The organism is Bifidobacterium sp. ESL0825 (assembly GCF_052606465.1).
In genome coordinates this window covers 689,990-920,675 of the sequence record NZ_CP199589.1, presented here as the reverse complement: position 1 = coordinate 920,675, position 230,686 = coordinate 689,990, and the positions used below count along the sequence as shown (strand labels likewise).

The following is a 230,686-nucleotide window of genomic DNA, read 5'->3' as shown; positions in this document are numbered from 1 at the left end:
TGCCAAAAGGTCAGTATCAGATCATACTGCGTACAACAGGTGCCACGGAGATTTTGAGATGAGTGGTGGAGCTATTTACGTTTGTCTCAACGATCCGAGAATTAAGGGGAAGCTTTTACCAGTATGCATTCATGACCGATTGGCAGCTATTCATATAAAAGAGATAACAGTTATCGTGTGTGAATGTATAAGCGTATCTGTAATTAATGGCGTGGTTTACCTCATAGTGAGGTACTTGCAATAACAGGTAGTAAATAGAGTTGAAAGTTCAATGGCAAGCTTAACAGCAGTCCGATCGTACTTCGGCTATGGAGGAGGGGATGCGGGTGCTCAAGAAGGGTGAGCTGGCGGCGTTACATCATCGCTATGTGAAGCAGTCCAGCCCTGTGTCGATTGCGACTAAAGATGAAGCTAATTAAGTGCATGAAGCAATTATGCTATAGGTGGTAACGACACTGGCACTCACTTGTATCAGGAGCTCATGGACTCCCCGTCCAAGAATTGTTGTTTTTGTCACGTGCAACATCCTGATGAATGGTTATATGCCTTGAAGTGCGCGAACATGAACATCGGTAATCAACCTGTACGCCAGCTGCAAGTTGATAGCGTGCCGCTAGTAAATATCGCACGGGAGGTTACGCCACAGCCAGACGAAGCAAGCTCTGGGAGGGTGGTGATGCTCGCGGCTAGCGTGCAAGTGTTGTAAATCGGATGTGCTACTGGTGTAATCTCGCCAATATAGGTTACAGCCAATCTGGCCGGTTGAACTTCTATCCATTTGGCAATGATTGCGACTGTAGTTCGCTGGTGATCAGAAATCTGCATAAGATGCTAACTTCTACGCCAGTGACGCTACCCATACAGGTAACCTGAGCGCGAATCTGGCGGTTCATGGCTGGGTGCGTCTGCCTAATGATAGGAACTTCCCGCCGTGAGACATTTTGTTCAATGAAGCGGATCATGTTGGCCGTGTATGTCTGCAGGGGCCGTCTGGCTCAAACCTATGAGAGTGAGTAAGGCACAGCATACGGTAACTCTGGTGATCAAAACCGACGGGGGAACTAGCATCATTCAGTATTAGAACTTTTCGTGGAATTGCTGCTTGGGGTATGAATGAAACGAGAACACATCCGCAGCACAAGACTTATATGAGACGAAAGGCAACGACAGGCGCATTACGATAATGTGACTCAATCTCTTTATGATACGGTAGTGTTGGAAACAATTATTACCGCTCAAGCCACCGCTATCGAGATCCTAGCCAAAGCAGTAGGTATAACCCTGCTGACATTGAATCTACCGTGCAGAAGCCGTCAAAAACAAGATCGGCCAGCTACACATCATCGTCAACGAGGAAGGCAAACAATGAGCAGCACACCAACTGGCTCACCATCCATACCACCTGTAGCGTGGGAGTAAGAGCACTCCGACAACCCAGCATACTGGCTGCCGGATAAGTTCTCTCAAGCGATCAATTGGGCCGGACTAGCGTTACAGCCTGCACTGGCTGCCTTTGTTGATGCCGTCGGACCAGCTTGTGGGTGGCTACATGCGCGGTATCGTCATCTTCCTCAATAGTGGAGTGTGCTCATACCTGTGACCATGGTAGTAAGGCAAACCAAAACCAGCTACATAAGCAAGTCTGCAAAATCACAAGTTTCAAGAAACTTTGATATTGATTTTTGCGTAAAGAATTGCTGGAGATCGAAAAGTCCATTAGCTTCATCATCAGCTGACTCATGGAAGCCGAACGGAGTATCACCATCTCCTGCCTCGCCTTCGGGGTAGAAACTTGTGATTCCCGATTGCATGACAATTTGTCCGATTTTTCTCTGATGTTGCTGTGCCGTGTCATGATAAATCAATTCAGTCACTTTGTCCAAGGTCTTATATGTAAAATAAGGCGGACGAACGTCAAGTTGCCAGGCAGAAGGGCTGTCATTGCCGTGATCATATAAACAGGAAATAACTTGTCTGGTTTGTTCAGTCTGACCCCACCAGTAATTCTGAAAATTGTTTATATTATCAAGTGTTACTTCAAGTTGCGTATCATCCAGGGGATGATTGGGATTCTGACTGTTCAACTTAAATATTTTTTTAAACACTTCAGAATCTTTCGTTAGGGACATTGGTTTGTTTTCTTCTGCCATCCTCCAACTATTTGTTATCTGCGTTCTTATTGTATTGATACATCCATTTAAATAAAGTTCTACTTCAGATATCCTTTTGTCACAAGGTTTGGCATCTACTTCAATTTTACGGAATATATCAGCCTGTGAAAAAATTTTCAATTTAGTTTCATCGTATTTTCCTTGAAGATTAGAGAACTCTGATATAAATATGATGTATGTTGTGTATCCGTCACAGTCACCGCTTTGTTTCAGTTTTTCAATCTGCCTTTTTGTACTTGATATTTTTTCCTTTATATTTTTATTAGCAGTTATTTGAATAAGAATATGATTTTCGTCATCACGTAAGTCATAGCCTGGTTTGTTTATTGCTTTCTTATTTGCATTGTCAACTTCGATATTGAAAGCTAGACCGGCAATTTCCCGATAAAAAGTTTCACAGTTGTGAGTTATATCGCTGCGACCGTTCATCACTCCAATTTTTGCTGCAGCTCCGAGTGTCGCCATGTCTAACTGAATCAGTTGTAGTTGCGCAGTAAGGGGTAAATTATCCATGTTTATATAGTATGCACATCAATTACGATTGTGACTTAAAATGACAATGGACGCTATAGCAAGTCTCGAGTGGCGAGATAATTGTTGCACCCCATTCGGTTCTACGAGGTTAGCCTGAAGCGGAGACAGGTTAATTGCAGCCGCATCCTGCTAAACGCACCTGTATCTTGAATGATGACGATTCTGCTGATGCGTCCATGCGATACCGAGGTCTCTAAGACTACAGCGAGTCCTGTGAGCGCCGCCTGAGAGGCAAGAACCTCTCGGAGCGGCGCAAAACCGGATCATTGACCAGCTGCAAGGCTCCGCCTCCGCAACTGAGTCGGCGCCCGTAGTTGGACACGCAAAAGGCCGAGGCTAAGGCTGATACAGCTGTTATCCGCCTGGGTAGGGGAGGGTGCGAGAATGGGAATATCAGGCGTAAGCATCGTGACTTCACGTTACGCGCTTACTGTTTTGTCTCGTTGAAGCATGGGATAAACACATTTTAGTTTTGTGTGTTCGAATTAAAAAATGAAAAACTACTAAACTGTTGGGAGAGTAGAGGTTGGAGATGGGGTGGCTAACGCGGCTCGAACGCGCGACCTCCTGAACCACAATCAGGTGCTCTACCAACTGAGCTATAGCCACCATAGTGAATCGACCCGCATGGCGGATCAATGCAACAGATGAAACTATACACGATGGCATGACATGGCACGCCGGTGAAGTGTGACCCATATGGCAAAGGTTGTGCTCTGTCTTTGGGCTTTCAGTTCACGACCATGGCTTCTACATAAAACTCTCCAACACAACCAGGGTCTGGTTATCGACTTGGAGTCCGGATCATTCAGCACTCGTCGCACGCTCTTTGACGTCCAGAAGGACTTATGAGCCTCGCGCCAATTCATCCGCCTTTTATGGCGCCCTCCTTCATTCAGGGCATGCTGCCACGTGACCAAACCTGGTCGGGTTACCTCCAGTGAGGCATATCTAAGGACGGCAACTGGCTGGTCTTCTGAGTTCGCAAGAACTGTTCGTCGGTCGAAGCAGGGGAGTGGTTCCATGATCGTGGATGAACTTTGCTGCAGCCAGGCCGTAGCAGTTTTTTGCCCATCCAGAATTGCGGTTACCAGCCTATCGCGTTCTGTGCTAGGGAAGGTGAATTCATCCTTGGGAAGATTCGTAACATCTTGGGCTTTGACCGTCGGTATTTGTCTATTTGCCATAATCGTTCTGATTGTCTTGCCTATTAGGCTCTTCGCCGTCGAGCGCTTTTCTTATGGGTTGGTAGGCCTTGATCAGATCGGTCAGGCTCATAGCGGCGTTGGCGGGGCTGGTGGATGGCAGGTTGATCATCGGTCGGTACCTCTTCTCCTGCAGGTTCGGCAGGCAGTAGCGATGGTAGAGCTGACCGGCTTTGCGTCCTGTAGTGAATACGGTGCCGATAGGCGCACGGTCCAGCAAGCCGGCGATGTCGGTAGGAACGACATTGGTGATAGAAGCATCGGAGGCGCCGTGGATGTCGCATTCTTGGATGACATCCCATAGTGCTATGCGGTGATTGAGAGCGAACCGTGCGCGGACAGCCGGATCAGGCTCCGGAACAGGCTGGTCGAAGAGCGCGGCCAGCACGGGCCAGAAGCGGTTGCGCGGAAACATGTAGTAGAAGCCAGCCTCACGCGAGCTCGGGCTGGGAATGGATCCCAGGATCAGCACACGGGACCGGTCATTCCAGACAGGCCCGAACTCGTGAGTGACGTGTGAGGACGAACCTGCAGTCATGCGCCGAACAGGCTTGTCAGAGCCGCAGTCATCACGTCAGCCTGAGCGATCACCAGAATGAAGACGAGCAGGCTGGTTGCGCATTCAACAAGGCCCACATACAGAATGGGAATGCGGCGCCGACGGGCGATTGCAGGCAACAAGGCCGCACGCACCAGCAGAACTAGGGCGGTCAACAAAGGCCACCATCCTGCTGTGCGTACCATGGCAACCCCAATCAGGCAGAGGGCCAGGTTCCAGGCCAGGGAAAGCAGGTAGCACCAGGTCTTGCCGCGCTCGCGGATCATGGTCTTGACGAAGATGACCGAACCGAACTGGGTCACAGCGAAGACAGCTGCACTGACCACTCCGATCGATGGCAGGGCGGCGCTAGGGAAAAATCCGCTGGCGAAGCAGTCCACAGCAGGATTCGGTTGGCACCCGAAGTAACCGGTGTTTGCGCCTTCCAGTCCTGGTCCCGACTGCTGGAATCGCGACCCCAGGGAGACGGCGATCAGACAGAGCGTGCAGGCCGCAATCACGACCACGGCATCGTTCCACCAGGAGCGTTCCGTGCGCATCCAGGCGGCAGCGAAGTTCAGCACGCCCAGCACCAGGTAGAGCGGGGCCCATCGCAGGAGCCCGGGGGTGCCGATCAATAGGATCAGACCGGTCACGGCCGTGAGCAGAGCATATCCCAGAGCTGGCGGCGCGAATCTGGCAGCCCGATGCGAGACCATCCATCTCGAGCCAGTGAACTCAAAGCAGTAGCAGAAAGCCCAGGCGACCATGAGCAGCAGGCTCCTCCAGGTCGGGCCTCCGACCAGCAGCCCAGCCAAGCCCGGCATCAAGGCCATGGCCCAGCCGCCTATCTGGTCGGGTATCCATAGGCGCCGCCACTGCCGTCCCTTGGATCCTGGTCCGGTCGGTTTTGCCGAATTGCGGGCTTGAGGGCTTGATCTGCTGCCGTTTGATCCGGCCGCCTTGCCCTTGTCTGCGTCTGTAAGCATACTCATCAGCCTACGCCACGGTATGGCAGTCGCTGCCTCTTCCGTAATGCCGATTCCGTCAATATCATGGTTCAAGGAGACATGAATCACTCGGGTCCCTGGTTTCAGGAGGCAGATGATGGGTCAGGTGGATATCAAGCGCGTATACGAGCAGGCCGCTGACGAGGACGGGATCCGCGTCCTGGTCGACAGGCTCTGGCCACGCGGTGTCAGCAAGGAGCGGGCAGCCCTGTCCGGCTGGCTCAAAGACGTCGCTCCCAGTCCGGACCTGCGGCGCTGGTGGCACCATGATCCGGACCGTTTCGAGGATTTCGCCCGCCGCTACCGTACCGAGCTGGATGACAATCCCGCCTTGGGGGATCTGCTGAGCATTGTGCGCGAACACGATCGGACGACACTGGTCTATGCGGCCAAGGATCCGGCCGTCAACCATGCCCTGATCCTGCGCGACTACATTCGCCATGCTCTTGAGAAGGACAACAAGTAGACGGCCGGCCAGGCCACCCACAAATCCCAGGGCATCCCCGCACGCTGACGCTTACGTGACCGAACGCAGGCATTGATGTTCCGGCATCTCTATTTGCTGATACAGATATGCTATGTCTTTTCCGACACCTATATATTAGGAAGCTGTTATAGGCGGGCGCCCGTTCCTTTATTGGAATCTGTGAGCGGTGCATGCAAAAGCCAGACAAAGGTCTCTTGCAAGGGGCTTCCTATCGACGGTTCCAGCGCGGCATCACAGTGAGCAAAGCCCAGAGCATACTTCCGAGTGCTAGACGTGGCCGTGTCTGCCCCGGTGATATAATTTTCATCGTGTGTGCCGACAGCATGCCTTATGTTACAGGTGAGCTTGTCGGGATATCCCCCGAATCCGAAGAATGCAGGCAGCAATGCCCGGCAGGAGGATCAGGGGCCATCGGGCCGGTGGACAGTGGCTGATCTCTCCTCCTAGGAGCGACTGCGGCTGCGGTGCGGCGGTCTCGCAGTGCAAACGAAGACAAGTTCATCGAAGGAATCGGAGAGAGTCAGTTGCCAACAATTGAACAGCTCGTCCGCAAAGGGCGCAAGGCCAAGCCTCGCAAGTCGAAGACTTTGGCACTCAAGGGCAGCCCGCTGCGTCGCGGCGTGTGCACCCGTGTCTACACCACCACCCCCAAGAAGCCGAATTCGGCTCTGCGGAAGGTCGCCCGTGTCCGTCTGAGCTCCGGCATCGAGGTATCCGCCTACATCCCCGGCGAGGGCCACAACCTGCAGGAGCACTCCATCGTGCTGGTGCGCGGCGGACGTGTCAAGGATCTGCCCGGCGTGCGCTACCACATCGTGCGCGGTGCGCTGGATACCCAGGGAGTCAAGGATCGCAAGCAGGGCCGTTCCCTGTACGGAGCAAAGAAGGCCAAGTAACACATGTCACGCAAAGGACCAGCCAAAAAGCACCAGCTCCTGCCCGATCCCATCTACGGTTCCACCGTGGTGGCCCAGCTGATCAACAAGATCCTGCTGGACGGCAAGAAGTCCATCGCCGAGAACATCGTCTACACCGCTCTGGAGCAGGTCAAGGAGAAGACCGACCAGGAGCCTGTGGCCGTGCTCAAGCGCGCCCTGGACAACATTCGTCCCAGCCTGGAGGTCCGCAGCCGTCGTGTCGGCGGCGCCACCTACCAGGTTCCCGTCGAGGTCAAGCCGAACCGCGCCAATACGCTCTCGTTGCGGTGGCTGACCGATTACAGCCGCGCCCGTCGTGAGAAGACCATGTCGGAGCGGCTGGCCAACGAGATCCTTGATGCCTCCAACGGCCTGGGTGCCGCGGTCAAGCGCCGCGAGGACACCCACAAGATGGCCGAGGCCAACAAGGCGTTCGCCCACTATCGCTGGTAATCCCAAGAGAGCGAGAACAAGGAATTATGGCACAAGACGTGCTCACGGACCTGACCAAGGTCCGCAACATCGGCATCATGGCCCACATCGATGCCGGCAAGACAACGACGACCGAGCGTATCCTCTACTACACCGGCGTCAACTACAAGATCGGCGAGACCCACGACGGCGCCTCCACCATGGACTGGATGGACCAGGAGAAGGAACGTGGCATCACGATCACCTCCGCCGCCATCACGGCCTTCTGGAACCGCCAGTCCCACGATCCTGAGGACCGCTACCAGATCAACATCATCGACACCCCAGGCCACGTGGACTTCACCGCCGAGGTGGAGCGCTCCCTGCGTGTGCTCGATGGCGCTGTGGCGGTGTTCGACGGCAAGGAGGGCGTGGAGCCCCAGTCCGAGACCGTCTGGCGTCAGGCCGACAAGTACGGCGTGCCCCGCATCTGCTTCATCAACAAGATGGACAAGCTGGGCGCCGACTTCTACTACTCGGTGGACACCATCAAGGACAAGCTGGGCGTCAAGCCGCTGGTCATGCAGCTGCCCATCGGCGCTGAAAGCGACTTCCACGGCGTGGTCGACCTGGTGCGCATGGTGGCCTACTACTGGAAGGACGAGGCCGACCTGGGCGCCAAGTACGAGACCATCGACATCCCCGATGATCTCAAGGACAAGGCCGAGCAGTACCACACCGAGCTGCTCGAGGCCGTGGCCGAGTCGGACGAGGACCTGCTCGAGAAGTACCTGGGCGGCGAGGAGATCTCCCAGCAGGAGATCCGCACCGCTGTGCGCAAGATGACCATCGAGCAGTCGGCCTTCCCGGTCTTCTGCGGATCCGCCTTCAAGGACAAGGGCGTGCAGCCCATGCTGGATGCGGTTGTGGACTACCTGCCCAGCCCCGAGGATGTGCCGGCCATCAAGGGCTACAAGATCGGCGACGAGTCCGTCGAGATCGATCGCAAGCCCACCGTGGACGAGCCTTTCTCGGCTCTGGCCTTCAAGGTGGCCACCCACCCCTTCTACGGCAAGCTGATCTACGTGCGTGTCTACTCCGGCAAGGTGGCCCAGGGCGAAACCGTTCTGGACTCCACCAAGGACAAGAAGGAGCGCGTCGGCAAGCTCTTCCAGATGCACTCCAACAAGGAGAATCCGGTCGACGAGGCCATCGCCGGCAACATCTACGCCTTCGTCGGGCTCAAGAACGTCACCACTGGTGACACCCTGTGCGACGAGAAGGCGCCGCTGGTGCTGGAATCCATGACCTTCCCCGATCCTGTGATCGAGGTGGCCGTGGAGCCCAAGACCAAGGCCGACCAGGAGAAGATGGGCATCGCCCTGCAGAAGCTCTCCGAGGAGGATCCCACCTTCCAGGTCAAGACCGACGAGGAGTCCGGCCAGACCCTGATCTCCGGCATGGGCGAGCTCCAGCTGGACATCCTGGTGGACCGCATGCGCCGCGAGTTCCATGTGGAGTGCAACGTGGGCAAGCCCCAGGTCGCCTACCGCGAGACCATCCGCAAGCCCGTCATGAACCAGGAGTACACCCACAAGAAGCAGACCGGCGGTTCCGGCCAGTTCGCCAAGGTGCTCATGAACTTCGAGCCCCTGGACACTTCCGAGGGCGAGTCCTACATCTTCGAGAACAAGGTCACCGGCGGCCACATCACCAAGGAGTTCATCCCCTCGGTCGATGCTGGCGTGCAGGAGGCCATGGAGTCCGGCGTGCTGGCAGGCTTCCCGGTCGTGGGCGTCAAGGCGACCCTGACCGATGGTCAGATCCACGAGGTCGACTCTTCGGAGATGGCCTTCAAGATCGCCGGATCCATGTGCTTCAAGGAGGCCGCTCCCAAGGCCAAGCCCGTCATCCTCGAGCCCATCATGGCTGTCGAGGTCCGTACTCCCGAGGAGTACATGGGCGACGTCATGGGCGACATCAACTCCCGCCGTGGCTCCATCCAGTCCATGACCGACGCCACCGGCGTCAAGGTCATCGACGCCAAGGTGCCCCTGTCGGAGATGTTTGGCTACATCGGCGACCTCCGGTCCAAGACCCAGGGACGCGCCATGTTCACCATGCAGATGGACTCCTATGCTGAGGTCCCCAAGGCCGTCAGCGACGAGATCATCAAGGCCCAGCGGGGCGAGTAATGCCGGTCTGGTCCGCCGTCACGGCGGACCGCCGCCAACAGGCTCTTCTGTCACAAGTCGGCGTTACACTCTTGTAGCGCTGACTGGGCGGAGGGCAAAAGTGGCAAAGAACCCGATAACCCAGTAATATGTAGCGAGTGCTCTGTGCGTGGTTCGTGCAGGCAACCTACGAGACGTCCAGGAGGACAAAACACAATGGCAAAGGAAAAGTACGAGCGGAACAAGCCGCACGTTAACATTGGCACCATCGGCCACGTCGATCACGGCAAGACCACCCTGACCGCGGCCATCTCAAAGGTGCTGCATGAGGAGTACCCGGACGTCAACCCCGAGTACGATTTCGCTCAGATCGATGCTGCTCCTGAGGAGAAGGAGCGCGGCATCACCATCAACATCGCGCACATCGAGTATCAGACTGCCAAGCGCCATTACGCCCACGTGGACTGCCCTGGACACGCCGACTTCGTCAAGAACATGATCACCGGCGCTGCTCAGATGGATGGCGCCATCCTGGTGGTCGCCGCCACTGACGGCCCCATGGCCCAGACTCGCGAGCACGTGCTGCTGGCCCGCCAGGTCGGCGTGCCGAAGATCCTGGTCGCCCTGAACAAGTGCGACATGGTCGACGACGAAGAGCTGATCGAGCTGGTCGAGGAGGAAGTTCGCGATCTGCTGGACGAGAACGGCTTCGACCGCGATTGCCCCGTCATCCGCACCTCCGCCTATGGCGCTCTGCATGACGATGCCCCCGACCACGACAAGTGGGTCCAGACCATCAAGGACCTCATGGATGCCGTCGACGACTACATCCCCACTCCGGTTCATGACCTGGACAAGCCCTTCCTGATGCCCATTGAGGATGTCTTCACCATCTCCGGCCGCGGCACCGTGGTGACCGGCCGTGTCGAGCGCGGCAAGCTGCCCGTGAACACCAACGTGGAGATCGTCGGCCTGCGGGACACCCAGTCCACCACCGTCACCTCCATCGAGACCTTCCACAAGCAGATGGACGAAGCCGAGGCTGGAGACAACACCGGTCTGCTGCTGCGCGGCATCGGCCGTGAGGATGTCGAGCGCGGCCAGGTCGTGGCTGCTCCCGGCACCGTTACTCCTCACCACAAGTTCGAGGGCGAGGTCTACGTGCTGACCAAGGACGAGGGTGGACGCCACTCGCCGTTCTTCTCCAACTACCGTCCGCAGTTCTACTTCCGGACCACCGACGTCACCGGCGTCATCACCCTGCCCGAGGGCGTGGAGATGGTTCAGCCCGGCGATCACGCCACCTTCTCCGTCGAGCTGATCCAGCCCGTCGCCATGGAGGAGGGCCTGACCTTCGCTGTTCGTGAAGGCGGCCACACGGTTGGCTCAGGCCGAGTCACCAAGGTCATCGAGTAGGATTGCCTGTCGCTTACCGACACAATCCAATGACGGGGCCCGGAATCCTTCCTGTGATTCCGGGCTCCGCCCATATCCGGCCGGCCTCGCCGCTGGGCCAGCCGCGGTGTTCATGCGCCGTGGCATAATAGGCGAGGATTTATCGCGAGCGGGCCGGATCCTGTGTGGCCCGGTGCTTTCGGCAGATGGCCAGGAGCCCTCCGAAGGAACGTTCATCAGAATGAGGTGGTATCAAGGTGGCACAGACTTCCAACGACATCAAGAACGGATCGGTCATCAACCTGGACGGCAAGCTTTGGACCGTCATCAAGTTCCAGCACGTCAAGCCGGGCAAGGGGCCGGCCTTCGTGCGCACGACCATCAAGGACGTCCTCTCAGGCAAGATCGTGGACCGCACCTTCAACGCCGGCATGAAGATGGACTTCGAGACCGTCGACAACCGGACCATGCAGTACTCCTATCGGGACGGCGACTCCTTCGTCTTCATGGACATGAACACCTACGAACAGGTCAACATTCCCGAGACCCTGGTTGGCGATCAGGAACGCTTCCTGCTTGAGGGCACCGACTGCATCATCAGCTTCCATGATGGCAACCCCCTATCAGTGGAGCTGCCTGCATCAGTTGTGCTGACCGTAACTGCAACCGAACCGGGCGTCCAGGGCAACCGCTCCAACGCCGGCACGAAGCCTGCCACTGTGGAGACCGGGGCGGAGATCCAGGTGCCCCTCTTCGTGGGCGAGGGCGAGAAGGTCAAGGTGGACACCCGCGACGGCTCCTACCTGGGCCGCGAGAACTGAGCAAGGCGGAAACCACACATCCATGGCACGTTCCACAGCCCGCAAGCGGGCCTTGAACACCCTGTATGAGGCCGATGAGAAGAGCCAGGATTTTCTCTCCCTGCTGGAGGAGCGCAAGGCTCGGCCGGGGGCGCAGACACCACTGCCTGCTTATGCGGTGACCATCGTTGAGGGTGTGGCAGAGCACCGTCGAGATATCGATGAGGCTCTGCAGGCCCATTCCACCCGATGGCCGTTGAGCCGCATGCATGCCATTGACCGCAATATTCTGCGTATTGCCGCCTGGGAGATGCTCTACAACTCCGAGGTTCCAGACAAGGTGGCCATTGATGAGGCCCTGTCCCTGGCCAAGACCCTGTCGGATGCTGATGCCCCCGCCTTCATTCACGGCGTTCTGAGTGCTCTGGAGCAGGAGAAGAATGACCATCAAGCTCGTCGTGAGCAAGCCGGTAGGATCGCTGCCCTGGCTGATGCCGAGGCCGATGCGGACGTTTCGGATGATGAATCAGATAAGGCAAAAGCGCAGGTCGCATCCGCAGAGTCTGTCTCCTCTGGGGATGTCCATGCTGACAGCGATTCTGAATCGGCAACGAGCAGACCTGAAGATGGGGGTTCCGATCAGTCCGCCCCTAGTCTGGACCAGCTGAAACTGACCATGCCGGAGGAACTGGCCCCGGACGCGGATCACCCGTCAGGCAACTGAGCAATGATCTGTGTAAAGGCCGACCGATGTCCGCTGGCTGTCAGGGCATCGGGTCGGCCTTTTGCCATATTCAGACCGGGAGATCAGCTGGGCTTGCGGCAAGAGCTGCTCAACCGTTCTTTGAACAATCCGTTCGACATGATCCATAGGAGTCATTAATATGGGTGCGAATATCCGCGGTAATCAAGGGGGTTCGGTGAACCTGAAAGACACCAACATCATCACCTCCGATAGCCGTTTCTCCAATAGGGCCTTGCTCATCCTTGAGGATGGGGAAGTGTATCTGGGGAGAGCCTTCGGAGCGGTGGGCACTACCATAGGTGAAATTGTTTTCTCGACCGGGATGACGGGGTATCAGGAAACCCTGACGGATCCCAGCTATGCTCGGCAGATCGTTGTGCAGACCTTCCCCCACATAGGTAATACCGGTGTCAATGACCAGGACGGGGAGTCGGACAGGATCTGGGTGGCAGGGTATGTAGTCCGGGAACCCAGCCCCGACTTCAGCAACTGGCGGGCCCGAGGCAGTCTCCATGACCAGCTGGTCGATCAGGGCATCGTCGGTATCAGCGACATAGACACTCGCCGGCTCGTGCGACACTTGCGTTCTGCAGGTGTCATGCGGGCCGGTATTTTTTCAGGCCCGGACCCAATGCTCAACGGCGGCGGCAGGCCCAGAACCATGCAGGAACTCCTTGACCAGGTCCGTTCGGCTCCCCAGATGAGTGGATCCCACCTGACCGGCGAGGTCAGCACGGACAGGTCCTATATCGTCGAACCAGCCGGAGACCATGAGGGGAAAGAGCCTGTTTGTACAGTGGCAGCGGTGGATCTGGGGATCAAGTCCATGACCCCTCACAGATTGGCTGAGCGCGGCTGTAGGGTCCACGTACTTCCCGTGGATACCACTATTGAGCAGATACAGGCCCTGGGACCTGATGGAGTTTTCTTCTCTAACGGTCCAGGCGATCCATCAACCGCAGACGAGGAGGTGTCGCTCCTCAGACAGGTCCTGGATGCCGGACTGCCATTCTTCGGCATTTGCCTAGGCAACCAGCTTCTGGGCCGTGCCTTGGGCTTCGAGACCTATAAGCTAAAATTTGGCCATCGCGGCATCAATCAGCCTGTCAAGGATCTCAGTACCGGCAAGGTTGAGATTACTGCCCATAATCACGGATTCGCAGTCAAGGCGCCCAAGGGAGACCCGGTGCCCTCGCCCTATGGCGAAGGCCGGTATGGTCGTGTCCGGGTCTCTCATGTCGATCTGAACGACGGAGTGGTCGAGGGTCTGGAGTGCCTGGATATTCCAGCATTCTCCGTTCAATATCATCCGGAGGCGGCGGCTGGTCCGCACGATGCTTCCTATCTGTTCGACAGGTTCGTCATGTTGATGCAGGACGCCAAGGGAGGGAAGGCACATGCCTAAGCGGCAGGACATCCATTCGGTCATGGTCATCGGCTCGGGGCCCATCGTCATTGGGCAAGCGGCCGAGTTCGACTATTCGGGGACCCAGGCCTGCCGGGTGCTGCGCGAAGAAGGGATTCGCGTCATCCTGGTCAATTCCAATCCCGCCACCATTATGACGGACCCTGAGATGGCCGATGCTACCTACATTGAGCCTATCGCCCTGCCCTTCCTGGAACGGATCATTGCCAAGGAGCGGCCGGATGCGCTGCTGCCCACCCTGGGCGGCCAGACTGCTCTGAACGCTGCCGTGGAGCTGGGCAAGGCTGGCGTGCTGGAACGCTACGGGGTTGAGCTGATCGGCGCTTCCCTGGAGGCCATCGACAGGGGAGAGGACCGCGAGCTCTTCAAGCAGGTGGTGGACCAGGCCGGTGCCGAGTCGGCCAAGTCCCGCATCGCCCACAGCCTGGATGAGGCCGAAGCAGTAGCCGCCGAACTCGGCTACCCCCTGGTCGTTCGTCCTTCCTTCACCATGGGCGGCCTGGGCTCTGGAATCGCCCATGATCGCGAGGAGCTGAGGCGGATCGCCGGTGCAGGCATCCACTATTCGCCCACTGATGAGATCCTTCTGGAGGAAGGCATTGAGGGGTGGAAGGAATATGAGCTGGAGCTTATGCGCGATCGCCTGGACAATGTGGTCGTGGTCTGCCCCATTGAGAATGTGGATCCGGTAGGCGTGCACACCGGGGACTCCATCACTGTGGCTCCGGTCTTCACTCTGACCGACCGGGAGTATCAGCGGATGCGTGACATCGGCATCGCCATCATTCGCGGCGTGGGGGTGGACACGGGCGGCTGCAATATCCAGTTCGCCGTCAACCCGGAGAACGGCCGGATCATCGTCATCGAAATGAATCCGCGTGTTTCACGCTCCTCGGCTCTGGCTTCCAAAGCCACCGGCTTTCCCATCGCCAAGATCGCAGTCAAGTTGGCCCTGGGATACACCCTGGATGAGATCGAGAACGACATCACCCGCTCAACGCCTGCCTCCTTCGAACCAACCATCGACTATGTGGTCACCAAAATTCCGCGTTTCACCTTCGAGAAATTCCCCGGGGCGGATACGACCCTGACCACCTCGATGAAGTCCGTGGGCGAGGCCATGGCCCTGGCTGGCAATTTCCGCGAGTCCCTGGGCAAGGCCATGCGCTCCATCGATAAGCGGCACATGACCTTCTCCTGGGATGGCCCCCGGCCCGACCAGGCCGAGACCGACCAGCTGCTGGAGGCCATGCACACTCCCACCGAGCACCGCTACCTGCAGATTCAGCGGGCCTTCTGGGGCGGAGCTACCGTGGAGCAGGTTCACCAGGCCACCAGAATCGATCCCTGGTTCCTGGAGCAGATCAGCATGATCAACGAGTTGGCCCTTCAGGTGCGCCAGTCCGAAGTCCTGGATGAGGACCTGCTGCGCCGGGCCAAGCAATCGGGGCTGAGCGACCTGCAGATCGCTCACCTGCGCGGTATGGGCGACCAAGGCGAGGCAGTCGTCAGGGAGCTTCGCTGGGCCTTCGGTCTTCATCCTGTCTACAAGACTGTGGACACCTGCGCAGCCGAGTTCGATGCCGTCACGCCCTACTACTACTCCTGCTATGCCGACGAGTCCGAGCTGCGACCCCGCCAACGCGAGGCAGTCATCATCCTGGGCTCGGGCCCCAACCGGATAGGCCAGGGGGTGGAGTTTGACTACACCTGCGTGCACGCCGTCCAGGAGCTGGGCAAGGACTATGACACCATCATGGTCAACTGCAATCCCGAGACGGTCTCCACCGACTATGACATGTCGGACAGGCTCTACTTCGAGCCGCTGACCTTCGAGGACGTTCTGGAGATCTACCGGGCTGAGAAGGCCATGGGACCGGTCAAGGGGGTCATCGTCCAGCTGGGCGGTCAGACACCCCTGTCGCTAGCAGCCAGGCTCAAAGCGGCCGGGGTGCCCATTCTGGGAACCAGTCCCGAGTCCATCGACCTGGCCGAGAACCGCGAACTCTTCGGCCAGGTGCTCAGCAAGGAGCATTTGAACGCCCCCCGGTACGGCACTGCTCTTTCCCTGGATGAGGCCAGAGATGCGGCACATGCCATTGGCTACCCGGTTCTGGTCAGGCCCTCCTACGTGCTGGGCGGACGAGGCATGGAGATCGTCTATGACGACCAGCAGCTGGGCACCTACGTGGATCGCGCCCTGGAGGAGGCCAAGGCCGATACGGTGGTCTCTGGCCGTCTGCCCTCGCCCCTGTTGATTGACAAGTTCCTTCAGGACGCCATCGAGATCGACGTGGATGCCCTCTATGACGGGCAGGAGCTCTACATCGGCGGGATCATGGAGCATGTGGAAGAGGCCGGAGTCCACTCCGGTGATGCCGCCTGCACCCTGCCGCCGTCGACTCTCTCCGACGACCAGATCAACCGGCTGCGGCAGGCAACCCTGGCAATAGCCCAAGGATGCGGGGTCAGGGGGCTGATCAATGTTCAGTATGCCTTCATGGCCAACACCCTCTATGTGATCGAGGCCAACCCCCGCGCATCCCGGACCGTCCCCTTCGCCTCCAAGGCCACGGGTACGGCGCTGGCCAAGGCCGCGGCGCGGATCATGGTGGGGGAATCCATCGCACAGCAACGAGCCAATGGCCTGCTCCTGCCTGTCGGCGACGGCGGCATGGTCCGTGTCGGCCAGCCTGTGGCGGTCAAGGAGTCCGTCCTGCCCTTCAAGCGCTTCCGCACTCCAGTGGGTCGTACCGTGGACATTCTGCTGGGCCCGGAGATGCGTTCCACAGGAGAGGTCATGGGCTTCGATCGGGACTTCCCCCACGCCTTCGCCAAAAGCCAGCTGGCCGCCTACCAGGGAGGTCTGCCCACCAGCGGGGTCGTCTTCCTGTCGGTCAATGACGCGGACAAGCGGCAGCTGCCCATGCTGGCAGCGCGTCTACTGGAGCAGGGCTTCAGCATCTGCGCCACCCGTGGCACGGCCTCTGTCCTGCGTCGGTACGGTTTTGATGTGGCCGTTGTCGACAAGATCAGCGATGCTGAAGAGCCGGGTCAGGCCTTCACAGATGCCGACGGAGTAAGGCATATGGGCCGAAATCCTGTCCAATTGATTGAGGATGGGGCCATTGACATGATCCTCAACACGCCTAGCTCAAGGGGTTCGCGCTCCGACGGCTATCTGATCCGAGTTGCCGCCATTGCCGCCGATCTGCCGCAGTTCACTACCATCACCGAATTCTCAGCCGCTCTGATGGCCATTGATGTGGTTAAAAAGGACGACTACGAGGTCATGAGCATACAGGAGCACGCGGCCCGGCTGCTGGAGCTGGAGAAGGCCAGGTAGGTGCTCGCTATATGATTGACCCATGTTCCGGTCCGGCTAGGCCGGAGGGTGACCTTTAAGGAAAGGAAGTGGCCGTGTCAGCGATCAACGGTGCCGACATGTCGAGTCAGGACTCTTCGGGAGCACAGACCGGGGGGCCGGGGGAGACGGGCGGCCGGTTGATTGTGTTGACGGGTCCCACGGCAGTTGGCAAGGGCACTGTGGAGGCGGCCCTGCGTCATGCCCACCCGGAGGTCTGGGTCTCCGTCTCGGCCACCACCCGCGCTCCGCGTCCGGGCGAAAAGAACGGCATCACCTACTGGTTCATGGACGAGCAGGAGTTTGCCCACAGGGAGGCAGCCGGAGATTTTCTGGAGACCGCCCTGGTCCATGGCATGTCCCACTATGGCACCCCGCTGCAGCCGGTCCTGGACCATCTGGCAGCAGGGGTGCCCACCATTCTGGAGATCGACCTGCAGGGGGCGCATCGTGTCCGCCAACGGGCGGGAGAGCTGGGTCTGGAAGTGTTTTACGTCTTCCTGGCGCCGCCATCATTCCAGGATCTGGTCACCAGGCTGAACATGCGGGGAACCGAGAATGAGGAGCAGCGGGCCCGAAGGCTGGAGACCGCCAAGGTGGAGCTGGCCTCAGAGGATCAGTTCGATCAGGTCATAGTCAACGACAGTGTGGATAAAGCCGCTCAGGCGCTCTGGTCGGTGATCGCCAAGGAATACGGTCTCTGAGCACCTGCCCTTTACTCCAGAGGAGTCAAAAAAATCCCCCAATCGAGTGAAAGCCCGATTGGGGGATTTTGGTCTGTCAGTCCAGCCCTGACAGTCGGTTGATCAGGTCGGGGTCGCGGGTGGCGCCCTTGTCTGCTGAGCGGGCGAAGGCGGCGTAGGCCTTCAGTGCCAGGGAGACCTTGCGGTCCCTGTGGGCCACATAGCCTTCGCCGGCCTCCAGTTCAGCGCGGCGCTGGGCGAGTTCCTCATCGCTCAGCTCGACGTCTACACGCCGGTTGGGGATATCGATGCGGATCATGTCGCCGTTGCGGATCAGGGCGATGGGGCCCTTGTTGGCTGCTTCAGGAGCGATATGGCCGATGGCCAGGCCTGATGAGCCGCCGGAGTAGCGGCCGTCGGTCAGCAGGGCCACGTCCTTGCCGATGCCCTTGCCCTTGACGAATGAGGTGGGGTAGAGCATCTCTTGCATGCCCGGGCCGCCCTTGGGTCCCTCGTAACGGATGACCAGGGCCTGACCCTTGTGCAGGGTGCCATTGAGTATGACCTCCACAGCCTGTTCCTGCGATTCGACCACCAGGGCTGGTCCGCGGAAGTTCCAGATTTCCTTGGGCACGCCGGCGGTCTTGACCACGCAGCCATCGGGGGCCAGATTTCCGCGAAGTATGGCCAAGCCACCTTCGGAGACGGCCGGGTGATCCAGGTCGTGGATGGCGCCGTTGACGCGGTCAGTGTCCAGATCCTCCCATTCCTTGGACTGGTTGAAGGGCTCGGGGGAGGTGATGTGGCCGGGCGCTGCATGGTAGAGATCCTTGGCCTGGTCCAGGCAGGTGGGGCGCATGATGTCCCAGTCGTTGAGCTTGGACTCCAGATCCGGGTAGTCGATGGAATGCGTGTCCTTGTGCAGCACTCCGCCACGGTCCAGCTCGCCCAGGATGCCGCAGATGCCGCCGGCCCGATGGACGTCCGATATCTCCCAGTCTCCGGAGGGGGAGGCCTTGCAGATGCAGGGGACCGTGTGTGAGATGCGCTCGATGTCGTCCAGGGTGAAGTCCACATCCGCCGACTGTGCGGCGGCAAGGATGTGCAGGACGGTGTTGGTTGATCCGCCCATGGCCACATCCATGGTCATGGCGTTTTCGAAGGCCTTCTTGGTGGCGATGGAACGCGGCAGGACTGAGTCGTCGTCATCCTGGTAGTACCGGTTGGCGATCTCGACGACCAGCTTGCCGGCCCGCTCGAAGAGCATCTTCCTCGCTGTGTGCGAGGCCAAGGTGGTGCCATTGCCGGGCAGGGCCAGACCCATGGCCTCGGTCAGGCAGTTCATGGAGTTGGCGGTGAACATGCCGGCGCAGGACCCGCAGGTGGGGCAGACCGTCTTCTCCAGTGCCAGCAGACCCGCATCATCGATGCTGTCGTCAGCCGAGGCGTACATGACGTCGATCAGATCCGTGCTCTCCTGGACTGTCCCGTCGGGCATGACCGTACGTCCAGCCTCCATGGGGCCGCCGGAGACGAAGACCGTGGGAATGTTCAGACGCAGAGCGGCCATGAGCATGCCGGGGGTGATCTTGTCGCAGTTGGAAATGCAGATCAGGGCATCGGCGCAGTGGGCGTTGACCGAGTACTCCACAGCGTCTGCAATCAGGTCACGGCTGGGCAGAGAGTAAAGCATGCCTGTATGGCCCATGGCGATGCCGTCGTCCACGGCGATGGTGTTGAACTCGCGGGGGATGCCGCCCGCTTCCTTGACGGCCTTGGAGACCAGGCGCCCCACCTTGTTCAGGTGGACGTGGCCGGGCACGAACTCGGAGAAGGAGTTGGCGATGGCCACGATGGGCTTGCCGAAGTCCTCACCCTTGACGCCAGCGGCACGATAGAGAGCACGGGCGCCCGCGAACTCTCGTTCCTTCATCAATTTGGCTGATCGCATCTGCATAGTTTTATTCAAGTGAACGTGGGCATCAGCGGTTTGAACATGACCACATGTTGGAATTTTCGGCCTTTTCGCCCCGCTTTCCCCGGCAGAGAAGCCTGCGAGGCTAAAATCGAGCCCGGGCGGTAAAATCATTCAGATTGAATGAATGGTTCATCCAGTTGAATTGGAGAAACATCTTATGGCATTCGGTACCGAGCCCCATCCGCAGGGATTTGCGAATCCTCCCATCGACGACCTCATGAAGCACGCCGATTCGAAGTATGCGCTCTCTATCTTCGCGGCCAAGAGGGCCCGCCAGATCAATTCCTATTTCACACAGCTCAATGAGGGCCTGCTGCAGAACGTCGGCCCGCTGGTTGAGTACCAGAACCAGGAGAAGCCCCTGTCCATCGCCTTCCGGGAGATCAACGAGGGCCTGCTTGAAGAGACCCTGGGCGAGGACGATCTGAGCGAAGGCAACTGAGCTTTCGACTCTCAGTGCAGGGTCCTCGGACGGTGACGGTTTCTAGACAAAGGTGAATGAAATGACAGAGCGACGGCTGATTTCGGCTGAATCAGTGACCGAGGGCCATCCAGACAAGGTCTGCGACCAGATTTCCGATGCCATTCTGGACGATCTGATCGCCCAGGATCCGCACTCGCATGTGGCTGTGGAGACCTCGGCGGCCACTGGCCTCTTCTTCGTCTTCGGAGAGGTCTCGTCCCAGGGCTACACGGATATTCAGTCACAGGTCCGGTCGGTGCTGCGCAGGATCGGCTACACCTCATCCGAAATCGGGCTGGACGCGGATTCCTGCGGCGTGACCGTGGCTCTGAGCGAGCAGAGCAAGGAGATCAACCAGGGCGTGGAACGGCTGTCGGCCAGCCAGGAGAGCGCCGCCACCCGCGAGGAGCGTTACCAGTCCCAGGGGGCCGGCGACCAGGGAGTCATGTTCGGGTACGCCTGCGATGAGACCGACACGCTCATGCCCCTGCCCATCTATCTGGCCCACCAGCTGGCCTTCCGGCTGGCACAGGTCCGCAAGGAGGGGATCATCCCCCACCTGCGCCCCGACGGCAAGACCCAGGTCACCATCGAATACGATCAGGAGGACCGGCCCCGCCGGGTGGACACGGTCCTCATCTCCACCCAGCATGATCCCGAGGTGGGGCATGACTGGCTGCAGGAGCAGTTGATGGAGCACGTCATCACGCCTGTGCTGGATCGCGTCTGCGGCAAGGCCGTCGAGCACCAGGGCTACCGGGTGCTGGTCAATCCGACCGGATCCTTTGTTCTGGGCGGCCCTGCGGCTGACGCAGGACTGACCGGGCGCAAGATCATCGTGGACACCTACGGAGGTGCGGCCCATCATGGAGGCGGCGCCTTCTCCGGCAAGGATCCCAGCAAGGTCGACCGGTCCGCCGCCTACGCCGCGCGTTGGGTAGCCAAGAACATCGTGGCCGCTGGACTGGCGCACAAGGTCGAGGTCCAGGTGGCCTATGCCATTGGCGTGGCCGAACCGGTCAGCGTCAACGTGGAGACCTACGGCACCGAGCAGGGGGTCAGCCGGGAGCAGATCCAGGAGGCTGTGCGCGAGGTCTTCGACCTGCGGCCTGCTGCCATCATCGATGAGCTGGACCTGTTGAGGCCCATTTACGCCAAGACTGCAGCCTATGGGCACTTCGGCCGGGAGGATCCCGACTTCACCTGGGAGCAGGTGGACAAGGTGGGCGAGCTCAAGGCCGCCATCGGCATGACCAGGTAGCAGCTGTTCATCAAGAGCCACGGCGGATTCCCGGGTCATCGACTGGGGAATCCGCCGTGGCTCTCTTAATTGTGAAAGCGAGGGGAGGAGCCATGGATTCGCAGGACGTCAGTCAGCCCGCCCTGGACGGTCTCGCTCCGCGCCGTCGTTCGAGCAGCAGTCGAAAGAAACCTCCCCGCAGACCGGCCGATGAACTCCCTGTGGCACGGGTGGTGCTGGACGTGCAGGCCACTCACCTGGGCGGGACCTTCGATTATCTAGTGGATGCCGACCAGGACGATCATGCACAGCCGGGATGTCTGGTTCGCGTCCGGTTCGGGGCGCGCAGAGTCAACGGCATCATCTGGGAACGCGTGGCAGACAGCCAGGTTCCCCGCGCCTCCTTGCGCTACCTGGAACGGGTGGTGCTGGATCGCAGCCTGATCTCATCTTCCCTGCGCGCGGACATCACTGCCATTGCCAGAGCCTATGGGGGCACTGAGGCCAACATTCTGCGGCTGGCCCTGCCCCCTCGCGTGGCCCGCATCGACAAGGAACAGCAGCTGGTTCCCGGTCAGCCTCGATTGGCGTCCGACCCCGCCTGGGTGGCAGGACTGGCCCATCGGCAGAAGGATCTGAAACAGAGGATTGATCCGGGCTATCGGGGGTTGGAGAAACTGGATCAGTCGCTGGAAGATGATGACTTCGGCTCCTTTTTGACCGACATTCTGCCCGGCATGGACCAGGCCGCCCTGCTGGCTGCCAGGGTGCTGATAGGCGCCCTGCTGGCCGGCCGGTCGGCGGTTATGGTGTTGCCGGGCACCCGTCAGGTGACCCACCTGTCCGCAGTCCTTCAGCAGCTGGGGTTGCGCCCCTTCGGCCCATCTGTTGCCGCCGGTCCTGGTCAACAGGAGGCTCATGGCTGGTCTGGTGATTTCGCCATTCTGGACAGCGGCATGGCTCCTGCAGAGCGCTACAGGGCCTACCTTGCGCTGGCCTCCGGTCAAGTCCGCTGCGCCATCGGGCTGCGGGCTGCCATGTACGCCCCGGTGGAGGGTCCTGCCCTCTTCGCTCTGATGGACGATGCCAGCTACCAGTACGCCGATGGGATGATGCCCTACGCCAACGCCCGCGGAGTGCTGAGGCTGCGGGCGCGTGCCCACGGCGGCGTCTTCCTGGCCATGGCCCGTGCCAGAAGCGTGCGTTCCCACTGGGAGAGTCTGCCCGAGGCCACCGAAGCGGAATCTGGCGTGACCGGTCCAGGCACTGCCCTGACGCTTGACCGGCCTGTGGTGACCACTCTGCTGCCTTGGATCCGCTGGCTGAACCGGGAGGAGCTGAGCCATCTGGCCGACCCGACCATCGGCGCCCGGGTTCCCCATACCGCAGTCGCCGTTATCAACAAGGCCTTGGAGCGTGGTCCGGTTCTGCTGTCCATACCGCAGGACGGCATTTTCGAAAGCCTGAGTTGCGCTCGCTGTCATCATCAGGCTCGTTGCCCCCGCTGCACTGGGCCCCTGCGGGCACGGCGGCCTGGTGCGCCCCGATGCGCCTGGTGCGGGGCAGCGGCTACGGACTGGTCCTGTCCGGATTGCGGGGGTTCACGGCTTCGGGTGGTCAGGGTAGGCGCCGCTGGGACGGCCCAGGAGCTGCGCATGCTCTTCAGGAATGTGCCCATCGTCATCTCTTCGCCCAGCCAGCCCCGCGGGGTGGTCGAGTGTGTACAGGATCGCCCCAGTCTGGTCATCGCCACACCAGGCGCCGAGCCCAGAGTGGTCGCCTCGAGCATGGATGGCAGCAATAAGGACACTGGCGATTCGGATCTGCCCCGGCTGTCGCGGGGATACCGGGCCGTGGCCATTCTGGACGCCTGGACCAGCCTGTATGCCCCTGGCGTCGATGCGCGTATGGACACCCTGGGAGCCTGGATGCGCGTGGCTTCCTTCTGCCGCTCCCGGGCCCAGGGAGGTCAGGTGCTCCTGCTGGGGGAATGCGATCCCCAGCTGGCCCAGGCGCTGATGACCTGGCAGGGGCCGGTACTGGCCGCTGCCGATCTGGAGGATCGTCGGCTGACGGCCATGCCCCCTGCGGTCGGTATGGCTGCAATATGGGGTGAAAGGGAGGCCGTCGTCTCGATGCTGGACGCCGTCGGGATTGCACCGGGTCAGGAGGCAGTAACCGATGCCGGTCCTGAGTCTGTTCCTGCCCTGCTTGGGCCTGTGCCCATACCGGCGCCATCCACACTGAAAGCCGACTATTTGGAGGGAACCCAGGATAGGGTTCAAGCTCTGGTTCGGGTACCCATCAGCTCCAGGGATAAGCTGGCTGACGATCTCAAGCAGGCTCAGGCCAGGTACGTGGCCGGCCGCGGGCGAGGGGAGTTGCGCTTCCGGATGGATCCCAAGGATCTGACCTGATTGTCGCTCCAGGCGAATCTCTGCAGGGTCTATGCGGCGTGGTTTCATGAGGGGGCGCAGGCAGAGGCGCAGATGAACGAATTCGGGAAAGGCGGAGAGGCATGAAGGGCTGGCCGGGCGAAGTCCAGATTGAAGCAGATGTGATCCAGGCTGAGCAGGAAGCAGCTCAGTGCCAGGGTCAGCCCATTGAACAGGTCATCTTCGACTTCGGCAACGTCCTGATTCGTTGGCAGCCCGAGATGGCCATGGTGGCCCGGTACGGGCGCAAGAGCATCGAAGCCATGCTGGACGACAGCCGTTCCGGCTTCTACCGGGCCAACGACATGATGGACGGTGGAGCCACCTGCGCCCAGGCCCGTGACTGGGTGGCCGCCAACTGCGGATCCCCCTGGGATGCCATGTTCGCCTACTACTGTGACCACTTCGTCGATTCGCTGGCCGGCCCGGTGCCTGGTGCCCGCATGCTGGTGGAGGATCTGAAGGCGGCAGGCCTGGGTGTCTGGGGGTTGACCAACTGGGGTGCCGAGCTCTTCCATCACGCCTGGGACGGCGACTCCTTCCTGCATAGGCTGGACGGGGTGGTGGTCTCCGGGCCCATCCACATGAGCAAGCCTGACCCGGCTATCTACCGGTACGCCCTGGATCAGTTCGGAATCCAGGCTGGCGGGACCCTCTTCGTGGATGACAAGGGTATGAATGTAGTCGGCGCCAACAAGGCCGGCATCCGCAGCCTGCGATTCAGCAACCCCTACGGGCTGCGCACCGCCCTGATCGAGGCCGGGGTGAACATTCCTCAGGTGCAGTGAACGTGCAGAGGTCCGAAGCCGTCAGATGAAAAGGAGATTGCCGATATGGTCATGACATTGCTGTTTGCAGGCACACCCCAGGTCGCCTTGCCATCGCTGAGACTGCTGGCGGCCGATCAGGAGCATTTCCGGGTTGCTGCCGTGCTCACCAGACCCGACGCCCCCCAGGGGCGTGGAAGGCATCTGCACCCCAGTCCGGTCAAAGCCGAGGCCCTCAGGCTGGGGATCCCCGTTCTTGAGAACAATCCATCCGATCCGGATTTTCCGGCCCGTCTGCAGGATACAGGCGCCAGCTGTGCGGCCGTCGTGGCCTACGGACGGATCCTGCGTCAGCCGGTCCTGGACGCCTTTGATGGTGGATGGTACAACCTGCACTTTTCCCTGCTGCCGCAGTGGCGGGGGGCAGCTCCGGTCCAACGGGCCATCTGGGCCGGGGATACCATCACTGGCGCCACGGTCTTCAGGCTGACGGCCGGCATGGATGAGGGGCCCGTCCTGGCCCAGTCAACGGTGGAAATCGGGCCGCACGAGACATCGGGCGAGCTGCTGGATCGCCTGGCCGAGGACGGATCCCATCTGCTGGCTGCCAGCCTGGAGGCCCTTGCGGAAGGTCGGATTCAACCCAAGGAGCAGACGCAGGGCGCCTACCAGGTGGCCGCCAAAATCACCCACCAGGATGCCCACATGCGTTTCGATGTGCCCGTCTTTGCCCTGGATCGGCAGGTTCGGGCCTGCAGCCCGGAACCGGGAGCCTGGTGTCTGTATCGGCAAGGCGATGACCCGCAGGACAGGCAGACAGGGCTGACCGTGCTCAGGGCGGCTCCGGCCCGAGTGGATGAGCCTGGTCTTCCCTCGCATCTGGAGCCGGGTCGGCTGGCAATGGATCGTCGCCACCTCTGGGTGGGCACCAAGACCCTGCCTCTGGAGCTGCAGGTGGTCAAGGCTGCCGGCAAGCGCGCCATGCAGGCCATGGACTGGGCCCGTGGCGCTCGCTTGGAAGACGGGGCCCGCTGCAGCTGAATTCTTCCACCGGCTGGCTGTCCAGGCCATGCGGGGATTCCAGGGGCGAATGAAGGAGGAAAGCCATGCAGTCTGATGATGCTGACCAGGCCGACAAGGAGCAGGCCGAGGATGCAAATGCCCAGGATCTGGCCGGGGATCGGCGCAACCGTGCCCTGGCTGCGGCGCTGACCAGGGCTGCGAAAGAGCTGTCCAAGGCCAAGAGCCAGTTGGCCCAGTTGGCTCAGCCGCCCTTGACGGCTGCCCTGGCCTTGGGCGTGGATTCCGTCGCCTATGACAGCCAGGGGGTGCAGCAGGCCCGCCTGCTGATCCTGAACGGTTCGCGTCGGATGGTGGTGCCCCTGGCGCCCAATATCCGCGCCGAACGGATCAGGGCAGGCCAGGAGGTTCTGCTCAACGCCGATATGGTGGTGGTGCGTGTGGGCGATCAGCCGGTGACTGGGCAGGTCCGCACGCTGCGGGAGACCTTGGAATCCGGTGCTCTGTTGGTGGAAGACCCCTCCGGGCAGACTCGCGTCGCTGCGCGTGCAGGCTCTCTGCAGGATCAGCCCATCGAGGCGGGCAGCGCCTTGCTCATGGATGAAAGCTGTTCGCTGGCCCTGGCTGTTCTGCCTGAGTCGGATCAGTCCGACATGCTGCTGGAGGAGACTCCTGATGTGGACTTCTCGGATATTGGCGGCCTGGACAGGCAGATCGAGCGGATCCGGGATGCGGTCCAGCTGCCCTTCCAGCATGCCGATCTGATGCGTCGTTATGGGCTCCAGGCCCCCAAGGGTGTCCTGCTCTACGGTCCCCCCGGCAATGGCAAGACCATGATCGCCAAGGCCTTGGCCCGCGCCCTGGCCCAGGAGAGGGACGGTCACGGGGTCTTCCTGTCGGTCAAGGGCCCCGAGGTGCTCAACAAGTTCGTGGGCGAGTCGGAACGGCTGATCCGCCGCCTGTTCGCCCGGGCCCGCAGCCTTGCAGGCCAGGGTGGACCAGTGGTGGTCTTCATCGACGAGATGGATGCCCTGCTCCGCACCCGGGGATCGGGCATCTCATCGGATGTGGAGACCACCATCGTCCCCCAGTTCCTGACCGAGCTGGACGGTGTCGAGTCCCTGGACCAGGTCATGGTCATCGGCGCCTCCAACCGCATCGACATGATCGACCCGGCGGTTCTGCGCCCGGGGAGACTCGATGTCAAGATCCGCATCGATCGGCCCGACAGGGCCAGGTCGGCCGCTATCTTGGGCAAGTATCTGGGCTCCGACATGCCCATGCAGGATGATGCCGGGCCGGAGGAGCTGATCCAGGTGCTGGTCGATGGACTCTTCGCTCGAAATGATGACCACTTGCTGGGCAAGGTCATGGATGCCTCGGGCCGCTGGCAGCCGCTCTACCTGGAGTCTGTGGTCTCCGGCGCCATGCTGCACAACCTGGTTGATCGGGTCAAGACCATGGCGGTCAAGGCCTCCATCGAACAGGGCCGGCAGGTGGGTCTGGACCGCGAGTTCTGCATCAGGGCGGTCCGTGGGCAGTATGAGGACACTCTGGAGGAGCTCAGCGGCCAGGATCCGGACCGGTGGGCAGATCTGGCAGGACTGCGCCCCGGGCAGGTCCAGGAGGTTCGCCCGGTCGACGGGCAAGGGGAGCGGTCATGAGTGCCGGGCGGGTCATGGGCACCGAGACGGAGTATGCCATTGCCGACCCCCAGGATCCCGGCGCTGATCCACGCACTCTGGCCCTGCGTCTGGTAAGGGCCGCTGCTCAGCCGGCCTTGGCGCACATCCGCTGGGACTATGGGGAAGAGGACCCGGTCAATGATGCCAGGGGAGGTCGGCTGCCGCGTTCCGCTGCCGCTCCGAGCATGCTCACTGATGCGCCCGGCGCCCGGCTGATCGATGTGGCAGCTCCCAACGGCGCTCGGATTTACGTGGATCATGCCCACCCCGAGTATGCCTCGGCGGAAACGGTGAACGCCTTCGACGCGCTGGTTCAGGATCGTGCAGGTGACCGGATGATGGCCCAGGCCGCGGAAAAGGCTGGAGGTCTGGCTCTCTACAAGAACAACGTGGACGGCAAGGGCGCCGCCTGGGGATCCCATGAGAACTATCTGATGGACAGGGCGGTGCCCTTCGCCAGGGTGGCGGCCCTGATGACCATTCATTTCGTCACCCGCCAGATCTACACCGGCTCGGGCAGAGTGGGCCTGGGGCCCAGGAGCGAGGAGGCCGGCTTCCAGCTCAGCCAGCGCGCCGACTATCTGACCAGCCGGATTGGACTGCAGACCACCTTCGGGCGGCCGATCATCAATACCCGGGACGAGTCCCATGCTGGGCCGGGCAGCCGCCGCCTCCACGTGATCGTGGGCGACGCCAACCGGCTGGATGCGCCCCTGGTCCTCAAGCTGGGGACCACCGATCTGCTGCTGGGGCTTTTGGAGTCCGAGGATGATTCGACCAGTCAGGTCGATGAACTGCTGGATCGCTGGATGCTGGATGATCCGGTGTCAGCCCTGCACACGGTTTCCCGTGATGTCGCTCTGACCAAGCCGCTGGCCTTGGCAAACGGGGGGTTCGCCGATGCGCTGACCATCCAAAAGGCATTGCTGGATGCGGCCCGCCAGGCCAGAAGGGGTATCGACCGGCCAGGTTGTGCCGACGACCGGGTTCTGAACCTCTGGGACCAGGTGCTCGCGGATCTGGCTGCCGTGCGTTCGGGCGACGAGGAGGCTCGTCTGGCCATGCACGACCAGGCAGGCAGGTTGGAATGGCTGTTCAAGTGGCAGCTCTTGGAGCGACTGCGCCGCCGCCGTGCCATGCCCGACTGGTCGGATCCCCGTCTGGCCGCGCTGGATCTGGCCTGGGCACGGGTGGACCCCGGCCGTGATCTGCCATGGCGACTGCAAGGATCTATCCAGCGACTGGCTGATCCCGACCAGATCACCAGGGCCATGGACCAGGGGCCGGAGCAGACTCGTGCCTGGTGCCGTTCCCAGCTGCTGCACCGCTGCCCTGATGCGGTCAAAGCCGTCTCTTGGAGTCGTGTCATTCTTGAGGAGCAGGGACCGGAGGGGGAGCCTCAAACCAGGATCGTGGATCTGTCCGATCCGCTGGGTCATACAAGGTCTTCCTGCCGGGATGACCGCGACATATACTGCAGGTAGCGCAGAAAACAGTCCGATATCCGACCGGACGACCACCGGTGGATCACGGTCGGCAATGTCTCGACCACCCGTTTGAAAGAGAAGAGAAGTATGGAATTGCGCGATTTGGCCATGCAGGCCGCCACTATTGCTGTGGAGGCTGGCCGTCATGCCCTCCAGGACCAGATCAACCCCCACGACCCCCGCTCCACCTCGGCCATCGGCCAGGGCACCCAGTTCTCGCCGGGCATTGACACGCGCCTGATCCGTTACTGCCGGACCAAGATCGCTGCCCTGGATCCTATGGACGGCTTCTGGGAGGAGGAGGCCGGCAATCGCTGTCCAGGCGGCCGCTACTGGTGCCTGGGCCACATCGACGGTCCGGTCAACTATGTGCGCAACATGGCCGAATGGACGCTGACCATCTCCCTCTTCGCCGTGGACGAGAAGGGCCACGCTTCACCGGTCCTGGGCATCGTGCACGCACCGGTCCTGGGCCTGACCTATCTGGCCGCCAAGGGCCAGGGCGCCATCAGGATCCGACGGACCATTGTGGGCGACAAGCGGGAGAAGATCATTCCTTCCACGATGACCACCCTGAACGGGTCAGTGATCAGCTTCGGCATGTCCTACTTCCCCAACGAGTCCGAAAAGGTCCTGCAGATCGTCTCGCGCATGGCCGGCAAGCCTGCCGACATCAAGCGCGTGGGTCCGGTCTCGCTGGATCTGTGCCGGGTGGCGGACGGCAGCTACGATGCCTACTTCGAACCGGCCCTGCACTCCTGGGACATCCCTGCGGTCTCTGCGGCGGCTGTCGTGGTCCGGGAGGCCAAGGGTACCCTCTGGCGCTGGGACGGCGGGCACGTGCGCTGGGAGGGCAGCAACGACGTGGTGGCCACCAACGGGCTTATCGCCGGGGATTTGAACACGTATCTGAGCGGGCGCTGATCCGCGCCGGAAAGGAGGGCGACCATGGCTGAGGCATCCCAGCAGGGACGGCATGTGGCAGCCGGGCAGCGGCAGGAGCAGGAAGAGAATCTGCCGCAGACCGGGGCGCATAAACAGGGTCAGACGGCTGAGTCCGACCTGGATGCGGTCCTTGATGACATCGAGACCACCCTGGAGACCAACGCCAAGGAGTATGTGCAGGGCTTTGTCCAGAAGGGCGGCCAGTGATCCATGGCGGACGGGCAGGGGGCTGACTCGGACTTTCGCAGGATATTCGGCATCGAGACCGAATACGGACTGAGCCTGACCGGCGCCAGTGGACCTTACGCTGCCGGCCGGGTCGCCATGGCCATGTTCCGCCCTCTGATTGAGAAGCACGGGTCAACCAACATCTATCTGCCCAATGGCGCCCGACTCTACCTGGACGTGGGCTCCCACCCGGAGTATGCCACGGCGGAGGCCCGCGATCCGCTGACGGCCCTGACCCAGGTGCTGGCCGGTGAGCGGATCGTGACCGACCTTGCGGAGCGCGCCGAGAAACGCCTGGCGGAGGACCTGGGCAGGCCGGTGAAGGTTCACCTCTTTGCCAACAATGTGGATGCCCAAGGCCATGCCTTCGGCTGCCATGAGAACTATTTGCTGGACCGGCGAGTCCCCCTGGACATGATCGGAGCCTGCCTGGTCCCCTTTCTGGTCACCCGACAGCTGATCACCGGGGCGGGTCGTCTGAGCCCAGACGGGTTCCAGCTCAGCCAGCGGGCCGATTTTCTGGACGAAGGGGTCTCCTCGGCCACAACCCGTGCCCGTCCTATGGTCAACACCCGTGACGAGCCTCTGGCTGATCCCGAACGGTGGCGGCGTCTGCATGTGATCGTGGGTGATACCAACCGGTCGCCGCTGGCCACCTGGTTCAAGATGGCCAGCACCCACCTGGTCCTGAACTTGATCGATCAGGCCTACCGCCGGGGCCGACGGCCAGAGCTGGCCGACTGGGCCTTGGCTGATCCCGGTGCAGCGGTCCGAGCCGTCAGCCGGGATCGGACCGGCCGGGTAACCCTCGAGCTGCAGGCTTCCACGAAGACCGGCAACATCAGCGCTCTGGGTCTGCAAGAGGCCTATTGGTCGGCCTGCAAGGCCTTGGTGGACCAGCAGGAGGATATAGGCATCGACCGGCCCCAGGCTCTGCGTGCCCTGCGACTTTGGAGAGCGGCCTTGGATGCGCTGGACGCCGGGCGTTGGCAGGATCTGGCTGACTGGGTGGATTGGGCTGCCAAGTTGCGGCTGCTCCAAGGGCTGAGTCGACGAGGCGCCGGACGTGATCTGGACGAGGCCCTGGACCTGGACTATCACGATCTGAGTGCGGGAAGGTCCTTCCCTGGCCTGATCAGTCATGGACTCATGCGCTCGCCGGTCGACGATTCCGAGGTGCAGCGCGCCATGGATCAGCCCCCGCAGGATACCCGTGCTCGTTTGCGTGGCGACTTCGTTCGTGCTGCAGACCGGGGAACACGCACATGGTCATGCGACTGGAGCCAGCTGGTCCTAGGGGGTTCCCGCCGAGTCGAGGTAGACCTGCCTGACCCCTTCGACCATCTGGGCCCGTCCCGATACCGCTCCCTGATGGATTTTCTGAAGAGTGCCGCAGAGCCTGGTGCCTAGAAGCCCGGTTTGCGCTGCGGGACTTCAATGAGGTCTGTCCTAACAAGAAGGGCCCTGGCATCCGTGGATGGATGTCAGGGCCCTTGCAGAAAGGCTTGTTTCACTTCTTGTTGGTGACGGCCTTCTTCAGCAGCGAGCCGGCAGAGATACGCACACCATAGCTGGCCGGAATCTTGATGGTCTCACCTGTGCGGGGGTTGCGGCCGGTGCGGGCGGCGCGCTTGACGCGCTCAGCTGAGAACAGACCGGTCAGCTTCAGACCCTCGCCGGACTTCATGGCCTCGACGAAGACATCCTGGAAGGCGTTGACAGCAGCTTCCGCCTGAGCCTTGGTCAGGTTGGACTTCTGCGCAATCTTCGAAACGAGATCAGACTTGTTGTATGCCATAGAACATCCTTCTTTCGGGGGCCTCCCATTGCTTGATTTGGGGAAAGCCCAACGGTCAATGACTGATATTACCGCAGATTAGGCCCAAACACCGCATTTTCCGGGGGTTTCCGACATTTCATCAAGCGATTTTTGAGGGCCTTGGGAATGAAAGTGTCCGAGGGGCCCTTTAGATGCGATTATGGTTGCTCAGCCAGCGCATGGCCAAGGCTCCCAAGGGGATGCGCAGCCAATAGGTGGCCACCCGGAAGACCAGAGTGGCCGAGATGGCTACGCCCGAGGGAACGCCTGCCAGGCGGAAGGCGGAGAAGAGCACCGCCTCTATGGCTCCCAGGCCGCCGGGTGTGGGGACAGCCGAACCCAGCGTATTGGCCAGGAGGAAGACGAAGGTGGTCTCGAAAACGTTGGTCCGGCAGCCGAAGGCCATCAGGGCGGCCCAGAAACTCATGCCCAGGGCGGCTGACTGCATCACAGCCCCAAGCACGGCCACCACCAGCTGCCTGGGCTGAGTCAGAATCTCTATAAGGTGGCGGGCGTAGGAGGCCACGATGGGCATCAGGCGTTCCATGACCAGTCGCCGTGTGTAAGGCACGGCCATGATCAGGGCTGCGATGATGGCCACTGTACCGATGACGATGACCAGGGTGTTGGTGGGGATCATCCCGGATAGGGTGTTGCGCCCGGTGAACAGCCCGATGCCGATCAGCAGACAGAAGGTGGTCGCGAACTGGACGGCCACCACGGCGCTCATGATGGCCGTGGCCATGGTGTTGTCATAACCGTCCCGCCGCAGGAACTGCAGGTTGACGAAAGCCGGCCCCACCCCGGCGGGCATGGAGACCGAGGTGAACGAGGAGGCCACCTGGGATAGGAAAATGCCCTTGAAATCGCGCTTGGCCGGGTCGATGAAGACTCCTAGGGTAATTGCGCAGCCCACCCAGGACAGTGATCCCAGCAGGAAGGAGAGGCCAGCCATCCAAGGGTTGGCATTGCGGACGGCGCTGATGACCTGGGGCAGATTGAACTGGGTGACGATGACGGCGACAGCTACTACCAGCAAGGCCAGGGCCACGAAGCTGCGCAGACTGAAACGTGAGAGGGTTACCTGGCCGGTCTCAGCCACCGACTCAGGAGGAGCCAAGGTCTGCAGCTGTTTGCGCAGATTAGTCAGAATCTGTCGATCCCAGCCAGGCAGGGCCTGGGTCTGTGAGGGAATGGCCACCATCTGGCAGAATGGCGATAGCCCCGCCAGGGTCTTGACCCCCCAGGAGGCGCGGGCGGCCGTGATGGCTTGGTCCACGCCGATCATCGCGGCGATCAGGGCGAGAAGCTGGATCCGGTCCAGGGCGATGTTGGCCTGGGAGCTGGCGCTGTCGCCGTTCTCCCAGCCGGCGATGACCGCGGAGCCTGACTGGTCCACGGCCAGAGTCTCTGGGCGTATGCGGCGGTGTGTGAAGCCGCGCTCGTTGGCCCGGCGAAGATAGTCCATCAGCTGCTTGGCCCTGTCGGCGTCCAGGTTCTCAGGTTCCAAGGGCCCAAGATGGACATCATCCTCAAGGATCAGAATTGAGGATTCGGCGCTCTCCGCCAGACCATAGGGGTGCAGGGTGGTCAGTCCCAGATCCCGCAATTCAGTCAGCATGGCCATATGGTGTTGCATGGAGTTTCTGACCGACCGGTCCCGGCGCATGGAGACTCCGGACAGTTTGATCCACTGCCAGAGCTGCATCAGATAGCCCATGGTGTGCAGCTGGCCGTCCATGACCGAAACCGTGTAGGTGCGGCCATCCCTGTCACGGGCCCTGTAGATGCGGGAGGCCTCGATAAGGTCGTCGCCGAGGGCGGGCAGTGGCTGGCCATCGTTGTCTAGACTGGGATCCTGACGCTCCAGGCTGGCGGCATGGATGCCGATGGAGGCTATGGCCTGCACCACGCCCTGCCCCCAAGCGCCCTTGTTCTGCGTGCCCGCCAGGTATCGGACGACCATGCCCATGATTCGGCCAAGGATCAGCGAGACCAGAACCCCACTGGCCGAATTGGAGGATATGGCGACCATGATGATGGCCACGACGTATAGAGCGTTCCATCCCCACTTGACCGAGCTGCGTAGTCGACGGGGTCCTGCTGCACTCAGGAAGGCAGCCAGACCGGCATAGAAGTCAGGCAGCAGGACGGGAGACCCTATGGCGTTCTGGGAGTTGAATGAGGCGATCAGGGTCGGGTTGCCCGCCTTCAGGATCAGGTTGGAGGTCAGCATGACCAGCCCGAAGCCCAGGAACATGGCCAAGGGGGCAGTGATGGCCTGGATCCATTCCCTGTTGACCAGCAGATGGACAAGCACCGCCAGGACGACGGTCACGGTCACTGCTTGCTGAAGGAAGGCCGTGGGCACGTCCATGAGCCAGTCCATGGCATTGCCGGCCTGGCGCATGTCCGACTCGACCCCGGCGGCTATGCCCTTCAGATAGACAGCTGCCAGAGTGACCAGGATTCCTAGGATCAGTGCTGCCAGGGCTCGAAGCAGGTCTTCGGCATCATGAACCCGCTGGGGTGGGGTATCCCGAATGACGACCTGGTCTTCCTGCACAGGGTCGGCGGAATCGGTGTCCTCGGGGGTGATGGTCGACTGGGACGGGGTCATGGTCAGTCGCGATCGAAGTCCACCAAGGTTCCGGCTGCACCGGTGTAGGTTGCCGGCGTCAAGGCCTTGAGCCGACTGGCCGTGTCCTGGTCCAGGTCCAAGCCGTCGATGAAGTGCTCGACATCCTCCCGGCCGATCCTCTTGCCCCGCATCAGCTCCTTGACCTGCTCGTAGGGGTGATCCATGCCTGAGCGTCCAGCCAGTCCGGCGGCCCGCATGGCCGTCTGTATGGGCTCGCCCAGGACCTCCCAGTTGCTGTCCAGTTCGCGGGCCATCTGTGTCTTGTCTGGGTGGATGGTCTGCAGACCGCCGTCCAGGTTGTCCAGAGCCAGCAGGCTGTAGCCCAGGGCCGAACCGATGTTGCGCTGGGTGGTGGAGTCGGTCAGGTCCCGCTGCCAGCGGGTTTCGGTCAGGGTTGTGGCCAGGGTGTCCAGCAGGGCTCCTGAGATCTCCAGATTGGCTTCGGCGTTCTCGAAGCGTATGGGGTTGACCTTGTGGGGCATGGTGCTGGAGCCGGTGGCGCCTTTGACGGGTTCCTGGGCGAAGACGCCGCGGGAGATGTACATCCAGACATCCACGGCCAGGTTGTGCAGGATCCGGCCCAGGTGGGCGATGTTGCCGAAGAGCTCGGCCTGCCAGTCGTGGGACTCGATCTGAGTGGTCAGTGGGTTCCAAACCAGGCCCATCCGTTCTGTGACGAAGGCCCGGGTCAGATCGATCCAATCCACCTGCGGCAGGGCGGCCAGATGGGCGCCAAAGGTTCCAGTGGCGCCATTCATCTTGCCCATGTAGTCCTGATGGCGGATCCGATCCAGCTGCCGGTGCAGCCGGTGGACGTAGACCGCCATCTCCTTGCCCAGGGTGGTGGGCGTGGCCGGCTGGCCGTGGGTCAGGGCGAGCATGGGCAGATCCCGGTATTGCTCCGCCATGGTCGCCAGATGGCTCTCGATTCGGGTGGCCTTGGGGAGCCAGACCTGTTCGACCCCGCCTCGGATGCAGCGGGCATAGGCCAGATTGTTGATGTCTTCGCTGGTGCAGGCGAAGTGGACCAGGGGTGTCAACCCGGGAAGTTGGGACTCAGGGCCAAGGGCTGTGGCTGCAGCTTCCAGACGGCGGTCGATGTAGTATTCCACGGCTTTGACATCGTGGTGGGTCTGGGCTTCGATGTCAGCCAGTTCAGCGATGCCGTCGGCGTCGAAATCCTCGGGGATGGCTCGCAGATAAGCCTGCTCAGCTTTGGTCAGGGGCTCTACGCCCGGCAGGACCGGGTGCTGGCCGTTGCCCTGGTAGCCGTTGGCCAGCATGATCATCCATTCGACCTCGACCCGCATGCGCTCGCGGTTCAAGGCAGGTTCGCTCAGATAGTCCACCAAATCGGCGGTCTGCCTGCGGTAACGTCCGTCCAAGGGATTGAGGGGGATGACTGGGGTGATTCGGCTCAGGTTCATGCCTCCAGCCTAGACGACCGGGTCAACCAGCAGGAATCGACATGGGCGCTTCTGGTGGACCGCGTGTCCTGCTCATCGCTGCAGCCTGCCGCGGTAATAGCGGGTCTCCTGCAGATCGCCCTCGATGGCATGGGCGAAGTGGTCGTCCTGACGTCGTACTGCTGGTGAGTTCAGATCTCGGGCATCGGCCCAGGCCGCCCGCTGGTAGGCCATGCCATGGGTGGATTCCTTGCCGGGTCCGGCAGTGGTCACTGTCTGGCCAGTCCGGCTGCCACCTGGAGGGGGAGGTCCTCCCGCTCTTCCCCTCACGGTCAGCTGATTGGGCCGGGAGGGGTTGTCGGCTCCATCAAGACTGGAGACCAGCTCTTCGCGCATCTCCACGCTGGTGACCCAGGTGTCTGACCCTATCTGGCGATGGGCGATGGGCGATCCGACGGTCACGATGTGATCGAAGCGGTAGCGGTTGGAAAGATCCGAGGCCATGGTGGCGGCCACGATACCGCCCTGGGAATGACCCACCAGGCTGACCGGATCGTCCGGGCGCACCCCGGCATCCCGCATGGCCTGGTCCACCAGACGCAGGGAGGCCGCCCTTTCGCGTACTGAAGCCTTGTCGCTCATGAGCTGGATGTTTTGGCACCAGCCGATGGGCGAATCGAGATGGGAGCTAGTGCCGGGTATGTAGACCAGCCAACGGTCCTTGCCGTCCGCCTCCCGATATCGTTGTACAGCGATGGTTGCGTAAGGAATGCCGTCCTGGCAGGATCCCAAGCTCTCCAGATTTCGCAGAGCGGTGGCGATGTCATGAGCCTCGCCCAACCCCTTGCCCTGAGGCTGGACAGGATCCATCGTGAGCCTGTCACCCTGAAGATGGGCGAGCACGAAGGGCACCAGCAGGCCTGGACCGGTGACCAATCTGCCAATAGGATCATGGTGGTCTGAAGTCAGGTCGGATGCGGCGGCGGCCAGCAGAGGCTGATGGATGCCGGCCGTAGTTTCCAGAAATTCCTGGAATTGCGAGGCATCCAGTTTGCCGGTCAGTTTAGCTGCCCCCAAGCTCAGACCGATGGTTCCCAGCATGAACGGGGCAATAGGCTGAAACAGGGTCAAGGCCTTGGACATCAGGGAGTCTATCAGCCTTTCCATGAATGATTCCGCCTGCGAGTACAACCCGTAGGCCTTGGTCAGCCGATCGGCCACAGACTGGAGCCTGGTGCGGAGATCTTCGCAGGCCTGAGCTTGGCCACTGCAGAAGGTCACCATCAGGTCCAGGGGCAGACGGGCGTGACCTGGCGGCGGCACGGCAGCCTGGGTGCAGGGCAGGGCGGGCAACCCTGGCATGGTTCTGCGGATGGCCTGATTGGTGAGAATCCATTGCGTCTGCAGGGTGGCCAGGGCTCCGCCTGCCTGGTTGAGCCGGTCCGCCATGCCGGTCAGGTGGTCCAATTCTGTGCTGGTGTAACCGTTGGCATCGGGTGCGGCGGTGACCGTCCGCTTCATGGTCGACTCTCTTGATCGATCAGGTTCAGGGTGCGTCCTGCCTGGACACGCTGATCCTGGCAGAGGGCATCCATGGCCCGTACCTGGGCCCGGTAGGCCTGAGCGGCCTTTCCCTGCCAGTCGACCCTCAGAGCCTGGTCGGCTAGTTCGCTCAGGTGGACCAGGGTTGTTCGCGACTGCCGAGCCATATCGGCCAGCATGGTCCGGCAGCGGGCCACCCGTGCGTGGCAGGGGCAGGCTCCGGCCGCCTCAGGATAGGACAGGTAGGAGGGCTGCTCGAGGAAGGGGCCCAGGGTGGGTAGTGACGATGGTGATGACTTGTCCATGCGTCTACTTCATCACCGCAGTCATGCTTGCATGGCGTCGATTGGGCCATGTGGTCGGATGTTGCCTGATCTGTTTTGATGGGGACGGGTCTTCGAAAAATGATCGAGCAATGCCTGGTGAGGCCGGTCACCAGGGTTTGACGTTCTTTTCCCGATCCTGGTGGCCGCCCGTATTGCCTGTTGGGCTGGGGGACGAGGAGGGATCGCTCTGTTCCTGGTTGCGCTTGAGCAGATCCTCTACCTCAGCTTCCTGCTGCTTGGTCAACCCAGAGGATGAGCCCTTGCCTGATCCGCTCTTTCCATCCTGCCCATTCTTGGTTTTGTCTGCTTGTTGTTTTTTGAGTACCCGTTCCGTACGCTGGGTCAGCGCAGTGCTGGTCGCTTGGTTGGCCTGCGCGGCCTGCCTGGTCTTCGGCAGAAGCAAGGGGCCCGGCCGCTCCACTTGGGCGAAAAGGCGGTCTGCCTGATCTTGCAGCGCCTTGATTGCTGCCGGGTCTGCCTGTGGGTTTCGGGCCTGCCGGATGCTGGTGTTCAGTGTGCGAGTGGCCTCGTTGTAAGTGGCGATGGCTCTGACGTTGATCAGGCCCCATGTCCCGGCCAGCGCTGCTATCAGGGCTAAAACGACAAGGACCAGACGCGGTCGAAGGGTGTTCCTGCTCATAGCAATCTCCTCGAAGTACGGACCCATTGCCCTGCCTCAACCAGGATCAGGACCAGTTCCACCAGTGCCAAGGGCCAGACCAGCGGGGTGACATGTCGGCGCACCTGGTCGACCGTGGTCACCCGGTAGCGCTTGGAGACCGAAGCTGTAGCGCCCTCGCGGACAGTGACCCCCTTGGCCAGGGCCTGATAGTGGCCGCTCATCTCGTCGGCCATGGCCTTGAGGGTGTCCGGATCCATGGCCGAGATGCCCGGCTGGCCGGTCTGCGGATCCGTCACCCAGCTTCCGTCGCCGCTGCCGCCGACGTCCGAGGTCAACGGCACTGTGCCTCCCTTGGCTGAGCCGGTTCCCAGGACAAAGGCCTCGTCCAGCCCTTCCCTGAGTACGCTGAAGGATCGCCGTTCGTCTCTGCCGGTCTGCTCTCCATCGCTGATCAGATAGAGCAGGATCCGGTCGTTGGGATGCTGGTCCTTGGTCTGCTTCAATGCCAGAGTCAGCCGATCCAGAGGAGCATCCAAGCTGGAGCCGGAGGAACGGGAGGTGGGCTCTGTGGCCAGCCCGCGGGCCCAGTTGTCCACAGCTCGCACGTCGGGGGTCAGGGGCAGATCGACGCTGGCCGAGGCGCCGAAACTCAGGGCCGAGAAGGATGCATCCGGATAGATGTCGACCAGGTCGCGGACGGCTGCTTTGGCCGCCTCCAACCGGCTTATGCCGTCCTGGGCCCCATATCCGGCATCCTTGACTGCCATGGATCCGGTCACGTCGACCGCAATGAAGACATCAGTGGCGTTGACGGCCTTGTTGGTGGTTTTGCTGACGGTGCTGGGGGTCAGGACCATGAGGGCCAGGATCAGGACCATGGCGGTGCGCCGGGCCAAGGCCCAGCGATCGGCATCCGTATCCCGGCCCTTGCGCAGTCCATGGATGACCAGCGCAATGGCCAGGAGCAGCAGCAGGCCCGACAATAGGCCGCCGGCCACCCAGCCCAGGGCAGGCTCAAAGGTCAGGGACTTGAGTATGTTCATCGCTTCAGCCTCCAGGCCAGGAGCAGATATCCGGACAGCGCCAGGGCCAGGGCCAGGGTCCACCAGCCGGGTGCATCCACCAGGCTGGACTGCTCCTGCTGGCGTGGGTCGGCTCCATGGCGATGTTCGATCCGGCGGACCAGCGCGTTGATGGAGTTCCCGTCCTGCCGTCTAAGGAAGATGCCGCCGCGGGCTTCGATCAGCCGCTGCATCTGCCGTGTGCTCTCCGCCTCGGTGCCTTGGTCCGGTCCCGAATAGAGTCCGTCCACCGCGATTCCTGCGGCCGAGGTCAGCTTGAGCGCCTCCTCCAGGGTGTATGTGGGTTTGCCGGAGACCACGTTATCGGTGGCCAGGACCAGGGAGCTCGAACGTTGGTCGGCCTTTGCCGGTCCGGGTTGGCCCTTGGGAGCGAATTGCGGCAGGAGCGCAGCGCAACCCACCAGCCCGTCGCCGATCAGTGAGGTGGTGTCCCGGCGGTTCTGCGTGCCCTCCAGCCAGTCGCTGATGTCCTGGTACTGTCGTCCGCTCATGGCATCGATGCGGTCCTGGGACTGCACCCCGTCCAGGATCCGCCGTGCCTTGCTCAATTCGGCGGTGATCATGCCGTAGTCATCGGTAAGGGGGAAGACGGTGCGCGAGGTGGAGTTGAAGATGCTCAGAGCCATGCGTTCGCCCCGGAAGCTGCGGACCAGGTCGAGGTAGGAGGCGATTACCTGCCTGTCGTAGGGCAAGGTGGAGCCGGACACATCCAGACATAGCACGATATCGCGGTTATGACCCTGCTCCAATGTCCGATCGACCCGGGCGGGCCTGGCAGCCAGGCTCAAAACCATCAGCAGGGCCAGAGAGAGCAGGATTGCGGCGCAACGGTTCAATCGTCGCCAGCGCCTCAGCGCCTCATGGCCCTCATCGGTGTCCAGATCGCTCTTCAAGGTCCAGACCCGTGCCCCTGTTTGCTGATCAGGCTTGCCACGACCTGCCATACGGTAGGCCAGCAGGCCGAACGTCAGAGCCAGGGCCAAAGCCAGTATCGGCAGCCATGGCCACCGCCAGGACAGATTGCCTATGCTCATCGCGGCCACCGTTCAATCAAATCCCGTACCCACTCGGCTGCCTGATTCACCGTGGCGTCAGTTCCCTCGCTGTCCTTGGGAAGGGCGAATTCGGGCGGGTAGAGGGCATCTATGGTCTGTCGAAGCAGGTCCAGACCCTGCCGGGTGCTCGGCGTACGGGGCTGAGCCTGGATTTCGGCCAAAGTCTTGGACTTCATGTCGCTGTTCCAGGAACGGGAGGCAAATCCACGAGCGATAGCGGCCAGTGCTGTCATGGCCTGGTCACGGTCCAGATGGCCCTTGTCGTACTGGGCCACCACCTGATCGATCCTCTGACGCCATGCATCGGGGGAGTCAGAGCTCGCTTGGATCGGGTGCCCTTCCTGCTGACGGCGGAACCTAGGCAGGAGAATGGCCGCTCCGGCTAGGGCCAGGGCCAGTACGATGGCGGTCGTCGTCAGAGCCAGCAGCCATGTGGGCTGGGTCATGGTGGGCATGATCTTGATTCGACCATGACCGGACGCAAGACGAATCAGGACGACAGCATTCATGCCGCCATCACCGTCCGTCGCATGGGAATGCCTGGTCGGCCGGCTGAGAGCAGGTGGATGAACCTGTTGAACATGGCTGTGCTGGAGTCGGCCCGGATCAGCGAGGCCCTGATTCTGGCCAGTTCCCGGCTAAAGGCCTCGATCTGATAGCGCCTGTGCAGGTCCACAGCTCGCGTGCCGTTTGCGGTACGCAGGAAAGCCGGGATCCTGCGTCCGCTGGGCGCATCCGTCACCGAGCCCATAGGGGGCTGCTGGCGCAGGGGATTCATAGTCTCCACTCCAATGAAATTCAGGGGGTGGGTGGTTGCCAACTGTCGGATGGTCGGCATCAGGTCAACGTGCAATGCCGACTGGTCGGTGGCGATGACCAGCATGGCCTGCCGGTCCTGGATGCCGGCAGCGTAGCCCAGCAGTGCCTCAAGGTTGCGTGGCTGATCCAGCGGTGACTCCAGAGCCCGGTCCAGGGTCTGTTCGAATCGGGCGAAGCCCCCCTGGCAGGGTATGCGGCGGATGGCGGATGAATCGACCAGGACCAGGTCCACCTCATCGCTGCGGCGCAGGCAGAGGGAGGCGAACATGCACAGGGCGTTGGCGGCCACCTGGATGGCCTGCTCCCCGTCAGGGCACGTTCCAGACATCTCGCGGCCGACATCCAGCAGCAGCCAGACCTTGCTGGTAACCAGGCGCTCGCGCTCCACCACCATGGGCCGACCCATCCGTGCGCTGGCGTGCCAGTCGATCATGCGGGTTTCGTCTCCGAACTCATAAGCGCGCAGGTCGGCACGTTCGTCGCCGCCGCCGCGTCGGCCAGAGGAATGCTCGCCCTCCAGCAGCCCAAGGGCCCTGCGCACCGTGGGAAGCCGCAGACTGGTGTCCAAGGACTCGATCCGTCTGCGGACCGGGTCGCGATTCGAGCGTCGACGGCTCATGGCACCGGCACCGTGTCCACGATCTGGTCGATGATGTCGTCGCTGCTGATGCCGTCGGCCTGCGCCTCGAAAGTCAGCAGGATCCGGTGGCGGAGCACCGAATGGGCCCAGTCCTTCAGATCCTCGGGAATGACGTAATCCCTGCCAGTCAGCAGGGCTCTGGCCTGGCCAATGCGCACCAGGGCGATGGAGGCACGCGGGCTGGCTCCCAGCCTCACCTGCTCGGCCAACCCTTGGATGGGCCGCGATCCAGCCCCCCTGCTGGTGGCTGCCAGATCGACTGCATATCGCATGATGGGCTGTGCCACGTGGACCTGCCGGGCCTTCTGCCTCAGGAAGTCCACATCGGCAATGGTCAAGGCGTCCCGATCGTCCTTGCCGGGCATATCGGTGCCTCGGCTGGTCAGCATCTGCAGCATTCGGGTCTCCTGGTCGGCATCAGGATATGTCATGACGGCCTTGAGCATGAACCGGTCCATCTGGGCCTCGGGCAGGTTGTAAGTGCCTTCCTCCTCAATGGGGTTCTGGGTGGCGATCACCATGAAGGGCCGGGGCAGGGCTATGCGCTCGCCGCCGATGGTGGTGGCGCCCTCGGCCATGGCCTCAAGCATGGCTGACTGGGTCTTGGCGTTGGAGCGGTTGATCTCGTCCAGGAGCACGAAGTTGGCGTGGATAGGGCCCAGCTGCGTCGAGAAGCGCTGTGTGGAGAAGTCGTAGACCTGGGTGCCTACCAGATCCGAGGGCATCAGGTCGGGCGTGCACTGAATCCGCTTGAAGCTGCCGGAGACCGAGGTGGCCAGGGTCTGAGCGGCGGTGGTCTTGGCCAGGCCGGGCACGGATTCGATCAGGATGTGTCCTGAGGCCACCAGCGTCAGGATCAGGGCCTCGCGCAGGTTCTCCTGGCCTACCAGAGTCCTGGAAAAGCGGGTCCTGATCCGGTCGGCCAACTGACGGCAACGTTGCAGGTCGTCCTGGCTGATTGGCGGAACCTGCCGGTCCTGAGCAGGCTGAACAGATGGGGACTGACTGGGTCGAGGTGGGAATAATGCCATAGCAGACATGGTAACGGCATTTCCTGACGATTCAGCCAGCTGGAATCAGGTCAGGGACCAATCCACCGGCTGGGCGCCCATGGCCTCCAGGGCATGGTTGGCCTTGGAGAATGGGCGTGATCCGAAGAAGCCGTATCGGGCCGACATGGGGCTGGGATGCGGGGATTTGATGATGGCCGCATTGGTCAGCAGGGGCTCCAGGCTCTGGGCCTGCCTTCCCCAAAGAATGGCCACCAGGGGCCGGACCCTGCCCTCCTGGTCGCGTCGGTCGTTCAGAGCTCGGATGGCGGCGTCGGTGATCTCCTCCCAGCCCTTGTTCCGGTGGCTGGCCGGCTTGCCCACCCGTACAGTCAGGCAGCGGTTCAGCAGCATGACCCCTCGCCTGGTCCAAGGCGTCAGATCGCCGTTGGAAGGCGTGGGCAGGCCCAGGTCGGAGCTGAGCTCGGTGTAAATATTGCGCAGGGAGCCGGGGATGGGGCTGACGGCAGGGTCCACGCAGAAGCTCAGGCCCACCGGATGCCCGGGCGTCGGATAGGGATCCTGGCCCACGATCAGGACCTTGATTGAGTCGAAGGGGATGGTAAAGGCGCGAAGGATGTTCTTGCTGGCAGGCAGATAGCGGTGGCCCTGGGCCAGCTCGGATCTGAGGAAGTCGCCCATCCGGTGGATGTTGGGCTCGACAGGAGCGAGAGCCTTGGCCCAGCCAGGATCCACCAAGGCGCTCAGAGGTTTGCGATGGGTTCGGCTCTGGCCTCCTGCTATGGTCGGAGGGTTGGTACCGGTTCCGTTCGTCGGCGCGGGGGAGGTTGCGGCAATAGGCTGGCTGCTGTTCATAAGGTCACTATATCGCTTGGTGATATGAGCCGGTCAGGGTTGTTATGGCTTTCCCGGGCTTGCGGGGAACGTCGGATGGTCAGCGGGATGCTGCTCCGGCGTCCCATTACATATAATGGTTCAGGATCCGGTGGAGCGGAGGAGAGTTCATGGCTAGCACGCGCGACAATGGGACGCAGGCGCGCCCTCAGGTTCATGATGCGTTCGACAACCCTCCCAAGGGGCCGGTCGGTGTGCATCGGGGGCCCCGTTCCCTGCCGGTCAGGGCTCTGCCCTACCTGCTGGTGGTTGTCCTGGCCGTGCTGTGCGGACTGGGCTTATGGGCTGCAGTCAGCGGCTCCCTGCCCTGGCAGCAGACGCACACTGATGCCTCCCGGGTCATCAGCAGCCATGTGCCTAAGCGGTCTGCATCCCCCTCCGCCTCAGACAGCAAGACCTCTGCTGAAAAATCCTCCCAGGAGCAGGCTTCGCAGCCGCCCTCGCAATCGCCTTCGACGAGTGCATCCAGCAGCAGCCCGGCACCTGTGGTCAACAGGGGCACACAGGTGGCCATCATCAACGGAACCAGGATCACCGGGCATGCGGGCAGCAAGCGCCAGGTCCTGGTCAATGCCGGTTACACTGCGGTCACGGCAACCAACCCGCAGGGCGCTCTGCCTGGCGTAAGCACGGTCCGCTACCGTGATGAGGCCGACAAGGCTACCGCCCAGGAGGTGGCCAGCCTGCTGGGCATCACCCAGGTTGAGCAGTCCTCCGTGGCCTCCACTCCGGTGGAAGCCATCCTCATGCAGTGAGGTTCAGCCAGCCGGACGACAAAGGGAATTCGATGGCAAAAGTTCCCGAATTTCGGCTCGGCGTTTTGCAATTGCCCTATCGATAGGCCTAAACTGACCTTGCCGACCGGCAGATGCGGTCAGTCTCGTATCTGTTGTGACGCGGCACCTATGTTAAGGAAGTTAGTTATGGCACAAGGCACTGTGAAATTCTTCAGCGCTGGCAAGGGTTACGGATTCATCAATCCCGACGATGGCGGCGAGGACGTGTTCGTGCACTACTCAGCCATTCAGTCCGACGGGTTCAAGACCCTTGATGAGGGAGATAAGGTCGAATATCAGGTGGAAGAGGGCCCCAAGGGTCTGCAGGCAACCAAGGTCACCAAGCTCTGATTGTCATCTTCTGTATTCGTCATGGTGGATCCCGGTTATTCCGGGGTCCATTTTTTGTAGCATGTTTTTCGAATTACAGTGCTGAGCCGGGACTGTGCAGGGTGCGGATTGCCTGTGGGCGCGGCCGATGGGTCAGGGGCGATATGGCATACAGCCTGCAGCGTATTTTCCCCTGGGGTTGGCACTCGGCTCCATCGAGTGCTAATCTGCTGAATTAGCACTCGAGGTGCGGGAGTGATAACACGACAGCTGACGGTCGGGTTCCGTTCCACGCCGACGGTGGGTCATGAAACCTCAAGCCATGACGGAGGAAGCAACAATGGCAAAAATCATCGAGTATGACGAGGAAGCTCGTCAGGGCATGCTTGCCGGCCTGGACAAGCTGGCCGACACAGTCAAGGTCACCTTGGGCCCCAAGGGTCGCAATGTGGTGCTGGACAAGTCCTACGGGGCCCCGACCATCACCAACGACGGCGTCTCCATCGCCAAGGAGATCGACCTGGAGGATCCTTACGAGCGCATCGGCGCCGAGCTGGTCAAGGAAGTCGCCAAGAAGACTGACGACGTAGCCGGAGACGGCACCACCACCGCCACCGTACTGGCCCAGTCCCTGGTGCATGAGGGCCTGAAGAACGTGGCTGCCGGGTCCAATCCCATCGCCCTGCGTCGCGGCATCGAGAAGGCCGCCGATGCCATCGTCAAGGAGCTCGTGGCTCAGTCCAAGGAAGTCGAGACCAAGGACCAGATCGCTGCCACCGCCACCATTTCTGCGGGCGACCCCGAGATCGGCAATGAGATCGCCGAGGCCCTGGACAAGGTCGGCCAGGACGGCGTGGTCACCGTCGAGGACAACAACCGCTTCGGCCTGGACCTGGAGTTCACCGAGGGCATGCGCTTCGACAAGGGCTACATCGCCCCCTACTTCGTCACCAACAACGACGACCAGACCGCCGTTCTGGATGATCCTTACATTCTGCTGACCTCGGGCAAGGTCTCCAGCCAGCAGGACGTGGTCCACATCGCCGAGCTGGTCATGAAGACCGGCAAGCCGCTGCTGATCGTCGCTGAGGATGTGGATGGCGAGGCGCTGCCCACTCTGATCCTCAACAAGATCCGTGGCACCTTCAACTCCTGCGCCGTCAAGGCTCCTGGCTTTGGCGACCGCCGCAAGGCCATGCTGCAGGATATGGCCATTCTGACCGGCGCACAGGTGGTCTCCGACGAGCTCGGCCTCAAGCTGGACTCCATCGACATGAGCGTGCTGGGCACCGCCAAGAAGGTCATCGTCTCCAAGGACGAGACCACTATCGTCTCCGGTGGCGGCTCCAAGGATGAGGTCTCCGCACGCGTGGGCCAGATCCGCACCGAGATTGAGAACACTGACTCCGACTACGACCGCGAGAAGCTGCAGGAGCGGCTGGCCAAGCTGGCTGGCGGCGTGGCCGTCATCAAGGTCGGCGCAGCCACCGAGGTCGAAGCCAAGGAGCGCAAGCACCGCATCGAGGATGCTGTCCGCAACGCCAAGGCCGCCATTGAAGAGGGTCTGCTGCCCGGAGGCGGCGTGGCTCTGGTTCAGGCCGCTGCCAAGGCCGAGAAGGATGTCAAGCTGGATGGTGACGAGTCCACCGGTGCCTCCATCGTCTTCCGCGCCATTGAGGCCCCCATCAAGCAGATCGCCGAGAACAGCGGCATCTCCGGTGACGTGGTCATCAACAAGGTCCGTTCGCTGCCTGCCGGCCAGGGCTTCAACGCCGCCAACAACGAGTACCAGGACCTGCTGGAGGCCGGTGTGGCCGACCCCGTTAAGGTGACCCGCTCTGCCCTGCAGAACGCAGCCTCCATCGCCGGGCTCTTCCTGACCACCGAGGCCGTCGTGGCCAACAAGCCTGAGCCTCCGGCGCCTGCTGCCGCTCAGCCTCAGGGCGACATGGGCTACTGATCCCTCGAGGTTCGGCCGGGCTTTTCGGCTGAATTGATTGATCGCCAAGGACAGGGGCCTGCGCACCGGATAATGGTGCGCAGGCCCCTGCCTCTTTTCTTGCACTCGTTCACCGTCTGTTCCGTTTTCCATATATGCTTGCCGGGTCTGGGGCCGATCCGCCATGATCGAATGGCTCCGGGTTGCCTGCATGCATCAACCAGGCGTCAGGCTCCAGCGAAGAGACGGGTGGCCTGGGCCTCGGTGTCCGCATAGAGCGACGATGCCTGTGTCAGAGCTGTCTGGATACCTTCAAGCGCCTGTTCCATCTGAGCCTGCGAGGCGCGCCACTGCTGGGCCACTGTGGCGAATTGGCTGGCCGCCGAGCCCTGCCAGACGCTTTGCAGATTGTCCAGATTGGTGTACATTCCCGCCACGGCATCTCTGATGGCCCCTATCGAGCCGCTGACCGCGCCGGAGGCCGTCTGTATCTGATCCGAATCAACTTGGTACCGTGTCATGATTGTCCTTTCCGTGAATGGCGGTGATGGTGGGGGAGTCCAATGCCGTCAACCGCTACTGTGGACACTATGACAGTGTTCACGCAGTTGCCCCGTCCGCGGACCCATGTGGTCGAACGAGTCCCCTTCCACAAGACGAATCCGGTCGGCGTTTCACCCATAAAGCGGGTGCTGGCTTTTCTGCTCTTGATGATTTTGGCGGTCGGGGTTATGGGGCCGACCAAGGCTTGTGCCGATGAGCCTCAGGCTGGGGCCGGAACCATGACCGACGCGATCACCGATCCGCAGAATTTGCTGGGTTCGGACGTAGGATCCGTCAAGGATGCTATCCAGGAAACCGCAGAGCAAACAGGAGTATCGGTCCGGCTGCTCTACCTTCCGCATTTCTATCAGGGCGTTAAGCCTGAGACCTGGGCATCCAGGGTGCTCGAATCAATGAAGCCCACCCACGACACGGTTCTACTGGCTGTGGCCTCTCAGGACGGCAAATTGGTCGTGGCGGTCTCCAGCAACTCGCAGGCTTGGCTCAAGGACCAATCCAGCGTAGATCAGCTCTCGCAGGCTGCTTTGGAGCCGGTCACCAAGGGCCGCAATCCCGACTGGGTGGGGTCGGCCAAGGCCATGATGGACCAGGTTGAGACTCTTGACCAAAACCATCGGCATCGCCGGGTGATGATCATTGCCCTTTCGGTGACGGTTGTCGTCCTGGTCATGCTGGGCGTAGCCGTTGCAATTTGGTGGCGTCGCAGTAGCCGAACCGGGGCTCATCATCGCAAGTCCGGTGCTCCGAAGAAGCAATTACGCCCGACAGAGACGGTCAGCGAACTCTCAGATAATACCCAGAAAGACGCGGCAAGCTGAGACCATGAGCAAACCGACGCAAGCACAACTGGTCGTGGTCGACGACGAACCGTCCATCAGGGATCTGCTGGTGGCCTCCCTGCACTTCGCAGGCTTTGCGGTCGAGACCGCGGCGTCCGGCTCCGAGGCCATTCAGGTCATTGAGCGCATCCAGCCCGATCTGATCGTCCTGGATGTCATGCTGCCTGATATCGATGGATTCACGGTCACCTCCCGTATCCGTCAGGAGGGAATCGAGGCGCCGGTGCTCTTCCTGACGGCCAGAGATGATACCCAGGACAAGGTCATGGGGCTGACTGTGGGCGGCGACGACTACGTGACCAAACCCTTCAGCCTGGAGGAGGTTGTGGCCAGGATCAAGGCCATATTGCGCAGGACGCGCGAGCATCAGGAGGACGATCCGATCATCCGCGTAGGGGATCTGGAGATCAACGAGGATTCGCACGACGTCACCAGGGCCGGGCGACCCATCGACCTGAGTCCGACCGAATACAAGCTGCTGCGCTACCTGATGGACAATGAGGGCCGCGTGCTCAGCAAGGCGCAGATTCTGGATCATGTCTGGCAGTACGACTGGGGCGGGGATGCGGCCATTGTGGAGTCCTACATCTCCTACCTGCGCAAGAAGGTGGACGGCATCACCATCAGTGACGGACACGGCGGGGAGCGCAAGGTCACCCCGCTGATCGAGACCAAGCGGGGCATCGGCTACATGATTCGGGCCCCTAGGCAGAACGCATCGGATGGCGGCGATGGCAACTAGTCCCTCGGGCTCGACTCCCATGGCAGAACCGTCGGCTGAAGGGGCCAACTCCGTCATGGGTTCGGATTCCGGCAAGGGAAAGGGCTCCGGCAGACCGAGGGGTCGGTTCATGCACAGGTCGCCGCTGGCTGCCATTCCCTTAAGCACCAAACTTGTGGCCAGCATGCTCATCCTGCTCATCGTGGGCACGGTGGGTGTCTCTGTGGCCATCTGCCAGATGGCCGATGACTATCTGATGAAGCGCACGGACTCCCAGTTGATACGCCAGGCCAACCTGGGCATCCGCAACGCCACCCTTCTGCGCCAGGAGGATCTGAGCAAGAATGGCCTTGGCCCCACTGACTATTTCCTGCAGATCCGCGACGACAAGCTGCACATTATTTCGGACGATCTGAATCCTATGCAGGTCAACGGGGTCATTTCCCGCCCTCGTCTGCCCGCCGACGGCAGCCTGGACTCGATACCCCTGGGCAAGCCGACCACGGTACCGGCCTATGTGCGCGTCTCGCGACAGGCCTCGCCAGACCGGGACACCATGAAGCGAGCCCGGGCCTCCTGGCGAGTGGTGGCCATGCAGTGGAAGCTGCGCAACGAACTGGACGGCTCCGAAATCAGCGGCATCCTCTTCATCGGTCTGTCCATGAGCGACCAGGACGAGGCAGTGCACGATCTGACGGCTTTCTGCATGATCATTTCTGTTGTTGTGGTCCTTCTGGGCGGAGTCATCTCGGTCCTGCTGATCCAGTCCACCCTGGTTCCCCTCAAACGCATTGAAAAGACCGCTGCCAAGATAGCGGCCGGTGACCTATCCCAACGCATTCCCAGCTTCCCCGAGAATACCGAGGTGGGTTCCCTGGCAGCATCCCTGAACGCCATGCTGGCGCGAATCGAGCGTTCCTTCGACGAGCAGCGCCAGACCACCGAGAAAATGAAGCAGTTCGTTTCGGATGCCAGTCATGAGCTTCGTACCCCTCTGGCCGCCATCCACGGCTATGCAGAGCTCTACAGGATGCAGCGCGACTATCCAGGGGCTCTGGAGCGTGCCGACAAGTCCATCCAGCACATCGAAGATTCTTCGACAAGGATGACGGTCCTGGTCACGGATCTGCTCTCGCTTGCGCGTCTGGATGAGGGCAGGGGGATCGACCCGACCCTGCCGGTCGATCTGACTGGACTGGTGCGAGACGGGGTGGACGACCTGCATGCCTTGGACCCGGGCAGAGAAGTGGCTACAGGAAGGGTTTGCCTGCATACCGAAGACCAGCCCGCCCCCCAGCAGAAGCCGGTCACGCCCAACAAGGGTCTGCCGGGCCTCAAGGGACGCAACAAGGAAAAGATCACCGTGGGCGGGCACCTTGGCCCGGCCGTCAGCCTGGACATCCAGGAGGGTCCCCTGCCCTCGGTACCGGTGACTGGCGACCCCAGCCGCCTGCGTCAGGTGATTACCAATATCGTGGGCAATATCCACCGCTACACCCCAGCCGATTCGCCGGTCCAGGTGGGATTGGGCCTGGTCAAGGCGACCATCGCTCCAGCGGATCTGACCAGGTTGGAGGCCACTGAGTCCTCGCTGGGACACCTGACTGAGGCGATCCAGGTGGCAGAGAACAGCCATGTGGGCACCGACTATGCCATCATCCGAGTGGTTGACCACGGGCCAGGCGTCCCGGAGGAATCCAGGTCCAGGCTCTTCGAGCGCTTCTACACGGCCGATCCGTCCAGGGCTCGGGAGAAGGGCGGCACGGGGCTTGGACTGGCCATTGTCCAGTCCATTGTCAAGGCTCATCAGGGATTCATATGCGCCTCGCAGACCCCGGGAGGCGGCTTGACCTTCACCATCGTCATACCCCAGGGCGTCATCCGGGATCAGGGGCGCCTTGGGGACCAGGCCAATTCTGCCCCCAACCGTCCCGTACGCCCATGACAAGATGGGTCGTTCTGCCCGTTGCGTTCAGGTAGACTGAATTCGGATATATCAGTTCAAGAAGCAACGTAAGGAAGTGGCAGAGCATGCCCAGCGGGAGAGTACGGTGGTACGACGCCAAGCGGGGGTTCGGGTTCATCACGGATGAACAAGGCGGGGATGTCTTCCTGCCCTCATCGGCCCTGCCCGCCGGGGTGTCCACCATACGCAAGGGATCCCGGGTGGAGTTCTCAGTGGCTGAGGGCCGCAAGGGCCCCCAGGCCCTGGATCTGAAGCTGGTGGGGCCGACCCCCTCCATTCTGCGTGCCAAGCGACCTGATCCGGACGACATGGCCGCCATCGTGGAGGACTTGATCAAGCTGCTGGACTCCGCGGGCAATGGCCTGCGTAGACACCACTATCCAGGTCGGGCTGAATCCGCCAAGCTGGCCACCCTCTTAAGGGCTGTGGCCGATGACTTCGACGTGCCGGACTGAGCAGACGGCGATAACAATCCCACGTGGATCGGTCTGATCCGGTCCCACTGATGATGAAGGTGTGATAGATGGTTCAAGAGGACCTGGATCCTGAGGAACTGGCTAGGCGAGTGGCTCTGAGCGTGGCCGCCGACAGCGATGAGGTCGGTGGGCTGGTCGGCCGCACCCTGATTGGTGACGGAGTCTGGGACTACCGGTTCGCCTCGGCCATCAAGGGCTATGAGGGCTGGCAGTGGTCGGTCACCCTCTACCGTGATGAGGATGCCGATACCTGGACTGTGGATGAATCCTCTCTGGTGCCTACAGATGCGGCCCTGCAGCCGCCCGCTTGGGTTCCCTGGAAGGACCGCCTGCTGCCCTCGGATCTGAGCGTGACCGATGCCATGGGAACCGAGCCTGACGACCCCAGGCTGACAGCCGGATACAAGCCAGCGCAAGCTAGCCATCAGAATTCTCAAGTACAGCAGAACCCCGAAGATGATAACCCCGAAGATGATGAAGAAGGCCAGCAAGAATCGAGTCCCCTTGTTGGTGATGGGTCCGATCAGGAGACTGACGGCGTGGTCTTCCGCCTGGCAGACCGCCCAAGTGGAGAAAAAGACGTTCACGAGCAGGAATCGAATGATCATATTCCCCTCGGCGCACAGACCTCTTCCGATGACCTGGATGAGGCCGTCGACCGTTTCGCTCTGACCCGCCGACACGTGATGACGGCCGAGGCCAGGACGGCGACCGCCAAACGTTGGTACGAGGGTCAGCACGGTCCCAAGTCCCTGTCGACCAGGACGGCCAAGGGCAAGGCCTGCGAGACCTGTGGCTTCATGATTCCCCTGGCAGGCGATCTGGGGACCATGTTTGGCGTCTGCGCCAACCGATGGAGCCCGGACGACGGGCGCGTGGTCTCCCTGGATCATGGCTGCGGCGAGCATTCCGAGATCGAGCCCCAGGAGGAGTCCCATCTCTGGGTCCAGTCCCAGCCGGCCTATGACGATCTTCATATTGACGTGGTCAGGCAGAAGCCCCGTGAGGAGCGCCCAGAGGTGGAACTCATGGAGCAGATGCAGTCAGAAGACGGCTCAGAGGACTGATTCCAAGGCCTCGTTGCGTTCAGAGCGCAATCACCGGCGGGCCGAGAATAAACGTCACCGTAAATCTGTAGAGTGAATTACGGATCAAAGGGAAGGACAAGTATGTTCGAACGGTTTACCGACCGTGCGCGGCGGGTGATTGTGCTGGCGCAGGAAGAGGCCCGCACCCTGCAGCACAATTACATCGGCACCGAGCACCTCCTCCTGGGCCTGATCAGGGAGGGTGACGGTGTTGCCGCCAAGGCCCTGGCCTCCAAGGGCGTGGAACTGGATGCCACCCGCAAACAGGTTGAGGAGATGATCGGTAAGGGCAATGCGGTTCCCAATGGGCATATCCCATTCACCCCGCACGCCCGTCAGGTCCTGGAGCTGTCGCTGCGCGAAGCGCTTCAGCTGGGCCACTCTTACATTGGCACTGAGCACATTCTGCTGGGACTCATCCGCGAGGGTGAGGGTGTCGGCACCCAGGTGCTGATCAAGATGGGCGTGGATCTGGGCGATCTGCGGACCGCCACTATTGACATGATTCGCGGCAACCACGAGGGCGGCGATGCCGGCAAGGGCGATCTGGCCAATGCCGGCGGCGTTTCCAACAAGGGCGGACAGACCGGTTCGGCCATTCTGGACCAGTTCGGCAGGAACCTGACTCAGGAGGCCGCTGAAGGCAAGCTGGATCCGGTCATCGGCCGGGCCAACGAGATCGAGCGGGTCATGGTCGTCCTTTCCAGGAGGACCAAGAACAACCCCGTGCTGATCGGAGAGCCCGGTGTAGGCAAGACCGCTGTGGTCGAGGGCCTGGCGCAGAAGATTCATGAGGGCGATGTTCCCGAGACCCTCAAGGGCAAGCAGGTCTACTCGCTGGATCTTGGTTCCATGGTGGCCGGTTCACGCTACCGGGGCGACTTCGAGGAGCGCCTGAAGAAGGTGCTCAAGGAGATCAAGACCCGCGGCGACATCATCCTCTTCATCGATGAGATTCACACCATCGTCGGCGCAGGTTCGGCTGACGGGGCCCTAGGCGCCTCTGACATGCTCAAGCCCCTGCTGGCCCGCGGCGAGCTGCAGACCATCGGAGCGACCACCACCGACGAGTACCGCAAGTACATCGAGAAGGATGCGGCCCTGGAGCGGCGCTTCCAGCCGATCCAGGTCTCCGAGCCCACCATCGCCCAGACCATCGAGATCCTCAAGGGTCTGCGTGGCCGTTATGAGCATCACCACCATGTCACTATCACTGACAAGGCCCTGCAGTCGGCGGCTGAGCTCTCTGCGCGCTACATCCAGGACAGGAACCTGCCTGACAAGGCTATCGATCTGATCGATGAGGCCGGCGCACGCCTGCGCATCAAGCGGCTGACCGCCCCGCCGGAGCTCAAGGAGCTGGATGCCAAGGTGGATCGCATCTCCGCCCAGAAGGATCAGGCCATCAAGGACCAGGACTTCGAGAAGGCCGCTCAGCTGCGCGACAGCCAGGAGAAGCTGGAGGCCGAGCGCAAGGAGAAGGAACAGGCCTGGCACGAGGGCGAGTCCGACGTCAAGATGGTTGTCGACGAGGATGTGATCGCCGAGGTGGTCTCTTCTACCACCGGCATCCCGGTCTTCAAGCTGACCCAGGCCGAATCCAAGAAACTCTTGGGCATGGAGAAGGAGCTGCACAAGCGGATCATCGGCCAGGACGAGGCCGTCTCCGCCCTGTCCCGCTCCATCCGCCGCACCCGTGTGGGTCTCAAGGATCCCAAGCGTCCCGCAGGTTCCTTCATCTTCGCCGGCCCCACCGGCGTGGGCAAGACCGAGCTGGCCAAGGCTCTGGCCCAGTTCCTCTTTGACGATGAGAATGCCCTGATCCGGGTGGATATGTCCGAGTTCTCGGAGAAGTACTCCACCTCTCGTCTCTTCGGCGCCCCTCCGGGGTACGTGGGCTACGAAGAGGGCGGCGAGCTGACCGAGAAGGTCAGGCGCAAGCCGTTCTCTGTAGTCCTCTTCGACGAGATCGAGAAGGCTCACCCGGACATCTTCAACACCCTTCTGCAGGTGCTGGACGACGGCCATCTGACCGATGGGCAGGGTCGCATGGTGGACTTCAAGAACACCATCATCATCCTGACCACCAACCTGGGAACCCGCGACATCGCCAAGGCGGCCAATACCGGCTTCAACGTGAGCGGCAACACCGAAACCTCCTATCAGCGGATGAAGGACCAGGTGACCAGTGAGCTCAAGCAGCAGTTCAGGCCCGAGTTCCTGAACCGTCTGGATGACATCATCGTCTTCCAGCAGCTGACCGAGCCCCAGGTCCGTCAGATCGTCGATCTGGACATCGCTCAGCTCAACGATCGTCTCTTTGAGCGCCACATGTCCCTGGATCTGACTGACAAGGCCAAGGACCTGCTGGCCGAAAAGGGCTTCGATCCGCTCCTGGGTGCCCGGCCTCTGCGCCGCGTCATCCAGCGGGACATCGAGGATGCGGTCTCCGAGAAGATCCTCATGGGCGACCTTACGGACAACGAGTCCGTCCAGGTCGATGCCGAAGGCGAGGGCATCCTGGGCGAGTTCACCTTCACTGGCAAGCCCTTCGAAGGACCCCGTCATGCGGCCAGCTCGGCTGATGGGCAGGACCAGAAGTCTGAACTGGTCGGAGTGCAGGTGTCTGCTGCTCCGGATGCTGACCTTTCCGAGGATGCCTCCCAGGTAGAGCGGGCAGAGCATCCCCTGGGCGATGAGCCATCAGAAGGTTCAGCTGAGTAAGCAGATCTGAATCGTCTCTGGAGATGTTCAGCGGCGAATCAAGGTTCAAACCACAGTGATGGGGTGGGAACACAAGCCGTGTTCCCACCCCATCACTGTTATTGTCGGGCTCTCCCGGTTCAATCCTGACATCCTGCAGGCTCTGCTGTGGCAGCAGGGCCTGGTCAGGGATGAGAGAAAAGTTTACAGGTAGAGCCTCTGCTCCTTGGTGCGTACCTCCTCATAAGTCTGGTGGGCCTGCTTGCTGGAATCTATATGGGCCACCTGGGGTGTCGCTACATCCCACCAGGCCTGGGAGGAGTCGTCACGGACAACAGGGTCTACAGTCACGTAGATGGCGGCTATGGTCTCGCCGTCGACGGCCTTCTTGACTGCATCTTTGAGTTCCTCAGCATTGGTGGGGCTATAGGTGGGTACACCATACCCCTCCAGTATCTTCGGAAAATCGATGGGCAGGTAGTGGTCCTTGTCCTCCAGTCCCTGCTCATTCTTCATGTAGAAGCGGGTTTCGAATCCCTGTGATCCGACCTGATGGGAGAGAGTGTTGATGGAACCGAATCCGTGATTGTCGACCAGGATGATGATGATTTTTTCATGTTCCTGGATGGCAGTGAGCACATCCTGGTGGTACATGAGGAAGGAGGCGTCCCCGATGAAGGTGAAGATCTCCCGATCCGGTGCCGCCATACGCATTCCCAGGCCAGCTGGTATTTCGTAGCCCATGCAGGAGTACCCGTATTCGACGGAATAGCCTAGGGGGGATCCTGGTCGCCAGAGCTTTTGCAGGTCACTGGGCATGGATCCGGCGGCGTTGACCACCACATCCTGAGGCTTGGCAAAACTGTTGACAATGCCGATCACCTCCTTTTGACCGAGCTTGTCCTCTCCGGGAATATGCTGCGTCTGCCGAACAACTTCCGCCCTTGCTTCATCTGCAGCCTCTTCTGCCTGCCTGCGGTAGTCAGAAGGTACTTGCCAGTCTTTCAAGGCCCGTCCCAGTTCACGAATTGCCTCCCTGGCATCCCCGACAACCGCGATGGCTGCTTCCTTGTTGGCATCAAAAGAGGCTACGTTGATATTGACAAAGCGTACCGAGGGATCCTGGAACATGGTATTCGAGGCTGAAGTAAAGTCGGTGTACCTGGTTCCGATGCCGATGATCAGGTCGGCCTGGCGTGCTAGCTGATTGGCGTATTTGAGTCCGATGGAGCCGAGAGGTCCGACATTCAAGGGATGTTCATAGGCTACGGCGCCCTTGGCTGCCTGAGTGCTGCCCACTGGGATGCCGGTGCGCTCAATGAAGTCGGTCAGTTCCTGGCTGGCTGAAGAGTAGACTGTACCGCCGCCGGCAATAATGAAGGGACGTTTACTGGCCCGTATGGCTTCGGCGGCTGCAGCCAAAGCGTCCGCATCCGCCCGGGTCCGGCTGATCCTCCAAGTGCGTTCCTTGAAGAGGGAAGTGGGGAAGTCGTAGGCTTCGGCCTGAACATCCTGGGGCAGGCAGAGGGTTACCGCCCCTGTCTTGGCCGGGTCTGTCAGCGTTTCCATGGCTGCCAAGAGCGCTGCCGGAAGCTGTTCAGGGCGGTTGATCCTGTCCCAGTAGCGACTGACGGGGCGCAGGGCATCGTTGCCGGAGATGTCATAGGAGCGCTCATCCTCAATCTGTTGCAGGACTGAACCGGCACGACGGGTAGAGAAAATATCGCTGGGCAGCAGGAGGACGGGAAGATGATTAACCGTTGCCGTGCCAGCAGCGGTCACTAGGTTGGCGGCTCCTGGACCAATGGAGGTGGTCACAGCCATGGCCCCCATGCGGTTTTTGAGTCGTGCATAGCCCACAGCTATGTGGCCCATGCCTTGTTCATTGCGCCCTTGGATGAAGCGCATTCGTTCTTTCTCCTCTAAAAAGGCCTGCCCAACGCCGCCGACATTGCCATGTCCCATGATGCCCAGGGCGCCTCCGAAGAAGGTGTTGGTCTGTCCGTCTCGAGTGACTTGTTGGGCCTCTAAGAACCGCACAATGGCCTGTCCGACCGTCAATCGTATCGTTGATACCATTTCGATGTATCCCTCGCTTTCGTATATACATACCCTCAAGTAGCCTCCGGCTCATGTCTACAGGCGTCCTTGCCCTGCCTGCCTTCTGCCTGGGACCTGAATGGGTCATTGTCTCAGATCAAATACTACTGACTACATATGCAAAAAATATCATTAAATGGACAAAATGTCTAAAATTTAGTATGTTGAAAGTGCTTATCCGCGCAGAGGAATATTTTTGCTGCAAAGAAGCGGTGAAAGGGAGGAATAGACGGTATGTGGAAATACAAGGTTGAGTCAGTGCTTCCCCAGTCAGGAAAGAGTTTGTTCATCGATGGACAGTGGAGGGCTGCCGACAGTGGCAAGGTATTTACTGTAGAAAACCCTGCCGATGGCTCTACGCTCTACCAGGCATCAGACGGGGACAAGCAGGAGGCGCTGGCTGCTTTGGACAGTGCTGACCGGGCCCAAGAGTCTTGGGGCCAGTCAACGCCGGAAGAGCGAAGGAACATTCTGCAAACAGCCTATGAGGCCCTGATGGACAATAAGGAGATTTTTGCAGAGCTGATGACCCGGGAAATGGGCAAGAGTTTCAAGCAGGCGCTGGGGGAGGTGGACTACGGTGGCGGCTTCCTCAAGTGGTTCTCAGAGGAGGCCATGCGTGAATATGGCAGGACTTTCCACCTGCCAGACGGCCGCAAGGGTCTGGTCACCCATGATCCGGTGGGCCCCTGCTACCTGATCACCCCCTGGAATTTCCCGCTAGCTATGGGAACCAGGAAGATTGGACCAGCCCTGGCTGCCGGCGATACCGTGGTGGTCAAGCCCGCCGAGCTGACCCCTCTTACCACGTTGGCGCTAGTGGAGATTCTTCGACAGGCAGGAGTGCCTAAGGGTGTGGTCAATGTCATCACAACCTCCCATTCCTCCCACATTTCAGATGCTCTCTTTGCCGACCAGCGGTTGCGTAAGGTGAGCTTTACGGGTTCCACCCCTGTGGGTGTCAAGCTGATGAAGCAGGCGGCCGACAATGTGCTGCGGACCTCCATGGAGTTGGGTGGCAACGCTCCCTTTGTGGTCTTCGATGATGCCGACATCGACGCGGCTGTCGACGGGGTCATGCTGGCCAAATTCCGCAACTATGGGGAGGCCTGCACCTCAGCCAACAGGATTCTGGTCCAGAACGGGGTTGCCGATGAGTTTGTGGCTAAGGTGAAGGAACGTATTGAGGCCTTGGTCGTGGGTGACGGCATGGATGAGGCAACCGATATCGGCCCCCTGATTGACGTCAAGGCCGTAGAGCGCATTGGCAGCCTGGTCGATGAGGCAGTCAGCCAAGGGGCGGAACTGATTGTCGGCGGTCACAGGGATGAGCATGGAGAACGCTATTTCCAGCCGACGCTCCTGGACCGGGTTCCCCGTCAAGCTCGGGTCTATGCCGAGGAAATCTTTGGGCCCGTCCTGGCGGTGAGCCGTTTTGGCAGTGACGAGGAAGGTATCCGGGCTGCTAACGACACGCCTTACGGGCTGGCGGCATATGCCTACACCAGTTCAATCAAGCGCAGTGAACTCATGCAGCGCCGTAGTGAGTCCGGTGTCCTGGCCATAAATTCCGGCGTGCTATCCGATGCCACGGTTCCCTTTGGAGGGGTCAAGCAATCAGGTGTTGGCAGAGAAGGTGGAGCCGAAGGCATCTTTGAATATATGACTACCAAGTACACCCTGCTGGTGCCCTGATGTTCTAAGCCTTTCGACCTGCGCAAACTCGAGAGGTGGAGGGGGGCAGCACCCCCTACTTTTGGATCTGGCGGCAGTGGGCTCTGCTGCTGCGCCATTAGACTGCTGACACCATATAATATGCACTGGGCATGAATGGCTGATCAAGGACAAGAAGGAGGGTGCCATGAGGCAGGGTACCGGATCTGACTCAGTGCATAGCGTTGGCACCCTGACCAAGGCCAAGGCAGTCCTGGATGCCTTGGAAGAGCTTGGACCCTCCGGTATCAATGAGATCAGCACGTATGTGCATGAACCTGCCAGCTCCACCTACCGCCTGCTGTCCAATCTTGTGACCTTGGGCTGGGTGGATCATGGCCTGCATCGCGGCGAATACCGATTGGGCATCGCCTGTGTGCGCATTGGAGGCCGTATTGAGGCAAGGCTGGATGTGCAAAGCATCGCCAGGCATGTCTTTAAGAGGCAGGAGGGCTCAAACGGCAGCTGGAGCCTTTTCGTTCGTCACTATGTGCGCTCGGTCTGTGTGCAGATGACCTTCCTGGGGCAGAGTCGATTGCGCTCGCCTCAAATTGGCTACTCGTTGCCGATCAGCCTGGGTGCCCCTTCAGACGTGCTCATGGCCTTTTTGGATCAAGCGCGCTTTGAGCGCCTGATCGAGCACTATCGCTACAACGCTGACCTGGGTGGGCTGCTGTCCACCTTCCGGGAACGCTCGGTGCAGATGGCTGAAAAGGTCGTCCAACGAGGATATGCCTACGATGTTGATCAGACAGTGCCGGGGGCGCTCACCCTGGCTGCCCCCATCTTCGATCACTCTGGTCAGATAAGGGCAGCGGCCTGTTATAGTGGGCTGTCTCGATCCAGCAAGGCTCTGGTTGAGTCAGGTGCCGATTTGTGCGAGGTGACCCGCCTGCTCCAGGCTGCCAGGCAGATATCACAGGGATTAGGCTACGTGGCTGATGGCGAAGAGGGAAGATCCGATGGTAAGAAAGAGCAGTAAGGCCAGCAATCGGGAGCCGACCGGAGCCCTTTCCAAGGCTGGAAAGATCATTGACGTCCTGGCTGACAACAACGGCATCGGGCCTGCGGAAGTGGCGGCTGCCTCTGGCATCCCCCGTTCTTCCGCCTATAGGATTCTGGATGGACTGGTTCAAGTCGGTCTGGTCAAGGCCAACCAGGATGATACCTATTCCCTGAGTTTGAGCTGGCTCAATCTCTCTGATGTGGCGCGCAGTTCCTTGACTGAATGGCCCAATGCCAATGAACTCTTGGCTGAGGTGACAACTCATACTGGGCAGACGACTTTCCTGACCGCCATCAGTGGTTTCGAAACCGTCTGTGTGGAATGCGCACAGGGGCCCAGCATTGATGCGCTGATCCTGCGGCCGGGTGGTACCTTGCCCTTCTTCGCCGGTGCCGCAGGCCGGGTTTGTCTGGCCTACTCCGATGAGCAGATCCAGTATGACTACCTGAAACAGGCGCCCTTTGCGGGCTATAACGAGAACTCATTGGTCACCGCTAGCGCCCTGCGCACGGATATCAAGCAGATTCAGGAGAGAGGATTTGCCATTTCCAACGAGGACATCACCATCGGTGTGGCCTCGATTGGTGTCCCTATCTTTTCCCAACAGGATGGCAGGGTGGTCGGAGCCTTGTCGACTGGAGGATTCGTGGACGCGATGATGCCGCGCTGCGAAGAACTGGCAGGACAGCTCACGGCCTATGTAGACCGTCTGGGATCAGGTCAGCTTTCGGGAACCTCATCCCATTTTTATGTCTGATGTCCAGTCCTGACGGGGCAGCGGAACAAGAAGGTCCGATCGGGCTGCTGACCGTCAATTGCAGGGATAAAATCACTTTCAGTCAGCTCATTATTCAGGTAATATTCCCGATTTATGGATAGTTTTCTGAAAAAACATCAGTTATTTGCCCTTTTGATTTTCTTTTTTGCAGTTTATTTCGTATACTGAACATGTTGACCGTAATTTGATAACGGTGTCAAATTTGGTGTTAATGGGAAGCAGGAATAAACATGGGATCATTTCAAGAGGCCTCCCAAGACATGGATGTCGAAGCCTTGGCCCGCAACCGCAAACGCTATGTCACCATGATGGTCGTGGTGGGAATTTTCGGCGGGGGACTGTATGGCTATACGCTAACCTTCCTGTCTGGGGCGCTCGTAACGATGAATTTTGACGGGTCCAATAATCAGCTCAGCGCTTGGAATCAGAGCATCATCACTGCGGTCATGCTCCTAGGTTGTGCTGTTGGTTCCTTCTGTGGCGGCAACTTGGCAGACCGCTTGGGGCGCAAGCGACTGATCCTTTATGGGGCTCTTCTCGCTCTGGTCGGGGCGCTAATGTGTGCTCTGGCGACCAACATCGCCTTCTTTGCCTTCTCCCGGATGATCGTAGGCTTTGCAGTGGGGACGACCTCCTGTGTGATCCCCATATATCTTGGTGAGATGGCGCCATCCGCGCAGCGTGGCCGACTGGTTTCGGTCAATTCGGTCATGATCAATATTTCCCAGCTGCTCGCCTCGCTGGTCAACGCTGTCCTGGCAGTCAAGGCAGACTGGCATGCCATGGTTTGGGCGGCTGTGGTTCCAGCGGTCCTGCTGGTCATAACGGCCATTTTTGTCCATGAAACACCAAGCTTCCTTGCCAGGCATGGTATGGAAACCGAGGCAGTCAAGCTCCTGCTGGAAACTCGTCCAAAGTCCGAGGCGGAGGAGACTTTCACCTCCTTCCAAGCGGCGGAAAAGAATGAGACGAAGGGGACCAAGGAGAATTTCTCTACCCCCTGGCTGCGTAGGGTCTTGATCGCAGGAGTTGGTGCAGCCCTGATAAACCAGCTGGTCGGATCCAACGCCATCAACTTCTTCGCTCCTACCATGTTCTCTTCCACATTGGGCATCGACCCCGATAACTCGATTATCGCCATGGTTCCGGTCATGATTGTTTCGTCTGTTGCTGCCGTCATCGGTGGCCTCGGCTTTATCGACAAGATAAACCGCCGCACTGCACTGATGGTCGGCCTGGGCGGGGTCTCTGTCTTCCTGGCCCTGGTGGGGGTCTGCTATCTCTTTATCGACCCCAACCATCCCTCCACCAGTATGTCCTGGCTCCTCATCGGTCTGGTCATGTTTGATCTCGCCTTCGCCCAGGGCATGGTCTCGCCGGTGACCTGGCTGCTCATTGCTGAGGTATTCCCGGCAAAGGTCCGCGGTAAGGGCGTGGGGTATGCCAATGTGGCCATGAATGCAGCAAACTTTATCATCTCCCTCCTCTTCCTTCCCCTGCTCAACGCGGTCGGGGGAGCGGTCACCTTCTTCATTTTCGCACTCATCAATGTAGGAGCCGTCTTCTTTACCAAGGCCTTCATTCCGGAGACCAGGGGGAAGAGCCTGGAGCAGATTGAACAGGAGGCGAGGGCCCGCACTGCAAAATCGGAAGCCTGAACAGGAACTCTGAATGAACGGGACTGCCTGCCGGCAGGTGGGCGGTCATAAGGAAAGGAAATAGTACGATGGCACACAATCAATTGACGATTTGCGCTGAAATGGTCTATCTGGATCTTCCTATCGAGGAGAGAATCAAGCGGATTGACCAGATGGGCTTCGGAGTGGATATCTGGACCCACTACAGTCATGATCTGAACAAGCTGAAGGCTACCGGGGTGCCCATCAACTGTGCTCAGGGCTACGTGCATGGCAACCTTGCCTATCCTGATGACAGCGAAGAGATGCTGCGGACCGCCAAAGAGATCCTGCCGGAATTGAAGGATCTTGGCATCGACAAGCTTGTAATCCACGGTGCTGAGTTGGTCGATGGCAAGGCAGCCAAGTGGATTGACCGGGTCACTCCCGATATGTGGCTCAACGCCTATGACACCCTGTCGAGGTTCGCCGAGCTGGGCCAGGAGAATCAGGTGACCTACCTGCTGGAAAATCTCAACTCGAGGGTTGACCATCCGCATGTCCCCTTCTGCCATAGCTATGAAACGCTGACCCTGGTCAAGCGTGTCGACAGCCCCAACCTCAAACTGATGCTGGACCTCTACCATGCCCAGGAGGATGATGGCCATCTCATTGAGACCGTCAAGGAGGCCAACACCTATATCGGTGAGCTCCAGGCGGCCGATGTCCCTGGCCGGTGCGAGCCGGGCACCGGGGAGGTGCGCTGGGAACAGGTGGCGGCAGCCGTCAATGAGACTGATTTCACTGGCCCAATCGGGATGGAGGGGTATGCGTCGGGCGACAGCGATAAGGCCCTCCAAGCCTTTGGGCAGGCCTTCGCCCAGTGCAGGGGATGAGGCCTCATAAGTAGTAGGTCCCGCATTGCACGGTAAGAATTCTCGTAATTCCAATAAGCATTGGAATGTAACTCAGATGAATACAAAGGAGTAATAATGAAACAGATTTCAGTTGATGCCGTAGTGAAAAGGTATAACGAGTACAAGGCAATATTCGATGCCAACGAGGGCAAGCTTGCCGAGCGTAAACAGTTTATCGAGTCTCAGGAGAAGGAACTGCGATTCAGCGACTTTAGCGTGGATGATGCCTGGGAGGTAGGCAGCGCCATCTACGCTGCAGCCCACCGCCTGCAGTTGCCGGTCGCCATCGATATACGCTTGGGCAGGCAACGGGCTTTTCACGCGGCCATTCCAGGGGCTGCAGAAGACAACGATGCCTGGGCTGAGCGCAAGGGCAATGTGGTGCTTGCTTACGGCCATGCCTCACTCTATGTGGGCACTGACTTCCAGCAGAAGGAGGAGGACTTCGACCTGACCTCCCGGAGGAATACTCACGACTTTGCGGCTCATGGCGGAGCCTTCCCGTTGCTTTTGCCTAGTGGTCTGGTGTTTGGGGTTACAGCCGTCTCCGGGTTGCCCTCGATCTATGACCACTCCCTGGTCACGGCTACCTTGAAGGAGTTCGTCTCAGCCCAATAGAACCAAGCAGGCCGGGCACGAGCCAAGCACACAGCCGATATAGGCGAAAAGACAATGGAGGGATGAATATGACACGATGGGTATACCCCAAGGGAAGTGCATCACAGGGAGACTGGGAAGTTTCTCTGGGTGTGCAGGACAGCCAGGCGGTACCGGGCTGGCAATATGCGGGTCTGCAGGTTGCTAGGCTGAACCAGGGGGAGCAGGTGAGTCTGCCTGCCGGAGCCTGGGAACGTATGGTGGTGCCCTTGAGCGGTTCCTATGATGTGACCTCTCCCAGGGGTACCTATCACCTTCGTGGTCGTCATGACGTGTTTAGCACCCCCACAGATACGGTCTATATCGGCTGTGACAGCCCCTTGGCCATTCGAGCAGTCCAGGCTGGCCGGGTGGCGGTTGCCACGGCGCCTGCCACAACCCATTTCCCGGACCAGCTTGTTCCAGCGCAGGATGTCGACGTCGCCCTGCGCGGCAATGGGCCTATCTCCCGCGAGGCCAGGAACTTTGGAATGATGGATAATATCCAGGCCGAACGCCTTCTGGTCTGTGAAGTCATCACCCCGAGCGGGTCCTGGTCCTCCTACCCGGTGCATAAGCATGATCAGGCCGGTCCGGATGAGACTGCTTTGGAGGAAATATACTACTTCGACATGCAGCCCCTGCCGGGGGCTCCAGAGGGGGTGAGGCCCTTTGGCTATCAGGGTGCGTCTGCCTCGGACGAGAGGCCACTTGATATTCTCACTCAGATACAGCCGGGTGACACGGTCTTGATACCGTACGGCTGGCACGGCCCCTCCATTGCAGCCCCTGGCTTCGACCTCTACTATCTCAATGTCATGGCGGGAGGTGGAGAGCGTGACTGGAAGGTCACCATTGACCCCGGGCAGAACTGGATCTACCAAGCCGTAGAATCAGTCCCTCTTGACCCTCGTCTCCCAATGGAGGGACAAAAATAAATTCTGAGAATATCAATCTGATATTCGGAATACTATCGTAGAATTATTAGGAATTCTCACAATTTACTCATAAATATTGATTACGTACATTAGAAAATGATAATGGTAGGTTAAGCATATGGCAGACAGTGACGTAGGGAAGATAATCAATATAGCGGTTATCCCGGGAGACGGCATCGGCAGGGAGGTTACCCCGCAGACCCAGGCGGTCATGGGCAAAGCCGTCGGCGACCAGGTAAGGCTGAACTACGTGGACTATGACCTGGGGGCTGAGCGATATCTGCGTGACGGCACCCTGCTCAATGATGAGGATCTGGAATCCATCGGGCAGCAGGATGCCATCCTCCTAGGGGCTGTGGGCGACCCTCGAGTCCGTTCGGGGATTCTGGAGCGAGGTCTCTTGCTCAAACTCAGGTTCAGCTTTGACCAGGCTGTCAATCTAAGACCGACCAAACTTTATCCAGGTGTAAGCTCGCCGCTGAAGAATCCAGGACAGATCGACTTCGCTGTGGTCAGGGAAGGGACTGAAGGCCTTTACTCGGGAATGGGAGGGTACGTTCGTCGGGGCACTGACCAGGCCATTGCTACCGAGACCTCCCTCAACACGGCTTTCGGCGTCGAGCGGGCGGTACGTTATGCCTTTGATTTAGCGCGTAAGCGTGGGAGCAAGCGCAATGTGACCATGGTCAACAAGACCAATGTCCTGCCCCATGCCGGTGCCCTCTGGCTCGACATCATGGATAAGGTGGCGCAGGATTACCCCGATGTGACCTGGGACTATCTGCATGCGGACGCCTGCACAATCTTTCTGGTGACGGATCCTTCGCGATTCGACGTCATCGTTACCGACAACCTCTTTGGCGACGTGCTCACCGATGAGGCGGGCGCCGTGGTTGGCGGCATTGGATACTCGGCCTCAGCCAATATCAACGTCACTGACGAGCACCCCTCGATGTTCGAGCCCATTCACGGTTCAGCGCCTGACATCGCCGGCAAGGGGATCGCCAATCCGACAGCCTCGATCCTGTCTGGAGCCATGCTGCTGGAGCACTTCGGGTATGACCAGGCTGCTGAACGCATCCAGCGGGCCGTGGAAGAAGACGTTGCTGCCAATGCAAGCAGGTCAAGGTCCACGCAAGAAGTTGCTCAGGATATTATCGCCCGCCTGTAAGCGGGCAAAAGGAAGAAGCTGATACTTATGAAGATTGCACTTGACCCCACCCCCTTCTATTACGACTACAAACTGCTGGAACTGCCGCAGGCTGTGGCTGATGCAGGCTACCGGTACATGCAGTTGGCCCCGCATGATGACTTCCTGCCCTTCTACACCCACCCCAAGGCTGATGACGAACTGGTCCACGATCTGGCCAAGGCCTGCAAGAACGCCGGCGTCGAACTGGTATCCCTGCTGCCCGTCTACCGGACCTCATGGCCGGACGAGCGGGAACGTCAGTGGGCTGTGCGGAATTGGAAGCGGGCAATCGAGATTGCGGCCATCTTGGGCATCCATACCATCAACAGCGAGTTCAGCGGCATCCCCGAGCGCTATGAGGAGTCGGAGGCCGGCTTCTACTCGACCATGGAGGAGATCCTGCCCTTGCTTGAGCGGGAGGGGATTGTGATCAACTTTGACCCTCATCCATATGACTTTGTGGAAAATGGCATGGATGCGCATCGCGTACTGCGCGGGCTCAACTCAGACCTGGTCGGTTCCGTCTACGTGTCCTCGCACACCTTCCACTACGGGAACGCAGTGCACGAGATCACCAAGGCGGAATCTACCAGGCTGCGTTCGGTCTATATTTCCGATGCCTATGATCACAACCGTTCACACGGCCTGCGCTACATCTCCAATCCTCCAGGGACCAACGCACGGGTCCACCAGCATCTGAAGGTGGGGGACGGGGATGTGAATTTCCAGGACCTCTTCCAGGCACTGAAGACCAATGGTTTCCTGGACAGGGAGGATTCCCTGATCGTCTCCAACGTCTTCGCCGAGGATGAGACCGCCCATGATACTTCCGTCTACCAACGTCAGACCATCGAACAATTAATCAAGGAAGCGTAGGTTTCCAGAACTTCAATGGAAGCCTCACGGTTGCAGGAAAAGCCTGCGCCGAGCCACCACAACAAAGGAGTCAATGATGGCACGATTATCAATGAACGTAACTACCACCTTCTACGGCAATGTCTATGATGACATACGCTTTGCCAAGGAGGCCGGCTTCGACGGCATAGAGATGCAGAGCCCAAAGCTCTACCGTTTTCTTGATCAGGGCTATACCGCCAAGGATGCAGCTGAAATCCTGGATGGTTTTCCGGTCAGCGGACTGGGGGCTATTCAGGCAATCACTAGGAGGACTGAAGAAGACCGGGCAGAGTACCTTAAAGAGGTTGAAAGGATGTGCCAGATAGCCCAGGTCATCGGTGCTCCAGCCGTCCAAATGTGCGCGGATCCAGTGGATTGGAACGTGGTCATAGATTACAATGCCGGCAAGCTGGCTGCAGACGATCCGCGTTGGCGTGGCCCCCTAGGTTTAAGCGAGCAGGAGGCCATTGATGTAACAGCGCACAATGTTCAGCTGGCCTGTGACATCGCCAAGCAGTACGGGCTGGGCATCTACCTGGAGCCTCTCTGCTGGGCTCCAATCAGCCGGTGCTCTCAGTTGCTGCAAATTGTTGATAAGGTCAACCGGGACAACTTGGGCATCACCGTGGATACCTGGCACTTCTGGACTGCCGGTGACACGCTGGAGGATGTAGCCAGGATACCGCCGGAGATCATCACCGCTGTCCATGTCTCTGACGGGTTGGAAATCGACAGGGGCCGGGAGGTCCCCAACCAGGATGTGCATCGCAATGTGGTCAACGGTGGCGGTTGCATCCCCCTGCAGGAGTGGATTGATGCAATCAAGGCCACAGGCTATGACGGCTGGTATTGCTCCGAGATGTTTTCCGACAGGGCCAACGAGCATGAAATGGGCATGGTGGCCCAGACCATGAAAAACCTGCTGACCATCATGATCAAGTAGCTTCAGGCAGACGAATGATTGGGTGAAATGATGACAAACAAGAATACGGCAATTCGCGTGGGCATGGCTCCGATCAGTTGGACCAATGACGACATGCCCGAGCTGGGTGGCGAAACCCCCTATCAGCAGATCTTGAGCGAAGTCGCTCTGGCCGGGTTTGAAGGCACTGAAATTGGCAACAAGTACCCCAAGGATCCCAAGGTTTTGAAGGAGCAGCTTCAGATGCGGGGGATCAGCATTGCCAGTGCCTGGTTCAGCGCCTATCTGACTACGCAAACCTGGGAGGAGAACGAGCGGAGTTTCATCGCCTTCCGCGACTATCTCCACGCCTTGGGTGCAAAGATGATCAATGTAGCTGAACAGGGCAATACCATTCAGGGCCAAATGCATACACCGATCTTCGAAGGCAAGCCTGAATATACCAGCCAGCAATGGGATCAACTGACCCGTGGCCTTGACCGATTCGGAGATCTGGCCCATGACGTCGGCATGGAGATTTCCTACCACCACCATATGGGCACGGGTGTGCAGACCACTAGTGAGATTGACCGCCTGATGGAAGGGACTGACCCTGACAAGGTGAAGCTTCTGGTCGACGTGGGCCACCTGCTCTTTTCGGGGGAGGATCCGGTTGACATCGTGAAGCGCTATGCTTCAAGGGTCGGGCACGTCCACCTGAAGGATATTCGGCCCGATGTCCTCCAGCGTGTCAAGGACGAGAAGCTGAGTTTCCTCCAGGCCATCCTGGAGGGTGTGTTCACCGTGCCAGGGGATGGGAATACCGACTTTAAGAAGGTTCTCCAGCCCCTGCTTGATGGGGGTTACCAGGGGTGGTTCATGGTAGAGGCCGAGCAGGACCCGGCCAAGGCTGACCCGCTGAAGAGCGCCCTTACTGCACGTCGGTACTTGAGAGAGCATCTCGGTGTATAAGTCCCCTCTGCCGTCTGACAACCGTGGAAGGGTGCGGAAGGAATAAATCATGGTGCAAGAGCAAAATCACAATCTCAAGATTGCCCTTATAGGCTTTGGCTTTGTGGGGCGGGTCTTTCACGCCAACATGATTGATCAGACCGAGGGGCTGGAACTGTCGGCTGTAGTAACACATAACGAGCGAGCTACAGCCCAGGTTCACCAGCTCTACCCGCGGGCTCGGGTCTATGACAGTAACGAGAATTTTTTCAAGGATATTGATCGTTACGATGCGGTCAGCATAGGCACCCCTGATGATACTCATCTGGAGTTTGCCACCCGGGTCATGCAGGCCGGCAAGCCTGTAGTCATTGACAAGCCGGTGGCCGGTTCCAGCCAGGAGGCGAACAAGATCCTTGAGGTGGCTCAGGTTACCGGTACACCTGCGGCGGCCTTTCAGAATCGACGCTATGATGCAGAAATTCTGACAGCCAGCAAGTACCTGAAGGAATTGGACCTGGGCCGTATCATACGTGTCGAATCCAGGTACGGATCTTTCCGCCCCAGTGTGGAAACGGGCTGGCGCGAGCAGAAGACGCATGACCAGCCCAGGGGAGCGCTCTTTGACCTTGGCGCTCACATTCTGGATCAGGTCGTGCAGCTCTTTGGCCCGGTCATCTCGATTTATGGTGAAGTGTCCACCCAAAGAGAAAATGCAGTCGTGCCTGATGATTTCTTCATTGCTGCTACCCATCAGCAGGGCATTATCTCGCATATTGTCGGTGGTCTTGTACAATCCACACGGCAACCCCGACTGACTGTTCAGGGAACACTGGGGTCCTTGCAGATCAACGATCAGGACCCTGAGGAAGACCAGCTCAAGGCAGGCATGCGGATTGATGATCCGCACTTCGGTGTCATGTCTGACCCCACTGCCTGCTATATCGACAGGGAGGGTGAGGAGCATATACTCCCGGCCGTTCGGGGCTGGCAGCCGGCATTCTATGAGGGCTGGCGCGACTTCCTCCAGGGCAAGGCCGACAATCCGGTTCCCCTGGCTGACAGCGTTCATGTTCTGGAACTCTTAGACCAGGCCATGCTCTCCAGCCAGGAGAGGAGGATCATCCAGGATTGAGGTAGATGCATTCAACACTTGCCCTTGGGCTTACTGATAACAGGTTAGGTCCCCGCTGATCGCATAGATGGCAGATCAGCGGGGACCCAATCTGGTCGGTAGCAAAATTGTCTGCTTGGCAGAGTCAGGAACAACGGCATGTGCTTCTGCTCGCGAGTACGAACTGCTCAGAATAGGGGATGCAGCAGCAGGGCCAGCAGATAGAGGGCCATAAGAGCGATGAACAGGATGTCCATCCTGCCAAGCTGCAGCAGGCGGTAGTGGGTGCGCTCTTGACGGCTGCCCTCATAGCATCGGGCATCCAGGGCTCGACTCAAGTTGTCAGCGTGGCGCAGGGCTCCGGCGAAGACGGGAACCGTGATAGCCATGGCCGCATGCAGACGTTGCGAGAGCGAGCCGGACTCGATGGATCCGCCACGGGCTGCCTGGGCTTCCACGATGGCCTGAACCTCACGTCCTAGGGTAGGGATGAAGCGCAGAGCCAGTGAAAGGACCAGGGCGATTTCATTGGTGTGGATGCCCAGCCTGGACAGTGGGCTCAGCAGGGATTCACAAGCATCGGTCATCTGTGTCGGGGTGGTGGTCTCCACCAGGAGCGCCCCCAGAAAGATGATCAGCATGAAGCGGCAGGCATAGAGTACAGCCACCCAAATGCCGCCGGTGGTCAGCACGAATGGACCCCAGGCAGCCAGTCTGCGGCCGGTCTGAGTGACCAAGAGATTGAACAGGGCCAGCAGAAGCATGAGGGCCAGAAAGCCCTTGACTGATTTCATAATGGAATGCAGTGGTGCCCGGGCGGCGGCAAAGAGGCCTACAGTGACCACCAGCGCCAGAACAAGCTGCGCAGGCGTGGAAATGGCGAAAGCGGTGAACATGGCTAGGAGGAAGGTCACCAGCTTGGCTCGCGGGTCCAGCCTCGCCAGCAATGATAAGGGTTTCTGGTCGGCTTGGGTGCGATCCGCTTTCCTGCCTGAAGTTTCTTTGCCAGCAGCCTCCTTCTTCGCTGCATCTGTGGCGAGCAGCTGATGGTAGCGCTCCACGACTTCGGCAGTAGGCCCATAGGCTAGCGTTTCTCCATGCTCCAGGAGCAGGGTCTGGTCGGCCAGATCCAGGGCCTCGCGATCGGCGTGGGTGCTCATGACGATGGTGACGCCGCGCTGATGGAGCACTCGAAGCAGTGCCATAATTCGTGCGCAGGCCTGGGGGTCGAGACTGGCGGTGACCTCGTCCAAAACCAGCAGTTGCGGGCTGCAGGCTACGACGCCGGCGATGGCCACCAGGCGCCGCTGACCCCCCGAGAGCTCGAAGGGTGAGCGGTCGGCCAGATCACTGATGCCCAGAAGCTTCATGGCATCATCCACCCGCTGCTGCACCTGCTCGGGTCCATAGCCCAGGTTGTGTGGACCATAGGCGATGTCCTGACTAACAGTATCCGCAAAAAGCTGATGTTCGGGGTATTGCATGACATAGCCGACCCTTTGGCGCAGAAGCTTCAGATTCTGGCGTCGCAGATGCTTGGCCTTGGGCCGGTCGGGTCCGGCCAGGGGCAGGCCGGCCACCTGGATGGATCCACTGTCGGGATCTGCCAGGGCACAGATGAGCCTGGCCAGAGTTGACTTGCCGGATCCGTTGCGCCCGATAATGGCTAGGGTCTGTCCTCCAGCGAGCTCCAGATTCACCTGGCTGAGGGCTTTGCTGCCTGCGTCGGGAAAGCTGTAAGAGACATCCGAGAACTTGACCATGGGGATAGCGTGGTCATCGACTGCGGTCTTTGTGCCCGTATCCGATGCCCTGCTTTGGGTCAGCGAATTCTGGTCAGGTTCGCCAACAAGGGCAGGCAGATCCTGCCTGGTCAGAATCTGATCAGGTCTTCCGGAGGCCACGATGCGCCCATGGTCAAGTACCAGGACCCGATCAGCCTGTCCGGCTTGCTCGAGCAGATGGGTGATATGGACGACAGCTGTGCCCTGGGCTGTTAGCCGGCAGAGGATTGATTGAATCTCCTGTCGGCCGGCCGCATCGAGCATGGCACCTGGCTCGTCCAGCACCATCATGCCTGGATTCATGGCCAGGCTGCCGGCCAGGGCCAGTCGTTGCTGCTGTCCGCCCGACATGCGGGTGGGATCATCATTCATCCGCGTCTGCAAGTCGACCTGTTCCAGGGCCGCTGGCACGCAGGAGAGCATCTTCTGGCGGGGCAGGCCCAGATTCTCGGGTCCGAAAGCCGCATCGTCCTGGACGACGGTGGTCACGATCTGGTCCTCAGGGTTCTGAAAGACCATACCGATGCTCCGCCGTGCCTGCCGGTAAGCCTCAGCGTCGATCTGGCGGCCCTGATCCTGGGTGTCGGAGCAGACCGCTCGGCCCATAAGCTCGACCTGGCCGTGGTCAGGTGCCGTCGCGCCCGAGAGAATGCTTCCCAGCGTGGATTTGCCGGAGCCATTCGCTCCCAGGATGCACAGATGTTCGCCTGCATGCACTTCCATGGACAGGTGGTCCAAGGCCCAGGTCTCGCCTCCGTCATAGGAGAAGGAGACATGGCTGAGCCGGGCGACCGTTGTCTTCGAATCCGCTGAATCCAAGACAGCGGATTGGGTCATGGGTGCTGCCATGGCGTTCCGAACCGCCGAGGCCTACTTGTTGATCAGTGTGGAGATGGGCTTGTAGATCAGGAAGGTGACCACGCCGTGGATGGCGAACTTCATCAGGTTGAAGGGCAGGAGGATGGGCACGATCATGGCTACCACCTTGGCCATGGACATGTGCGCGTAGAAGGGGGTGATCACCACGTTGCACAGGATGGCTGCGATCACGGCCAGAATGGCGCCGGAGACGATTCCGATGACCGCTCCCTTACGGCTGTGCATCCTGCGGTAGACCAAGGCTGCCGGCACGCTGAGCGCCAGGGCCACGATCATCGAAATCAGAGCGCCGAAGGGGTTGGTGAACAGGTGCGGGACGAATCCCAGTATGGAGATAATGGCGGCAGCCGCCGGGCCGAAGGCGAAGCCGCATGCCAGGACGACGATGCCAGAGGGGTCGTATTTGAGCCAGGGAGCGGCAGGAAAGATCGGGAAGGAGAAGAAGCTCAGAACCATGGCCAGGGCTACGAAGAGCGCGTAAACCGCGATCCGCTTGGTCGACCAGCGTCCTGAACCGCCTGCACCTGTGGAATGGACATCGTTGAAGCGCGTGTCCTTGTTTGCAGTGGTATGTGAATGAGAATTGGGCATGCTCATAGAGGGCCTCGTTTCTTCCATCCGGACTGTAACCGTTGGCTTCGGACTTTGACCGATATCCACCGCTTGCGCGGGTCGCGGGCTCCCGGCATTCAGCCGGATACCGCCAGTAAGGACTTTCACCTTCCCTGAAACTGACGATTTCAATATAGCTGTGGTCCTTGGAATGGTCAATTCCCTCTTGCTGCTGGTGCATTTCTAGACACGCCAGGAAGGCAATACAACCGCCTTTCATGCAACCATTGCAGCCTGCACAACGAATGTGAGGTTGTCGAAAGTTCACAATGCTGCAAGGAGGCTGGAGCATGGCGAGGATGAGCGACCATCTGCTGCCTGTGAAAAAGAACCAGGCGGCTATGGTCGTCGTAACCTATAAGCGTCAGGAATTGCTGACAGGCCTGTTCGACTCCATCCTCCGGCTCACCCAGGCCCCATGGCGGATCGTGGTGGTGGATAACGAGAATTCGGCAGACACGCGAACCATGGTCGAGCAGTTCTCAGAACGTGTGACAGGACGTTGGGGCAGGACCATCATCGACGGCTCCGGCAATCAGGATCGTGTCGTTTATCTGCCACAGGATCACAATGGCGGTGGCGCGGGAGGCTTCTCCGCTGGCGTGCGCAAGGCATACGAGCTGGGGGCCAAGTGGTTCTGGGTCATGGATGATGACGTTGCAGTAGAGCCCGAAGGACTTGACCTGCTGGCTAAGTGGAGTGAACGCTATCAGGTGGTGCAGGGTTCCCGGCTGGATTATGATGGCGGCCCCTTCTATTGGCAGTATCATTTTCTTACCGCCTTGGGCATTCCAGACCCGATAGCACCAGGGGAGTTCGGCCCATCGGGCTGTCGTCCCATGAACACCATGTGCTTTGAAGGAGGGTTCTTCTCCCGGCAGGTTGTGGAGCAAATCGGTCTGCCTGACCCGCGCTTCTTTATCTATTGGGATGACACCATCTATGGGTATTTGGCATCCAAGGTCACACAGCCTGTGGTCGTATCCGATGTAGTCATGCGTCGGACTCGCAACATCGCCAACTGGAACATTGCCGGGGTGCGCCAGCTCAATTCCACCTCGGATATGAATCGCTACCACATCATGCGCAACCGAGGTTTTATGGCCAGGTATTTCATGGTCCATGGGGACTATCGGCCTCTGGCTTTCGCCCTGGGGACCCTGGCAACAGCTCTCAAGGAAATCATCCGCCTTCTGGCTGTTGATCGCAGTCACATCATGACTGGTATCCCTGCCATCCTGAAGGGATGGGTGGATTCGCGCCAGATATTGCACGATCCCGACTGGAGGCCCATGGAGCCCCTCAAGGGCCAACCAGCCAGGGAAATACAGGGCGCCTGAAAGTTTTGCCTGCTACTTTTCCTGACTTCCTGCCTGGAAGTACTCCATGGAACCGATAGGCCCTGCCAGATGGAAACCGCCATCCTCGTAGACGACCTTGGTGACTGCGGTGTTGTCCATATCAGGGATGGGGCAGTGGTCATCGATGGCCACCAGGAACTGTTGCAGGCACATGCCCGAGGAGACCACCAGGACAGGCCCGCCACCTTCTTCGATGGCAGACTGGGCGATGCGCGTCAGCACCGCGATCATCCTGCTGCGGACCTGGGCGGTGGTCTCAGCCCGATCCTGTTCCTCAAGTCCGGCGGAAAGGACGTCCTGGGCATCCAGCCGATGGAAGGTGTCCTGCATATGGACGGAGATGTTCCTGCCGTAGGTTGCCTTGGCCGTAACGAAGTCCTTAAAACCCATGGCGGCGCAGACCTGGTCCAGGGTGGTGCGCTCGTCCCGGCCCTCGAAACTGCCGAAATTGTCCTCACGCAGGTCGGGATCCACGCCCACCGGTAGGTCCCCGTTGCCGGACATGTCGAGGGCCAGGCGGGCCGTTTCATACTGGCGGCTCAGATTGCCGCTCCAGGCTGCCCGGAAGCGAATGGACCGCAGACCCCGACCGAACTGGCGCACGTCCTCGCGGCCTTGCCGGGTGAGAGGGAAATCGGACCAGCCCTGCATCAGATGCATGACATTGGCCGTCGTTCTTCCGTGACGGGTAAGGTAAAGGGTTGTCGAACCAGCTTCAGTGCTTGGTTCGGTGGTGGGCTGAGATGATGATGCTCCATTGTTCATAGTTCATCACCCTACACGGTCCCCTTGCCGGAGCACTGGGATACAGCCCCGATCAGGACCTGATGAAACGGCCCCCGTCTCCCCAGGTCCATGTGCCGCCGCCGGCGCCAATCTGGAAGTTCATTTTGGCTATGCCCAGATCGACTGCGGATCCGTAGGCGACCGAGGGATCCAGGGTGGTGATCGCATCGCCGGAGTCCTTGTCCCATGCGAAAACCACCGGCTGTCCGTTCATGGCCGAAGGCGCCTTGGCGGCGGCAGCCACGCCGGCTTTGAACCACTCCGGTGCATCCCGGCGATCCTGCGCGCTCATGGCTGAGGTCAGCTCCTCATAGCTCTTGGAGGTTCGATGCTCGCTCTGACGTTGGCAAAGCTTGTCGAAGTCCTGGTTGCCGTAGCCGATCTGGTCGGCCGGATAGCCGATGGTGACTACCAGATAGAGCGACTGACTGGGGGTGATCCGGCAGTGGCGCTCGGCTGCCTGACGGTCCCAGCTGCCCGACACCCATCCTGTCCCCAGTCCGTACAGGGTGGCGGCAAGGACCATGCGCTCGCCATAAAAGCCGGCTTTCTCCAGGCTCTCCTGATCATCCTTGGGCCCGACCAGGGCCAGGTAGTTGGCCGCATTGGCCAGATGGCCGGAAGCGTTGTCGGCCGCGAAGGCATCGGGCTTTCCCAGGACCAGCTGCATGTCCAGACCGCTCAACGTGTTCAGAGCGTTCAGAGTGCTGCCCAGCTGCCTGGCCAGGTCGGGATCGATGGGCTTGGGGTCATATTCTCTAGTGGTGATGCGCACGTTGACTGCGTCGATGAGCTGTGTATGTTCGGTCATAACTTCAATTATCCCACCCAATCCTTCTTCCCGCAGTCTGCAGCACACGGCCAGCGAGACTGCCCTGGGTTGGCTTATGCCGCTCCCAGGGCTGCAGAGGCATGCCTTGGGGTACAATCGCTACCGTGCCGGTTCGGACCCTCATCTTTGATCAGCTAAGGAGCAGCAATGATTGAAACAGCGCAGGCTTTCGGAGTGGATATTGGTGGATCCGGCATCAAGGCTGCCCCTGTCGACTTGACGATCGGGGATTTTGCAGAGCCTCGCAAGAAAATTCTCACTCCCGAGCACTCCACCCCGGAGGCTGTGGGGGTTGTCGTCAAGGAGCTTTTGGACCGCTTCGAAGTTTCCTCGGACGTGCCTGTGGGCATCGCCTTCCCGGCCCCTGTCAAGCCTGACAAGCCGCTGGATTTCATGGCCAACTTGGACCAGGCCTGGGTGGGTACCAATGTCCAAGAGGTTCTTTCCAAGGCCTGCGGCAGGCCCGTCAGCGTTGTCAACGACGCGGATGCGGCCGGTCTCGCCGAGGTGCAGTACGGGGCTGCCAAGGGCCAGAAGGGTCTGGTCATCGCCACCACACTGGGCACCGGAATCGGCACGGCGCTGATTTATAACGGCGTGCTGATTCCCAACAGCGAGCTGGGCCATCTGACGCTGGACGGCAAGGACGCAGAGAAGTACGCAGCCTCATCGGTGCGTGACCGCAAGAAGCTGAGCTACAAGAAGTGGGCCAATCGTCTGACCAAGTACTACCGCCTGCTTGAGCACTATTTCAACCCTGACTTCTTCGTCGTCGGCGGCGGTGTCAGCCGGATGAGCGAGAAGTTCCTGCCCCACATCGACATCAAGACCCCCATCGTAGCTGCCAAGCTGCGCAACCAGGCCGGCATCGTAGGCGCCGCCTATCTGGCTGACCTTCGGCAAAAGCACCTGGGGTGAATCAGGGCTTTCCCTGCGGCCATCCTGCATGGAGCGTTCATGCGGGTGTTGGATCGGATGAGGGGCTGAAGAATCGTGCATTTTTCCCGCCGAACAGGGTCTGACCGCCCCAATCGCATTGCTCTTGCCGAGTCAGAAGCCCGAGCTCATGGTCTCAAGCTGGGCAGGCTGAACGACTCCAATCCCACCCGCTTCGGGCTGGCCCCGGCATTCCTGCCGCAAGTCTATGAGGCGGAACCGAGGGGGCCTGGTAAGGCCCGCCAGGCCCTGGCTGAGTTTCTGACCGCGCGCCAGGGATTGGGCCAGAGCGAGGGTGGTAGAGTGGTCAGTCCTGATGACCTCTACCTGCTCTCATCGACATCCGAGGCTTATTCCTGGCTGATGAAGCTCCTCTGCGACCCGGGTGACGCCATTCTGGAGCCCAGGCCCGGATATCCCCTGATCGAATCCATCGCCGGTCTGGAGTGCATTCGAACAATCCCATACCGCCTGTCCTACGACGGATCCTGGGTCCTTGACCTGGCCACGGTCAGGCAGGCCCTGGAGGGACCGGATGGCGACCATATCCGTGCCCTGGTCCTTATTAACCCCAACAATCCCACCGGTTCCTACATTCATCCGGAAGAACGCCAGTCGCTGCTGGAACTCTGTCAGCGGCATGGGGTGGCCGTCATTGCGGACGAGGTCTTCTTCGACTACCCGCTGGATCCCCTGCCGGGTCGTGCCCGGCTGGCCGGTGAGCAGCAGGTGCTGACCTTCGCCCTGGACGGGTTCTCGAAGAGCCTGGCAGCTCCCCATGCCAAGGTGGGCTGGATCCAGGTTTCCGGGCCAGCCGACCAGGTTGCCCAGGCCAAGCGCCAGCTCGACCTGATAGCCGATGATTACCTGCCCATGAGTCTGCTGATTACCAAGGATATGGAATCCATGCTGGCAAGTATTCCAAGTCAGACCAGCCGAGTGGGGGAGCGTGTCAGGCGCAATCTTGAAACTCTTAGACAACTATTGGGCCAAAAGGAGTCCTGTGTCTCTCTGCTCAGGCCCGAGGGAGGCTGGAACGTTCTGCTGCGCTTTCCCCAGGTCATCGACGAGGAGGAATTGATTCTCCGCCTGATTGGGTCCTACGGGTTGACTGGCCAGCCCGGATACTTTTTCGACATGCCAGGCAACGGATACCTGGCCCTGTCGCTCCTTCCGGAAACCTTGGAATTCCGCCGAAATGTAGGTTCAGTCGTCTCAGCTATCGAAAAAATGCTGTGAAGAAAACCCTCCTCTTGCCTGGTTTGCTCCGATAATGAATTCGGAATGATCACCCGTCATGGAAGGGGGAGATTGGTGGGGCTCAATGATGAGCCACTGATTGCAAGGTTGCACACGAAGGAGCATTGATGATGGGGAACGGAAATAATGATCGAAGGGGAGACCTGGCTGAGGGGGTCGGTGAGCGAGTAGGGGAGGGCATCAAAGCCATGGCCTCTGCGGATGAGGCCGGAGGCGCTGTCGCAGGCCAGGGCATGGATGCGAGCCTGGCTCCGGATACTGGCAGAAAGCTCAACAGCAAGGAGAAGGTCCGTTTCGCCATCGGATTCGCCCTGGTATCCCTGCTCTGGGCAGCGCCCTTTTCCATGGGGTCAGGGGTTCTTCTGCCTCAGATCTTCAATACCCTGCACGGGGTCAGCGCCGAAGCGGCTCTGGGGACGATGAATTCGATCGGCTGCGTATTCGCCCTGGTGGCCAATATTGTTTTCGGCGCTCTCTCGGATATGTCCAGGTTCCGAGTCGGCAAGCGCACCCCTTGGATCGTGCTGGGCGGCATTATCGGCGCCCTGGGATTCCTGATGGTCATCCAGTCCCACACGCTGGTCATGATCATCTTTGGCTGGTGCATTGTCCAGGTGGGCATCAACTGTCTGATAGCCCCGGCGGTGGCGGTTCTCTCCGACAGGATCCCTGAGTCAACCAGGGGGACCTATTCGGCACTGTATGGAGCCAGCCAGGTAGTCGGTCAGCAGCTGGGGACAGTTATTGGAAGCTCGTTTCTGACCAACATTCGCACCGGCCTGGTAGTCGGCATGATCATCTTCCTCTTTTCGGGCATCCTCACCGTGCTGATCTGGCCCCGGGAGAAGTCGGCAGCCAACACAGTCGTGGAGCGCACCTGGGCTGATGTCGGCCGGTCCTTCATACCGCCCACCAAGAACAGCCGGGACTTCTACATGGCGCTTCTGGGCAGGTTCACTTTCATCGTCGGCTGTTACATGATCCAGGGCTACCAGCTCTACATTCTGCAGAAGTACTGCCATTTGAGCAATGACCAGGCTGCATCCACACTCAAGGTCATGGCTCTGCTCTCGGTAATCACCACCATCCTGGCTGCTGTGGTCTCAGGCCCTCTCTCGGACTTCCTGCAGAAGCGGAAAGTGATCGTGGCCATCAGCTGTCTGATCATTGCTCTCGGGATGGTTTTCCCCTTCCTGATGCCGACCGCAACGGGCATGTACATTTATGCCGCCCTGGCTGGAATCGGCAACGGCTGCTACATGTCAGTGGATCAGGCGTTGAATGTCGATGTGCTGCCGAATGCCAAGGAGGCCGGCAAGGATCTGGGCATCCTCAACCTGGCCAATACCATAGGCCAGGTGATCGCCCCCGGGTGCACCACTCTGGTTATCGGCATCTTTGGCGGCTATAGGATGATCTTCCCCGTCGCCATCGTCTGCCTGCTGGCGGGGACCTTCTTTATCATGATGATCCGTAAGGTCAAGTGAGTCTGAAAACCTGTAATCCGGACCTGTGATGAGCAGCGGCCCGGGCAATCGAATCCGAAAGGACATAGACATGACGGAAAAATCGCATACCAAAGCCGAGGATCTGGATCTGCAAGAGGAGGCCTCGCTGACCTCGGGATCCGACTCCTGGCACCTGCAGGGACTTCCCGACAAGGGCTATGAAGGCTATATGATCACCGACGGCCCTTATGGCCTGCGCAAGGCCACAGGCTCCGACGTCTACGGCTCGGTCCCGGCCACCTGCTTCCCTCCGACCGCCGGACTGGCCTCCTCCTGGGATCCTGATCTGACCTACCAGGTGGGCCAGGCCATGGGCGAAGAGTGCATCCAGGAGAAGGTGGCCGTGATTCTGGGCCCCGGCATCAACATCAAGCGCAGCCCGCTGGGCGGCCGCAACTTCGAGTTTTACTCGGAGGACCCGGTCCTGGCAGGCCACCAGGCCGCAGGCATGGTCGAAGGGGTCCAGTCCAAGGGAGTCGGAACCTCTCTGAAGCATTTTGCAGCCAACAACCAGGAGACCGACCGGCTCAGGGTCAGCTCTGACGTGGACGCGCGCACCCTGCGCGAGATCTACCTGCCGGCCTTCGAATACGTGGTCAGGAAGGCCAAGCCCTGGACCATCATGTGCGCCTACAACAAGATCAACGGGGTCTTCAGCTCGGAGAACCGTTGGCTGCTGACGGACGTGCTGCGCGGCGAGTGGGGCTACCAGGGCATGGTCATGTCGGACTGGGGCGCTGTCCACAACAGGGTCAATGCCCTGCAGGCCGGGCTCAACCTGGAGATGCCGCCCTCCCGCACCGACGACCAGGTGGCCCAGGCTGTGCAGGCTGGCAACTTGGACAAGGAACAGCTGGACCGGATGGCCCAGGGGATCCTTGACCTGATCGACAAGGCCCGTCCGGCCATGTCCCAGCAGGGGTATCGCTACGACGTCCAGGAGCATAACAACGTGGCCCGTCGCGCGGCCCAGGAGTCCATCGTGCTGCTGCGCAACGAGGATCGGATCCTGCCGCTTGATCCGAAGAAGAAGGTCGCTGTCATCGGCGAATTCGCCCGGACTCCGCGCTACCAGGGCGGAGGCTCCTCGCACATCACGCCCACCGAGGTCTCCTCGGCTCTGGATGGCTTCAAAGAGGCCGGAATGAATGTGGACTTCGCGCCCGGGTTCACGTTTGACGACAAGGAGCAGGATCCTGCTCTGACCCAGCAGGCGCTTGAGGTCGCGCGCGGAGCAGACACTGTGGTGCTCTTCCTGGGGTTGCCTGAAGATGCCGAGTCCGAGGGCTTCGACCGCACCAGCATGGATCTTCCTGACAAGCAGGTGGCTCTGCTCAAGGCTGTCTCCGAGGTCAACGACCGGGTGGTCGCCGTCCTCTCCAATGGAGCCGTGGTGACAGTTGCCGACTGGATGGACAAGACCAAGGGTCTGCTGGAGACCTGGCTGCTGGGCCAGGAGGGAGGACGCGCCGTGGTGGATGTGCTGACCGGCGTCGCCAATCCCTCGGGACATCTGCCTGAAACCATTCCGGTCCGGCTGGAGGACAACCCCACCATCACCTCCTTCCCCGGCGAGGAGGGTCACTCCCGCTATGGCGAGGGCGTCTACGTGGGCTACCGCTACTACGACACCTTCCAGCGTCCGGTGGCCTTCCCCTTCGGGTTCGGGCTGTCCTATGCCGACTTTGACCTGGATCAGGTTGCGGTGACCAAGACCGGAGCCAACTCGGCTCGGGTGGAGGTGACGGTGACCAACACCTCGCAGGTGGACGGCGCTCAGACCGTGCAGGTCTATGTGGCCCCCTGCGCCAGCCGGGTGAACCGGCCCAGCCATGAACTCAAGGCCTTCGCCAAGGTATTCCTGAAGGCCGGGCAGTCCCGCCGAGTGAGCATGGACCTGACTGAACGCGACTTCGCCTACTGGTCCACAGCCATGGATACCTGGCATGTGGAGGCGGGCACCTACCGTATCCAGGTGGGTACCTCCAGCCGCGATCTGGTTGCGGAGCAGGACCTGCAGGTGGACGGCGACGGCAGGTTCATTCCGTTGAATGCCGAATCGACCATGGCCGAGTGGCGTGAGAATTCGATTGGCGGGCCCATCCTGCGTGACCGTGTCGAGCAGGACGGCATACCGCTGCCCGACGATCCCAATACGGCCCAGCTTTTCGACACCATGCCTCTGGCCTCGGTCATCACCCTGTCGGGCGGCGATGGCAATGGCATCGTGGCTGACATGGTCGACCGGTATAACCAGGCCCTCAAGCAACAGGGTCTGGACTCCTGACACCGAGGTTTGCTGGGCTCAGGGTCCTAGGAACCAGACGGCCACGTTCATGGCCTGGCTGGAGTCGAAGTGCTCCAGCAGGACCATGGCGTTGACGAATGTCAGGATCAGACCAGCCAGGCAGGCCAGTGTCAGCAGGCTCATGACGGCCGCTCCCGCAGTGGAGCGGCCGTCTTCGTATATTGAGGATGCAGCGGCCATGACCACCACGGCGGCCAGGCAGATCAGCCAAGCGAAATCGATGGTATAGCGCACTGAGAATCCGCCAATATAGGAGTCCGCGGCCATGACCAGGACTGCCAGAGCCAGGGCCAGGATCAAGGCGGGCATCCATCCCCGGCGGTGCAGATAGTTTCGCACTCGGGGCAGGGCGACAAGGGCCATGGCCAGCAATAGCACCGGGGCAGTGACCAGGAGCCCGCCCAGGCCAGGTTCGGTGAAGTGCCAGATCCGCATGGGAGCCGGGGAGAATTGCAGGTAGGGGAAGACGGGCAGACTGGTCAACGGCTGCAGCAAATAGTAGCCGAAGATCTGAAGCAGGCCCTGGGTGCCGGGATGATAGTTGGTCAGGTCCAGGACGGTCATTTGATACCGGTTGCCGAAGTCCAGCAGGGATCCGAATCGCCAACGGTTGTACCAGAGCAGGGGGGCGGCCACCAGGAGGACCGGCAAGAGGCCGCAGGTCAGCAGGGACAGCGCCCGCCCCCGGGACAGGCCGTCAGGATGGCTGCCACGCGTGAACAGGGTAGTGAATACTGCCTTTATTTCCCGGGCAAACAGGGGTAGCGCCAACAGACCGGCGGCCAGGAAGGTGGGTCGGCAACCCAGGGTGGCAGCCACTGACAGCGATCCCAAAAAAAGCCGCGTTGGGGACAGATGCCAGGGGTGATCCCCGTCTTCTATGGTCCACATACGTGTTGACCGATGACACGGATGTTCACCAGCGTCCGCAGTCTGTTGCCTGACCCGTCTGGCCCCCATCCAGAGCCAAAGTCCGGTCATGACCGCCAGCAGGGAGGCATCGAAGGGAATCGTGTAGAAGTTTCGACGGCACCAGAGGTAGACCATGCCGGATCCTCCCAGCATGGTTGTAAGGGCCATGCCGACCACGGCCAAGTTGACCCGGGGGAACCAGCGGGCCAGCAGGCGGATGGTGGCCAGAGCCGTCATGATGGTGGCCGCCGCAACCAGCAGGGCTGCAGCCGAACTGGTGGGCAGGGCATAGCCGCCTGGATGCACCAGGCCGGTTATCGCTCGGTAGGGCAGGAAGAGCAGCAGCACCGGCAGGACACCGAAGTAGGAGTACCAGTGGCCGCCCCGGTAGACGTAGTCCCAATATATGGGTTGCTGGTCCTGGGCCAGCAGTGCGTTGCGGGTGGCTATGTCAAAGGGGTTGGCTGCCTTGGCCAGACCTGGCGCCTGGCCCAGATCCAGCCAGGGGCGTCCATGAAGAAGGGCCTGGGCTACGTGATCGTACTGGTTGAAGTCGTAGACGTAGGCATGTGGTTGGTGGTAGGCCATGGGGGTGAAGGTGGACAGATCATGCTGGATGTTCCAGCAGGACCAGGCTGCCAGCGGGGCCAGGATCAGGGCCAGGACCAGGCGCTGGCTCGCTGAGCCCGTATCCAGCCGGGTCCGCCAGAGGATCGAGCCGGGAAGGTAGCCCAGGATCAGCGCCGCCAGACAGGCCAGCATCAGTATCCGCGCCAAGCTGAGGTCCAGGGGGACCACCTTGGCCGGGGTCATCCCGGTCAGTGCCAGCCGGGATCCGGTGGGTTCCTGTATCCACAGGCGTATGGACTGGATCCGGGCGCCGCTGGGATTTCCGCGGATGCGCAGGTAGTGGCTGCGGGCCTGACCGGGGCAGACCAGTCCTCGGGTGCCCTGGGTCCATCCCCCATCGCCGGCCAGGCGCAGGTCCAGACGTACATGGATCTGCGACAGGAATGAACCCTCGACATCCTCTGCAAAGTGAGCCTGGGCGAAGGATGCCTGTCCATCGGCGACAGGGACATCCACCCAGGCGCCAGCCGGATCGGCGATTTTCAGTCCCCCGCCCGGCAGAGGGGACAGCCCTGGTCCCAGCCGGCCTGGTGGGGAGTGGGCATCGCCCGTAGTCTGTGCCGGAGAGTTTGACCTGGAGCCTATCAGGGACTGCCAATGGGCCAGATTGAACACTCCCAGTTCGAGGATGAGCACAACAACAAGCGCTGCCAGCAACCGAATGGTCGTGCCCCTGGCCGGGGTGGGTCGTCGCAGGGCTGGCAGAGTCATCACGGTTTTATTCTAACGGCGACATGTCGCGCTGGATTGGGACAATCGAAGGTATGTCCAAGAACGCGAAGAAGTCCCGGGGGTTCGGGGATCTGTCCGGCCTTGGCCGTTCCATTCTTTCCGCACTGGAGGGATTGGTGGGCTCCTCTCGGCCGACCACAGGGGGTCGTGGGGATCGTCCCCTGGATTCTTCGGTGGCCGACATGGTCGATCTGATCAACCGGACGGGAGGCCATCCGGATGATCGGCAGATGCACGAATTCCTGGCCTCTCACAGCCGTATTTTAGGTATTGCTGTCAAGCGCCGGCTTTTTCCCCGCCTGCAGGGCGTGCCCGAGGGGCTGACGCTGGGCTGGGTCCAGTGGCCCGATGCCCCAGGCCGGGGCTTCGCATTGGGGATCTTCACCGATCGCCGTCACTTTGCCCAGATCGCTCTGGCTGACGACCATGGCCGGGTTTTCATCGGCGAGCAGAGCCGGATGGATCTGCAGAACATGGAGCCTGCCTTCCTGCTGGGCCGGGAGGAGGAGGTGACCTTGGCCGACGGTCGTCGGCTGGGCCTTGATCCAGAACAGGGTTCGGGGCCGGTCCGCGCCCTGCAAGGTGCTGTAGTAGGTCGTGACGATGCCGGCCACCTGCGCTGGTTGGCCTCCTGGCTGCGGTCCAATGGCCGCTATTGCCTGGAGCAGCTGCGTCCCCTGCTGCCTCCGGAGATGCGTCTGGACCTGGAGTATCGGGATGCTGTGGCCATCGCCTTCTTCGCCGCCTACCTGCTGCCGCGCATCCAGGGGACCTTCACCGGGTTCGGCTCGGGCAACATCTTCCACCGGCTCAACCGGGAGGCACCGATGGGAGCCATCCGACGCAGCGTGGGCGACATGATCCAGGCACGCTCCCATGGGCAGCGGGTCTCCGGGCTGGAGGATCTGTTCGCCGACCTGATGCGTGAGGCCGGGGCCCTGTCGCCCGTCTCGGGTTTGGAGGCCGTTCACGGGGCGGAGCCCCTGCATCTGTATGCTTCCTCCTACTCCGGCGCCTACTTCCTGAGCTGGGATAACGGACTGGAGTTCACTGCCGCCTTGGCGGCCTTGCGCATCGAAGGCAATCTGAACAGGTTTGCCGCTGTCAGCGCCTGGCTGGAGCGCAATGCTCGCCTGGGGACGCTGCCCACCGAGGACTCGATCAACCGCGTCCAGGCTACCCGGCTGGACCAGGCCCTCTTGGACGATCCTGCCATTGTCGCCCTGCTGCGCCCGGGTGACTATCCGATTCGCTTCGACCCGCTGGAGGACGACGGGCGGACCGCCATCAACGCCATGGTCGACAAGGCCGCAGCCACCGCTGTCATGGTGCGTCAACAGGCTCCCCAGGCGCTGCCGGTGCGGGCGGACGGCCAGGGTCAGGAGCCCGTGCAATCCGAGTGGGTCTACCGGCAGACGCTGGCCATGCTCATGCGATCCCTGCGGCTGCCCTTCCGCTTTGATGTGGAGTTCAGGTCCAATCTGGCCCAGGGGCAGGTTGCTCTGGCCTTCACTGCGGCAGGGCGCACCATGATGCCCTCCAGCCGCTACGAGGACAAGTCACGGGCCTGGCGGGACCTGGACGAGGGCGAACGTTCCGCCATGAGCGCTGACTACAATTTGCGCGTCGGGCTGATGATGGCCGCCCTGGCCTTCGGAGCGGATCCAGCTGTGCGCGAGGTCAGCCTGCAGATCGACTCCATCGGTCTGGAAGAGGCTGTCGACCAGCAGAACTCGGCCATCAGGACCATGATGGGACAGGCTTTGGAGGCCTTTGAACGCATGCGTTCGGGTGAGGTGGCCCCCACTGGGTCCAAGGCTGATCCCAAGGATGGCGACGTACACGGCGATCCCACCAAGCCCATCGCCTCCCGGATGGCTCCTGAGCAACAACAGGATGAAGAGGAAGACAAGGCCGAGGATCAGGGCGAAAAGGAATCCGTAGATCATGAGTTCAAGGATCTCATGCAGGGCGTGGACCTTGACTCTGCAGCCTTTGCAGCGCCGTCGTCAGCCAATGGGGATGCATCGAAGGAGGATGTCTCCAATGATGATGCCTCCGCAGATCAGAGCGACGACGACGCATCGCAGAACCCGCTCAGCGCTCTGCAGAGCAATCCGACCATACGCACCTTGGTTTCGGTGGTCTTCAGCAGGGAACTCTTCCTCTCCCGCATCCGTTCACAGGGTCTGAAGGATCCACGTGCCGTCTACCGCTTCTTCGACGCGGCCATGCAGCTGGATTCCCAGGGCGGGCTCAAGCCCACCGAGGCTGTCTTCGACATGCGCGATGATCGCTTCAGCCCCCATGGCAGCCAGGAGGAGCCCGAGTTCTCCGAGGTGGCCTTTGCCGACAAGTCTGCCCAGGCGCTGGGCGCGCATCAGGCTGTGGATCTGTCCATCCAGCGGGCCGACCTGCTGCAGAGGGCTGTGGGCGGCTTCCATCAGCTGGCTTCTGACCGGGCCATGACTTCGGCAGCCAAGGCCCAGGCGGCCACGGGCATCATCGAAAGCATCGGCGACCCGGAGCTGGAGCAGCTGGCGCCTCAGGTTGCCAGCGCCATGATCGACGGCACCCCTGTTCCCGACTTCGACTTCTCCCTGTCATCCCAGTTGGACAAGGAGCGCGTCAAAGCCCGCGATCTGCTCTTCTCCGGCGGCGCAGCCCAGGGCATACAGGTTGAGCAGGATGCCATCGCCCATATGGATGCCGTCTTTGCGACCGAGGGCCAGGTGCCCCGCTACTTCAACTCCTACGCCGAGCGGGTGGTCTATAACCGCCTCTTCGCCACACCGGGGGAGCGGACCCTGCTCATTCCTGACAACCTCTTCTATGCCCACCTGGAGATAGCCGATCTGCTGGCCCAGCTCAAGGAGGATCAGGCGGCCCTCAAACACCTGAACGCCATGGTGGCCTATGCGCCCGCCTACCCGCTCTCCCACCTGAAGCTGGCGGTCATGCTGGCCAATCGGGAGGACTGGGATTCGGCCCGGGCTGCCACACTCAATGCTCTGAGGGTGGCTCTGGACCGCGACGATGCCTCCTTCGCCTACTACCGTCTGGCCTATGCCTCATGGATGCGCGACGAGTTCGACGTGGCTGCAGCGGCCTATCTGATGTGCGAGCACATCAGTCCTGACCGGATACCAGCCCTCAAGAGCGAGCTGGCCGAGCTGCAGGCCAGGGCCCGCTCCCAGTGCGTGGTCCTGCCCGAAAACCACAGACAGGCCCGCCAGGTGCTGGCTGAACATGGCCTGCCGGTCTGGCCTCACACCGAGGTGGCCTCCATAGTGCGCCAGGCCGCGCGCATCTGTGTGGACGGCGGGCTGTTCGTCCCGGCCCGAACTCTGTCAATGGCGGCCGCCAGGATGAACGACGACGATAATGAAGGTGTTGATGTGGTACAGGCACAGTTCATGAGGTCGCTCAATGCATGACAAAACAGCTCAGCAAGATATTCAGCAAACCAGTGACGCGGGTGGGGATGCCGAGTCCAGGCCCAGGCCGGGCACCGACCGATGGATAGCATCCCTGCAGCCCGACGATGCTGATGCCATGCGGCTGGGGGAGCTGGATCTTGACTCCCTGGGAGCCCAACAGGCCCAGCGTCTCTGGTCCAGGCTGGCCGCCTGGGTGGAGTCCGACCAGGTCGCCTATTACATAGACGATGCTCCGGTCTCCTCCGACGCGGCCTACGATGCCAGGATGCGCTGCCTGCAGGAGCTGGAGTCCCGCTTCCCCAGCCTGGACACCCCACAATCGCCGACGCACCGGGTCGGAGGGACCTTCTCCAACGACTTTGCCTCCGTCCGCCACCCCTCCCAGATGCTCAGCCTGGATGATGTCTTCAGCGTCGCCGAGCTGCGCCAGTGGTATGAGGGGCTTCGCAGCGAGCTTGACTGGCCAGAGGACAAGGCCCTGCCCATGACCAGCGAGGTCAAGATCGACGGCCTGGCCCTCAACCTTCTCTACCGCAACGGGGTGCTGGAGCAGGGGCTGACCAGGGGGGACGGGGTGACCGGAGAGGATATCACCCTGAACGTCCGGACCATCCCAAGCATTCCGCAGAACCTGTCCGGCCCGGCCCGCGACATCCCTGAGTTCGTGGAGGTCCGCGGCGAGGTCTTCATGCGGTTCGACGACTTCAACGCTCTCAATGAGCAGCAGGAGAAGGAGGGCAAGGCGCCCTTTGCCAACCCTCGCAACGCCGCCGCCGGGTCTCTTCGGCAGAAGGACCCGCGCATTACAGCCAGCCGTCGTCTGAGCTTCTACGCCCATGGCCTGGGCTCCCTGAGGTGGGGCCCGGCCCATCCCAAGGGGACCCACGACGAGGTCATCGACCAGTCCCAGGCCTACGACCTCTACAAGCAGTGGGGGATTCCGGTCTCTCCCCACAACCGGGTCGTCGCCTCCTTCGACCAGATCCTGGACATGATCGACTATTATGGCCAGCACCGCAACGACATCGAGCATGCCCTGGACGGCATCGTCGTCAAGCTTCAGGACCGGGATCTCCAGCGCAGGCTGGGTGCCACCTCACGTGCCCCCCGCTGGGCCGTGGCATACAAGTATCCGCCGGAGGAGGTCAATACCCGGCTTCTGGACATCACTGTCCAGGTGGGCCGGACCGGGCGAATCACCCCGGTGGCTGTGCTCACCCCGGTCACCGTGGCCGGGTCCACGGTCTCCAGGACCACCCTCCACAACGCCTCTGAGGTCAAGCGCAAGGGCATTCTGATCGGGGACACGGTCGTGGTCCGCAAGGCGGGCGATGTGATCCCCGAGCTGGTCGGACCGGTCGTCGAGGCCAGGAAGGGGCGCGAGAAGGACCTGAGACCCTTCGTCATGCCCGAGACCTGCCCCAGCTGTGGCGCCCGTCTGGCTCCGGCCAAGGAGGGCGATGTGGACATCCGCTGCCCCAACGTGGAGTCCTGCCCGGCCCAGCTGACCGAGCGGATCATCCATATGGCCTCGCGAAAGGCCCTGGACATCGAGCATCTGGGGGAGCAGAGCGCCATAGCACTGACCAACCCCGATGAGAACCGGCCTGATTCCGTTGAGGTCTACGCCCCCGGCCTGCGTGAGGTCCTGGTCGACCAGGGCGGCCAGGCAGCCCCCTACCAGCCGGACCCGGACCTGAAGCTTCCGCCACGTCAGGATCCGGTCCTGACCAGCGAGGCAGGCCTCTTCGATCTGAAGGTGGAGGATCTGCGTCAGGTCTATGTCTGGCGTGAGGTTCCTCTGATGGAGCAGGTGGAGGTCGAAGGCCGGCAGGGGCGCGCCGCAACCAAGCGCAGGACTGGCGGCAGCGGCCTCTGGTACCGGGTGCCGGCCTTCTATAACCAGGGCGAGCGGGCCATGAACAGTCATGAGACCCAGGTCCAGGAGGCCGCACTGGACAGTGCCGACGCCCAACCCTCCAGGAATACCCTGCAGATGCTTGAAGAGATCGACAAGGCCAAGCATGCCGACCTGTGGAGGGTCCTGGTGGCCCTGTCCATCCGGCACCTGGGACCGACCTCGGCCCGGGCCATCGCCACCCGATTCCCCTCGCTCAAGGCCGTGGAGGAGGCCAGCGTGGAGGACCTGTCCGAGCTGGACGGGGTGGGCCCCGAGATCGCGCACTCCATCCACGACTGGTTCCAGGGCGCCCGACAGCCCGGCGACTGGCGCGGTCGCATCCTGGATGCCTGGCAGGCCGCAGGAGTGGGCGCTCACGTCGAACGCAGCACCAAGCCGCAGACCCTGAAAGGCATGACCGTGGTGGTCACCGGCAGCTTGGAGGACTTCTCCAGGGACTCAGCCAAGGAGGCCATCGTGGAGCGCGGCGGCAAGGCTTCCGGGTCCGTCAGCAAGAAGACCACCTATGTGGTGGTCGGTGCCAACCCGGGCTCCAAGGCCGACAAGGCTGAGAGTCTGGGCCTGCCCATCCTGGACGAGGCGGCTTTCCACCGTCTGCTTGACACCGGCGACCCAAGCCCGGCCCAGGGCTGATTGTGACATTCGCAATATCCGACCAGCCGCGCCCTGGCAGCCGATGGCTGGGCGCGATATGGTGACGGCATGGAACAAGTAGAGCATCGCAAGGAAGGGACCCGGAATCTGGAGGAGCTGCCTCGAAGAATCAAGGGGGAGGTCTATGAGCGGCTCAGCCGGGTCATCGATCCGGAGCTGGGTCGATCCATCACCGATCTGGGCATGATCACTGACATCATTGTCGAGCCGGCCAGGGATGCCCAGGCCGACTACGAGGTGACCGTGCGGGTGGAGCTGACCATCAAGGGATGCCCGCTGTCGACCACCATCACCAACCAGATCAACGGGACCGTGACCTCCTACCCGCGAGCCCGGCTGCGTCCGCATATCGATGTCTCCTCCATGAGCCGGGAGAAGCTGGACAACCTGGTGGCCGACCTCAAGGCCGCCCGGCGCAGCAACCCTTTCTCCAAGCCTGGCGTAGGCACCCGCATCTTCGCCATCGCCTCGGGCAAGGGGGGCGTGGGCAAATCCTCGGTGACCGTCAACCTTGCGGCCACGCTGGCTGCCCTGGGCTATGACACGGCCGCCATTGACGCGGACATCTACGGATTCTCCCTGCCTGGGCTCTTCGGCGTACACAGCCGGCCTACCAACTTGCACGGCATGCTGATGCCGGTGACCGCCTGGGGGGTCAAGCTGATCTCCATCGGCATGTTCGCCGGGTCGGACCGGGCCATCCTCTGGAGGGGTCCTCGCCTGCAGCGCTCGCTGGAACAGTTCCTCTCTGATGTCTGGTGGGGCGATCCCGATGTGCTGCTGCTGGATCTGGCTCCTGGCACCGGGGACATGGCCCTGTCAGTGGCCCAGGCCCTGCCCAATAGCCGGCTGATTGTGGTCACCACCCCCCAGCCCTCGGCCTCGCAGGTGGCCGTGCGTTCAGGGCTGGTGGCCCTCCAACTGCCCACCAAGGTCCAGGGTGTGATCGAAAACATGTCCTGGTACGAGCACAATGGCGAGCGGCTGCGCATCTTCGGTCAGGGCGGCGGCCAGCGGGTGGCCGACCAGCTGACCCGTGACCTGGGGTATCAGGTGCCCCTGCTGGAGCAGCTGCCCCTGCAGACCGACCTGCGCGAGTCGGGGGAGTCCGGCCGTCCGGCAGTGCTCAGGCCTGATGGCTCCCTGGATGATTCGCCGTTGACCAAACGGTTTGTGGACCTGGCCAAGACCCTGATGGCGGGTTCGGAGCCTGGCGATGCCCATCGGGCAGCCGACGAAGGCTGACTCTAAGACAAAGCTGTCAGTCAGGCGCCATGCCTGTCCGGGATTAGACGGCGGCCGGGCTCTTCCGGCTGGTGATCTGCCGCGAGGGGATGGCCAGGAACCAGGGGACAGCCAGCACCACCAGGCCGATGGCGCACATGGCCAGGAAGGGAATGACCTCATGTCCGGCCAGGATGTAGGAGGCGAACATGGGTCCCACGATGTAGCCCAGGGAGGCGGCCGTATTGAGCAGGCTGAACATGCGTCCGCTGAAGGATGGCCCGGCCAGTTCGGCGGCCACAACCGGCTGGGAGATGCCCATCATGACCTCGCCCAGCCCGAAGATGGTGATGCCCAGGGAGGCCACGCTCAGGGCGCCGGGGGTGGAATCCAGGCGCAGGCCCAGGACGATGATCACCCAGGCCGCAGCCCAGAAGACCGGCACGGTGCGCAGCAGGCGCACATGGTTGGCGTCCTTGAGCCGGGGCAGCAGCACGATGTTCATGATCACCACCGAGAAGGTGTTGACCACGTCCACCACTGACAGGGACCAGCGGGGAATGTGCGGATCGGAGATCAGGGTGGTGACCAGGCCGGCGTCGAACTGGGAGTAGCCGAACAGGTCCATGAAGAAGGTTCCCATGGTCAGCAGGGCCATTGAGGCCAGCACCCTGGTCAGGGAGCTGGTGCGTCCGCCGAAGGTGCCGTTGACGGTCATGCTTTCTGCGCCCTCTGCCTGGCTGGCCTTTAGGGCATGGGTTGCCCCTGTGGATTCCTGGACGATCTCTCGCTCTGCCTGGGCCTTGAGCTCAGCCGTCAACCGTCGCAGCTGCCAGTGTCGTTCGATGACCAGCAGGGACAGGCTGAGCAGGGCGAATCCCAGGGCCCTGCCGCCGAAGCCAATGCGGTAGAGGAAGTCCTGACCGCCTGCGGCCAGCAGTCCGCCCACGGCAGCTCCTAGGCCGATGCCCAGGTTGAGCTCGGCCTGGTTGATGCCGTAGACGATCCGGTGCTGCTCCCGGGTGGAGATCTGTGTCAGGATGCTGGCCCAGGAGGTCTGCATGCCCATCCCCAGGCCCGAGACGAAGGCACCTGCGACTGCTGCCCGGTAGTCGTGGGCCATGGTGAAGATCAGGGGGCCGATGACCGAGAAGATCATGGCCGTGTGCATGGCCAGCCAGGAGGAGCGACGGTCCGAGACCCAGCCGATGATGGGGTTGGAGATCAGGGACCCCACGGAGCTGATGGTCACCAGGAGGGCGGCCTCGCTCATGGTGGCGCCCAAGGAGTGGGTGGCGAAGAGCAGCTCGATGGGCATGACCAGGCCGATGCCGAAGTTGCACATAAGGTCCACGATGAGCATGGCTCGCAGATATACGGGCAACTCCATGAACTCACGCAGCCAGCGCATGGCAATATCTCCTTCTTACTGCAAAAATGGACTTTCTTTCCAAGCTCTATCTCAACACAGCTAAGCGACTATATGACACCAGGTATGAATGGTATGGGAGGAAGAAACATGACTGCGGATAGTCAGATTAACTGAAGGCAGCATGCTGGCTTGGTGTGGAGACACAAAACTTATTCTCTTCTGTCGCTACTGGTTTTGGTTTTCGCTTCATGGTCCAGAATCAAATTAAGAGTGCGGGATTTGCAACCTTCTGGATGTGTGGTTTAAGCCTGAAATACTTCATAAGCATAGAAATATTGATAGTAACTGATGTGCCAACTTCGCCTGAAAAAAGTATTATATTAATAGTAACGGATTAATGGCCTTTCAATTCTCCCATTCGTAACTATCTTATTTGGTATGTTTAGCTTCTTGCTACCGGCTATGAAAAGTTACCTTTTGTACGTGGCGAGCATTCAATTAATTTTGATATAAAAAAAGGATAAAATACATCAATCAGATTTTCATCCGGCCAAGTTCCTAATTACTCAATCCAACCAATATTATCTACAACATGCCGTTTTTCAATTTTAAGAAAACTCAGCTATCATTAAGTAGCATGATTGTAACAAATGACGAAAAAAAGCAAATAGCACGGGACACTATCTCTAAGTATCAGGCAAAGAGGCTTGAGGCATACCGAAAGATGAAACTGAATCAGCTGTTGGGAAAGGATGTACTTCTGTTCGCTGCGCGCGGAGTCACCACAGCTTCGGCATTTGTGGATGAGGCATTTAAGGCGGCTGAGAGTTCCAGTGAAGAAACGATTATGGGCAATACTAGACAGGAGCTCGCAATCCTCCTCAGTAACAGTGCTGACACTGGCGATATGACAGTCGTGCGTGGAGGAGTGAAATACTACTGTGAAATCAAGAGCCAGACAAATACAACGAATTTTGGGTCGCTAGCAGCTGTACTCCAAGAACTTAAATTCGATGTAGACAACGATCAATCTTCGGCGCATCGTACTGTAACTAATCAACGCATCGGCGCGGCGCTGCTTATTAGCCGCTCAACAAAAACGATAGATGAATCCCGTGTATTCCACTGTGATTCGGTAGCAAAACAACCCTATTCAATGCTTGAAGGTTTTCATTACAGATATATATCTGGACGTGCAATGTGGCAATGGGTTGCTGATGTTGATGACCCAATTGAATTAGTTCAACCCCTTGTTAAGTTAGATGGCGGGCAAGTAGCCAAAGCTCGATCTGATGCACTGTCAAGAGTGCATCAGGAACTGCAAGAAAAGTTGAAGGATCTAAAATTAAATGATGACATCGACTCTATATATGAACTAGTCAAAACTACTTGGCACTAACTTTCCAAGTCTTGTCTGATGTGTTTCTGTACCGGCTATATGGAAATGATTTGAAGTGATTATTGATCGGTTCACCGGTCATATCAGCAAGGATGGTACGCCCGATAGCCTCGCCCAGCTGGACGGGTACGGCATTGCCGATTTGACGGTATACGTCAGAAACGCGTCCAGCGATGAACCAGTCCGCAGGGAATCCTTGGACAGCTTTGTATTCTTCTATGCTTAATACGCGATCTGCAGTTGGATGACCGAGCAATGTGGCTGGCATAGTCGGTGTTGTTACTAATGTGGGGCATGGCTTATCCCAAGCAATTCGGCGATGGAAGCCTGTCTTGCCGCCGCTAAGGCGGTAAGCTTTGCCCATGGCTTTTTCCTGGATGTTTTTCGGTAGGCTAGTCCAGCATCTACCTTCGGGTACCATGCGTAGCCACTCTAGACGGTCTTCGCGTAGAGGAGTGTAGTGTTGAACTTCATCTTCAATATCAACAACTGCTTGTCTGAATGTGTGCCATTTGGGCAGTCCCCATTTTGGTTCGTTGCTATTCGTCGGTGTCAGATAGCGGCACTTGGTTCCGTCGCGTTTAGCGATAAGTACAACGCGCTCGCGATGTTGGAATGCACCAAAATTAGCAGCGTCGTACAGGTTGAAGCTCACACCATAACCCATCGTATCTAGTTTATTGAGAATAATCTTCAACGCGCCACCGTGGACGGGTTTTCCTGCCGGTACGAGCGGGTATGCGGTGGACAATAGACCGCGTACATTCTCGATTACCAGATAACGTGGACGCAATTGTGCAGCCAAGTCAATAAAAGCTAGATAGCAGTTGCCTCGTGGGTCATCGAACGCGCGCCGTGCTCCCGCTGTGGAGAAAGCTTGGCAAGGTGGCCCACCGAACATAACATCAATGTCAGTATCGGGTTTCAATCTTGCCATCTGCCGCACATTGGTACCATTTAACAATGTGATGTCACCAACTAATGCTTTGTTTGGCCAGTTAACGCCAATACTCATTCGAGCTTCACGCATATTCTCACAAAGAAGTCGAGCAGATAATCCGACGTGTTCCATGCCTAGATCAAGTCCGCCTGCGCCAGTGAAGAATGACAATGCGATTGGCCCATCTGACATTTCTGTGACTGGGTGATCAACTGGTGCTGGAGCAAGATTCTGTTTGCGCATCCATTCTTTTATGACCCGAGGCTCGAATACGTGTCGAGCACCACATTGCAGAGATGGCAATTCCCCGTTTCTTAGCCAACGTGATACGGTCGCTGTGGATGTACCGAGTAAATCAGCAACTTGAGCAGATGTAAGAAGGGAATCAGTCATATTTTAACTATATAGGCAGTGGTCTACATTATGAAAGATATATTTCGTTTTGTAAATAGCTCATCTTAAATCGTTGTTTCACATGCCAACGGGCAGGATTCGATTATTCCATAAGTACCGCATTTATTCTGAACATATAACGAGCTATTGTTTGGCAGTTACTCCAATGTTGCCCGAAACGCGTATTATGAGAGCTGATTGCATGGCGACCAAACTTTTGATATTTACAATGTGTGATTGTCTTATCGACGAATAGATAGTACTTTCACATTGGACGGCGTAATTGATGCGGGCACTATGTCAAAAACACCTTATCCGGAAATCCTAAACGTTTGCAATTTCTGACAGTAACATCTTGACCTTCGTTGCCGCCCATGCTCGCCTTCTTCCTCCGCATCTCGTCATTGTCATTAGACCAGACCTCCCCTACGTCTGGCAAAAAGACGCTGTAAATGAATTGGTATAGCTGTTCTTGAGCATGCGATTAGAGTCTTGATAGCGAATAGACACAGACAAAGCACCTAGCCAGGTCGAAGATCGATTCACCAAACCGGGAAAGTTATCCGTGTAAGTACTGTTAGGTTCGGCTTCGATTCTCAAAACAGTCGCTTTCGTCGGAACGACTATACTTATGACATTAACTCGAGAATCCACAGAACCCCTCTCTACGCAGCTATTTAAACCTCTCACTTTTACTTAGCTTGTAAGGCCAGATGAACAAACTCCTTAGACTCAGCAATTTGCTGTCGCGATGCTATAAACATCGGTATATTAAAGATTCAAGCTTGGTGCGGAGCAGATGTAGAGCTTTAAAATACGAGGTAATTTTAGAGTAAGCTGATTATCTTCACTCCAAAAATTCAGGCGCCACGTAACAGAACTTATCTATATCCGCGAATATCAATATCTTACTAATCAACTGTAGAATCTCAAGCATTCGAAACAATAACCTAACAACATAGCCATTATGTATATCCGCAGCAGATTGCTTTATTCGTGTGCATTTGAGGCTTTACCTGCAGGAGTTCATTTAAAACAAAAAACAGCACTCATCAAAAGATGATGTGAGAAAAGGTGCGTTCAAGGATATTTGCTTAACTGTGATGACAATTTACTCAAATCATCTGTTCATCGTGTGGACTTAAGAAAATCCCACTCATATCCAATTTCGGATTTAGTGGGATTTTCTTATAGCCAGATAAGTAAGCTGAGCTGCTTTGAGTAGTGTAAAAAGCTCTTTACCTCAGTAGCTTTGCCCTTTCTTGACGTCAGATGTGGAAGTAGAGCTCATACTCCAGGGGGGTGGGGGCCAGACGGGTCTGGTCCAGCTCACTGCGCTTCAAATCCAGCCAGGTCTGGATCAGGTCGTCGGTGAAGACGTCGCCCTCGCTCAGGAAGTCGTGATCCTCCTCCAAGGCGTTCAAAGCCTCCTCCAGGGAGCCGGGCACCTGCTTGATCTGGGCGTGCTCCTCCGGGGGCAGCTCATAGAGGTCCTTGTCGATGGGGGCCGGAGGCTCGGTGTGGTTGAGGATGCCGTCCAGTCCTGCCATCAGCTGGGCCGAGAAGGCCAGGAAGGGGTTGCAGGAGGGGTCGGGGGCGCGGAACTCGATCCGCTTGGCGGCAGGCGAGGTGCCGGCCAGGGGGATGCGGATGGCCGCCGAACGGTTCCTGGCCGAGTAGACCAGGTTGACCGGGGCCTCGTAGCCGGGCACCAGCCGCTTGTAGGAGTTGGTGGAGGGGTTGGTGAAGGCCAGGACGGACGAGGCATGCTCGATCAGGCCGCCCACATACCAGCGGGCGATGTCGGAGAGTCCGCCGTAGCCGTTCTCGTCGTAGAAGAGGGGCTTGCCATCCTTCCAGAGGGACTGATGGCAGTGCATGCCGGTTCCGTTGTCCCCGGCGATGGGCTTGGGCATGAAGGTGGCAGCCTTGCCGGCCAGGGCGGCGGTCTCGTGGACCACGTACTTGTACTTCATCAGGTCGTCGCCTGCATGCAGCAGGGTATTGAAGCGATAGTTGATCTCCTGCTGGCCGGCGCCGCCCACCTCGTGATGGGAGCGCTCCAGAATCAGGCCCACCTTCTGCAGGTTGGCCACCATGTCGTCGCGCAGATCCTGGTAGTGGTCGATGGGCGGTACGGGGAAGTAGCCCTTCTTGACCCGGTTCTTGAAGCCGATGTTGTCGGAGCCATCCTCCTCGACGTCGACGCCCGAGTTCCAAGGAGCCTCGATGGAGTCGACCTCGTAGAAGGAGCGCTGCATGCTGTTCTCGAAGCGGACCTTGTCGAAGATGAAGAACTCGGCCTCGGGGGCGAAGGAGGCCGTGTCGGCGATGCCGGTGGAGCGCAGGTAGGCCTCCGCCTTGGCGGCGATCTGCCGGGGGTCGCGCGAGTAGGGCTCGTCGGTCACCGGGTCAACAATGGAGAAGGCCACATTCAGCGTGCGATGACGGCGGAAGGGATCCAGGTAGGCAGTCTCTGGATCGGGAATCAGCTTCATATCCGATTCGTTGATGGCTTGGAAGCCTTGGACGGAGGAGCCGTCGAAGGCCATGCCGTCCGTGAAAGCGTCCTTGAGGAATTCGCTGGCGGGCACGGTGAAGTGCTGCTGGATCCCGATCAGGTCCGTGAACCTGACTGAGACATATTCCACGCCCTCCTGGTTGATCAGAGCTTCGCAATCGGCCTTTGACTTCAGTTCTCTCACTGAACTGCTCCTTTCGTGGAAACCGTAACGGTCACCCAGTCTAGGGGACCGGTTTTTTCGGCAATGCACCGTTGAGGTTACGGGGGTGTTTCATGCGAAGGTCCCGGCGCCTCCCTCAGGGAGACGCCGGGACCTTGAAAACATCAGCGCCCGCGCATGGCCTTGCGGCTGACATGTATCTTGGTCGGATCGATGCCCTTGGGCATTCCCAGGGCGCTCTGCCGCTTTTGCAGGGTGACCAGCCGGTCGTTCAGGGTCTCCAGCTCGGTGGCGGTCAGCTTGACCTTCTTCTTGATCACGGTGCGCTGGAGCTTGTTGAGCGGAACCTGGTCAGGACCGTGGCCCACGCTGATCCGGTAGATGGGGATGGCCGACCCACGGGTGATGCGGCGGATCTTCTCCTCTTCGCGGTTCATGGCCTTGTTGACGCGGTTGTAGTCGCCCTCGGCTATCAGGTAGACCCCGGTTCGGCCGGTGCCCCTCCAGACGGCGTCCTTGGTCTTGGCATCAATCCATACAGGTTCCTGGGGGAAGGAGAAGCCCGCCTTGGAGATGCTGCTCAGCACGGCGGCGGCAGCGCCTGGACGACCCTCCATCTTGGCGTAGCCGACCTTGTCGGAGCGCCTGGTCAGGGTCATGGTGGCCAGGAGCAGGCCGACCATGATGCCCAGAAGCACGGTCAGGATCCAGGACAGCCAGCCAAAGTGAGCCAGCAGGCAGATCACCACTGCTATCAGTGTGGGCACCAGGATGGCCGCAGCCAGCAGCCAGGGAAGAGCCTTGTCCTCTGCGTAAGTGAATTGGTAGATCTTGACGATCTGACTGATCGTGCTGTTCTTCTTTTTTGTTTTTTTGCCCTTGGTGTCCTCTGTAGCCATGCCATCCTCACTCGGAAACGTTCACTGGTTGACCAGTCTACCGCATGCCTAATGCATGTTCAGGGGTCTGCCGTCAGCCTTGAGCAGGGCCTCTCCAATGGCTTCCGAGAAGGTGGGATGGGGATGGATGAGCCCGGCCGCCCGGTGCAGGGGGATCTGGTTGCCCACCAGCTGCTGGGCCTCGGCGATATTCTCGGAGGCCTGGGGGGAGACCATCTCCAGACCGACGACTATCTGCTTCTCCAGATCGGTGGCTTGGCAGGCGGTGATCAGGCTGAGGGTGCCCTGCAGGCCGCTCATGCGCATGCGCGAGTTGGCCATCATGGGGTAGATGGTCTCCTTGACCTGGTTCAGCGATGGATCGTCCTCGGCCTCCTGCCGGCTGAAGCCCACAGCTGCGGCCTGGGGGGAGGAGAAGACCACGCGGGGGATGGTGGCCTCATTGACAGGTTCAGGATCCAGGCCAGAGGCGGCATCGGCCAGGGTGATGCCCTGCTGGAAGGCCCTGTGGGCCAGATGGTGACCAGGGGTGATGTCGCCCAGGGCCCAGACCCGGTCGCGGCTGGTGCGCCCCTGGGAGTCGGTCAGGACCTGACCCTGCTCGTCCAGGTCGATGCCCAGCTCTTTCATATGCTGGGGGTTGGTATTGGGGTCCCTGCCGATGGCCACCAGAACCAGATCGGTCTCGATCGCTCCCGCCTGGCCCTTGTCGTCGGCCGGCTGGTAGTCGATCTGAATGCCTTCATCTGCGGGCAGACGGTGTCCGCCTGAGCAGCGGGCATGGGTGATGATCTGAATTCCCTGACGTTTCAGCTCCCGGGTCATGATCTGGCCGGTCCGCCGACCCCAGTGGGAGAGCACCCGGTCATGCCTGACCATCAGGGTCACCTGGCAGCCGGATTGGTTCCAAATAGTGGCGAATTCCAGGGCCACCGCACCTGAGCCGATAATCAGCGCGCGGCGGGGAAAGGGCTTGAGGGTCAGCGCCCGGTCCGTGTCGATGACCAGATCATCGAAGGGGAGCTCCTCCAAGGGCCTGGCGTGAGACCCAGTGGCCAGGATGGTATCGCAGGTGGTCAGCCGGGTTTGATTGCCGTCATCGGCGGTCACCTCCACCAGGCCGTCGCCGACGATGGTGCCGTGGCCGTGCACCACGGTGATGCCACGCTGCTTCAGCAGGCTGGACAGGCCGCCGGTCATGGCGTCCACCATCCGGTCCTGATAATCCTGGAGCTTCTGGTAGTCGATGCTGGCCGACCCGATATTGATGCCCATGGCGGCCCCGAGATCAGCCTGTTCGAGAACCTGGGTGGCTGTCAGCAGGGCCTTGGTGGGGATGCATCCGCGGTTCAGGCAGACGCCGCCGACCACAGGGTCCTGCTCGACCAGGGCCACCCGTCCGCCCAGCTCTGCCGTGCGCAGGGCTGTGGCATACCCGCCTGGGCCCGATCCGATGATGATGGTGTCATACTGGCGGCTGTCGGCATCCCATGGGTCAAGAGACTCTGTGCCGGGTTGGTTGATCGATTGCTGCATAAGAATCCATGCTAGCCGTACCGGCTGGGAGAATGAAGAGCATTCGCACAATGTGGAGTGAGTACAAAAACCGCCCGGAACCCAAAGGGCACCGGGCGGCGCTACCAGTCCATCGTTCGGTATGTCAGGACGGTTCGCTGTCAGTCGGGCCAGTGCCCGCGCTTGCTCTGATTGGGCTTGGGAACCCGCCACCGCCGGACCATCATGGCCCGTTGCCAGGCGTAGGAGGCCGAACGCGAACCTTTGGCCACCGAGCGCTCGCCGAACTTGTCGATCAGCAGGCGCTTGAGCTTGCGCCACATCAGCCAGGTATCGATCAGGGCAATGATCAGGTAGCCATAGAGCAGGACGGTCACCACCATGGTGAAGGTTGCATAGTGCTGAGGGCCCACGAACATGCCCATCAGGGTGGCGACGAACATAAGGATGATGGCCGGGAATATCCATTCCAGCAGATTGAAGCGGGCATCCACATAGTCGCGGATGTAGATCCGCCAGGGCAGGCGCTCCGACTTGGGCATGTGGTCGAGGTCGCCGGTTCTCATGGCCTCGTACTGGGCATCCTCACGGGCCCGGATCCGGGCCTTGGCGGCCTTGCGAGAGGCCTTGCGGTCCTTGGGGACCAGCGGGCGCAGGTTCCGGGCCTCAGCCTGCTTGCGCTTGGGTGTGGGGCGTCCCTTGCCTCGTGCCTCTTCAGTGGAGGCCGTCTGGTCCGCCTCCGCCTCTTTGTCCCGTCGATCCTTGCGTGAGAAGGGGTTCCATGTCATGCGAACAGGTTACGGTGACGCCTAGACTCGCAAGCATTGATTCGCAAGCAATCACAGGAGGTAACGATGGCGGAGCTGGGCCTGGAGACGATCCGCACACGTGTGCAGGACGATAGGAGCCGGATCGTCGATCTGCTCAAGGACAAGATCGCCCTGGCTTCGGTTTCGGCCAAGGGGATCACCGGGGATCACATGCGGCGATCGGCCGACTATGTGGCCGGGCAACTGCGGCAGGTGGGTGTAGATGCCCGGGTGGTCCAGGCCACCAATCCTGACGGGACCCCGGGCGCCTTCGAAGTCATCGGATCCCGGCAGGTGGACGACAAGGCCCCGACCGTCCTGCTCTACGCTCATCACGATGTGCAGCCGGTGCCCGATCCCTCCCAGTGGTCCACTGACCCCTTTGCCGGCGTAGAGAAGGAGGGACGGCTCTACGGACGCGGATCGGCCGACGACGGCGGCGGCATCGCCATCCACTCGGGTGCCCTGCACGCCCTGGGCAAGGACCTGTGCGTCAACGTCAAGGTCTTCATCGAGGGTGAGGAGGAGATGGGCTCGCGCAGCTTCATCCCCTTCCTCCAGGCTCATCGGGACGATTTCGCCTCGGATCTGATCATCGTGGCCGACTCGGGCAACTGGTCGGCGGACACCCCCAGCCTGACCACCTCCCTAAGAGGGAATGCGGACCTGGATGTCACGGTCACAGTCCTTGAGCACCCGGTTCACTCCGGGCAGTTCGGCGGGCCCATCCTGGATGCCAACACCCTGTCCGCCATGCTGATCGCCTCCATGTATGACGACCATGGGGAACTTGCTGTGCCCGGTCTGGAGGGCGGACAGCCCATAGGCGGCCTGCAGCGTGACCTGGACCAGGCCCAGCTGCGTGCGGATGCCGGCGTGGTGGACTCCTACCGGCTGGCCGGAACCGACTCTTTGGCCTCCCGGCTCTGGACCAAGCCTGCAGCGGCGGTGATCGGCTTCGATGCCCACCCGGTGGAGGGCTCCTTCAACGTGCTGGCTGATATGACCCGCTTCCGCATTTCCCTGCGCACTGCGCCCACCCAGCGTCCTGAGCAGGCCGCGCAGGCCTTGGCTGATTTTTTGATCGCCCATGCTCCTCAGGGGGCCAGGGTGGAGGTCACGCCCGGCGACATGGGCATGGGATGGGCCATGGATGCCGGCAGCCCGGTGGTCCGGCAGGCCGAGGAGGCCATGCGGCAGGCCTTCGGACGGGACCCGGTCAACAAGGGCGAGGGCGGATCCATCCCCTTCATCCCCGAACTCAAGCGGCTCTTCCCTGAGGCCCAGGTCCTGGTGACCGGCCCAGAGGATCCCCAGTCCAACGCCCACAGCCCGAACGAGTCCATCTCCCTGCAGGGGCTGGTCGACAACATCATCACCGAGGCCCTGCTGCTGGATTCCCTTGACCATCGTATGTTCTAAGATGGCAAGTGACACGGGGGCCGTATGCCTATGGGCGTGCGGCTGAGAGGAGGCTCAGCCTCAACCGGACGAACGTTTACCGGGTAATGCCGGCGCACGGATGTCACTGGACCCGTGCCTGAACGGGATGGCGCTCACAGGGAGCGCCCCGAGGAAAGGCACAAGATCATGACCGATGGTCATTTCATAAACAACACTGCTTCCGGATCGGAGCCGGAGTCCGAGCGGACTCCCTCCCAGGTCAGGACCCCCTCCCGACGGTGGAGGGTGGTGGATATCGCCGTAGCCTCGGTCATCGGGGTGGCCTCCGCAGTCATCTACTGGGTGGTTGCCATGGTGACCACCATTCCCTGGTCATTCCTGGACGGGGTCGTGCCCGGTCTGGGGGGCATTCTCAACGGTCTTTACCTGTTTGCCGGGCCCTTGGCATCGGTCATCGTGCGCAAGCCGGGGGCGGCTGTCTATGCCGAGCTGGTCGCAGCCATCCTGGAGTCGCTGCTGGGCAGCCTTTGGGTGCCTGTGGAGACCATACTGATTGGCCTGCTTCAGGGCTTCATGGCCGAACTGGTCTTCATGCTGCTGCGTTACCGGCGTTGGAACATGTCCACGGTGGCACTGTCAGGCGCTGCCGCTGGTTTCGGCTGCTGGCTGTACTCCTTCTGCACGCACCTGCAGGCCATCAACCTGACCGGCCCCTATGGGGTGATCTATCTGATAGCCACCCTGATCTCGGGCGCTCTGATCGCTGGAGTGCTGGTCTGGTACCTCTACAAGGCCATTGCCGCCACCGGGGCTCTGGACCGCTTCGCCTCCGGCCGCGATATTCGTACGGCCGGGAAGTAGAGGTCTGGGCGTGGACCGGAGCATCCAGGACAATCCCTACCGACCCGCAGCCTTGGAGCTGCGCGGTTGGGGTTATCGGCATGCCTATCGGAACCACTTCGCCGTCAGGGACCTCTCCCTGAGCATTCCTGCAGGTCAGCGGGTGCTGCTGCTGGGAGCCTCCGGCATTGGCAAATCGACCATCCTCGAGGGTGTGGCCGGGCTTCTGGGCGATCATGCCCCGCAGAGCGGTCAGGATCAGGTCGAGGATGACGAAGGCGGGGTGACCCAGGGCCAGGTCCTGATTGACGGCAATCCCGCCGTCTCCAGCCGGGGGCGTGTGGGGCTGGTCCTGCAGGATCCGGATGCCCAGGCCATCTTTCAGCGGCTTGGTGACAATGTGGCCTTCGGGCCCGAGAACATGGGGCTGCCCCGAGAGGAAATCTGGCCACGGGTGCAGAGGGCCATGGCCGAGGTGGGTTTGGCTGACCTGCAGCTGACCCGGTCCACCATGCATCTGAGCGGAGGGCAGATGCAGCGTCTGGCCCTGGCCGGCGCCCTGGCCATGCAGCCTGGGCTGCTCCTGCTGGATGAGCCCACGGCTAATCTGGATCCGGTCGGCGTCGACCAGATTGTCGGCGCCGTCAGGAAGGTCCTGGACCGGCAAGGCTCGACCATGATTCTGGTCGAGCACCGGGCAGGTCCATGGATGGATATGATCGACCGGGTCATCGTGCTTGGGCTGGGCGAGGTTGAAGACGGCACCGGCGGATCGGGCGCTGCGACCTATCGCAAGACGGTGATCATGGCCGACGGCAGCCCCCAGGAGGTATTCACTGATCCTGGATTGGACCTGGCCTCACTGGGCATCTGGGTTCCCGAAGCTTATAGGAGCGCCAGGGATTCGCTCCCTGAGCTTGGGGGGTCCAGGGTCAGGTCCGGGCAATCCGATCCCGGCCAGGATGATCATCCCGTCCTGCTGGCCGCTCAGGATCTGGCGGTGGGCCGTCAGGGCAAGGCAGTGGCCGAGCATATCGATTTGGAATTCAGGGCCGGTCAGATCACCGCCTTGGTCGGAGCCAACGGAGCCGGCAAGTCCACGCTGGCCATGACCCTGGCCGGTCTGCTGGAGCCAGTGGCCGGTTCGGTCCTTGCCCAGGACCGCCTGCTCCGGGGACTCCAGGGGCAGACGCCTGCCGAGCCCGAGCCCATTCGATGGACCTCATCCCAGCTGGCGGCGCGCATCGCCTATGTCTTTCAGAATCCCGAGCATCAGTTCGCCCGGGGCACGGTCTTGGATGAGGTCAAGTTGGCTCCAATCCGCACTGGTATGAGCGAGGAGCGGGCCCAGGATCGCGCCCTGGAGCTGCTGGACCGTTTCAGGCTGAGGCAGTACGCGCATGCCAACCCTTACACGCTCTCGGGCGGTGAGAAGCGGCGGCTCACCGTGGCCTCGGCCCTGGCCGCCGCACCTCAGATGCTGATTCTTGACGAGCCTACCTTCGGTCAGGACAGGAACACCTGGGTCAGCATGGCCCAGCTGATTGCAGACCTGCGCGACCAAGGAGCCTGCATCATCCTGGTCACCCACGACCGGGAGCTGGTCCAGGCCCTGGATGCCCGTCTGGTGGAGATGACGCCTCCGGGAGCCCAGAAGGCCGTCTGGCCTGTATCAGAGTCAGATTTGCAGGCCCGTCAGAAGACTGTTGCGGCCAGACTGACCGTCACGCCCATGGATCAGCGGGACGAGCCGGTCAAGCCGGCCAGCCGGTCGCCATACATAGCCTCCATCAATCCGGCCTTCCGTCTGATCGGGGCTTTCCTGGCGGCTCTGCCCCTGCTGATCAGCCTGGACCCGGTCTCGGCCACGACGGCCCTGATCCTGGAGTTCCTGATGCTGGGCGCGGCAGGCTTCACACCCCTGCGGGTGGTCAGATCCACCTGGCCCATCTTCCTGGGGGCCCCCGGCTCGGCCCTGGCGATCATCCTCTACGGCAAGAGCGGCGGCGCCACCTTCTGGCAGTGGGGCATGATCCACATCACCCAGCGGTCGTTGGATCTGGCCCTGGCCACCGCGTTGCGAATCCTGGCCATCGGGATTCCCGCCATCATCACCGTGCTGGGAATAGACGCCACCGATCTGGCCGATGCCTTCAGCCAGGTGCTCCACCTGCCTGATCGCTTCGTCTACGGCGGGCTGGCCGGCATGCGGCTCTTCACCGTTCTCAAGGATGACTGGTCGGCCCTGACCGCCTCGCGCCGCAGTCGCGGGCTGGGCGATGAGAACCGTTTCAAGGCCTTTATGCCCCAGGCCTTCGCCCTGCTGGTCCTGTCCATCAGGCGTTCGACGACCTTGGCTACGGCCATGGAGGCCAGGGGTTTCGGCGGCAGCACACCGCGCACCCATGCCAGGGTTTCCCAGATCAGACCACGTGACGCCGGTTTCCTGCTCATATGCCTGGCTGTGCCTGCAATCTCCCTGACCCTGGCTGCCCTGACCGGCTCCATCGCCTTCTTCGGCAACTGATCGCCCGGGTTTTCCGCAGGCTCCGGATATAGAGGAACCCCGGTCCTTTCCGCCTCCCGCAGAGAGGGGAAAGGACCGGGGTCCGCCTGTGGTTGGAAGCGCTGGTCTTTTACCTGGCCAGAGTGGTGTTGATGTTGCGCACCTCGTCGAAGCGCTTGGAGGCATCCTCCCAGTTGACGATGTGCCACCAGGCCTTGACGTAGCTGGCCCGGTCGTTCAGGTACTCCAGGTAGTAGGCGTGCTCCCAGAGGTCCAGCAGGACCAGCGGGAAGATGGTGACAGGCAGGTTGCCCTGGTGGTCGTACATCTGCAGGGTGACCAGGCGCTCGCCCAGGGTATCCCAGGCAAGGACAGCCCAGCCGGAGCCCTGGATGCCTGCGCACATGGACTCGAAGTAGGTCTGGAAGCCTTGGAAGGACCCGAACTGGTCCTCGATGGCGGCCTTGAGCTCGCCAGTGGGCTCCTGGCCGATGGCCGGGGCCATGTTCTTCCAGAAGATGGAGTGGTTCTTGTGCCCGGCCAGGTTGAAGGCCAGGTTCTTCTCCAGCAGGTTGGACTGAGCCACGTTGCCGGACTCGGCCGCGTCGTGGATCTGCTCCAGGGCCTTGTTGGCACCGTTCACATAAGCCTGATGGTGCTTGTCATGGTGCAGCTCCATGATCTTGCCGGACACGTACGGCTCCAGCGCCGAGTAGTCGTAGGGCAGATCGGGAAGTGTGTATACGGGCATATCGTCTCCTCACAATGATTCTGGCCAAGCCAGACGAGTGATGGTCGGTCTGCGCCAGACCAACAACGGACGTGGTCGACCCGACCGGTTCTTTAACACTAGCCCCTTGTCCGAGGAGCACAAGGGGCGCAGGCCTTTCTTTCAGTGAACTTTCCCACAGACGCGGGCTCATCAAGGTCCGTCGGCCGTGCTTTCGACTGCCGGGGCTAGAGTTGTGCCCATGCCCTTTGATGACTCCCTTCTTGACAATCCCCGTGCCCAACGAATTCGCCGTCTGGCTGAATTGCAGGATCGGCGGGCCCGGCAGCGTCATGGCCGCTTCCTGATAGAGGGTCCGCAGAGCGTGCGCGAGGCGGTCCGCTGGCGTCCCGACCTGCTGACTGACCTCTATGTCCAGGCGGATGAGTCCTCTTCTGTAGATAAGGGCGGTCATCCGCGGCCGCTCAACGAGACCGCAGGCGCCATCATGGAGCAGGCCCGGGAGCTGCCTGACTGCTATGGGCACTTCGTCTCCGCCAGGGTCATGCATGCCATCAGCGGCAATGCGCAGGGGATCCTGGCCCAGGCGCGGACTGATGGATTTTTGGCCCATGCGACGGACCTTGACGATCCCCGGAGCCAGACGGGGGAGGGGCCCGACCTGGTGGCAGCCTTCTGGCAGATCCGTGATCCAGGCAATGCCGGAACCGTCATGCGCACGGCCGATGCTGCGGGCTGCCGGGCAGTCATCCTGGTGGATCAGTGCGTGGAACCGACCAATCCCAAGGTCATTCGCTCTACGGCTGGCTCGGCCTTTCACATACCCCTGGCGACCATGGGCACTGAGGACTTCCTGGCCCTGTGCAGACGGCAGGGCCGGGCCATGGTGGCGGCCGATGTCTATGGCACGCCGGACAAACCGGTCCGCTCCCTGAATGATTTGATGGCGAGCGGTGCCTTGTCCAAGACAGACACGGCGGGTCAACCCATGGCCCTGCTCTTCGGCAATGAGGCACGTGGACTGCCCAATGAGCTGCTGGAGTCCATGGATCAGATCGTTCGCATACCCATATACGGGCGGGCTGAATCGCTCAATCTGGCCACCTCGGCGGCGGTGCTGCTCTACGCCATGGCCATGTCGAGTCGTATTGAAAGAATATGAAGGCGTCAACGACCGGGATTTTCCGCTGATTTGCGGCCCGGACATGGCATTGGCAACAGTGGAAAGGTCCATGGTGGCACAGGAAGAATTCGACCCCGCGGCGATGACCGACGAGGTCAACGAGGGCATCGGCAGGATTCGCGAAGTCTCCGATCTGGAAGAGCTCAAGGCGATCAAGGCCAAGTATGCGGGGACAGGTTCAGCCCTGGCCGGATCAGGCCGGATCATCGGAAAACTGCCAGCGGATCAGAAGAAGACCGCCGGGCGTCTGGCAGGCAAGCTCAAGGCTGACTTTGGCCGTGCCTACGGGCTCAAGGAGCGGCAGCTGCGCCAGGAGGAGGAGTCCCGCCGCCTGGCCGCCGAGCGGGTGGATATGACCCTGCCGGTCAACCGCCGTCCCCAGGGCGCCCGCCACCCGCTGTCCAAACTCATGGAGGACGTGGAGGACTTCTTCGTCTCCATGGGTTGGAGCATCGCCCAGGGTCCCGAGCTGGAAGCCGAGTGGTACAACTTCGATGCGCTCAACTTCGGCCCTGACCATCCTGCCCGCCAGATGCAGGACACCTTCTACGTCAAGGGCAGCCAGGCCAGGGATGCCGCCGGTTTCGTCGGCTCCAACATGGTCATGCGCACCCATACCTCGCCCGACCAGGCCCGTTCCCTGATAACCCGTGGCGTACCGCTCTACGTGGCCTGCACGGGCAGGGTCTTCCGCACCGACGAACTGGATGCAACCCACACCCCGGTCTTTCACCAGTGCGAGGCCATCGCCGTCGATGAGCACCTGACCATGGCCGACCTCAAGGGCACCCTGGACAAGCTCGCCGTGGCCATGTTCGGCCCCGAGGCCCGGACCAGACTGAGGCCCTCATACTTCCCCTTCACCGAGCCCAGCGCCGAGATGGACCTCTGGTTCCCCGACAAGAAGGGCGGCCCTGGATGGATCGAATGGGGAGGCTGCGGCATGGTCAACCCCAATGTTCTGAGGTCGGCAGGCGTGGATCCGCAGCGCTACTCAGGCTTCGCCTTCGGTGTGGGCATGGAGCGCACCCTGCTCCTGCGCCACGACATCAACGACATGCACGACCTGGTCGAAGGCGACGTGCGGTTCAGCCAGCAGTTCGAGATGGGGGAGTGACCGTCAGATGCCAATGGTAGATATCGACTGGCTCAAGGAGCATGTGCAGGTCCCCGAGGATCTGACCTATGAACAGCTGGGCAAGGACCTGGTCCGGGTCGGTCTGGAGGAAGAGGACATCCACCAGTCCACGGTGACCGGCCCCATTGTGGTCGGCTATGTGGTGGATGCCGAGCCCGAGCCCCAGAAGAACGGCAAGACCATCAACTGGTGCCATGTGGATGTGGGCGAGCAGTACAACGCTGTGGACGACCAGGGCCGCAAGGTGCCCCGGGGCATCGTCTGCGGGGCCCCCAACATGGCTGCGGGCGAGAAAGTGGTGGTGACCCTGCCGGGGGCCGTCCTGCCTGGGGACTTCCGCATCGAGCCGCGCAAGACCTATGGCCACCTCTCGGACGGCATGTGCGCCTCCGAGCGTGAGCTGGGACTGGGTTCGGACCATCAGGGCATCATCCTGCTGCGCAACTACGGGTTCACCCCCGAGCAGTACGAGCAGCTCAAGCCCGGTGACGATGCCATGAGCCTCCTGCATATGAATAGGCCCGTGCTTGAAATCAACATCACCCCGGACCGTGGCTACGACTTCTCCTACCGGGGGGTTGCCCGCGAATATCACCACTCCACGGGCGCTGAGTACACGGATCCGGTGATTGAGCTGAACAAGACCGTGCCAGCCTCCGCAACGCAGGAGGATCAGGCTCCGCTGGCCGTGCATGTTGAGGACGACAATCCCATTCATGGTCAGCCCGGATGCGACCGCTACTACCTGCGGGCCCTGACCGGGTGCGACCCCAAAGCCGCCACTCCCAGCTGGATGCGTCGTCGGCTGGTTCGGGCCGGCATGCGCTCCATCAGCCTGCCGGTGGACATCAGCAACTACGTCATGCTGGATCTGGGCCAGCCCCTGCACGCCTACGATCTGGACAAGCTCAGCGGCCCCATCGTCGTCCGCAGGGCCCGGCAGGGCGAGCACCTGACCACCCTTGATGGCAAGGATCGCGAGCTCAGCACCGAAGATCTGCTCATCACCGACTCGCCCGAGGGGCATGAGGGTTCCCGCATACTGGGTCTGGCCGGGGTTATGGGCGGCCTGTATGGCGAGGTGACCGATCAGACGAAGAACATCCTGATCGAGTCCGCCCACTTCGACCAGGTGACCATCGCACGGACCGCCCGTCGCCACAAGCTGCCCTCGGAGGCCTCCAAGCGCTTTGAGCGTGGGGTGGATCCGCAGATGCAACCGGCCGCCGCAGCCATGGCCGCCGATCTGTTGCATCGCCTTGCCGGTGGCCAGGACCTGGATGCTCCGTTGGATTTGAACCAGACCAAGCCCATGCCGGTCATCGACTTTGCCGTCAGCGAGGTGGCACGTCTGACCGGACTGGAGGTGGAGCCCCAGCGCATCGTCGCCATTCTGCGTGACATCGGCTGCACGGTCCAGGGTGATCCTCAAGGCCGGCTGTCGGTGACCCCGCCAACCTGGAGGCCCGACCTGGGAGAGGGCTGCGACCTGGTCGAGGAGGTGGCCCGCCTGGTGGGCTATGACCGCATCCCTGTCACCGTGCCATCGCCCAAGGTGTCAGGTGCGGTTGGTCTGACCGATCGCCAGCAGCGCCGCCGTTGGGTGGCTGACACCCTGGCCGAGTATGGGCTGACCGAGGTTCTGGACTACCCGTTCGTCGGCGACAATGATTTCAAGGCCTTCGGCATGGATCCTGATGAGGTTCATGTCAACAGCGTGGAGCTTGCCAACCCCATGGCCGCTGACAGGCCCTATCTAAGGCAGAGCCTGCTGCTGCCGCTGGCCAACACCGTGGAGCGCAACCTGCGACGTGGCAACACGGATGTGCGTCTCTTCGAGATCGGCTACGTCTTCCGTCGCGATCCCAAGGCCCCTGCGGTGCCGACCCTTCCGGGCGGCGTGCGGCCCAGCGACGAGGATCTGGCCCGCCTGGACCAGGGTCTGCCGGAGCAACGGCTGCATGTGGCGGCCCTGCTGACCGGCCGTGCTCAGGAGGATGGCTGGCTTAAGGACAGCAGGGATGTGGACTGGACTGATGCAGTCGAGTCGGCTCGTCGTGTTCTGGACAGGTTGGGAGCACACTATCGGATGGAGCAGCCCCCGGCCGAGCAGGTGCCCGACCAGTGTCATCCGGGCCGTACCGCCAGGCTGGTCCTGGATGACGGCACGCTTGTCGGCATGGTGGGCGAGCTGCATCCTCGGGTTGATCAGGCTCTGGGCTTCCCCGCCCACTCGGCCGCCTTCGAGCTGAGTCTGGACATGGTGCTGGACCACCTGGACTACACGCCCCTGCAGGCCAAGCCCGTGTCGACCTTCCCGCCGGTCCGTCAGGATCTGGCCTTCACCGTGCCGGAAACGGTTTCGGCCGCCGACCTGACTTCCGCCATCAGAGAAGCGGCTGGGTCTAGTCTTGAATCCATCGAGCTGTTCGACGTTTTCACTGGCGATCAGATCGGTGAGCATGCAAAATCGCTGGCCTTCGCAGTCACCTTCCGCGCCCCGGACCGCACCTTGACGTCCGAGGACAGCGAATCCCTGCGCCAGGCCATCGTTGACAAGACTGCAGGTCTGGGCGCCGTGCTGCGTGCCTGACCGGGCATCGAGGGGACCGAGGGACATGACGGATTCTCAAGAACAGGGCACAGCCGGTGGACCTGACCGCCAGGATCATGATGGGGGCGACCAGCCCTTGTACGGCGCACGCGCCGATCGTTATCCAGGATGGAATCCGTACGTATACGGTCGCCCAGACCCCGAATCCAAGACCAAGGAAGCGGATTCGTCCCAAGGCAACCCCGCCAATAGGCCCATGCCCATGGCGGGGCAGTCGGGTCCCGGTCGCGGCGGAAATCCTGGGAATCCTCAGACCCGTCCCGGTGCGCCAGGATGGCCTCCCCAGGGCATGCCCGATCTGAACGATCCCTCCCAAAATCCGGTCTACGGCCACTGGGATCCCTGCGCCATCATCGCCTTCCTCATGGCCCTCTTTTTGCCCATGCCTGTGATTCCCGCCTTGCTCGGCGGCGTTTCCATGTATCGGACCCGCCGACTGCATATGAAGGGCTACGGGTTGGCCATGGCTGCCCTGATCATCAACCTCCTCTTTACCTTGGCTTGGATCTGGCTTCTGGTCAACGGGGTCTCCCTGAACGACTTCTACCAGCAGATGATGCCGTCGCCCTCGACGGGTGGCGGCGGCTCAGGCGGGGATGGCGTCAGCGCCTGAGATTTAAGCAGGGAGTCATTCAGATGGGCTTGGATATCAATATTGTCGTATTCGACGGGTTTGAACCCTTGGATATCTTTGGCCCCTTTGAGGTTTTCGTCAACACTGATGGCGCCCGGGTGCGGCTTTTCTCCTTGGACGGCCCTGGAGTGAAAGTCGGGGAGGGCGGTGTCAGGGTCGAAGCTCTAGGATCCGAAGCGATCGATCCCAAGGGAGTTTTGCTGATACCTGGCGGTTCCGGCACGCGAACTCTGGTTGGAAACGACCGATGGATTAGGCAGTTGGCAAGCCTGGCCGCCCAGTCGCCGCAGGTAATGACGGTCTGCACAGGCTCGGCTCTCTTGGCTGCCGCCGGTGTGCTCGACGGTCGGCGTGCAACCTCCAATGACTTGGCCTTTGACTGGGTCGTCGGCACGGGGGAGCGCGTGGACTGGGTCAAGGATGCCCGCTGGGTGGTCGATGGAAAGTTTCGCACCTCTTCGGGTATCTCGGCCGGCATCGATATGGCCCTGGCCTTTGTGGAGGACACATGCGGGCCCGATGCTGCGGACAAGGCCAGTACGCAGATGGAATACATCCGCAACCGAGATTCCGGTTATGACCCCTTCGCGTAGATGAAAGTGATGCGCAGCTAGAGAATATACATAGCGACACGCCGAATTGCATAAATATGCGTATTACTGCATGAGTATGTATGATGGTGCCCGATGAAGGGAGCACTCATGCGGCAATACACGGTGGCTGTAGCGGGAGCTTCAGGGTATGCCGGCTCGGAGATGATCCGTCTATTGGCGGCCCATCCAGCCTTTCAGGTATGCACGGTCACCGGTCACGGCTCCGCTGGTCGACTGTTGGGGGAGTTCTCGCCCAACCTTCCGGAGTCGCTGGCCTCGCTGCAGATTCAGGATACGAAGCCGGAGATCTTGGCCGGCCATGATCTGGTGGTTTTGGCCCTGCCCCACGGGGCTTCGGGCCCCCTGGCCGAGCAGCTGGATCCGCAATCGCTGATGGTCGACCTGGGCGCTGATCACCGGCTGGAGGATCCGAGCGACTGGCAAGACTACTACGGAGGGCCTTTCTCAAGCCCGTGGACCTACGGGATGCCTGAGCTGCTCAATCCTGGTGGCGGTCGTCAACGTCAGTTGCTTGGACAGACCCGGCGGATCGCTGGTCCTGGGTGCAATGTCACAGCAGTCACTCTGGCCTTCCAGCCTGCCCTGTCCGCCGGACTGGTCCAGACTGATGATCTGGTGGCCGACCTTGCTGTCGGCTACTCGGGCGCTGGGCGCTCGGGCGGCAGAATGGATCTGCTGGCAGCCCAGGCCATCAATTCGGCCCATCCCTACTCGGTCGGGGGCACCCATCGGCATATCCCTGAGATTGTGCAGAACCTGCGCAAGGCCGCAGCTGCGGACCCCAACCTCGGGGTTCTTGGCAAACAATCCATCCGCTTGGGGCTGACCCCCATACTGGTCCCCATGTCAAGGGGGATTCTGGCTGTGGTCTCAGCCAAGCTGAGCGCGCGTGGACAGAGCATGGAGATGGCTGATATTCGTGCCGTCTGGGAAGGGATCTATGCCCAGGAGCAGTTTGTCGATCTGCTCCCCGAGGGCAGGCTTCCCTCCACGGCCGATGTGTATGGCTCCAACCGGGCCCAGGTCCAGGTAGCTGTGGACCAGCGCGCCGACCGCCTCTATGCTTTCGCCGCCATCGACAACCTGACCCGAGGCACCGCAGGCCAGGCCCTCCAGGCCGTGAATCTGGCTCTGGGCCTGCCCGAGGAGACCGGATTGACAACCATAGGAGTGGCACCATGAGCATCACCTACCCTGCAGGCTTCCGGACCGGCACGGCCATCGCCCATCGTCCGGGAGGATCACAGCGCCGCAACCTGGCTCTGGTCGTCAACAGCGGACCCATGGACACGGCTGTGGGGGTCTTCACACCCAATCGTTTCCGGGCCGCTCCGGTCGTCTGGACCAGCAGGATCCTTGAAGATGGCCGTGCTGGAGCCGTGGTCATCAACTCCGGCAATGCCAACGCCTGCACGGGCCCCGAGGGCCTGGACCAGGCCAGGGCCATGGCCGAGCGGACAGGAGAGCAATTGGGCCTGCCCACCGAGCAGGTTGCCGTCTGCTCCACCGGGATCATCGGCCATCTTCTGCATCTGGACTCCATCTTGACCGGTATCGATCAGGCTGCCCAGGGGTTGTCGGCCAGTCAGGAGGCCGGCGAAGAGGCCGCCAAGGCCATATTGACCACCGACACCTGCACCAAGACCATGGCTGTGGACGGTTCCGGCTGGCGGCTGGGCGGCATGGTCAAGGGTTCCGGGATGATCGCCCCGCAGTTGGCCACCATGATCTGCGTAATCACCACCGATGCCATTCTGGAGCCGGAACAGGCTCGCCAGGCCCTGTCCGAGGCTTGCCGGCTCAGCTTCAACCGGATCGATGTGGACGGGTGCATGTCCACCAACGACACCGTCCTGCTGATGGCCTCCGGGGCCTCTGGCGTGCGGCCTGACCCCAGGCAGTTCCAGGAGAAGCTCGGTCAGGCCTGCGCGGACCTAGCGCATCGGATTGTGGCCGACGGTGAGGGCAGCAGGCATCGGATCCGCATCCGTGTGGATGGTGCCGAGAACGAGGATGCAGCCCTTGCCTGCGCACGGGCGGTCTCCGGCTCCACGCTGCTCAAGTGCGCGGTGGCCGGCGAGGACCCCAACTGGGGCCGGGTGGTGTCCTCCCTGGGCACCGTGCCGGTTTCGAAGGCGGCCTATGACCCGGCCCAAGTGGATGTCAGCTTCAACGGCATCAAGGTTTGCCAAGGAGGCCGTCCCGGCCAGGACCCGGAGCTGGTCGACCTGCACGTTTCCGAGGTCCATATCGACATCGACCTTGGTCATGGCGACAGCCAGGCCACGGTATGGACGGATGATCTGACCCACGAATACGTGACCATCAATGCCGACTACCACACCTGACAGGAAACCTGATCGGGCGCGCTGCCAAGAGCCGCAGCAATCGGAAGATGGTCATAAGGAAGGGGAAGAGGATGGCGGATGTCGAGCAGGATGCCGAAGCTGAAACAGCCTTGGACGATGCCCGCAAGGCCCAGGTGCTCATCGAGGCCCTGCCCTGGCTGGAGGAGTTCGCCGGTCAGAGGATCGTAGTCAAATACGGCGGCCATGCCATGGTGGACGACCATCTGCGGCAGTGCTTCGCTCAGGACATGGTCTTCCTGAGGCAGGTGGGCATGCATCCGGTGGTGGTGCACGGGGGCGGCCCGCAGATCTCCCGCATGCTCCAGGCCCTGGGCATCCCCTCGGTCTTCCGCGGCGGTCTGCGGGTGACCACCCCCGAAACCATGAAGGTGGTTCGCATGGTGCTGACCGGACAGGTAGGCAGGGATCTGGTCGGTGCCATCAATGCTCACGGTCCCATGGCGGTCGGCCTGTCAGGGGAGGATGCCGGCCTGTTCAGTGCGGCCCGCCGCACCGGCATGGCGGATGGACGACCAGTCGACCTGGGCCTGGTGGGCGAGGTCGTGGGCGTGGATGCCTCGGCCGTCGAGGATCTGATCGACGCCGGGCGGATTCCCGTCGTCTCCTCTGTGGCTCCTGACGAGCAGGATCCCACCCAGGTGCTCAATGTGAATGCCGACGCGGCCGCATCCGCTCTGGCAGTAGCTCTGGGGGCCCGGAAGCTGGTCATTCTCACCGACGTGGAGGGACTGTATGCCAACTGGCCCCAGGCCGACTCCCTGGTCTCCAGCATCGGCGTGGACCGGCTTGAGGACATGTTGGAGGACATGCATGAGGGGATGCGCCCCAAGATGGAGGCCTGTCTGCAGGCCGTGCAATCCGGAGTGGGCGAGGCCCACGTCATCGACGGGCGGCGGCCGCATTCCATGCTCAACGAGATATTCACCCGCAACGGCATCGGCACAGTGGTCGTGCCGGGCCGGGATATGATCATGAGGAGGAGCCATGACGAAGGCTGATGCACCTATGAGGACCCCCGAGGGGCCGCAGAGCAGTCAATGGGCAGACCGCTATGACCGCGTCCACATGCGGGTCTTCGGACGGCCGGGCAGGGTCATGGACCATGGCCGAGGCGCCTGGATCTGGGACCTGGACGGCAACCGCTATCTGGACATGATGGCCGGAATCGCGGTCAATGCCCTGGGCTACGCCCATCCGGCCTGGAACAAGGCCCTGGCTGAGCAGGCCGGGAAGATGGCCCACATCAGCAACTTCTTCGCCTCCCAGCCTCAGATCGAGCTGGCCGAACGACTGCTGGACCTGGCTCAGGCCCCGGAGGGATCCCGTGTCTTCTTCGCCAACTCGGGAACCGAGGCCAATGAGGCGGCCATCAAGCTTGCCCGGCTGCATGGCGCTCGCATGGGCGGTCACCCTGGCCGGATCCTGGCTCTGACCCATAGTTTCCACGGCCGCAGCATGGGCTCCTTGAGCCTGACATGGAAACCTGCCATCCGTGAGCCCTTCCAGCCCCTGGTCCCGGGCATGGGCTTTCTGCCGGCGGAAGACGGCGAGGCTATGGAGGAGGCCTTCGCACAGGGGGAGACCTCAGGAGAGCCGGTGGCCGCCGTCATTCTGGAGCTCATCCAGGGTGAGGCCGGGGTGCTGCCGCTGGATCCTGACTACGTTCGGCAGGTGCGTGAGCTTTGCAGCCGGCACGGAGCCCTGATGATTTTGGACGAGGTGCAGACCGGCGTGGGCAGGACCGGCCACTGGTTCGCCTTCCAGGACCGGAGCCTGTCCGGAGGAGCCTGCCCTGACGTGCTCACCTTCGCCAAGGGGGTGGCAGGCGGCTTCCCCATGGGCGGGATGATCACCTTCGGCTCTGGGCCATCAGGTCTGCTGACCCCTGGCATGCACGGGTCCACCTTCGGCGGCAATCCCCTGGGATCGGCCCTGGCACTGACCACCTTGGAGACCATCCAACGGGAGGGCCTGCTGGAACGGGCGCGGCAGATGGGCGAGAGGCTGCGCGCTGGCCTTACCGACTGCGGCAATCCCCTCTATAACCAGGTCAGAGGCAGAGGGCTGCTTGATGCGGTCCAGCTGAGCGCCCCCTGTGCCGGGGATCTGGCCTCCTGGGCCCTGGATCACGGGCTGATCGTCAACGCTGTGGCCCCTGATGCCCTGCGTCTGGCCCCGCCCCTGATCATCCAGGCCGACCAGATCGACCTGGCCGTGGATATCCTGTCCAAGGCTCCGGTCAGTCTCGGGGAAGGGCTTGCAACAGGATGATCAGTGAGATCAGCCATCAATGACGTACATGATCATAGCGATAGGGAGGCAGAGATGAACAGCGGTTTGCGGCACATGCTGCGTGACGATGACCTCAACCATGAGGAGCAGTTGGAGGTTCTTCGACTGGGCATGGCCTTCAGGGCAAATCCCTATGTATCTCAGCCCTATCAGGGCCCCCAGGCCGTGGCCATCATCTTCGACAAGCCCAGCACGCGCACCAGAACCAGCTTCTGCGTGGGTGTGGCCCAGCTGGGCGGCTATCCCATGGTCATCGACAGCTCTGGCTCGCAGCTGGGCCGTGGCGAGCCCGTGGCGGATACCGCCAAGGTGCTGACGCGGATGACGTCCACCATAGTCTGGCGCACCTTTGGCCAGGATCGGGTGAAGACCATGGCTGCCAATGCCACCGTGCCTGTCATCAACGCGCTGACCGACTCCTTCCACCCCTGCCAGGTTCTGGCCGACTTCCTGACCCTGGCCCAGCACCGGGGCGGGGTCGATGCCCTGGCTGGCATGACCATCGCCTACCTGGGCGACGCAGCCAACAACATGGCCAACTCCTACCTGCTGGGCGGAGCAGTGGCCGGCATGAACGTGCGGATTGCCGGCCCCCACGGCTTCCTGCCCGATCCAAGCCTTGTGGATCAGGCGCGGACCCTGGCTGCTGAAAACGGCGGATCCATTCTGGTCACCACGGATCCGGTCCAGGCTGTGGAGGATGCCGACTGCGTCTTCACCGACACCTGGGTCTCCATGGGCGAGGAGGACCAGTACGCCATTCGCTCCCATCCCTTCCAGCCCTATCAGGTCAACGCCGCACTTATGGCCCATGCTCGCCCGGATGCCCTCTTCCAGCATTGCCTGCCCGCCTACAGGGGCCGGGAGGTGACGGCCGAGGTCATTGACGGCCCGCAGTCCGTGGTCTGGGACGAGGCGGAAAACCGATTGCACGCCCAGAAGGCCCTGATGACCTGGCTGGTGGCCCGCTCCCGGGGCGACGAATCCCTCCTGCAGGGGGTGTGCTGATGCGCCCGACGACCAAGGTGGCCCGGCTGGATGCCATCCGCCAGGCCCTGAGCCGACATCGGGTCAACTCCCAGCAGCAGCTGTCGGCCCTGCTGGCTGAGCAGGGCATCGAGGTGACCCAGGCCACCCTGAGCCGTGACCTGGACGACCTGCACGCCACCAAGTTGCGGTATGCAGACGGCAGCATGGCCTACTGGATTCCCGCCACCACCGACCAGCAGGCCATGGAAGCCGCTGCCGCCGAGGGGCCTGAAGTCGAGGGGGAGAACAAGACGGATGCCTACCTGGCCAAGATTCTGACCGGGCTGATCACCTCGGTGGCCCGGGCCCGCAACCTGCTGGTGGTCAGAACCCCGGCCGGCGCCGCCCAGTATGCGGCTTCCGCCCTGGACCGCCAGCCCATCAATGGAATCCTGGGCACCATAGCCGGGGACGACACGATTCTGATTATCGCTGCAGACGATGAATCGGCTTCATCCCGGGCCGACTGGCTCATGACTATCGTCTCCGGCCAGGAGGATGCCAAGGCTCGATGATCGTCGGAAGCACGAACTGAATATTGACAAGTGTGAAATTAGAAGGAAAGAGGATCGCCATGACCGAAAACAATCGCATCGTGCTGGCCTACTCGGGCGGCTTGGACACCTCAGTGTCCATTCCCTACCTCAAGGAACGCACCGGCAAGGATGTGGTGGCCGTCTCCCTGGATGTGGGGCAGGGCGGGGAGCGTCTGCAGACCATCCGCCAGCGGGCCCTGGACTGCGGAGCCGTCGAGTCAGTCGTGGTGGATGCCCGGGACGAGTTCGCCAGGGATTACTGCATGCTGGCGCTCAAGGCCAATGCCATGTACGAGGGCGTCTACCCGCTGGTGTCGGCCATCTCCAGGCCGCTGATCACCAAGCATCTGGTCCAGGCGGCCCACCAGTACGGTGCCGACACCATAGCCCACGGCTGCACCGGCAAGGGCAACGACCAGGTCCGTTTCGAGGTCTCCATCATGTCCATCGACCCCTCGCTGAAGGCCATCAGCCCCATCCGTGACCTGGGATTGATGAGGGATGTGGAGATTGCCTACGCCAAGGAGCACCGCCTGCCCATCGAGCAGACCGAGGAGAGCCCCTATTCCATCGATCAGAATGTCTGGGGACGCGCCATCGAGACCGGCTACCTGGAGGATCCCTGGAATGGGCCCACCAAGGACGTCTACTCCTACACCGACGATCCTGCTTTCCCGCCGGTCGAGGACGAGGTGACCATCGACTTCGAGCAGGGCATCCCTGTGCGCATCGACGGCAGGGCCGTTACGCCTCTGGAGGCCATCGAAGAGATGAACCGCCGCGCCGGAGCCCAGGGGATCGGACGCGTGGATCTGATTGAGGACAGGCTGGTGGGCATCAAGTCCCGAGAGCTCTACGAGGCACCTGGGGCCATTGCCCTGATCACCGCCCACCAGGAGCTGGAGAACTGCTGCCTGGAGCGCGAACAGCACCGGATCAAGCGCGACATCGACAAGCGCTGGGGCGAGCTGGTCTACGACGCCCAGTGGTACTCGCCTGCCGTCCGCTCCCTGAACGCCTTCATCGAGGAGACCCAGCGCTATGTCTCCGGCCGCATCCGCATGGTCATGCACGGGGGACGGGCAGTGGTCACCGGCCGGCACTCCGACAGCTCCCTCTACGATTACAGCCTGGCCACTTACGAGTCCGGCGACAGCTTCGACCAGAACGCCTCCAACGGGTTCATCGCCATCTATGGCCTGGCCGACAAGGTGGCTGCCGCCCGTGATATGCGCTTCGGCAACGGCATCGCACAGGACGGACAAGAGCAGTGAGCAGCGGCGACAAGCCCATGGCCCTCTGGGGCGGGCGCTTCAGCAGCGGGCCCTCGCCGGCGCTGGTTGAGCTCAGCCGATCCACCCAGTTCGATTGGCGTCTGGCCGACGACGACCTGGCCGGTTCCCGGGCCCACGCCCGTGCCCTCAACCGTGCTGGACTGCTGGACGATGGCGAGCTGGCAAGTATGGAACAGGCCCTGGATGAGCTCCAGGACCAGGTGGACTCCGGCGCTTTCGCCCCTGAGCCTGGCGACGAGGACGAGGCCACGGCCCTGGAGCGCGGCTTGATCGACATAGCGGGGGACCAGCTGGGCGGCAAGCTGCGGGCCGGGCGCTCGCGCAACGATCAGATCGCCACCCTGATTCGGATCTGGCTGCGCCGCCACGCCCGGGTGCTGGCCAAGGATCTGCTGCGCACGGCCCAGGCTCTGATGGATCAGGCCCGGGCAGCGGGGACCACGGTCATGCCGGGCCGTACCCACATGCAGCACGCCCAGCCCGTCCTGCTGGCCCACCAGCTCATGGCCCATGTCTGGCCCCTGATCCGTGACCTGGAACGGCTGAGGGACTGGGACCGGCGTGCCGATGCCAGCCCATACGGTTCTGGCGCGCTCGCTGGCACCACCCTGGGTCTGGATCCCCTGCCGGTGGCCCGGGATCTGGGCTTCAGCCGGGTCTGCGCCAACTCCATCGACGGGACCGCAGCTAGGGATGTGGTGGCCGAATTCGCCTTCGTCGCCGCCATGATCGGCGTGGACCTGTCCAGGCTGGCCGAAGAGATCATCATCTGGAATACCCAGGAGTTTGCCTTCGTCCGCCTGGACGACGGCTACTCGACCGGGTCCTCCATCATGCCCCAGAAGAAGAATCCGGACGTGGCTGAGCTGACTCGCGGCAAGGCCGGTCGACTGGTCGGGGACCTGGCAGGCCTATTGACCACCCTCAAGGGGCTGCCGACGGCCTATGCGCGCGACCTGCAGGAGGACAAGGAGGCGGTCTTCGACCAGGTGGACACCCTGGAGGTCCTGCTGCCCGCCTTTGCTGGCATGGTCGCTACTTTGACCTTCAACAAGGATCGGCTAGAGGAGCAGGCACCCACAGGATTCGCTCTGGCCACCGACCTGGCCGAGTGGCTGGTCAGGCAAGGAGTGCCCTTCCGGCATGCCCACGAACTCTCAGGGGCCTGCGTCAAGCTGGCCGAGGGGCGTGGATGCGAGCTGGCCGACCTGAATGATGACGATTTCATCAGGGTCTTCGCTGACTGGGTCCCCGCCGATCGGGCTCCTGAGGTCCGCTCTGTCCTGACCGCCGGGGGAGCCGTGCGCGCTCGCCGGGGCCGGGGGGGCACCGCACCGGAGAGGGTCAAGGAGCAGATGGACCAGGCTGCACATGCGCTGGAGGAGCTGAAGGCTTTCGCCGACTCACAGTCTGACGGGCCTGCCTACCATCCTCCCAGGTGAAGTTTCTGGTCTCCACCGGACCGGTGGCCGCGTTAGAATGCCCAACGGCAATTCTTCAAGAGGAAGAGTAAACGGCGAAAGGCGGCGGCGATCATGAATCCGGTGGCACTGGTCCAGGCTTGGTGGGCCAAGCAGCACATCACTCTGGCCAAGGAGCCCCCCGGTTCCCGCCAGGGGCTGTGCTCGCCTTCGGACCAAGGCCGCGACCTGGAGCCATTGACCATGCTGGTGGTGGGCGACTCCATGGCGGTCGGCTGTGGGGTGAAGGACCAGAGCCAGGGCTTCGTCCCTGACATAGCCGCCTGCCTGGCCGCCCGGCTGGGGCGCCCGGTATCCTGGTCGACCCAGGGTCGGCTGGGGGCCACCATCCGCAGGGTGCGCTACCGGTTCCTGCCCGCCCTGCAGGACCAACCTGATCTGCTGGTTCTGTGTGCAGGATCCAACGACATCATGGCCAATCGCACCGATGAGCAGTGGCGGGATGACCTGGCTGCCAGCATCGAGCTGGCTAAAGACAAGGGCCGTCAGGTGCTGGTCCTCAGCTCCGGTCAGCTCTATCGGGATCCTGCCCTGGGCCGGGCGCTCAGGGCAGAGGTTGAGCGTCGGATAGCCCGCCAGACGCAGACCAGCCGTCAGGTCTGTCAAGAGGCCTCGGTGCCTTTCGTGGATGCCACCCGCGACGACGTTGGCACCGACCGGCCCGACTTCTGGGGCATTGACCACTTCCATCCCGGAGTAGAGGGTTACCGGCGCATGGCCGCCTGCGTGGTTGACCACATTCCCCAAGACCTGATCGATAAGTTGTCTGTGTCTGCGCATTCCTGAATTTGATACGGTAGTCGCTCCCCCCCTGGCCAAAGCAGTCGGGGGTCAATCGCCAATCCGCAGTGGTCGATTCACCGTGATTGATCAGGTTTTGTGCGGCCTTGTCTGCGGCAGTCCGGGGCTCTGCCGTGTCGGTATCTGTTGCAAGAATAGTAGGGTTTAGCATACATTCATCAAATATTCGATAGGGAGTAGCCTCTCATGTCGCAGGTCACCGATTTCAGGCAGGCGGGTTTCGACTCGCTTTTCGACGAACTCAAGTGGCGCGGTCTCATTGCCCAGTGCACGGACGAGTCCGAGCTCAGGAAGGTGCTGGCCGACCCCTCGGTGACCTATTATTGCGGATTCGACCCCACAGCTCCCTCACTGCACGTGGGCAATCTGGTCCAGCTGCTCAACATGCGCCACCTGCAGGCGGCCGGTCTGCATCCCATCGCTGTTGTAGGCGGGGCCACCGGGTTGATCGGCGACCCTCGGCAGTCGGGGGAGCGCACCCTGAATCCCAAGCAGACCGTGGCCGAATGGACCGAGCGCCTGCGTGGCCAGATCGGGCGCTTCCTGGACGCCGAGGGGGACAACCCCGTCCGGTTCGTCAATAATTATGAGTGGACCGGCTCTATGAGCACCATCGACTTCCTGCGCGATGTGGGCAAGAACTTCCGCATGGGCACCATGCTGGCCAAGGACACAGTGGCCCGCCGCCTGGACTCCGACGAGGGCATCTCCTTTACCGAGTTCAGCTACCAGGTGCTCCAGGGCAACGACTTCCTGGAGCTCTTCGACCGCTACGGATGCAGTCTGCAGCTGGGTGGCAGCGACCAGTGGGGGAACCTGACCAGCGGCCTGGACCTGATCCGCAAGGTGCGCAATGCCTCCGTCAACGTCATGACCAGCCCGTTGATCACGGACTCCCAGGGCAAGAAGTTCGGCAAGTCCGAGGGCAACGCGGTCTGGCTGGATCCCACCATGTTCAGCCCCTACCGCTTCTACCAGTTCTGGTTCAACCAGCCTGACGACCAGGTGGTCAAGCTGCTGAAGACCTTCACCTTCCTGCCCAAGGCCGAGATTGAGCGTCTGGAGGAGAGGACCGCCCAGGATCCGGGGGCGCGCGAGGCCCAGAAGGTTCTGGCCTGGCAGGTGACCTCCTATGTGCACGGAGAGCATGCCGCCCAGGGGGCCATCGATGCCTCGGGCGCCCTCTTCGGCCGCGGCAAGACCCTGGAGGAGCTGGACGAGGATGTGCTGGATTCCGCACTGGACGGCCTCAAGGTCGATGATGGTCAAGGCGGACGAGCTCTGCCCGCAGCCAGCGAGGGCCAGCGTCTGGTGGAGGCCGGTGTTGCGGCCGGGCTCTTCCGCTCGGTCTCCGAGGCGCGCAAGACTGTGGCCTCGGGCGGTTTCTACCTGAATAACCAGCGGGTCGAGGATCCGGGTCAGGTTTTGGAGAACAAGGACTTTCTGCATGGGCGCTTCGCCCTGGTTCGCAGAGGAAAGAAGGCCCTGGGCGCACTTGAGCGTCGGGCCGGCAAGTAGGAACGCAGGAATTAAGGACACTGATGGCAGAAGAACACAATCATTCCCGGGGCGATCGCGGACGGGGCCGGGGCGGCTCGCGCCCAGGAGGCTTCCGGTCGGGCGGCCATCGCTCTTCGGGCTTCCACAAGGGCGGTTCGCGCTCGGGCGGATACCGCTCCGGAGGCTATCGTTCGGGAGGTCACCGCTCCGGCAACTTCCACAACCATGACGGCGAGGGCGGCGAAGAGCGTCGTTCCGAGGGCAGGAATGGACAGCGGCCTTTCCGCGGACGCGGGCACGACCGGTTCGACCGCGACCATCGCGGATACAGGCATGACCGTCAGGATGGCCACGGCGGCTTCCGCAGGGATTCCGACCGAGATCGCCACGGCCATCGACAGGATGGCGACCGTCCACGTCGTGATTTCCATGCCAATGGGCATGGCGGATACGGGCATCGTGATCATGACAATGACCGCGGTCGGTCGGGGTATGGCGATCGTCGTTCCGGTCGCGGCTACCAGCGGCATGACCGTGACCGTGATCGTGGTCAGGGCTTCCGCGGGGACCGCCGTCGGGGTGACGACCGGAGGTTTGATCGTCGGCAGAATGAGCGGTCCGGCGGGGATCGCCCGTGGAACAACCGCTCGCGGGATGACCGTCCACGTCAAGACCGTTCACATGGGGACCGTCCCTACGGCAACCGCTCCTACGGCGACCGTTCCCGTGACGACCGTCGTCAAGGCGGCTATCGGGGCGACCGCTACCAGGGCCAGCATGGCCGCGATGACCGTCGCCATGACGACCGCCGCGGGACCTATCAGCGTGACCGCCAGAATGGCTATGACCGCGGTCGTCGTAACTCTGACGGAACCATCTCCTACCCCTCGCAGAACCCCTACACGGATCGTCGGCCTGGCGAGCCCAAGATGCCCAAGGGCCTGGAGTGGTCCATGCTCTCCAAGGATGATCGCCTGCGCCTACGCGGACTGAGCAAGGAGCACGCGGAGAACATCGGCTTGCACATCCTGGCCGCCTACGCGCTGGAGGAGACCGACCCCCAGGGGGCCCTGGCTCATGCCAAGTGGGCTGCTCGTCAGGCTTCGCGGATCGATCTTGCCCGTGAGACTCTGGCCCTGGTGGCCTATCGTCAGGGCGACTACAAGCTGGCCTTGAAGGAGTTCCGCACCGCACACCGTATGAACGGCTATTCCGATTATCTGCCCTTCATCGCCGACTGCGAGCGTGGCCTGGGCAATCCCCGCAAGGCCATTGAGGAGGCCACCTCCGAAGAGGGCAGCCAACTGCAAGGCGAGTCCAAGGCGGAGATGTTCCTGGTTTATGCCGGAGCACTGGGCGATCTGGGCTTGTGGGACAAGGCCATCGAGACCGTTCAGGCCCTGGTCAAGGCACGCGGACTCAGCGGTGACTACCGGATGCGTGCCGTGCAGGCCGAGCAGAACTTCCTCGAACAGGCTGGTCGCAGTCAGGAGGCTCTGGAGCTGGAACCCCTGCTGGATCGGCTGGAAGCTGAGTATGCCGACGAGGATGAGGACGAGGATGGCCAGAAGGACGGGCAGTCTGAGGAAATCCTGATCGACTACGACCTGGAGCACCTGGATTCGGCCATGATGGAGGATCTCTCCATCGACCCGGATGGCGGCGAGGAGGACTCGGATGAGGCTGAAGCTGAGACTGAGGCCGCCGAGTCTGATGTCACCGATGTATCCGATCAGGGTGCCGATGACAGCAAGGTTGAGGAATCTTCTGAATCAGTAGGTTCGAATGATTCAGCGGACTCAGCTGGCACAAGTGGCTCATCTAAGTCGACTGACTCATCTGATTCGGCTGATGCATCCGACGCAGTTGATTCAACTGGTTCGTCCGACTCAGCGGGTTCATCCGAAATGCCGGCATCCGAAATGCCGGAATCCGGAATGCAGAAATCGTCAGACGCTGTGGAGCAACACGGGGAAGAGCCCTCTCGCCTTGATGGGCAAACTTCGGACGATGGCTCTCAAAGCGACCAGAGCAGTGACGAAACTGACACGGCTGTCGCCGATAAATCCGCTGCTGACAACGGCGACGCGGCTGTCCTGAATGCAGGATCCGAGGCAGACACTTTCGATCATGAAAACGAACAGACCAATGATGAGCAGGTCAAGGAGTCCGATACGTCTGATGAAAACAGGGCTGAATCGTGACCGTCTTCCTCAAAGGAACTGATGACGCTCCGGCAAAGACCTACCGTCTGGCTCTGCTGGACCTGGATGGGGTGGTCTACCGGGGCGCTGACCCTGTCGAGCATGCGGCTGAGGGCATCGACCGTGCTCAGACGCTCGGCATGCGCATGGCCTACACCACCAACAATGCATCCCGGTTCCCCCATGTGGTGGCCGATCAGCTGCGCGGGTTCGGGCTGACCCTGGACGATGGCCAGGTCATCACCTCGGCCGTAGTCGCCGCACGCATGCTGCGCCGACATCTGCAGGAGGGCGCCAGGGTGCTGGTCATCGGATCCGATCATCTACGTGATCAGATCCGCCTTAACGGAATGGTGCCGGTAGGCAAGGCTGCAGATAAGCCAGAGGCCGTCATTCAGGCCTGGTATCCCGAGCTGAGCTGGCAGGACCTGGCCCAGGCCTCCTTTGCCATCGAAGGCGGTGCACGCTACTTCACTACCAACAAGGATCAGACCCTGCCCCGCGAAGGTGGCATGGCGCCCGGGAATGGGGCCATGCTCCAAGCGGTGATTCTGGCTACTGGCAAGCAACCGGAGGACTCAGCCGGGAAGCCGGAATCGGCCATGTACGACGAGGCTCGGCAGCTCTTGGCCGGCGACCAGAAGATCTTGGACATTGACCGATGCCTGCCTGTGGGCGATCGTCTGGACACCGACATCGAGGCAGCCAACCGGGGCGGGTACGACTCCATGCTCGTCCTGACGGGTGTGGCCCGAACACCCGCCATTCTGACTGCGCCGGCCAAATGGCGGCCAACCTATCTGGCTGAAGACCTGCGTGGCCTCACTGCGCCGCAACCCCAGCCCAGTAAGGAGGCCGACCAGACCTGGCACTGCGGAGGCCAAACCGCAAAGGTGGATGACGACGGGCATGTCACTTTGCGTGCTCTTGAGGGTGGCGGCGATCCCCTGTCCGATCTGGATGCTGTGCGAGCCTGCGCCTGTGCGCTCTGGGAGTACCAGGATCGTGGTGGAGACATGGACGCGCTGGATCTGCCCGCCTTCGTCGTAGGGGCATAGCGGCCATGTCGGAAGAGGTCAAGCCCGGACAGCTGGGAGCGAGTGGACCATCCCAGGAATCCAATCACTACGGGCTACCTGAGCAGTCCGGCCAGACTGAGCAGTCTGTAGAGTCTGAGCCTTCTGGACGGTCCTCACAGGCAGATGATGAGGATACGACTGCGTCAGCTCCTGAGGAGCCCATGGACAAGCAAGCCATGGCACCTCTTTTGGAACGTTTCCCTGAATTGGCGGAATTGGATGATCTGGATGATGCCCAACAGGTTGAGATGCTAGGCAAAGTGCTGGCCGGGCTCCAGCAGGACCTGAATCGGGAGGGCAAGTGAACGATGAGAACGCGGTCATCAGCGCTGGGGACGGTCGCCGTAGAACTGTTGCTCTCACCCGCGACCGGCTTGACCGTATCCTTTCTGCACAAGGGCTGACGGATTCGCGGGCCAGAGCTCAGGCGCTGATTCGGCAGGGCCGGGTTACGGTCAACGATCATCTGGCATCAAGGCCTGCTCAGAGCGTCCAGCCAGGCGATGTGATCCTTCTGGACCCGGGCGATGACTATGCTTCCCGTGGAGCGCTGAAGCTGGAGGGTGCTTTGACGACTTTTGCGGCGCAGGGGATGCCCGATCCGCAGGACAGGCTCTGTCTTGATATCGGGGCTTCCACGGGCGGTTTCACTGACGTTCTGCTCAGACATGGCGCAAGGCGAGTTATCGCCCTTGATGTGGGCCACGGACAGTTGCTGGAACGGATTGCCGCTGATCCTAGGGTGATTGACATGAGCGGTGTCAACATACGCGAAGTCCAGTCGGGAGACCTGCCGTATCGTCCGGAATATGTGGTTTCGGATGTGTCTTTCATCTCGCTGACCTATGTCATTCCCGTCCTGCCTAGGTTGCTCGCGCCTGCTGCCAACTGCCTGTTGCTGGTCAAGCCCCAGTTCGAGGTCGGACGTAGCCTGCTGGGCCATCATGGCATTGTGACTGACGAGGACCGCAGGCAGGAGGCGTTGGAACGCGTCTTGGCCTGTGCACGTGAGCATGAATTCGTTGTCCGTGCTACCATGCCATCGCCCATAACGGGAGCCCATGGCAACGTGGAATATCTGCTCTGGCTGTCTTGGCCACAGTCGGCCTGAAGCCTGTAGTTTCCCAGTTCCCGCACGACACACCAGACTGGACAGAATCCACAATTGCGGTAGTATAAATGAGTTGTCAAAAACGAGTTCCTCGTCAAGATGACATGCGCCAGTAGCCCAACGGATTAGAGCAGCTGACTACGGATCAGCAGGTTGCAGGTTCGAATCCTGTCTGGCGCACGAGCTAGTGATGGTTCTAAGGCTGATGGCCTTGGAGCCTTTTTGCTTTTAAAGACAGGCACATCGTATATGCAATGTCCGCGTTATACGCCATAAGGTCTGTCTGAGAGTGTTTGTTAGGTATCAGGAAAGTAGGGCTTTAGTCGTTAGTAAGTGTCTGCTTTGCCCGAGAATCAAGAAGACGTCGATATGCCCTGTTTGAAGGCAGTCGTGAAGAAGAACAGTACTGTCAGCGCAGGTCGTATCCACTGGCTGCGCACGTAGTGCGGAGCCTAGAAAAGCCACGGCTAAAATTGGTGGGCTGCCAATTTGAGAAGTGACTTGGACTGGTTATTCTCTAAGCAGGAGCCTGAGGACGGCCCGAGCGGGGACAAGCCCATCTTGTGACCTGCTCATGGACCGTATCGCCGCCCCCAAGGTTCCAGTGTGTAACGGCGTCGTCAGGATATCGCTAAGGTTATGTATGCGTCAGGCGCGGCCAGGTACGCTCATACGCTGCTGCCTGCCCCATATCAGCATGAACCTCATCGCCTTGACCGGTAAGCGACTACGGATGAAGGTCGGCAGGCAGCTGTGGCGCATCGTTGTCACCCTGAACCGGGTGAAGACTGATGAGGACTTGAGGTAATAATTGGTCGCTTACAACGACTAGGAATGCAAAGGCACGAATGGCTTGAGAGGCAAAGCACATTTAAGGACGAGATTGAGGCTGATATGCCCATCAACGATTCGTAAAAGCCAGAAAACTGTTGAATAAGAGCATTATGGAAGGCGCCATTGACACCTTTTTCTCCATGGTTGACCAGTGCGAGGACCTGATACTTACGATCAACAAACCACTTGAAGCTTGAAATAAACAACTACACCATGCTCCTCAATCACAACGGCTTAAGACTGGAACGGACGATATGGCCGATCTGCTGGTGTGCCATCAGCAGACCTAAGACCCCCGAGAATCTTCCACTCATCCATTTTCACAATCAGACAAGTTTTGCAACAATCTTTAGAAACCACCCACCATGCCAAAATGTACGGGTGATCGGGATCATCAGTGACGGTGCAATGTACTTCTCGCAAACATTTGCTACTGATCTTCTCTCACAGCCATAAGTCTTATACCGTTATCAAATCTTATGGGGTATGGAAGTAACGTAGGTGTAGTCGTTTCATAAGGTCAGGAAGGAAATTATGGGGAGACTGCCGTATTTAGCTCAGCTCAAAGATGTTTATTCATTTGGAAGAACAACTACAGCTCGTTCGACATTGCCTATCCTGATAAGAAGAATTATCTTGCAGTCGAATCAAACAATCACTTTTATTAAAATGCCCGGAGAGGAAGATACGGACCTAGGTGGATACGATGGTCAAGTGCGTGCTGGGCAAGGAAACGCATTTGTTCCATCGGGGTACAGTGTGTGGGAATTCGGCACATCTCGTGGTATCAAAGCTAAAGCCAATTCTGACTATAACAAGCGTACAAAAAACCCATTAGGCATAAACCAATCCGAAACCACCTTCGTCTTTGTTACCTTGGGGAGATGGGCGGATGCGCAGGCTTGGGCTCGCGAGAAAAGCAAAGAGGGAAAATGGAAAGAAGTCCGTGTATATACGGCCGATGACATATTAACAGCGCTTGAGGAAACTCCAGCGGTATATTTGTGGTTTTCAGAAATGTGCGGGAAATCGGTTCATGGATTATCCAGTCTGGAAACTTGGTGGAATGACTACCGAAAACCGTGTGATAATCTACTTACTTCTGAGCTTGTCTTGTGTAATCGATCTAATGAAAGAAGTCTTCTTAAGAAGAAACTAAATGACAGCAAGCCGAATCAAATAATAATACGGTCTGTGACGATTGAAGATTGTCTTGCATTCGTGGCGGCGACTTTGCTTTCTGAGAAGCAAGGAATGCTGTCTAAAGCGGTGGTCGTTAGTGAGGCAAGCGCACTAGAGTATTTAAGACAAGTGTCAGAACGTCTAATTGTGCTTTTGTCAGATGCTGCTCTAGTAAGAGAAGCTCAACTACTTACCGGACACCATATAGTTATTGGTATAAATAAAGTGCAGCAAGTCGCACCAACAATCAATTTGCCTGACATCTCGTATGAAAAAGCCGTCAACTATTTCAAAACAAAAAGTATACCGGATGAAAAACAAGCGGAGTATGCGCGTGCGGCACATAAAAGCATACCATTGCTGCGTAATAAAATTGCTTTAACACCTCTTCCAGATGAGCTCTTACCGAATTCAAATTCTCCTCATGTAAATCAACTAGTTAGACGAGCATGGATGCTTGGGCGGTGGGATGGTGCAATAAAAGGGGACGCAGACGTTATTGCCCGTTTTGTGATAGACCCCAGCGATGAAGAGTTAACTGCTGCGCTACTTAAAGACGCTAATAGTGCTAATCCCGTTTTTTCAATGTTTGGAAGTGTGCGTGCAGTTATTTCCCCCGTTGAGAGTGCTGAACGCTTTTTGCAAGCGATAACAAGATCCGATTTGGATGCCTTTCGAGAGGTGGTTTGTTCTGTACTGGAAGAAGCAAATCCTGCCCTTGTTCTTCCAGAAGATCAGCGATGGGGGGCGAAAATTTATGGAAAGGGGAGGAAAGAATCTGACGATCTTAGAAAGGGAATTAGTACTACACTTGCCTTGCTAGGTTCCTCGAGTGCGACTGTAAGCGATTTCCCTTCTCTGTCTTTTTCGGATTGGGCGGCCAAAGTTGTTTCAGATATTCTGCGTTTCGCAAATGATGATTGCACCGGGGACATATGGATTTCGATAAATGATGTTTTGTCGGAAATTGCTGAGGCAGCACCCGAAGAGTTTCTGGATGAATTGCAAAGAGCAATAAGTCCAAGCGGTGTATTCATGGATAAATTATTCCACGAATCATCTAATTGGTTGGCACCTACCAGCCCGCATGTACAAGTGCTTTGGGCTTTGGAACGTCTGGCAATGATTCCCGATTATTTTGGGAGAGCTATGTGGTTACTTGCGTTACTAGCTGATCGCGATCCAGGCGGGAAACTTGCTAATCGGCCGTTAAACTCTCTCGCTACTATTCTGCGCGTATGGTATCCTCAAACAGCTGCATTATCAGATGAAAGGCATTCGTTCGTTCAAAAAGTCTGCAGAAAACTACCTGAGGTTGGTAAATCACTAGTTATTGCTCTCATTCCTAGGGCAGGAGAAAGCACTTCAACAATTACGCCGTTTGAATTTAGACAATCTGCTTCACCAAGTAAGCCGACCGATAATCAAATCGTTGATGATATTAACGTATGTCTTGACTGTGCTATTGACCTTGCTGAAAGTGATCCATCAAGCTGGATCAAGATTATCTCTAAGTTGCCTTATTTGTCTCAAAAGAGCAGAAATACTGTTTTGAATAAGCTTAGTCTAGCTAAGTTGAAACCAACCGATACACGTGATGCGATATGGTTGGAGTTTTATAAACTTATCGGGAAATATCAGTCTTCAGCAAATGTGTCATCGTCTTTATCTCTCGAAGATATCAAATATTTCAAATCGGTCATGAAAGAGCTAGAACCAGTAGATCCTGTTGTTCAAGTAGCCCCGCTATTTACTTACGACTGGTTGGTTTACGTCTTGGACAATAATAATCAGTCGATTGATAGAAAGCATCTTCTAGGAAAAGCCAGAAATGATGCAATTAGTAAGGTCTTTGAGGAAGGTGGTCTGGAGAGCGTATTGCGACTTGCCAAAAGAGTTGAATGCCCTTGGATCGTTGGAGATGCGTTTGCTTGCCTCGGCCTACAGATACACGACCACGCGATTGCAAGACTCTTAGAAAGCGAGTTTTCCAAAGTATGTTATTTTGCGAGTTCAGCTTTGTATAGGCTAACTAATGGTAAATTAAGCAATCTACTGGAGATAATGCATAGTGATAGTTTGTCCAACACGGTGAAAGCTCGCTTGCTCTTGCTCTCTGATGAATTCGATGAAGTATGGACATCTCTTGATAGTTATGATAAAGAAGTGGAGATGATATATTGGCTAGAGTTTCCAATTAATCACTTAGGAACCGATTTCATGTTAGCCAATGAAGCAGCAAAACAGCTTGCGAATCATGGACGAATCGTGGACGCTCTCAAATTGCTTGCGTTATATTGTGATGCTAGTGCTGTTGAAGTTGATTCGGGCTTAGCGGCTGATCTTATGGAAAAGTTGCTGATATGCCATGATCGTGAAAGTGAGACATTATCTAGTTATGAAATAGAAGTGCTGATAAAACTCCTCCAAGATAGTGACAGTGTAGAACGTACTCGTCTTGAGAAACTTGAATGGGCCTATTTGCGAGCAATTAATGATGGACGTGTGTGCTTATTGTTACACCGAAAACTCGCTGATAACCCGCGCTATTTTGCTGACATAATCTCTCTCGTCTACCCAGAAACTGCTAATGTTGGAAAACAGCCGAATGTTCCGAAAGAACAGTCGGAAAATGCTTGGCTTCTGCTAAATACTTGGAGAACGATTCCAGGAGCGGTCAATGAGTCAAATGAGATCGTCGAAGAACAACTCAGAGCCTGGATTCAAGAAGCGCAAAAGATATTGTGTTCGCGTAACCTAATTAAACAAGGAAACTACTATATCGGGAAAGTACTGGCTCACGCTCCTGCTGATGATGACGGAACATGGCCATGTAAATCAGTATGTAATGTAATAGAAGACTTTCAGTCCACATTTTTAGATAAAGGTTTCAGTACTGAATTGTTCAATAAAAGAGAGGCATTTTTTCGTGGTTTAGAAGAAGGCGGGAAACAAGAGTACGAGCTTGAAGATGAACTCCAAAAATGTGCTGACAGAATTAACGTTCAATGGCCGAAGGTGGCTGCGCTGCTGACAAGACAAGCGAGAAAATATCACTCGATGGGATTAAATGAAGATGAGCAAGCTAAAAGGTATAAGGAGGGTATAGATTATTGAGTCCGGTGCTCTGGACTGCGGATAATGTGGTTTTGCATTTGGTGGTTAAGCAGTAAAACTGGTAATAGTCCTACTCCTTGGCGTTTTGAGTGGTAAATATACGGCCTGAAGGTTTTTATTTTGTTCTTGTTCGGTGTATTCCATACAAGTAATGTGCCTGTGCCTTTTGCCATTCAAAAGAGTAAAGAATAAATCGACTAGTGTGTAGAAGCGTATCAAGCAGCGGCCATACTGCCGCTTTTCACTATGCCTAGCTTGCATGCGGCATGTAGTACACGGTTAGGTAATTGAGGTGAGTGAAGGAGAGGCTGGATCATTGCGGGAGGCCAATAGGATCCAGAAATATTTGATACCCACACCTAGGTGTGGGTTAGAAAAGCTGTGATCTGATCTCACCAACTTTACTGGTCGAAGACCTTTTCTATCGCGTATTCCACATCTTTAGATAACTTAGAGTTGCGGAATAAGACAGTATGCAAACAAGGTGGGCAAAGACCAAATGAACAGCATTTGAAGTAATCACCAAGACATGCGGCAACGGCATGAGCCTGATTAATGACTCTAAACAAGTCGCCTTTACGATGCAGGGAGGGAAAGTTTTTTGATATTTCGGATACGCGGGCCGATCCATTGAAGACGAATCTTGTTCCACAGTGGTTTTCATGTGGTTTGTCGTCATTGTTTAACCGGTTTTATGTCCTAGTCGAGTTGGGGCGTGCTGATTACCGTGATGAGAATCTTGAGGCAAATTTGCGAGTTTTACAGTATTAGATGATGTATTTCAAAAAAATACATCTATTCCGACTGCTTAGAAGAATGTAAGAGAAAACGATAGACAGTTAAAATCACTGTAAAAGATAAATCGAACCATCCCCGTCCATTTCAAAAAGATTCCAAAATAGTGTGTATAAGGTAATTGCTGTTTTAGACTAATTGAACATTATGTCGCTTTATCTGAAACCTGCTGTCTGACTGCGAACGCATTCTTGGGTAGATTTTTGATGGTGAAGGAACAAGTACTGGCTTTTCCTATTTATCTTCAATGAAGAATATGTCCCATCGCTGCCTAGTGTCCATGTACCGGCAAGTACTATCTTGCTATCTTGATTGTGAAAAATCGTGTCTTTGAATTGGCTATAGATTCTGTAGTCAGGTACTCTAATATTCAACTTATATGGATGTGTTGTTGCAGTTTTCAAAAATATCTTGTGCCCTTCATTCTCAAAAAACCATGGTTTTTTGACAGCTTCCACAAGCATCTGTCCGCTTGGGCCATTTGAATGCATGTCTTCGCTGCGCTCGTCAAATAGTATTTCACCAAACTTGGAATTGTTGAATTCCTCATTAGGAAGGTGTTGCTTGCAAAGTGTATAAAGCTCTCGCACAGTTGTTGGCTGTCTGCACGATATGTTGCTGGTTGCTTGTATACCAATGCGTCTATCTTCCGTTTGCCTTGATGGACGATAAGGAACTCTTGTTTCTATTTTTAATATAGCTTTTTTATAGTCGAACTCAGGTTCAACATACAGCTCAGCAATCGTAGCATCGCCTGAACTGTAAGGGCAGTATTCAATATGCCGGTGCAGTTTTCGATTTGCTGCAAAGTATCCATTTCTATTGCCATCTGTTTGGCATATGTAGAGATAGGCATCACAGCGCGGATTTGGGCAAAAGTATCGTATATTGTGATCCTCAACCAAGGCTTGCAGAACACTTATATACTGAGTCCTGTCTGAATCCAGATAGGCATGATCAACCATTTGATCTCCTTTAGCTGGTTGTAGCACTCTCTACACTGACGGCGTGTGGGGTCACTTCTAGCCAAACTTGCTCTTACAATTTTATCACCGTGCTGTCTACTGGTACTTGTGTTTAAAATGCAGGACTGTAATCAATGAAAGGCAACTGCGAATCTGTATATGCGTGGGATAGGTCCGAGCTGAGCTGGGTTTATATTTGAACTGTTATATGGTAGTTGCTGTCAAAGCCGATTGAGTAGCGACCCGTCCGTTTAGACCTTGGAAAAGTGGTAGATTCGGATTCCATTGTCGAGGACGTCAACAGACGCGATTGCGATCCACAACCTTTGTTTTTTGCACCAGTTTCTAACCCTAGAGTAGAAGATATTTTGAGTTAGGCTACAGCTAAATTCGGTTTCTGCTACTCGTGAGTTTAAGTGCGGTAACTTATAAGGTCTTAACTTGTGTATATGGAGCAGACGGCTGCGACGTGGTGAGATTCGTGCCGTTGGGTTCTTTCCTTCTTGTGAGGAAAGAACCCAACCTACATACATATCAAGAATGTCAAAGGTTAGTCTGTTTGAAGATCTCTCAACAGCGAATCGGTGTCGGTGATGGTGATGAGCGGTCTGAACAGGGCCATCGTATCGATTGCCAGCTTGTGGTTTTCCAGCGTGGATCCGGCGCAGGCATCTGCTGCCAATCAAACGGCGATACCTTGGTCTGCGGCAGCCAAGGCGGTCTGCAACACACAGGCATCGGTGGCGACACCGCACAGGGCTATCTTCTGGGATCCCTTTATTGCCGTCTGCAATTCCGGCCCCCACTTGTCGAAAGTGCTGAGCGAGACAATTGGATGCCCCTTGGCGAGCTCGGCGGTCTCTGGCGTGAGGTCATACATGGGATCGTCGGAGGGGACTTGGATTTCCGACCATTCGTCCATGTATTCCACCCATACGCCTTTTGGCGGCTGCGGCGCAATGTATCTAGTTAAGCAACGCGGTCGCCGTATGCCTTGGCGAGACAGGTGTAGTTCTTGTCTGTCTGGTAGTAGGCCCCGTCGGAGCATGCCCAACGGGGCCACTCATTGTGGGCGAATGCCTCCTGGCGGTCAATCACCACCAGCCATTCATCATTGTTGATCATGATAATTTCCTTTCATGTTGTGAAGTATGGAGCGTATCCCTCTGCACCCCTTACGGTTTCAGTCGATGCTCTCCTGACGACGGATATCGCCCTTCTGAAAGAGCAGCGTTCCGAGAAATCCGACAGCCTGGGCTGTGATGACTCCCATGTTGGCTGCTGCCCAGGTTGGAAACAGGTAGATGATCCCCGTTCGTGTGATGAGTACATGGGTGGCAGAAGCAGGGAAGATGACCTGCGATTCTGTATTTTGTAAGTGCTGTACTTATCCTCGTGCAAGTGATGGCTATCTGGAACCGTGGGTGGTAGGTACGCCCACCGTCCAAAGTGTGCTTTGGATGCGTTATAACGGCGAAGTCTGTTTCTGTGTGCTTCCCACATGCTTACGTCATAAGTCGTGCCTCCATGGCGCTTGTGCTTTGAAGAGAAGCAATATGCAATCCTCTAAATTAGAAGCTTCAGGTCTTCATGTTTTACGGATTTGCCGGGAGGGGGGGGTGATGGTGTTCGGGGAAATCCGCCAACGGCATCTATTTCTTTTCTGAAAGGTCTAACCAAAGAACCAGATTCCGGCCACTCATCTGAGGTCTTGTCTGTTGTGGACTCGAGGTGTTGGCAGGTAACCTCTTCCGCTTTTGTAAAGGACACTGAGCGGGGCATGGTCTTGGTTATAGCAAAGAAGATAGATGGATACCGGTGATTACTGCTGTAGAGAATGTGTCGCGGAAAGGGAACCATCAGCATGCTCATGAGCAGTCGTATGTTGGCCCAGACCAGCAGTGCCTAGCGCCACTAGCTGGTCTTCCATCGGCGTTGTCTCTCGGCATATGCTCCTTTTTTCATTGCAGTTCCTTCGTTCTTGTCTTGGCTTTGGTGTGGATAGTTCGAGCGGTGATGGACATGTTTCGGCGTCCGAGTCAGGCCCTTTATACCTGACGCTGTTCCCAGACCGGCCTGCTGGGCCCTGTCTAACGATGAGGTCGCCTGCAACGGCCACTGCCGTAAGCAGCAAAGCCGTGGTCCAATAGTCCACGCGCTTGATGTTCTGCATGAACGCGCATGGAGCTAGGAAGGAGAAAGTCACGGTGAACATGATCGGGAATGAGACTGCTCTCCCGAGCATGCTAAGGATCGACTTCTTGTTTGCGCAGGTTCGTGAATCGCCGCGATTTCCGGTATCGTTCTGGTTTATCATTGCTTCCGTCTGACTGTCGGATCGTTGCACATCCACATCATGCGTGGCGCTGCAGCATGCTGTCGGCCCCTTCGGAATGTGTTTCAACATACCATGGAACATCAACGGTGAAAAGGGTTTGGCTTTGTAGTACTTGCGAATGGCTGATAGGGGAGTGAGACAGTAGTTCTGATGCATGTGCTTCCTAGCTTCTCGTATCTTCTTTGGCGGTGTTGCTTGGATACAGGACGGTTGGTTCGGAGCATGTCAAGTATCAGCCGATTTGCAGATACTGGTTGATGGTGACAGTGTGTGTCTTTTATATCCTCTGTCCTGCCGCTACACGCAGCATGGGTCAGCCGGGGCCGCTGTTCCAGCTGCCTGGCCTTCGCGATTACGGAAGTATCGATTGATGCGAGCCTAATCAACGCGGTTGCACTGCACGCGCCAAGCGATCGGTGTAACCCCGGTTTCTCTGGTGAAAGCCGCGCTAAATGAACTAGGGCGCATATATCCGACCTGCCTGCCGATCCAGGCAATGTCCTCCCTAGTGGACGAGAGAAAATGACGGGCCCGGTCCATTCTTTGCTCTCTGATGTACCTGGCCAGACTTGTGCCGGTCTGATGCCTGAAGGCGGTGCATAAACGGGTGCGTCCCACATACAGGGATTGGGCTATCCGATCAATGGAGAGGTCGCCGCCCAAGTGGGATCGGATGTGGGCTTTGACCTGCTGGACCAGGTCGCGGTCGTGTGACGGTTCGTGGCTCTGTACAAGGGCGGAGAAAGCCTGGGCCAGCATGGCCATGAGGAGGTCGATGTGTGCTTTTATGAGGAACTCCGTCTGGCCCGGTCTTCCGAGAGTGAACGTCGACAGGGCGGTGAAAGCGGCCTGAGCAATGTCGGATGGCCAGGGTTGGACGAAGGCGTCAAAGAGTCCCCCGACCTGGCTAGGCCATTGGTTTTCCAGCTCCATGAAATAGCCGGGCAGGATGCAGATGCTCCGGGTCCGTGAGCGGGAGCCTGCCGGTATGCGGTTGGTGACCGATCCCGCCTGCTGGATTAGGGAGACCATATTGCCCTCCTGCTTTGTACATGGCTGCAACCCATAAGGAGCGGGGTTGGCTGCCGGGCTTTCATCCAGGGTCAGGCAGGCATAGTCGGTCATGGCGTACTCGTTAAAGTTCATTTCGCGCAGGAAGGTGATGTCGTGCCATATGACCAGGCAATGAGGACCTGCCGGATTGGCTTGGAATCTTCCCTGGCAGATATCGCCATCGACCTGCCCTTCCAATCCTCCCGATCGGTGATGGAGTTCCATGCCGAGTTGCTCCACTTGGGGGCGATACAGGGTCTGTATCTCGCGGGACTCGGAACGTATCGTGTGGTCTGTCATGGCTCACCTGCTTTCATCCTGCCGGCTTTCACAGCAATCTCGGTAGACTTTCGTTTTCGTTCGCACCTTTTACGGATTCATTCGGCGCTCTGTGACGGTCTTCCGGGCATTGACTTCTCAGATTACGTTCGATGGCAGCGAACAACAAGAGTTTTGGATGAACCTGGAGGAAAGAGATGACCACAGATCAGGCGGATTCGAGAAGCAAACCGGATCCTGCAGAAGGTAAAGCACAGGGCGGGGGAGGTGCGCCTAATCGTGAGAGGTCGCATGGGCGTAGTTCCCTCAGGCGGCTGCTTGATTTCGCCGGCCCTCGTAAGGTGTTCTCCTATCTCGGCTGTGGTCTGTCCGCCCTCTCCACGATTGCTGGCCTTGGACCCTATATCTGCATATGGCTGGCGGTAAAAGACCTACTCGCCGTTGCTCCGGGGTGGTCTCAGGCTACGGAAATCGCCATTTATGGATGGCTGGGATTCGGGTTTGCGGCGGCTTCCGTCGTTCTGTACTGTGCAGGGCTGCTGATGACACATCTGGCGGCTTTCCGGAGCGCATCCAACATGCGCAAAGCGGCCATAGGCCACCTGCTGAGCCTTCCCTTGGGGTATTTCGACCTCCATGCCTCCGGCGAGCTGCGTCGCACCATTGATGGCTCGGCGGGCGATACCGAGAATCTGCTCGCCCATATCCTCCCCGACGCGGCTGGATCCTTCGCCATGATTCTAGGCATGCCGATACTGATGCTGGTCTTCGACTGGCGTATGGGCCTGGCCTGCCTTTTCCCCATTCTGATAGCCCTGGTCTGTATCCGCGTGATGATGAACGATCAGGGGCAGTCCTTTATGAAGGAATACCAGGATGCCTTGGTGCGGATGTCGAAGACCGGGACAGAATATGTCCGTGGTATTCCGGTCGTCAAGGTCTTCCAACAGACGGTGTACTCCTTCAAGGCGTTCCATGAGGCCATCGAGCATTACAGCCGAATAGCCAGGAACTATGCCATGCAAATCTGCCACCTGCCCCAGACCATTCAGATGACGGCCCTGAACGGGACCGTGATCTTCCTGATTCCTGTGGCCATCCTGCTGGCTTCGGGGCAGAGTGACTTCACCTCTTTTGTGGCCGATTTCGCCTTCTACGCCGTCTTCTCGGGCATGGTCCCCACGGCCATGATTCGTCTGCAGTTCTCCAGTGAGTCCTTCAGCAAGGCCGACGATGCCTTGGACAGGATTGCCGGCGTGCTCAGCAGTGATCCTCTGACGGTAGCTGACGAACCGGAACGCCCGAAGTCAGCAGATGCTTCCCTGGAACAGGCGTCATATACCTATCCAGGTGCTGATCTCCCGGCACTGGATCGGATTGACTTCAAGGTGCCGGAGGGTGGAATGGTCGCTCTGGTCGGTCCCTCGGGAGGCGGCAAATCGACCTGTGCCAGTCTGTTGCCACGTTTTTGGGATGTGGATTCGGGCAGGGTCGCTGTGGGTGGTATTGATGTCAGGTCCATCGATCCACACGATCTGATGGGGCAGGTCGCCTTTGTCTTCCAGACCAACAGGCTCTTTTCGACCACCCTCCTGGAGAACGTTCGCGCAGCCAGACCGGACGCCGCTCCTGAGCAGGTTATGGAGGCATTGAGAGCGGCTCAGTGCATGGACATCGTTGACAAGCTTCCCGAGGGGCTGGATACCATGCTCGGTTCAGGTGGAACCTACCTTTCCGGGGGAGAGGTCCAGCGCGTGGCCCTGGCCAGGGCAATCCTCAAGGAGTCTCCCATTGTGGTCCTGGATGAGGCGACTGCTTTTGCCGATCCCGAGAATGAATTCTTGATACAGAAGGCGCTAGCCGAATTGACACGGGCCGAAGGGGGCCGACGGCGAACCGTTCTCATGATCGCCCACCGTCTATCGACTGTGGCTCATGTCGATCGAATCCTGGTGCTGGATGGGGGCCGCCTGGTTGAGCAGGGCACTCACCGCCAGCTTCTTGACGTACAGGGTACCTATGCCCGTATCTGGTCTGATTATGAGCGGGCGGTCTCCTGGAAGGTCGACAATTCTCCGAAGGCTGCCGCCGGAGCGGGTCAAAATCCCGCAGGCCCCATTGCGGGTGAGAAGCACGTCGTTCCCGGTGTCGGGCCATTCGCTACGGACTCGTCTACCGGTGATTCCGACATCCAGAGGGAAGGAGGTGAGGCATAAGTGTTGGCCTCATTCAAGAAGAAGTATGCCCTGTCCGACCGAGGCATGAAGATCGTGGTTTTGGGAACGCTGTGGACCACACTGACCAATCTGATTATCATGGCGGGAACGGGCTCCCTTCTGCTGGTCATGAACGCATTTGTTGAGCACCTGACGGCAGGGGCGCCTCTGCCGAAAGTCCTGCCCTATCTGGCCGGTCTCCTGGTCTTTGCGCTTATTCTCTTCGGCACCTCCTGGTTCCAGTACAGTTATTCCTACGGTGCGGTCTTCAGCCAGACCGGAACCCAGCGGATCGACCTGGCCGAGAGACTGCGCAAACTGTCTCTCTCATTTTTCGGGCGGCGTGACCTGGCTGATCTGACCGATACAATTCTGGGTGACGTGGCCACCATGGAACATGCCTACGCCCATGCGCTGAGCCAGCTCTATGGCGCAGTCGTTTCATCCGTCCTGATATTCCTGTCGCTTCTGCCCATCAATTGGGCACTTGATTTGGCTGCATTCTGGAGCGTGCCGGTGGCTTTCACTATCATCTTTGCCACTCGACGATTCGTTGAAGCTTCGTCACGGCGTACGAGGCAGGCCCAGATTCGGGTCAGTGACGGCATTCAGGAGGCGCTTGACTGCGTTCGGGAGATTCACGCCACCAACCAGGAAGGGAGGTATCTGGAAAGGCTTTCCTCGACCATCGATGACACCGAAGCCACTACGGTCCGAACCGAGATGACCAATGGCCTTATATTGAACTCCGCCATGGTGGTTTTGAGGTTGGGTGTGGCAACGACCTTCCTGGTGGCTGCCGGATTGATCATCCAGGGCAGGATCGACTTCATGGTCATGTTCCTATTCCTCCTGATGGTCTCACGGATTTACTCGCCCTTTGATCAGGCGCTGATGCTGGTTTCGGAGCTCTTCCAATCCCAGGGCTCGGCCCGGCGGATTCGCTCCATCAACGAGGAACCTGTAGCCGAGGGGAGTACGGAATTTCATCCCGATGGTCACGATATCGTCTTCGACCACGTTGCCTTCTCCTATCCCGGCCTTGCTGGTAAGGCGGCAGGTGAGCCGGTTCTTGAAGATGTTGGTTTCACTGCCAAGGAGGGGGAGATTACGGCCCTGGTGGGCCCCTCGGGGTCCGGGAAATCGACCTGCGCTCGATTGGCGGCTCGCTTCTGGGATGCCGCTTCAGGTTCCATCACCGTGGGAGGGGTGGATGTGAGCCAAGTGGATCCGGAGGTTCTCCTGCGGGACTATGCCGTTGTTTTCCAGGACGTGATGCTCTTTGACGACACGGTCATGGGCAATATTCGGATGGGGCGGTGCGGTGCCAGTGACGAGGAGGTGTTGGCTGCGGCCAGGGCCGCCAACTGTGACCAGTTTGTATCGCGCCTGCCACAGGGGTACCAGACGATGATTGGTGAAAACGGCTCCAGACTTTCCGGAGGTGAACGGCAGCGGATTTCCATTGCCAGAGCCATTCTCAAGGATGCCCCGATTGTCTTGCTTGACGAGGCCACCGCCTCCCTGGATGTGGAGAACGAGACGCAGGTGCAGGAGGCCCTGTCGCAATTACTGGTGGGGAAGACCGTCATGGTCATCGCCCACCGGATGCGCACTGTCGAACAGGCAGACAAGATTGTGGTTCTTGACCATGGGCGTGTGGTCGTGCAGGATTCTCCGCAGAAGCTTATGGCCGCAGATGGTGAGTTCGCACGGATGGTTCGCTTGCAGGGCGAGAGCGCAGACTGGTCCTTGTAGAAAGAGCTTGAATCGGCTGCATGGAGGAGCCAGGAAATCAGGTTCGTTCTGCAGGAATCAAGGCTCATCAGCTCCTTGAGCATCGCGAACAACTTCAAGCTGTACCTGCTCTAGGCAAGGACGCCAGGCAAGGGGCATTCGGGAAGATTCGGCCAAGTGGTGGACTCTCTGGGCATTGGGTCTATGCTTGGCAAAAACCGCTTGAATATTCCGATAGGGAAAAGCAAGAGCAGTCTTCGCATGGGTCGTCATTCTGAATTCCGAGGCTGTTCTTGCTGATGAGCCCACTGCCGCACTAGATTCAGCGAACAGGTCGAGGATCATCACTCTGCTCTTTGGCCTGGACTACGATTCGGGGTCCACCATCGTCACCGTTACGCACGACGCCTCACTGGATGACCAACATGATCGAATCATCAAATTTCAACGAAAGGCCTAGAACATGGGTTTCTGGATTATGGTATTCGCAGCTTTGCTCGGCTTGGCACTGATTGTTCGGGGATTCGTATTGAGCAAGAAGGACAAGCGCTGGTTCGCGCTGTGCATATTGGGTGTAGCAAGCCTGACATTCGCCGTTTGGCTTGTTATATGAGCACCCGGTGGAACAATGCCGAATGCCAGCATCAGGTGAGTATGAGTACAGATCGCTGTCGGGTGGGATTGAGTGTGCCCAGTATGTGGCTGGACATACTGCGCATGGGGAAACCTGATAGGTTCAAGCAAAACTCTGATAAAGGGAAGGGGCGATAATGGGAACAAAAGAGGATATTATTCCAGGAAAGCATGATATGGCTTCATCTCCTACGAGAGGTAGCCTTCTCATGCTGAATATGCCGTATCAGGGTCATATCAATCCGACCTTGGGAACCGTGCGTGCTTTGGTGAAGGCCGGTTATTCGGTCACCTATGTCTGCGATCCACGATGGCGAGATCAGTTTAGAAGATTCAGGTGCCTTGTTTGTTCCCTATGATGATTATCCTGAGCAGCCGAACAAGGTGCAGAGTCTTCGTGGCGGGGTTTACGCGATAGAGACGGCCCGGCGTTTGGCAGCAGAGAAGCAGTACGATGCTCTCATGTATGAAGGCCTGCTGCTGTCGGGCAAGTGCCTTGCTGATCAGATCGGCGTGCCATCTATCCGCTTGTCATCCACATTTACTTACAATCGATCGATTCTTGCCAAGCTGTCTGATACGGGCGGGCTGCACGTGACCAGTCTGCTGAAGTTTCCCGCCGTTGTGAAACTGATGTCGCTTTTGATGCGGCGGCATGGGCGTATCGAATCCGACGATTTCATCACCGAGATGGTCGATAACAATCCGACACTTACATACGTCTACACGTGCCGGTCTTTCCAGCTGGACAATGAAGCGTTTTCGGACGAGCAATTCAAGTTTATCGGCATCTCTGTGAACGGCAGAGCAGCACAAACCAAGGATGCCTGCCTGGACGATGAGCTCAACAAAGGCGGGTTACGGCCTGTCATCTACGCATCCTTGGGCACAATCTTCAATGCCTTTATGCCCTTTTACCAGGCGGTGGTGGCAGCGTTCGGAGATAGAGATGTCACAGTAGTGCTCTCGGTGGGCCGTAATTTCGACTAGACAAAATTGGGCCGGGTTCCTCATAACATTTTCATCCACCAGTCTGTAGACCAATTGGCCGTCCTTGAGAAGGCTGACCTTTTCATCACGCATGGCGGCATGAACAGCGTCAACGAAGTCCTCTATTATAAGGTGCCTATAGTGGTGATCCCCATGGCCGATGATCAACCGACGGTAGGGGCGAGAATCGCAGAGCTCGGGCTGGGAACGGTGGTGAGCCGCAAAAAGATCAACGGGCAGACGCTGGGGCGTGCAGCCTTGATGATCCAGGCAAACAAACAAATCGCCGACAATGTCAACAGAATCAGTGAGGACATGCGAAAGTCCGGAGGCAACCAGCGAATAGTCAAGGATCTGGACCACATCCTCAACCAATCCTGACCAAGTTCGTATATCGCAATCATGATAAGAAGAACTTCATCACTAGTGGCAGCTGGGGAGTCGTAGTACTTTCAGCAATGCCCCTCAACATTCTAAGCTACCTGAAAAGCAACAGGAGCTCCTCACACATAATTGAAGACCTCTGGTTTTAAAGTCATACAGCAAACTAAGGCCTATAGGCTATAGGAACTAAATAGTTAATAGGAACAGAATACGTTGTTTTGAATTTTATGCATGGCTCGGTCATGTACTTGTCGGAATATGCGTCAAACTGCGCCTAGGTCGGTCTGTGCTATTGTGAAATCTTATTTGTGCTTGCAGTTTGTTCTAGCCGATGCCTGTTCCGCGGTGCTTAGTCATGACGGTAGTTGAGGGCAAATCGTGCTGGCCGTGTCGCCAGACGAGGTCGTCTAATGATTCGAGTTCTTGAACACCAAGTATGGTTTGCGAGCTATGTGGCGCTCTGGGGAGTCCCGATGCGTGGGCTACACAATCAGCAGATCAGTCTGATCTCACTTTCCCAGGCTCAGACCGTTGCGGCTTCAGTGCATAGCGGCACAACTGCTTGTTCCAAGATTCGAGCAGGTTGTCGGTGGTGGGAATAGGGTTTCTGCGGCAGCTGGCCATGATGATGGAACTATTGAAGGTGACTTCCCTGATGCATTTGCCTGACAGGGTGCTTCGAGCAGATCCTGGTGAGCGGTTTCCTATGTCCTCTTGATGTAGGTGTGCCTCGGATCTATATGCGTGCAACAAATCGAATTTATCCTGTCGGATCGCAACCGGAGCCACAGCAATCTTACTGTTTTGATTCTTCCGTGCTGGGTGGCTCAAACCATGCAGATACCTGATTTTTGTTTACCTATTATTTCTGTCACCCAACTCATCCGAGATCTTGATATTAGCTTAGTTGCACGAGCAATAATCTGTCTTAGGCGGCACATCAAGAAAAAATGAGGTCCAATCGGGTATATTTTAGGCATACTGATATGCTGATCTACTTGCTTAAGCCCGTATCAGCTAGTACTGAGAAAATTCTAGTCGCGGTGTCATTTCAGTGGTCATTAGCAAAAGTTAAGTGTAATTAGCATGTACACAAATGGCAGCCTTGTGTAGCAACAAGCTGCAGGTTCGAATCCTTTTTAACGCACTTAAGGTAATTGTTCTAAGGCCGAGATACTTGGAAACTTTTTGTTTCTTGGATACAGCGCATCAATACGCTGCTGCCTTTTTCTATTTCTATTGGTTTGTGTTTCGTAAAATGTTGGCGCCGGCGTACTTTAGTTGATAAAAGTGTCGTCTAGGGAGTATGTTGTCCCATTTATTGGACGGTGAAGTATTCCCACGTAATCACGTGGTCTTATGATGAATAATGAAACTAGGTTGGCAAAAGGAGCACAGTATGGCGAAAGTGAGTTTCGAGGCATTCAAGAAGATGAACGATGTACCGATTCTCTCGGAAGATGATTTGCGGTCTTGGGGTTCGATCGTAGTGTCGAAGGAGACACGCAGAACCTTGGCTGATAACCTGATCGATTATCCACTGTCGGCCAGTGGTTCCTGGGCCACGTATCTGGGTAACCAGCTCGGGGTCGACCCGCCCGATTCCTTAGAAGCGCAGTATAGGGCCGTTAAGGAACGCCTTACGAACGAGTTTATTATCGTTGAACTTAACTGGGCAGGAGAGGGTGATGGTGCTAAGCCTTATGGAGGCGAACCCTATACGTGGCATAATTTTCATGATTGGGCTTTCCACGGTTTTGATGCTCAATGGAAGGTTGATGAGAATGGTGCTGCGGGACATCATCCCAACGGTGTTTACCGTCTGGCTCAGGCTGTTTGGAATACTCCAATCGAAGGGGCCTGGGTTACTGACTTTTGGAAAGGCATGCCGAGCTCAAGTGGGCCAAAACTGAATGCAAATCTCAGTTCTATATCGCAGGCGGAGCGTGACAAGCTTGAAGAAGGCATGGTTCAGATTCTGGCTAAAGAAGCCAAGAGTTTGGGCGCTGGCAGACCAATTTGGTTGGTTGTAGGACATGATTACGATCGGGTCTTACGGCACGCGAGAGAGCTCGTAGGCGATGAGACCTGGCGAATCATCCTGATCCCTCATCATTCCGGAGGTAATCAGGGGTACGTCAAAGGCAAGGCATCTATGAGGCGATGGTGCCCCGAAGCTCTTACAGCCATGTACGATTCTATAGGAAAAGCGCGTTCCGCTCTCGGACTGGAATGGAAAGTCGATACAGCTGAGAAGACCAAGTTTGTTTTTCGGCGGGCTAGCTGACATATCTTAGTAACACTGATGACAACTATGCCATTGGATTTGCACCCGTATTAGGCACAGAACAGATACGGGTGCTATTGCTTTAGCTAGGACTCAAAACATGCTGTGGCAGTGAATTGAAGAGTATTTGGTTTGGCCTGTGTGGCAATATAGCTCGCTTAGTTCTTAGCTCGTGTGTGAACTTATAGAAGCGGGAAATCGAGTGCGGTGCGAAGGGTTGAGTGCTGTCTATGTGACTAGGCTGGTCGGGCTGCACACTTGATGTTGATATAACGCGGCATTAAATATAAAATTTAATCAACTTAACTTGGTGTGGTTTTTGAGTTCGTGAACTATAAAGTCAGCTGTACATGGGAAAGGTTGCAAATTAGGTAATACATACAGCCATCGAGTGCTCTTCATCAAGACAATGACGTATGAGCAAATTTCAATACTCTAACAAATAATCATACCGGTTTAATTGCATTTGCGACTCAACAATTGCGGTACAATATGAGTCTTAATTGCTTTGCATATTGATGTTTTTAATAATCATAGCTACAAAATTTTACAAATAAGTTAGTATGAACAAATCCTTGAACCTACTTAAAACCATGAGATCATTTTATTGCAAATGATCTGCTGAGCTGCGCCGGGTATGTCCGTAAACCTGCCAAATTGAGTTATTGCTATCGAACATTTTGATGACTCTGTGAAGAAAGTATCCGCTGATCAAACCAGACATTTTCTAAAATATTCGATTGAATAACTGTAATTGAAAGAAATCCGTGACAGATTTCTTTTAATATTCAAATACGATTCGCAGAATCGCATTCACTGCGATTCTGTTTTCTTCAATTAGGCTTTTTTATGCTCTTATCATAGATGATTTAACATGGCTGGCTTTCGTCACCGCAGTTGGCAACCAACTTGGGAGCTCTCGTGCAGCTGTTGGCGTTGTTTTTGAGCGGCCTGGCCATACCCTTCGCCATCCTTCCGGATTGGTTGACGAATGTTATCAGATGGATTCCGTCGACTCTCTTTGGAGATCTCATTTTCTGGGCATCGAAAAATCCTCTGCAGCAAACGGGCGCCATGCTTTCAACTTCCATCGTGCTTGCTGTTACTGCAGTGCTTGTGTTTTTGGCGGTTCGCGGTTTCAAATGGGATGTGGAGTGAGTTTGGAACCCGAAGTGTCATTGATTAAACATGTTTGAAAGTTGAAATATTCAAGCAAGTTGTAAGTAATTCGTGCCACCAGCCATAGGACGGTTGGCGGGCCAAACTCGGTTTTTCTCTTAGTTGTTTGTCCATGTCTGGGACTGCAACACCATACTCTGTTGATTTGATTTAGCTCGTCCACGCTACCCTCAGCTCCTGCGGTTATTTCTCCTGATATGAATCTGATCTTGCCGTCAGCCGGGCGGCGAGGGCCGCTATCATGAGAGCCGGGACAGGATCGAGCGGGTCCTTGGATTGGGGCCCGATGAAGGAATGCGTGTATGGCGGATATGGTTGACAATCACAATGACGACGAAGGCCCGGACCTGGGCAGGACCTACCACAGCGGTCCGGTCATCATGCGCGGGCCCATGATTCCCGAGGCGGACGCCAATGCTGGTTTGCTCTCGTCTGGCGGTGACACGGACTGGCTGCACATGGATCCTTGGCGGGTGCTGCGCATCCAGGCTGAGTTCGTCGACGGGTTCGGTGCGTTGGCAGAGCTGGGGCCGGCAGCCGCCATCTTTGGTTCGGCTCGGACCGGCAGGGAGGATCCTAACTATGCCGCTGCGCGCAAGATGGGCGGCGACTTGGCCAAGGCCGGTATGGCAGTCATTACCGGGGGAGGTCCTGGCATCATGGAGGCGGCCAACAAGGGCGCCGCTGAGGTCGGTGGCAAGTCCGTCGGTCTGGGTATCGAATTGCCCATGGAGCAGGGACTGAACCGCTGGGTGAATCTGGGCATCACCTTCCGCTACTTCTTCGTACGCAAGATGATGTTCATGAAATACTCCTCGGGCATCATCGTCTGCCCCGGTGGGTTCGGCACCCTGGATGAGATGTTCGAGGTGCTGACCCTGGTCCAAACCCATAAGGCACCCAGCATGCCCATCGTCCTCTTCGACAGGGCCTACTGGCAGGGGCTCTTCGACTGGATTTCGGACACGGTGAGGCAGCGGGGCATGATCTCTGATCTGGACCCCGATCTGGTCATCCGCACTGATGATCCCGATGAGGCTGTGCAGGCCATTCTGCGTCACCGTGCCTGAATAAGCAGGCGGATAGCAGTCAGCGGGCGCGGGTAGCCATGATCATGCCCGTGCCGATGGGCAGCAGGCAGGATTCCCAGGCATTGTCTTTGCTCATGGCCTTCATGATGGTGCGCAAGGTGGTCGTTTTGGCGGATCTATTGGCCGGGTTGAGCACGCCGCCCTGGTCCGGTTCCTCCAGCAGATCAAAAGCATCGGTGAAGATCAGCTGCCCCCGGTCCTTGAGCAGGCGCGGGGCCTGGTCCATAACCTGTTGGTAGTTTTCCCCATTGCCTGAGACAACGATAAGGTCGTAGTCGCTGGGGTTGAGCCTGGGGAAGTAGGTTCGGGCAGCTGCGTTGACCGCCCGCAGCCTCATGCCTGGATGGACTTTCTCCATGCCCGCGAAAATTTTCTTGACCAAAGAGGTGCCTTGGGCTGTGGAGTCGACGGCGGTGAACTGACCATGACCATGCAGGCCCGTCATCAGGCGCAGGGCTTCGACCACAGAGCCGTTGCCTACCAGGATGATGGAAGCCGGGGCGTTCCGGCCGGCCAGGAACTGCAGGAAGGCGCCTTGCGACCGGGAACATTGGGCGAATCCGGCCTCCGAAGCCTTGTCTCGCAAGGTCTGCAACTTGTCGGATTCGACGTTCAGAGCGCTTGCCTCGGCGAATTCCCATCCTCTGGCGATGTTGTTGTACGAGGTTTTGTCCATGCTAACCATGGTAACGACTAGAGGGCACAAGCCTGTCGCCGGCTCTTGTTGCCCTGTGTGCGCAGGAGTCTGACTACTCCTTGACGGCTTCGACCAGCTTCCACATCTCTTCACCCACGTCGATCCCTCGGGGGCAGGGTCGGGTGCAGGCCCGTATGGATTGGCATGCCTGGATTCCGTCCACCTGGTCAATGGCCTCAAGTCGTTCCTGCCGATGGCTGTCGCGTGAATCGTTGATGAATCGGGCCGCTGCGATCATGGCTGCCGGGCCGGCGAAGGCTTCACCGCCCGCATAAATGGGGCAGGCCCCCTGGCAGAGTCCGCAGGCGATGCAGGTGCTGAGCAGTTCATACCGGGCCAGCTCTTCCGGGGTTTGCCGGTATTCCGACGATGGTTTTGTATCGGTCGCCTTTGCCTGGGCTGCTTCGCTGCTATCAACAGAGGAATCATCATGGACCAGATAAGGCTTGAAGCGTCGAATCTGCTCAAACATGGCATCGGTGTCCACTATCAGGTCTCTGAGCGGGGTGAAGCCGGGAAGCGGGCGGATCTCCACTGCTGAAGATTCTGCAATGTTTGAAGTTTTTGTAAGGTGCGTGGCATCTATAAGGCCTGTAGCTTCTGAAAGTTCTGCAGGGCCTGCTGTGCCCACAGGATCCGTAGCCGAGAAGTCTGAGGCCGTTGAGTCTGAGACCGAATCCGGATGCGATGCCGACGGGGGTATGGCCGTTTTGGGTGTCGCTGTGCCGGTGCGACGGAAGGCTGGAGACTGTTGGACCTGCGGAGTTCCATTAACTACACCGGGTGAGGCGTAGGCGTTCGGCATGGTCTTGGATGCAGACAGGCAGTCGGCGATGGTAGCTGTGCAGAGCAGATCCGGGCGGCCGTTGATGAGCACGGCATCCGACCCACACATGCCGTGGCCACAGGAGTACCGGAAGTTCAGTGTGGGATCCACCTCTCGCTTGATCTGCAGAAGGGCATCCAGAACGGTGCGCTGTGGGGCGATACGAATCGTGTACTCCTGCGTCCAACGACGGCCGCGGGCTCGTCGACTGCCTGTTGTGGCGAAAGGATTGCTTTTGGCGAATGGGTTGGTTCGTGCAGGACGCTCTGATTGAGGTCGTGGGGTAAACCGGGCTATTCGGAAGGTCACCGGGCGGGGATCGCGGTCCGATGCGGATGCCTTGGATCCGTCTGATTCCGTGGACTGTGATGTCACGGTTGCTCCTGTCCTTGTTCGGGAAACGGCCTGATGCCCACTGATATGCGCGGACTCCATCCTAATCCCTGCCTGACCTGGATAAGTGTCGAGCGGTTGCCTGTCTGAACAGATTGGGCTCAGAGTCCATCATCAGAGCCCATCAGTAGTTGCGGCCCTTGGGAGGCATGTCGACGATATGAACGGGCTGCCAGGAGACGTTTTCCTTGGCATCGATCATGGTGTGAGCCAGATAGTGTTCGTCATCGCGCTGCGGATAATCGCTCCGGTACAGGGCGCCGCGGGACTCCCGACGCTGCAGGCTGGCGTTCAGGACGGCCCGGGCCAAGGTCAGCAGGTTTCCCACCTCCATGATGGCGGTCACCTCCTGGTTGAGCACTGCTGTCTCACTGTGCGCACGCAGCTGTCTGGCATCGGCATCCAGGTGATCCAGGCCGCGCAAACCCCTTTCGATGCTGCTCTGATCGCATCGGACGGCAACGGCCTCCTCCATCAGCCGTCCCAGTCGGCCCATCAGTGCGTAAGGGTTGTTCAGGTTGGACCGGTCACTGGTATCGGGTTCTTCGCCTTGGTTGTCGGCCAATGCTGGTTCCGAGGGCTCGGCGTTGCTTGCGCCAGCCAGCAACTCGTCCATGAAGGCCTGACGCCTTTGCAGAGCTTGTGCCAGCGGAGACGTGTCGGTCATGTCGTTTGGCTTGTCGGCATTGGACATGGCGGCGGCGATGGTCTGCCCGGTCCTGGTGCCAAAGAGACAGGCATCCAGCAAGGAGTTGCCGCCCAGTCGGTTGGCCCCATGAACGCTGACACAGGAGCATTCCCCGGCGGCGAACAGTCCGTCGACGACTCGACGGCGTCCATCCTGCCAGCGATAGACGCGGCCACGATCGGTAATGGGAATGCCTCCCATGGTGTAGTGGGCGGTGGGTTTGACCGGAACCATGTCCACAGTGGGATCCAGGTGGGCGTAGCGATGGATGGTCTCAGTGACCTGGGGGAGCAGGGCAGTCATGCGCTGGCCGTCAATGCCGGTCATGTCCAGCCAGACGCAATCATGAGGCCCGTCCGGGTCCGATGGATCGGCCACCCCGCGACCTGCATCAATTTCGGCCATGATGGAACGGCTGACCACATCCCTGGCGGCTAGGTCGCCGTGTCCCGGCGCATAGTCCTGCATGAAAGCCCTGCCCTGACTGTTCTTGAGCACGCCGCCTTCTGCGCGGGAGGCTTCTGAAAGAAGGATGCCGGTGTGGCCCAGGCCGGTGGGATGGAATTGGATGAACTCTATATCCTCCAGCTGCAGGCCGGCCTGCAGGGCGAGTGCCATGCCGTCACCGGTCAGGTCCCAGGAGTTGGAGGTCGTATGGAAGAGTCGGCCGGCTCCGCCCGTGCACAGGACGATATTGTCGGCTTGGATGGCCTGCAGTTTGCCGGCGTGGGTGTCCAGGACGATCAGTCCTCGGGCATGGCCGCCGGATTTCTCATCAGTGGGCGGGTCAACGACCAGATCAGTCACATACCATTCCTCGGCGAACTCGACTCCCAGGTGCAGGCACTGCTGCCAAAGGGCGTGAAGGATCTGGTGGCCGATGCGATCGGCTGCATAGGCGGCTCTCCTGACTGGATGGCCGCCATAATCAGCGGTATGGCCGCCGAACTTCCGCTGGGCGATGTGCCCGTCTTCAGTCCTTGAGAAGGCCACTCCGTCATGCTCCAGCTGGATGACGATGCTCGGGGCCTGCTCGGCCAGAATCCGCACGGCATCCTGGTCAGCCAGCCAGTCGCTGCCCTTGATGGTGTCGTAGTAGTGCCAATGCCAGTCGTCCTTTTCCTGGTTGCCCAGACTGGCCGCAATGCCGCCCTCTGCTGAGCCGGTGTGGGATCGCAGGGGCTGCAGCTTGGAGACGACCAGGACCTTTGGCGACGAGCCGTTCCTGTTTCCGTCGCTCTCCAGAGCTCTGTAGAGTCCCAGAGCCGTCGACAACCCGGCCGCTCCGGCTCCGACGATGACGGCATCATAGCGGTTTCTGACCTTCTGCGGATTCATACCATTGATACTGTCACGACCCGTTGATTGTGGTGGCCCTTCCAGTCCATGTCTGCTTACGAGGGCAGAATGGATCTTATGACCGAACTTTCCTTCTCCCAGCAGGTGTATCAGGTCGTCAGGCGGATCCCTCGCGGCAAGGTGGCCACCTACGGTCAGGTCGCCTCTCTGACTGGCCATCCGCGCAACGCCAGGTTCGTGGGTTATGCGCTTCATGACAATCCTGAACCTGGGGTGATTCCCTGTCATCGCGTGGTCTTCCGCGATGGTTCTCTGGCCCCGGGATTCGCTTTTGGCGGGCCTGAACGCCAGCGTCAGCTGCTGGAGGATGAAGGCGTTCATTTTGTTCCTCCCCGCAGCGATGAATCGGCTGGTGCGGACGGCTGGGTGGTGGATTTGGATCGCTGTCGCTGGAAGGCCTGATTCTTCTGGTCTTCAGCTACCACGCATCCATTCTGCAGGTTGATCGAACCACGAATCTCCAGGGAACCCAGCAGCTGCATCAGATGCCTGACTGAGAGTTCATGTTCCTGATTGGCCAGCTCAGTGCGAAGCTGTCCCATCATGGGCGGACCGCCCCGGCGCTGGCAGGTACGGATAGCCGCCAGCACGGTTGCCTCCTCCTTGGCTAGACGATCGTCGTCGGCTTTTTCGTGTTCATGGGCCATGCCTGGATTTGATGGCGGGGTTGAAGGATGCTCTTTGTGCTGAGAGTGGATCGAAAGCCTGCCTTTATTAGTACCGGATTGTTTGAGCGTGATCGGGAGCGGCTGATTGCCGTGAGTGGTTTGGATAGGATGATCACAGTCAAGCGGCGGTACGCGCTGCGTGGGCTGCCTACTTCCTTGATGCTCATGATCTTCGGCGGTTTTGACTGAACCGTCGGTTCCTTGTCGAACAGGCTCGTCAGGGTGGATAGGTCCATGGGCGGGATGGCAGATGTCGCGGATGTCGGATGCCGACAGGAGCAACTCCGCCTTGCCCTCATGGATGAGCCGGTTGCAGCCGGTGTTTTCCGGCTGGTCGATTCTGCCGGGGGCAGCCAGCACGCGACGGCCCAATTCAACACCCCAGTTGGCGGTGTTGAGGGCGCCGGATCGGTGACGGGCCTGTGCCACCACGATGTCGGAGGCCAGAGCGGCGATGATCCGGTTGCGCAGCAGGAACCGACGCGCCTCAGGGATGGTGCCAGGCGGCAGCTCGCTGATCAGCGCGCCGCCATCTGCCTCGATGTTCTCGAACAGACGACTGTTGCGTTTGGGCCCCATATGCAGCAGGCCTCCAGCAAAAACGGCGACCGTGCGTCCGCCGCCAGCGGCCAGGGCTCCCCAGTGGGCGGCGGCATCCGTGCCCATGGCCCCGCCGGAGACGACCAGGTGGCCTTGGCCGGCAGCCTGTCTGGCTATTTGATGGGCGATGGACCGGCCATACTCGTCACAGGCTCTGGATCCAACAACGGCCAAGGGGTGGTCACAGCAGATCAATGCTTCAGGATTGCCTCGTCCCCACAGGCAGAGGGGAGGGGCCCAGTCGGAGCGGCGCGCCAGGTCGTCCACCTGACCTGGCCAGCAGGGGTCGCCTGGGGTCATCACCCAGAATTGGCCTCCACCAGTCATCATGGTCCGCACCTGGTCGGTGTCCATGGCTAGCAGGGGCGTCAGACGTCTTCGCCAGGAGCTGCTGATCTTGTGGAACCGGGTGAGATCCTCAGGGCTCGTTTGCCGTCCCCACCGAGCCGTCCCCTTAAGAAAGCGTTCGTCCAGTTTGGAGCGTGCTGCTTCGTGAGCGTCCTTGCCATCCGACTGGTTCGGCGCTCCCAGCTCGATCAGGTTTCGGCACAGGTCGGCTGCCTGGTCCGAGCCCAGCAGGCAGGCGATCATGAAGGCATCGGGGCCATCTGCCGCCAAGGTCAGCACAGCTCTGGCAAGCCAGTCGCTCTCGACCATGGTCATCGGTCGCGGTCGGCCGGCAGGCATGGTCTTTATCAAGGGTTTGGACATCTCAGACGGCCCTTGTCCTGAGCAGGATGCCGGTGGTCACGTCGTCGGCACCCGGGCTGGTCCGCCCGTCCAGGTCTGCCAGAGTCCATGCCAGGCGCATGGTCCTGTCGGCACCTCGCAGACTGATCCGTTGCCTGCGCAGGGCCTGATCCACGACCGAACGGGCCTTGGCTGATGTATTCCGGCGCAGCCATTCTCCGCTGATCTGGGCGTTGCAGGTCCAGCCTTCCTTGTGGAAACGCTCTTTTGCTGTCTGACGGGCGCGGGTCACACGCTGGCGGATCCGGGCGCTGTGCTGGCGTGGACGGTGGTCGCCGAATCCCGGGTCGGTCACAGGAGGGACGGTGGTCTGGATGTCGATGCGGTCCATGATGGGTCCGGACAGCCTGTTCCAGTAGCGGAGGCGCTCGCGGGGCGTGCAGGTGCAGCGCTCGCCTGTGCCGTATCCGTACCCGCAGGGGCAGGGATTGGCAGCCATGACCAGCTGGAAACGAGCCGGGAAGGTGGTGCTGCCCTTGGCGCGGGACAGGAAGATTCGCCCGATCTCCAGGGGCTCGCGCAGGGATTGGATCACCCTTGGGGAGAATTCCGGGGCTTCATCCATGAAGAGGACGCCGCGGTGGGCACGGGTGATGGCGCCAGGCGTGGCCAGTCCGGCGCCGCCACCAACCATGGCCGCCATGGAGATCGTATGATGAGGAGCCTCGAAGGGCGGCACATCAGAGATCCCATATTGGCTCAGCGTGCCGCACAGGGATCGGATGGAGGCCACCTCCAGTTGTTGAACAGCATCCAGGGCGGGCATGATGCTGGGAAGCCGTGCAGCCAGCATGCTTTTGCCGGCTCCTGGAGGACCGACCATGAGCATGTGGTGACCGCCGGCTGCAGCCACCATCATGGCCCACTTGGTCTCCTCCTGGCCGATCACATCAGCCATGTCCGGCTTGGGCGGAGACGGGTCGGCATTGGCGGGTGAGTTGTCTTCATGACCTGAGTTCCTGGGGTGCACACTCGCTATGGCGGTCGACTTGTCAGAGTCCCGGCGAGTGTCTGCTTCGGGGACGACAATCCTGCTTTGCCCACCCAAGGCCTGGATGAGCTGGCCCAGGTGGCGCAGCCCCACGACCTCGATATCGGGAACCAGACGGGCCTCATCAAGGTTGTCTGCAGGGACGAAAGCATGCGTGATTCCCTGAGCTCTGGCCTGAGTGAGAATGGGGAGCAGACCGTTGATGGGCAGAATAGTGCCGTCCAGGTTGAGTTCGCCCAGGATGACGGTATGGTCCAGGCCCTCCGTCGGCAGCGCTCCGCCGGCTTCCAGAACGCTGGTCGCTATGGCCAGATCGTGTGAGGAGCCATGCTTGGGTTTTGAAGCAGGGGACATGTTGACGGTGACCCTGGTCTGCGGCCACCGGAATCCGCAGGCCGAGCAGGCGGATTTGACCCGTTCCCGCGACTCCGACAAGGAGGCATCCGGCAGACCGATGATGGAGAAGTAGGGCAGCCCTGGGGAGATGAAGGACTGCACGTGGATGAGAAAGGCCTTGAGGCCTATCAGTCCAACGGATTCGGCGGATCCGAGACGCATCAGAAGGCCTCCCTGGTGTGTCTGAGGAAGACCGATCCCGGATTCCAGCCGCCCCTGCCCGAACGGTTGGATTCCCTGACGGCCTCGGCGGATGCCCGACAGGAAGCCGGGGGATGGGAGCCCTCGGAATGCATGCTTCTGCCAGGGTCGGACTTGACTGACAGGCTGATGACATCAAAACGGGTGCCGCGATGCCGTGCGTTGGGATCCCGGTCGTGGCTGATCAGCCATTGGACAGCTGCTCGACGCAGATGGGTCTGTTTGCGCGGGCCGACTGCCTGTTCCGGGGACCCGAACCGACCGGTGCGTCTGGTCTTGACCTCTACGAAGACCAGAGTCGCCTCAGGATCCAGGGCGATGATGTCCAGCTCGCCGAATCTGCTTCTCCAATTCCGGGCCAGGATTCTCCAGTTTCGTTGTCTCAGCCACTGGCAGGCGTAGTCTTCGCCCAAACGCCCGAGCTCTCGGCTGCTTACGCCTTTGGCTCTGATCTGTCGCTCAACATCTGCCAGCTCCATGTCGAAAGATTCAGGGCTGCTCGTAGCTGATGTGGTATTTCCAGGTTGCATTATTTCCGCGTTGCTGGCAGAGCCTATGGAATCAGGCAGAGCGCTTAAGGGCTGTGTGACCGATGGGTCTGCGAACATAGCGTCGGCATCGGTTCTGTCGTCCTTGTCGTTGAAGACTGTGCGGAGATTGGTTGGTCTAGTCAGTGCTTGTGTATTCATGTTTCTAGGAGACCACTGGAAGGAAGGCGGCGACTAGTAGAACCGGGCATGTGGTCGAATGAACCTGCGCACGCACGAAAGTGGATGAACGAGTGGATTGACCATGCAGACGCTGTACCTATTGCGCTTATCTCTGCATCAGGCAGAGGCGGCAGAGGCAAAAGAAGAAAAGCATTGAAAGAGAGTTGAAAACAGAGAAGGGGGAAAGTGAAAACCAAGGAAACAGAAACCATGGAAGCGGAGACTGGCAGCCCAAGAGAAGGAGATTAAGAGAGATGCGGGGCAACAGGCCAATAAAGGAGTCGGCTAACACGACAAGAAGAGCCTGTGATGGTCTTCGTTGCCGCCATGCATCCGGATGAGGGAAGCAGGGATTCAAGGAGACCAGGAGGTGCAACCGATGGTTTCTCGAGAAGCACCATCCGGTCTCCTATTCCTCAATTGCCTTATGGTCTATATGGCTGATTGGTCAGGTAGTGATTGGATTTCTGATCGACAAAGATGCTTGGTTTGAAGCGAACTAGGTGGATGTGACGCAACCCCCGGGAAACCACGTCACCATCCATCTAGCGCCTAGTGGGCTGGTTAAGGGGGATCAGGCCGCGGTGACCACATTCATGTCGGCACGGGTGATGGCCTGGTCGAAGTCCCTGGTTCCCTTGAAGACTTCCTGGGTCCAGGGGTTGATGTGCTGACGGCGCGCACGGACCAGGATGTAGCCCAGTGCGAGCACGTTGGCGGCCAGGGAGAGGATGGAGACCGTCAGGTTGACCCCGGCCTTGTTGACCGACTGGGTTGAGAAGACCGAGTAGTCCTGGAACATGGGCAGTACCTGAGCGAACATGCACCAGATGGCCAGGGTGTTGGCCCGGTTCTGGATCCAGCCTCCTTTGTTCCAGAGGAAGTTGGCGAAGGTGGGTGCCAGGAGGAGGGCCAGGCCGCAGTACCAGGCATGGTTGGGCAGGCAGTTGTAGGTGTAGCAGAAGTTCCACAAGTCATAGGAGATGATGAAGACCCAGGTCATGTCGGGCCAGAGCATGTCGCGACGGTCCTTGGAGGCATAGATGCCGAAGATTCCGGTCATGCAGAAGATGTTGATCAGGCCCGCCACCCCATTGAAGATGTTGTGCCAACCGCCCATCAAGGTGATACCCTCAGTGGACACCCAGGTTCCGCCCCATCCGCGCAAGGCGGATTCGAAGTCGGAGACCACGGCGATCAGGATGTTGATCGCGACGATGATGAAAGGGAAGCACTTGAACCAGTGGGACTTGCCGATCTTGCCCCATCCGTACTTGAGGGCCATGAAGCCGATGCATCCGGCGGTGGCGGCATAGAGCTTGGCATAGTGGAACCAGCTGGTCATATGGACGTAGGTCGGGTTATGCAGCGCCCAATCGGCCCCGAAGGCCGCCGATACGTAGATGGTCAGGAAGTATGCGGTCAGAGCAGCGGGAATGGCCAGGAAGCAGATGATGCCTCCTGTCTTGCTCCTCCTGGCGACCTCGTTGAGACCGATCAGGCATGCGAAGACAAGAATCCAGCCCAACCATTGGTAAGGGGCGTTGGCTCCGTAGACTTGGAACAACATGACGATGTCCTTTCTTCTTTTCTCTGTCAGGTGTTCATTGGTTTGGTTCTTGGCAGCGGATGTCGGGAAGGACGCCGTCGCCTTACAGGTAGGGCTCCAAGTGGAGCGTTTGGGCGGCCATGTGGATGAAAGTTTCGTCGCTGGTGTCCGGCTGCACCCTAAGGAGGGTGATGAACCCGGAAATCAGGACGATCAGCATTTCGCGCACATGGTCGATGGGCAATTGATCCTGATGGTGCCTGGCGAAGTCCTGAACTGCTGTTTGGCAGAAGTAGTCGGCTATGGCTTTGGAGACCTGGTCCACGAATCGCGTGTAGAGCCCTCCGTTGCCGGAGTGAATCATCTGTTGTCGGAGCGGGCTGTTGTCGGCGATGATCGACCGGGCCACATGTACGACGGTCTCCAGTGCTCCCTTGACGTCGCCGGGTGTCCGCACCCTGTTCCATTCCTCCATCCGGGCCAGGACCTGGTTGACGGACTTGTCTACCATGGCTTGGGCCAGCGTCTCCTTGTCGGGGAAGTAGTGGTAGAAGAGGGATCTGGTCATCCCCACCTGCTTGGCGATGTCCTTGATGGTGATGTGGGAGAATCCCTTATTCCTGCAGATATCGATCACAGCCTGGATGATTTCGTCGCTTTTTCTGGACCTCTTGTGCGAGCGTCGCGGTGCGAAAGCTGACGCGTCTTCTGTAACTGATGCCTGCATGGTTACTTCCCGTCCTTCCGGAGTTTGCCGACCCAGGAACTGAACTTTGACACTATGTCAACATTGACGACTCAAGTATAAAACCAACTTTGACAAAGTGTCAATTTCGTCTAGGTGCCTATCTGTAGGCAGCTACCATGTTTAACCTCATGTGGAGAGGAAGGGGATATGAGAAGACCCCGAAGCGGAGAATGCTCCGGGGTCCGATAGAGGCCTGTGGTCAGTTAATCTGTGATGCTAGGACCTGAGGTACGGGTGACCGCCTTACCGAACCAATCCGGTCATCTGTCCCAGATCCAGCTCGAAGCTGACGCCGCGCTGCTGATAGTCGGGCTGATTGCGTGTGTGCTGCATGGCTGAGCGGACGAATTCGCCGGCGATCCGGGCGGCATCGGCCAGGCCTCGTCCTGCAAAGAGCGCCCCGCAGAGGCTGGATGCAAAGGCATCGCCGGTTCCGTGGATCATGAAGGGCAGCTTGTCGTGGACCAGCTCGGCGCGCTCGCTGACTCCGCCATGATCTGCCGAGGCCACGAAGTTGCGCAGCTTGCCGTCCTTCCGGTCGATGCCCTTGATGATGACGTTTTTCGCGCCCATGTCCAGCAGGCGGCCCAGACGCTGACCGACCTGGGCATCGTCGAGGTCCTGGCCTTCGTAGTCGATGCCGGTCAGCAGACTGACCTCGGTCAGGTTGGGCATGAGCAGGTCGGCCCCATCGACCAGGTTAGTCACGGCCCGGCACATTTCCTCGGTGTAGGTGGGGTACATGGATCCGCCGTCGCCCATGACCGGGTCGACCAGCCGCAGGGCCTTGGGGTATTCCCGATACATGCGCTGAATGATGTCGACCTGCTCGGCGCTGCCCAGGAACCCGCTGTAGATCCCGTCCAGGTCGACGCCCTCCTTCTGCCAGGCATCCAGGTATCCCGGCAGCATTTCAGTGGTGTCGTGGAAGGTGTAGTCCTTGAACATGGTATGCGCGCTGAACAGGGCTGTGGGCACCGGGCAAACGTCGCATCCGGCTGCCGAAAGGATGGGGATGGCGGCCGTCAGCGAGCACTTGCCATACCCGCACATGTCATGCACAGCGGCGACTCGGGGGATGTACTTGCTGTCGCGCTGGTAGAGCCTGTTCTGATCGTCCGTCTGTCCGGCCATCTTTGAACTCCTTCATGCCTGCTGAGGCTGTTCGCAGCGGAGCCTTCTCCGTCGCTTACTCGACTCTACAGCGGAGGGGTTAAACGGGCACCGCCGCGTGTGCAATAGCGAGATAAAAAAGGCCAGTTTTCAACCTTTTGGAAGCTGTTATAAAAAAGGACGATACCGAAAAGTCCCTTCTGGCTTGAACAGGTGGGCTTGTGCCGCTTATGGTCTCATTCAAGAACATGGACGAGGACGCACGTCACCAACAGATAGGAATCGACATGACCGACCAGAACCCGCACAAGTACCATTTCGAGACGCTTCAGCTCCACGTGGGCCAGGAGCAGGCCGACCCAGCCACTGATTCCCGGGCCGTGCCCATCTACGCCACCACCAGCTACGTCTTCCACGACTTCGACCACGCCGAGGCCCGGTTCGCGCTGAAGGACCCGGGCAACATCTACGGCCGTCTGACCAACTCCACCCAGGGGGTCTTCGAGGACAGGATCGCCGCCCTGGAGAACGGCACTGCCGGCTTGGCCGTGGCCTCGGGAGCGGCAGCCGTGGAGTATGCCTTCCGGAATATCACCCAGACCGGGGACCATATTGTGTCCTCCAAGAACATCTACGGCGGCACCTTCAACCTCCTCAAGCACACGCTGCCCCGCGATGGTGTCGAGACCACCTTCGTGGACCCTTCGGACCCGGCCAACTTCGAGTCGGCCATCCAGGAGAACACCAAGCTGGTCTTCTTCGAGACCTTCGGCAACCCCAACGCCGACCTGCCCGACTTCGAGGCCATCTCCAAGATTGCCCATGACCACAACCTGCCGGTGATCGTCGACAACACGTTTGCCACTCCTTACCTCTTCCGTCCGCTGGAGCACGGCGCTGACATCGTCGTGGAATCGGCCACCAAGTTCATCGGCGGCCATGGCACCACCCTGGGCGGGGTCGTCGTGGAAGGCGGCCAGTTCGACTGGGCGGCAGTGCCCGGCAAGTTCCCCACCTTGACCGAACCCGACCCCAGCTACCACGGTCTGCGCTTCTACCAGGATCTGGGGGCTGCGGCCTTCGTCACCCGCATTCGCGCCATCCTCCTGCGCGACACCGGCGCCGTCATCTCGCCCTTTGCGGCCTTCCTCCTCCTGCAGGGGACCGAGACGCTCTCGCTGAGGGTTGAGCGCCACGTCGAGAACGCCTTGAAGGTGGTGGATTACCTGCAGACCGTGCCGGAGGTGGAGTCGGTCAGCCACCCGGCAATCGAGGGCCGTCCCGACCACGAGCTCTACAAGCGCTACTTCCCCAACGGCGCCGGCTCCATCTTCACCTTCGATCTGAAGGGCGGCAAGGATGCGGCCAGGGTCTTCATCAACAACCTGCATCTCTTCTCACTCCTGGCCAACGTGGCTGATGTGAAGTCGCTGGCCATCCACCCGGCATCGACCACCCACTCCCAGGAGACGCCGGAGGAGCTGGAGGATCAGGCTATCCATCCCGGTACCATCAGGCTCTCCATCGGCACAGAGAACATCGAGGACATTCTGGACGACCTCAAGGGTGCCTTCCAGGCATTGAAGGAGTCCGGACTGGCCAAGTAGCCGGCAATCACACTTCCTTCCTGGTCCCGTATACGCGTGATACATGACCGAGAAGGCGAAGAAGCAGAAGGTGCCTGTCGAAACCTCATTACGTTTCGATGGGCGCCTTTGCATATGCCTCCCCTTCCTTCTCCAGTGGCAGACAGCACCTGACCAGTGAGGCGGCAATATTGCGGTAGGTAAGATGGAGGCATGAAACATGGAGCAAAGACGAGGGCGTCTTCCGATCCGTCGTCCGGTGCGGGGAAACCGAGGCAGATAGCTCAGGTGGCCATCAAGGCCAAGGGACTGACCAAGGACTATGGCAGTGGGGAGAACCTGGTCCATGCCCTGCGGGGCGTTGATGTCGAATTCGAACAGGGCAGGTTCACGGTCATCATGGGTCCCTCCGGGTCGGGCAAGTCCACCCTTATGCATACCTTGGCCGGCTTGGACACCGTTACCTCCGGACACGTCTACCTGAACGCCGATGCTGCCGGGGTGAAGGGCAGGCGGACCAGCCGTCATGGAGGGCGGAGGGGAGTGGTCGACCTGACCAAGCTCAACGACAATCAGCTGACCCTCTTGAGGCGCCATAGCCTGGGCTTCATTTTCCAGAGTTTCAACCTCCTGCCCATGTTTACGGCCAAGCAGAACATCCTCATGCCTCTGATCCTGGATGGGGCCAAGCCAGACACAGCCTGGTTGGATGTTCTGGCCAAGACCCTGGGCCTGGAGGAGAGGTTGAGCCACCGGCCCAGCGAGCTTTCTGGCGGTCAGCAGCAACGTGTGGCCATCGCCAGGGCCCTCATCACCAAACCTTCCATTGTCTTTGCAGACGAACCCACCGGAAATCTGGACACGGCCTCTTCGACCGAAGTGCTCAGCTTCCTGCGGGATTCGGTCCGCGAGTTGGGGCAGACCATCATCATGGTCACGCATGATGTCTTTGCGGCCTCCTTTGCCGACCGGGCTTTGGTATTTGCGGATGGGCGAATCGTGGCAGACCAGGACAGACCCACTGTGGATTCCATGAATGCCTTGCTCTCCGAGGAAGTCATGGCCTCTACAGCTACAGCTGACTCGGCTGCTCATCGCTGAGGGGAATGCTCATGTGGTTCGTTGCTAGGAAAATGATGCGGCATGACCTGGGCATGATGGTTCCCGCCGGCATCGCCATTGTCGTCGGAACACTGTTCATTGCCATGACCTTCCTCTTCGGCAACACTATGGATGTTTCCATGCGGCGTATGGTCTCATCCGATGCTGCCCAGGCCAACTACGCCATCATCCCAGCGGAAGGCAGCCATTCAGAGCAGAAAAGGGTGAAGGACTTCAAAGCAGAGGAGCTGGCAAAAGTCTCAGGCGTTCACGCAGTCAGATCAGACACCCAGCTCATGGTGGATGTCCGCGCCGGCAAGGTCAAGAGCGAGAGCGTGATTGCCATTCCTATGGCGGATTCGTCGCTGATGCCGGTTGGTCTGTCCAAGGGATCCTGGCCCAGTGCTGATGACCAGGTGGTCCTACCCGGGCCGACTGTATCTAGGCTCAAGCTTTCCCTGGGTGACAAGGTGAATCTGAACCTGTCGCCTAACATGCTGTATATTTCTGAGGACCTTGGGCCGAAAGGGCAAGCCAGCGCTGACCAGGTTGCGGGTAGGTTCGTATCGAGGCCCCTGACCTTGTCGGGGGTCAGTTCGAACCAGGGCAACGAGGGCGGCGAGTTTGGCGAGTCGGGCGGCGCGATCGTGCTGACCCCCAAGACCATAGATGCTTTGATGGCTACAGCAGGTCTTGGCAACATGGATAACCTGTATGCCCAGAACATCTACCTGAATGTTGGCGGGCAGGGCAGCGACCTCGATGGGAGTCTGGCCTCTTTGCGCAAGCTCATGCCTTCCGGCTATTCCCTTGAAGACCGTCACACTATGGAGGACCGACTGGTCAAGACCGCGCTCGGCGGTTCCCAAAACCCTGTGACCACCTTCCTTCTGGTCTTTGGCACGTTGGCCATGTTCGTGGCTGCCACCGTCATAGCCAACACATTCCAGGTCATGGTCGCTCGGCAACGTCGCTACCTGGCCCTCCTGAGGACGATTGGCGCCAATAAGAGCCAGGTCAGGACCAGCGTCCTGATGCGTTCCATCATCCTGGGCGCTGTAGCTTCCCTGATCGGGGTCGGCGCAGCCATCGGAATCATGGCCATTCTGGGTGCAGCCAAGGCTCATACGAGTTCCCTCTATTTCCAATTGAAGCTGACTCCGGCAGTTATCCTGGTGCCTCTCGTTTTCGGCATCGTCGTTACGGTTTTGGCCTCCCTGGGGTCTTCATGGGCCGCCACCAGGGTCAGTCCTTTGGAGGCGCTGAGGCCTGCCGATCTTTTGCAGAACAAGCGGACGAGCAGAATACGACTGTTTGTCAGCGTGGTCATGATTCTGCTGGGCATCACCATGACGGTCTGGTCTCTCTGGCATGTCAGGCTCAATGTCACGGCAGACAAGGCCAGCAAGGCATCCGGAGACGGGCTGAATATCGTCGCTGCCATGGCTGTCATCGGCATTGTCCTTGCCTTCCTAGGTATCCTTTTCAGTGCCAATCGTTGGATTCCTTTCATGCTCAAGGGAGTCGGGTCCCTGGTTTCGCGGATCGGGCCCTCGTCCACAATCGCCGTGGCTAACATTGCACGGAATCATTCCCGTGTGGCGGCAACAGGCACCGCCCTCCTGATCGGCGTAACGCTGGTCGCCACCTTGACCACAGGCGCCGCCAGCGCCAAGCAGACCATGGCCGACATGATGGATGAGCACTACTCGGTCGATCTGCAGATCAGCGCCGATGGCCTGGATACCAAGGCTCTGAACGCCATTCGACAAATCGACGGGGTCGCGCAGGCAGAACTGGTGCCCCAATATGCTGCCATGGTCAAATCAGGCGGCGAGAACGGTGCAGGAATGACTATTTTCGCTCTGGATTCAAACAAGATCGATCGCCTCCTGAATGCCAAGGTCGGCAAGGATCTTTCAGGACAAGATGCCCTTCTACTTCCCAAAAGTCTCATGGATAGACAGAAGGATTTTCATGACGGCGGAAATCTGGGACTCAATGTGCTCAACCCAATTCAAGGCGACGCTCAAGGCGGATCTGCATCGGTGGCTCAAAGACTCTTCGTGACCAGTGTCTACGCGCCCTTCCAGGGGATTGATGCCAGCAATTTATATGGCCTGACCGACTCATCCTCGCTCAATGGCGTTCAGCCTCAGACCGTGCAGATCTGGGCCAAGGTCGATGGCTCGCCAACAGTCTCGGCGTTCATAGACAAGGTGAAGAGTGCGCTTTCTGGGTATTCGGCTGTTTCTGTGAAGGGCGGGCTGGCTGAGAAGCGACAGTGGGACCGGACCATCGACAACCTGCTCATGATCATCCTGGCCCTGCTGGCGGTGGCAGTTGCCATCGCATTGATCGGCGTGGCCAACACGCTTTCCCTTTCGGTGCTGGAACGTCGGCGTGAGTCCGCCACCCTGCGGGCCATCGGGATGACCCGCAAGCAGATCAGACGATCCCTGGCTGTGGAATCAGGGCTGATAGCCCTGGGGTCGTCCTTGTCTGGCATGGTCCTGGGTCTGCTCTTCGGCTGGGCTGCAGCCTATGAGATTTTCTCCTCTCTGGGTACTGTGGCTTTCCCCATTCCCTGGTCCACTGGACTGGTGATTCTGGTGGTGGCGCTCGTAGCGGCGATCCTGGCAAGCGTCCTGCCAGCAAGACGCGTCAACCGGACTCCACCGGTTGTGGCTCTTGCTGAGGAATGACGGCAAGCAACCAGCGCGCATCACAAGCACCAGCCTTTATCCCAGCGCGCCTTGGTCGGCGCCGGGAATGATTGATTTGTCTCCCCAGATGCCGTGTTCACTGATGCTGCTTGGAAGCGAGCCGGCTTGAGCGAATGGACCTTGATATTCCCGCAGTCAATCAAGGGGATCGGGGCATTTGTTTCAATTCTTTGGACTGACGGTTCCATGTCTTGAGGCTCACGTCTTTTGCGCTGAACATGATGTTCTTCATCTCCCAGATGTCCATCCCCGCCGCCCCGCGTTGATTTGGATGGTGCCAGCCTAACAGGAAGAGTTTTTCAGCGCACTCATCCGTAAGATTGATTATTTTCATCCCTCCTAGGGACCATATCGCGGCAGCTGATAGCCGCATAGGGTCGGAAGCTAACGGGAGAAAGGCTTCCTGGCGGATAAGGATCACCATGCAGAACAAAGCGGATACTTCACCTTCACAAGGGTTAATCGATAGAGCAGGCCCAGGCGTCGCGGGACCGCCGGCCGTCAGCGCCAGGCAGCTGACCAAGGATTATGGGCAAGGTTCGAATGCTGTCCATGCCCTGCGCGGAATCGATGTGAATTTCGAGCAAGGCCGGTTCACGGCCATCATGGGGCCTTCAGGTTCGGGCAAGTCAACGCTCATGCACGTTCTGGCCGGTCTGGATACTGTCACCTCTGGCCATGTCTATATGGCCGCTGATCTTCTGCACCCGAAGAGTAGACATCGTCATCATCCATCGATTGATCAGGCTGGCCGAGTCGATCTGACACGACTGGACGACCGTCAGCTGACCCTGATCAGGCGGCGACATCTGGGATTCATCTTCCAGAGCTTCAACCTGCTGCCTATGTTCACGGCCAAACAGAACATCCTCATGCCGCTGGTACTGGATGGCGTTCGGCCCGACAACTCGTGGATGGAGCAGCTGGTAGAGACTCTGGGTTTGTCGGAGAGGCTGGACCATCTTCCCGGTGAATTATCCGGGGGGCAGCAGCAGCGGGTCGCCATCGCCAGAGCGCTGATAACCAAACCCGGTCTGGTCTTCGCGGATGAACCGACGGGGAACCTGGACCTGGCCGCCAGCACTGGTGTTCTGAAGTTCCTGCGCGATTCCGTACGTGAGCTGAATCAGACCGTCATCATGGTCACTCATGATGCCTATGCCGCATCCTACGCAGATCGTGCGCTTGTCTTTGCCGACGGACGGATAGTCGCGGACCGACAGAATCCGACAGTGAAGGCCATGAATGACCTTCTGGCTGAACAAGTGTCGGCTGGCACTGCTGACGATTCCCAGGTACAGGACTAGGGGGGGTGCACTGTGTGGCGGATAACCCGTACGATGATGAAGCGCGATGCACGTATGATGATGCCGGCTGGTCTGGCCATCGTGATCGGCACCATCTTTATGTGCTTGACGCTCCTTTTTGGCAACGTGGCGAATGCCTCCATGCGTCGCGAAATCAGTATGGATGCCGGCCAAGCCAATTATGCTGTGACCTCCAGAAGGGATCAGGACAAGCCGATCCTGCTCGACGAATTCAATGGCAAGGGGCTGTCGAAACTGCGCGGTGTTAGTGGTTTGCGCCCTGATGTCGACCTTATGGTGGATACGGAAGCAAACGGTCAGTCCAGCAAGGGGATTCTGGCCATTGTGGGTGCCAGGCAGGAGCTTATGCCTATCGATCTGGATCGGGGGCAATGGCCTGATTCAGACGATCAGGTTGTGCTGCCGCATTCCGTCGCCAACAGGCTCCAGGCTGGTCTGGGTGATAAGGTGCGCCTGCATCTGTCCTCGGCGATGCTGCCAGGTAGTGATAGCGATAGTGCTCAGGATTCTTCAAGTAAAGAACGCCTTGTTGACCAAGGCACTGTAGACTTGACCATCTCAGGCATCAGCAAGAGCCATGGAGGAAAGTACGACGACTTCGGCGGAGCTGTGGTGCTGACGGGTTCTAGGATTGGTCGCCTGCTGACTATGGCGGGAATGGTTGGACCGGAGTCCCTTCCTGTGGAAAACATCTATCTGCAGATTGATGGCCAAGGCAAGGAACTTCAGAACACTCTGCAAAATATCAGGCGATACGTTCCTGATGGATACCGGTTAGAGGACCGTCGTGCCATGGAGGACAGGCTGCTTAGTGAGCAGACCGGCAATGGTGTGAACTTCATGACTGTCTTCCTCATGACTTTCGGTGTGCTGGCCATGGTGGTGGCTGCCTTGGTGATTGCCAACACTTTCCAGATCATGGTGGCCAGACAGCGCAGGCATCTGGCCCTGCTGAGGGTTATTGGTGCTGATCGACGGCAAATCAGGTTAGGCGTGCTGCAGCAGGCTTTGCTCCTTGGCATCATATCGTCCCTGATTGGCGTCCTGCTGGCCATGGGTTTGATGGGCCTTGCCGGTTGCCTTGGTTTGCATTCGGGCACCATGAAGCTTGAACTCCTCATCGCTCCTGCTGCCCTCCTGGTTCCGTTTGTGCTTGGCGTTCTGGCAACTTTGGTGGCTGCCTTTGGGGCCACTCGTACAGCTATCAGGGTCAGACCACTTGAAGCCCTGCAACCAGTGGATCATCAGGAGTCAGGCAGCAGGAAGCGGACCGGTCTGCTGATCAGCATCCTGCTGGCAGCCAGCGGCTTGGTATTCGTGATCTGGTCCTCTTGGCGCGTCACAGAGCTAGTCAGGACAAACTCTAGCGATACAGTCCAGGCCAGTAATCAGCAGGAACTCTTGCTAGGTCTCGCGGTATTGGGTGTTTTGCTGATTTTCATGGGTGCGCTGACCGGTGCGCGTCGGTGGATTCCAGCTCTTCTGCGTTGCCTGGGTAGGCCTGTGTCCCGGATTGGACCATCTTGCAGGGTTGGAGTGGCGAATATCGCACGAAATCCCTCACGAGTCGCCGCCACAGGTGTTGCTCTTCTGATTGGCGTAACCCTGGTCTCCACTCTGGCTACAGGTGCGGCAACCACTAAACGGACCTTGGCCAAGGATATTGATCAGCGTTATTCCTTGGATATTGAAATATCCGGTCAGGGGCTAAATAAGAATAATGTGCGGGCCATTCAGCGTATCAAAGGTGTCGCTGATGCAGAGCTTGTGCAGCGATTCAATGCCAAGGTCGAGTCAGGAGGCCCCTCACAAGATTCCATGACTGTCTACGCCTTGGATGCTTCACGGATCAGGCGTGTGCTACATGCCGATCTGGGTCCAGATACGCAAAAGTCGGATGCACTGCTGGTATCGACCAGAACGATTTCCAAGCATTCCGGTTACCGGAACGGAAGTCAGTTGAAGTTGTCGATAGCTGACCCTCAGGCGGACGATGAACGTGAAAAAGAGGCAGTTGCAAGAAGAACATTGACCGGGGTCTTTGCCGGATTCGGCGGGCTGGATACCAGTGGCGTCTATGCAATCACGGACTCCCAGAATGTCGCTGGAATTGAGACCAAGGCGCATGAAATCTGGATCAGGACGCAGGGAGATCGCGATGCCGCGCTGCTCTTGGATGACATACGTCAGGCTGTCGGAGAGCATGACGACATGGCCATCAGCGGTGGGCTGACGCAAAAGAGGCTATGGGGCGAAAGAATAGATTCCTTGCTGGCGATCATGGTGGCATTGCTGGGCGTTGCCGTCATCATTGCCCTCATAGGGGTCTCCAACACTTTGATGATGTCGGTGCTGGAACGCCGTCGTGAGACCGCCACACTCAGAGCAATCGGCATGAGCAGCGTCCAGGTTCGCCGATCCTTGGGAGTCGAAGCCTGCATGATTGCCCTAGGAGCCAGTCTGGCTGGAATCGTTCTAGGAATGCTATTCGGGTGGATAGGAGCCTATCAGGTCTTTGTGCCCTTAGGATCCGTGACCTTCACCGTGCCATGGTCGACTTTTGCGCTGATACTGCCAGTGGCCTTGCTGGCTGCGGTGGCAGCCAGTGTGCTGCCAGCCAGGGAGGCAGTCAAGGTTTCACCCATCGAGGCGCTCAGCGACGATTGATACCGCCTGACGGCCGGGTTCATACCAGATGGTTTTCGTAAGCGAAGACCACCGCCTGGACACGGTCGCGGGCATTGATCTTCTGAAGAATGTGAGTTACATGGGTTTTCACCGTGGGCAGTGAGATCCCCAGATTGTCGGCAATCTCCTGGTTGCTCAGGCCTTGGGCTATGTGAACCAGAACCTGCAACTCGCGATCAGTGAGCAGGTCCGCTTCGGGATCGCGATAGGTCGTTCCCGATGGCATGGATTTGGTCTCAGGCATGTCAAGGGCCATATGTTCGATCAAGCGTTTTGTAGCCGAAGGGGCGATGATCGCATTGCCCTGGTGAACTGTACGTATGGAGGACAAGAGGGTTTCAGGTTCGGTATCCTTGAGCAGAAATCCTGATGCGCCGGCTTTTATAGCGGCCATGACGTATTCGTCAAGATCGAAGGTGGTCAGCACAATGACCCGGGGCTCCGGACGGTCAGGCGACAAAGCAGTGATCCGGCGGGTGGCTGTCAAACCATCCATGCCGGGCATGCGGACGTCCATAAGGATCACATCAGGCCGCAGGCGTGAAGCCAGGTCCACTGCTTGCTCGCCGTCCGCGCCTTGGCCAACCACGGTCATGTCATCCTGGGAGCCGATGACCATGGCAAAGCCAGCCCGGACCAGATCCTGATCATCCACGATGGCAACGCTGATGGGTTCGGTCCGTTCCATAACTGCCTGCTTCTTTCCGCTAGATGATGGTCAGCGCCACCATCCGATTTTATCTGAGTCGAGTGTGGCTAGGAATTGCGACAGGTTACAATTTGTAGCCAAGGTAATCGCTGTTTGATTGAGTGTTGTCTAAGCGATGGTTGTCTGAGTGATTGTTACCGAAATAACTGTTGATGGATCCACCATCAGATGGTGAAGTGAGCCCTTTCTGTCACTGACTCCTGGCCTGGGCTGATCTTCAGGTCCGTGATTCATAGAATGCTCCATTCTTCCAGTGGGCTGATTGCCTGCTGTGTACGTTTCCTGTGTATCCATTTCCTGTGTGCCCGCCATAGGAGGTGTACATCATCAAGAACGCTCATGTCTGGAGTCCGGTTGGTCCGATTAGACATGCTTTGATTCCTTATCCTGTTGTGATTGTTGCGGAGGGTTGTCAGGCTGATCGTCAAGATCTACTGGCAGGGGTTTGGCTGGGTGAAGAGCCGGCGAAGGTGTGGTCTTGTGGGTGGGATCGACCATATGGTTCCTGTCTGAATTGGGGCTCTCGTCTGACACGTCGGTGGTGTCATTGTATGAACGCGAATCAGTGCTGGAACTGTGACGCAGGACTGTGAGTAGTTGTCGCATACGAGCCAGGGCCTGGCGTCCTTGGGTTGCAATGTCGCCGAAGGCTTGTGCTACCTGCTCTGGGGGAGGATCCACCTCCTTGACTTGGTAATCGTTCAACTCTGCAATGGCCTTGCCGGTGGATGCAATGACTGTATTCAGTGTGGCGGCCACCTCTACCTGCATGGTGGCGCCGATAAGTTCACGCTCTTGATTGGCTGCCAGAGCCTGGCTTTCCTGCAAGGTCTGGTTTAGCGCGCGCTCGCGTTCCTGCTGGAGAAGCAGGACCGAACCACGAGTGCGTCGGCGTGAGGCAATCAGAATGGTCAGCAGGCAGATCAAGGCCGGTGCGGCCATCACTATGAAAAGCGCTAAATGGGATGCAGAAAAAGAGGCTTCTGCCGGTCCTTCTGTCATGTAAGACAGAATGGCGGGACACCCTTGGGTATTGACTGCACATCTGGCAGCCCATAAAACCATATCCGTGATGACCGCGAACGGAACCCAGCGCCTGGTGGAGTTTTTACCGTAAACCATTGCTGAATAGACGGCAACTGGGGACAAGACTGCAGCTTCCGGCAGCCAGGGCGAGAAGACCAACAGCAGGGCGGCGACAGCAGCCACTATGGCGGCGCAAATGCCTGGACGGACCCTGCGCACAATCAGAGGCAAAGCGATAGCTAGTGTGGCAATGAATCTTGCTGGCCGGCCTGGATCATATTGGGGAGTGACAGGTGCTATGGCAAGAGCTGGGCCTGGATTTTCTACGAAAACGACTCCGATTACCAGACCCAGGTCGGCCGTCAACGGATGGCGTTGAAACCAAACGAAGAGCGTGGAGACAATCGAACGCAAGGACCATTGCATTTGTCGGTTGGCATGTATTACTCCTTCAGGGTCGGATTTTGGTGGAGTAGCAAAAGGAATGCAAGCCTGGAGGTGGTAACCGCCTTCTGGCTTGGGATCAGCTTGAAGGCTACCTCCCAGGGAAGTCAGTCGTTCGCGCATACCCAAAAGGCCGAAACCTGAATGCTCAGGTCGGTCCATCTGCGGCGGAGAATCTGAATTGGTAGTGGCATGGTCGAGCGGTTGGTCGTCAATGGATAGGCACAGACCGTCTGTGAGCCACTGTTCTTCAATCAGCACATCTGAAGCCGGAGCGGCATGCTTGCGAACATTGGTCAAGGCTTCTTGAAGGATCCGATAAGCAGTTATGGCACGGCTGCGATCCAACTTTTCTGGGTGGGGTCGGCCTTCGAGGCGTCGGTTGAATTGAGATTCTGGCTGAGCAAGTTGGGCGGCATCTATCAAGTTTGTCCATGATCCGTAGCTGGTCGGCGGATTGCTTGAAGAGGTGGCACCTGAGGGCCAAATACACGCATTGTCGGCCGTATCAACGTTGGCCTTGGCAGTGTTAGCAGCTGGAGTTTCTTTGCTTGTGTGAAGATAGTCGCTGGCTTGACTAGGCTGAGTGCGATCTGTTCCGGCTGGATCCGGATCATGAGCGTTGGCGGATTGACGAGGGGAATTCGTTTGGGCAGTTGCTTGAGATTGGTCAAGGATATGGAGGTCGGCAGGATCCGTTGGTGGTGGGGAAGACGGGTGCTGGCCGGGAGGAGAATCCGATGTTTTTTGGCTGGTTGCGGCCGCTGGGTTGGTCGGTGATTTGAGCTTGCCGAAGAGGGAGCTCAGCTCGCGTAGGGCTCGACGGCTCTCTTGATCGATGGTGCGCATGGTCTTGAGGGCCAGGCTCGTATTGGCAGTGGCTGCGTATCTGCCGGCATCGGCCTGCACGATGACGATGGACAGTGTGTGGGCGACGACATCGTGCATGTCACGCGCTATGCGGGCCCGCTCAGCACTGGCAGACAGGGCGGCGCTCTGTTCTGCCTGCAGGGCCAGGGCGTGGTTGCGTCGCCGGGCCTCGTCAAGGGCATCTCGCCTGGTCCGCGTCCAGTAGGCTGCGACGATGGCTACGAGCAGTAAAAGCCCTTCGATCAGAAAATTCGATAGGAAGGTGGTCGCCAGTTCTCTGAATGAGATCGGCCACATTGAGGTGCGGTCCGGTTGTGCTCTGCCCGGAGGCAGAAACCCCAAATCGACCAATGTGAAGATAAGGCAGGATAAGGGCGTCATGACCCAGGCCAAGGTCAGGTAGAGTCGACGCAAGGATGGGCGTCCATAGAGCAGACATGAATAGACCATAACCAGGCAGACTGCATCGGCGGGCATGATGGCTGGCCCCAAGAAAAGCTGAGCCAGAGCCACAGCAACGAAGAGCCAGGCTGCCAGGTCGGGGAATCGACGACGGATAACGACAGGAGCTATGAGCAGGACTGTCCACATCAGGATTAGGTTTTCCTGCAAGGGGATCAGGGCCCCATCTTTGAGATTGGCGGTGGAGCCACTCAATAGAAGCAACAGAAGGATGGCGAAGAGAGCGTCAGTCAGCAGCATTCGATTATTGGACCTGGTGATTGGTCGCTGCGCTGTTTGACTGACTGTGCTCATGGGATCAACACTATTCAGGGGCGGAGGGAGGTGCCATCAGTCCGAGGGATGATGTGGTCAAATGTGGTCCCAGGCTCTCCCAAAGTGGATAAGCCGGAGCAGTCGCGATCGGGGGTGGGTGCTGAATGGCGAATCGGAAGATAGTGAGTCGGAAGATGGCGGCTTTGCAGATGGTGATTGCCGTTTACTGGGCTAGCCGCTTTGACTTTGGGTGACCTAGTACTGTTCCTTGCCGTGGTGCTGTACACGCATTCTTGCATGGAATGGCTTTCTGCATAGCATGCACGGCCGAGACATATGCGTGCCCAAATGCACGGTCCCAATCCTCGGATGGCTTTAACTGGCAACAAGCTCGGATTCCGTACTTGGATTCAGCAGGCAGTAAGAGCAGATCGCAGACTTGCGCTCAGTCGGCAATGGGTTTGGATTCCATATGGATTCCACATTTGTGCTCAACCGGCAACCGGCAACCGGCAACCGGCAGCCGGCAACAAGTATGCATCCCATATCCAACCATCCAGCCTGTATTCCACAGATACCAGTCAGGCCGACGAATCGCCGTGCATTCCGCAACGGTTCGTCGGCCTGACAACGCAGGGAAAGGCACCCAGTCTCAGGAGAAGCGCAGCCGAATCTGCTCGGCCGTGCCGTAGGAGGCCTGCGCCCCCTGCCCGGTGGCGGCGTAGGCCGAGACGTAGGAGGCCAGCTGGGCGGCCTCAACCAGGGTCATGTCGGAGGCCAGGCCGGCCAGCACGGTGCCCATGAAGGCGTCCCCGCAGCCGGTGGTGTCCACGGCGTCCACATGCACGGCGTGAATCCGGTAGGTCCGGCCCTGGTCCAGCACCATGGACCCCTCGCCGCCCAGGGTGACGATAGCCCGGTGGAAGCCGAAGTCCTGCATGGTCTGGTTGATCCGGTCCCAGTCGGCCCCCAGCCAGTCGCCGTCCTCGGGCTCGTCGATGCCCAGCAGCTGGGCCATCTCATGCTCGTTGACCAGGATCAGGTCGGAGTTGGCGATCAGGTCGGCGGGCAGGTCGGCGCGGAAGGGGGAGTCGTTGAGCAGCACGGTCATGCCGGCCTCGTGGCCCATGCGCGCGGCCTCGGTGACCGTCTCGATGGGGCTCTCCAGGCACAGGCCCAGCACCTTGGCCGAGGTCAGGGCCTGGCGGGAGCGGTGGGCGTAGTCCACATCCACCTTGCCGTTGGAGCCGGGGGAGTAGACGATGGTGTTCTCGCCGCGCGCATCCACGGTGATGACTGTGGTTCCGCTGGCTCCCGGCACGGTCATCACATGGGAGACGTCCACCCCGGCGTTGCCCAGCTGCCCCAGCAGGAAGTCGGCGTTGGAGTCGGATCCCACGGCCCCGAAGAGCCTGACCTGGGCGCCGATGCGGGCCGCGGTCGCCGCTTGGTTGGCCGACTTGCCCCCGGGCAGCACCTGCAGGGGACCGCCGTTGATGGTCTCGCCGGGCTTGGGCAGCCGGTCGGTGTTGACGGTGTAGTCCGCATTCATGGACCCGACCACCGAGATGGACCCCGTGATGGCATCCAGTCCCTTGAGCACCTGGTCGGGTGCCGCCGCCATATCTTGAATCATGTTTCTCCGTTCCTTGATGAGCTTGTCCGCCTTGATGATCACGCTGCGACAGGTTCAGGGATCCTGGCCGGTGTGCGCGGGCGGGCGACCCACCGAGGCGCAGTGGCGGTAGCTGGTCTGCAGCCGGACCGACCGCACGGGCGAGCCTGCCATCAGAGCCAGGAGCATGTCCACGCAGCGGGTCCCCATGGTGTCGATCTGCTGGGAGATGGTCGACACTGCCGGGGTCAGGATGCGGAAGACGGGCAGGTCGTCGAAGGTGACCATGGACAGGTCCTCGCCGATGCTGATTCCTCGGGACTGGGCCGTTTTGATGGCGCGTATGGCATCCAGGGAGGATCCGAAGAGCACGCCGGTGATGCCCTGCCGGGCCCAGAGGTCGATCATGTCGGGGTCGAAGGTGCCGGGCTCTACCTGGTCGGCCAGGGGGTCGTCCATGCCTTGGATGCCTGCCAGCAGGTTCCGGTAGACGTTCAGGCGTTCGCGGAAGGTGGCCGATTCCTTGAGGGGTCCGGGCACCAGGGTGATGCGCCGGTGGCCCTGGGCGTGCAGATCCTCAAGGGCCTGCCGCAGGCCAGGCTCGGGGTCGGCGTCCACGCAGGGGATGGCCCGCCCGCCGCGTCCGGCGGCGCCCTCGGCGGCACGGTCCACGCAGACCAGGGGCAGTCCGCGTCTGGTCAGCTCCTCCAGGGTGTGTGAGGAACGCGGCCCGGGCACGATGATGGCTCCGTCGATGTGCTGGCCCAGCAGGTTGCGCACCTGGGCCCGGTCCTCGCCGGGGTCGCCCTGGGTGGAGGTGCAGATCAGCGTCTGGAAGCCGTGGTTGAGCAGCTGGCCCTGGATCAGATAGGCCAGATCCGCGAAGTAGGAGTTGCGGATGTCGGGGATGAGCAGGCCGATGGTGCGCGAGTGGGCGGAGTGCATGGACCGGGCCCGGGAGTCCGGCACATAGTGCAGGTCGTGGATGACCTGGTTGATGCGCTGTCGTGTGGCGGGGGAGATGCGCCCGGAGTCGTTGAGGGCTCGGGAGACCGTCGATACGGAGACACCGGCCCGTTGGGCCACATCCCTGATCGTCGCGTACGCCATCATGGCCTTTCGTCGAAGTGGTCGGCCGCCGGGCCGGACTGCCGACCTCGGCGGTTGCCTGACCGCCGCCATGGGCAGGCGAACGGTTCTGACAGCCTTCAGTTATATCAGTGCGGTAACGATACCGCAACTTTCACAGCATGGCCCGTCGAGGCTTGGCTGTGGGTGAAGGTAATCGAGGCTGAATGCTCGGGGAAAGGTTACTGTTTTGCGCGATTATGCTGGGATAGGGAGATGAACAGCGGCCGGGCTGGCTGGAGGCTGTTGAGCCTCCTGGCCGGCCTGGCTGTGTTTCCTCCTCTCCCGGGCGGGACGGGGGCGTGCATGCCTGCCCTCGGCTTCCGCCTGCAGAAGTGTGGTGGGGGCGCGGGAGGGAAGTGTCGGCTCTCTTGGGGTTTGAGCCTTCAGTGGCACGTTTCCTCCCTGCTCCCCCTGTATGGGCCGGGGGCGGGGGGATTGATACGCCGCCCGGCCGCTCTTACTCGTGCGAAGCGTGTGACAGTTGGTGTTGTTCCCTTCGGTGGCGGCGTGAGGCGAGGACCCCGCCCATGCCGGTCATGCCGGTGGTCAGGGCGAGCAGGATGCCTTCCCCTCCGGCCTTGGGGAGCACGCCTGCAGGCAGGTACGTGTACTTCAAGGATGTGTCGGGCGTTTGGGGTGCGCCGCCCAGCGTGTAGTCCACGCTGACGGTGACTGTGCCCGGCAAATGTGCGGGCGTGGTCACGGTGACGCTGCTGCCGTCGCCGCGCGTCAATCCTGATGCGGGGGTCTGGTCGAATCTGACGCCGGTGATCACCAGAGCCAGGTTGAACGACACCGGCACAGGAGCCGACTTGTTGTCTGTGCTGCCGTCGCCGAGCTGGCCATTCTCGTTGTATCCCCAGGCGTAGGCGTTGCCGTCGCTGCCCACGGCCAGCGAATGATGGTATCCGCCGCTGACCTGTGTGGCTTGCAGTCCTTTGTCCGTGTCGGTGGGGCTGGCGGGGTCGCGCACGCGCACAGGAACAGGATTCGCATAATAGCTGCTGGTGTTGTTGCCGAGCTGGCCGTAGTTGTTGCTTCCCCAGGCGTAGACGTACCCGTCGCTGCCCAGGGCCAGCGAATGAAAGTATCCGGCGCTCACCTGTGTGGCTTGTAGTCCTTTGCCTGTGTCGGTGGGGTTGGCGGGGTCGCGCACATGCACAGGAAACCTCGGACTGCTGCTGGTGTTGTTGCCGAGCTGACCATAGGTGTTGCTTCCCCAGGCGTAGACGTACCCGTCGCTGCCCAGGGCCAGCGAATGATAGCATCCGGCGCTCACCTGTGTGGCTTGTAGTCCTTTGCCTGTGTCGGTGGGGTTGGCGGGGTCGCGCACGCGCACAGGAACAGGATTCGCATAATCGCTGCTGGTGTTGTTGCCGAGCTGGCCAGTGTTGTTTTCTCCCCATGCGTAGGCGTATCCGTCGCTGCCCAGGGCCAGCGAATGATGGAATTCGCCGGCGCTGATCTGCACGTAGGTGAAGTCCGCTGGCAGGTCCGGGTACGTCTTCCGGTCGGGCGTCTTCACCCTGACCGGCGCAGCACGATGGATGCTTGTCCCGTCGCCGAGCTGGCCATAGTAGTTGGCTCCCCAGGCGTAGGCGTTGCCGTCGCTGCCCAGGGCCAGAGAAAAATCGTTCCCGGCGCTGACTTGCAGGTAGGTGAAGTCCGCTGGCAGGTCCGGGTAGGTCTTCCGGTCGGGCGTCTTCACCCTGACCGGCGTATTCTGGCTGCCGCTTGTTGTCCCGTTGCCGAGCTGGCCATTGTTGTTGTATCCCCAGGCGTAAACGTTGCCGTCGCTGCCCACGGCCAGGGAATGAGAGCTTCCGGCGCTGACCTGCAGGTAGGTGAAATCCGCTGGCAGGTCCGGGTACGTCTTCCGGTCGGGCGTCCTCACCATGACCGGCGCATGCTTGTCGCCTATCGTCCCGTCGCCGAGCTGGCCATTGTAGTTGTATCCCCAGGCGTAGGCGTTCCCGTCGCTGCCCACCGCCAAGGAAAAACTACCGTTTGCTGATCCGCTGACTTGGCTGAATCTGATGCCCCGGCTGGCGCTGTCGGGCGGGGTGATGGTGACGGGTTCCCTGCCCAGCTGGCTGCCCTTGTCGGGGCTGATGCTCCACCTGCTGTTCCTGCCTGCCGGCGTCCAGTGGGCGGCCAGGGTCAGGTCCTTGTCGAGGGGCCTGCTGAAATCGTAGGCGACCTCGCCGGTGAACCACCCGTCGAACAGGAAGCCCTCCCGCACAGGGTCGGGGGAGGGGCGCTTCGCCCTCCCGTACGGGGCGGGGACAGTCTGGTCTGCTGGTTTCGGGTTTCCGCCTCCCGTGTCGAAGCGGGCCGTGAACGCGGATTCTGGTTCCGCAGCTCGTGCCGGCGGCTGGTCGACCGTGTACGCAAGGCTCCTGGCGAACGGCTTATCGTCCTGCCTGCCCGTGATAAGGATGGCGGCCGGCCCCGGCTTGCGGGCGGGCATGACCGCCCGCCAAGCATCGTTGCTCCTGCTGAGCGTCAATGCCTGGCCGTCCAGGCTGGCTGATGCCAGGATGGGCGCGGCTGTGGTGTCGAGTCTGGCTGTGGTGTCTAGTCTGGCTGGCTTGCCGGGCCGGCCCTGTCCGTCCAGGCTCCACGCGAACATGCTGCCCTGCCTGCTGATGGCTGTGACTCTGCTGCCGGCTTTGACGGCCTGCATGTACTGCCAGCTCCCGTCGTCAGACCGCACGGGGATTTCGCCCGGCTTCCAGGCCCATACGTGACTATCTTTGTCGATGATCGTGGCCTGATCGCCGCTGCTGTTGATTCTGCCGATCTGCTCGCTGTCGGGTAGGCTGACAGCAGTGAGGCTGTTCTTGCCATCGGCCAGATAATAGGCTTGTCCATTCGAGTCCAGGAAGAGGAACCCCCGGTTGAGGGCTTGGGCCTGGATAATGCGCATATTCGGTTCCTGCCTAATGCGTTCAGGCTTGACTTTTACAGTGTTGCTCGCATCCCAGGTCCAGGCCTGCCCGTCCGCACCCACGATGAGGACACGGCTGTCTGAGCCCACGGCGATGACGGCCTGCCTCTGCCCGGGCAGGCTGGTTGCGGTCTGCCGTATGAGTTTCGGATTCTGATTCTGGCTGTTGGTTTGGCTGTATTGGAGAGCGTGGATCTGTCCCTGCCAATCTAAGGTGAGGAGTTGCTTGTCGCTGATGCTGATGCTGGTGAACTTGGTGTTCTGGCTGGTGTCGAGGATGGTGGGCGTGGGTTGTCCGCTGGTCCAAGTGTATAGCTGCTGGTCGGATCCCAATGCGGCTTGCCATTGGTTGTCGGCTGCAACCTGCAGGTAGTGGAACCCGTCGGGAGCTTGGGCGGGGAAGGGGACCTGCATGGGTGTGTTGTCCTGCGTCCATGTGTAGATGCGGCCGTTGCCTGTCAGACCGAGAGTCTGCTCTCCTGCAGTGTGAATGCTGGCGAATTGAGGCTCCTGCCGGTTGGGTGGGCTGATGGTCAGCCTGGTGCCGGTGGCTGGCCCGTGGTCCGGGCTCAGCGTCCAGTCCGTGATCCTTGTCCATTGGGCTTTCAGGGTGGTGTCCTGCAGGATGGGGGTCTGGAAGTCGAAAGGCTGGCCGTCAAGCGTCCACCCGTCGAACCGGAAGCCGGGACGCTGAGGATTCTGTTGCGGGGGAGCGGCGAAGGTGCCGGTTTCCACGGTTGACTGAGTGGGTGTGCTGTCGTCGCCCAGGTCGAAGCGCACCATGTGCGCGGTTTGATGATCCGTCTTATCGGATGGCTTGGTTGAAGCGGATCCTGTGTTGCCTGGGCTGCTTGTCGGCGATGACGGGGTGTCCGGGTTTGGTGTGGTGGTGCTTAACGGTGAGGAAGGTGTCAGTGGTGATGGTGTGGGTAGTGGAGTATCTGTTGCGTTGCTGGGGAGAGTGCCGGGGGTTTGCTCAGCTACGCGAGGGGTCTGACGACCCCCCCCCGGTGAGTATAGGAGCGTCCGCCTGGGCGGATGCGACGCCCAGGCCTGCCAGCAGGCTGATCAGGACGGTCATCATCGCCATGATGCGACGCAGACGGGAAACCAGATGCATGAAACCAAAACCCCTTCACCAAACACCAAGCGGAACCAGCGGCCCGCTGATCAATGTCTTGTTTGTCGGAAAGCCGTGCTGTCTTTCAACGCCGAACCTGCACCGGATTGCAGGAACTATGGCGTAGGCCAGCCGTCTTCTCGGCATCCCCCGCTTTTCACCCTACCACCCGATCTGCAGACAACACACAAGCCAGTTTCAACCGCTTGGCGTCAATGACTCTGATAGTAGGGGTAGGGCGGCTGCTTACAGCAATTTTCTGGGATAGTGAGCGCGGACGGCGGCGGGGCTGACTTGGGGTCATCTGCACGTGGCGAGTCTGGCCGCGTCTGAATCTGTCTCAGGCGGGAATGAGAGTGGTTTGTCCGTGTTCCCGTCGGCAGAAGTGTGGTGGGGGGCAGGAGGGGGTGTCGGCTCTCTTGGGGATTGAGCCTTAAATGACACTTTCCTCCCTGCTCCCCCTGTTCTGGCCGGGGGCGGGGGGATTGATACGCCGCCCGGCCGTTCTTACCCGTGCGAAGCGTGTGACAGTTGGTGTTGTTCTCTCCGGTGGCGGCGTGAGGCGAGGACCCCGCCCATGCCGGTCATGCCGGTGGCCAGGGCGAGCAGGATGCCCTCCCCTCCGGCTTTGGGAAGCACGCCCAAAGGCGTGTACGTGTAGGTGAGAGACTTGTCGGTTAAAATCTGTCCTGTGCCGCCGAGTGTGTAGTCGACGCTCACTGTGACAGGTCCCGGCTCATGTGCAGGAGTCACCACGGTGACGCTGTTGCTGTTGCTGGCTTGGTTCAGGCTCGTGGCTGGGCTTGTGTCGAATCTGACTGCGCTGATTACAGGCTGGAGGTTGAACGCCACCGGCACAGGAACATTTGATTCCTTAATGGTGCCGTCACCGAGCCGGCCAGAGTCGTTTATTCCCCATGCTTTGGTGTTCCCGTCCGTGTCGATAGCCAGCGAGTGATGGTCCCCGGCGACTAGTTGCGCGACGTGCAACCAGGGGCCGGCCGTGCTTGTGGATTGCGCGGAGGTGAACACCTTAACAGGGAACGATTGATCTTTTGTGCTTTTGATGCCGAGTTGGCCATGATCGTTGTCTCCCCATGCCCAGGCGTTGCCGTCCTGATCGACTGCTAACGAATGATTTTCTCCACCGCTGACCTGTGTTGCTTTCAGTCCTTTGCTTGAGTCGTATGGGCTGCTAGGGTCGCGTACGGGCATAGGGAAAGACGAATCTTTTTTCGTGCTGTTGCCGAGCTGGCCGTTGCCATTGTATCCCCATGCGTAGGCGTTCCCGTCGCTGCCTGCGGCAAGCGAATGAGCGTACCCACCGCTGACTTGTGTGGCTTTCAGCCCTCTGCTCGTGTCAGTGGGGTTGGCGGGGTCTCGCACACGCACAGGAACGGGCGAATTCGCAGAGTCGCCACTGGTGTTGTTGCCGAGCTGGCCGTTGGCGTTGTATCCCCATGCGTATGCGTATCCGTCGCTGCCCACGGCAAGCGAATGCGAGGCTCCGGCACTGATCTGTAGGGCTTTCAGTCGTTTGATCGCATCAGTAGGGCTTTTAGGATCGCGCACTGGCACAGGGAAAGACGAATCCGTTGTGGTGTTGTTGCCGAGCTGGCCATATGGGTTGTTTCCCCAGGAGTACACGCATCCATCGCTGCCCAAGGCCAATGAATGTGAGGCTCCGGCGCTGACCTGTATGGCTTTCAGTCCTTTGCTTGCATCAGTAGGGTTGTTGGGGTCGCGCACACGCACAGGAACATACGAATATACGCTGTAGCCGCTGGTGTTGTTGCCGAGCTGGCCATAGAAGTCCCATCCCCAGGCGTACACGTATCCGTCGCTGCCCAGGGCCAAGGAATGCCATCCTCCGGCGCTGACCTGCACGTAGGTGAAATCCGGCGGCAGGTCCGGATACGTCTTGCGATCAGGCGTCTTTACTACGGCCGGCGTATGCCGTTCGGTGGTCGACCCGTCGCCAAGCTCACCATAGGTGTTGTCTCCCCAGGCGTACGCATTCCCGTCGCTGCCTACAGCTAAGGAAAAACCATAGAAATAGTTTTTTGATCCGCTGATCTGGCTGAATCGTATGCCGCGGCCGGGTGATGGGGTGATGGTGGTCTGCTGCCTGCCCAGCTGGCTGCCCTTGTCGGGGTTGATCTTCCACGTGTTGGTTGAGTCTAAGCGTGTCCATTTGGCGGTGAGGGTGAGGTTGTTGGTGACGGGTTTGCTGAAGTCGTAGGCGACGTTGTTGATGAACCATCCGTCGAATCGGTAGCCTTCGCGCGTTGGGTCGAGGGCGGGGCGCTGGACCCTGCGGTAGGGGTAGTCGACCTGCTGGGGGCCGGGTGTCGGGCTTCCCTTGTCTGTGTCGAAGGTGACTGTGTGGGTGGAGGCCGATCTCGTGTCTCTGGTCAGGGTCTGGTCGACGGTGTAGTTGAGGTTTCTGGTGAAAGTCTGGTTGTCTTGTCTGCCGGTGATGACGATGATGGCTTGTCCGGGTTTGCGGGCCGGGGTTTGCGCCTGCCAAGCATCGTTGGTTTTGTGGAGTGTCAGTGCTTGGCCGTCTATGCTGGCTGTTTCCAGGGTGGGGGCAGTGGTCGTGTCTGTTCTGTTCGCTTTGCCGGGCCGGCCTTGGGCATCCAGGCTCCACGTGTATATGTCGCCTTGCCGGTTGATTGCGATGATCCTGCTGGCGGTGCTGACGGCCTGCGTGTACTGCTGGTTCCCGTTGTCGGCGCGCATGGGCTTGCTGCCGGGCTGCCAGGCCCAGAGGCGGCCGTCCTTGCCGGTGATCATGGCCTGGTCCTTGTCGGCGGTGATCCTGCTGGCCTGTACGCCGCCCGGCAGGATCACCGGGGTCATGCCGGCCGTGCTGCCTGCTAGGTAGCGGACCTGCCCCTGTGAATCCAGGATGAGAAAGCCTTTATTAAGCGCTGCAGTCTGGATGATGCGCGTGCCCGGGTTCTGCCTGATGTGCTCTGGTTGGGTGTTGCCGGTGTTGGTCGTATCCCATGTCCATGCTTGCCCGTCCGTGTCCAAGGCAAGGATCCGACTGGCAGAGGCGACAGCGAAGACGGCCTGCGCCTGTCCGGGCAGGCGTGATGTGGCTTGCTCTTCCGGTTTTGGGTTGGGATCATTCCCGTCGGCTTGGCTGGTCTGATAGGCGTAGACCTGTCCCTGCTGGTCCACGGCCAGTAGCCGGTTCTCGTTGACGCTGATGCTGGTCAACTGGGTGTTCTGGCTGGTCTTGAGGGTGGTGGGCGTGGCTTGTTGGCTGTTCCAGGTGTAGATGTGCTGGTCGGATCCGAGAGCCGCCTGCCATCGGCTGCCGGCTACAGCCTGCAGGTAGTGGAATCCGTCGGGAGTCTGGGCGGGGGAGGAAACCTGCTTGGGCGTGCCGTCCTCCGTCCAGGTATAGATGCGGCCGTCGCCGGTAAAGCCGACAATTTGGTCTCCTGAAGTTTGGATGCTGGCGAATTGAGGTTCCTGCCTGTCGGGTGGGCTGATGGTCAGGACGGTTCCTGAGGCGGGCCCGTGGTCCGGGCTCAGCGTCCAGTTCGTGGCTTTGGTCCACTTGGCTTTCAGTGTCGTGTCCTGGAGGATGGGGGTCTGGAAGTCGAAAGGCTGGCCGTCATATGTCCACCCGTCGAACCGGAAGCCGGGACGTTGAGGATCGTGTTGCGGGGGAGTGGCAAGGGTGCCGGTTTTTACATCCTTCTGGGTGAGTTTGTTTCCATCGTCCGGTTCGAAGCGCATTGTATGCGTGGCTTGGTTATCTGTCTGTTCTGCTGATTGAGCCGGAGTGGAGTCTGTGTTGTCAGGTGTTCCCGTCGTCGATGATGGGGTGCTTGGCCTGGGGCTTAATGGTGTGGTGGCTTGTATCGGTGATGGTGTGGGAAGCGGAGTATTGGTTGCGTTACTGGGGAGAGTGCCGGGGGTTTGCTTAGTTACGCGAGGGGTTTGACGACCCCCCCCCCTGGTGAGTATGGGAGCGTCCGCCTGGGCGGACGCGACGCCCATGCCTGCCAGCAGGCTGATCAGGACGGTTATCATCGCCAACGTGCGACGCAGATTGGAAACCACATGCATAACTCGTAAACCCCTTCACCAACACCAAGCGGAGCTAATACTGCTTGCCTACGTAAGTTCTTCCTGCCGGAAAGCCGTACTGTCTTTCAACGCCAGCTCTGCATCGAATTGCAGGAACGGGGGTGTAAGCCAGTCGTCTTCTCGACATCCCCCGTTTTTCACCCTACCACCCAGCCAACAGACAACACACAAGCCAGGGCCAATCGCTCGGCGACGATAAGCGTGGCAATTGGGGAAATGCGATTGTTTACGAAATTGTGAGGTTGTAGGGAATGAATGGCGGCTGGCCTGACTGAATGCTGTGAGCTTCCTGTGTCGGCCTGTCTGTGTTTCTCTGTTCCTCTCCCTTTTTCTAAATTGGGGTGTGGATGCCTGCCCTGAACTCCAGCAGGTTGAAATGTGGTGGGGGCGCGGGAGGGGAGTGTCGGCTCTCTTGGGGTTTGAGCCTTGATTGACACTTTTCCTTCCTGCTCCCCCTGTATGGGCCGGGGGCGGGGGGATTGATACGCCGCCCGGCCGCTCTTACTCGAGTGAAGCGTGTGACAGCTGGCGTGTTTCCCTCCGGTGGCGGCGTGAGGCGAGGACGCCGCCTATGCCGGTCATGCCGGTGGCCAGGGCGAGTAGGATGCCCTCGCCCCCTGCCTGAGGAAGTACGCCTGCAGGCGCTACAGGCGTATATGTGTATTTGAGGGAGGTGTCCGGCTGTTGGGGTGCGCCACCTATCGTGTAGTCCACGCTGACCGTGACCGTGCCCGGCTGGTGCGCGGGCGTGAGCACGGTGACGCTATTGCCATCGCCGCGGGTCAGGCCTGATACGGCAGTCTGATCGAATTTGACGTCGGTGATCACCGACGGCAGAGGGAACACCACAGGCACAGGCACCTTCGAGTCGTTTCTGGTGCCGTCGCCGAGCTGACCATAGTAGTTGCCTCCGCAGGCGTAAGCGTATCCGTCCGTGCCGAGTACCAGCGAAGAGCTTCCTTCGGCGCTTATTTGCGCTGTGTTCAGCCAGGGGCCGGCTAAGCTTGTGGAATGCGCGGAGGCGAATACCCTTACAGGGATAGTCTGATTGTTTGTGGTGTTGTTACCAAGCTGGCCCTCGCTGTTGCCTCCCCATGCCCAGGTGTTGCCGCCCGTATCGATTGCCAGCGAATGCCAGGTTCCGGCACTCACCTGTTGGGCTTTCAGTCCTTTGCCCGTGTCAGTGGGGCTGGCGGGGTCGCGCACGCGTGCAGGAACAGGATTCCCGCCTCTATCGCTTGTGGTGTTGTTACCGAGCTGGCCAGAGTTGTTGAATCCCCAGGCATAGGCGTATCCGTCGCTGCCCACGGCCAGCGAATGTTCGTATCCGGCGCTGACCTGCGCGTAGGTGAAATCCGCCGGCAGGTCCGGATACGTCCTGCGGTCAGGTTCCTTTACCATGACCGGCGTAGACCGGCTGGTTTTCGTCCCGTCGCCGAGCTGGCCTAAGTTGTTGTATCCCCAGGCGTAGGCGTATCCGTCGCTGCCCAAGGCCAGCGAGCTCCAGGTTCCGGCACTCACCTGTTTGGCTTTCAGTCCTTTGCCCGTGTCAGTGGGGCTGGCGGGGTCGCGCACGCGTGCAGGAACAGTCGAAGAGCCGCCTCCGTTGCCGAGCTGGCCGAAGTTGTTGTATCCCCAGGCGTAGGCGTATCCGTCGCTGCCCAAGGCCAGCGAATACTCGCTTCCGGCGCTGACTTGTGTGGCTCTGAGTGCTCGGCTCGTGTCAGTGGGGCTGCTGGGGTCGCGCACGCGCACAGGAACAGGTGAAGAGTTTGTGCTGTTGTTGCCGAGCTGGCCGAAGTTGTTGTATCCCCAGGCGTAGGCGTATCCGTCGCTGCCCACGGCCAGCGAATGATCGGTTCCGGTGCTGACTTGCACGTAGGTGAAGTCCGCCGGCACGTCCGGATACGTCGTGAGGTCAGGCTTCTTCACCATGACCGGCGTAGACCGGCTGGTTTTCGTCCCGTCGCCGAGCTGGCCATACCTGTTGTCTCCCCAGGCATAGGCGTTCCCGTCGCTGCCCACAGCCAAGGAAAATCTAAGGTGTGCTGCGCTGATCTGGCTGAACCTGATGTTTCGCCTCGTGCTGTCAGGCGGGGTGATGGTCGTGGATTCCCTGCCCAGCTGGCTACCCTTGTCTGGGCTGATGCTCCATGTACTGTTCTTGCTTTCAGTCCACTTGGCGGTCAGGGCGAGGTCCTTGGTTACGGGCTTGCTGAAATCATAGGCGACCTCCCCGATGAACCACCCGTCGAACAGATAGCCTTCACGCGCCGGATCGGGGGAGGGACGCTTCACCCTGCCGTTCGGGGTGGAAACATGCTGGTCTCCTGGTTCGGGGCTTCCTCCATCCGCATTGAAACTGACGGTGTAGGTCGTGCCCTGCCGGTCGGCTCTGTTTAGCGGCTGGTCGACCGTGTATTTGAGGTTTCTGGTGAAGGGCCGGCTGTCCTGCCTGCCAGCGATGGTGACGGCGGCTTGTCCGGGCTTGTGGGCCGGAGCATCCGCCTGCCAGCAGTCGTTGTTTTTGCTGATCGTTAGTGCTTGGCCGTCCAAGCTGGCTGATTCCAGGGTGGGTGCCTGTGTGGTATCGAGTCTGGCCGGCTTGCCGGGATTGTCCTGCTCGTCCAGGCTCCACGTGAATACGCTGCCCTGCCTGCTGATGGCGGTGATCCTGCTGTTAGATTCGGCAGCCTGTATGTATTGCTTGTTTCCGTTGTTCGTGCGCTTGGGCGCTTCTCCGGGCTTCCAGGACCAGACATAGCCATCCTTGCTGGTGATAATGGCCTGATCGTCACTGTTGTTGATTCTGCCGATCTGCGTGCCGCCGGGTAGGCTGACGGCTGTGGGACTGGTCATGCTGTCAGCCAGATGATAGGCGTGACCGTCGGTATTCAGGAGGAGGAACCCCTTGTTGAGTGCTTGGGTTTGAACTGTGCGCATGCCCGGTTCCTGCTTGATGCGTTCAAGCTTGGCGCTTCGGGTATTGGCCCCGTCCCAGGTCCAGGCCTGCCCGTCCGCGTCAACGATGAGAGCCTGGCTGGCGGAGGCGACAGCGGTGACGGCCTGCGCCTGCCCGGGCAGGCTGAGCGTGGCCTGTTCTGTGACTTTCGGGTTCAGGTTCTGGCTGTCTTGGAAGGCGTGGACCTGTCCCTGCTGGTCCACGGCCAGCAGGAGGTTGTCGTTGATGCTGATGCTGGTGAATTGGGTGTTCCGGCTGGTGTCGAGGATGGTGGGCGTGGGCTGTTGGCTGGTCCAGGTGTATATCTTCTGGTCGGATCCCAAAGCGGCCTGCAGGCGGCTGCCGGTTGCAACCTGCTGGTAGCGGAGCCCGTCGGGGGCCTGGGCGGGGAAGGGCACCTGTTTGGGCGGGCTGTCTTGCGTCCAGGTGTAGATGCGGCCGTCGCCGGTCAGGCCGACTGCCTGCTGCCCGGCGGCATAAAGGCTGGCGAATTGGGGCTCCTGCCTGTCGGGCGGGCTGATGGTCAGCCTTGCGCCGGAGGCGGGCCCGTGGTCCGGGTTCAGCGTCCAGTCCGTTATCTTCGACCACTGGGCTTTCAGGGTGGTGTCCTGGAGAATAGGCGTCCGGAAGTCGAAAGGCAGGCCGTCAAGCATCCACCCGTCGAACCGGAAGCCATCACGCACAGGGTTCTGCTGCGGGGGAGCGGCGAGAGTCCCGGTTTTCACAGTTGACTGTGTAGGTTTGCTCCCGTCGGCCGGGTCGAAGCATACTGTGTGTGTGGCTTGATTGTCTGTCTTATTGGATGGCTTGGCCTGGGCGGCGTCTGCGCTGCCGGGTGTTCCCGTCGTCGATGACGGGGTTCCTGGCGTGGGGCTTAATGGTGTGGTTGGTTGTATCGGTGAGGGTGTGGGCAGTGGGGTGTCTGGTGCGCTGCTGGGGAGGGTGCCGGGGGTTCCGTCAGCTACGCGAGGGGTCTGACGACCCCCCCCCGGTGAGTATGGGAGCGTCCGCCTGGGCGGATGCGACGCCCAGGCCTGCCAGCAGGCTTAGCAGGACGATCGTCATCGCCAAGGTGCGACGCAGACGGGAAACCAGATGCATGAAACCAAAACCCCTTCACCAGACACCAAACGGAATCAATTCCGCTTGCCTATCAAAGTTCTGCCTGCCAGCGCCAGCCCTGCATCAAATCGCAGGAGCCGATGGCGCAAGCCAGCCGTCTTCTCGACATCCCCCGCTTTTCACCCTACCACCCAGCCCACAAACAACACACGAGCCAGGTCCAACCGCCCGGGGACAATGAATCCGACTGATCTCAAAGAAAGGAGCCAGCGTATGACCAACCAGGGATACTATCTGCCGGGACTCTACGTGTGTGAGGGGTCCCTCCCAGTTCCCCTGGACTGGGCGGGCAGTGAACCTGGCGTCTGGCGAGCCGAAGATCATTCGGACCAGGCGGTCATCCGCTGCTTCTACCGCGTGGTCTGCGCCCCCGAGCACATCCACGACGACCTGCCGCTGCTGGTCTACCTACAGGGCGGACCCGGCTCAGGTGCCCCACGGCCGTTGAACGCCACTGCCGACGGGTGGATGGCCGAGGCCATGCGCCACTTCCGCATTGTCCTGCCCGACCAGCGGGGTACGGGCCGGTCCAGCGCCATCGACGGCTCCACCATGGCCTCCCTGGGAGAGCCTCGGGCCCAGGCCGACTATCTGAAGCATTTTCTGGCGGACTCCATCATCCGGGACTTCGAGCACCTGCGTCGCACGGTCTTCGCCGGCCGCCTCTGGGTGACCCTTGGGCAGAGTTTCGGCGGCTTCCTGACCATGGCCTACCTGTCGAACTTCCCCGAAGGTATTGCTGCAGCTTTTACTACCGGGGGCGTGCCGCATATCCCTGCTGATGCCTATGAGCTCTATTCCCATACCTTCACCAAGATGGCCCAGCGGTCCCAGATCTTCTATCAGCGCTATCCAGGGGACCAAGACCGTGTGGCAGCTATTGCCGACCGGCTGGCCCAGGGCGATGTGGTTCTGCCCGGAGGCGACCCCCTGAGCGTGGAGCGGCTGCAGACCCTGGGTGCCGACCTGGGCAAGAGCGGCGGGTTCGAGCGTCTCCATTGGCTGCTGGACACAGCCTTCCTGGATGGGGACGGCAGCCTGCCCGCTTCCGGCGCCAGCAGCTCCCGGGCCACCCTCTCGCAGACCTTCCTGGAGGGGGTGCGGGCGGCCACTGCCGTCACACCGCTCTACTGGCCCTTGCAGGAGTTCATCTACGCCGATGGGGACTGCGAACCCCTGCGCTGGGCTGCGCAGCGGGTGCGCGATGCCCGTCCTGAATTCGACACTGCTGCCCGCCCGCTTAGGTTCACCGGGGAGGCGATCTTCCCCTGGATGTTCGAGCAGGAGTCGGCCCTGCGCCCCTTCGGCCGAGCGGTCAGCCTGCTCATGGAGGAGGGCTCCTGGGGCCACCTGTACGATCCCGAGCGTCTGGCCGACAATCAGGTTCCCCTGCAGGCTGCGGTCTATGCCGACGACCTCTACGTGCCCTCCGAGCTCCAGCTGGACACCCTCTCGCGCGTGGGCCATGCCCATGCCTGGGTGACCAACGAGTTCGAGCACGACGGGCTGCACGGGGACAGGGTCTTCGCCCACCTCTACCGGCTGGCCTTGGAGCGCGGCGATCTGGAGGGGCTCTTCCCGGCGCGCGGCTAGACTTGAGGGCATGAACACGGACTCATTGACTCTCGGATTCATCGGATACGGCAACATGGCCCAGGCCATGGCCCAGGGCCTGGTCGACGCAGGCGTGCTGCCCGGCGGCCGGATTGTGGCCTGTGCAGCTCACTACGACCGGCTGGTGGAGCGGACGGCCCAGCTGGGGGTGCGGCCCATGCATTCCGGCACCGAGGTGGCTGCGGCCGCCGACCTGGTGATTCTGGCCGTCAAGCCGGGGCAGGTGGCCCAGGTCTGCGAGCCCATCCGCCACGAGCTGGCTGACCCGGACCGCATGGTCCTCTCGGTGGTGGGCGGCATGACCCTTGAGGACTATGCCGACCTCCTGGAGGAGGGCACCCACCTGATCTGCGCCATCCCCAACACCCCCATTTCGGTAGGGCAGGGGATTCTGGTCACCCAGGAGGACGACACTCTGACCGACCAGCAGCGGGAGCTCTTCACCCAGGTCTTCGACCCGGTGGCCATGATCGAACGGCTGCCCCGGGAGCTGGTCTCGGTGGGCACGACCATCGCCGGATGCGCGCCCGCCTACACAGCCATGTACATGGAGGCCCTGGCCGACGCCGGGGTGGAGCACGGGCTGCCCAGGCAGGCGGCCTACCGGCTGGCGGCGCGCATGGTGCAGGGGACCGGAGCCCTCTACCTGGCCACCGGCACCAACCCCGGGGCCATGAAGGACGCGGTCTGCTCGCCGGGCGGAACCACCATCAAGGGGGTCGCCTCCCTGGAGAAGCACGGCTTCCGTGGAGCGGTCATCGAGGCCATCGATGCGGTGGAGCGCGGCGACTAGGGGGAGCCACGCCGGGGCAGTCCGGGCAATAGACTGGTGGATATGTCGTTAACCATAGGAATCGTCGGGCTGCCCAACGTCGGCAAGTCCACACTCTTCAACGCCCTCACCCGCAACAACGTTCTGGCGGAGAACTACCCCTTCGCCACCATCGAGCCCAACACCGGCATCGTGCCCCTGCCTGACGACCGGCTGCCCGTTCTGGCCAAGCTGGTCCACACGGACAAGATCGTGCCCGCCACGGTCACCTTCGTGGACATCGCCGGCATCGTCAAGGGAGCCTCGGAGGGGGAGGGGCTGGGCAACCAGTTCCTGGCCAACATCCGCGAGGCCGACGCCATCTGCGAGGTGGTCCGCGCCTTCAATGACGACGACATCGTCCACGTCAACGGCAAGGTGGATCCGGCCGACGACATCGATACCATCAACACCGAGCTGATCCTGGCCGACATGCAGACCATCGACAAGGCCCTGCCCAAGCTGGAGAAGGACCAGCGTGGCGGCAAGATCAAGCCCGCCTATCTGGACACCGTCCGCAAGGCCAAGGAGATTCTGGGCCAGGGGCGGACCATCGACCAGGCGGCCCAGGCCGGGGACATCGACAAGGACGAGCTCTACGACCTGCATCTGATGACCGCCAAGCCCTTCATCTACGTCTTCAACGTGGACGACGACGAGCTGCAGAACGAGGACTTGAAGAAGCAGCTGGCCGACTCCGTGGCTCCCGCGCCCGCCATCTTCCTCAACGCCCAGTTCGAGTCCGAGCTGACCGAGCTGGACGAGGCCGATGCCCGCGAGATGCTGACCGATGCCGGGCTCAAGGAGTCCGGCCTGGACCAGCTGGCCCGGGTGGGCTTCGACATCCTCGGCCTGCAGACCTTCCTGACCGCCGGGGTCAAGGAGGTGCGCGCCTGGCAGATCCACAAGGGTTGGACCGCCCCCCAGGCCGCCGGGGTCATCCACACCGACTTCGAGAAGGGCTTCATCAAGGCCGAGGTGGTCTCCTACGACGACTTCGTGGCCGCCGACGGGTCCTACGCCAAGGTGCGCGAGGAGGGCAAGATGCGCCTTGAGGGCAAGGACTACGTCATGCAGGACGGCGACATCGTGGAGTTCAAGACCGGCATTCCCTCCGGCTCCAAGAAGTGAGCGCCCGTCCCGGGTTCGCCATTCGCCGGGGTCATGGGCTGCCGCTGATCTTCGTGCACGGGTCCGGCGTGGACCACCACATTTTCGACGACCTGGACCCCGTATTCGAGCGGGTGGGGGGTTTCGAACGGATCTATCTGGACCAGCCCGGCTTCGGCCGCACGCCGCCCGACCCGTCCATTCTCGACCTGGACGGCCTGGCCCGGTGGCTGGATGACCAGGTGGACATTTTCAGCGGTGGTGGCCCCTTCGCTCTGGTGGGCAACTCCCTGGGCGGGCTGCTCAGCCGCCACGCCGCGGCCGGTCGACTGGACCGCTGCCGGGGGATGGCCCTGCTCTCTTCGGTGGTCGATCCGGTGACCGCCCACAGACGCCTGCCCCCGCGTCAGGTGCTGGTCCGGGACGACCAGGGCCTGGCCGAGGTGGACGAGTTCACCAGACATGCCTACCGGCAGATGGCCGTGGTGGAGTCCCGGAAGCACCTGGAGGCCTACCAGCGCACCATCATGCCCGGCATTCGTTCAGCCGACGCCGATACGGCGGCTCGGATGGAGGGGCACTACCAGCTGGATATGGACTTCGACCAGGTCTGGTCCGGATTCATAGCCCCTGTGCTCTTCGTCTGCGGCCGCCAGGACGACCGGGTGGGCTACCTGGACCAGTTCGACCTGGCCTGCCGCTTTCCCCGGGCCTCCTACTCGGTACTGGACCGGGCCGGCCACAATGTGCAGATCGAGCAGACCGCCCTGGTTTGCGACCTGTTGGAGGATTGGGCCAGGCAGGTGCTGAACGGCTGAGTCTCTCCCGGTTTCGTCTGTCACTACAATGAACTGTGCAACAGGTTCGTTCAACGGCGACGAAGGGGAAGGACATGGCTGTCTGGGGATTGGATAGCAAACGCCTTAAGCGGCGTGCGCTTGCCATGCTCCGTTGGCTGCTGGACCCTGTCCGCCGCACGCCTGTAGTAGTGACAAGCGCCCTGTTGACGCTGTTGCTGACGGTCCTGATCGTCAACCTGATCCAGCCAGTGGATGCGGCTCATGCGGAACGATCAGCAGGTGCGAGCGCTTCCAGCACAGCCACTGTTTCGGCGAGACAATTTCCCAAGGCGCATCATTCGAGCAAATCCAAGTCCTCCTCTCCAGCGACGAAGGAGCAGAAAAAGCAACAGACAAAGGCTAAGAAGGTAGGCTCTGATGGCTCCTCCACTCAGCCCATCGATTGGCTCAAGCCTTCGCAGCAGGTCGATTACCCGGATCCAGCGGCCCACCCCGGCCTCTCCCTGGAGGTCAGCCTTCAGGACCAGCGGGTCTATGTGCGCGACGGGTCTCAACTGCTCTACACCATGTACGCCTCGACGGGCATGGATGATTCCACGCCCAGGGGCAGCTTCCGCATCCAGTCTGAGCGCGGCGACCACTTCTACAACCCCGGCGAGGGGATGGGCGCCCGCTACTACACCAGCTTTCTGAACCACGGGGTCTTCCTCTTCCACTCGGTCCCCACTGATTCCAAGGGCGGCTACATCAAGGAGGAGGCCGATATGCTGGGCATCCGCCCTGGCTCCCACGGCTGCATCCGACTGACGGTGCCCGACGCTCGGTGGATCATGCAGTCTGTGCCCACCGGCACGCCCGTACTGGTCAAGTGAATTCCTCTCGTAAACCGGGATAGCCGCGTCCAAAATGTGGCCATTCACCTGCGTGCCCGCCTTGGGTTTCCTATCTTTGCCCCTACCACAGAGAGAACTATCGAGAGGAAGTGGTCAGGAATCATGCAAAAGGTGCAGCGGTTCAGTGACTGGTTGACTAAGTGGTTCATCCTGGTGGTCCTGGCTTGGGCCGCCATCAACTTCTTTGTCCCGCAGATTAGCATTTGGGCCCGCAGCTACACCAACTACTTCCTGAGCATCATTCTCTTCGGCATGGGGCTGACCCTGAGCCTGGACGATTTCAAGCGAATCCTCAAGATGCCGCTCATGGTCATCGTGGGCACCATAGCTCATTACCTGATCATGCCCCTGCTGGCCGTGCTCCTCTGCCGCATCTTCCGCCTGGACGGCATGATCGCCGTGGGAGTCATCCTGGTGGGCTGCTGCCCCTCGGGAACATCCTCCAACGTCATGTCCTACCTGTCGCGCGGCGATGTGGCCCTGGATGTGTCCATAGGCCTGCTTTCCACCCTGTGCGCGCCCCTGATGATCCCCATGCTGATGAACCTGCTGGCCAGCCAGTATGTGGACATCCCCACCAAGCAGCTCTTCCTGACGGCCCTTGAGGTGGTGCTGATCCCCATAGCCCTGGGCCTGGCCGTCCACGCCATATTCAAGGAGAAGGTGCAGAAGGTGACCGTGGCCCTGCCGGCAGTCTCGCAGATCGCCATCCTGATCATCATCGGCGTGGTGGTCTCCGTCAACCATGCCAAGCTCTTCACCGCCGCCACCGCCCTGGTCCTGCCGGTGGTCATGCTTCACAACCTGTGCGGGTACGGGCTGGGCTTCCTCTTCAGCCGGCTCATGTACCGCCTCTACCCCAAGGGGTTCCGCTACGCCCAGCAGAAGGCCATCACCTTCGAGGTGGGCATGCAGGATTCCGGACTGGGCGCGACCCTGGCCCTGCAGGCCTTCGCCGCCGACCCGATCGTGGCCATACCCTCCACCTTCTTCAGCGTCTGGCACAACATCTCCGGCTCGGTGCTGTCCGCCTGGTGGCGTCGGCATGACGACCGATTGGGGATTGCCGCCGACTCCGCCCAGGGTCGTCCGGAACCGGTTCGCGTCTAGGTTCCGCAGCTCCTTGATTGCTGGCTGGATCTGCTACAGGCCCGGTCCGGCCAGCAGGAAGCCCAGGGCCGTCAGCAGGGGCGGCAGGAGCATTGAGGCTGCCAGATAGCCCAGGGCTGCCAGATGCCGTCTCTGCCAGGCCAGGGCCAGCACCTCGTTGACCGCTGTCGAGAAGGTGGAGAAGCCGCCCAGCAGTCCTGTGGCCAGCAGCAGCCGTCCCCAGGCGGGCAGTCCGTGGAAGGCGGCCAGGGCGGCCACCAGTCCTGCAGCCAATCCGGCCAGCAGGTTGATGATCATGGTCGACAGGGGCAGGTCCACTTGCCAGCGGGCCTTGACCAGGGTGTCCAGCAGGTAGCGCAGTCCGGCCCCCAGGCCGCCGCACAGGCAGATCAGCAATGTCAATGCAATGGTCATCGCACACCCGCCTGGATATGTGCGGCCAGACGTGCTCCCAGCGCGGCCATGGCCCAGGAAACCATCAGGCCTCCGGCAAAGGAGACCAGCAGGTAGGCAAGGGTTGCCCGGACTTGGCCGCCCGACAGGCCTTGGATCAGTTCCAGCGAGAGCGTGGACATGGTCGACAGCCCTCCGCATAGGCCCATACCCAGGCCCTTGTTGGTCAGCTGCCTTCGGCGCGCATGCCTGCTTTTGGGCAGCCCGGCCAGGAAAGCGGTCAGCAGGGCGTAGCCTGCACAGGCGATCAGGTTGGACAGGAGGGTTCCCGGATGCAGGGGGCCGCTCTGGCCCGGCAGCAGGCTCAGGGCGTACCGGCAGCCTGTGCCCAGGGCTCCGCCCAGCATCACCACCAGGGCTGTGGCCATATCAGGTCCGGTAGGGGGTTTGGCCATTGGAGGCTCGGTTCCCGACGGATCAGCGTCCGCAGGGTCGGGCTGAATGGCATGCGCCTGCACCCGGCCCACAGACGGGTCGTCGAATCATGGTGCAGGAACTATCAGCAGTTTGCGGTTCGGGGCTCAAGCCCCGGGCGGGTTCCATCGCCCGAGGCTCATTCTAGGAGCCCAAGGGGACCGCAGCCGTCGCAGCTGCGACGGCTGTTCACTCGGTGCGGTTCTCCGGGTCCAGGGTCAGCCGGTCGTCGTCGGCATCGTAGTCGAAGAGCTCGCCGTAGCGGCCCCAGGTGATGGCGGTGTCGAACTGCTGGACGGCCTCCTTGTCCGAGTGGTGGGCCCTCAGCAGATCCAGGATCAGGGAGCCGTGCAGGCTCTTGTCGTCGCTGTTCTTCAGGGCCCGGTCGATGATGCGGATCAGCGGAACATGATCCATCAGCATCCGTGAGAACATCTCCTTGCTCTCCAGAATGTCCGCGTCGTGCCAGGCACGACCCTGGTCGGTCAGCCTGACGTGCCCGTTGTCCGCCTGGAAGATGCCCAGCATGAGCCCGGCGTCTATCAGGGGGAAGAGGTCGTCCACCTCGAAGGAGAGCTTGGCCGCCAGGTCGGCCAGGTCCATGCCGTTGGGCTGGTTGACCATGACATCGGCCAGACCGGCCAGGCCGCCTGGGGTGGCGTCGGGCAGGTTGCGCTCGGCGGTGTCCTCGTCCCGCACCGAGTCCCGCACGGCCTGACGGTTGCGCACCTTGGTCTGCAGACGGCGGCGGATGTCCTCGCTGTCGCGCTGGCCGGTCAGGATGGAGTAGAGGTAGTCCACGCAGGACTGGAAGAGGTCGGACTGCTTGTCCCGAGGCCTGTCCAGGTTGATGGGCACGTCGGCGATGACCCGGCCGGGATGCGAGTCCAGGACCAGGACCCGGTCGGCCATCTCCACGGCCTCCTCGATGTTGTGGGTGACGATCAGGACCGACTTGACGCTGCCTGCCTCCTCGGACCAGACCTTGAGGACCTCCTGGCGAAGATTCTCGGCGGTCAGCACGTCCAGGGCCGAGAAGGGCTCGTCCATGAAGAGGGCGTCCGGCTTGAGGACCAGGGCCCGGGCGATGCCCACGCGCTGGCGCATGCCGCCGGAGAGCTCCTTGGGGTAGGCGCTTTCGAAGCCGTCCAGGCCGATGGCGTCGATGGCGGCCAGGGAGAGTTTCTCGCGCTCCTTCTTGGGCACGCCACGGGCCTGCAGGCCCAGCTCCACGTTGTCCTTGACGGTCAGCCAGGGCATCAGGGCGAAGCTCTGGAAGACCAGGGCCACGCCGGGGTTGGGCCCGTCCAGCTGCTTGCCCCGGTATTCGACGCTGCCCTTGCTGGCTGGGACCAGGCCGGCCAGGATGCGCAGCAGGGTGGACTTGCCGGCGCCTGAGCGGCCCAGGATGGCCACCACCTCGCCCTCGTGCAGGGTGAAGTCGATGCTGTCCAGGACGGTCAGCTCCGCGCCCTTGTCGGACTGGTAGGTCTTGGTCACGTGCTCGGCCGTGATGATCCCGTTGGAATTGATCTTGGTCATTGTCGAACCTCTCAGACTTCTCATGTCAGGGAATAGCGCCGTTGTGCCAGTGATTGCAGGGGAGACCAGAAGAACCGGTCGGCCAGGACCACGAAGATACTCATGACGGCCACCCCCAGGATGATGCGGGGGGTGTCGCCGGTGGCGGTCACCTGGGCGATGTAGGCACCCAGGCCCCGGGCCGTCAGCTCGGTCTTGCCGTAGGAGACCACCTCGGAGACGATGGAGGCGTTCCAGGCCCCGCCGGCCGCTGTGATGCCGCCGGTGCACCAGGAGCCGAACAGGGCCGGCAGGATCAGGGTCTTCCATCGCTGCCAGCGGTTCTGGCCCAGGCTGCGCGACATCTCCAGCAGGTCGTCGGGGATGGCCGAGGCCCCGGCGATGACGTTGAAGAGGATGTACCACTGGGTGCCCAGGGCCATGAGCAGGATGCTGCCCCAGTTGATGTCGATCCGCCAGATGATGAAGACCATGGTGACGAAGGGGAAGATGAAGTTGGCCGGGAAGGAGGCCAGGATCTGCACCAGGGGCTGCAGGTAGCGGGAGATGCGCGGATTCATGCCGATCAGGGCGCCGATGGGCACCCAGACGATGGTGCAGACCACCATCAGGATCAGCACCCGCAGGAAGGTAAGCAGGCCCAGCTGGAAGACGTGGCCGACCTCGCCCAGGCCCAGCGGGCGGATGACCAGGCGGTCCAGCTGCCAGAGACCCCACAGGCCGATCAGGGCCAGGCAGGCCCACCAGACCAGGTCGCTTGGCCGCCTGCGTCCGCCGCCACGGCTCCAGCGCGCCCCGGTGCGGCCCAGGGGGCGGGTGATCCGGTCCAGCAGGTCGGCCAGGGGATGGCCCACCAGGCCCAAGAGGTCCTTGACCCCGGACAGGCGGATGATCGTGAGCACCAGGCTGCGCCGGGGCTCGGTGGACTGGCTGCTGGTGTAGCGGAACTTCTCGGCCCAGGCGGTCAGCGGCTTCCAGAGCAGGAAGTCAATCAGCAGCACCACCACGATCATGGTCAGGATGGCCAGGCCCACCTTGCCCAGGTCCTGCTCGGCGGTGGCCTCCTCCACGAAGGAACCGATACCGGGCAGGGCCAGGGTCCTGTTGTTGACCGAGATCATCTCGGAGGCGGTCAGGAAGAACCAGCCGCCGCCCATGCTCATCATGCAGTTCCAGAGCAGGGGGATCATGGAGTTGGGCACGTCCAGCTTCCAGAAGCGCTGCCAGCGGGTCAGGCGCATCAGCCTCACCGCCTCGTCCAGGTCGGAGGGCTCGCTGGTCAGGGAGTTATAGAAGGAGAAGGCCATGTTCCAGGCCTGGCTGGTGAAGATGGCGAAGATGGAGGCCGCCTCCACGCCCATGATGGACCCGGGGAAGAGGACCAGCCAGATGGAGATGGTGGCCGACAGAAAGCCCAGGACGGGCACCGACTGCAGGATGTCCAGCAGGGGGATGAGCACAGCGCCCAGGCGGCGGGAGCGCGCGGCGGCCAGCCCGTAGAGGAAGGCGAAGACCAGGGAGATGATCAGGGCCGTGAACATGCGGAAGAGGGAGCGAAGCGCGTAGTAGGGCAGGTTGGCCGGGTCGGTGGAGACGTGCGAGGGTACCCCGGCGGGGCCGATGGGCGCGCCCAGGGCCGGCAGCAGATAGGCCAGGGCCCCCAGCAGGACCAGAGCGCCAATGGCTACGGCCAGACCCGTCCATATGCGGGTGGAGCGCGATGCCTGGCTGCGGTCGTCGTTCAGTGGCGAACGGAGCATTCCTGGCAGTGCGACAGTATTCACGATGGCCTCCCTCCAAGGTGCGGAACATCCCTGTCGGCAGCCTCGAAGACGGCGTGGCGATCGGCCATGAGCCGACCATTGTCATCGTTCAAGCTTCGGCTTCGCATGGTATTTGGCCCTGCATTAGTCCCTGCCTTGATCCGACGGGGACTGTTGACCTGCGCGGGGTGTCTCCACCACTTTGCGGCAGCATGCCTTGTCCATGCGGTAGCTTCACCTACCGACCACCCAATAACATAGATGGGCCTCAGAGCAGTGTCAAGCATTTGCCAAACCGGTGTTGCCGTCCTTGCCAGGACTGACAATGACAAGGGTCTGCACGCAGTCGGTGCAGGCGCGAAATGGAATGTAAGGAGCGAATCCCTATGAAGATCGTGGCAGTCACGGCCAACCCCGAACCCAAGAGCCTGACCGATGCGGCGGGCAATGCCCTGCTGGACGGGGCGGCCGAGGGCGGGGCTCGCACCGAGTTGATCGACCTTTGCGCCGAGGGATTCAATCCCGTCTTCGGCATGGAGGACAGGACCCACTACCTGGGCCAGGGACCCATGCCCGAGGATGCCCAGGCCATGCAGGAGCGCATCAAGGATGCGGACGTGCTGGCCCTGGTCTTCCCCGTCTACTGGTACAGCATGCCGGCCATCATGAAGGGCTTCATCGACCGGGTCATCTGCCGGGGCTTCGCCTACCACGCTGATGGCACCCCGGGGGCCCTGGCCGGGCGCCGGGTGGAGCTGGTCATGCTGACCGGCGGAGACAAGGAATGGTACCAGTCCAGCGGCATCGGCGAGGCCCTGGACAACCAGCTGCGCAGGCAGACCCTCCTCAAGTACTGCCAGGTCGCTCAGGTGGAGACCATCTATGTGGACAATCTGGACTCGGGCAACGATGACCAGCAGGCGCGAGAGGCCGCCGACCGGCACCTGGTGGCCCTGGCCTTGAAGGGTCGTCAGCTGGCCGCAGGGAACGAGCCCGGAGCTGGCCAGGACGCTCAGTGACGCTCAGCATCGGATTCGTCTTCGATGACACCCTGGACGTCTTTGACGGAGTCCAGCAGCACATTCTGACCCTGGGACGGGAGCTGGGCAGGCGGGGCCACAGGGTCCAGTATCTGGTCGGGCAGACCGCCCATCCGCCGGTTGACGGTGTCCACTCCCTGTCCCGTAACGTCATGGTCTCCTTCAACGGCAACAGGATGCGCATACCGCTGCCTGCGCCCAAGGCGCCCATCCGCCGGGTCCTGGAGGCCGGGCACTTCGACCTGCTGCACGTCCAGGCCCCCTACAGCCCTTTTTTGGCAGGCCGGGTCATCCGCGCCGCGAACCCTTCAACGGCCCTGGTGGCCACCTATCACATCGCCCCCACGGGAAACCTGCAGTTGCTGGGCGGTCGGCTGCTGGGGATGATCAACCGCAGGACCCATAGGCGCATCGGCAGGGTCATCGCGGTCTCGCCTGTGGCGGCCAACTATGCCCGGCAGACAGCCGGCGTGCCCAGCAGGGTGGTGGCCAACCCCGTGGACGTGGCTGCCCTGCGCCGGGCCCGTCAGGCTGCTGGCGACCAGGAGGTGGCGCGCCTGCACGGCCAGGGGCCGCATCTGGTCTTTCTGGGGCGGTTCGTGGCCCGCAAGGGGGCGGGGATCCTGCTTTCGGCCCTCCAGGCGGGGGAGCAGGCCGGCATCCTGCCCGAGGGCCTGCATGTGACCATGGCCGGCAAGGGCCCGCTGCTGGAGGACTGCCGTCGGAAGGCCGCCGCCCTGCGCACCCCGGTGGCCTTCCCCGGCTTTGTGGACGAGAAGGACAAGCCCGCCCTGCTGGCCTCATCCGATCTGACCGTCTTTCCCTCCACCGGGGGCGAGTCCTTCGGCATCGTCCTGCTGGAGGCCATCGCCTCGGGCACGGCTCCGGTGCTGGCCGGGGACAATCCCGGCTACCGGTCCACACTGATGGGCGACGAGCGGGCTCTGGTGCCCGTCGACTCGCCCAACACACCCGACCTGCTGGCCCGGCGAATCGCCCAGGCCTTGGGGGACCCCTCCTGGAGGCGGAACGTGCGCCATGACCAGCTGGCGCTCTTGGATCGCTACGACGTGACCACGGTGGCCGATCAGGTGGAGGAGGTCTACAGGCAGGCCATCCAGGACCGCCGTCTCATGTAGGCTAGGTACATGTCATTCTTTGATTTCTTCGGTTCCATGTTCGACCCTGAGGGCGGTCCGGGTGGACCAGGCCGGCGTCGCAACGACGACGACCCGGTCATCCTGCATGTGCAGACCGATGGGGAGGGTCCCGGCCAAGGGGGCGGCAGCACGCCCCGTTTCCGCTTCGCCGGACCAGGTGACCCCCGGCTGACTTCCCGCAAGAAGGACAATAACGGACCTTCCAGGGGCATGCGGATTCTGGCTGTGGTTGTCGCTGTCGTCCTGGTCGTCCTCCTGCTTTTGTTTGGGCTCAGCCGCTTCATCACCGATGTCATGTGGTTCTCTCAACTGGGGGCGGCACGGATTGTTTGGACCCAGCTGGGCATCAAGGTGGGCCTGTGGCTGGCCTACGCCCTGTTGCTGGCTGCGGTGACCCTGTTCTCGGCCTTCCTGGCCATCCGCAGCCGTCCCGATTCGCCCGACGGGTCCACCATCAGGGTCAGGGGCGATCTGATCGAGGTCGGCAAGGGGGTCTCTTCACGCAAGGCGCTCAAGGTGGCCGCGGTGGTCTCCCTGGTCGTCGGTGTGTTCTTCGGCTTCCAGTTCAACGCGGATTGGAAGCAGGTGCTCCTGCTCTTCAACGCCCAGTCCTTCGGGGTGCGCGATCCCCAGTTTGGCCTGGACAACGGCTTCTATGTCTTCATCCTGCCCGGGCTGCGGCTGCTGGTCTCCTCTTTGCTGATGATGCTGCTGGCGGCCACGGTCTTCAGCCTGGTCACCAACTTCCTCATGGGAGGTATTCGCTTGACCATGCCCGTGCAGGGCCGCGGCATTCTGGAGATGACCCGTGCCGCCCGCAGACAGGTAGCCGTCTGGCTGGTCCTGTTCATGCTGGTCTGGGCCGGCGACACGGCCCTGGGCGTCTTCGGCAGGCTGACCGAGGAGGGCGACCGGATCACCGGCGCCTCCTACACCTCGGTCAAGGCGGCCATTCCCGTCACCCTGATCATGGCTGTGGTCATGGCTTTGCTAGGCATCATCCTGGCGGTCTGGATTCTGAGGTCGTCCACCCTGGAACCCGGCCGTGTCCATGCAGGATCGCTGGGTTCGGCCGTCAAGCAGTGGCGGGTTCCCGTCCTGGCTGTAGCCGTCACCGTCGTCCTGTCCCTGCTGCTGACCGTTTTCTGGCCGGCGCTGGTCCAGCGCTTCCGGGTCAACCCCAATGCCCAGGAGATGGAGTCCGCCTACATCCAGCGCAACATCACCGCCACTGCCCAGGCCTATGGGCTGGACAGGCTGAAGACCGAGGCCTATGACGCCACCACCGAGGTCCAGTCGGGCGCCCTCTCCCGTGATGCCGAGACCACTGCGCAGATCCGTCTGCTGGATCCCCAGGTGGTTTCGCCCACCTTCCGTCAGCTGCAGCAGTCCAAGCAGTACTACACCTTCGAGGACACCCTGGCCGTCGACAAGTACGACATCGACGGGGTCAGCCAGGACACGGTCATCGGCGCTCGCGAGCTGGACCTGGAGGGCAACGACAACCGCAACTGGGTCAACGACCACACGGTCTTCACCCACGGCTACGGGATCGTGGCCGCCTACGGCAACAAGGTCACCCCGGACGGGCAGCCCGAGTTCTTCGAACAGGACATCCCCACGAAGGGCAAACTGACCGACAGCCAGCACTACGAGCCGAGGATCTACTTCTCGCCCAACGCGCCCGAGTACTCCATCGTCGGCGCGCCCCAGGGCTCCTCAGGCTGGGAGTTCGACTATCCCACCGGCTCCAAGGGAGCCACCAACACCTTCAAGGGCAACGGCGGCCCCTCGGTGGGCAACTTCCTGGCCCGGGTCCTCTACGCCATCCGCTTTGGATCCGACCAGATCCTCTTCTCGGACCGCGTCACCCCCGACTCGCAGATCCTCTACAACCGCTCGCCCAAGGAGCGCGTGGCCCAGATCGCCCCCTATCTGACCCTGGACGGTCGCGTCTACCCGGCTGTGGTGGATGGCCGGGTCAAGTGGATCGTCGACGGCTACACCACCTCTGACGCCTACCCCTACTCCCAGAAGGTGGACCTGGGTCCCATCACCCAGGACACGACCACCCTGAGCTCGGAGGCCGTCAAGGGACTGGGCTCCCAGAAGGCCAACTACATCCGCAACTCCGTCAAGGCTACGGTCGATGCCTACGACGGCTCGGTGGATCTGTATGCCTGGGACGCCAAGGATCCGGTGCTCAAGGCCTGGCAGAAGGTCTTCCCCGGCCAGTTCAAACCGCTCTCGTCCATCTCGGGCGACCTGATGAGCCACATGCGCTACCCGGAGAGCCTGTTCAAGGTCCAGCGCCAGCTCCTGTCCCAGTACCACGTCAACTCGGCCAGCCAGTTCTTCTCCGGCGAGGACTTCTGGCAGACCCCCGTGGATCCGACCGGGAGCAGCAAGGAACAGAAGGCCGGGGTCAAGCAGCCTCCCTACTATCTGACCCTGCAGACACCGGGGACTGACAAGCCCGCCTTCTCGCTGACCTCCACCTTCATCCCCGCCGGCACCTCCACCAGGGAGATCCTGACCGGGTTCCTGTCCGTGGATTCCGACGCCGGGTCCACCAAGGGGGTGATAGGACCGGACTACGGGACCATCCGGCTGATGGAGCTGCCCAAGAATTCCAATGTGCCCGGCCCCGGGCAGGCGCAGAACAACTTCAACTCGGATGCTGCGGTCTCCACCGAGCTCAACCTGCTCCAGTCCGGGTCCACCAAGGTCAAACGCGGCAACCTGCTGACCCTGCCCATAGGCGGCGGGCTGATCTACATCCAGCCGGTCTACGTCCAGTCCAGCGGCGCCACCAGCTTCCCCCTGCTCAAGCGGGTTTTGGTGGCCTTCGGGGACAAGGTCTCTTCCTCGGCCACCCTGGATGCGGCCCTTGACAAGACCTTCCAGGGCAACTCGGGCGCATCGGCCGGCGATGCCGACAACACCGGACGCACCAATGCCGAGGCTGACCAGAGCAAGCAATCCGGCAAGGCCCCGGATAAGACCACCGGGTCTGGCGAGGCATCGGCCACAGGGGGGCAGGCCCTGAAACAGGCCCTGGACAAGGCCAACCAGGCCATGAGCGACGGCGATGCCGCCCTGAAGAAGGGCGACTTCAGCGCCTACGGCGAGGCGCAGAACCGTCTGCGCGAAGCCCTCAAGGAGGCCTCCGACCAGGAGGGCGGCAACAAGTGAGCGCCACCCCGCGCATCCGGCTCTGCCGCCGCGGGGACCTGGAGGCGGTCACCGCCATCTACAACCAGGCGGTCATGGATGGCGGTTCCACGGCGGATACGGCCCCGGTCAGCCTGGACCAGCGCCTGGAATGGTGGCTGGACCACGATCCGGACCAGGGCCATCCGGTCCTGGTCCTGGAGCAGGAGGGCAGGGTGCTGGCCTTCGGCTCCCTGTCGGCCTACTACGACCGGCCCGGCTACCAGGAGACCTGCGAGCTGGGCTACTACGTGGACCGGGGCAGCCGTGGACGCGGCCTGGGAGCCCTGATGGTCCATTCCCTGCTGGAGCGCGCCCAGCAGGTGGGCATGCGTCTGGCCGTGGCCATCATCTTCGATGACAACTCGGCTTCCAAGGCCCTGCTGCACCGGTTCGGGTTCAGCCGCTTCGGTCTCCTGCCCCAGGCCGCCTGGGACCGGTTCGCCCTGCATGATGTCTCCTACTGGAGCCTGTCCCTTGAGCGAAACGGGGTCGGGGAGCCTGTGTAGAATCTCACCGTCCCGTTCGAGAGCAGGAGGTATCACCTACATGGCATCCGATTTCTGGCTGATGGCCGGACTGGGCAACCCGGGTGACGAGTACAAGGGCACCAGGCACAACATGGGCTTCATGTGCGCCGATCTGCTGGCCGAACGATGGTCGGTCAACCTGCGCGATCACAAGGGTCTGGCTCAGCTGGGCCGTGGCACCCTGGATCTTGACGGATGCCGCATACCCTTCTTCCTGGCCAAGCCGCTGACCTTCATGAACGACTCCGGCGATGCCCTGGCCTCCATCTGCTCTTACTACCACATACCTGTTGGCCGGGTCGTGGTCATCCATGACGACATGGACCTGGAGTTCGGCCGGATCAAGGTCAAGGCCGGCGGGTCCTCGGGCGGGCACAATGGCATTCGTTCCATCGACCGCTCCCTGGGCAGCAACGCCTACGCCCGGGTCCGCATGGGCGTGGGGCATGCCCGAGGAGGTCCTGACGCCCACCGGCGCACTGTGGATTGGGTTCTGGGCACCTTTGCCGGCGACCAGCGCAAGCGTCTGCCTGAGTTTTTGGCCGACGGCGCGGACGCCGCGGAAACCGTAATCATCAAGGGCCTCAGCCAGGCTCAGGAGCAGTTCAATGGTCGATGAGCATACCCAGAAGGCGGAGTCACAGGAATCGCTGAATGGATCCCTGCGTCCCCTCCTGGACGACCTGCAGGCAGACGCTGCCTTCACCAGATTGGTCCAAGGAGACTCCCAGCCTGCCGCCGATACCGACACCTCCCTCATGGTCCAGGCTCCCCAGGGCATCAGGCCAGCCCTGGCGGCCGCAGCTGCTGGACGTGCCCCAGTCGTCCTGGTGGTCCCCTCCGAGCGTGACGCCCAGGAGATGACCGGCGCCATCCGCTCCTGGTATGAGGGCGATCCGGGTGATGTGGCCCTGCTGCGCTCTTGGGAGACCCTGCCTCACGAACGGCTCTCGCCCCGGGCAGACACCGTGGCCTCCCGGATGGCCGTCTTCAGGCGGCTGGCCCATCCGGTCCAGGGCGACCCTGACTTCGGACCCATCCGCATTCTGGTCATGCCCGTGCGCTCCCTGCTGCAGCCGGTGGTCAAGGGTCTGCAGGATGTGGAGCCCCTGGTCTTTCTGCGCGGCCAGGACCTGCCACTGGATCAGGCCGTCGAAGCTCTGGTCCGCAACGCCTACACCCGGGTGGACCTGGTCATGGAGCGCGGCCAGTTCGCCGTCCGAGGCGGCATCCTGGATGTTTTCGTCCCCACCATGGCCCACCCGGTGCGCATCGAGTTCTTCGGCGACGAGGTGGACACCATCCGCAGCTTCCACGCCTCCGACCAGCGCACCTACGGCCCTGACCTGGACCGGATCTGGGCGCCGCCCTGCCGCGAGCTGCAGCTGACCGACCAGGTCCGCGCCCGCGCCCGCTCCCTGATCGGGAGCATCCCCAACGCCGACGACATGCTGGAGTCCATCGCCCAGGCCATTCCGGTGGAGGGCATGGAGTCCCTCCTGCCTGCCCTGGTCGACGACCTGGTGCCGGTAGGGTCCATGCTGCCCGAGGGCGCTCTGATTCTGCTGTCGGAGCCGCAGCTGCTGGCCCGTTCCGCCCAGGACCTGGTCAAGACCGCCAACGAGTTCCTGGCCGCCAGCTGGCATGTGGCCGCCTCCGGGCAGGGCTCGGGCGCGCCCATCAGCTTCGACAGGGCCAGCTTCCTGGACTACGACGAGGTCATCTCATCCCTGGAGTACCGCAAGGGGGAGGTCTGGAAGCTGACCGACCTTTCGGTGGACCCGGACCGCCAGGGGGCCGAGCGTCTGGATGCCCTGGCCCCGGACCAGTACCGCGGCGACGAGGACCGGGCCGCCTCGGGCATCGCCTCCCTGCTGGAGCGCGGCGACCGGGTTGTGGTGACCGCTCCGGCCCAGGGAACCCTGAGCCGTCTGCGCCGGGCCGTGCAGACCACTGGTGTTGTCGGGGTGGAGTACCACCGTTCCCTGGCCGTGGACGGCTTCGTGGACCAGTCCGCCCATCTGGCCCTGCTGACCGAGCGGGACCTGACCGGGCGCACCAGCGTGGCCGCAGGCAGCAAGACCTCCAACCGCCGGCGCAAGGCCATCGACCTGGACGAGCTCAAACCCGGCGACTACGTGGTCCATGACCAGCACGGCATCGGCCGCTTCCTGGGCATGCGCCAGCGCAGCGTGGGCGTGGGCCCCAGCAAGGGCAGCCGGGAGTACCTGGTCCTGGAGTACGCCCCATCCAAGCGCAACGCCCCGCCAGACAAGCTCTTCGTGCCGGCCGACCAGCTGGACCAGGTCAGCCGCTACATCGGCGCCGAGATCCCCAGGCTCAACAAGCTGGGCGGATCCGACTGGTCGGCCACCAAGGCCAAGGCCCGCAAGCACGTCCACAAGATCGCCCAGGGCCTGGTCAAGCTCTACTCGGCCCGGCAGCGGACCAAGGGCTTCGCCTTCAGCCCGGACACCCCTTGGCAGAAGGAGCTGGAGGATGCCTTCCCCTACCAGGAGACTCCGGACCAGCTGACCGCCATCGATGATGTCAAGGCGGATATGGAGAAGCCGGTGCCCATGGACCGCCTGATCTGCGGGGATGTGGGCTTCGGCAAGACCGAAATAGCCATCCGCGCCGCCTTCAAGGCCGTTCAGGACGGCAAGCAGGTGGTGGTCCTGGTGCCCACGACCCTGCTGGTCCAGCAGCACTACCAGACCTTCACCGAGCGCTTCGAAGGCTTCCCGGTGGATGTGGCCGCCATGAGCCGCTTCCAGACCGCCAAGGAGAACCAAGCGACCATGGAGGGCCTGGCCAGCGGGGCTGTGGACGTGGTCATCGGCACCCACAAGCTGCTCAACCCGCGCATCCGTTTCAAGGATCTGGGTCTGATGATCGTGGACGAGGAGCAACGCTTCGGCGTGGAGGCCAAGGAGACCCTCAAGGCCATGCGGACCAACGTGGACGTCCTGTCCCTGTCGGCTACGCCCATTCCACGCACTCTGGAGATGGCGGTGACCGGCATCCGTGAGATGTCCACCCTGGCCACGCCACCCGAGGACCGGTTGCCGGTGCTGACCTATGTGGGCGCCTACGAGGATGCCCAGGTGACGGCGGCCATTCGCCGCGAGCTCCTGCGCGGGGGCCAGATCTTCTATATTCACAACCGGGTGGAGGACATCGGCAAGGTCTCGGCCAAGGTGCAGACTCTGGTCCCTGAGGCCAAGGTGGGCGTGGCCCACGGCAAGATGGGGGAGAAGCAGCTGGACGGGGTCATCCGCGACTTCTGGCACCGTGACATCGATGTGCTGGTCTGCACGACCATCGTCGAGACCGGCCTGGATATCCCCAACGCCAACACGCTGATCGTGGACCGGGCCGACCGCTTCGGCCTCTCCCAGCTCCACCAGCTGCGCGGCCGGGTGGGACGCGGCCGGGAGCGCGCCTACGCCTACTTCCTCTACGACCCCAGCAAGCCCATGACCCAGACCGCCCACGACAGGCTGGCCACCATCGCCCAGAACACGGCCCTGGGGTCCGGCTACGACGTGGCCATGAAGGACCTGGAGCTGCGCGGCACCGGCAACCTGCTGGGCGACGAGCAGTCCGGCCACATCGAGGGGGTCGGCTTCGACCTATACGTGCGCATGGTCTCCGAGGCGGTGGAAGAGTACAAGGAGCCCGGGCGGACCGAGCCGGTCACCGTCAGCATCGACCTGCCCCTGGAGGCCTCCATTCCGGTGGACTACATCGATTCGGACAAGCTGCGTCTGGAGGCCTACCGCAAGCTGGCCTCGGCCCGCAACGAGCAGGATCTGCGCGACCTGCACGAGGAGCTGACCGACCGATACGGACGTCCGCCCGCCCAGTTCGACACCCTCTTCGCGGTGGCCAGGCTGCGGGCCAAGGCTCGCTCCCTGGGCATTGCGGAGATCGCCTCCCAGGGCTCCCGGGTGCGGATCAGGCCCGTGACCATGCCCGACTCCCTGCAGGCCAGGATCGCACGAATATACAAGGGCAGCCAGTACCGCCCGGTGACGCAGACCCTGCTGATCCCGGCGCCCTTCGCGGGCTCCCTGGGATCGGGCCCCATGGATTCGACGGCCATGACCGCCTGGGTGGACACCCTGCTGGACGACCTGGCCTGGGGGCTGCCCAAGTCCTCGGACGATGGCACGCCAGCGGGTCCCGCCCCCGTCCAACAAAACTAGTATCCTGTAAGAGACATCACAACAACTTATTGAAGGAGCAGTTGTGGCAGCAATTGAAAGCGTGTTCGCGCGCGAAATTCTTGATTCCCGTGGCAACCCGACCGTCGAGGTCGTTCTGCAGACCGAGGACGGCGCCGAGGGGCGTGGTCTGGTTCCCTCCGGTGCCTCCACCGGCGAGGCCGAGGCCTGGGAACGTAGGGATGGCGACAAGAAGCGCTATCAGGGCAAGGGTGTGCTGGACGCCGTCAAGGCGGTCAATGAGACCATCGCTCCCAATGTCATCGGCATGGACGCCACCGATCAGCGCGCCCTGGACGAGACCATGATTGACCTGGACGGAACCCCCAACAAGGGCAAGCTGGGCGCCAACGCCATCCTGGGCGTCTCCCTGGCTGCGCTCTATGCGGCTGCCGAGTCCGCCGAACTGCCTCTCTACCGTTACCTGGGCGGCACCAACGGCCACATCCTGCCTGTGCCCAACATGAACATCATGAACGGCGGCGCCCACGCTGACTTCGCCACCGACATCCAGGAGTACATGATCTCCCCCTACGGATTCGACTCCTACCGGGAGGCCCTGCGCGCCGGCGTCGAGGTCTACCACACCCTCAAGGGCATCCTGAAGAAGGACGGCCACGAGACCGGCCTGGGCGACGAGGGCGGCTTTGCCCCCAAGATGAAGTCCAACGAGGACTCCCTGAAGTACATCGTCGACGCCATTGAAGCTGCCGGCTACGAACCCGGCAAGCAGATCGGCCTCTGCCTGGACGTGGCCTCCTCGGAGTTCTACAATAAGGACACCGACAAGTACCACTTCGACGGCGAGGACCGCGACGCCGACTACATGCTGGACTACTACCAGGGCCTGGTCGAGCGCTACCCGCTGGTCTCCATCGAGGATCCCTTCGCTGAGGAGGACTGGGGCGCCTGGCAGAAGATCACCGCCGCCATGGGCGACCGCCTGCAGTTCGTGGGCGACGACCTGCTGGTGACCAACCCCAAGAGGCTGCAGAAGGGCATCGACCTGAAGGCCGCCAACTCCCTGCTGGTCAAGCTCAACCAGATCGGCACCGTGACCGAGACCCTGGACGCCATCGAGCTGGCCACCGCCAACGGGTTCACCTCCATGGTTTCCCACCGTTCCGGCGAGACCTCCGACACCACCATCGCCGACCTGGCCGTGGCCAAGAACACCCGCCAGATCAAGACCGGCGCTCCGGCCCGTGGCGAGCGCATCGCCAAGTACAACCGACTGCTGGAGATCGAGGAGGAGCTGGGCTCCACCGCCGAGTACGCCGGCTACAGCGCCTTCAAGGCCTGCAAGAAGTACACCAAGTAAGGTCTTGCCAGCCGGGCCGGACCCCTTGCAGGTTTTGACCCGACGGTGAATCTTTCACCCGTGGCGGTCCGCGTCGGCTGCCGCGGGTATTTTTATGGGTATGGCCAAGAACAAACGTGACGGCGCCAACCGGCGGACAGGCAGGCGGTCGTCGGGACCCATCACCTTCTTTGTGGCGGTCATCATCGTGGCCCTTGGGCTGATTCAGCTGGTCTCCACCTTTCACGCCTACGCCATCAATCTTTCCGAGCTCAACGGCCTGCGCAACCAGCAGGCCCAGCTTGTCGAGCACAAGCGTGACCTGGAGAACCAGATCCGGCGCTGGGACGACAAGGCCTATGTGACCGCCCAAGCCCGGGATCGGCTGGGATTCGTCTTCCCTGACGAGGAGGCCATCCGGGTCCTGCACCCGGAGGCGGTCACGGGCAGCAAGGACAAGGACCAGGCCGGAAGCAAGGGGGTCCGGGCCCCCAGGAAGAACTCCCTGCCCTGGTATCAGGAGATGGCCTACTCCTTCGCCAAGGCCGACCAGGAGCCTACTGCCAATGGGAGCAAGGGGGAATCCAGTCCGACCGGCTCTGCCAGTCCGTCTGGTTCAAGCAGTCCAGGCGGTTCTGATGGCCCCTCTCCATCCGAGGGCGGGGGAGCGCAGTGAACTCCGACAATGAACTTAGCAGCAGGAAAACAATCAGGGAAGATGAGGACAGCGTGATCAAGGCCCAGGAAAGGCCCCAGGCAGCAGTGGAATCTCAAGCCGCAGACAAGATCCGGGTCGAGCCTAGAGCCTCCAGCCTGGTTACCGGCCGGGATCTGGCGGCGGTCAAAGACCGTATCCAGGAGCTTCTGGCGACCCCGGCCACGCCGGAGCAGACAGCCGTCGTGAACCGGCAGCTGGGCCGCTATCCGCGGGGCATGGTGGCCGTGGGCGCCCGCTGCGTCTGCGGCAATCCGCTGGCTGTGGTCACCCGGCCCCAGCTGGAAGACGGCACGCCCTTTCCGACCACCTGCTATCTGACCAGCCCCGAGGCCGTCAAGGCCGTCTCCCGGCTGGAGGCCGACGGCGTCATGGCCGACTGGAATGCCGAGCTTGGTTCGGATCCGGACCTGGCCAGCGCCTACCGCAGGGCCCACGAGCTCTATCTGGCCTTCCGTTCCGCCCTGGCCCAGCTGCTGGGCGACGACGAGGGGCACATCGCCGGAATCTCGGCCGGTGGCATGCCCAAGAGGGTCAAGTGTCTGCACGCTCTGTCTGCCCAGTCCCTGATTATGGGGCCTGGGGTCAATCCCCTGGGCGACCGGGTTCTGAGTCTGGTGCGTCGGGTATTCGACCCGCAGGTCTGCCGGTGCGCGCAGCCTTGGACTGAGGCATCCGGGCAAGCGAACCAGCAGGAAAACCAATGAAGGGGGCTTCCATGGATCAGGTTACGGTGGCGGGCGTGGACTGCGGCACCAACTCCATACGTCTGCTGATAGCCCAGGTGGACCGACAGGGGCTCCACCCGGTGGCTCCCAGGCTGATGCGGGTCATCCGGCTGGGGGAGGGCGTGGACCGCGACCACCGCTTCTCCGATCAGGCTCTGGAGCGCGCCTTTGAGGCCTGCCGGCTCTTCGCCCGGCAGCTGCGGGAACACCCGGTGGACGGCCTGCGCTTTGTGGCCACTTCGGCCACCAGGGACGCTGACAACCGAGAAAGCTTTGAGGAGGGGGTGCGCTCCATCCTGGGGGTTGCGCCCGAGGTTATCAGCGGCTCCCAGGAGGCCTCGCTGAGTTTTCTGGGCGCGGTCAGCGTGCTGGAGCAGCGGGGCAGCGCCGACATGCCTCCTGCGCCCTACCTGGTGGTCGACCTGGGTGGCGGCTCCACCGAGCTGGTCCTGGGCGGGGACGGGAGCGATCTGCCTGTGGACCAGGTCAGGGCCTCCTACTCCATGAACATCGGCTCCGTGCGGATGACCGAGCGCCATCTGCTGGGCGATCCGCCCACCCAGGAGCAGATCGACCAGGCGCTGGAGGATGTGGACGGCTGGATCGACCGGGCCTTCGAACAGGTTCCCGTAGCCGGGGTAGGCAGCCTGATCGGGGTCTCCGGCACGGTGACCACCATGAGCGCCCTGGCCCTGGGATGCGAGGTCTACGATCGCCATGCCGTCGATGGCCGGTCCATTGCGGTCGATGCGGCCCGCCGGGTTGACGACCGGGTGCTGAACATGAGCCGGCAGGAGCGCAGGGAACTCAAGGCCATCCATCCCGGCCGTGTGGATGTGATCGGCGGCGGCGCCCTGATCTGGAGCCGTCTGCTGGAGCGTCTGGGCCAGGCCAGTCCCAGTGCGCTGGCTTCGGGAACCTATGTGGCCAGCGAGCACGGCCTTCTGGATGGCCTGGTCCTGGACTACGGCCGGACCCTCCTGCGCGAATGATATACTAAGGCGTTATGGGTTACGGCCCCGGTGGCGAAATGGTATACGCATCGGACTTAAAATCCGCCGCCTTCACCGGCTTGTGGGTTCGATTCCCACCCGGGGCACCAAGGCCTCATCGGCTTGGACGGCAGTGTCGCAACTTGTCACCCGGCCGACGAACCGATACTCTGGTACGCAAGAAAACCAAAGGAGTTGTCATGAGTGACCAATCCATGCCCGAGGTGAACGCCGAATTCGGCGCCACGCCGACCATAACCTTCCATGGTCCGGCGCCCAGCGGGCTGCGCGCCGTGGAGCTGGTCGAGGGGGACGGGCCGGTCGTCCGCAAGGGCGATACCGTCACCGTCAACTATCACGGCGTCGTCTGGGGTTCGGATCAGGTCTTCGACTCCAGCTTCCAGCGCCATCAGCCGGCCAGCTTCGGCATTGGCGTGGGGCAGGTCATTCGCGGCTGGGACCAGACGGTGCCCGGTCACAACGTGGGGTCCAGGTTGGTGGTCTCCATTCCGCCGGAGTATGGATATGGCCGTCAGGGGATGCCCCAGGCGGGCATCGGCGGCGACGATACTCTGGTTTTCGTGATCGACATCATATCGACACGGTAGACAAGGGTCTCCAGGCGCCGGTGAGGGCCGGCGCCTTTTTCATACCCTTGACTTTGCAGTTCAGGTCGGGCCACGAGACAAGCGCATCAAACAAGGAGGAATCACATGGCTGAGGAAAAGACGATTCTGCTGACACAGGCCGCTTACGACAAGCTGAAGGAGGAGCTCGACCACCGTCAGGGCGAGTACCGCGACGAGATCACCGAACGCATCGCAGCGGCTCGTGCCGAGGGCGATCTGAGCGAGAACGGCGGCTACCAGGCTGCCCGCGAGGAGCAGGGCAAGAACGAGGGACGGATCAACGAGCTGATCGTCAAGCTGCGCAACGCCAAGATCCTCAAGGCCCCCAAGGCGGGCACGGTGGGCAACGGCTCCCTGGTGACCCTGACCATGGCCGGCAATGAAATGGTCTATGTGCTGGGCTCCAGGGATCTGACCGTGGCCACCGACTACGACGTCATCAGCCCCGAGTCGCCCATCGGCGCGGCCCTCATGGGCGCCAAGAAGGGCCAGACCGTGACCTACAAGGCACCCAACGGCAAGGACATCTCGGTCACCGTCAAGGATGCCCAGCCCCTCAAGTAGCGGGACGACCCCTCACCGTCCCGGCCCGGCCTGAATGAAGCCGCTCCCCGCCATGGTCGACGGAGAGCGGCTTTTTCTCTGGGTCACCGCTCTCTGGGTCATCGCTTGATTCGTAAGGTCGGCCGGTGGCTTGTGTTGGATGGTGCTCGATGAACAGACCGCCAGGTTGGCGATTTGTTCAGCGCAGGTTGCAGACCACCAGGTAGATGGCCACGATGTGGCAGGCGTAGCCTACGACCGTGCCGCAGTGGAAGATCTCATGGAAGCCGAATACCCGCGGCCAGGGATCCGGCCGGCGCAGACCGTAGACAATCGCCCCAAGGATGTAGGCCAGACCGCCGGCCACGATCAGCCACACCACCGGCGGACCGGCCATAGGGGAGTCCCAGAAGAGCTTCAGGAAGCCCACGCCCGAGACTCCGAAGACCACGTAGACCAGGGTGTAGAGCCAGCGGGGAGCCTCGATCCAGAAGACGTGGACGATCATGGCCACCAGGCTGGCCCCCCACATGCCCAGGATGATGATCCGCCGCCAGAAGGGATCCAGGGCGAAGGAAATGGGCGTGTAGGTGCCGGCGATGAGCAGGAAGATGTTGACATGGTCCAGGCGGCGCAGCACGTCCGTGGTCCCCGGGGTCCAGTCGCCCAGATGGTAGAGGGCGGAGTTGCCGAAGAGGGCCAGTGAGGCGACCATGAAGACCGCGCAGGCCAGCTTGAGCCCAGTGCCGTGGGCCAGGCAGATCAGCACGATGCCGGCGGCCAGGGCCAGGGGGGCGGCCACGGCGTGGATCCAGCCACGCAGGAGGGGCTTGGGACGGCCGTGGACATCCAGGCGGACCTTGCGCTCGATCTCCATGTCGGGGATGCCCTCGATTCGCGAGGCCTTGATCTCAGCCTTGGCCATGATCCGCGCAGCCTTGGCCTTGGCCTTGGCACGCACCGCGTCAGCCCTGGCCTGCAGATGGGCCTCGTGGGCCACCTCCGCATCCCGGCGCAGGTAGGTCAGCTCCTGACGGCGTTGTTGACGACGGCGTTCGAGATCGGGATCGACCTCCTGATCCTCGGACGGTCTGCCGTCCTCGCTGGTCCTGGTTGCCATGGCCCTCCCTTGGCCCCTTGACTGGTCCGGGCCTGTAGGGTCCGGTCGCCGGGGCGAAACATCCGTCAACCACCCTACCCCAGACCTGCGCATTGGACGCGCATGTCATCATCGCCCTTGGCATGACCCGCCTGTCTGCTTCCGAGGGCCCTTTGTATGATGGGGGGCATGGCTGATTTTTCCGAGATTCTGGCATCCTGCGACGACTGCAATGAGGAGGACCGTGAGTGGCTCCACCACCTGGTGGCCGACTGGCAGGTCATCGCCGATCTGAGCTTTGCGGACCTGCTGCTCCTGCTGCGCACCGGCGAGGGGGAGTTCACCGTGGCCGAACAGTGCCGGCCCTCCACGGTCATGTCCCTGCGCACCGAAGATGTGGTGGGGGAGCACTTCCCGGCTGACCGCCGCGAGGAACTGGAGGCGGCCATGCAGTCCAAGGGGGTGCTGCGGTCCACCAAGCTGCGCACCATAGGCCGCGCCACGGTCTGCGACGTCTATGCCCCCATCCGTCACCAGGGCAGGACCCTGGGTCTGGTGGTCCGCGAGACCAACATGGCCACCCGCGAGTCCAACGGCCGCTACGAGAGCGAGAGCATCAACGCGGGCAAGGAGCTCTTCGAGATGATCACCCGGGGCGAGTTTCCCTACGCGGATTCAGTGCTCAACCAACGGCACAACGCCAGGGTGGCCGACGGCTTCTTCGTGCTGACGTCAAGCGGCGTGGTGCGGTACGCCTCGCCCAACGCCATCAGCTGCTTCCGCAGGCTGGGCTCAGTGGAGACCATGATCGGCCAGTACCTGAGCGAGATCGGCACCTCCCTGCTCAAGGAGAACGATCCCGTGCCCGACTCCCTGCCACTGGTCCTGTCGGGCAAGGCGGCCGTGGACTCGGAGCTGGACGCCAACGGATCGGCTGTCTCCATGCGCTCCCTGCCCCTCTATGGCAAGCAGGGCCGGATCGGCGCCATCGTGCTCTGCCGGGATGTGACCGAACTGCGCCGCCGGGAGAAGGAGCTGCAGACCAAGGATGCCACCATCTCCGAGATCCACCACCGGGTCAAGAACAACCTCCAGGCCGTGTCGGCCCTGCTGAGGCTGCAGGCCAGGCGCACCAAGTCCGACGAGGTCCGCAAGGAGCTGGAAGAGGCCCAGCGACGGGTCCAGACCATCGCTGTGGTTCATGAGGGCCTCAGTCAGACCGCCGACGAGATTGTGGACTTCGACAAGGTGATCGCCAACCTGCTCAAGATGAGCGTGGATCTGGCTACCACCAGCGACCAGCACATCACCATCTCCTACGTGGGCAAGTTCGGGATGATGCCCGCCCAGGATGCCACACCCCTGTCCCTGGTGCTGACCGAACTGGTCAACAATGCGGTCGAGCACGGCTTCGAGGGCCGTGACGAGGGGCATATCACCATATCGGTGGGCCGGGGCGGCAACAACCTCAATGTGGTGGTCGAGGATGACGGCAACGGCTACAGCACCGAGTCGGATCAGGGCCAGGCTCGTTCCACCGGATCCGGGCTGGGCACGCAGATCATCAATACCTTCGTCACCAACGACTTCGGCGGCACGGTCAAGTGGGAGCCCCGCCGGGATGGCGGTACCAGGGTGGTCATCAACATCAAGCTGCGCGTGGCCCAGGACGTGTGATGCCTGGCGCCTTTTAGGAAAAGAGAGGGGCGACGGCATCAAGCCATCGCCCCTCTCCTGTTTTGCGCAACCGGGAAGGTGTCAGGACTGCATCTGCATGGCCTGGGACCTGCGCGCACGCATGGCCCTGCGCTTCAGAGCCCTGCGTTCGTCCTCGCTCAGTCCGCCCCAGACACCGTAATCCTGGTTGGTGTCCAGCGCGCACTTCAGACAGGCGTCAATGACCTTGCAGGTCCTGCAGACAGCCTTGGCCTCCTCGATCTGCTGATAGGCTGCACCGGTGTTGCCGACGGGGAAGAACAGCTCAGGGTCCTTGTCACGGCAAGCAGCCTTGGCGCGCCAATCAAACGCATTACTCATCTACCTAAGCCTCCAAGAAGTTTTTATCGATGCTTTTATCACTACCCTATGCAAGATAAGCACGATGAGTGACTTTTTTCAAGGGTTCATTTGTTTTACGGCTAAAGAGAACACCTGTAGCGGAATGGCGAGACCCGCCTCCAGAACCAGACACCGTCCGGGAATGGCGCTGGCCCGGGCGGGGAGGGTGGCCAGCTGATCGGCGGGGATGCCAGCTGCCAGATCGGCCCCCCGTTCGCCGCAGGGGAACACCAGACGACGGCTGAAACGCTCTGGTCTGCGCAGGGCGCTGGCCGTCTCCACGGCCAGGATCACCGTGGTCGCCTCCTGACCCAGCGCCTCCTGCAGAAGAGGGGCCAGAGGATCCTGACAAAGCGGATCCAGCAGATCCTGGGCATCGTCAAGAATCCAGACTAATGCACGGCTGCCATCCTGGCGGCCATGAGGCGGTGGCGGCACCGTGGCGGGAAAGTCCCGACTGCTGTAGCCATGGCCTGTCCGGCGCGTGATGCGCAGGTCGAAGCTTGGCTCTGGTCGGGCTCCGGGCTTCATCAGGGTGAGCAGGGAACGAGCCAGCAGAGCCAGAAGGGTGCTCTTGCCCCGACCTCGAGGTCCGATCAGGGCCGTATGACCGCTGAGCGGCAGGCGATAGAGATGGAGCAGAACCCCGTCGTCCATGTGTCCCAGAGGAATCTGAGGCCGTCCCGATTGCCAGAGGACCTGCCCGCAGGCCGGATCATGCTCTGGCAAGGGAGGGGAGAAAAGCGGTGCCGGCGGTCGGCTGCCGCAAAAGCGGCTGGCCTTGACGATCTGGCCCACCAGGGCCTGCGGATCAGCTGCAGAGCAGGTGCGGAAGGCCTGGGGGCCCCGGCCCTGCTCCAGGAAGCCCAGACCTGGACAGGCAGGGTCGATCGCCGTGGCACAGGAGGAGCCCAGCAGCTCCCTGGACTGCAGGGGGTCCCGCACTCGCAGACAGATGCCCAGGTTCATGTTGGCACGCATCTGGGCGCTGACCTGCCCCATGGTCTGCTGGGTGCAGGCCACCAGGTTCATGCCCAGGGATCTGCCCTGAGAGGCCAGAGAGGTCAGCCTGTCCAGGTAGTCAGGCAGGAGTTGGCGCAGGGCCTGGAACTCGTCAATGACCACCACCAGGCGCGCTGGGGGATCGGCCATGCGTGCAGTGTCCTCGACCCCTGCTCTGGCGACCAGGCGCTGGCGGCGCTCCAACTCCCGCTGAAGGCCGTTCAGCGCGCGTACGGCCCGGTCCAGGTCCAAATTAGTCACGCAGCCCACGGTGTGCGGCAGTCGGGCCAACAGGCCGAAGCCGGCACCGCCCTTGAAGTCCAGCAGGACCAGATTGAGCCGGTCTGGCGGCTGACTGGCGGCCAGGGCCAGACACCAGGTCTGCAGAAAGACCGACTTGCCCGAACCGGTGGTGCCTGCCACCAAGGCGTGGGGTCCGTCGCGGGGCAGATCGATGACCAGCGGGCCATGGTCAGGCCGGATGCCGATGACTGCCGGTGCCGACCTTCCTGATGCGGCAAGCCATGCGCGGACGATGCCCTGCCAGGGCAGACCTTGCGATCCCGAAGGCCCTGATTCCAAGAGCCGGGACTCCAGCTGAGGGCAGGGGTCAGAGGCCAGTCCAGCCAGGTCCTGCAAGGTCTCGTTCTCCGTAGTCATCGATAGGGATGCACGATCCGATACTGTGCCGTATGCCGATTGAGCGCCTGCCGGCGGAGCGGAAGATGACCGGCGATGCATTCGCAGCAGGCTCAGAAGCACCATGGCCAGGGTGCCCGTCAAACTGGGCAGCAGCAGGAGGAGGAGCATCCAACGGCCCTGGCCGACCACGTACCAGATCATGCCCGCCTGGGCCAGGGCTGGAGCCGTCTGCGCAACCAGGGTCAAAATGACCTGGGCGCTTCCCCTTTTGGCCTTCCCCTCTTTGGTGCCAGCAGAGTGCCGATCGCCGCATGCAGCCTCGCTCGGGACTGTCGGCCCGGCTGCTGGCAGTGGAAATACAGTTGCTGATGAATCGGCCTTGATCATGCCTTCAGCATGAGCTGCCCGACGCAGGAGCGCTAGAGCAAGCCTGGCATGTGGTCAAATGTGGACGGGATTGATGGTGTGCGCAAAGCGGGCGCTACATGCCGCCGACAGTTCCAGCGGCATGACTGCCCTGGGCCAGTTGGTTGAACAGGTCGGTGTTGCGGGCTTGATCCAGCAGGACGGTGGAACCGATGCCCCCGCCCGGATAGTAGTCGGGGTCTGTCCAGTAGACGCTTCCGGTGACCCCATTGCTGCTGCTGGCGCTGCGGAAGGCCAGGACCATGCGCACAAGGTCTATGGGGTTGGCCCGCTCATCCACCACCAGGGCATCCAGACCTGCCGAAAGGACCTTGCCGGCCCTGGACGGGTTGAGCATGACCGAAGGCTGCAGGGCCTTGGCGCTGATGGCTGAGATGGCCTGGCGCTGACGTTCGGCACGCCCAAAGTCTCCCTTGGGATCCGAGTAGCGCATGCGCGTGAAGGCCAGGGCCATGCCGCCGTCAGCCTGATGGCAGCCGCGGGACCATACCATGCCTGAGTTGGGGTCGTTGACGTCTGCGTCGTAGCAAAGCCTGACACCCCCCAGGGCGTCGACGACCTTGCTGAGGCCTCCGAAACGGATCAGGGCCACATGATCGACCTTATGGCCGGTGATGTCCTCGATCTGGCCGGTCAGGGCCCGGTAGCCCGATGTGTAGGCCACGGCGTTGATCTTCATGTAATCCCCGTCCTGCTTGACCAGGGAGTCTCGGGGAATTGAAATCAAGGAGGCGGCTCCGTGCCGGGGCTTGGTCAGCACCAGGATGGTGTCGGTGCGGAAGCCGGTGATGCTGGCATCCTGTCCGGCCCCGGGAGAACCGTCGCGCTGGTCCGATCCCAGCAGGAGCCAGGTGCTGGCTTCCGAGCCAGGGGCATCGGTCAGCATCTTGTCGCGGGTGAGCCTGCCATTGATCCAGAACCATCCCCCACCCGCCAGCACGACCAGCGCCAGCAGCAGAACCAGCAGCAGAATGGCCGCGAACCTGCGCAATGGGTGTCTGCGGACGAGGGCAGTGCCGTTCCGCATGTTCCGGTTGTTGTTGCGCCAGTCGTTTTTAACAGGTGCGGCTGCAGCCGCCGGCCTGGGTGTGGTTTTCGAGGAGCCGCTGGTGCGTCTGGCCTTCTGATGCCCGGCCCTGGAGGATGGGGAGAAGCTGGGAGGCGTCTGGCTTCGACCGTGTCGGGCCCCGGTGCTTGGGGCTCCGGGGTCGGCCGCCGGACGGTGATGCCCGGAGGGCATGAAGCTAGGAGGCTCCTGCCCTTGTCCGCCTTGGTCTGATCCAGTCCGCATACCCTTAACCTCCGTAGCTTTGGCCGACTAGGTCAGCAATAGCATGCCTGAACGACCCTAGGGGGTTCAATCGGCTATCTCTGCGCCGGAACCGCACAGACCGTAGCAAACAGGTAGCGGTCCGCCATGCCGATGTACTGTCCGGTATTTGCATCCTTGATGGTTCCGTCGTCCGGATCGACGGTCCCGCCCGTGTTCGGATCGATCAGGGTCTTGTCGGGCATGGTGATCAGTCCGGTGCGTGGATCGGGCTTGGGCGCAGCGGCATCGGACGCAGAGGGGGACTGGGCGCTGTTCCCTGCGTCAGGGCCGTTGCCTGCTGTCTGAGCGGCATCCTGGGCATCCTGACCATTGCCGGCCTGGCTGCCTGGTGAGGAGGCCGACTCTGCAGCCTCATTGGCCTGGGTCAAAGGCTTGCCCTCTCGCAGCAGGTGCCAGATGGTTTCGGCCTCGTCCGTCCATACCACCCGGTTGCTGTCCTGGGACCATTCTTCGACAGGTATGGTTCGGGCGTAGATATGCGTGGTGTCTATATGCTTGAGCGAATTGCCCAGGCCCAGCAGGGTCTGGAAGCTGCCCAGCCCTTCGCTCAGCTGCAGGGTGGACATGGAGGTGGTGGCCAGACGGTAGGCCTTGGGCAGATCGGAATAGATGTTGACGGCCTTGGCCTCGTTGACCAGGCTCTTGATCAGGTACTGCTGGCGGGTGGTGCGCATGATATCCGACCCGTCGGCGCCGGTTCCGTGGCGCATGCGAGCGTACTCGGTGGCCTGGGTTCCGTCCAGATGCTGCAGGCCGCGCTTCAGGTTGATGCCGGTGTAGCCGTCCCAGGTGTCCTTGGGGATGCACACGTCGACCCCGCCCAGGGCGTCGATGATGGACTTGAGGCCGTTGAAGTCAGCCACCACAAACTGCTGGATATCCAGGCCGGTCAGGGAGCGGACCGCCGCCATGGAGCAGCTGGCGGCCGAATTCGCATCGCCGCCCTGGTTGTAGCCCTCGGCGAAGATGGAGTTGAACATGACCTGGCGGCGGGCCGGGATGGTCTCCCCCTTGCTGGTGGTGCAGGCCGGGGCATTCACGATGGAGTCCCTGGGAATGGAGACCACATTCACATAGGAGCGGTCGGCGGCGATCTGGACCACCATGGCCGTATCCGATTGGTGGTTCTCCTCCAGGCCGTCGCCGCTGCCGCCCACCTCGGCATTGCCCTTGCCGTCGCGGGTGTCTTGGCCCAGCACCAGGACGTTCAGGGTTTTGCCCTTGTAGATGTCCTCCGGGGCCTTGTGGGTTTGAGCCAGGCTGACGGGCTCGAGCACGTGCATGTGACCGTTGATGTCGGTCCAGAAGGCCGCCACCGTCGAGGCCACGAAACAAAGAACGAAGGTAAGGGCCAGACAGATGCCCGTGCGCAGACGGTGGCTGCTGCGGAACCCGTCGCTGTGCTGGGGCTTGCCGTTCCTGCCCGCCTTGATGTTGGGCAGACCCATCTTTCTGGTTGGGGACGTCAATGGTATGCCTTCCTCATCGGCTGTCGCTGTAGGGGTCATTCCGGCGGGAAGGACCGGGATGGCGGCGAAGCGTGCTTGAACCAGTCATAGTATAGTCTGACCCCCATCCGCAGCTCCTCTTCGGGCGATATGGCTCCCTGCATGTGTTGCTCAGTTGCGCTGGCAGATATTTAGGGGTTGACAGATGACCCCTACAGCAGCTGTAATGAAAGTGTGTAAACACACTAGGGACTGGGGGGTCGCTATGAGTGGATTTGTTGACACTCGGTATAGCAGTACAACTAAAAACAGGCTGACGCCGCTGATGCAGTGGTTCGAAGTCAACGTCGGACCATCCTGGCGAAGCGAGGCGCTCTGCGCGCAGACCGACCCGGAAGCATTCTTCCCGGGCAAGGGAGGCTCCACCCAGGAGGCCAAGAGGGTCTGCGCCGACTGCACCGTCCGCAAGCAGTGCCTGGACTGGGCGGTCGAACACGACGAGCGCTTCGGCATCTGGGGCGGCATGAGTGAACGGGAGCGCCGCCGTTACAAGAAGAGGATGCGCGCACAGCGTCAAGTCTGAATCGCCGCGGATGCCCGAGCGAGGCATTCGGTGACCTGGTTTGCGTAGACTGGAACGCATGAGTTTCGTCGCGCCTCAAGCCCAGGATGTCCGGCAGGTCCTCTCTTCGGTCATGAACGAATGTTCACCCGCCGCCAGTCCTCATGTGGAGGATGCCGTGGCGGCGGTGATCACGGTTGAGCATGATCTGACCTATTTGCCGGACACCCTGCGTGCCCTCTTGCGGCAGAGCCTCTTGCCGCGGGTCCTGGTCATCGCGGACTGTTCGGGGTCCACCGCAGAGCCGCTCTATGCGCAGTTTCCGGTGGATGGGCCCGCGCGGGTGGAAGTGCAGGTGGTTCGCGCGCGAGGCGCCTCCTCTTTTGGCGATGCCTTGGACAAGGCGCTTGGCTATGCCCGCCTGCCTGGTCGGATCCGGGCTCTTTGGCTTCTGCACGACGACTGCCGTCCACTGGACAATCATTGCCTGGACGAGATGGTGGACACCTGGCACAGCAATCCCACTGCCTCCCTGCTGGGTGCCAAGCAGTATGACTGGCAGGGCGAGGGGCTGCGTGACGTGGGTCGTTACGCCTACCGTCACCGAACGGTGAGCCTGGTAGTGGACAGCGAGCCCGACCAGCAGCAGTATGACGCGCGTCAGGATGTCTTCGCGGTGAGCCTGGCCGGCGCCCTGGTGCCCATGCAGACCATGAAGGACTTGGACGGACCAGGCGCCTGGGCTGGCACTTTCGGCCAGTCCGACGATCTTTGCCGCCGTATCTGCCTGTCAGGGGGACGGGTGGTAATCGTGCCGGGAGCCCGGATGGCCCATGTCGGCGCCCGTATGAGCGGGTTGCGTGATCGGAACGGGCGGGCGGTGCAGCCCGACCGCCCCTTGGACGCCTCCATGGGTCCCATACTGGCCCGGGAACGCTACCTGCTGACTGATTTTGCCCTGCCCTGGTGGCCGCTGGTCTGGCTCTGGCGAGTTCTGGCGGCATTGTGGTTCATGGCGGTTGATCTTATCGGCAAACGGCCCTACAGGGCCCTCTGTCGGCTTTGCGCGCCTTGGCGGATTCTGGCCAACCCTGCATCCTTGTTCACGATGCGTCGCCGTCTGACCTCCGCCTGCCATGGCAGTCCCCGCCGGTTGGACATTCTTCAGGCCAACGGCCAGCAAATCCGGCAGTGGCGGCAGCGCAGGCAGGCCTTTCATGATCAGCGTGAGCATCCCATGCTCAGCCACCTGGCCCTGGCTCATCTGCGGCAGCAGTTCCTGCGTCGCATGGCCTGGGCTACAGGGATGACCCTAGCGGTCTTGGCGGCCTTTGTGGTCACCCATTGGCCCCTGTGTCGCGCTATCTTCTCGGGAGGGGCCATCCATGCGCCCTCCCTGCCCTCGTCAGGAGCCGATTGGTCCCAACTGCTGACGGCGGCCACCACCTCCTGGTCCCTGGCCGGAGGCGTTGGGCAGCCTGCAGTTCCTGCCCCCTTCCTCCTGGTGCTCCTGCCCTTCGCTCTGCTGACCGGCGGTCACGTAGCCCAAGCCATGGCCCTGATGCTCCTGGCGGAGACGGGACTGGCCGCTCTGTCGTTCTGGGCTCTGGCCGGCGTGGTCACCAGGTCCAATCCCGTCCGCGTCCTGCTGGGGTTGCTCTGGGCTTGTCTGGCATTCGCCCTGGGCATAGTGGATGGGCTGCAGCTGCCCATGCTGACGGTCATGGCCTTCATGCCTGCCGCCTTCGCCTTTGTTTTCAAAGCCGTGGGGCTGTATCAGACCGAGGCTCCCGTGCATCCCAAGGCTTCGGTGCAGCAGGCGGCTCTGGCCTCTATCTGCTTCCTGCCGGTCCTGGCTGCCGAACCTCAGCTCATGCTGGCCATGATTCCGCTCTTCATCATGGCGATCTGCCTGGTGCCCTCCCATCGGGTCATGCTGCTCCTGGTGCCGCTGCCCTCGGCGCTGGCCCTGGCGCCCACCCTGGTCAATTCCTTGCACCATGCTCATCAAGGGCTGTGGAGGCAGCTGTTCGCAGATCTGATGATCCCCTCGACGGGCCTGACCGGTCAGCCCGGAACCGGGAGCCTGGGGCAACTGCTGGCCCGCCTGCTGGACCTGGACGTTTCGGCCCAATGGCCCATCAGGTGGCGACCTGAGCTCTGGCGCCCGACCACCCTGGCCTGCGCTCTGCTGGTGGTGGCCCTGCTGGCCTTTATCGCCTTGGTTGTGCCTCGGGCGCTCAAGACTGCCAGGATTCTTTGGATTACCGTTCTGCTGGGCCTGATTCTGGCGCTGATCTCCCAGGCGGTCTGCACCGGCTTGGATGAGACCGGTCCAGTGGCCGGTTCGGTCCTGCCCGGCGTGATGCTTGCACTCATGGGACTGCTGGCTTGTCTGGGCCTCCTGGCTGGCAGGGCCGTCCGTCCCTTCTCGCCCCTTGCTCCCGGGCACGATCAGGTTCCAGACGGCGATGGTGATCGTCCGCCCCTGCCTCCTGCGCAGTCCTCTTCAACCTCTGCAGCTGCGGCTGATGGCGGAGGACGGATTGTCAGGCTCCTGCTGGGCCTGGTCCTGACCCTGGTCACGGCAGGCGTGGCGGCGGCTGGTCTGGCGGCGCCAGTCGGAGGGCCCCTGTCCGCTGATGACCGGCAGCTTCCGGCAGTGGCGGTGGACTATCTGAACAAGGATCCGTCCCACCGGGTGCTGGTGCTGACCTCGCCCTCACACGGCCGCGTGGCCTACACGGGTCTGCACACCTCACGAGGCGAGCTGATCGACGCCTCGCCTGCCCTGCGCGCCCAGATGGTGAACGGCGGGAAGATGGCCGGTCAGGATGTCCTCTCGCGTTCGGCGGCGGCTCTGATGGCCAATGCCGACTCCAAGGCTGTAGCGGCTGTATCCGGCCTGGGCTTCGGAGGAATCTACGTGCCTGCCGACCATTCTGGTGCCGGCGGCATGGGATCCACGCCCAACGATGACCTGGTGTCCAACATCACCGCCAGCGATGGCGCCCAGCAGGTGGCGACCAATGCCCAAGGAACCTATTTCCGTTTGAGCTCGCAATCCGGCAGGGATGTGGGGGTCAACATGGCCGGGGCCCGTCAGGCGGCGGCCAGCACCTGGAGGAGGGTCTGGCTCTGGACCCTGGGCTTGGTCCTGCTGGGATACTGCCTGGTGGCTCTGCCGCGTCCTGGCTACTTTGGAGGGGAGCAACTATGAGTGCACGAAGCAAGGGATCCCTGGTGGCTGCTCTGGTCACGGCGCCTCTGGTGGCGGTTTTGATTGCTGTTCTGACGGTATGGACGCCTCCGGCCTCCTTGGCCGACGGGGTCCAGGGCTCGACAGTCGTTGCCACCCGGGTCAGCCAACGTGAGGCAGCGTCCTACTGCCCGGCTCGAATGACGGTAGCGGATGAGGACAAGGTCGGCGATGACCAGTTCAAGGCCTCGGAGGGCGATCTGAGCGCCCGTGTCACAGCCGCCGCCTTTGGAGCCATCGGCAGTGCCAGCCTGACCCCGCTTGCAGGCGGGCGACGCACCATAATGACTGATCCCGATCCTGTGGACGGGCAGAAGGCGATGGCCGCCTCGCTCGATCCAGGCACCTCGGCCACTGCCTTCGATTCCCGGATGCTCAAGTCCCAGCCGGGCACAGGGGCTGCCGTCGGCATGGTCTCCTGGGCCACCAAGGGCGATCTGCGAGGGATCCAGGCGCTGGCCTGTCCCCGGGCCGCCATGGATGCCGACTTCCTGTTGCCCGCCACCGGCCGAGGGGCCGCACAGCGGCTGGTGGCCTACAACCCGTCATCCAAGGCTACGGTGATCAGTCTTGAGATCCAGGGTTCGCATTCCTCCGGCAACCTGTCCTTGGAGACCGGGAACACCATGACTGTGGCGCCTGGAGGCTATGCCTCATACGACCTGTCTGCGGCGGCTCCCGGACAGCAGGCCATCTATGTCCGGGCTCGCAGCTCCCAGGCGCCAGTGGCCATGTCGGTCTCGGTCAATGTCATGGCTGGACTCGATCCGCGCGGGTCGGATCAGGCAACCGCCTTGGCGGCGCCCGGCCATGATCTGGTTATTCCCGGCCTGCGCGGGGCAGACCAGGCCACTCTGCTTCTGCAGGGTTCCAAGGCCACTGCGGTGGAGCTTTCCTGGATGGATGAAGACGGTCGGGAATCCCTGCGGCGGGTGGATTTGCAGGGTTCCAGGGCCACTGCGGTGGACTTGGGCGGCGTGCCTGACGGCAAGCTGGCTCTGCAGGTGCATGCCGACCAGCCTGTCCGAGCGGTCCTGCAGGTGACCGGCCAAGGCAGCCAGGACCAGTCGCAGTCCGACCTGGCCCTGATTCCTGCGGGTGCTGCTGCCGCCTCCTCGGCCCTGACCATATCCCAGCCTGCCCAGGCTGCACTGACCCTGGTCAACCCATCGACGGATCCGATCAAGGCCGAACTGGTCGGGTTCGACGAGAAGGGCAAAAAATTGGATGAGCGCTCGCTGACGGTTGAGCCGGGTCGGGCCCATGAGCTTTCAGCCCGCGATCTGGGCGACCAGGTGGCCGCCGTGCGGCTGAACGAGGATTCCGGGCATGGCTCCTCCCGGCTGATCTGGAATGCCCGCCTGAGCGTGGACGCGGTCAACCAGGCTGGTCTGGCCGGTCTGGCGGTCATGGCTCCTGACGGGCTCATGCCTGCCACCACGCTGATCCGCTCCGGCCCCGACTTCACTGCCCTGCCCTGAACGTCTCCTGTCAGCGTCCCCACATGGGGTCGATTTCCTCGGGGTCGCGCCCGTAAAGGTCTGCCAGCTGCAGGACCAGTTCGTCGCGGATCATCAGCTCCAGCTCGGTGCGGTCTCGGGTCTTGCTCTGGATGGGCAGCCGGTAGAGGACGATTCTGGCGGGGATGCCGCGGCCTGCCGGGAAACTGCGTGAGAAGAGGTCCGCCCTGTCCTCCCAGGGGGTGGGGTCGGAGGGCGGCACGTCCTCGACCGCGAATTGAACGGGCTTGACCAGCTGGGGCCAGCCGGCTCCCAGCCGCCGGATCTGGGCCGCGGTCAGATCGTCGAAGATCCCGCATCTGGTGCGATAGCGGGGCAGGCGGGTGCCGAAGGTGGGCCGACGAATCCCGCGGCCATGACTGTCCCGATAGACGCTGCGGGACCAAGGCGGCTGATCGTTGATCATGACACTCACCATAGCCCCTCAATCCAGTGGCAGTTTCGATTCAGGGTGTCTTGTAGCATGGAGCGATGATCGACAAGCGGATGGGAGCAATCATGGCGGAGGACGGTGCGGTGAACGTTGCCTGGTGGGGCAGCCAAGACATAGGGTCCATCTGCGCACGGGCACGGGTGCTGGCCTTCGATCTGGACAATACCCTGGCGCTGTCCAAGACCCGCATGGATCAGACCATGGCCGTCCATTTCGCCGCCCTGACCCGGCTTCGGCCCGTAGCCATCGTCTCTGGCGGGCGGTTCAGCCAGTTCCGCGACCAGGTGCTGGATGCCCTGCCTGACGATACCCGTTTCGGCCAACTGCATCTGATGCCCACCAGCGGCACCCGCTACTACCGCTGGCAGGATGGAAGCTGGGATTGCGTCTACGCCCACGACCTGAGCGCCCAGGACCGGCAGGCCGCCGAGGCCAGCCTGGAGCGCAGGGCCAAGCAGCTGGGCGACTGGGAGGAGCAGGTCTGGGGGCCGCGCATCGAGGATCGTGGCAGCCAGATAACCTTCTCCGCCCTGGGTCAGCAGGCCCCCGTAGAAGCCAAGGAGGCCTGGGATCCGGACAACAGCCGCAAGGACGCCCTGGCCCGGGCCGTGGCCGCTGATCTGCCCAACCTGCAGGTGCGCTCCGGCGGCTCCACCAGCGTGGACATCTCGGCCAAGGGCATTGACAAGGCCTACGCCGTGACCTCCCTGGCCAGGATACTGGGTGTGGATGTCGGCGATATCGCCTTCGTGGGCGACCGGATGGATCCTGACGGCAACGACTATCCGGCGGCCCTGGCCGGGGCCATGGCTCTGCGGGTGCACAATCCTGCTGATGCCCTGGACCTGATTCAGGCCATGGAGGCCGATCTGGTCTGAACCTGTCCGCAGACAATTCTGTGAACAGACAGCCTGTTCATGCACATGGATCTGATCTGCTTGCCTATCCTCTGTGTATTGGGGTTGGCTGGGCGGTATGCGCAACCCTTCATTGGCATTTGATCGACTCCGACAGGCCGCTTGTGCTGTCGCCTCGGCCTTGGCGGGCTCGGCCCTGGACCTGC

General features: G+C 60.6%; 175 protein-coding genes, 3 tRNA genes and 4 riboswitches (1 of these 182 only partly in view). Of the genes, 112 read left to right on the top strand and 66 right to left on the bottom strand.

Going from position 1 to position 230,686, the window contains the following annotated elements; all coding sequences use genetic code 11:
• Window positions 1-1,628: 1,628 nt before the first annotated feature.
• The 5 genes from ACUIAG_RS03925 to ACUIAG_RS03905 form a co-directional block, all read right to left on the bottom strand.
• Window positions 1,629-2,684, bottom strand: a complete 1,056-nt coding sequence (locus ACUIAG_RS03925; RefSeq protein ID WP_445340246.1) for an SMEK domain-containing protein — start codon at window positions 2,682-2,684, stop codon at window positions 1,629-1,631.
• 554 nt (window positions 2,685-3,238) lie between these two features.
• Window positions 3,239-3,314: transfer RNA gene (locus tag ACUIAG_RS03920), tRNA-His, on the bottom strand.
• A 44-nt stretch (window positions 3,315-3,358) separates the two neighbouring features.
• On the bottom strand, window positions 3,359-3,892 hold the full coding sequence (locus tag ACUIAG_RS03915; protein ID WP_445340245.1) for an ASCH domain-containing protein: 534 nt from the start codon (window positions 3,890-3,892) through the stop codon (window positions 3,359-3,361).
• Window positions 3,882-4,448, bottom strand: a complete 567-nt coding sequence (locus ACUIAG_RS03910) for a DNA-deoxyinosine glycosylase (RefSeq protein ID WP_445340244.1) — start codon at window positions 4,446-4,448, stop codon at window positions 3,882-3,884. Before ACUIAG_RS03910 ends, ACUIAG_RS03915 begins: the two co-directional genes overlap by 11 nt.
• A complete protein-coding gene (locus tag ACUIAG_RS03905) occupies window positions 4,445-5,437 on the bottom strand; it encodes a YwiC-like family protein (RefSeq protein ID WP_445340243.1) in 993 nt (330 codons plus the stop codon). Before ACUIAG_RS03905 ends, ACUIAG_RS03910 begins: the two co-directional genes overlap by 4 nt.
• 118 nt (window positions 5,438-5,555) lie before the next feature.
• Between ACUIAG_RS03905 and ACUIAG_RS03900 the strand changes: the two genes are divergently transcribed.
• From ACUIAG_RS03900 to gmk, 10 genes are all read left to right on the top strand, one after another.
• Window positions 5,556-5,924, top strand: a complete 369-nt coding sequence (locus tag ACUIAG_RS03900; protein WP_313838065.1) for a DUF488 domain-containing protein — start codon at window positions 5,556-5,558, stop codon at window positions 5,922-5,924.
• 545 nt (window positions 5,925-6,469) lie between these two features.
• Window positions 6,470-6,841, top strand: a complete 372-nt coding sequence (gene rpsL / locus ACUIAG_RS03895; protein ID WP_015022141.1) for a 30S ribosomal protein S12 — start codon at window positions 6,470-6,472, stop codon at window positions 6,839-6,841.
• A 3-nt stretch (window positions 6,842-6,844) separates the two neighbouring features.
• Window positions 6,845-7,315, top strand: a complete 471-nt coding sequence (gene rpsG / locus ACUIAG_RS03890; protein WP_015022140.1) for a 30S ribosomal protein S7 — start codon at window positions 6,845-6,847, stop codon at window positions 7,313-7,315.
• Window positions 7,316-7,341: 26 nt separating this feature from the next.
• Window positions 7,342-9,468, top strand: coding sequence for an elongation factor G (gene fusA, locus ACUIAG_RS03885; protein WP_045924656.1), 2,127 nt, complete (start codon window positions 7,342-7,344; stop codon window positions 9,466-9,468).
• 195 nt (window positions 9,469-9,663) lie between these two features.
• Entirely contained in the window at window positions 9,664-10,863 is a 1,200-nt protein-coding gene (tuf, locus tag ACUIAG_RS03880; RefSeq protein WP_101432623.1) for an elongation factor Tu, read from the top strand.
• Window positions 10,864-11,099: 236 nt separating this feature from the next.
• Window positions 11,100-11,663, top strand: coding sequence for an elongation factor P (gene efp / locus ACUIAG_RS03875; protein WP_045924655.1), 564 nt, complete (start codon window positions 11,100-11,102; stop codon window positions 11,661-11,663).
• A 22-nt stretch (window positions 11,664-11,685) separates the two neighbouring features.
• Window positions 11,686-12,366 carry a transcription antitermination factor NusB gene (gene nusB, locus ACUIAG_RS03870; protein ID WP_445340242.1) on the top strand — a complete coding sequence of 227 codons (681 nt, stop codon included), beginning with the start codon at window positions 11,686-11,688 and terminating at the stop codon, window positions 12,364-12,366.
• 160 nt (window positions 12,367-12,526) lie between these two features.
• On the top strand, window positions 12,527-13,792 hold the full coding sequence (gene carA / locus ACUIAG_RS03865) for a glutamine-hydrolyzing carbamoyl-phosphate synthase small subunit (protein ID WP_231575792.1): 1,266 nt from the start codon (window positions 12,527-12,529) through the stop codon (window positions 13,790-13,792).
• Entirely contained in the window at window positions 13,785-17,159 is a 3,375-nt protein-coding gene (carB, locus tag ACUIAG_RS03860) for a carbamoyl-phosphate synthase large subunit (protein ID WP_445340241.1), read from the top strand. Before carA ends, carB begins: the two co-directional genes overlap by 8 nt.
• A gap of 98 nt (window positions 17,160-17,257) precedes the next feature.
• Complete coding sequence (gmk, locus tag ACUIAG_RS03855; protein ID WP_445340367.1) at window positions 17,258-17,881, top strand: guanylate kinase; 624 nt, start codon at window positions 17,258-17,260, stop codon at window positions 17,879-17,881.
• Window positions 17,882-17,957: 76 nt separating this feature from the next.
• Here the strand turns inward: gmk and ilvD are convergent, their stop codons facing one another.
• Window positions 17,958-19,817 (bottom strand): dihydroxy-acid dehydratase, encoded by a 1,860-nt coding sequence (ilvD, locus tag ACUIAG_RS03850; RefSeq protein ID WP_101432618.1) that lies wholly within the window; start codon window positions 19,815-19,817, stop codon window positions 17,958-17,960.
• Between the two features lie 178 nt (window positions 19,818-19,995).
• Between ilvD and rpoZ the strand changes: the two genes are divergently transcribed.
• The 10 genes from rpoZ to ACUIAG_RS03800 all read left to right on the top strand — a co-directional run bounded on the left by rpoZ (window position 19,996) and on the right by ACUIAG_RS03800 (window position 31,518).
• Window positions 19,996-20,280 (top strand): DNA-directed RNA polymerase subunit omega, encoded by a 285-nt coding sequence (gene rpoZ / locus ACUIAG_RS03845; protein WP_015022131.1) that lies wholly within the window; start codon window positions 19,996-19,998, stop codon window positions 20,278-20,280.
• A gap of 61 nt (window positions 20,281-20,341) precedes the next feature.
• Window positions 20,342-21,562, top strand: a complete 1,221-nt coding sequence (metK, locus tag ACUIAG_RS03840; RefSeq protein WP_445340240.1) for a methionine adenosyltransferase — start codon at window positions 20,342-20,344, stop codon at window positions 21,560-21,562.
• A gap of 92 nt (window positions 21,563-21,654) precedes the next feature.
• The gene (locus tag ACUIAG_RS03835) at window positions 21,655-23,958 is read left to right on the top strand and encodes a primosomal protein N' (protein WP_445340239.1); all 2,304 of its coding nucleotides are present in this window, start codon (window positions 21,655-21,657) and stop codon (window positions 23,956-23,958) included.
• A 101-nt stretch (window positions 23,959-24,059) separates the two neighbouring features.
• On the top strand, window positions 24,060-24,764 hold the full coding sequence (locus ACUIAG_RS03830; protein WP_445340238.1) for an HAD family hydrolase: 705 nt from the start codon (window positions 24,060-24,062) through the stop codon (window positions 24,762-24,764).
• A 45-nt stretch (window positions 24,765-24,809) separates the two neighbouring features.
• Complete coding sequence (gene fmt, locus ACUIAG_RS03825) at window positions 24,810-25,784, top strand: methionyl-tRNA formyltransferase (RefSeq protein ID WP_445340237.1); 975 nt, start codon at window positions 24,810-24,812, stop codon at window positions 25,782-25,784.
• A 65-nt stretch (window positions 25,785-25,849) separates the two neighbouring features.
• The gene (arc, locus tag ACUIAG_RS03820) at window positions 25,850-27,427 is read left to right on the top strand and encodes a proteasome ATPase (protein ID WP_445340236.1); all 1,578 of its coding nucleotides are present in this window, start codon (window positions 25,850-25,852) and stop codon (window positions 27,425-27,427) included.
• The gene (dop, locus tag ACUIAG_RS03815) at window positions 27,424-28,932 is read left to right on the top strand and encodes a depupylase/deamidase Dop (protein ID WP_445340235.1); all 1,509 of its coding nucleotides are present in this window, start codon (window positions 27,424-27,426) and stop codon (window positions 28,930-28,932) included. Before arc ends, dop begins: the two co-directional genes overlap by 4 nt.
• 90 nt (window positions 28,933-29,022) lie before the next feature.
• Complete coding sequence (locus tag ACUIAG_RS03810; RefSeq protein WP_445340234.1) at window positions 29,023-29,859, top strand: inositol monophosphatase family protein; 837 nt, start codon at window positions 29,023-29,025, stop codon at window positions 29,857-29,859.
• A 24-nt stretch (window positions 29,860-29,883) separates the two neighbouring features.
• Window positions 29,884-30,087: a ubiquitin-like protein Pup gene (locus ACUIAG_RS03805; RefSeq protein ID WP_144085749.1), complete on the top strand. Its 204-nt coding sequence runs from the start codon at window positions 29,884-29,886 to the stop codon at window positions 30,085-30,087.
• A 3-nt stretch (window positions 30,088-30,090) separates the two neighbouring features.
• Entirely contained in the window at window positions 30,091-31,518 is a 1,428-nt protein-coding gene (locus ACUIAG_RS03800) for a proteasome accessory factor PafA2 family protein (RefSeq protein ID WP_445340233.1), read from the top strand.
• 100 nt (window positions 31,519-31,618) lie between these two features.
• On the opposite strand, the gene ACUIAG_RS03795 is transcribed toward ACUIAG_RS03800, so the two are convergent.
• The 12 genes from ACUIAG_RS03795 to ACUIAG_RS03740 form a co-directional block, all read right to left on the bottom strand.
• A complete protein-coding gene (locus tag ACUIAG_RS03795) occupies window positions 31,619-31,906 on the bottom strand; it encodes an HU family DNA-binding protein (protein WP_015022121.1) in 288 nt (95 codons plus the stop codon).
• A gap of 169 nt (window positions 31,907-32,075) precedes the next feature.
• Window positions 32,076-34,547 (bottom strand): lysylphosphatidylglycerol synthase transmembrane domain-containing protein, encoded by a 2,472-nt coding sequence (locus tag ACUIAG_RS03790; protein ID WP_445340232.1) that lies wholly within the window; start codon window positions 34,545-34,547, stop codon window positions 32,076-32,078.
• Window positions 34,548-34,549: 2 nt separating this feature from the next.
• On the bottom strand, window positions 34,550-35,995 hold the full coding sequence (gene purB / locus ACUIAG_RS03785) for an adenylosuccinate lyase (RefSeq protein ID WP_445340231.1): 1,446 nt from the start codon (window positions 35,993-35,995) through the stop codon (window positions 34,550-34,552).
• 72 nt (window positions 35,996-36,067) lie between these two features.
• Complete coding sequence (locus ACUIAG_RS03780; protein ID WP_445340230.1) at window positions 36,068-37,495, bottom strand: esterase/lipase family protein; 1,428 nt, start codon at window positions 37,493-37,495, stop codon at window positions 36,068-36,070.
• Entirely contained in the window at window positions 37,492-37,821 is a 330-nt protein-coding gene (locus ACUIAG_RS03775; protein ID WP_445340229.1) for a hypothetical protein, read from the bottom strand. The genes ACUIAG_RS03780 and ACUIAG_RS03775 overlap by 4 nt, the downstream gene beginning before the upstream one ends.
• Before the next feature lie 127 nt (window positions 37,822-37,948).
• A complete protein-coding gene (locus ACUIAG_RS03770; protein ID WP_445340228.1) occupies window positions 37,949-38,482 on the bottom strand; it encodes a DUF6466 family protein in 534 nt (177 codons plus the stop codon).
• Complete coding sequence (locus ACUIAG_RS03765) at window positions 38,479-39,507, bottom strand: vWA domain-containing protein (protein WP_445340227.1); 1,029 nt, start codon at window positions 39,505-39,507, stop codon at window positions 38,479-38,481. The genes ACUIAG_RS03770 and ACUIAG_RS03765 overlap by 4 nt, the downstream gene beginning before the upstream one ends.
• A complete protein-coding gene (locus ACUIAG_RS03760; protein ID WP_445340226.1) occupies window positions 39,504-40,580 on the bottom strand; it encodes a vWA domain-containing protein in 1,077 nt (358 codons plus the stop codon). Before ACUIAG_RS03760 ends, ACUIAG_RS03765 begins: the two co-directional genes overlap by 4 nt.
• The gene (locus ACUIAG_RS03755) at window positions 40,577-41,110 is read right to left on the bottom strand and encodes a hypothetical protein (protein WP_445340225.1); all 534 of its coding nucleotides are present in this window, start codon (window positions 41,108-41,110) and stop codon (window positions 40,577-40,579) included. Before ACUIAG_RS03755 ends, ACUIAG_RS03760 begins: the two co-directional genes overlap by 4 nt.
• Complete coding sequence (locus ACUIAG_RS03750) at window positions 41,107-42,039, bottom strand: DUF58 domain-containing protein (RefSeq protein WP_445340224.1); 933 nt, start codon at window positions 42,037-42,039, stop codon at window positions 41,107-41,109. The genes ACUIAG_RS03755 and ACUIAG_RS03750 overlap by 4 nt, the downstream gene beginning before the upstream one ends.
• Window positions 42,036-43,091 carry an AAA family ATPase gene (locus ACUIAG_RS03745; RefSeq protein WP_045925106.1) on the bottom strand — a complete coding sequence of 352 codons (1,056 nt, stop codon included), beginning with the start codon at window positions 43,089-43,091 and terminating at the stop codon, window positions 42,036-42,038. The genes ACUIAG_RS03750 and ACUIAG_RS03745 overlap by 4 nt, the downstream gene beginning before the upstream one ends.
• Before the next feature lie 45 nt (window positions 43,092-43,136).
• Complete coding sequence (locus ACUIAG_RS03740; protein WP_445340223.1) at window positions 43,137-43,925, bottom strand: uracil-DNA glycosylase; 789 nt, start codon at window positions 43,923-43,925, stop codon at window positions 43,137-43,139.
• A gap of 149 nt (window positions 43,926-44,074) precedes the next feature.
• Between ACUIAG_RS03740 and ACUIAG_RS03735 the strand changes: the two genes are divergently transcribed.
• From ACUIAG_RS03735 to groL, 3 genes are all read left to right on the top strand, one after another.
• Window positions 44,075-44,719, top strand: a complete 645-nt coding sequence (locus ACUIAG_RS03735) for a LytR C-terminal domain-containing protein (protein WP_045924635.1) — start codon at window positions 44,075-44,077, stop codon at window positions 44,717-44,719.
• A 168-nt stretch (window positions 44,720-44,887) separates the two neighbouring features.
• Complete coding sequence (locus ACUIAG_RS03730; RefSeq protein WP_045924634.1) at window positions 44,888-45,091, top strand: cold-shock protein; 204 nt, start codon at window positions 44,888-44,890, stop codon at window positions 45,089-45,091.
• Between the two features lie 319 nt (window positions 45,092-45,410).
• Window positions 45,411-47,030, top strand: coding sequence for a chaperonin GroEL (gene groL / locus ACUIAG_RS03725; protein ID WP_101432598.1), 1,620 nt, complete (start codon window positions 45,411-45,413; stop codon window positions 47,028-47,030).
• 206 nt (window positions 47,031-47,236) lie between these two features.
• Here the strand turns inward: groL and ACUIAG_RS03720 are convergent, their stop codons facing one another.
• Window positions 47,237-47,530 (bottom strand): WXG100 family type VII secretion target, encoded by a 294-nt coding sequence (locus tag ACUIAG_RS03720; RefSeq protein WP_445340222.1) that lies wholly within the window; start codon window positions 47,528-47,530, stop codon window positions 47,237-47,239.
• Window positions 47,531-47,599: 69 nt separating this feature from the next.
• On the opposite strand from ACUIAG_RS03720, the gene ACUIAG_RS03715 reads away from it, so the two are divergent.
• The 6 genes from ACUIAG_RS03715 (at window position 47,600) to ACUIAG_RS03690 (ending at window position 55,387) form a co-directional block, all read left to right on the top strand.
• The gene (locus tag ACUIAG_RS03715) at window positions 47,600-48,391 is read left to right on the top strand and encodes a TPM domain-containing protein (RefSeq protein ID WP_445340221.1); all 792 of its coding nucleotides are present in this window, start codon (window positions 47,600-47,602) and stop codon (window positions 48,389-48,391) included.
• Window positions 48,392-48,395: 4 nt separating this feature from the next.
• The gene (locus tag ACUIAG_RS03710; protein WP_045924631.1) at window positions 48,396-49,154 is read left to right on the top strand and encodes a response regulator transcription factor; all 759 of its coding nucleotides are present in this window, start codon (window positions 48,396-48,398) and stop codon (window positions 49,152-49,154) included.
• Window positions 49,144-51,078, top strand: a complete 1,935-nt coding sequence (locus ACUIAG_RS03705; RefSeq protein WP_445340366.1) for a sensor histidine kinase — start codon at window positions 49,144-49,146, stop codon at window positions 51,076-51,078. The genes ACUIAG_RS03710 and ACUIAG_RS03705 overlap by 11 nt, the downstream gene beginning before the upstream one ends.
• Before the next feature lie 86 nt (window positions 51,079-51,164).
• A complete protein-coding gene (locus ACUIAG_RS03700; RefSeq protein ID WP_015022102.1) occupies window positions 51,165-51,554 on the top strand; it encodes a cold-shock protein in 390 nt (129 codons plus the stop codon).
• Between the two features lie 68 nt (window positions 51,555-51,622).
• On the top strand, window positions 51,623-52,642 hold the full coding sequence (locus ACUIAG_RS03695) for a DUF3027 domain-containing protein (RefSeq protein WP_313835567.1): 1,020 nt from the start codon (window positions 51,623-51,625) through the stop codon (window positions 52,640-52,642).
• A 102-nt stretch (window positions 52,643-52,744) separates the two neighbouring features.
• Window positions 52,745-55,387, top strand: a complete 2,643-nt coding sequence (locus ACUIAG_RS03690) for an ATP-dependent Clp protease ATP-binding subunit (RefSeq protein WP_445340220.1) — start codon at window positions 52,745-52,747, stop codon at window positions 55,385-55,387.
• Between the two features lie 183 nt (window positions 55,388-55,570).
• Here ACUIAG_RS03690 and iolD read toward each other — a convergent pair whose 3' ends face one another.
• Complete coding sequence (gene iolD / locus ACUIAG_RS03685; RefSeq protein ID WP_445340219.1) at window positions 55,571-57,445, bottom strand: 3D-(3,5/4)-trihydroxycyclohexane-1,2-dione acylhydrolase (decyclizing); 1,875 nt, start codon at window positions 57,443-57,445, stop codon at window positions 55,571-55,573.
• A 255-nt stretch (window positions 57,446-57,700) separates the two neighbouring features.
• Here iolD and ACUIAG_RS03680 point away from each other — a divergent pair, with 255 nt between their 5' ends.
• The 12 genes from ACUIAG_RS03680 (at window position 57,701) to ACUIAG_RS03625 (ending at window position 70,146) form a co-directional block, all read left to right on the top strand.
• Window positions 57,701-59,161 carry an NAD-dependent succinate-semialdehyde dehydrogenase gene (locus tag ACUIAG_RS03680; RefSeq protein WP_313835562.1) on the top strand — a complete coding sequence of 487 codons (1,461 nt, stop codon included), beginning with the start codon at window positions 57,701-57,703 and terminating at the stop codon, window positions 59,159-59,161.
• 166 nt (window positions 59,162-59,327) lie between these two features.
• On the top strand, window positions 59,328-60,161 hold the full coding sequence (locus tag ACUIAG_RS03675; protein ID WP_313835560.1) for an IclR family transcriptional regulator: 834 nt from the start codon (window positions 59,328-59,330) through the stop codon (window positions 60,159-60,161).
• The gene (locus tag ACUIAG_RS03670; protein WP_313835558.1) at window positions 60,142-60,942 is read left to right on the top strand and encodes an IclR family transcriptional regulator; all 801 of its coding nucleotides are present in this window, start codon (window positions 60,142-60,144) and stop codon (window positions 60,940-60,942) included. Before ACUIAG_RS03675 ends, ACUIAG_RS03670 begins: the two co-directional genes overlap by 20 nt.
• A 251-nt stretch (window positions 60,943-61,193) precedes the next feature.
• Entirely contained in the window at window positions 61,194-62,621 is a 1,428-nt protein-coding gene (locus ACUIAG_RS03665) for a sugar porter family MFS transporter (RefSeq protein WP_313835557.1), read from the top strand.
• Window positions 62,622-62,689: 68 nt separating this feature from the next.
• Complete coding sequence (locus ACUIAG_RS03660; protein ID WP_046323111.1) at window positions 62,690-63,475, top strand: TIM barrel protein; 786 nt, start codon at window positions 62,690-62,692, stop codon at window positions 63,473-63,475.
• A 96-nt stretch (window positions 63,476-63,571) separates the two neighbouring features.
• Window positions 63,572-64,114, top strand: a complete 543-nt coding sequence (locus ACUIAG_RS03655) for a heme-degrading domain-containing protein (RefSeq protein WP_313835554.1) — start codon at window positions 63,572-63,574, stop codon at window positions 64,112-64,114.
• 68 nt (window positions 64,115-64,182) lie between these two features.
• Window positions 64,183-65,070 carry a 5-deoxy-glucuronate isomerase gene (gene iolB, locus ACUIAG_RS03650; protein WP_313835553.1) on the top strand — a complete coding sequence of 296 codons (888 nt, stop codon included), beginning with the start codon at window positions 64,183-64,185 and terminating at the stop codon, window positions 65,068-65,070.
• 118 nt (window positions 65,071-65,188) lie between these two features.
• Window positions 65,189-66,241: a 3-isopropylmalate dehydrogenase gene (locus ACUIAG_RS03645; protein WP_445340218.1), complete on the top strand. Its 1,053-nt coding sequence runs from the start codon at window positions 65,189-65,191 to the stop codon at window positions 66,239-66,241.
• A 27-nt stretch (window positions 66,242-66,268) separates the two neighbouring features.
• Window positions 66,269-67,138, top strand: coding sequence for a sugar phosphate isomerase/epimerase family protein (locus tag ACUIAG_RS03640; RefSeq protein WP_445340217.1), 870 nt, complete (start codon window positions 66,269-66,271; stop codon window positions 67,136-67,138).
• A 76-nt stretch (window positions 67,139-67,214) separates the two neighbouring features.
• The gene (locus ACUIAG_RS03635) at window positions 67,215-68,102 is read left to right on the top strand and encodes a sugar phosphate isomerase/epimerase family protein (protein WP_445340216.1); all 888 of its coding nucleotides are present in this window, start codon (window positions 67,215-67,217) and stop codon (window positions 68,100-68,102) included.
• A 30-nt stretch (window positions 68,103-68,132) separates the two neighbouring features.
• Window positions 68,133-69,032 carry a myo-inosose-2 dehydratase gene (iolE, locus tag ACUIAG_RS03630; protein ID WP_445340215.1) on the top strand — a complete coding sequence of 300 codons (900 nt, stop codon included), beginning with the start codon at window positions 68,133-68,135 and terminating at the stop codon, window positions 69,030-69,032.
• Window positions 69,033-69,081: 49 nt separating this feature from the next.
• Window positions 69,082-70,146 (top strand): Gfo/Idh/MocA family oxidoreductase, encoded by a 1,065-nt coding sequence (locus ACUIAG_RS03625; protein WP_445340214.1) that lies wholly within the window; start codon window positions 69,082-69,084, stop codon window positions 70,144-70,146.
• A 167-nt stretch (window positions 70,147-70,313) separates the two neighbouring features.
• On the opposite strand, the gene ACUIAG_RS03620 is transcribed toward ACUIAG_RS03625, so the two are convergent.
• Together ACUIAG_RS03620 and ACUIAG_RS03615 are read right to left on the bottom strand one after the other, a co-directional pair.
• Window positions 70,314-72,746, bottom strand: a complete 2,433-nt coding sequence (locus ACUIAG_RS03620) for an energy-coupling factor transporter ATPase (RefSeq protein WP_445340213.1) — start codon at window positions 72,744-72,746, stop codon at window positions 70,314-70,316.
• 33 nt (window positions 72,747-72,779) lie between these two features.
• Window positions 72,780-73,406: an ECF transporter S component gene (locus ACUIAG_RS03615; RefSeq protein WP_445340212.1), complete on the bottom strand. Its 627-nt coding sequence runs from the start codon at window positions 73,404-73,406 to the stop codon at window positions 72,780-72,782.
• Window positions 73,391-73,525, bottom strand: a riboswitch (FMN riboswitch). Its footprint overlaps the gene before it by 16 nt.
• A 174-nt stretch (window positions 73,526-73,699) precedes the next feature.
• Between ACUIAG_RS03615 and ACUIAG_RS03610 the strand changes: the two genes are divergently transcribed.
• Entirely contained in the window at window positions 73,700-74,740 is a 1,041-nt protein-coding gene (locus tag ACUIAG_RS03610) for a glycosyltransferase (protein WP_445340365.1), read from the top strand.
• A 12-nt stretch (window positions 74,741-74,752) separates the two neighbouring features.
• Here ACUIAG_RS03610 and ACUIAG_RS03605 read toward each other — a convergent pair whose 3' ends face one another.
• Together ACUIAG_RS03605 and ACUIAG_RS03600 are read right to left on the bottom strand one after the other, a co-directional pair.
• The gene (locus ACUIAG_RS03605) at window positions 74,753-75,526 is read right to left on the bottom strand and encodes a histidine phosphatase family protein (RefSeq protein WP_445340211.1); all 774 of its coding nucleotides are present in this window, start codon (window positions 75,524-75,526) and stop codon (window positions 74,753-74,755) included.
• A 52-nt stretch (window positions 75,527-75,578) separates the two neighbouring features.
• The gene (locus ACUIAG_RS03600; protein ID WP_445340210.1) at window positions 75,579-76,358 is read right to left on the bottom strand and encodes a nitroreductase family protein; all 780 of its coding nucleotides are present in this window, start codon (window positions 76,356-76,358) and stop codon (window positions 75,579-75,581) included.
• Between the two features lie 168 nt (window positions 76,359-76,526).
• Here ACUIAG_RS03600 and ppgK point away from each other — a divergent pair, with 168 nt between their 5' ends.
• From ppgK to ACUIAG_RS03580, 4 genes are all read left to right on the top strand, one after another.
• Complete coding sequence (gene ppgK / locus ACUIAG_RS03595) at window positions 76,527-77,297, top strand: polyphosphate--glucose phosphotransferase (protein WP_024626544.1); 771 nt, start codon at window positions 76,527-76,529, stop codon at window positions 77,295-77,297.
• Between the two features lie 75 nt (window positions 77,298-77,372).
• Complete coding sequence (locus ACUIAG_RS03590) at window positions 77,373-78,554, top strand: pyridoxal phosphate-dependent aminotransferase (protein WP_445340209.1); 1,182 nt, start codon at window positions 77,373-77,375, stop codon at window positions 78,552-78,554.
• A 131-nt stretch (window positions 78,555-78,685) separates the two neighbouring features.
• Window positions 78,686-80,062: an MFS transporter gene (locus tag ACUIAG_RS03585; protein ID WP_445340208.1), complete on the top strand. Its 1,377-nt coding sequence runs from the start codon at window positions 78,686-78,688 to the stop codon at window positions 80,060-80,062.
• Between the two features lie 70 nt (window positions 80,063-80,132).
• On the top strand, window positions 80,133-82,370 hold the full coding sequence (locus ACUIAG_RS03580) for an exo-alpha-(1->6)-L-arabinopyranosidase (protein ID WP_445340207.1): 2,238 nt from the start codon (window positions 80,133-80,135) through the stop codon (window positions 82,368-82,370).
• Window positions 82,371-82,388: 18 nt separating this feature from the next.
• Here the strand turns inward: ACUIAG_RS03580 and ACUIAG_RS03575 are convergent, their stop codons facing one another.
• Window positions 82,389-84,647, bottom strand: a complete 2,259-nt coding sequence (locus ACUIAG_RS03575) for a hypothetical protein (protein WP_445340206.1) — start codon at window positions 84,645-84,647, stop codon at window positions 82,389-82,391.
• 50 nt (window positions 84,648-84,697) lie between these two features.
• Here ACUIAG_RS03575 and ACUIAG_RS03570 point away from each other — a divergent pair, with 50 nt between their 5' ends.
• The 3 genes from ACUIAG_RS03570 to ACUIAG_RS03560 all read left to right on the top strand — a co-directional run bounded on the left by ACUIAG_RS03570 (window position 84,698) and on the right by ACUIAG_RS03560 (window position 91,925).
• Entirely contained in the window at window positions 84,698-88,102 is a 3,405-nt protein-coding gene (locus tag ACUIAG_RS03570; protein ID WP_445340205.1) for a tetratricopeptide repeat protein, read from the top strand.
• Window positions 88,095-90,659, top strand: a complete 2,565-nt coding sequence (ligA, locus tag ACUIAG_RS03565) for an NAD-dependent DNA ligase LigA (RefSeq protein WP_445340204.1) — start codon at window positions 88,095-88,097, stop codon at window positions 90,657-90,659. The genes ACUIAG_RS03570 and ligA overlap by 8 nt, the downstream gene beginning before the upstream one ends.
• Window positions 90,660-90,728: 69 nt before the next feature.
• Complete coding sequence (locus ACUIAG_RS03560; protein ID WP_101432566.1) at window positions 90,729-91,925, top strand: Mrp/NBP35 family ATP-binding protein; 1,197 nt, start codon at window positions 90,729-90,731, stop codon at window positions 91,923-91,925.
• A 43-nt stretch (window positions 91,926-91,968) separates the two neighbouring features.
• Here the strand turns inward: ACUIAG_RS03560 and ACUIAG_RS03555 are convergent, their stop codons facing one another.
• Window positions 91,969-93,315, bottom strand: a complete 1,347-nt coding sequence (locus ACUIAG_RS03555; protein WP_445340203.1) for an MFS transporter — start codon at window positions 93,313-93,315, stop codon at window positions 91,969-91,971.
• 553 nt (window positions 93,316-93,868) lie between these two features.
• On the opposite strand from ACUIAG_RS03555, the gene ACUIAG_RS03550 reads away from it, so the two are divergent.
• Complete coding sequence (locus ACUIAG_RS03550; protein WP_445340202.1) at window positions 93,869-94,675, top strand: PmeII family type II restriction endonuclease; 807 nt, start codon at window positions 93,869-93,871, stop codon at window positions 94,673-94,675.
• Here the strand turns inward: ACUIAG_RS03550 and ACUIAG_RS03545 are convergent.
• From ACUIAG_RS03545 to ACUIAG_RS03525, 5 genes are all read right to left on the bottom strand, one after another.
• Window positions 94,662-96,008: a DNA cytosine methyltransferase gene (locus ACUIAG_RS03545; RefSeq protein ID WP_445340201.1), complete on the bottom strand. Its 1,347-nt coding sequence runs from the start codon at window positions 96,006-96,008 to the stop codon at window positions 94,662-94,664. The two genes, ACUIAG_RS03550 and ACUIAG_RS03545, sit on opposite strands and share 14 nt — an antisense overlap.
• A 1,268-nt stretch (window positions 96,009-97,276) precedes the next feature.
• Window positions 97,277-98,713, bottom strand: coding sequence for a type I glutamate--ammonia ligase (glnA, locus tag ACUIAG_RS03540; protein WP_445340200.1), 1,437 nt, complete (start codon window positions 98,711-98,713; stop codon window positions 97,277-97,279).
• Window positions 98,714-98,856: 143 nt separating this feature from the next.
• Window positions 98,857-99,591 carry a DUF4191 domain-containing protein gene (locus tag ACUIAG_RS03535; protein ID WP_313837977.1) on the bottom strand — a complete coding sequence of 245 codons (735 nt, stop codon included), beginning with the start codon at window positions 99,589-99,591 and terminating at the stop codon, window positions 98,857-98,859.
• A 48-nt stretch (window positions 99,592-99,639) separates the two neighbouring features.
• Complete coding sequence (locus ACUIAG_RS03530; protein ID WP_445340199.1) at window positions 99,640-101,127, bottom strand: dihydrolipoyl dehydrogenase family protein; 1,488 nt, start codon at window positions 101,125-101,127, stop codon at window positions 99,640-99,642.
• A gap of 140 nt (window positions 101,128-101,267) precedes the next feature.
• Window positions 101,268-101,894, bottom strand: a complete 627-nt coding sequence (locus tag ACUIAG_RS03525) for a DUF3043 domain-containing protein (RefSeq protein ID WP_045924617.1) — start codon at window positions 101,892-101,894, stop codon at window positions 101,268-101,270.
• A gap of 66 nt (window positions 101,895-101,960) precedes the next feature.
• Here ACUIAG_RS03525 and ACUIAG_RS03520 point away from each other — a divergent pair, with 66 nt between their 5' ends.
• The 3 genes from ACUIAG_RS03520 to ACUIAG_RS03510 all read left to right on the top strand — a co-directional run bounded on the left by ACUIAG_RS03520 (window position 101,961) and on the right by ACUIAG_RS03510 (window position 106,686).
• Window positions 101,961-103,337, top strand: coding sequence for a dipeptidase (locus ACUIAG_RS03520; RefSeq protein WP_445340198.1), 1,377 nt, complete (start codon window positions 101,961-101,963; stop codon window positions 103,335-103,337).
• A gap of 3 nt (window positions 103,338-103,340) precedes the next feature.
• Window positions 103,341-103,456: riboswitch (TPP riboswitch) on the top strand.
• 49 nt (window positions 103,457-103,505) lie between these two features.
• Window positions 103,506-104,180, top strand: a complete 675-nt coding sequence (locus ACUIAG_RS03515) for an ECF transporter S component (RefSeq protein WP_082067708.1) — start codon at window positions 103,506-103,508, stop codon at window positions 104,178-104,180.
• A 10-nt stretch (window positions 104,181-104,190) separates the two neighbouring features.
• Window positions 104,191-106,686, top strand: a complete 2,496-nt coding sequence (locus ACUIAG_RS03510; protein ID WP_445340197.1) for an ATP-binding cassette domain-containing protein — start codon at window positions 104,191-104,193, stop codon at window positions 106,684-106,686.
• 109 nt (window positions 106,687-106,795) lie between these two features.
• Here the strand turns inward: ACUIAG_RS03510 and ACUIAG_RS03505 are convergent, their stop codons facing one another.
• Window positions 106,796-107,416 carry a superoxide dismutase gene (locus ACUIAG_RS03505; protein WP_015022073.1) on the bottom strand — a complete coding sequence of 207 codons (621 nt, stop codon included), beginning with the start codon at window positions 107,414-107,416 and terminating at the stop codon, window positions 106,796-106,798.
• Between the two features lie 220 nt (window positions 107,417-107,636).
• Here ACUIAG_RS03505 and ACUIAG_RS03500 point away from each other — a divergent pair, with 220 nt between their 5' ends.
• From ACUIAG_RS03500 to ACUIAG_RS03400, 21 genes are all read left to right on the top strand, one after another.
• On the top strand, window positions 107,637-108,557 hold the full coding sequence (locus tag ACUIAG_RS03500; protein WP_445340196.1) for a TrmH family RNA methyltransferase: 921 nt from the start codon (window positions 107,637-107,639) through the stop codon (window positions 108,555-108,557).
• A gap of 70 nt (window positions 108,558-108,627) precedes the next feature.
• Window positions 108,628-109,695 (top strand): phenylalanine--tRNA ligase subunit alpha, encoded by a 1,068-nt coding sequence (pheS, locus tag ACUIAG_RS03495; protein ID WP_445340195.1) that lies wholly within the window; start codon window positions 108,628-108,630, stop codon window positions 109,693-109,695.
• A gap of 7 nt (window positions 109,696-109,702) precedes the next feature.
• Window positions 109,703-112,309 carry a phenylalanine--tRNA ligase subunit beta gene (gene pheT, locus ACUIAG_RS03490; RefSeq protein ID WP_445340194.1) on the top strand — a complete coding sequence of 869 codons (2,607 nt, stop codon included), beginning with the start codon at window positions 109,703-109,705 and terminating at the stop codon, window positions 112,307-112,309.
• Window positions 112,310-112,334: 25 nt separating this feature from the next.
• Window positions 112,335-112,943 (top strand): DUF4190 domain-containing protein, encoded by a 609-nt coding sequence (locus ACUIAG_RS03485; protein ID WP_445340193.1) that lies wholly within the window; start codon window positions 112,335-112,337, stop codon window positions 112,941-112,943.
• 23 nt (window positions 112,944-112,966) lie between these two features.
• Entirely contained in the window at window positions 112,967-113,557 is a 591-nt protein-coding gene (locus ACUIAG_RS03480; protein ID WP_445340192.1) for a DJ-1/PfpI family protein, read from the top strand.
• Between the two features lie 108 nt (window positions 113,558-113,665).
• Entirely contained in the window at window positions 113,666-114,760 is a 1,095-nt protein-coding gene (gene argC, locus ACUIAG_RS03475; protein ID WP_445340191.1) for an N-acetyl-gamma-glutamyl-phosphate reductase, read from the top strand.
• Complete coding sequence (gene argJ, locus ACUIAG_RS03470) at window positions 114,757-115,926, top strand: bifunctional glutamate N-acetyltransferase/amino-acid acetyltransferase ArgJ (protein WP_445340190.1); 1,170 nt, start codon at window positions 114,757-114,759, stop codon at window positions 115,924-115,926. Before argC ends, argJ begins: the two co-directional genes overlap by 4 nt.
• Window positions 115,927-115,997: 71 nt before the next feature.
• A complete protein-coding gene (argB, locus tag ACUIAG_RS03465; RefSeq protein WP_445340189.1) occupies window positions 115,998-116,945 on the top strand; it encodes an acetylglutamate kinase in 948 nt (315 codons plus the stop codon).
• 7 nt (window positions 116,946-116,952) lie between these two features.
• Window positions 116,953-118,218, top strand: a complete 1,266-nt coding sequence (locus ACUIAG_RS03460) for an acetylornithine transaminase (protein ID WP_445340364.1) — start codon at window positions 116,953-116,955, stop codon at window positions 118,216-118,218.
• Between the two features lie 54 nt (window positions 118,219-118,272).
• Window positions 118,273-119,247 (top strand): ornithine carbamoyltransferase, encoded by a 975-nt coding sequence (argF, locus tag ACUIAG_RS03455; RefSeq protein ID WP_445340188.1) that lies wholly within the window; start codon window positions 118,273-118,275, stop codon window positions 119,245-119,247.
• Window positions 119,247-119,783 carry an arginine repressor gene (locus ACUIAG_RS03450; protein ID WP_445340187.1) on the top strand — a complete coding sequence of 179 codons (537 nt, stop codon included), beginning with the start codon at window positions 119,247-119,249 and terminating at the stop codon, window positions 119,781-119,783. The genes argF and ACUIAG_RS03450 overlap by 1 nt, the downstream gene beginning before the upstream one ends.
• A 59-nt stretch (window positions 119,784-119,842) precedes the next feature.
• On the top strand, window positions 119,843-121,078 hold the full coding sequence (locus tag ACUIAG_RS03445) for an argininosuccinate synthase (protein ID WP_445340186.1): 1,236 nt from the start codon (window positions 119,843-119,845) through the stop codon (window positions 121,076-121,078).
• A 17-nt stretch (window positions 121,079-121,095) separates the two neighbouring features.
• Entirely contained in the window at window positions 121,096-122,541 is a 1,446-nt protein-coding gene (gene argH, locus ACUIAG_RS03440; RefSeq protein ID WP_445340363.1) for an argininosuccinate lyase, read from the top strand.
• Between the two features lie 93 nt (window positions 122,542-122,634).
• Window positions 122,635-123,366: an SGNH/GDSL hydrolase family protein gene (locus tag ACUIAG_RS03435; RefSeq protein ID WP_445340185.1), complete on the top strand. Its 732-nt coding sequence runs from the start codon at window positions 122,635-122,637 to the stop codon at window positions 123,364-123,366.
• A 201-nt stretch (window positions 123,367-123,567) separates the two neighbouring features.
• Window positions 123,568-124,899: a tyrosine--tRNA ligase gene (gene tyrS, locus ACUIAG_RS03430; RefSeq protein WP_445340184.1), complete on the top strand. Its 1,332-nt coding sequence runs from the start codon at window positions 123,568-123,570 to the stop codon at window positions 124,897-124,899.
• Window positions 124,900-124,922: 23 nt separating this feature from the next.
• Entirely contained in the window at window positions 124,923-127,085 is a 2,163-nt protein-coding gene (locus ACUIAG_RS03425; protein WP_445340183.1) for a helicase, read from the top strand.
• A complete protein-coding gene (locus ACUIAG_RS03420; RefSeq protein ID WP_445340182.1) occupies window positions 127,082-128,143 on the top strand; it encodes an HAD-IIA family hydrolase in 1,062 nt (353 codons plus the stop codon). The genes ACUIAG_RS03425 and ACUIAG_RS03420 overlap by 4 nt, the downstream gene beginning before the upstream one ends.
• Before the next feature lie 5 nt (window positions 128,144-128,148).
• Window positions 128,149-128,469, top strand: coding sequence for a hypothetical protein (locus ACUIAG_RS03415; RefSeq protein ID WP_445340181.1), 321 nt, complete (start codon window positions 128,149-128,151; stop codon window positions 128,467-128,469).
• Window positions 128,470-128,486: 17 nt separating this feature from the next.
• Entirely contained in the window at window positions 128,487-129,275 is a 789-nt protein-coding gene (locus ACUIAG_RS03410; RefSeq protein WP_445340362.1) for a TlyA family RNA methyltransferase, read from the top strand.
• 106 nt (window positions 129,276-129,381) lie between these two features.
• Window positions 129,382-129,455: transfer RNA gene (locus ACUIAG_RS03405), tRNA-Arg, on the top strand.
• A gap of 1,188 nt (window positions 129,456-130,643) precedes the next feature.
• Entirely contained in the window at window positions 130,644-134,408 is a 3,765-nt protein-coding gene (locus ACUIAG_RS03400; protein WP_445340180.1) for a hypothetical protein, read from the top strand.
• A 950-nt stretch (window positions 134,409-135,358) separates the two neighbouring features.
• Here ACUIAG_RS03400 and ACUIAG_RS03395 read toward each other — a convergent pair.
• The 5 genes from ACUIAG_RS03395 to ACUIAG_RS03375 all read right to left on the bottom strand — a co-directional run bounded on the left by ACUIAG_RS03395 (window position 135,359) and on the right by ACUIAG_RS03375 (window position 139,859).
• The gene (locus ACUIAG_RS03395; RefSeq protein ID WP_313835463.1) at window positions 135,359-136,168 is read right to left on the bottom strand and encodes a hypothetical protein; all 810 of its coding nucleotides are present in this window, start codon (window positions 136,166-136,168) and stop codon (window positions 135,359-135,361) included.
• A gap of 550 nt (window positions 136,169-136,718) precedes the next feature.
• Window positions 136,719-136,850 carry a hypothetical protein gene (locus tag ACUIAG_RS03390; protein WP_445340179.1) on the bottom strand — a complete coding sequence of 44 codons (132 nt, stop codon included), beginning with the start codon at window positions 136,848-136,850 and terminating at the stop codon, window positions 136,719-136,721.
• Complete coding sequence (locus ACUIAG_RS03385; protein WP_445340361.1) at window positions 136,851-137,090, bottom strand: isochorismatase family protein; 240 nt, start codon at window positions 137,088-137,090, stop codon at window positions 136,851-136,853.
• A 47-nt stretch (window positions 137,091-137,137) separates the two neighbouring features.
• Entirely contained in the window at window positions 137,138-137,293 is a 156-nt protein-coding gene (locus ACUIAG_RS03380; protein ID WP_445340178.1) for a hypothetical protein, read from the bottom strand.
• A 1,591-nt stretch (window positions 137,294-138,884) separates the two neighbouring features.
• A complete protein-coding gene (locus ACUIAG_RS03375; RefSeq protein WP_445340177.1) occupies window positions 138,885-139,859 on the bottom strand; it encodes a helix-turn-helix domain-containing protein in 975 nt (324 codons plus the stop codon).
• Window positions 139,860-140,035: 176 nt separating this feature from the next.
• Between ACUIAG_RS03375 and ACUIAG_RS03370 the strand changes: the two genes are divergently transcribed.
• The 7 genes from ACUIAG_RS03370 (at window position 140,036) to ACUIAG_RS03340 (ending at window position 150,334) form a co-directional block, all read left to right on the top strand.
• Entirely contained in the window at window positions 140,036-142,054 is a 2,019-nt protein-coding gene (locus ACUIAG_RS03370) for an ABC transporter ATP-binding protein (RefSeq protein ID WP_445340176.1), read from the top strand.
• The gene (locus ACUIAG_RS03365) at window positions 142,055-143,812 is read left to right on the top strand and encodes an ABC transporter ATP-binding protein (RefSeq protein WP_445340175.1); all 1,758 of its coding nucleotides are present in this window, start codon (window positions 142,055-142,057) and stop codon (window positions 143,810-143,812) included.
• Window positions 143,813-144,718: 906 nt separating this feature from the next.
• Window positions 144,719-145,414: a hypothetical protein gene (locus ACUIAG_RS03360; protein ID WP_445340174.1), complete on the top strand. Its 696-nt coding sequence runs from the start codon at window positions 144,719-144,721 to the stop codon at window positions 145,412-145,414.
• 6 nt (window positions 145,415-145,420) lie between these two features.
• Window positions 145,421-145,795 carry a nucleotide disphospho-sugar-binding domain-containing protein gene (locus ACUIAG_RS03355; protein ID WP_445340173.1) on the top strand — a complete coding sequence of 125 codons (375 nt, stop codon included), beginning with the start codon at window positions 145,421-145,423 and terminating at the stop codon, window positions 145,793-145,795.
• A gap of 1,402 nt (window positions 145,796-147,197) precedes the next feature.
• The gene (locus ACUIAG_RS03350) at window positions 147,198-148,085 is read left to right on the top strand and encodes a hypothetical protein (protein ID WP_445340172.1); all 888 of its coding nucleotides are present in this window, start codon (window positions 147,198-147,200) and stop codon (window positions 148,083-148,085) included.
• 921 nt (window positions 148,086-149,006) lie between these two features.
• Window positions 149,007-149,243: a hypothetical protein gene (locus ACUIAG_RS03345; protein ID WP_445340171.1), complete on the top strand. Its 237-nt coding sequence runs from the start codon at window positions 149,007-149,009 to the stop codon at window positions 149,241-149,243.
• 323 nt (window positions 149,244-149,566) lie between these two features.
• A complete protein-coding gene (locus ACUIAG_RS03340; RefSeq protein WP_445340170.1) occupies window positions 149,567-150,334 on the top strand; it encodes an LOG family protein in 768 nt (255 codons plus the stop codon).
• A gap of 19 nt (window positions 150,335-150,353) precedes the next feature.
• Here the strand turns inward: ACUIAG_RS03340 and ACUIAG_RS03335 are convergent, their stop codons facing one another.
• The 3 genes from ACUIAG_RS03335 to ACUIAG_RS03325 all read right to left on the bottom strand — a co-directional run bounded on the left by ACUIAG_RS03335 (window position 150,354) and on the right by ACUIAG_RS03325 (window position 154,297).
• Complete coding sequence (locus tag ACUIAG_RS03335) at window positions 150,354-151,031, bottom strand: O-methyltransferase (RefSeq protein WP_445340169.1); 678 nt, start codon at window positions 151,029-151,031, stop codon at window positions 150,354-150,356.
• Window positions 151,032-151,104: 73 nt separating this feature from the next.
• Window positions 151,105-152,253, bottom strand: a complete 1,149-nt coding sequence (locus ACUIAG_RS03330) for a succinate dehydrogenase/fumarate reductase iron-sulfur subunit (protein ID WP_445340168.1) — start codon at window positions 152,251-152,253, stop codon at window positions 151,105-151,107.
• 142 nt (window positions 152,254-152,395) lie between these two features.
• Window positions 152,396-154,297 carry an FAD-dependent oxidoreductase gene (locus tag ACUIAG_RS03325; RefSeq protein ID WP_445340167.1) on the bottom strand — a complete coding sequence of 634 codons (1,902 nt, stop codon included), beginning with the start codon at window positions 154,295-154,297 and terminating at the stop codon, window positions 152,396-152,398.
• A 78-nt stretch (window positions 154,298-154,375) separates the two neighbouring features.
• Here ACUIAG_RS03325 and ACUIAG_RS03320 point away from each other — a divergent pair, with 78 nt between their 5' ends.
• Window positions 154,376-154,720, top strand: coding sequence for an MGMT family protein (locus ACUIAG_RS03320; RefSeq protein ID WP_082067705.1), 345 nt, complete (start codon window positions 154,376-154,378; stop codon window positions 154,718-154,720).
• Here ACUIAG_RS03320 and ACUIAG_RS03315 read toward each other — a convergent pair.
• From ACUIAG_RS03315 to ACUIAG_RS03290, 6 genes are all read right to left on the bottom strand, one after another.
• Window positions 154,636-156,297, bottom strand: a complete 1,662-nt coding sequence (locus ACUIAG_RS03315) for a DNA-processing protein DprA (RefSeq protein ID WP_445340166.1) — start codon at window positions 156,295-156,297, stop codon at window positions 154,636-154,638. The genes ACUIAG_RS03320 and ACUIAG_RS03315 overlap by 85 nt on opposite strands.
• A gap of 1 nt (window position 156,298) precedes the next feature.
• Window positions 156,299-157,885 carry a YifB family Mg chelatase-like AAA ATPase gene (locus ACUIAG_RS03310; protein WP_445340165.1) on the bottom strand — a complete coding sequence of 529 codons (1,587 nt, stop codon included), beginning with the start codon at window positions 157,883-157,885 and terminating at the stop codon, window positions 156,299-156,301.
• A complete protein-coding gene (locus ACUIAG_RS03305) occupies window positions 157,885-158,403 on the bottom strand; it encodes a YraN family protein (protein ID WP_445340164.1) in 519 nt (172 codons plus the stop codon). The genes ACUIAG_RS03310 and ACUIAG_RS03305 overlap by 1 nt, the downstream gene beginning before the upstream one ends.
• An 805-nt stretch (window positions 158,404-159,208) precedes the next feature.
• Complete coding sequence (locus ACUIAG_RS03300; RefSeq protein ID WP_445340163.1) at window positions 159,209-160,204, bottom strand: DUF5692 family protein; 996 nt, start codon at window positions 160,202-160,204, stop codon at window positions 159,209-159,211.
• Window positions 160,205-160,286: 82 nt separating this feature from the next.
• Window positions 160,287-160,910, bottom strand: coding sequence for a TetR/AcrR family transcriptional regulator (locus tag ACUIAG_RS03295; protein WP_445340162.1), 624 nt, complete (start codon window positions 160,908-160,910; stop codon window positions 160,287-160,289).
• Window positions 160,911-161,174: 264 nt separating this feature from the next.
• The gene (locus ACUIAG_RS03290; RefSeq protein ID WP_445340161.1) at window positions 161,175-162,065 is read right to left on the bottom strand and encodes a pyridoxamine kinase; all 891 of its coding nucleotides are present in this window, start codon (window positions 162,063-162,065) and stop codon (window positions 161,175-161,177) included.
• Window positions 162,066-162,331: 266 nt separating this feature from the next.
• Here ACUIAG_RS03290 and ACUIAG_RS03285 point away from each other — a divergent pair, with 266 nt between their 5' ends.
• The 3 genes from ACUIAG_RS03285 (at window position 162,332) to ACUIAG_RS03275 (ending at window position 167,436) form a co-directional block, all read left to right on the top strand.
• Window positions 162,332-163,651 (top strand): O-acetylhomoserine aminocarboxypropyltransferase/cysteine synthase family protein, encoded by a 1,320-nt coding sequence (locus tag ACUIAG_RS03285; protein WP_445340360.1) that lies wholly within the window; start codon window positions 162,332-162,334, stop codon window positions 163,649-163,651.
• A 192-nt stretch (window positions 163,652-163,843) separates the two neighbouring features.
• Window positions 163,844-164,731 carry an ABC transporter ATP-binding protein gene (locus ACUIAG_RS03280; protein ID WP_445340160.1) on the top strand — a complete coding sequence of 296 codons (888 nt, stop codon included), beginning with the start codon at window positions 163,844-163,846 and terminating at the stop codon, window positions 164,729-164,731.
• A 32-nt stretch (window positions 164,732-164,763) separates the two neighbouring features.
• Window positions 164,764-167,436 (top strand): ABC transporter permease, encoded by a 2,673-nt coding sequence (locus ACUIAG_RS03275; RefSeq protein ID WP_445340159.1) that lies wholly within the window; start codon window positions 164,764-164,766, stop codon window positions 167,434-167,436.
• A 160-nt stretch (window positions 167,437-167,596) separates the two neighbouring features.
• Here ACUIAG_RS03275 and ACUIAG_RS03270 read toward each other — a convergent pair whose 3' ends face one another.
• Complete coding sequence (locus tag ACUIAG_RS03270) at window positions 167,597-167,791, bottom strand: hypothetical protein (RefSeq protein ID WP_445340158.1); 195 nt, start codon at window positions 167,789-167,791, stop codon at window positions 167,597-167,599.
• 82 nt (window positions 167,792-167,873) lie between these two features.
• Here ACUIAG_RS03270 and ACUIAG_RS03265 point away from each other — a divergent pair, with 82 nt between their 5' ends.
• Window positions 167,874-168,764 (top strand): ABC transporter ATP-binding protein, encoded by an 891-nt coding sequence (locus ACUIAG_RS03265; RefSeq protein ID WP_445340359.1) that lies wholly within the window; start codon window positions 167,874-167,876, stop codon window positions 168,762-168,764.
• Window positions 168,765-168,800: 36 nt separating this feature from the next.
• Window positions 168,801-171,452 (top strand): ABC transporter permease, encoded by a 2,652-nt coding sequence (locus ACUIAG_RS03260; RefSeq protein WP_445340157.1) that lies wholly within the window; start codon window positions 168,801-168,803, stop codon window positions 171,450-171,452.
• A gap of 19 nt (window positions 171,453-171,471) precedes the next feature.
• On the opposite strand, the gene ACUIAG_RS03255 is transcribed toward ACUIAG_RS03260, so the two are convergent.
• From ACUIAG_RS03255 to ACUIAG_RS03215, 9 genes are all read right to left on the bottom strand, one after another.
• Window positions 171,472-172,161 carry a response regulator gene (locus ACUIAG_RS03255; RefSeq protein ID WP_445340156.1) on the bottom strand — a complete coding sequence of 230 codons (690 nt, stop codon included), beginning with the start codon at window positions 172,159-172,161 and terminating at the stop codon, window positions 171,472-171,474.
• A 384-nt stretch (window positions 172,162-172,545) separates the two neighbouring features.
• A complete protein-coding gene (locus ACUIAG_RS03250; RefSeq protein WP_445340358.1) occupies window positions 172,546-175,224 on the bottom strand; it encodes a DUF7134 domain-containing protein in 2,679 nt (892 codons plus the stop codon).
• A gap of 667 nt (window positions 175,225-175,891) precedes the next feature.
• The gene (locus ACUIAG_RS03245; RefSeq protein ID WP_445340155.1) at window positions 175,892-176,875 is read right to left on the bottom strand and encodes a ribokinase; all 984 of its coding nucleotides are present in this window, start codon (window positions 176,873-176,875) and stop codon (window positions 175,892-175,894) included.
• A gap of 54 nt (window positions 176,876-176,929) precedes the next feature.
• The gene (locus ACUIAG_RS03240) at window positions 176,930-177,967 is read right to left on the bottom strand and encodes a LacI family DNA-binding transcriptional regulator (RefSeq protein ID WP_445340154.1); all 1,038 of its coding nucleotides are present in this window, start codon (window positions 177,965-177,967) and stop codon (window positions 176,930-176,932) included.
• A 475-nt stretch (window positions 177,968-178,442) separates the two neighbouring features.
• The gene (locus tag ACUIAG_RS03235; protein ID WP_445340153.1) at window positions 178,443-181,718 is read right to left on the bottom strand and encodes an RCC1 domain-containing protein; all 3,276 of its coding nucleotides are present in this window, start codon (window positions 181,716-181,718) and stop codon (window positions 178,443-178,445) included.
• 193 nt (window positions 181,719-181,911) lie between these two features.
• The gene (locus tag ACUIAG_RS03230; protein WP_445340152.1) at window positions 181,912-182,055 is read right to left on the bottom strand and encodes a hypothetical protein; all 144 of its coding nucleotides are present in this window, start codon (window positions 182,053-182,055) and stop codon (window positions 181,912-181,914) included.
• Window positions 182,056-182,562: 507 nt separating this feature from the next.
• On the bottom strand, window positions 182,563-185,814 hold the full coding sequence (locus ACUIAG_RS03225) for an RCC1 domain-containing protein (protein ID WP_445340151.1): 3,252 nt from the start codon (window positions 185,812-185,814) through the stop codon (window positions 182,563-182,565).
• Window positions 185,815-186,669: 855 nt separating this feature from the next.
• On the bottom strand, window positions 186,670-189,855 hold the full coding sequence (locus ACUIAG_RS03220; protein WP_445340150.1) for an RCC1 domain-containing protein: 3,186 nt from the start codon (window positions 189,853-189,855) through the stop codon (window positions 186,670-186,672).
• Window positions 189,856-190,087: 232 nt separating this feature from the next.
• A complete protein-coding gene (locus ACUIAG_RS03215; RefSeq protein ID WP_445340149.1) occupies window positions 190,088-190,231 on the bottom strand; it encodes a hypothetical protein in 144 nt (47 codons plus the stop codon).
• 234 nt (window positions 190,232-190,465) lie between these two features.
• Here ACUIAG_RS03215 and ACUIAG_RS03210 point away from each other — a divergent pair, with 234 nt between their 5' ends.
• The 6 genes from ACUIAG_RS03210 to ACUIAG_RS03185 all read left to right on the top strand — a co-directional run bounded on the left by ACUIAG_RS03210 (window position 190,466) and on the right by ACUIAG_RS03185 (window position 196,590).
• A complete protein-coding gene (locus ACUIAG_RS03210; RefSeq protein WP_445340148.1) occupies window positions 190,466-191,845 on the top strand; it encodes an alpha/beta fold hydrolase in 1,380 nt (459 codons plus the stop codon).
• A gap of 10 nt (window positions 191,846-191,855) precedes the next feature.
• Entirely contained in the window at window positions 191,856-192,659 is an 804-nt protein-coding gene (gene proC / locus ACUIAG_RS03205) for a pyrroline-5-carboxylate reductase (protein WP_445340147.1), read from the top strand.
• Window positions 192,660-192,701: 42 nt separating this feature from the next.
• A complete protein-coding gene (gene ychF / locus ACUIAG_RS03200; RefSeq protein WP_045924585.1) occupies window positions 192,702-193,808 on the top strand; it encodes a redox-regulated ATPase YchF in 1,107 nt (368 codons plus the stop codon).
• Window positions 193,805-194,605: an alpha/beta fold hydrolase gene (locus ACUIAG_RS03195; RefSeq protein WP_445340146.1), complete on the top strand. Its 801-nt coding sequence runs from the start codon at window positions 193,805-193,807 to the stop codon at window positions 194,603-194,605. The genes ychF and ACUIAG_RS03195 overlap by 4 nt, the downstream gene beginning before the upstream one ends.
• Before the next feature lie 74 nt (window positions 194,606-194,679).
• Window positions 194,680-195,459, top strand: coding sequence for a L,D-transpeptidase (locus tag ACUIAG_RS03190; protein WP_445340145.1), 780 nt, complete (start codon window positions 194,680-194,682; stop codon window positions 195,457-195,459).
• Window positions 195,460-195,582: 123 nt separating this feature from the next.
• The gene (locus ACUIAG_RS03185; RefSeq protein ID WP_445340144.1) at window positions 195,583-196,590 is read left to right on the top strand and encodes a bile acid:sodium symporter family protein; all 1,008 of its coding nucleotides are present in this window, start codon (window positions 195,583-195,585) and stop codon (window positions 196,588-196,590) included.
• Window positions 196,591-196,623: 33 nt separating this feature from the next.
• On the opposite strand, the gene ACUIAG_RS03180 is transcribed toward ACUIAG_RS03185, so the two are convergent.
• From ACUIAG_RS03180 to ACUIAG_RS03165, 4 genes are all read right to left on the bottom strand, one after another.
• A complete protein-coding gene (locus ACUIAG_RS03180) occupies window positions 196,624-197,004 on the bottom strand; it encodes a fluoride efflux transporter FluC (RefSeq protein ID WP_445340143.1) in 381 nt (126 codons plus the stop codon).
• The gene (locus ACUIAG_RS03175) at window positions 197,001-197,438 is read right to left on the bottom strand and encodes a FluC/FEX family fluoride channel (protein ID WP_445340142.1); all 438 of its coding nucleotides are present in this window, start codon (window positions 197,436-197,438) and stop codon (window positions 197,001-197,003) included. Before ACUIAG_RS03175 ends, ACUIAG_RS03180 begins: the two co-directional genes overlap by 4 nt.
• 88 nt (window positions 197,439-197,526) lie before the next feature.
• Window positions 197,527-197,599, bottom strand: a riboswitch (Fluoride riboswitch).
• Between the two features lie 47 nt (window positions 197,600-197,646).
• On the bottom strand, window positions 197,647-198,999 hold the full coding sequence (locus ACUIAG_RS03170) for an ABC transporter ATP-binding protein (RefSeq protein WP_445340141.1): 1,353 nt from the start codon (window positions 198,997-198,999) through the stop codon (window positions 197,647-197,649).
• 20 nt (window positions 199,000-199,019) lie between these two features.
• Window positions 199,020-200,759: an ABC transporter permease gene (locus tag ACUIAG_RS03165; protein WP_445340357.1), complete on the bottom strand. Its 1,740-nt coding sequence runs from the start codon at window positions 200,757-200,759 to the stop codon at window positions 199,020-199,022.
• Window positions 200,760-200,856: 97 nt separating this feature from the next.
• Window positions 200,857-201,015: riboswitch (M-box (ykoK) riboswitch) on the bottom strand.
• A gap of 133 nt (window positions 201,016-201,148) precedes the next feature.
• Here ACUIAG_RS03165 and ACUIAG_RS03160 point away from each other — a divergent pair.
• From ACUIAG_RS03160 to ACUIAG_RS03100, 13 genes are all read left to right on the top strand, one after another.
• Window positions 201,149-201,781, top strand: a complete 633-nt coding sequence (locus ACUIAG_RS03160; RefSeq protein ID WP_445340140.1) for an NAD(P)H-dependent oxidoreductase — start codon at window positions 201,149-201,151, stop codon at window positions 201,779-201,781.
• Window positions 201,778-202,941: a glycosyltransferase family 4 protein gene (locus tag ACUIAG_RS03155; RefSeq protein ID WP_445340139.1), complete on the top strand. Its 1,164-nt coding sequence runs from the start codon at window positions 201,778-201,780 to the stop codon at window positions 202,939-202,941. Before ACUIAG_RS03160 ends, ACUIAG_RS03155 begins: the two co-directional genes overlap by 4 nt.
• 9 nt (window positions 202,942-202,950) lie before the next feature.
• The gene (locus tag ACUIAG_RS03150; protein ID WP_445340138.1) at window positions 202,951-206,157 is read left to right on the top strand and encodes a UPF0182 family membrane protein; all 3,207 of its coding nucleotides are present in this window, start codon (window positions 202,951-202,953) and stop codon (window positions 206,155-206,157) included.
• A complete protein-coding gene (locus ACUIAG_RS03145; RefSeq protein WP_445340137.1) occupies window positions 206,154-206,684 on the top strand; it encodes a GNAT family N-acetyltransferase in 531 nt (176 codons plus the stop codon). Before ACUIAG_RS03150 ends, ACUIAG_RS03145 begins: the two co-directional genes overlap by 4 nt.
• A 40-nt stretch (window positions 206,685-206,724) precedes the next feature.
• A complete protein-coding gene (pth, locus tag ACUIAG_RS03140) occupies window positions 206,725-207,324 on the top strand; it encodes an aminoacyl-tRNA hydrolase (protein WP_445340136.1) in 600 nt (199 codons plus the stop codon).
• On the top strand, window positions 207,314-210,916 hold the full coding sequence (gene mfd / locus ACUIAG_RS03135; protein WP_445340135.1) for a transcription-repair coupling factor: 3,603 nt from the start codon (window positions 207,314-207,316) through the stop codon (window positions 210,914-210,916). The genes pth and mfd overlap by 11 nt, the downstream gene beginning before the upstream one ends.
• A 43-nt stretch (window positions 210,917-210,959) precedes the next feature.
• Window positions 210,960-212,255, top strand: coding sequence for a phosphopyruvate hydratase (gene eno / locus ACUIAG_RS03130; protein ID WP_024627326.1), 1,296 nt, complete (start codon window positions 210,960-210,962; stop codon window positions 212,253-212,255).
• 100 nt (window positions 212,256-212,355) lie between these two features.
• Complete coding sequence (locus ACUIAG_RS03125) at window positions 212,356-212,910, top strand: FtsB family cell division protein (RefSeq protein ID WP_445340134.1); 555 nt, start codon at window positions 212,356-212,358, stop codon at window positions 212,908-212,910.
• Between the two features lie 155 nt (window positions 212,911-213,065).
• The gene (locus tag ACUIAG_RS03120; protein WP_445340356.1) at window positions 213,066-213,656 is read left to right on the top strand and encodes a DUF501 domain-containing protein; all 591 of its coding nucleotides are present in this window, start codon (window positions 213,066-213,068) and stop codon (window positions 213,654-213,656) included.
• Window positions 213,657-213,667: 11 nt separating this feature from the next.
• Entirely contained in the window at window positions 213,668-214,669 is a 1,002-nt protein-coding gene (locus tag ACUIAG_RS03115; protein WP_445340133.1) for a Ppx/GppA phosphatase family protein, read from the top strand.
• A gap of 24 nt (window positions 214,670-214,693) precedes the next feature.
• Window positions 214,694-214,779: transfer RNA gene (locus ACUIAG_RS03110), tRNA-Leu, on the top strand.
• Between the two features lie 90 nt (window positions 214,780-214,869).
• The gene (locus ACUIAG_RS03105; protein WP_024627330.1) at window positions 214,870-215,277 is read left to right on the top strand and encodes an FKBP-type peptidyl-prolyl cis-trans isomerase; all 408 of its coding nucleotides are present in this window, start codon (window positions 214,870-214,872) and stop codon (window positions 215,275-215,277) included.
• A gap of 105 nt (window positions 215,278-215,382) precedes the next feature.
• Window positions 215,383-215,862, top strand: coding sequence for a GreA/GreB family elongation factor (locus ACUIAG_RS03100; RefSeq protein ID WP_024627331.1), 480 nt, complete (start codon window positions 215,383-215,385; stop codon window positions 215,860-215,862).
• 178 nt (window positions 215,863-216,040) lie between these two features.
• Here the strand turns inward: ACUIAG_RS03100 and trhA are convergent, their stop codons facing one another.
• Window positions 216,041-216,961: a PAQR family membrane homeostasis protein TrhA gene (trhA, locus tag ACUIAG_RS03095; RefSeq protein ID WP_313836694.1), complete on the bottom strand. Its 921-nt coding sequence runs from the start codon at window positions 216,959-216,961 to the stop codon at window positions 216,041-216,043.
• Window positions 216,962-217,129: 168 nt separating this feature from the next.
• On the opposite strand from trhA, the gene ACUIAG_RS03090 reads away from it, so the two are divergent.
• On the top strand, window positions 217,130-218,617 hold the full coding sequence (locus ACUIAG_RS03090; protein WP_445340132.1) for a sensor histidine kinase: 1,488 nt from the start codon (window positions 217,130-217,132) through the stop codon (window positions 218,615-218,617).
• Between the two features lie 81 nt (window positions 218,618-218,698).
• Here the strand turns inward: ACUIAG_RS03090 and ACUIAG_RS03085 are convergent, their stop codons facing one another.
• The 4 genes from ACUIAG_RS03085 to ACUIAG_RS03070 form a co-directional block, all read right to left on the bottom strand.
• Window positions 218,699-218,977 carry a WhiB family transcriptional regulator gene (locus ACUIAG_RS03085; protein ID WP_015021978.1) on the bottom strand — a complete coding sequence of 93 codons (279 nt, stop codon included), beginning with the start codon at window positions 218,975-218,977 and terminating at the stop codon, window positions 218,699-218,701.
• Between the two features lie 78 nt (window positions 218,978-219,055).
• Window positions 219,056-221,029: an FtsK/SpoIIIE domain-containing protein gene (locus ACUIAG_RS03080; protein WP_445340131.1), complete on the bottom strand. Its 1,974-nt coding sequence runs from the start codon at window positions 221,027-221,029 to the stop codon at window positions 219,056-219,058.
• A gap of 94 nt (window positions 221,030-221,123) precedes the next feature.
• Window positions 221,124-222,359 carry an LCP family protein gene (locus ACUIAG_RS03075; RefSeq protein WP_445340130.1) on the bottom strand — a complete coding sequence of 412 codons (1,236 nt, stop codon included), beginning with the start codon at window positions 222,357-222,359 and terminating at the stop codon, window positions 221,124-221,126.
• A gap of 74 nt (window positions 222,360-222,433) precedes the next feature.
• Entirely contained in the window at window positions 222,434-223,870 is a 1,437-nt protein-coding gene (locus tag ACUIAG_RS03070; protein ID WP_445340129.1) for an LCP family glycopolymer transferase, read from the bottom strand.
• Window positions 223,871-224,174: 304 nt separating this feature from the next.
• Here ACUIAG_RS03070 and ACUIAG_RS03065 point away from each other — a divergent pair, with 304 nt between their 5' ends.
• From ACUIAG_RS03065 to ACUIAG_RS03055, 3 genes are read left to right on the top strand one after another with little or no spacing between them, the layout of a single operon-like run.
• Window positions 224,175-224,432 carry a WhiB family transcriptional regulator gene (locus tag ACUIAG_RS03065; RefSeq protein ID WP_029676165.1) on the top strand — a complete coding sequence of 86 codons (258 nt, stop codon included), beginning with the start codon at window positions 224,175-224,177 and terminating at the stop codon, window positions 224,430-224,432.
• 58 nt (window positions 224,433-224,490) lie between these two features.
• On the top strand, window positions 224,491-227,631 hold the full coding sequence (locus ACUIAG_RS03060) for a glycosyltransferase (protein WP_445340128.1): 3,141 nt from the start codon (window positions 224,491-224,493) through the stop codon (window positions 227,629-227,631).
• Window positions 227,628-229,151: a DUF5719 family protein gene (locus ACUIAG_RS03055; protein ID WP_445340127.1), complete on the top strand. Its 1,524-nt coding sequence runs from the start codon at window positions 227,628-227,630 to the stop codon at window positions 229,149-229,151. Before ACUIAG_RS03060 ends, ACUIAG_RS03055 begins: the two co-directional genes overlap by 4 nt.
• Window positions 229,152-229,161: 10 nt before the next feature.
• Here ACUIAG_RS03055 and ACUIAG_RS03050 read toward each other — a convergent pair whose 3' ends face one another.
• Complete coding sequence (locus tag ACUIAG_RS03050; RefSeq protein WP_144085692.1) at window positions 229,162-229,596, bottom strand: metallopeptidase family protein; 435 nt, start codon at window positions 229,594-229,596, stop codon at window positions 229,162-229,164.
• Between the two features lie 92 nt (window positions 229,597-229,688).
• Here ACUIAG_RS03050 and ACUIAG_RS03045 point away from each other — a divergent pair, with 92 nt between their 5' ends.
• Both ACUIAG_RS03045 and ACUIAG_RS03040 read left to right on the top strand, forming a co-directional pair.
• A complete protein-coding gene (locus ACUIAG_RS03045; protein ID WP_101432790.1) occupies window positions 229,689-230,501 on the top strand; it encodes an HAD-IIB family hydrolase in 813 nt (270 codons plus the stop codon).
• 97 nt (window positions 230,502-230,598) lie between these two features.
• Window positions 230,599-230,686 carry the 5' end (the start) of a ComF family protein gene (locus ACUIAG_RS03040; protein ID WP_445340126.1) on the top strand. 668 nt of this gene lie beyond the right edge of the window, so 88 of the gene's 756 nt are visible here — the first part of the coding sequence; its start codon is at window positions 230,599-230,601; its stop codon lies beyond the right edge, outside the window.

Bases quoted from the DNA above. Each gene is read 5' to 3' on its own strand.
- ACUIAG_RS03925 (WP_445340246.1), bottom strand. From the start codon at position 2,684: ATGGATAATTTACCCCTTACTGCGCAACTACAACTGATTCAGTTAGAC.
- ACUIAG_RS03915 (WP_445340245.1), bottom strand. From the start codon at position 3,892: ATGGCAAATAGACAAATACCGACGGTCAAAGCCCAAGATGTTACGAAT.
- ACUIAG_RS03910 (WP_445340244.1), bottom strand. From the start codon at position 4,448: ATGACTGCAGGTTCGTCCTCACACGTCACTCACGAGTTCGGGCCTGTC.
- ACUIAG_RS03905 (WP_445340243.1), bottom strand. From the start codon at position 5,437: ATGCTTACAGACGCAGACAAGGGCAAGGCGGCCGGATCAAACGGCAGC.
- ACUIAG_RS03900 (WP_313838065.1), top strand. From the start codon at position 5,556: ATGGGTCAGGTGGATATCAAGCGCGTATACGAGCAGGCCGCTGACGAG.
- rpsG (WP_015022140.1), top strand. From the start codon at position 6,845: ATGTCACGCAAAGGACCAGCCAAAAAGCACCAGCTCCTGCCCGATCCC.
- fusA (WP_045924656.1), top strand. From the start codon at position 7,342: ATGGCACAAGACGTGCTCACGGACCTGACCAAGGTCCGCAACATCGGC.
- tuf (WP_101432623.1), top strand. From the start codon at position 9,664: ATGGCAAAGGAAAAGTACGAGCGGAACAAGCCGCACGTTAACATTGGC.
- nusB (WP_445340242.1), top strand. From the start codon at position 11,686: ATGGCACGTTCCACAGCCCGCAAGCGGGCCTTGAACACCCTGTATGAG.
- carA (WP_231575792.1), top strand. From the start codon at position 12,527: ATGGGTGCGAATATCCGCGGTAATCAAGGGGGTTCGGTGAACCTGAAA.
- carB (WP_445340241.1), top strand. From the start codon at position 13,785: ATGCCTAAGCGGCAGGACATCCATTCGGTCATGGTCATCGGCTCGGGG.
- gmk (WP_445340367.1), top strand. From the start codon at position 17,258: ATGTCGAGTCAGGACTCTTCGGGAGCACAGACCGGGGGGCCGGGGGAG.
- ilvD (WP_101432618.1), bottom strand. From the start codon at position 19,817: ATGCAGATGCGATCAGCCAAATTGATGAAGGAACGAGAGTTCGCGGGC.
- rpoZ (WP_015022131.1), top strand. From the start codon at position 19,996: ATGGCATTCGGTACCGAGCCCCATCCGCAGGGATTTGCGAATCCTCCC.
- metK (WP_445340240.1), top strand. From the start codon at position 20,342: ATGACAGAGCGACGGCTGATTTCGGCTGAATCAGTGACCGAGGGCCAT.
- ACUIAG_RS03835 (WP_445340239.1), top strand. From the start codon at position 21,655: ATGGATTCGCAGGACGTCAGTCAGCCCGCCCTGGACGGTCTCGCTCCG.
- ACUIAG_RS03830 (WP_445340238.1), top strand. From the start codon at position 24,060: ATGAAGGGCTGGCCGGGCGAAGTCCAGATTGAAGCAGATGTGATCCAG.
- fmt (WP_445340237.1), top strand. From the start codon at position 24,810: ATGGTCATGACATTGCTGTTTGCAGGCACACCCCAGGTCGCCTTGCCA.
- arc (WP_445340236.1), top strand. From the start codon at position 25,850: ATGCAGTCTGATGATGCTGACCAGGCCGACAAGGAGCAGGCCGAGGAT.
- dop (WP_445340235.1), top strand. From the start codon at position 27,424: ATGAGTGCCGGGCGGGTCATGGGCACCGAGACGGAGTATGCCATTGCC.
- ACUIAG_RS03810 (WP_445340234.1), top strand. From the start codon at position 29,023: ATGGAATTGCGCGATTTGGCCATGCAGGCCGCCACTATTGCTGTGGAG.
- ACUIAG_RS03805 (WP_144085749.1), top strand. From the start codon at position 29,884: ATGGCTGAGGCATCCCAGCAGGGACGGCATGTGGCAGCCGGGCAGCGG.
- ACUIAG_RS03800 (WP_445340233.1), top strand. From the start codon at position 30,091: ATGGCGGACGGGCAGGGGGCTGACTCGGACTTTCGCAGGATATTCGGC.
- ACUIAG_RS03795 (WP_015022121.1), bottom strand. From the start codon at position 31,906: ATGGCATACAACAAGTCTGATCTCGTTTCGAAGATTGCGCAGAAGTCC.
- ACUIAG_RS03790 (WP_445340232.1), bottom strand. From the start codon at position 34,547: ATGACCCCGTCCCAGTCGACCATCACCCCCGAGGACACCGATTCCGCC.
- purB (WP_445340231.1), bottom strand. From the start codon at position 35,995: ATGAACCTGAGCCGAATCACCCCAGTCATCCCCCTCAATCCCTTGGAC.
- ACUIAG_RS03780 (WP_445340230.1), bottom strand. From the start codon at position 37,495: ATGAAGCGGACGGTCACCGCCGCACCCGATGCCAACGGTTACACCAGC.
- ACUIAG_RS03775 (WP_445340229.1), bottom strand. From the start codon at position 37,821: ATGGACAAGTCATCACCATCGTCACTACCCACCCTGGGCCCCTTCCTC.
- ACUIAG_RS03770 (WP_445340228.1), bottom strand. From the start codon at position 38,482: ATGAGCAGGAACACCCTTCGACCGCGTCTGGTCCTTGTCGTTTTAGCC.
- ACUIAG_RS03765 (WP_445340227.1), bottom strand. From the start codon at position 39,507: ATGAACATACTCAAGTCCCTGACCTTTGAGCCTGCCCTGGGCTGGGTG.
- ACUIAG_RS03760 (WP_445340226.1), bottom strand. From the start codon at position 40,580: ATGAGCATAGGCAATCTGTCCTGGCGGTGGCCATGGCTGCCGATACTG.
- ACUIAG_RS03755 (WP_445340225.1), bottom strand. From the start codon at position 41,110: ATGAATGCTGTCGTCCTGATTCGTCTTGCGTCCGGTCATGGTCGAATC.
- ACUIAG_RS03750 (WP_445340224.1), bottom strand. From the start codon at position 42,039: ATGAGCCGTCGACGCTCGAATCGCGACCCGGTCCGCAGACGGATCGAG.
- ACUIAG_RS03745 (WP_045925106.1), bottom strand. From the start codon at position 43,091: ATGGCATTATTCCCACCTCGACCCAGTCAGTCCCCATCTGTTCAGCCT.
- ACUIAG_RS03740 (WP_445340223.1), bottom strand. From the start codon at position 43,925: ATGAACAGCAGCCAGCCTATTGCCGCAACCTCCCCCGCGCCGACGAAC.
- ACUIAG_RS03735 (WP_045924635.1), top strand. From the start codon at position 44,075: ATGGCTAGCACGCGCGACAATGGGACGCAGGCGCGCCCTCAGGTTCAT.
- ACUIAG_RS03730 (WP_045924634.1), top strand. From the start codon at position 44,888: ATGGCACAAGGCACTGTGAAATTCTTCAGCGCTGGCAAGGGTTACGGA.
- groL (WP_101432598.1), top strand. From the start codon at position 45,411: ATGGCAAAAATCATCGAGTATGACGAGGAAGCTCGTCAGGGCATGCTT.
- ACUIAG_RS03720 (WP_445340222.1), bottom strand. From the start codon at position 47,530: ATGACACGGTACCAAGTTGATTCGGATCAGATACAGACGGCCTCCGGC.
- ACUIAG_RS03715 (WP_445340221.1), top strand. From the start codon at position 47,600: ATGACAGTGTTCACGCAGTTGCCCCGTCCGCGGACCCATGTGGTCGAA.
- ACUIAG_RS03710 (WP_045924631.1), top strand. From the start codon at position 48,396: ATGAGCAAACCGACGCAAGCACAACTGGTCGTGGTCGACGACGAACCG.
- ACUIAG_RS03705 (WP_445340366.1), top strand. From the start codon at position 49,144: ATGGCAACTAGTCCCTCGGGCTCGACTCCCATGGCAGAACCGTCGGCT.
- ACUIAG_RS03700 (WP_015022102.1), top strand. From the start codon at position 51,165: ATGCCCAGCGGGAGAGTACGGTGGTACGACGCCAAGCGGGGGTTCGGG.
- ACUIAG_RS03695 (WP_313835567.1), top strand. From the start codon at position 51,623: ATGGTTCAAGAGGACCTGGATCCTGAGGAACTGGCTAGGCGAGTGGCT.
- ACUIAG_RS03690 (WP_445340220.1), top strand. From the start codon at position 52,745: ATGTTCGAACGGTTTACCGACCGTGCGCGGCGGGTGATTGTGCTGGCG.
- iolD (WP_445340219.1), bottom strand. From the start codon at position 57,445: ATGGTATCAACGATACGATTGACGGTCGGACAGGCCATTGTGCGGTTC.
- ACUIAG_RS03680 (WP_313835562.1), top strand. From the start codon at position 57,701: ATGTGGAAATACAAGGTTGAGTCAGTGCTTCCCCAGTCAGGAAAGAGT.
- ACUIAG_RS03675 (WP_313835560.1), top strand. From the start codon at position 59,328: ATGAGGCAGGGTACCGGATCTGACTCAGTGCATAGCGTTGGCACCCTG.
- ACUIAG_RS03670 (WP_313835558.1), top strand. From the start codon at position 60,142: ATGGTAAGAAAGAGCAGTAAGGCCAGCAATCGGGAGCCGACCGGAGCC.
- ACUIAG_RS03665 (WP_313835557.1), top strand. From the start codon at position 61,194: ATGGGATCATTTCAAGAGGCCTCCCAAGACATGGATGTCGAAGCCTTG.
- ACUIAG_RS03660 (WP_046323111.1), top strand. From the start codon at position 62,690: ATGGCACACAATCAATTGACGATTTGCGCTGAAATGGTCTATCTGGAT.
- ACUIAG_RS03655 (WP_313835554.1), top strand. From the start codon at position 63,572: ATGAAACAGATTTCAGTTGATGCCGTAGTGAAAAGGTATAACGAGTAC.
- iolB (WP_313835553.1), top strand. From the start codon at position 64,183: ATGACACGATGGGTATACCCCAAGGGAAGTGCATCACAGGGAGACTGG.
- ACUIAG_RS03645 (WP_445340218.1), top strand. From the start codon at position 65,189: ATGGCAGACAGTGACGTAGGGAAGATAATCAATATAGCGGTTATCCCG.
- ACUIAG_RS03640 (WP_445340217.1), top strand. From the start codon at position 66,269: ATGAAGATTGCACTTGACCCCACCCCCTTCTATTACGACTACAAACTG.
- ACUIAG_RS03635 (WP_445340216.1), top strand. From the start codon at position 67,215: ATGGCACGATTATCAATGAACGTAACTACCACCTTCTACGGCAATGTC.
- iolE (WP_445340215.1), top strand. From the start codon at position 68,133: ATGACAAACAAGAATACGGCAATTCGCGTGGGCATGGCTCCGATCAGT.
- ACUIAG_RS03625 (WP_445340214.1), top strand. From the start codon at position 69,082: ATGGTGCAAGAGCAAAATCACAATCTCAAGATTGCCCTTATAGGCTTT.
- ACUIAG_RS03620 (WP_445340213.1), bottom strand. From the start codon at position 72,746: ATGACCCAATCCGCTGTCTTGGATTCAGCGGATTCGAAGACAACGGTC.
- ACUIAG_RS03615 (WP_445340212.1), bottom strand. From the start codon at position 73,406: ATGGAAGAAACGAGGCCCTCTATGAGCATGCCCAATTCTCATTCACAT.
- ACUIAG_RS03610 (WP_445340365.1), top strand. From the start codon at position 73,700: ATGAGCGACCATCTGCTGCCTGTGAAAAAGAACCAGGCGGCTATGGTC.
- ACUIAG_RS03605 (WP_445340211.1), bottom strand. From the start codon at position 75,526: ATGAACAATGGAGCATCATCATCTCAGCCCACCACCGAACCAAGCACT.
- ACUIAG_RS03600 (WP_445340210.1), bottom strand. From the start codon at position 76,358: ATGACCGAACATACACAGCTCATCGACGCAGTCAACGTGCGCATCACC.
- ppgK (WP_024626544.1), top strand. From the start codon at position 76,527: ATGATTGAAACAGCGCAGGCTTTCGGAGTGGATATTGGTGGATCCGGC.
- ACUIAG_RS03585 (WP_445340208.1), top strand. From the start codon at position 78,686: ATGGGGAACGGAAATAATGATCGAAGGGGAGACCTGGCTGAGGGGGTC.
- ACUIAG_RS03580 (WP_445340207.1), top strand. From the start codon at position 80,133: ATGACGGAAAAATCGCATACCAAAGCCGAGGATCTGGATCTGCAAGAG.
- ACUIAG_RS03570 (WP_445340205.1), top strand. From the start codon at position 84,698: ATGTCCAAGAACGCGAAGAAGTCCCGGGGGTTCGGGGATCTGTCCGGC.
- ligA (WP_445340204.1), top strand. From the start codon at position 88,095: ATGCATGACAAAACAGCTCAGCAAGATATTCAGCAAACCAGTGACGCG.
- ACUIAG_RS03560 (WP_101432566.1), top strand. From the start codon at position 90,729: ATGGAACAAGTAGAGCATCGCAAGGAAGGGACCCGGAATCTGGAGGAG.
- ACUIAG_RS03555 (WP_445340203.1), bottom strand. From the start codon at position 93,315: ATGCGCTGGCTGCGTGAGTTCATGGAGTTGCCCGTATATCTGCGAGCC.
- ACUIAG_RS03550 (WP_445340202.1), top strand. From the start codon at position 93,869: ATGCCGTTTTTCAATTTTAAGAAAACTCAGCTATCATTAAGTAGCATG.
- ACUIAG_RS03545 (WP_445340201.1), bottom strand. From the start codon at position 96,008: ATGACTGATTCCCTTCTTACATCTGCTCAAGTTGCTGATTTACTCGGT.
- ACUIAG_RS03535 (WP_313837977.1), bottom strand. From the start codon at position 99,591: ATGGCTACAGAGGACACCAAGGGCAAAAAAACAAAAAAGAAGAACAGC.
- ACUIAG_RS03530 (WP_445340199.1), bottom strand. From the start codon at position 101,127: ATGCAGCAATCGATCAACCAACCCGGCACAGAGTCTCTTGACCCATGG.
- ACUIAG_RS03525 (WP_045924617.1), bottom strand. From the start codon at position 101,894: ATGACATGGAACCCCTTCTCACGCAAGGATCGACGGGACAAAGAGGCG.
- ACUIAG_RS03520 (WP_445340198.1), top strand. From the start codon at position 101,961: ATGGCGGAGCTGGGCCTGGAGACGATCCGCACACGTGTGCAGGACGAT.
- ACUIAG_RS03515 (WP_082067708.1), top strand. From the start codon at position 103,506: ATGACCGATGGTCATTTCATAAACAACACTGCTTCCGGATCGGAGCCG.
- ACUIAG_RS03505 (WP_015022073.1), bottom strand. From the start codon at position 107,416: ATGCCCGTATACACACTTCCCGATCTGCCCTACGACTACTCGGCGCTG.
- ACUIAG_RS03500 (WP_445340196.1), top strand. From the start codon at position 107,637: ATGCCCTTTGATGACTCCCTTCTTGACAATCCCCGTGCCCAACGAATT.
- pheS (WP_445340195.1), top strand. From the start codon at position 108,628: ATGGTGGCACAGGAAGAATTCGACCCCGCGGCGATGACCGACGAGGTC.
- pheT (WP_445340194.1), top strand. From the start codon at position 109,703: ATGCCAATGGTAGATATCGACTGGCTCAAGGAGCATGTGCAGGTCCCC.
- ACUIAG_RS03485 (WP_445340193.1), top strand. From the start codon at position 112,335: ATGACGGATTCTCAAGAACAGGGCACAGCCGGTGGACCTGACCGCCAG.
- ACUIAG_RS03480 (WP_445340192.1), top strand. From the start codon at position 112,967: ATGGGCTTGGATATCAATATTGTCGTATTCGACGGGTTTGAACCCTTG.
- argC (WP_445340191.1), top strand. From the start codon at position 113,666: ATGCGGCAATACACGGTGGCTGTAGCGGGAGCTTCAGGGTATGCCGGC.
- argJ (WP_445340190.1), top strand. From the start codon at position 114,757: ATGAGCATCACCTACCCTGCAGGCTTCCGGACCGGCACGGCCATCGCC.
- argB (WP_445340189.1), top strand. From the start codon at position 115,998: ATGGCGGATGTCGAGCAGGATGCCGAAGCTGAAACAGCCTTGGACGAT.
- ACUIAG_RS03460 (WP_445340364.1), top strand. From the start codon at position 116,953: ATGAGGACCCCCGAGGGGCCGCAGAGCAGTCAATGGGCAGACCGCTAT.
- argF (WP_445340188.1), top strand. From the start codon at position 118,273: ATGAACAGCGGTTTGCGGCACATGCTGCGTGACGATGACCTCAACCAT.
- ACUIAG_RS03450 (WP_445340187.1), top strand. From the start codon at position 119,247: ATGCGCCCGACGACCAAGGTGGCCCGGCTGGATGCCATCCGCCAGGCC.
- ACUIAG_RS03445 (WP_445340186.1), top strand. From the start codon at position 119,843: ATGACCGAAAACAATCGCATCGTGCTGGCCTACTCGGGCGGCTTGGAC.
- argH (WP_445340363.1), top strand. From the start codon at position 121,096: ATGGCCCTCTGGGGCGGGCGCTTCAGCAGCGGGCCCTCGCCGGCGCTG.
- ACUIAG_RS03435 (WP_445340185.1), top strand. From the start codon at position 122,635: ATGAATCCGGTGGCACTGGTCCAGGCTTGGTGGGCCAAGCAGCACATC.
- tyrS (WP_445340184.1), top strand. From the start codon at position 123,568: ATGTCGCAGGTCACCGATTTCAGGCAGGCGGGTTTCGACTCGCTTTTC.
- ACUIAG_RS03425 (WP_445340183.1), top strand. From the start codon at position 124,923: ATGGCAGAAGAACACAATCATTCCCGGGGCGATCGCGGACGGGGCCGG.
- ACUIAG_RS03415 (WP_445340181.1), top strand. From the start codon at position 128,149: ATGTCGGAAGAGGTCAAGCCCGGACAGCTGGGAGCGAGTGGACCATCC.
- ACUIAG_RS03400 (WP_445340180.1), top strand. From the start codon at position 130,644: ATGGGGAGACTGCCGTATTTAGCTCAGCTCAAAGATGTTTATTCATTT.
- ACUIAG_RS03395 (WP_313835463.1), bottom strand. From the start codon at position 136,168: ATGGTTGATCATGCCTATCTGGATTCAGACAGGACTCAGTATATAAGT.
- ACUIAG_RS03385 (WP_445340361.1), bottom strand. From the start codon at position 137,090: ATGGACGAATGGTCGGAAATCCAAGTCCCCTCCGACGATCCCATGTAT.
- ACUIAG_RS03380 (WP_445340178.1), bottom strand. From the start codon at position 137,293: ATGATCAACAATGATGAATGGCTGGTGGTGATTGACCGCCAGGAGGCA.
- ACUIAG_RS03375 (WP_445340177.1), bottom strand. From the start codon at position 139,859: ATGACAGACCACACGATACGTTCCGAGTCCCGCGAGATACAGACCCTG.
- ACUIAG_RS03370 (WP_445340176.1), top strand. From the start codon at position 140,036: ATGACCACAGATCAGGCGGATTCGAGAAGCAAACCGGATCCTGCAGAA.
- ACUIAG_RS03360 (WP_445340174.1), top strand. From the start codon at position 144,719: ATGTCTGCGATCCACGATGGCGAGATCAGTTTAGAAGATTCAGGTGCC.
- ACUIAG_RS03350 (WP_445340172.1), top strand. From the start codon at position 147,198: ATGGCGAAAGTGAGTTTCGAGGCATTCAAGAAGATGAACGATGTACCG.
- ACUIAG_RS03340 (WP_445340170.1), top strand. From the start codon at position 149,567: ATGGCGGATATGGTTGACAATCACAATGACGACGAAGGCCCGGACCTG.
- ACUIAG_RS03335 (WP_445340169.1), bottom strand. From the start codon at position 151,031: ATGGACAAAACCTCGTACAACAACATCGCCAGAGGATGGGAATTCGCC.
- ACUIAG_RS03325 (WP_445340167.1), bottom strand. From the start codon at position 154,297: ATGAATCCGCAGAAGGTCAGAAACCGCTATGATGCCGTCATCGTCGGA.
- ACUIAG_RS03320 (WP_082067705.1), top strand. From the start codon at position 154,376: ATGACCGAACTTTCCTTCTCCCAGCAGGTGTATCAGGTCGTCAGGCGG.
- ACUIAG_RS03315 (WP_445340166.1), bottom strand. From the start codon at position 156,297: ATGTCCAAACCCTTGATAAAGACCATGCCTGCCGGCCGACCGCGACCG.
- ACUIAG_RS03310 (WP_445340165.1), bottom strand. From the start codon at position 157,885: ATGCGTCTCGGATCCGCCGAATCCGTTGGACTGATAGGCCTCAAGGCC.
- ACUIAG_RS03305 (WP_445340164.1), bottom strand. From the start codon at position 158,403: ATGGAGCTGGCAGATGTTGAGCGACAGATCAGAGCCAAAGGCGTAAGC.
- ACUIAG_RS03300 (WP_445340163.1), bottom strand. From the start codon at position 160,204: ATGTTGTTCCAAGTCTACGGAGCCAACGCCCCTTACCAATGGTTGGGC.
- ACUIAG_RS03295 (WP_445340162.1), bottom strand. From the start codon at position 160,910: ATGCAGGCATCAGTTACAGAAGACGCGTCAGCTTTCGCACCGCGACGC.
- ACUIAG_RS03290 (WP_445340161.1), bottom strand. From the start codon at position 162,065: ATGGCCGGACAGACGGACGATCAGAACAGGCTCTACCAGCGCGACAGC.
- ACUIAG_RS03285 (WP_445340360.1), top strand. From the start codon at position 162,332: ATGACCGACCAGAACCCGCACAAGTACCATTTCGAGACGCTTCAGCTC.
- ACUIAG_RS03280 (WP_445340160.1), top strand. From the start codon at position 163,844: ATGAAACATGGAGCAAAGACGAGGGCGTCTTCCGATCCGTCGTCCGGT.
- ACUIAG_RS03275 (WP_445340159.1), top strand. From the start codon at position 164,764: ATGATGCGGCATGACCTGGGCATGATGGTTCCCGCCGGCATCGCCATT.
- ACUIAG_RS03270 (WP_445340158.1), bottom strand. From the start codon at position 167,791: ATGAAAATAATCAATCTTACGGATGAGTGCGCTGAAAAACTCTTCCTG.
- ACUIAG_RS03260 (WP_445340157.1), top strand. From the start codon at position 168,801: ATGAAGCGCGATGCACGTATGATGATGCCGGCTGGTCTGGCCATCGTG.
- ACUIAG_RS03255 (WP_445340156.1), bottom strand. From the start codon at position 172,161: ATGGAACGGACCGAACCCATCAGCGTTGCCATCGTGGATGATCAGGAT.
- ACUIAG_RS03250 (WP_445340358.1), bottom strand. From the start codon at position 175,224: ATGCTGCTGACTGACGCTCTCTTCGCCATCCTTCTGTTGCTTCTATTG.
- ACUIAG_RS03245 (WP_445340155.1), bottom strand. From the start codon at position 176,875: ATGATTCAAGATATGGCGGCGGCACCCGACCAGGTGCTCAAGGGACTG.
- ACUIAG_RS03240 (WP_445340154.1), bottom strand. From the start codon at position 177,967: ATGATGGCGTACGCGACGATCAGGGATGTGGCCCAACGGGCCGGTGTC.
- ACUIAG_RS03235 (WP_445340153.1), bottom strand. From the start codon at position 181,718: ATGGTGCGCTTCGACCTGGGCGACGACAGCACACCCACTCAGTCAACC.
- ACUIAG_RS03230 (WP_445340152.1), bottom strand. From the start codon at position 182,055: ATGCATCTGGTTTCCCGTCTGCGTCGCATCATGGCGATGATGACCGTC.
- ACUIAG_RS03225 (WP_445340151.1), bottom strand. From the start codon at position 185,814: ATGCGCTTCGAACCGGACGATGGAAACAAACTCACCCAGAAGGATGTA.
- ACUIAG_RS03215 (WP_445340149.1), bottom strand. From the start codon at position 190,231: ATGCATCTGGTTTCCCGTCTGCGTCGCACCTTGGCGATGACGATCGTC.
- ACUIAG_RS03210 (WP_445340148.1), top strand. From the start codon at position 190,466: ATGACCAACCAGGGATACTATCTGCCGGGACTCTACGTGTGTGAGGGG.
- proC (WP_445340147.1), top strand. From the start codon at position 191,856: ATGAACACGGACTCATTGACTCTCGGATTCATCGGATACGGCAACATG.
- ychF (WP_045924585.1), top strand. From the start codon at position 192,702: ATGTCGTTAACCATAGGAATCGTCGGGCTGCCCAACGTCGGCAAGTCC.
- ACUIAG_RS03190 (WP_445340145.1), top strand. From the start codon at position 194,680: ATGGCTGTCTGGGGATTGGATAGCAAACGCCTTAAGCGGCGTGCGCTT.
- ACUIAG_RS03185 (WP_445340144.1), top strand. From the start codon at position 195,583: ATGCAAAAGGTGCAGCGGTTCAGTGACTGGTTGACTAAGTGGTTCATC.
- ACUIAG_RS03180 (WP_445340143.1), bottom strand. From the start codon at position 197,004: ATGACCATTGCATTGACATTGCTGATCTGCCTGTGCGGCGGCCTGGGG.
- ACUIAG_RS03175 (WP_445340142.1), bottom strand. From the start codon at position 197,438: ATGGCCAAACCCCCTACCGGACCTGATATGGCCACAGCCCTGGTGGTG.
- ACUIAG_RS03170 (WP_445340141.1), bottom strand. From the start codon at position 198,999: ATGACCAAGATCAATTCCAACGGGATCATCACGGCCGAGCACGTGACC.
- ACUIAG_RS03165 (WP_445340357.1), bottom strand. From the start codon at position 200,759: ATGCTCCGTTCGCCACTGAACGACGACCGCAGCCAGGCATCGCGCTCC.
- ACUIAG_RS03160 (WP_445340140.1), top strand. From the start codon at position 201,149: ATGAAGATCGTGGCAGTCACGGCCAACCCCGAACCCAAGAGCCTGACC.
- ACUIAG_RS03150 (WP_445340138.1), top strand. From the start codon at position 202,951: ATGTCATTCTTTGATTTCTTCGGTTCCATGTTCGACCCTGAGGGCGGT.
- pth (WP_445340136.1), top strand. From the start codon at position 206,725: ATGGCATCCGATTTCTGGCTGATGGCCGGACTGGGCAACCCGGGTGAC.
- mfd (WP_445340135.1), top strand. From the start codon at position 207,314: ATGGTCGATGAGCATACCCAGAAGGCGGAGTCACAGGAATCGCTGAAT.
- ACUIAG_RS03125 (WP_445340134.1), top strand. From the start codon at position 212,356: ATGGCCAAGAACAAACGTGACGGCGCCAACCGGCGGACAGGCAGGCGG.
- ACUIAG_RS03115 (WP_445340133.1), top strand. From the start codon at position 213,668: ATGGATCAGGTTACGGTGGCGGGCGTGGACTGCGGCACCAACTCCATA.
- ACUIAG_RS03105 (WP_024627330.1), top strand. From the start codon at position 214,870: ATGAGTGACCAATCCATGCCCGAGGTGAACGCCGAATTCGGCGCCACG.
- ACUIAG_RS03100 (WP_024627331.1), top strand. From the start codon at position 215,383: ATGGCTGAGGAAAAGACGATTCTGCTGACACAGGCCGCTTACGACAAG.
- trhA (WP_313836694.1), bottom strand. From the start codon at position 216,961: ATGGCAACCAGGACCAGCGAGGACGGCAGACCGTCCGAGGATCAGGAG.
- ACUIAG_RS03090 (WP_445340132.1), top strand. From the start codon at position 217,130: ATGGCTGATTTTTCCGAGATTCTGGCATCCTGCGACGACTGCAATGAG.
- ACUIAG_RS03085 (WP_015021978.1), bottom strand. From the start codon at position 218,977: ATGAGTAATGCGTTTGATTGGCGCGCCAAGGCTGCTTGCCGTGACAAG.
- ACUIAG_RS03080 (WP_445340131.1), bottom strand. From the start codon at position 221,029: ATGATCAAGGCCGATTCATCAGCAACTGTATTTCCACTGCCAGCAGCC.
- ACUIAG_RS03075 (WP_445340130.1), bottom strand. From the start codon at position 222,359: ATGCGGACTGGATCAGACCAAGGCGGACAAGGGCAGGAGCCTCCTAGC.
- ACUIAG_RS03065 (WP_029676165.1), top strand. From the start codon at position 224,175: ATGCAGTGGTTCGAAGTCAACGTCGGACCATCCTGGCGAAGCGAGGCG.
- ACUIAG_RS03060 (WP_445340128.1), top strand. From the start codon at position 224,491: ATGAGTTTCGTCGCGCCTCAAGCCCAGGATGTCCGGCAGGTCCTCTCT.
- ACUIAG_RS03055 (WP_445340127.1), top strand. From the start codon at position 227,628: ATGAGTGCACGAAGCAAGGGATCCCTGGTGGCTGCTCTGGTCACGGCG.
- ACUIAG_RS03050 (WP_144085692.1), bottom strand. From the start codon at position 229,596: ATGATCAACGATCAGCCGCCTTGGTCCCGCAGCGTCTATCGGGACAGT.
- ACUIAG_RS03045 (WP_101432790.1), top strand. From the start codon at position 229,689: ATGGCGGAGGACGGTGCGGTGAACGTTGCCTGGTGGGGCAGCCAAGAC.